Below are 226506 nucleotides of genomic sequence, written 5' to 3'. Positions count from 1 at the left end.
GGGATACGGCCATGAAAAGATTATCCATCCTTTGCGTTGCGCTTTGCGTGGGTTTTTCAACCGCCGCGTTTAGTCGCGGCGGTGGCATGGGATCGCATCATTCCTCCACGCCCGGAGGCGCCTTCGGCACCAGTCCGAACGCACCCGGCACCAATTCTGCCGGCACGGCTCTTTCGTCATCCGGTGGCGTTGGCGCCGGAAAGGAAAAAGGGCCGCCGCTAGGCACCGGGAACCCTGCGGTCGACCAGGAAGATCAGCGGGTGGCGAAGATGATCAAATCGATCTGCAGGGGATGCTGAGGCCACCCTCAGTGCGGACTGACCGACGAAAAGCTGGCGCTGCCAATCCCGCCACCGATGAGTAAATTTTGGCCGCCGTTGGGGGTAGAATTCGGACCACTTGGAAAGCCACCGCCGCCGGTGTTTGCACCGCCGGTTGCAGGTTGAACGCCGGTAGGACCACCGCTGCCGCCACCGCTACCCGCTCCGCCGATACTGCCCGTCGTCAGGGAGTCTTCAGCCTGCGCAAAAGTGGTTTGGCTGCACATGCCACCGCAAGACGCATCGAATGACCAGGACGATGACGATTGCAGCACGATCTCAATTCGTCCGCCGCTCGAAGTTATGACGGCCGCCTCGCCGACCTTCGTTAATTCGATACAATTGCCGCCTGCGCAAACATGGGCCTGGCCTTCCTTGAGGACCACGGTGTTTTTCAATCGTTGGACCAGGAAGTCGAGTGTCGTTCCTCGCACGCCGAGCGTCGCCAGCGGCGTGTTGATTGCGTAAGACTCTTTGGCCAAATTGCCTGTGATGAATCGGAATGACCCGAGCGTGAGCTTTACGGCGACATCACCAACGCCTTTTTCGCCGGCAAAAACGGCTCGATCGAGCTTCAACGTGGAGTTCGGACCCAACAGCAAGTTGGTGCTGTCACGCAGCACGAATTTTGCACTACTATCCGTATTGGTACGGACGAGTTCGTCCCGGACAATGTCGTCTCCGGAGATGATCTTGGAAATTGTTGGCTCAACCTGTGAAACGTCGTTCCGAACGACGACCGCGAGGCCAATTTGTTCTGGCGCCGCCAGCGCGGGAGGCGCCAGAGCAGCGAATAACGTAATTTGAACAATCGCCCGCAAATATGCTCGGCGCTTCATGTGTTGCTCACACTAATATCACAGTAAAATATCAAACTAATCTATCATGCTGGCCGGTTATCAGCGATCATTGTTCTGTCTAAAAAGAGGGCATATCAGGGCAATTCGGCTGCTCTTTGGGCATGTTTTGTTCTTTTCGGGCCAGCGTGGCGAGGGAGCCACAGGATGCGGGACAGGGTGCGCGTTGAGACCGATCTCATTTTGGGTCTCAAAACGGGCTCGAAAGGTTCAGGGACGAAATACCATGCGGGACGTGTTGAGGCAGCGTGATCCAGGACAAGGTGCGGTCGACCGGGCGTTTCAGGTGGGTCAATGTCCGCGCGAGACCTCAGGCCGGGTTCGCTTCGGCGTAAGTTTTAAGCGTCTGCATCATTCTCTCGTTCTCGACCCGAAACATCCTCTCGACGAATGGCATGGCCAACTTTATCGGTCCCTGAGGTGAGAGCGTGAGCTCTCGCACAAGGTGAACAGAAGAACCATCAGGTGTCAGCGTGTGGAGGAGTTTTATGCCGATCACTCCCAGCGCACGGGGTCTCAACGTCATCGGCTGCTCGAACGCCAGCCGTGTCGAGCGATCCATGATAGCGACCGTGCCATGCCTCGTGCCGAAAGGCCCGGGCTCTACATATGTCGTGCCGACGGCCATCGGCCCTTCCGAGATCGCAACCGTACCGTGGAACGCGGAGGATTTCGGAAGCCAGCGATCATAATCGCGCAGGTCAGCGAGGAGCGAGAAAACCCGATTGGTGCTCGCGTGGATATCCGCTTCAAATTTCAGTTCGATGTCCACGAAGAAGGTTTGCGTCGATTTACAGCGCTGTCAACCCGAAGGCAGACGGCTCCTTCCAGCAGCATATCGATCCCACTCGCTAGTCTAGGCCGCCAATCCAGGCGATCGAGCTGACGGAGACGCGGAGATCGCGCGCCCTTCAAGGGAGCGTTTGCAGACGAGAAGGAAGAAGCAAAAGTTAGGGGCTGACTGCGATCAACTTATTTGTCTCTTGATCGCAGCGCCCCCATAGCGAACAGCCCACCAGCCGCCTTCGAGCGGCTTTTTCCCGTTTTGGGAGTACCGATGCAGCCGGTTTTCCAGACAATGGATTGGGGAATCGACAAAATCGCAGGTCGGGATGACCAAACGCCTAATGCTGCTCCACTCTGGCGCGCCACCGCGCGTCGAAAGTATCCGCGTCAGTCGGTGCCCACGCCTGTGAATCTAACGGATTGCCAGGTTTGCCTGTGTGCATGCTGACAAGTTCTGTATCGGAATCCGGTTGCTTTGAAGCCGGCGCAGGCCACTCCAACAATGATTTCGAAACCATGCGTTTTCCTTCGTACCAGCATTTTCGCCCGTCGATGAGACGCCAAGACCAATACGCGTGAGAATTTGGTGGCATCTCGGCACTGCATCGTTGTTTCGCGTGCGCAGTTGGCGCCCCGATTGATAAGGACGTCGCGAGGTAACCGGCAAAAGTGATCAATGGAATGCGCTTCATCGTTGGAGCACCTAAGGACTACCGTGGCGCTGCCATCGACTTACGGCGACGACCAAATCAGGCCGATCGAGCACTTCCACCAACTTGTCGAGGAGGCGCTCATTGTCGTGGGGGCGCGGCTCAAGATATTCTTCCAAAATGCATTGTGCTTCGCGGACGGCCTGAAGAGCTAACTGTTGATCAGTCATCGCTTCTTACCCATTCGGCTCGCTAGAAAACGTGCGATTGAAATGAGAGATAAAGATCAAGTCACAATTTAGAATTATACACTCAATTTTTGTTACAATGGAACTCTCGTGCTGAGTCGGCCATAGGCTGATACGCGTTAGAGAGGACGCGTCCTTGGGTCGTTCCCACCGCGCTCTTCAAGAAAAAGCCCCGTGCGGTGCCGGGGCTAAGTCTTAGACGCACTTTGAATTTAGAGATCAGTACCGAGCCACGACCGGGCCGCCAAAGTGATAGTTGATCCCGGCCTTGACGGTATGGAATGCAGCTCCGAAACCGATCCCACCAGGAACGAAGGCGCCGAGATAGGTTTCATTGCTATAGTCGGCGTACATGTATTCGACTTTGCCTGACCAGTTGGGCGCAAACATATATTCCAGGCCGCCGCCAACGGTCCAACCCGAATGGAAATGGCTTTCGGAAAAGACGGTGCCGAAACCGACGGCTGAGGCCGAGATCTTGTTGTCTGCCCAGGCGTAGCCGCCTTTCGCGTAGAACAGCGCCGGCCCTACCGCGTAGCCAATTCGGCCGGTAGCGCTGCCAAAAGCGTCAACTTTTTCCGTGAGGGTGACTCCGAGTGCAGTATCGGAGTCGGAAATATCGGCGCCTGCGGCATCGGCTTCGAGGCCGAATACCCATTGGCTCATTTGCCAGTTGTAACCGATCGTGCCGCCGCCGAAGCCGCCATTGATGTCGTTGGTTGAGCCGGTCGCCGTCAGGCCGCCAATCGAAGCGCGCACGTGATCGGACCAGCCGTAGCCACCCATGGCTCCGATATAGAAACCCGACCAATTCACGCCCGGGTTGATGATCGGTGCCGGTGCCTTCGTATAGGGCGCAAGATCGGCGGCCGAAGCGGCCGTAGAAATCGCTACGATCGCGACGGATGCGAGAAAGAGGTTTTTCATAAAAAGTGTCCCCAGCAATAAGTTGCAACTTAGATGTGCACTTTGTTATGAGTCCGCGCTGTAGCAGAAATGTCACTGCGGTTGAAATTGTGATAGGACGATCCGCTGAGGTTGCGAGGAAGTAGGCGCGAGGAGCCTCCCTGCAGGGAGTTGAAGATCAGCCCTTCGGCTTCGCGCCTTCGCTGAAATGCCGAGCCGCTACGGGTTGCCCACTGCAGCGCAAACCGGCGCGATTCCCAGAACACGCATTCCCGCAGGTATCCAAGCGCGACCGATGTGTGAGGGCGAGGCCAAAACGCCAGCCGAACACCCGAGACGGAAGTCTAAATCCGTCGATGTGTTCACCGGAACAGACGTTCTCGAAAGTGAACCACTGAGACCGATTTTATTGTGTAAAATCAATGACCGTTTAGAGCGCTGGCGCTCCCTAGCGGAATCGAACCGCTCTCTCCACCGTGAAAGGGTGGCGTCCTAACCGATAGACGAAGGGAGCTAGACCATTGGCCGCTGGCCACGGCCGGGCAAACGTATAGTGGCCTTTGCGCGGCCTCGCAAGTCATCGGAAACCGGCTTTTGGGGATGAATCGGCGCGTTCCAATACCGAAAATAGCCTCATGATTCCATGCCCGTTGCAACGATTTTTAAAGTAGGGCGGCGGTAAAGGGGGGGGGTCAGGAGTACTCAAAATGGCCGCAGCAAACAGGAAACGGGAGGCGCGCAAATCGCTGCGCCAGTCCGGCTGGATCACCCTCGATGGCGGTTTTGCGGCTCGCCCATGCGTGGTGCAGGATATGTCGAGTTCGGGCGCCAAGATCACGGTCGATGATGGCAGTGCACTGTCGAGCCAATTGCGGCTGGCATTTTCGCGCGACGCCAGAACAGGACGCAGATGCGAAGTGGTCTGGCGCCAGGGAAAGTCGCTGGGCGTCAAGTTCGTCCAGTAGCAAAATCAGGTCGCACGCGATAAACAGGCGCGATGCGAACCATCTTCCTCGCCGTGCTGGTTGCGACCTTGTCCGCCTCGATGGCTTTGGCTGATCCGCCCCGTCGTGCGAAATCCGACAACGCCGTCCCCCCGGGCAAACTGCTCCCGGTAAAAGGCGCGGGCGCTGCCAATTCCTGCGCCGCGTTCGGTCCGGGATTCGTGAAAGTCGACGGCACCGACACCTGCGTGAAGGTCGGGGGTGCCGTGAGCATCGAAGCCGGCGGCTCCATGGGGCCGCGCTGAACGGCTGGAGAGCGAACGCCATTGCGACCAGAGATCATCGTCCCCGTCGTGATGTGCTGTGCGATGCTGTGGTGGATCGGCCGCGGAATGAGCTGGACCGCGCGGCTGGCGGTAACCGCCATCACGCTGGTCGTCATCATCTGCGTTCTGCTGTTCGAGCGGCGCGGCTTTTAACTGCACGCATCAGCCGATGCCACGCTACGACATCGGCGGCGCGACGAATTGCTGAAAGCCCGGACGGTCGGCCAATTGCGCAAACCAGCGCTCGAGATGCGGCAGCGCCGGTTTGCTGACGCCTTGCACGCCAAGCCAGCGGCGGGCGTAAGCGCCGATCGCGATATCGGCCAGCGTGAAATCATCGCCTTCGATGAAACGTCGCGTTGCCAGCTGCGCATCGGCGACCTGCCACACAACCGCTTCGGCATCGACGTCCTTCTGAATCGCCACCATGTCCCGCTGCTCGGCCGGCGTTCGTACCAGCGCCCAGAACACCGGACGATCGACCGGTTGCACCGTGGAGAGCGTCCAGTCGAGCCACCGGTCGACGGCGGCGCGCCGTTTCGGCGCTTGCGGATAAATTGGCGAGTCCTGGCGGTAGGCGAGCGCCAGATACCGCATGACCGAATTGGATTCCCAGAGCACGAAATCGCCGTCCACCAGGGTCGGCACGCGAGCGTTGGGATTCATCGCGAGGTATTCGGGCTCGTGATTGCGGCCGAACGCCATGCCGGCATCGATCCGCTCGTAAGCGAGGTCGAGCTCGCGCAAGCACCACAGCACTTTCTGAACATTGACCGAGTTGGCCCGGCCCCAAATCGTGATTTGTCCCTTATCGTCCGGCACGCATTTTTCTCCTGATCATCCCTTCGATTCCGCTGTCCGGGTCATAGCGGAATATCAGCGAAAAAGCGCGCGTCGCATGCGGAATTTCGACAGCGATCGTCTCAAAAAGCAGTGCTCTTAAAATTAAAAAAGGTGCTCTTAAAAAATCAGGCCCCGCCGGATCGCGACGGAGCCTGATTTGCGATAACCGCCGAGATGGCGATCATCAGCGGCCGAAGAACAACCACAACAAGATAATCACCGGTATCGGCACGCCGAGCAGCCAGAGCAGAATTCCTCGTCCCATGTTCGCCTCCTTGCATCCCTCAGTCGGAAGGAGAACGCGCAAGAGAACGGCTTGTTCCGGCAATACGAACGTAAAGAGGATTTACCAGTGCCCGGTGTTGGGCATCGAAGTCCAGGGCTCCGCCGGCGGCTTCGCATCGCCCTTCTGCAACAGCTCGATCGAGTGCAGATCCGGCGAGCGCACGAACGCCATCTGGCCGTCGCGTGGCGGGCGATTGATGGTGATGCCGAGCTTCATCAGGCGATCGCAGGTCGCATAGATATCGTCGACCTCATAGGCGAGGTGGCCGAAATAGCGATCTTCGCCGTATTTCTCCTCATCCCAATTGTAGGTGAGCTCGACCAGCGGCGCGCCGCGTCCCTTGGACTGTTTGAGCAGGCCCTCATCTTCGGCCGCACACAGAAACACCAGCGTGAATTTTGCCTTGTCGTTGTCGACACGGCGGACCTCCTTCAATCCCAGGGCGTCCTGATAGAATTTCAGCGCGGCATCGAGATTGCGAACGCGCAGCATCGTGTGGAGATAACGCATGTTTCTTGCTCCCTTGAACGTTTGGAGATTTTGCCTTGGGTTCGGGCAGGCACTGAATAGCAGTAAAAAGCAGCGGAGGGCAGGGGTTGTGCGCCGATCGCTGCGCTTCTGTGCCCGTTGCGTTCTTCGGCTCAAGGTTTTTTGAGCAGGGCGCCCCATCATTTCAATGAAGAGAGCATCGGCCGGTTCGACGTCGGCATTTCGTCAACGGCAAAGTGTACGCGACACGACGATCGCGACCGTTCGCAACGATCGGAGCGACGGCCGCGGCCCGGATCTTCAGACCTTGCATTTCCAGGTTCGTAGCCGTGAGCGTCACCTCTCTGAAGAATCGATGTGACGCTGATCCATATCGCGCGGCGCACCTGTGCTTGAGATTCTGGGCCGTCAAGATTTGACGGAATCGCGGGCTAGTGCATCCTGCGAGGCATGGGATATTTCGACAACTGCCGCCTGGCTCGAATGAGCGATGGCCATTATTGCTTCATGCGGGACCTCGGTCCGGTGAAGGGCGGGAAGGGCATGAAACACCATGAGGTCGTGGTGGACCTCACCTTTCGAGGGGTGATCCGGTTTTTCAGGCAGCTACGCGTTCATCTCCGGAAATCCCATGATCCCTCATTGTCTCATCTGGTTCGGGATCGGTTGGATGTGCGAGGGCCACCGCGATAGGGCGTGGTCTGAGCTTGGCTGTGTGCCTTGCTGCAAGGTGCGTGACGCCAGCTAACGGCTCAAGCCAAGGCTGCGATGCGTCGGCTCTTCAAGACAGGCACCCAACGAAACGCCAGCTATGAGGTGGGCAATTGCCTCGGAGAAGATCGCCTCGTGACCGGCGTTCTCGGAAGATCTGCGAACTCGGACGAATGGTAGATCCGGCCTTCGGGCGTGGTTATCCGGATGTCGTAGCATCCGCGCTTGGACAACTCTCTGGCTTTCCTGAGCGCGAGTTCGGGCGTTTTGCGGTTGACAGTGCTGACGCCTCGGACGTCGGTGCCGCTCACGGAATAGGGCATTTCATTTCTTCTTTTTGTTTTTCTTCAGCACGGCGGCCTGGGCCCGAAAGGCCTCTGCCAAGGTCATCATCTGCCGAGCGACAAGAGGGCTGGTTGCCCGCTGGGCAACCAACTGGGACTTGGCCGCCTGCTTCTTGAAGGCTTTTGTCGTCTTGCTCATGGGGAATTAACGGCGCCGCGCTTGCGCTGTTCCGCCCCCGAGACCCAATCTGGCGAGAGCTATTGGCAGGCGACCGTCCATGCGGTCGACGCGGACAAATTTTTATAAGAGAGCACAGCTAGCGAAAGCCTCACCTGGTGAGTGAAGCTTTCTCCTGAGAAACCAAGATTGGCCGCTTGTCCGGCGTGTGACCCCGGCAAACAAAAACCCCGCCGAGGTAGCGTGGGGGGACGCCGCGGCGGGGTTCACTTGGGGTTGCCCATGAAGGCAGCTGGATAATCTCATCTGACCAAATCACGTGCCAATCACGTGCCCGCGAAGGGCTAATTTGTCGCACCGCCACAGAGTCGAGACCTCAAGGCGGCTCAAATATGAGCCTGTAGCTGTTGGAAAAGCGCGGAACCCGATCCGGTTACCGGCTGGATTCCGCGGAACTCTCAATAAGAGGCAGGGCATGTTACCCGGAATCCGAATTGACTGCCGCTGAAGGGGATGCTGCATTGCAGTTATTGCAGTGCGAGGCGTATCCATGACCGAACTTGTGGACAGTATTTTGAAAGCCTATGGCCGCGAATTTGATGCGGAAACCCGAGCGAAGATAAGCCGCTATCTCGAGACTCTAACCTCAACCGGAAAACGGGATGATCGGCAATTGACCGCTTATGGTCTGGCCTATCTCCAGCAACTGGATAATCCCGACCCCCGCTATAGCGGCTGCTGACGGGACGTGCGAGGTGCTGCGCAATCGACAGCGCGGCCTGCATTGGAGACGAGTGCGGCAAGGCCTGTGATCCATTTAACAATGGATCTGATCAGATAGCCCTATGGTGCGAACAGATGCGCACTGTCGGCGGTGCGTAAACATGCCTCGTCCGAAAGGACGCGGTTTTGTTAAAGCGGTTCCGTGACGGTATGCGGCTGGTGCTGCTTCCGCCGCTGATGCGAGGATGACCAGCGATCACGCACTTCTCGACGCTGTCAGCGGCGGGCTGTATCATGCAAGGCCTAGAGAGCGGCTTTATTCATGAAGAACGGGCTCTACTCCATCCACACTTATATGCTTGACGGGGTGAAGGGCCGCGACAGTGGCGTGATGATCCTGCGCGATGGTGTGCTGATCGGCGGAGGGCCCTATTTCTGGACCGTCGGCTCCTACACCGTGGGCAACGGAACCTGGAAGGGGCAATTCAGCACCAATCAGCACACGCGCTTTTCCGACCCGTTCGCTCGCCCCTTGTTCGGTGGGCAGGAAGTCAACAGCGGGTTTTCAGGGACGTTTGCTGACGACCGCGCCGAGGTTTTCGGCACCACGCTGGTGGGGACCCGCAGCCTGACTTTTCGGGCGACCTTAAAGAAACTGGTAGATTGACGCACTGGCGGCGTGGATTCTTGAGCGATCGGCGGCAAAAGAAAACCCCGCACCTGGGGGTGAGCGGGGTTTTCGGCCGACAGCGTCTGGGGATTACAAGGGCGTGTCGCCGCCAGCTTTCGCGTTCAAGACATAGGTATCCAAACCCGGAAAACAACAGCGCCCCCTAAGCGGAATATATTCGCTAGGTGGCGCTGCTCTAACTACTGGGCCCTTAAATCCCCAGCACAAATGGGTCTAGGGATTGGGCAAAAGGTTCAAAAAAATCTGGGCTTAATTGCACTGCCCGGTCGTGTCCCAGTCAGGTCGATGGACGACAGGGGCTGTCGATGTCAAAAAGCTCGGGCTTTGCGCCCCGGCAAAATCAACCCAGAAAAATTGAAGCGAATTGTGAAGCGCGTCACAGACCGCCCGTAGGGTTATTCCGTTAGGTTAATGCGCGCATTTGATTGTCGTGGGTGCAATTTCCGGTGTTGTTGGTCGTATGGCCCATTCGTTTCACAACGCGGACAAGCAGACACATCGTCGGGTGATGGTGGTCGGATTGCTGTGCTGCGCGGCCTTCGTGACGATCAGCTTCCTGCTCAAACCCCAGCCTGAAAACGACCGCGTCCTGCTCAAAGCTGACAGGCTGGTCCAGACAGCCGGCAAACCAATCCCGATCAATTAAGCCGGCGGTCGCCTGATAGCGTCGTGAGCGGCTTTTCCGCATCTCGATCGCGGATGATCGCCGTTCTCTGGCAAGACCGCTATTGTCGGTCAGCCCGATGTTGCTTCGGCCAACGCGTTGCGATGCCGATAAATCCGGCGAAGGCCGAGACGTTGATGAGGGCTTCGATCCATTGCATTACGCGCGTTAAAGCGCGGCGCGGATTTTGGTTCCGGAATAGCTGGGTTGCTTATTGGCTGGGCCATCGGAATGCAGCATCCATCGCTCCTGGAATTTTCGTGCGAACCGGCCGATTATTCGGCGGCTCTTTCTGTTCCTGCAGCAGCCGAACGAGATGCGCCATGCTGGAATTGTCCTCCCGCTTCGGAGGCGGGGGCGGCTTTTCTTCCCGGCGCAATCGTTTAATCAATCTGAAAATCACGGCGAGTCCGTTTGAGTGAGTAGCTCCACTTACTCAATGCAGAAAACGATGACTCGTTCCTTGTGCGTTTTGCTTTAAGCGCCTTCGCTTTCCTGCGCGCTGGCCGGCCCCCGGTTGACCACACCGTAATCGCTGGACTTCTGTCCGTCGCCGTCGGTCACGCCGACTGTCAAGCCGAGGCGCAGTAATTCCCGGACCGCCGCGGCACGCGTCGGCATCCGGTGCTTGAATCGGAAGTCATCAAGCACGGCGAGTTCTTCCGGAGAGAGCATGATCTGCAGTCGTTCGCCCCGCATATCCGTCATTGGGCTGCCTCAAAGTTAGGTAAATGAGTAAGTGCCTAACTCCGCTCCATGCGCGCTGGTTCCATGAATTGCTTGGAATACACAAAGTGAGTAAAAAGCGAAATTAAATCAATTAGTTATTCATTGGGCAGTCATGTTGGAAGGAGTATGAGTAGAAGTAAGGAGAGCGCCGATGGACAACGAAACCAAACAGCCCCGGAAACCCAGGGATCCCAAACCACCGACACGGCCGAGCTACGAAAAAGTGGTCGAGAACGTCGACAAGTGGGCCAACAGTCCTGGTCTGCAACCGCCGAAGTGAAAGCGCACGGAAGCGGCGCTATGCGAAGCGAACGCAGGCGATGACGACTTCGCGCTGGATTATTTTACGTCCACGTCGTTTTACCGTGCGTCTCGCGGCGCCATAGCTTAGCCGGTTGAACGAAAACCGCCTCCCGACCGACCAAAGGGTCTTGGCAGGGCAGGTTCCGGCATGAAGCGGTTTGCGATTTTGGGCCCGACGGCGGCGACGCTGATTTTGTTTCTGGTCCTGTTGCCGGTGGCGGGCCTGCTCGAAGGGCAACGCATCGAAATCTCCGTCTCACCTTCCGCATTTCTCTTCTGCATATTCCCCGCGCTGGTGGTCGCATTGTTCGACTGGATGGGAGAACTCATCGAGCTGCCCTGCAGGCCGATCGGCGCAACCATTGTAGGGTGGATCCTTGCTGTCGTGGTCCTTCGCGAGACACGCGCGCTGCCGGATCTGCCGGGATGGTTCATGGCGATCGGCTTGTTAGGTGGTATCCCGGCGTTCGTCTGCTCATGGGTCGTGCTGACGATGGATAACAGGCAGAGTGCAAAAGCCTAGGCCGAGGCATCGATGTTTCATGGTCTAATGGTGATTGGCGGGTTCGTCTTGATCGGCTGTGCAGCTTATGGATTTTGGCAGGGCCTCAAACTCAAGCCGCACGACAATATTCCGCCTTCCAAGGGCAGCCGTTGGCGGACGTGATGTCCCGGAATCGGGCGTTCGCTGATGGTTCCCTGTAACCGTTGAGAGGTTCCCTGCAACCATCGAAAAATGTCGGCGTTATCTCGCAGGTTCTCAATGGAGGAGATGCGCATGAAAAAGACATTGGCAGTCCTGGCGACGGTCGCCGCCGTTGGCGCAACAGCGGTGACCGCGCCGTCAGCGCAAGCGCGCGGCTTCGGCTTCGGTCCTGGCTTGGCGTTCGGGCTGGCTGCGGGTGCTCTCGCCGCGGGCGCGTATGGAGCCTGGGGACCCTATTATTATGGACCCCGCTACTACGGCTCTTACGGTCCTGGTTATTACGGACCGGCCTATTACGGTCCCGGACCCTATGCCTATTACGGCGGGCCTTACTACTACCATCACCGCTACTGGCGCCGTTGGTAATCGAAAAGCCCGGAGCTGATGCTCCGGGCTTTTTCATGCGCGGTAGGAAAACAGGATGGAGAAGTGGGCAGTGACCCCATCACGACAGAGACCCCGCCAGGGGAAGGGCGAGGCCTTGTGAAGGGTCGAACGCCCAAAAGTTGCTCTAGGACCAGAACGGCTTGCCGTCGGATCCGTTTCGGGCGTTCTCGAGCGTCGTCACAAAATACTCTTCGCGCTCCCGTTCGAATTTTTCCTGAGTGGCCTTGAAGCTCGCAACGCGCGCCGCGATTTCTTCTCGCTCGCGAGTGAGGCGGTCTTTCTGTTCGGTCATGCGGTTTCCTTTTTTGATTCGTTGCCACGCTCATTGACGGAAGCGATTGGGGCGCGAATGCGGACGCGACGTCGCAGGATTGTGGTTACGCTCTTTCAAAATCGGCGACGCTGATGTCACTGCAACGCTACGGCCACACATCGGCTAAATCTCGCGTGTGTCCATGTTCTGAGGTGGATAAGACGCGTGCCGTCCTTGTGGCCCTCACGCCTTCCCGGTAGCTAAAAGAAAAACGGGAGGCCTACATGGCAAAGATCGATCTGGATTCACTGAATATCGAAGAACTCGTAAACTTGCGCGACCGCGCCATCGAAAAGCTTGCGGAAAAGGTCGCAACGCGACAGGCGGAACTCGAGGCTGAGCTGGAGAAATTGTCCCAGTACGGCAAGCCCTCAAAAAAATCTCAAGGCTCCGCTTCGACCGCGAAGGCCAAGAAGAGCGACGAGACAAAGGGCGACGAGGTCAAGGAACCGATCGCAGAGGCGGCTTGAAGCGACGCCTGATGCCAGCGCATGCCGTGTGATCTCGGCCCCGAAGTGGCAAGCTGGGTGGATATGCTATAGTTCGCGCGATTGAACTTTCGGATAATCGCGCATGATCGCATCGGACCTCCGCAGCGGTGTGGAACAACTCGGCGAGATGATCGCCGAGGCATCCGCCATTGTTCCCTTCACGGGCGCCGGCATCTCGACCGAATCCGGTATTCCCGATTTCCGCTCGCCTGGCGGATTGTGGACTCGCAACCGTCCCATACCGTTCGATGAATTCGTCGCCAATCCGGATGCACGGGACGAGTCGTGGCGGCGGCGTTTTGCGATGGAGCCGACATTTGCCGCGGCACGGCCCGGACGCGGTCACCGCGCGCTTGCCTCGCTCTACAAGGCCGGCAAGATTCCCGCGATTGTTACCCAGAACATTGACAACCTGCATCAAATGTCCGGTTTCGCAGCGGATCATGTCGTGGAACTTCACGGCAACACCACTTACGCTCGCTGCATCGGGTGTGGTCGGGCCTACGAACTGCCGTGGGTCAGGCAGCGTTTCGATACGACGGGAGCCGCGCCCGACTGCGCCGACTGCGAAGAGCCGGTCAAGACCGCGACCATCTCGTTCGGTCAGGCGATGCCGGAGGATGCGATGCGCCGCGCCACTGAGCTTGCGCAGCAATGCGACCTCTTCCTTGCGATTGGATCGTCGCTGGTGGTGTGGCCGGCCGCGGGCTTTCCGCTGCTGGCCAAGAACAACGGCGCCAGGCTGGTGATCATCAACAACGAGCCCACAGAACAGGACGATATCGCCGATCTGGTCATCCGGCACGACATCGGCGAGACCCTTGGGCCGTTCGTCGGCAACTGACGCCGACTGATTCGTTGCTGTGCAAGACTGTTCATAGCTCCCGGCAGATTCGTTTTTTAGCTATGCGCGGCAGGCGGGAGTGTTATCTTTTGACTCGAGAGATTCGCGTGATGTCGTCGTGAATTGTCATAGATGAGCGCGTGAGCGGCACCATCTTGGTCAAGGATGGGCTAGAGATAATGTGTGGGGTCCGGGGTCATGGGGTCGGACGGATTTGAGTCCAAGAAGTTGGGAGGCCTGTCGTCGAGCGCGACTGGCCCAAACCGTAGACTTGGGACAAGCGAATTTGCAGGCGGCTCTGACCGTGACCCGGCGATTGATGCGCTATCGGGTCTTGGTGACAGCGCAGCTAACCTCGTCGAAATCAGCGGCGTCATCAAATGGTTCGATGCGTCGAAGGGTTATGGCTTCATCGTTCCCGACAATGGTTGGCCGGATGTGCTGCTGCACGTCACGGTGCTCAGGCGTGATGGATACCAGACGGCCTATGAGGGCGCGCGGCTGGTCTGCGAGTGCGTGCAGCGGGCGAAAGGTTATCAGGCGTTCCGGATCCTCTCGATGGATGAGTCGACGGCGATCCACCCTGCGCAAATGCTGCCGCCGCGGACTCACGTAAGCGTTACCCCGACCAGCGGCCTTGAGCGGGCGCAGGTCAAATGGTTCAATCGGCTGCGCGGGTTTGGCTTCCTGACCTGCGGCGAGGGGACACCGGATATTTTCGTCCACATGGAAACATTGCGCCGCTTCGGAATGACCGAGCTGCGCCCTGGCCAGTACGTGCTGGTCCGGTTCGGACCCGGCTCCAAGGGGATGATGGCGGCCGAAATCCAGCCGGAGAACGGCTCGCCGGGCCTGTCGTCGCATTAATCGCACGACACTTCCACGTTACTCGCCTGAATTCATTGACCGATACCGGCCAAAATGGTGTCGCCGAAGTACCGGTCGTCTGGTATTTGCCATGATCGTTCGGCTAGGGTCCGGCCGGGCGAAATCCTTCACGGCTGGGTAAAGTGGTGTCCATGAATTTTGATCGGGTTGTTGGTAGGTCTCGCCTGCGGGCTTGGCTTTGGATTGTAGTGTGCGCCGTTGCGCTCTGTGCATTTAGCGCCCCTGGCGCACGGGCGGCGAGCGTTCAGCCGCTCGAGATCGTGACCAAATCCGGCGTCCACGTCTTCTCGGTCGAGATGGCGACGACTGAGGAAGAAAAGACCACCGGCCTGATGTACCGCAAGGAATTGGCTGATGGGAAGGGGATGCTGTTCGACTTCTCGCCGGAACAGGAGGTGTCGATGTGGATGAAAAACACCTACATTTCCCTCGACATGATTTTCATCCGGGCCGATGGCCGGATCCTGCGAATTGCTGAAAATACCGAGCCGCTATCGACCAAGATCATCCCGTCAGGGGGGCTCGCGAAAGGGGTGCTGGAGGTGATCGCCGGCACCGCTCAGAAATACGGGATCAAGCCCGGGGATCGCGTGGCGCACCCGCTTTTCAACGGCCATTGAGGGCGAGCGGCTCCTTGCTGGCCCGGTCTTAAGCGTGTATCTGACGTCCTTTCCCAGACCATCGGGGTATAGCGCAGCCTGGTAGCGCGGCAGTTTTGGGTACTGCAGGTCGTTGGTTCGAATCCAGCTGCCCCGACCAAATAATTAGTATTTTCAGGCACTTACAAGCAGTCCCGCGACGCGGCAGTATCCCGGCCTCCCGTGGGCCTCTTTTTTAAATCAGTTACGTCCGCGCACGGCCGCAGCGCTCTCGATTTCCATAGCGGATTTTTTCGAGTGCCGTCACGTGGAGAGCGACCTCCAAAGCCGCTATCCGCAGGACATCGCACTAAGTCGAAATAGCCCGATGCGGTTAGGCGAGGGCAACCACCGCACCAAGTGGCGCTAGCTAGGTATCAGGCCGTCGGCAGGATTCCATTTCGCCGTGAAGAAGGGCGGCTTCTTAGGCGGGACCGGCATGCGTTCAACATGAGCTTTAATCAGCTTCGAGCGCACTTGGCCCTCCCAATTGAGATACGAGAGAAGCGCGCGGACGAACTCGAAATAAGTTTCCTGCTGAAGGAGTAATGGTTCGTCAATAAAAAAGAACGTCAACTTGCCAAGGTCATTGACCGGCTGATCTTCGTCGGCCAGTTCCTCTAATGACACATAACAGAGGCGCTTTCCTTGAACGGGGTCATGCCAATACGCGTGAGCGTATTTGTTTCTGATCCTCCTGCAGTAATCGAAGGCGTCGATCATTATCTCAAATTCGTCACCGAGCCCAAGCGTCGTATATGGAACGCGTCCCAGTGCATCAGCGATCTGAATCCGGCTCAGTTCACCCCGCACCCTGAACATCGTCTTTAGGGTCGAGTTCATGTCCCTGCCGCGCGCCATCTGGACACAATTGAGAAGGTCCAGCTCGATCTCGCCGTAGTCCACCAGGATTCGACCAACGACAGCCATTTCCTTTGGAAATTTGTGGTGGATGGGAAACATCGAAGAGGTCCTATAGCGGGGGATTTATGTAGGAGATGGCCATTAGGCCATCTTGGAAAAACCTCTCGATCTTCATTAGCTCGACCATATCGTTCCCAGAAAGAGTATTTCGTAGCGGTCGGCTAGACGCTCCGACGATCGCGTTTCTGATTTTATAACCCGGATTCAACAGGAATGATTCGTTGGCGCCGATGGTAGCCGCGCCATCCGGGCCGATCAGGAACAGCTTGAGCCCGCTGTTTTCGATGGCATCGAAAATGATCTTGTTGATGTGGGCATCCGCAAAGCTGTAGCCGATGACCATGAGCCTCGCATTCTGCATGTTGAGCCGCAATTTGAATTGCTCGTGGTAAGCCTCCAACAGCGGGTGTTTGGCGATATCCGCTTCTTTGTCGCCACCGAGAATAAGCATCATGTTGCGACCGTCTTGGATGTCGATCGATCCATGAAGCTTGATATAAGGCTGGAGATTTGGAACGGGCACAAAATCCTCGGCTGCTTTGTACAGGGGGATTTGCGAGGCCACGCTACCGAAGGTCAGCGTGTCATATGCCTCCACAAGGCCTGGCCGATACGCTCCTATATTCCTCGGACCTTGGTACGTGTTTTTTGCGAAGTCGTCCCGCCCAACCATCGGCAGGTAGTGTGTCTCCAGCAAAGTGTCCTGGTTGAGAGTAAAAATCGCGTCAAACCGGCTCAAGAAGCGGATAACCCCAAGGCGCTTGTCGTCAAACTGGTTGTCGAAGGTGGATTGACTGAACGCCAGCCACATGTCCCCGAACATCCGTCGTACCGCCGTGGTCATATTGGTGAGGTCTTGCTCGACCTGCGGCGAGTAGTTCTCCTCGTATTCTTTTCTCAGCCGCGCGAGGGTCGTCTCAAACCCCCATTTCTTGGCATGGTCAACCCAAAGCACCCGGCGCAGATCCTCGTCGTGCTCGGTGACGCCAAGGAGATAATCAAAGGCCTCTCTGGCAAGATATCCGCCCCAATTGTAGGAAAAGCCGGCGCCCGTCAGGAGGAAATGGGGGATCATCCGTGATGGGCTCCGTAGATTGTGGCGCCAAGCTGGAGCACGAAGCCAGCGAACATGAAGAAAAAGCCTACTTGCGATAGCCTTCGGTAGGTCTTCTGCGTCTCTTGGAGGTCCTTCCGGGCTTGGCCAAGTGTTCGACCGTCGGGTAGTCGATTGTTGACTTCGAGCAGAAGACCGCCGATGGCGGAAGGCGGCTGTGGGAAGCCAAAAAAGAAGACGATTCCGACACCAATCATATTGAGGACAAGTCCAACGCCATTCGTCCAAGCGACGATCATTGCCGCATCCATGTTTCCCCCAGGACTTTAGAAGGCCGTTTCAGGCCAATATCACCTTTCGCGCTCTCGTTGTAGCCGGAGGCTCTATCTTCCAAGCCGAGAATGGAGGTGTTAGCGTTGGCTAGCAGCCGGGATTGAGTCTCGGCTTTTTTGTTGGTGAGACCATGGACAAGGTCAGGGACATTTTCTCCTACTTCGTTGCTGCGATGGCGATGTTTGCAATGCTAGGCGCCGTCTATCAGGCCTTTAACAACCAGAAGGGCTCAGCCCTTACGCTCGGCACAATATTTCTGGTCGGGACGCTGATTGTCTTCTTGCCGAATGTGGAGTTCATAAAAACGCTTGGCGTCGAGGCAAGGCTGCGCAAGACCGTGACGGAAGCTGTAGCCACTCTCGCGAGCCTTAAGCGCCTTGCGGAGATTTCGGCTCGTGCAAGCTATCTCACGATCGCTTGGGGCAATCGAATGGGAACACCCCCAGCACGCGATAAACAGGCAGTCTTGGATGAGATCGACGCCCAGCTTGCCGAGCTTAAGGTGCCTACGGATGAGGTCGCCAAAATCCAGCTCCCATTCGTGAAGATGGTCCGAGTCGACTTCTTTTTCCTGTTTCAGGGTGTCCTAAACCAGTACGCAACGATTATTAATTCGAAGCTTGTGGACGACGTTCACCAGGCGCAAGACACAAGCGCGGCTAGCGCGGTGGTGATGCATCACTCGGATTTAATTACGGCCTGGACGAAGCGGACGAAAAAGGAAGATCCTGGGGCTGACCTCGAAAAGCAAACGCTTGAGGACTTGCTAAACGATTACATGCCCAAGAGTGGTGAATGGCTCAGTGACAAGGAACTGGCGGTCTTCCAAAAGTTCAAGGCTGAAATTGTAAGGTTGAACGCCGATTGCGAGAAAAAGGGTGGCTACACCGCCGAAGCTGTCACCTACTACGATCGATATTCAGGTGACCACAATATCGATAAAGCGAAGCAGTTGAGGAACGAAGTGTTGCAGTGATGCCAGGATTGGCTGCGGGGAGGCGGGAGCTTCCGAAAGGCTCGAAGCCGGGCAGCTTGTCTCGGTCACCAAGGTGAAATGCGCTTCGCTTCTAGGGAGGCCGGGCCTCCCTACTCGTAGGACTGTTTGCATTCCTATGAACGACGTGACCAGGTGTAACTCAGATTTTTCAATGACTTAGCACTTGCAGCTCGTGTCAGCATCGCCACCAGAATGCAAATGGGAAAGATTTGGGTACTGCAGGTCGTTGGTTCGAATCCAGCTGCCCCGACCAATCTTTTCAATAGTTTAGCGCTCAGATTTGGCGTCAAATCTTGCCAGAAAATCGAATTGGGAAGACCATGGGAAGCTCAGGAAAAATATTTCTGGGGCAGGGCAGATGGCGGACGAACACTCTAGAGAAGCCTGGGCTCGAGCTACTGCGCATCACATCGTCGACGGCGCCTTAGCCGCCAGCGAACGGTCCGGCGGTAAGCTTCCATCACCGGACCAGATCGCGCTTTTGCGCGAGATCGCAAGGCGGGCGCTTTGGCATATTCCAAATTCACGCGACGAAGTACGCAAGCTCGTCAAATACCTCGATATCGAAAATCTGCGACAGCCGAATCCGTTCGATGATGATGCGCCCGGCGGTTAAAGCGCCGGTGCCGATGGTCTCTTGCCGACTCCAGGAAGGCCATCGGTGAGGGTTTGGGTTCGGGGCTGTCTGGTGAACCAAACCAGGCCGACGCATAGGGCGATTCCGGGCGTCGTACAGAGGCAATTGGCGACGACCTCATATCCAACATTAAGAATCCGTTAAATCACATCTGCGACAATTTGGAACATGAGAGTAGTTCTGACCATTGCGGTTGCTCTCCTCATACTCAATTTTGCGGATGAGCATTTTAACGACGCCCAATATACTCGGGCGGCTACGGCCATGCTTTCTCAAATTGCTAAATCGTTCGGCTAGGCAGCCTCTTTGCGGCGCGGGACCGTGGTCCACGCCGCCATACCGCCGCAACGCTCCCGCACTGGTGTGGAGTTAAGAAGCGCCATCAGACAATCGGCAGGCTTTAAGAGTTTTGCCAATGGGTCATTAATTCTGGCAGACTGCCGGGCTGGAATACGTGCCCAGTGCGTCGCATAATTGTGGAATGGCAAGCGACATATGGACGACCGAATTTTTTAGCTGTCCCAATTGCGGGCTGCCTTACGTCGCGATAAGGGAGCAGCATCCGTACAAGCATTCCGGCAGTTTCAGCTGCGAGGTTTGCGCGACCAAGGTCCACGCTTGGTCTGGCAATTATGATTTTTTCGACTGGAAAGTCGCTCAAGCGAACTCGCCCGTCTTTGGAAAAAGGTGGGGCTGACCGACCAGCATTCCAAGCCGGGCCGCCCGCGGTGAGCAGCCGCCACGTCGCTTGCAGGTGAGACGGCAATTCCTTGCAGGGAACGCGGCTCTATACTCGGTCCGGGCTCTCACACCCGCTGACATCATCAGCTGATTTGGGTTGAGAAGTCGATCTCCCTTTTCGGGGTGCATTCGTGCATTCCTTGTTGCCCTCAGCGTTTGGTTGAGGAACACTTCACAGCCTGATCGAGTCTCGGGCCGAAGGCATAAGAATGATCAGTTTGCGACTTGCACTTCCTGCGGTCCTCGTCGCTGCTGCCGTGGCAGGGTGCTTCACGTATTTCGTCGCATCACCACCGCCACCGCGAGTCGAGGCCAATCAGCTGATGTTACCGACCGTGCCCGATTTGACAGGTCGAGGCACGGGGACACTTACAAAGATCGATCAGCGCCTGGGCGCGGAAGAGCTGGCAGCTGCGGCCTTCCAACAAGCCGCCGACGCGATCCTAAAGCGGGCACCGGATGCGCTGGCGGACGCCGATGAGCGGCAAATCACTGGACATATCCCGTTACCAAAGAAGCGTCCGATCCCGCGCCCATGACTCAGGAACGGGTGCCGACGCGCTTCGTGGGAGCGTGCCGTGCCCACGGCTACGCCTAAATTCAAGAGCGAAAGGCGTCCAGAGCATGGGCTATGAGAATGCCGATGCTCAAAACAATGACAGCTCCCATTATGGTTGTAAGCATAGTGAATTCCTGCGCGGTCGCCCTGATGTAAGAACGGCGCGTACTGCACAGTCAAAATTGAATCGTAGAGCCGCAGAAGTTCCAGGCGCACTGATGATTTTCAGCAACAGGATTTTACGGCCGCACTGAATGCTCGCCTCCTCCCTTGCCACTGTGAGGCGGTTTTTGATAGCCACGATCCAGAGGGAAGCGATGAGCACCGCGGACACATCTACAAGAAACAGGCCCGTATTGATGAGTTTGTCAGATAAGCCGATCCTGACTGTTCTGCGAGCCACTGCAGTGATCTACGCGATCTACCTTCCTATCGCGCTTTGGCTTGGGCATACCTACGTCCCATTGCCGGCGCCTCCCGGAGCCTCGCCGCTGTACGGCATTTCCCACACGAAGGGTTATGCCTTCTCCAGCCCCTTGGCTTACTCGTTCCGCCCCTTCGCGGACGACAAGCTGGACGACCAGGGGTCGCCGGTAATGCTCTACGAGGACAACAAGCCGCTGGGGCCAGCTCACAGCGACGATCTGGACATCGAACGTATCGGCAAGGGCCGTTATTCGTACCGGAAGGGCGTGGGTCTCATTTTTTCCACCAGCGACAATTCAGATCCAGCCGCGAACGGACGGCACTATTGGGTTGATTGCCCAAACAAAAGCCCTTTGACGAGCGAGCTGCGATGCGATCCTTGAGACGTCAGTAAAAATAGATCGGATGCCGTCTTAGACGGGCGAGCTCGCAAGCGCGAAATAGAGGGCGAACAGAAATCCTGCCACCGTAGGCAGCACCACAGCCGATCCTCCCTGATGGATCGCTTCCGGAATCATGGCGTGGGCGACCAGGGCAAGGACCGCGCCGCCGGCGATGGCCTGACAGAAAATCGCCGTCAGGGATTCCGAGCTACCGATAAATGAATAACCCGCTGCGGCAGAAACGATGCCGGTGACGAGGACCATCGACCACAAGAGCAAGACGGTTCTTGGCCGGTAGCCCGCCTTTTGCAGGATGGAGGCACTTGCCGCGGCCTCGGGGATTCCTCCGATAAACATGCCAAGCATCAGGCTCAAGGAGAGATTCTGGAAGGCGCCGAATTTTGCGCCAATCACCAGGCAGCCGGGAATGGTATCAAGGATGTTGCCGAGCACGATCGCAAGGCCCGCGCCATGACTCGTCTCGACCAGCAGCTTTTCAGAATCGCTGCGGCTCATATGCTGGACGTTGCTGGTTGCGATTGCCGCCCATTTCGAGGGGTTAAGGCCGTTTGCGCTGAGATTGCTGATGGCGCGCTCGTGGCTGAGCCGCCTGACAACGTTGGCGAGTTCTTGATCTTGCTGCGTCAGCCGCTCGAATTCATTCTTGCCGATGCTGAGCAGTTCGCTCTCGGTGGCCGCCCTGATCGTGGCCGTTCTCGGATTGCCGGTAATCAGGGCCATCTCGCCGAATGTCTGGCCTTCCGAAAGCGTGGCGATCGGCTTTTGTACGGTATCGTCAAGGCTGGCAGCCTCGGGCACCACATCAACGCGTCCGCGCTTGACGATGTAGAGCGCGTCACCCTGATCGCCCGCCCGAAACAGGACTTCGCCCGGTTGAAGCTTGCGCGTGCGTATGCACGGCAGCAAAGCCTCGATTCGGTCGGGCGGCAAATGCCGCATGAGATCGGATCTGCAGAGCAGATTTATGAGTTCCTCGGACTCTTTCCTCTTGCAGCTCAGCGCGTATTCGCGAAACCGGGTCGGAAAGCGGATGGCTGCGCCGCGCTGCTCCAGGAACATCGTCCCGCAATAATAAATCGCGGCGCCCAGCCCGAAACCGCTGCCGACAAAGAGCCATGCGATACGGATGGCGAAACCCTGATGATGAAGTTGAAGGGCGCTCTCATAAGCGAGTTCGATCGCAAGCGCACTGATCAGCGATCCGGCGGCGAATGCCAGGATGGCGGCCAGGCCCGTCTTCGGAAGGCGGACGTAAAGGCCGAGCACGGCACCCAATAGGGAAGATGACGTCGTGACAAGGCCAACCAGCGAGACGGTGACTATTTCCAGGAGGCCTGTCATCGGCTGGCGCTAGTTCGTCAATCCGTGAGCTGCCACTGAATTTGAAGAGCTAGCCGGCGGATATCGGCGCATTGTTTTGTACGCCGTTGGCGGACAAGCGATTGAGGACATGCTTCTGTCGCCATTTCGGTCCCGGACCGCGCATGTAATGTTTTTCCGGGCGGTATTTCCTGATCCATCGAAACCAGAATGAAACGAGGAGTGGCCGCAGCGAGCCGAGAGCACCGCGAATCAACGCAGCCGAATCGGACGCGATCACCGGAAGCCGCGGCGTGTCATGCTCAGAAAATCGAATCATCTTCGCAACTCTTTCGCAATCTCGTGCCGCGAGCAGGTGTCGCAATATGCGTGGGGCTTGATAGGAAATCGAGGCGATCCGCTATTCGCTTTTATAAGAGCGGCATAAATATCCGGAGGAAGCTTCGCCGCAGAGAAGCGACCGACTGCACGGGCGGCGTTGAAAAGGGCTTGCCGAACCGCTCATTTCAAGAGCGGCCGATCCTTATCTCAAACGCGATCGCGCGTTTTCCAGACGAAAAAAATAAAAACCGCCACCAGCCCCACCACGATGAGCATCCAGTTCTGGCCCTCGAATCCCAAAAAATTGAATTTCTGAACTAGAAACTGCACAGCACGCGCCCCTTTCTTGTGCAAGGTACGCGTTTTGGCGAAAGAAATATATTATTTTTGTATCAACGATGGGCGGCAGCTTTGGATTTCCCCACTCATTCCACCGTTGAGGTCTCGAAGCGGTTCTGCAGGCGATAACCGACGCCGGATTCAGTGACGAGAAGGCGAGGGTGATTAGGATCGGTCTCTATTTTCTGCCGTAGTTTCCGAACGAGGATTCGCAGATACTGAATATTGTCTCGCTGGTTGCCGGTCCAGATTTCCTTGAGCAATTGATCGTGCGTGACCACGAGGCCGATGTGGATCGCGAGAACGTGGAGCAGGCGGTATTCCTTCCGGGTAAGCCTGATCGGATTCTTGTTGAGCGCAACGGAGCGGCTCACGAGATCGACCGACAAAGGACCTGCAACGACAACCGGATTCTCGGTCGCGGATTTGAAATATCGCCGTAACGCAGCCTCGCTGCGCGCGAGCAGTTCGGCCATGCCGAATGGCTTGACCACGTAATCATCGGCCCCCGACTGGAGCAGCCGAACCTTTTCATCCTCGCCTGATACGACCGACAGGATGATGATGGGAACATTTGACCAGGATCGGAGCCGGTCGAGGACTTCCGTGCCATGGAGGTCGGGCAACGCCAGGTCGAGAATGATGAGATCCGGGGTGCTGAATGTTGCCGTTTTCAGCGCTTCGGCGGCATTTTCGGCCTCGATCACCGAAAAACCATTGAGTTCGAATCCGGCGCGAAGAAATCGTCTTATTTTCGGCTCGTCGTCGATCAAGAGCACGACGTTGGCGGGTTTATTCATTTGCAAACGCCGCCAATTCGGAAGTTGTCATTTGCGATGCCGGAAAGGAAATCGAAACTGTTGTTCCCAGTCCTTGGCCTCTGCTGGCGATGACAATGGCCCCGCCATTTGCCTGGACAAAGGTCGATGCGATCCAGAAACCCAGACCGGAGCCGGAAATAGTGGCCTGATGTCGCTCGCTTCGGAACGATCGCCGGCCGAGATGTCGCTGCTCTTGCGGTGTAATGCCGACGCCTTGGTCGGAAATCGACAGAATGACATGTTCGTGCTCCGCCCGTACCCTGACTGAAATCGTCGACCCGGACGGCGAATATTTCGCTGCGTTTTCCAGAAGCTGCCCGCATGACTCCTCGATCAAGCCGGAGTCGACACGGAGCAGCGGAAGATCGTCGTCGAATTCAACTTCGATCCGGTGAGCCGCCAGTCGCCGCTTTCGTCGCCCGAGTGCCGCATTGACGATGTCTTTCGGATCGGCCCATTCCATGCGCGGGTTAACGCCGCCGGCGGTGACCCGCGTTGCATTCAGGAGGTTCTGGATGAAGCCGTCGAGCTGCGCGGCTTCGTCGGAGATGGCCTCCACCAGCGCGGAGCTTCGAGGGTCTTCCTGGATTCGGGGCATCGAATCCAGGACGCTCGCCGAACCCTGGATTGCCGCCAGGGGCGAGCACAGTTCATGCGAAAGCGTACCGTGGAAGGCATCCCTCAATAGCTGCGCCTGCAAATGTAGTCTGGCGTTGTCCATGGCCTTTCCAATATCCAGGCGTTGAAGCGTCAAGGACGATTCCTCGAGGATGACCTCGATGCGCCGTGCCCTGCTCTCGATCGTCTGAGGTGAACTGCGTCCGATATTGATCGCTATAACTCCGTGAACCCTGGTTTCGGACGATACAGCCCTCAGCAACCAAACATCCTGTGTGGGCTGATCGACGATCGTGCGGGCGATAACCCCGATTCCCGAGATCATCGAGGCCGCGCTCTCTTGAATGGCTTCCGGCGCCGATCTCGATTCAGGCGGTTCGAAGTGTCCGTCGGACATGGCGACGAAGAAGGCGGCCTGTTGGCCGAGCGCGCGGGAAAGGTAGTGCTGAATGGCGGAGATCAGGTCCGGCACGGTGAAGCAGGCGGCCAGCCGCCGGGAAAATTCATAAAGATAATGAATTTCCTTTTCGCGCTGACGAAGCGTTTCGGTCTCTCGTCGCAGGCGTGAAGCGAGATTGCTGCAGACCAGCGCCACGAACAAAAACAGCAGCAAATCGATGGCTTCTTGCGGGTTGTCGACCCGAAAGCTGTAGAGCGGGGTAAAAAAGAAGAAGTCCGCCGCGGCCATGGCCACAACCGATGCCAGGGTGGCGGGCCAGATGCCCCATCGGGTAGCGGCGATAATGACGGGTATCAGATACGCGATCGGAACCAGCGTCGCCGCGATGGCCTGATTGAGCACGAAGAGCACGGCGGTAACCACGCCGACACTGAGGACGGACATCAGCAGCGGGAAAACGTTCGCCTGCCAGAGACGATACGCAGGCAGCTCCGCGTCAAAATGCGAAGTTTCTTCTTGTCCGCCTCGAACCAATCGTACCCGCGCCGCTGCGAGCGATCGAACCAAAGATAAATGAAAAATCAAAGCATATGCTTTCGTAGAGAAAGACATCGAGTGATCATCACCCTGGCTCGTGATGGCCAAAGCGATCTCATGCCCCTGCAATGTTCAAACCACGACGCTCGACTAGCGCGTCAGGAATCAGCGGGCTAGCCGCAGCTCCTCTGCAAGTTTCTTGGCGTCTGTCGTTCTATCGTTGCCCCGATGTCGTCAACTACCCAGCAGCACGATCATTCTCCATATCGAAGTTGGAAATCCATGCTGTTGAGGCGATCTAAAAATATAAAAGTAATAGCCGTTCGGCGGATTTTCTCAAACCGTGCCCTCACGGCGAGTCTCCCGAACGCCTAGCGTCCTGCGGCCGCAATGCTGAGCTAGCTGGCGCGTGTCGTCACAGGCCGGCGATTCAAATCGGCTTCAGACCGAAGGCGATGTCACCAGATGACGCATCTTTCCATCCAGCGCCTCTCGAATCGAGTTGGCATAATTGAGAGCGAGCTTCTCGCCGGACAGTTCAGGATTCGAGGCGCGATACAGTTCAGTCTCGGCTGATTGACGGAGCGGTGGAGGAGAGAGCGTCGCGATAGCGGCGAGACTGATATATTTTGGCGGATATAGATAGAATTCCATCAGCGGCATATGCGGGCTGCGCGCATTGCGCTTGAGAATAGCCTGGGCCAGCGCGGCGGCCTCCGGATAGATCGCGCTCCATCCAGCGAAGCTGCTGGCCAATATCTCCAGCGATAATAGCGTGGTCGCGATACGCACGAACCCCTGGTTGGACTTCTTTGCGCTCCGCGTCGTCGATGCTTTCTTGAGGAGCTGACGAAATTCCGGATGTGCCTGGATCAGTGGACCGAGCCGGGACTTCCACAAGACATCCGGCAGGCAGCTGTAGCCGTGCACCTCATGATAACTTTCGATCAGGCTACGGCACTGGCCGGCAAGGTTCTGTGGCAGAAAATTAAGATCAAAATTATCGAGCCGGCTGGCATTGCCTGAATCGCCCGCAATCTCTGTCGCGACTTCCATGATCTCGCCTCGTGAAGAGCGGATACAGTTGATGCGTCGCAACTTAATGAGTCATGGCATATATCTTCGATGGATAATCGCGTCGATTTACATAGCAAAATAATATCCAACGGCTGATGAGAGTCGTCGATGCCTGAAAAATAGCGCGCTTGACGGCGGACCTATTGCGAAAATGACACATGCCTTACAAAACTATTGCGGTGCGTTTCGCATTTTTGCTGAAACGTCACGAACTTCGCAGGAAGTTTGAGCAACGCGATAGGCAGATGATGATTACGCGTGCAAAAGATATCAAAAATGAAATTCTGGATATTTTATTTTAACTAATCCGCGCGGGAAACCGTATCGCTTTTTCTCGGCCTCGCCACGAAAGATTGTTCCACGCTATCGAAATCACAAGAGCGTCGACAGACGTCTGTGACAACAGCTTGGGGCAAAACTATGAAGAAACTCCTTTTGGCGGGCGTGTCGTTGACAGCAATTGGTCTGATCAACGCAGCGAACGCCGCAGATACCCTTCCTCCGATGAAGGCGGGATCTGCCTGCGACCCCTACAAGAATTATTCTTGTCTCGACTCATATCTGGGCAGCGACTTCTTTACCCGTTTCGTCAACTACTACCGGCTCGAGTGGGGACATGAGGCTGCGCCGTCGGATCCAAAGGCGCCTCCGAGCCGCCGCGAGTATTGGCCGGCAACGCCGCAGACAACGCCGCCGATGCCGTTCACCGAGTGGCCCTACGGCGGAACGACCAGCCTAGGCGTGACGCGGCCGAGTTCTATCGATAGTCCTTTGATGGCCGCACTCGGGAATACGGCCTTCGGCCAGTCGCTGAACGACAATCACATTCAGATCTACGGCTGGATCAACGCCGGCGGCAACCTCAGCAACAATACCGTGCGCGGCGGTAACTCGCCGGCGGCGTATGACTACAACCCGAATACGGTGCAGCTCGATCAGGCGGTCGTCTATTTCGAGCGTCTTCCCGACACAGTTCAGAAAGATCACGTCGACTGGGGCTTTCGCGTCGCGCCGATCTTCGGCGAGAACTATCGCTACACGACTGCGTATGGATTGTTCAGCAGCCAACTGCTGAACCAGAACAACAACAACGGCTTCGATATACCGATGGCCTATGGCGAGGTGTTTATTCCGCAGCTTGCCGAAGGACTCATGATCCGGTTCGGGCGCTACATCTCGATTCCCGACATCGAGGCCCAGCTCGCGCCGAACAATTACATGTACACGCACTCGATGACCTACACGTTCGACAACTACACCAACACCGGCATCGAAGGCACCTTGGCGGCGAACAAGAACTGGATGTTCCAGTTGGGCGTTACGGTCGGAACCGAGGCGATGCCCTGGCATGTCGGTCAATCGATCGCGAACCCATTCCCGAATCCGCTCTTTCCGAACAGCACCATGCTGAAGGATCCGGGCGCGACCCCGAGTGTCACCGGCGGCGTCCGCTGGACCAGCGATAGCGGCAACGACGACATCAACATCGTCGCCAACGGCATCAATGGCGGGCAGTGGGGCTACAACAACCTGCAATGGTATGGTCTGACCTACTATCACAAGTTCAACGACCAGTGGCACATCTCGTTCGAAACCTACAACGAGCATCAGAATGGCGTGCTCAACGCGAATAACCCTGCTGCGCTAGCTGCGTTTGCCGCAGGAGGCACGCCGTTCTCGCCTCAATATATGCCCTTCAACTCGCCATTCCTCGCACAGTGCAGCACGACGACGGAGTTCTCCTGCACGGCATCGGTGCAGACCGCTCTGATGTATCTGAACTACAAGCCGGAACCACTCGATAACATTTCGTATCGCCTGGAATGGTTTGACGACGAGCAGGGACAGCGTACCGGCGTCAAGACTCAGTACATCGAGACTGGCATCGGTTGGCAGCACTGGTTCTCGCCGCAGATCGAGATCCGGCCAGAGGTGTCCTTCTACAAATCGCTGAACGCGAACGCGTTCAACGGCAACTCGAACCTGGGCATTGCACCGAACAAGAGCACGGCCCTCATCGGTTCGGCAGACATCATCATTCACTTCTGATGCTTGGGAAGCGGCCGCGGCGATCTGGATCGCCGGCCGCAGCATCATAAAATTCGACAGGGGATTACAATGAAGCGAATTCTTCTCACCTCCGTTTCGCTCGGAGTCCTGGGCCTGACGGGTCCCGCTCTCGCGGCTGATCTGCCGGTCTATACCAAGGCTCCAGCGTACGCGGCACCCGCCTATGATTGGTCCGGCTTCTATGTCGGTGTGTTCGGCGGCGGCGGCTGGGGCAACCATAATGTCAGTAATGCGTCGGGTCCCGCTTCGACCTTCGCGAACTTCACCTCGAATTACAGCTCACAAGGCGGCATGGCCGGCGGCGAGGCGGGCTTCAACTGGCAAAGCGGCAACTACGTCCTCGGTATCGAGGCCGACGGGTTCTGGTCCGGAATCAACGGCAGCGATGCGGCTGCGGTCAATGTGGGTACCTTTCCGATCACCTCGGTTGATCAGGATAACCTCCGTTGGGGTGGCACGCTACGTGCGCGAGGCGGTATCGCCGTCGATCGCCTGTTGCTGTTCTTCACCGGCGGCTGGGCCTATGGCGATCTGGTACACACCAACACCGATCCTGTACTCGGAGCGGATCAGTTCACGGTGCACGGCAACGGCCTGACCGCCGGCGGCGGTATCGCTTACGCGCTGACCAACAATCTGATCGGTAAGGTGGAGTACCGCTACTACAATTTCAACGCCTACAGCCGGCCCGGTCTGCCGACGTTCACGGCGAACGGCCAGTTGCCCTACACCGTCAACAGCACCTACTCGGTCGTGACGGTAGGCCTGGATTACAAATTTGGAGGACCTGGACCTGTGGTCGCGAAGTACTGACGCCTCGCCATAGCTGATTGCTGCCTCGTTCAGTTTCGAAAATCGCTCGCCAGGAGAAGCACTGTGTTCAATTCAACTTTGGTGCGGAGAATCGGCATCGTGTTCGCTGTCGCGTCGCTGTGCGCTGCGGTTGCGGGATGCGCCGCCGACCTGGGAAACACGAAGTCCGAAAAAGCAGAGGGCGGCAATCAGCTTCGTTATTACGGAGGACCGAAATATCCGATGTGGTCGAGCCAGTAAATGCGTGCGGCTTCTGAGGAATGAGATGACGTTTATGAATACGACGGGTGTGCGGATCGGGTTCGTTGCCCTGGCTGCGATGAGTCTGACTGCCGGCTTCAGCGGCAATGCTGTCGCAAAGCATGGCAGGAGATCCCGGCATGTTCACAGCGTCTCATCTCACAGTAGGCCGTGTGCACAACCCGTATGGCAACAGCCGGTTCGGCTCGGACCGATGCGGTACTACGGCGGCCCAAAATCGCCGATGTGGCGCGGACCGGTCGAGAACTAGCATCCTGGGAAGTTGAGTATGTCTCAGCGGGACGAGCGGGGGCGCGCGAGCCAATGTGCAGATCGTTGCTATGAAAACCGGTGTGAACTCAAACTGGCGACGGCTTGGGATCGTAGTCGCGTTGACGGCTGTCGCCGGTCTCGGCGTCCTCGGCGTCGGCAGAATGTTTGTTCAGCGCGCCAAATCGACCGAAACGTCGCACGCGACCAAGACCGACCCCTCGCGTTATGTGCCAAGCGCTGCGGAGTGGGCCGGCTTGTCCGTCGAACCGGTAGCGGAACGGATTTTTCGCGCGGAGCGCGTCACCGAAGGCAAGATCGCCGTCAACGAGGACAGCTCGACGCCGGTCTTTTCGCCTTATGCCGGTCGCGTCATAAAACTTCTGGCGAGGCCAAGTGACGTCGTCGAACGCGGCCAGCCGCTATTCGTCGTCGAAGCAACCGACACGGTACAGGGATTAAATGATTTCGTCGCAGCGCTCAGCGCGGTGAATAAGGCACGCTCGACCCTCAATCTGGCGCAGATCGTCGAGAAGCGCGCGAACGACCTCTACGCGGGTAAAGCGGTGCCGCTGAAGGACTGGCAGCAGTCCCAAGCCGATTTGACGACCGCGCAGAATGACATGCGCGCCGCGGAGACCGCGCTGGAGGCGGCGCATAACCGCTTACGGATTCTTGGCCGCTCGGATGAGCAGATCTCCGCTTTTGAGCAGACGAGGCAGATGAGTGCCGATACCCCGATCTTCTCTCCGATCGGCGGCACGGTCATTCAACGCAAGGTCGGCCCGGGACAATTTATCGGCAGCGGCGCGACCGATCCGGTATTTGTGATCGGCGATCTCTCGACGGTCTGGCTGACGGCTTTCGTGCGGGAGAGCGAGGCGGAAGGCGTCGCGGTCGGGCAGCAGATGGCATTCGCGCTTCTGGCGTTACCCGGCCGCGAGTTCAACGCGCGCATTGATTACGTTTCGGCCGCCATTGACCCCGTGACCCGCCGGCTTCTGGTCCGCGCAACCATCGATAACAAGGATGGTCTGCTCCGGCCTGAAATGTTCGCCAACGTGACGATCTACTCCGGCGGCGATCATCCCTCGGTTGGGGTGCCGAAGCAGGCGCTCATCTATGAAGGCGAGCATGTGCGCCTGTGGGTCGTGCGTGACGATAAATCGATCGAACTTCGTGAGATCGAGACCGGCTTGACGAATGGTGATCTCGTTGAGGTTCGAACCAATCTGAAAGCCGGGGAGAAGATCGTAACCAGAGGCAGCCTGTTCATCGATCGCGCAGCGTCCAGCAGCTGATGTGATCATCAAATGGACCGTCTCGTCGCCTTCGCTGTCAACCGCCGATTTCTCATGGTCGGCCTGTTCACCGCCGTCATTATCGGCGGGCTGGTTGCGTTTCAGCAGCTCAACATCGAGGCGTATCCCGATCCAACACCGCCGATGGTCGACATCGTCACCCAGAGCGCCGGGCTTTCGGCTGAGGAAATCGAGCGCTACATCACGATCCCGCTGGAGACGCAGGTCGCGGGTATCAAGAATCTCAAGGTCATCCGGACGATTTCGCTGTACGGCCTTTCCGACGTCAAACTGCAATTTTCCTTCGATTACACCTATGATCAGGCGTTGCAGCAGGTGCTCAACCGGCTTTCGCAACTGGCGCCGCTGTTAAACAACGCCCAGCCGCAAATTTCGCCGCTCAGCCCGATTGGCGAAATCTACCGCTACCGGCTGGTCGGGCCGCCCAATTACTCCGTTCTGGACCTCAAGACGTTGCAGGACTGGGTGTTGCAACGCCGCTTCCGGGTCGTGCCGGGGGTCATCGATGTCACAGGCTGGGGCGGCAAGACGAAGACCTATGAACTACAGGTCGACTTCAACAAGCTGGTGGCGAACGGGTTGACGTTGTCTCAGTTGTTGCAGGCCGTGAGCAATGCCAACGTCAATGTCGGCGGCAATACCGTCAATATCGGCACGCAATCCGCCGTTGTGCGTGGCGTCGGGTTGATTCGATCGCTCGATAGTCTTGCCAACACAATGGTCTCGTCGAGCAACGGAACGCCGGTCCTGGTCAGGGATGTCGCAACCGTCAGTGTTGGGGAAGAGCCCAGGCTGGGAATTGCCGGCGAAAACCAGGACGACGATATCGTCCAGGGCATCGTCCTGATGCGGCGTGGCGAGCAAAGCTCGCCGACGATCGCCAGGGTCGAAGAGCTCGTCGAATCGATCAACAATTCCACCATCCTTCCGCCGGGCGTGCGCATCGAGCGCATTTACGACCGAAAGGATCTGATCGAAACCACGACGAGGACGGTGCTGGAAAACATGGTGGTCGGCATCGGCCTGATCGTGCTGCTGCAATGGATATTTCTCGGAGATCTTCGCAGCGCGTTCATCGTCGGCGCGACAATCCCGTTCGCATTGTTTTTTGCGGTCAGTATTCTCGTGCTTCGCGGCGAGTCCGCCAATCTGCTCTCGGTCGGTGCGATCGATTTCGGGTTGATCGTGGATGCCACCGTTATCATGGTGGAGGCGATCTTTCGACGTCTGTCGCATACCAACCAACTTTCAGCGCCCGAGCAGGCCGCGATCTCGGCGAAGACCGCGATGGACATGAAACATCATGCCATTCTCAGTTCTGCCGGTGACGTATCGCGATCGATCTTCTTTGCCGCCGCGATCATCATCGCAGCATTCCTGCCGCTCTTCACCTTAAGCGGTGTCGAAGGCAATATTTTCAGTCCGATGGCCCGGACCTATGCCTACGCGTTGGCCGGCGGCCTGCTGGCCACATTCACGATCACGCCTGCGCTGAGCGCGATCATCTTGCCGGTGCATGTCGAAGAAACCGAAACCTTCATCATGCGGGTCCTGCATCGCCTCTATATGCCGGTGCTGGCGCGCTCGCTCGCCAATCGCCGCGTCGTCCTGGTGGGCGCCGCGGTTCTGATTGTGGTGACCGCCATCATCGTGCGTTTGCTGGGGCTGGAATTCCTGCCGAAACTGGAAGAGGGCAATCTCTGGATCAGGGCGACGTTGCCGCCGACGATCTCGCTTCAGGAAGGCAACGGTTATGTCAACGAGATGCGCAAGCTGATCGCCAGCCGGCCGGAGGTCGAATCGGTCGTTTCGCAGCACGGCCGGCCGGACGACGGAACCGACGCCGCCGGCTTCTTCAACGCGGAGTTTTTCGCGCCACTGAAGCCCGCGAAGCAGTGGCCGGACCGGGAAGACAAAGACGAATTGACCGCCAAACTGCTGGCTCAGCTCCAGGAAAAATTTCCGGGCGTCGAGTTCAATTTCTCTCAGTACCTTCAGGACAACGTTTCGGAAGCGGTTTCCGGCGTGAAGGGAGAAAATTCCATCAAGCTGTACGGCAACGATCTGCAGGCTCTCACTGACACCGCCAACAAGATCAAGGCCGTGCTGGCGACCGTGCAGGGAATTACCGATCTCGCGGTTTTCACCTCGCTCGGTCAGCCCACGATCCAGATCGACATCGACCGCGCACGAGCGGCCCGCTACGGCCTTTCCCCGGGCGATATCAACACCACGATCCGTACGGCGATCGGAGGCGATAGCGCCGGCGATCTCTATGAGCCCGGCAGTGACCGGCACTTCCCGATCATCGTTCGCCTTGCCCCGCAATACCGGCGAAGCGCGGAAGCGATCCAGAATCTTCGCATTGGCGCGCAAGGCCCGAACGGCATCACCCAGGTTCCGTTGAGCGAAGTCGCCTCGATCAAACTGGTTTCGGGCGCGGCCTATATCTACCGCGAACAGCAGGAACGCTATCTTCCGATTAAATTCTCGGTTCGAGAGCGCGACCTTGGCGGCGCTATCCAGGAAGCGCAGGAGAAGGTTGCCGCCCAGGTCCAATTGCCTCCGGGCTCGCACATTGAATGGGTCGGCGAGTTCGGCAACCTGCAGGATGCCATCAAGCGGTTGTCGATTGTGGTGCCGATCAGCCTGGCGCTGATCGCGATGCTGATCTGGTTCAATTTTGGATCCGTTATCGATACCGTTTTGACCATGAGCGTGATCCCGATGGCGGTATTCGGCGGCATCGTCGGATTGCTGCTGACCGGGATCCCCTTCAGCGTCTCTGCGGCAATCGGGTTCATCGCGCTGTTCGGCATTTCGGTGATGGACGGCATCATCATCCTCTCGCAGTACAACCAGCTCATCGACGATGGCATGGAGCGCGGTCAGGCGATCCTGCGGACCGGAGAGCTCCAACTCCGGCCGGTGCTGATGACCTGCGTGGTCGCGGGTATCGGGCTTCTGCCGGCGGCGCTGTCATCTGGAATAGGATCGCAGGTGCAGAAGCCATTGGCTGTTGTCGTGGTGTCCGGCATGACGCTCGCGCCCCTTGTCATCCTCGTCACATTGCCGGCGCTGATTTCGATGTTCTCGCGGCGCAGCCGGGCCGGTCTGGTGCCGGAAGGCCACCCTGCGCCGGCGGAATGATGGGCCGGGTCATGGTCGAGCTAAGCGCGAATAAAGCAACTTCCAAACGCACGCTGCGGTTTCGCAGCATGGGAATCTGGCTGGCATGGCCGATCCTGTGCATAGTTGCGACGGTGAACCCGGCGGCCGTTGCTCGATCGGCCGCCGAAACCCTGCCGGAAGCGCTGGTAAAGGCCTATCAATCGAATCCCCAGCTCAATGCAGATCGGGCGCGGCAACGCGCGACCGATGAAAATGTGCCGCAGGCTTTGGCTGGCTATCGGCCGCAGGTCGCGTTGAGCTTGAGCGCGGGACTGCAGGCGGTTCGCGACCTTTTGCCTGACAATACGGTGCAGGGCGCAACGCTGCGACCGTGGACGATTGGTGTAACCGTCACGCAGGTCTTGTTCAACGGCTTCAAGACCGCGAGCAGCGTTCGCGTTGCGGAATTGCAGGTCCAGTCGGGAAGGGAGGCTCTGCGCAATGTCGGCCAAGGCGTCCTGCTCAATGCCGTGACGGCTTACATGGACGTGCTCGCCAATCAGGCGCTGGTGGAAGCACAGCGCACCAACGTGGCGGTATTGCGTGAAATTCAGAACACCACGCAAAAGCGTCTGGACTCCGGCGATGTCACGCCTACCGACACGGCCCAAGCCGACGCGCGCCTGAGCCGCGGATTGGCGGATCTCAACGCCGCCGAAGTCGCATTGGCCATCAGCAAGGCAACCTACACAGAAGTCATTGGCGAAGCGCCGTCGCAATTGGCGCCGGCGGCGACCGTTGACCGATTGTCGCCAAATACGCTCGCCGCGGTAACGGAAACCGCCACCCACGAACATCCGGCGGTTCTGGCGGCCGGTTACGATGTCGACGTCGCTCAAACCACGATCAAGGTCGCTGAAAGCAGCCTGCTGCCGACCGTGGCGGTCCAGGCGAGCGCCAGCCGCCAGGCTCAGTCGGATCCGACGCTCAGCACATCCAATACCGATCAGGCTTCGATCCTCGGCCAGATCAACGTGCCGATCTACGACGGAGGCACCGCGGCGTCTCAAACCCGCCAGGCGAAGGAACTGGCGTCGCAGAGCCACATGGTGCTCGAGCAGGTTCGAAATCAATCACGAACGGCTGTCATCAGCGCATGGATATCCAATGAAGGAACCAAGGTCGCGCTGACCGCGGCCGAGTCCGAGGTGCGCGCGGCCGAGATCGCGCTGCAAGGAGTCAGGCGAGAGGCGCAGAGCGGACAACGCACCACGATTGACGTTCTCAACGCCCAACAGGATTTGACGAATGCGCGCACGCGGCTGATCCAGGGCCAGCACGACCGTGTGATCGCATCCTACACGCTGCTGAGCGCGGTAGGACGGCTCGACGTGCATACGCTTGATCTCAACACGCCGGATTATCTGCCGGAAGTTCATTACCATCAGGTGCGTGACGCCTGGCACGGCGTACGTACGCCTTCCGGTCAATAGATCATCAGAGAAGAGGAGAGGCGCATGACCGGCGGCACGAAAGCGATCAAGACTCTCATCATCGTTGCGGCGGCCATCTCATGCCTTGCTGTCCCGGCGTATTCCCAAGGCTTCAGCAAAATGCGTGGTGCGTCAGGTCCCCCGGTCGAAACGCATCCGAAGGTGGATGAAAACGCCTACAAGGCTGCGCTCGATCGAATACCGACGCCCAGCCAAAAATACGACCCGTGGGGCACCGCGCGTTCGTCCGAGGCCGGGAAGACCGGTAAAGAATCAGGCCAGGGACGGCCTTGAGGTATGTCATGACCGAGCACATCATCGTTGCCGACGAAGACTCCACGCGCACGATCACAATGCGGCGCCCGGAAAAGAAGAACACGCTGACGCAAGACATGTACCTTGCCATGAGCGATGCGATCGACACCGCGCAATCCAATCCCGCGATTCGCTGTCTCATCCTGACGGGCCGTTCGGGGGTATTCACGGCCGGCAACGATATCGCCGATTTTCTTCAGGCCGCGACGGCAGAACCGGATGCGGCCCGGCCGAGAAATTCCGTCATCTTCCTGCAATCGCTCGTGAACAATACCAAGCCGATCATAGCCGCGGTCGACGGCATCGCGATCGGAATCGGCACCACCATGGTGTTTCATTGCGACTACGTCATCGCCAGCACGACGACGACGTTTTCATCGCCCTTTATTCAATATGGCCTTGTCCCGGAAGGCGCTTCCAGCCTTCTGCTGCCGCGGATGGTGGGGCACCAGCGCGCGTTCTCCATGCTGGTGATGGGCCAGGCCATGAGCGCGGAGGATGCGCTGGAGGCTGGCTTCGTCAACACCGTCGTTCCGCCCGGCCATGCCGTCATCGAGGCCCGCAAGGTGGCGCGAGATATCTGCGCGCTGCCAGCGGACGCGGTCGCCATCTCTCGGAAGCTATTGAAGCTGCCGACCGAGGATCTGGTTCGCCGGATTGGCCAGGAAGACTGTTTTTTCGGTGAGCGGATGCGTTCGCCCGAGGCGGTCGCCGCATTTCAGAACTTCTTTTTGCGGAAGAAGAAATGATCGCGTTGGCCATCAAAAATGAAACCTGGTTCGTCTCTTACAAAACCAGAGCTGGGACCCATCATGGGCGAATGACTCGTACCTTCCAATCCGAGGATGATGCAAAACAGTTCGCCATGCGGATGCTGCTGGAAGACAAATATCCAATCGCGGGCACGCTGAACCCCTATCTGCCCAAACAAGTGGTGGCTTCGTCCGGGGTCGCGACCTGGGCTGCTGCGTCGCCGAAGTAGCGTCGAGTACGGCCGCTTGCGTTGCCGCACTTTTAACCAATGGATTTCCTGGCTTATCTTTTAGGCGCTGGACGATTAATTCTTGCACCTCGCCGAAGTTGGTATCAGCATCGAGGGCAGGGACAACAAGACGCCGAACAGAGTCGTCGATAGGGAAACGCCAAGGCCTGTTCCGTTTGGGTTGTCTCGAACCAAATGGAGGGTGCAATGTATAAACGCCTTGCTTCCATCACGGGGACATTCGCTTTGCTTGCCGCATCTGTGCTGGCAACCGGCCGCGCCGAGGCCGGCGCATCGGCCAGCGCGCCTTCGAAATACTCTCACACCAATCAAGTCTCGACCGTGCATCAGGCGCGGGTCGATCGACAGGCGCGAAAACACGAAGGCCCGATTACGGAATTCTCCTCGTCGTCTGCGAGAAATTCTGGGCAGAAAAAATAGGACACGCCGGTGAAGAATAGCCGGCACGCTCAATAGGACGGCTGGAGTGTTCAACCGTCTTTTTGCCATGCCTCGCCTCCGCGTGGCGTGGGTAGACTTGCGCGAGCGCCCCGGGGTGTTTTTATTTCAATGCCATCGATCTCGCGGGCGTTCTTTCGGCGCATTCGGGTTCTCGACCGGTTTCATTTCGTCGGGAGTGACGCGGCAGTCGCCGTTTCTGTCGAACCGCATGATGAATTCACTGGGCTTGCTGACCAACTCGTTACGCGTGATCTTGCCATCCTGATTTTCGTCAAAATAATCGAAATCCGCATCCGCCAATGTCGCGTCGGTTCGGCGCACGATCGCAAATTCGGACGCGTCGAGATGTCCATCGTGGTTGCGGTCGGCCATTGTGAACAATCGGTCGAGATAGTTCTTCCACTCATCGCAGGTGTAGACACCATCGTGATTGGCGTCCCAGACATCCGGTCCGCTCTTGACCGGAGCAGGCTGGGCAAGAGCGAGCGGGACGCTGGCGAGAGACAACCCGACAATGACGGCAATCCGGCAAATAACGGCTATATTCGACAAATCGTTCTCCGAGGTCCTGCCGATTGCCGCCGCCAACGCGCAGGCCGGCGAGACAGGGCAGGTGGGCGCTTAAGAGGTTGTTTTGAGGGGATACTCAAGCAGTTCGCGGCCATCATGTGCCCACGCGCCATAAAAAATCGAGGTCAATCGAGGGCCCGTCTCATAGCCAAAGCATAGCCAGCGAGGGATCGCACAACGCTTGCCAGACAGTGTTCGCCACGGCGCTCGACACGCCGGCGAGGTCGACGAGCATGGTTTCGGCCCGCCCTTTACGCCGGGATTCCCGCTCAGATGTGCTGATTTGAGCACTTTTCGTCAGAAAACCGTCGGTATGAGCCGCTTTTTGTTGCCCTCATCGGCGGGTTGAGAAACACTGGCGGGAAAGTTGCCCTGAGTTTTGACTCCGGACGGAACGGACACGATGATGGTCCGCCGAATCATGAGGACGAGCGATGCAAATTAGATTTTTGACTGCTGCGGCAGTCCTGCTGGCGGTCTCAGCTCCGTCATTCGCAGCCGACATGCATGTACGGCATCATCACCGACACGCGCACGACGCGAATGAGATCTACCTGCACAATTACGGCCCGCCTGATTTTTATCCCGGCACCAATGTTCCGCCCGATCGCGTGGTTTATCCGGTGAACGGCAGGCCCTACGGGATTTATGACGGCTTCGGTCGATATTGCGAACAGTCCTCGGCGAATTACCGGGGGCAGGACGGTCTGCGCCATCCCTGCAACTAGGCGACAGCCATTCGCCGGCAGGAGATGATTGAGAGCAGGGTCTATCGGGCCGGCTCGATAACGTTGCAATTGGTGCGGCCCGACATCAGGCAATCCTGCATCTTGCTGGCTGCGGTCAACTCGTGAGCCAGCCACAGTCCCGTCACCAGCAACACGACCGCGATGGCAAGGCCGGCTATCGCCGGGCGTCGGCTTCCGCCTTGGTCGGGGTCATCCATCGTACACCGTCTTTACGTTTGTTCTTGTGCGCCGCGACCGATCGCGAACTGGCCGACCGGGCCCTCGATGTGGAAATCGATTCCGGTCATCCTCGCGAACAGGTCGATATTATTGGTCCCGATGGCGCATCCACCCAGGCCCATGTCGGTCGCCATCATGTAGAACGTCTGGATCAATACGCCCACATCTTTCAGGATCAACGAATAGGCGAGTGAGCTGTATTTCCAGGAAATCCGATCGAAGCGCGCGGCGATCGTGACCAGGATCTGTGGCGCGCCGGGAGCATCCATAGCGAATTCGGCCGAATTCAGCATCGCATCGAAGTCTTGTGGGCGCACCTCGATCGGCACCAGCGCGTGCCGGTCGGCGTCGTAATGATAGAAGCCGCGGCCAAGTCCTTCACAATTGGCGGCGGCGAGATAGAGCTCGAGCTCATAACTGCTGCCGCCCGACGGATAGGGCCTGGTCGTATAGGCGATCACAGGGCCGTCGCCGCCAAGATCGAGCGGGCTTTCCCATTTCGACAGAACCCGTGCGGTATTATCGAGAAACTGCGCGAGTTCGGCGAGCGTGATCGGGTGCTGGTCGTCGAAGTCCCGCGTCGAATGCCGTTCACGCAACAGTTTTGCGACCGGCGACATTGTTTCCGAGGGCGTAGCGAACTTGCCCAGGTCGATCTTTTTTCCGGGCCACCGCGGCCGCACCGCCGGCGGCGGCGGCATGACACCGGCGCAGGGGTAAAGGCCGCCCAGCGGGTTGGCCTGCCGGCCCTCGGTGCTGCGTGCGTGGAATAGGAGATCGTGAAAATCCCAGAGAACGAGGTTGTCGTCGCCTTCGTTTGCGCGAAGGCCATCGCTGTCGGCCTCGATTTTGAAAAGGATCTGGCAGTCCATCAGCAATGCAAGAAGCTCCAGCCCGGGAAAGCTGTCCTGCCGGCGGAGCTTGCTGATTTTTTGCGGCGTCGCCAGCAACGTAAGGGCGGACGCGACCTTCGGGTCGCAAATCCTGAATAGCGCCCCGGCGCGCGGCGATTCCAGAATCATCTCGTTGCCGCGGCGGCGCAAATACGCGAACCGTGACAGAACGACCACGTCGGCGTCAGCGAGCTTTGACGTCTGCGGCCAGTAGTCGGGAATTTGCGGCTCGATGACAACCTGGTCGTTACGCTCACCCGAGCGCGCCAGGCGGTACTCCAGCAGACCGCGCCGGGCCAGTCGCCGAACCAGCAGATCGATTTCCTTGTCCGACACGCTGCCGTTGGAGGCGAAGGAGGTGAACGGCAGGCCGGTGCGCAGGGCTTGCGCACGATCGATCAAGCCGGGGTTGAATTTTCCCAACCCGGTCGAGTACCCGTCGAAGCAGGCCGCGATGCTGCCGTCGGCCTGCGCTTCGAGCGTGACGTGGCTGCTCAGTCGGGCGGAAATGGTCGGTGCCGCGATCTGCCGCCCTTTGATTTTTCCGGGAGAGCGCAAGCCGGCCAAATCCTTTAGCTATGAGGAAGGAACGGTGTCAGCTCGTTTTCCGGTATCGGCTGATCGCGCAATCCAAGCTTGACCGGAACGTCGTAAAGCCGGCCTGGTCCGAAGCGGCGATAGAAATGCCGCAGTCCGGGAACGATGACCCTGACGACCGGGACTTCGACGTCAGGCCGTGTCTGATTGAGGACGAGGAAATCGAGGCCGGCACGATCAGCGATATCGACGCAGGCAAGCACCTGATCGCGCGTATTGAGGAGAGGTTCCGAGCTCGCGCCCATCGGGATCGTCGGTTTGCTGCTTGGCGTCAGGAATGGATAGTTCGGCAGGTGCAACGGCGTCGTGCCATCAAGGCTCGGCTTCTCGCCGCTTCCGCCGCCCATCAAACCAATCGACAGGAACTGATTCAGTTCCGTCAACGTGCGCAGCATCGCGATGCGCTTATCAAAATGCGCGCCAGAACCGAACTCGATATTTTCCTGACCGTTTTGCATCCAGTGCAGGATCGCCACATATGTCGGAACGCCGAGATCGCTGGTGACGTCGAGCACCCAGAGCTTGCGCCCGGTGTCGGCAAGCTGGGCCTTGAGATCGCTGACATAGGAGTCGTTGAACTGGTCGAGATCGACCTCCGCCCGTTGCGATCGGTTGTACCACCAGATTGCATAGGCATCGCGCTCGACCAGTTCGAGGAACCCCTGAACGATGGCCTCCTCAAGCGTGTTGCCGGCGGCGCAGCCGTTGGAATCCGCCTGGAACGAAGCCGGGCCACTGTAGAAGAAATACAACAGGCTGGTCGGCAGGTATTTGAAGCGTCCGTCGCGCAATGACCAGACCGGTGACCACTCGACCTCGGCCGACGGATCGAATGCGGCAGGGACCGTCTGTTCAGCCCCGTCTGACCGTGCCTGATCTTCCCGGGACTGCGCGTCGCTGAACAGCAGGACGTCGTTGGGAAGAATGGCGTCGCCCGGCGCAAAATCCGTGAACCGGCGCGTCACCCTGATCTCGTCGCCCTGGAAAATCCCCGAATAACGCTCGATCGCTTCCATCAGCGCGCTGGCTTCAGCCTGCTCGGCGGTGCTGCCCTTGCCGAAACTGCCGCCGCTCAATCCATCGCGGAGCTGGTTGATGTTCTGGGCCGGCGCGGAGAAATTATGCTGCGCAAAGAAATTGGTGTTCATCGGCAAATCGGCTTCGATCCGCTCGAGCCGCGTCAGCACGCCGGTGAGGGGGCTCACATGCTTTCGGAAGCGCGCCACTGTCGAGCGCGACGATACGGTGCGATAGCCGCCGCTCGTCATTACCAGCTTGGCGCCACCGCTGAGCTCGATCGGTTCCGGCGCGCGGCGCGGGTCGATGAGCTTCTTGCTGCCGCAGGTCGGACATTGCGGGCGTGCCGCCACATAATGCTTGGCGATGGTTGAGCCCAAGAGATCGTGGCTGACAATGTGATCGTTCAACTCGGTGCGAAAGCCCGTCGCAATCGCTTTGGCAACTTCGAGCGCGGCAAATTGAATGGCGCCTTGTCCGAGCGTGTTGCGCGTCAGCGGTGAAACGGAGACCGGATGCGCTGGTCCGCGATCGAGGAAGCCTTTGACCTCGCGATTCCGGATCATACGATCGAACAGGCAAGTCCAGCAGGCAGTCTTGCCGGGGGTGAACACAGGCCCCACCAGTGGAAAGGCACCCGAAGGTTGCACGAGCAACCACGGCGAGCGGTCCGACACGCGCTGTTGGTTCAACTCAGCCAGTCGTCGTTCGAGATAGTCGTTTACCAGCGTGACCGTCAGGTCAGGGGATCGTTTCACGACCTGGACGCCGAGATCGCTTAAGGCGGTACTGAGTTCGGCCGCACCCTTCACGTCGATCGCCTCGACGCGCACACGGCAATTGCCAAGATTTTGCTCCGCCACGCCGGGCGGCAGGCCGAGGCTGGCCCAATAGCCGTCCACAACGGCTGGTAGAGACGGCGAAGCCGGCACGATATAGCCGCGCTCCATCAGCCGCTTGAGAGCTTCTTCGATTTTATCGGGCGGAAAATTCTTCGACAACTCCTGAGCGAGCTGGGCAAAACTCTTTCCGCCTTTCCCGATCGCTGTCGCGAGCGCGCAGTAAAGTTCGCCGTGAAGGAAGAACTTCCGGTCCTCGGAATAGAGGCACACCGCATCGGGCGGCAACGCATAGACCGTGAAGTTCGGCGCGAACTGCGGAACGTCCTGGACCACGCGCCGCGCGGTAGCCGACCTGCGTTTCGTGGCGCTGGCGCGCTTGGCTTGCCCGCCGCTCCGTTTCGCGGATTTCGGGCGTGTCTTTTGAACGACGGTTTTTTTGCGTCCGGCCTGGACGCGAGATTTTTTTGACAAGGTGGAGACCTATTTGGCCGTCATGCGCAGTTCTGCCGTCGTGCACCGGCGATGCCGCACTGCAAACAAAACATGGTTTGGCCGGGTCGACGTTGTCGGACCCGGCCATATCGATTTGCGTATGTCAACTTGATCGGCGAACTGCCTGGCTCAGCACAAGCGGCAAGAGCCCCAGGAAGCGCAACATCCACCGCAGCCGCCGCAGCCACGGCAAGCCCGGCAGCCGCAGCCTCTGCAACCGCGGCAACCCCGGCAGCCGCCGCAACCGCGCCAGGCTACCTGCACGCCGCTGCCAACATTTTCCTTGTCGAACACATGGAACGTCGCCAGGCTGACGTCGGCGATTTCTTCCTCACCAAGCGTGACCTGATGACCGAGACCAACGGTCGGCGACTGCGCTACGTCTGCCGTCGGTACGGCTGCTGCTGACGCGCCTCCAATCATTGAAAACGTCAAGCCGGCTGCCCCCAGCACCGGAACGGATTTCGTCACGTGTTTTTTCTTCGATGCTTGTTTTACCCGTGCCATAGTAGCAACCTCCATGCCTTGCAAAATTGGTTTGACTCCAGCGCGCGGACTCTACCTCGTGCAAATCTACCATGCAAGACGATTGCACATGCTGCACCGTCGTTCGTCGCTAAAGCAACAGGTTTGGTTCATCTTGATGAATGAAATTGCCTTTCCATTCATCCGTTGTTCATCATCGATATCACGCATGACAACCTCGACGAGAAAGTCGCCGTCGCTGGCGCGTGCCTCTTCACGCAATTGCGAAACAGTTTGTAACATCCCATCGGAACCCGCGTTCGCCAATCCATCCGTCGCGGCTGTCTGAGGTTGGTACGGAGACCTGTACGTGGCTGATTATCATGGACGCTTTGCCTGGTACGAGCTGATGACGACGGACGTCGCGGCGGCCAAGGCCTTCTACGCCACGGTTGTCGGCTGGGACGTCCGGGACGCGTCGACGGCCGATCTGGCTTACACGCTGTTTACCTCCGGAAAGGCTGCGATCTGCGGCCTCATGGAGCTGCCGAAGGAAGCGACGAAAAGAGGCGCGACGCCGAGATGGATGGGATATGTCGGCGTCGACGACGTGGACGTCACGACCGGCCGCCTCAAGCGTCTGGGCGGAACAGTGTATGTCCCGCCGACCAATACCAACATCGGTCGCATTTCAGTAGTTGCTGATCCGCAAACCGCAACACTTGCGTTGGCCAACGGACTAAAGCTTGGCCAGGATCAGACGAGTGAACTTGATCAACCGGGGCGTGTGGGCTGGCATGAGCTGCTCGCTGCCGATCCGAACAAGGCGTCTGCTTTTTACGCTGACTTGTTTGGCTGGCAGAAAGCAGGCGCCGAAATCGGCGCGATGGATACCTATCAATTGTTTTCAGCCGGAGGGCAGACGATCGGCGGCATGTTCGCCAAGCGCGAACGGGAGCCGTATCCGTTCTGGCTTTATTACTTCAACGTCGACGATATCGATGCGGCGGCGCAGCGCGTGAAAGCCGGCGGCGGCCGGATTTTCGAAGGCCCACTTGAAGTGCTTGATGGCGTCTGGGTCGCCCGATGCATAGACCCTCAGGGCGCCATGTTCGCGCTGCAGGGAAAGCGCAGACGGCATGGTGTCCGGAAAAACGAGGGGTTGGAAGTCGGCTGGTCCACTTCGTGGGGTGAAGTTTCCTCGAAAGGAAAATTGGTCGCTAAACCCGGCGGCAAAAGTCGCACTCCGGATTCGGAACGGTGAGATCGACCAATCTCGATTGAGCGGTCTCGATTAGCCGACCCCGATCACGCTGCCTTGGCAGCCGCCGCCGCAGGTGGCTTTTGCGGCTTGTCCTGTCTTTTCGACCAGGAGATGTAGTAGGCGACGACGGTCATGATCGCTATTCCGGTCACGCTCACAAAAATCTGCGCGAACAGCGAACCCGAACTCATCATCAATTCGAAATGTCCGACGAAAGAGAGGAACACGCCGACGCAGAACACGGCAAGCGACTGCTGACCGCAGACGATCAGGGGATCGAACATCTTCCATTCCAGGCCCGGCCAATCCTTCGGCACAAACCGGATGACCATGATCACGATCACCACGAAATGCAGGAAACGATAGGGCGCCAGGTTGGTCTTGTCGTTGGGATTGAAGGCATCAAAGAGCCAATGCGGGAACATGGCGCCAAAATCCGGAAACTTGCCGGCCATGGTCATGATCAATGCAAAGATGAGATAGGCGATCGAGAGATAAAGGGTGATCGGCGACATGATGATCGACATCGATCTCCGCGCGCCACCCAGGGCACACCATGAGCCGAAGACGAACAGCACCTGCCAGCTGTACGGGTTGAAGTACCAGACGCCGGCCGGATAGGCCCTGAAATTCCAGCCGAAATGCCGGGCCGTCAGCCACAGCACGATCGAAGCCAGCATCGTCAGATTGGGCCGGCGCAGCGTGATCCAGAGTACCGGCGGGAAAAATCCCATCAGCACGATGTAAAGCGGCAGCACATCCAGATTGACCGGCTTGAACTTCAGCAGCAATCCCTGGCGCAGCGTTTCGACGGCGCTATCGACCAGGCCCGCCACGTTGAACTCGTTGATGATCTCGGGGTCGCTGTAGCGCTGTGCGACGTAGCCGATCGAAACGATATAGATGACGAACAGGATGATATGGGCGACGTAGAGTTGCCAGACGCGCTTGGTCAGGCGGGTGGCGCCGACGATGAAGCCGCGTTCGATCATCATCCGGGCATAGACAAAGGAGGCGGTATATCCGGAGATAAAAACGAACAGATCCGCGGCATCGCTGAAGCCGTAATTTCGTGTGGTGATCCAGTTCACGACGTTGTCGGGAATGTGATCCAGAAAAATCGCCCAGTTGGCGACCCCGCGAAACAGGTCGAGCCGGAGATCGCGTCCTTTTTCAGGTAGGGTTGCGTTGATTTTCATGGGTGCCGTTTCGCCGTGATGCCTTCGAGAAGATCGAGCCTGCCGGACCTGCTATCGGCCGAGCGACCGGCCAAGTTGTCATAGCACGGCAGAATGACTATACCGGTTCGGAAAGCGTACCATCCAAGGCTGGGAATCACCGACCAAATTCCTGAAAGGTGTCTCTATACTATCCCGGCCATTCGTGCCACGCGCTTCCACGCCGCATCTCTCACGGGACCTGATTATCCAATGACCGCACGCATCTTTAAGCCCGCCAAAAACGCGATGCAATCGGGGGTCGCCAAGACCCGGGAATGGCAGCTCGATTACGAGCCCGAGCAGCCGCGGGCAATCGAGCCCTTGATGGGCTGGACCTCTTCCGGCGACATGAAGCAACAGCTCACCCTTCGCTTCGACACCAAGGAAGATGCTGTGGCTTATTGCGAGCGCGAGGGCATCCCTTATCAGGTTCTCGAACCGAAGGCTCCGGCCCGCCGTCAGGCGGCGTATGCCGACAATTTTGCGTTCCGACGCGGTGAACCCTGGACCCATTGAGGGTCGAAATTGCCGGGATTTTGCCCGGGATGGATTTTGGATCGGGCTTGGATCGCTCTTGGGCCGAAATTTCCGGGTTGCCTAAGGTGACAGCGCAATGACACCATGACGCAAGCCCAACGCGTCACTCGCGGCGCACCATAAAACCGCCCAGGAAACCACCCGAGGCCATGCCGCTCCATTCCAGTATCGATCCGACTTCATCCGATTTTGCCCGCAACGCCGACGCCATGCGCGCGCTGGTCGGAGAGCTTCGCGAAAAGCTCAATCAGGTGGCCGATGGCGGCGGACAGGCCTCGCGCGTAAGGCACACCTCGCGTGGCAAGATGCTGGCGCGCCAGCGGGTCGACCTGCTGATCGATCCCGGAACCGCCTTTCTGGAATTGTCGCCGCTGGCCGCTCACGGCCTGTATGGCGGCGACGTGCATTCCGCCAGCATCGTCACCGGCGTCGGCCGGATCGCGGGGCGCGAATGCGTGGTTGTCGCCAACGATGCGACCATCAAGGGCGGCACCTATTACCCGATGACGGTGAAGAAGCATCTTCGCGCGCAGGACGTCGCGCGGCAGAACAATCTGCCCTGCGTTTACATGGTCGATTCCGGCGGCGCATTCCTGCCGATGCAAGACGAGATTTTCCCGGACGAACGGCATTTCGGCCGCATCTTCTACAATCAGGCGCAGATGTCCGCAGCCGGCATTCCGCAAATTGCAATTGTCATGGGCTCCTGCACCGCCGGCGGGGCCTATGTCCCGGCCATGTCGGACGAGAGCATCATCGTGCGCAATCAGGGCACGATTTTTCTCGGCGGACCGCCGCTGGTGAAAGCGGCGACCGGCGAGGTGGTGTCGGCCGAAGAACTCGGCGGCGCCGACGTCCATTCAAGGCAATCCGGCGTCACCGATCATTACGCCCAGAACGACAGTCACGCGATCGGCATCGCGCGACGCATCGTCGCCACGCTGAGGCCGCCGCAACGCGCAACACTCAACATGCGCGAGCCGCGCGAACCGCTGTTTGCGTCCGAGGAAATCTATGGCGTGGTTTCCGCCGACGGGCGCAAACCATTCGACGTGCGCGATATCATTGCGCGGGTGGTCGACGGTTCGGAATTCGACGAATTCAAAAAACTGTATGGCCAAACCCTGATTTGCGGTTTCGCCCATATCTGGGGATATCCGGTTGGCATCATCGCCAACAACGGTATCCTGTTCAGCGAGAGTTCGTTGAAGGGCGCGCATTTCATCGAATTGTGCTGCCAGCGCAATATCCCGCTGGTGTTCCTGCAGAACATCACAGGCTTCATGGTCGGCAAGAAATACGAGGCTGGCGGTATTGCGCGCGACGGCGCCAAGCTGGTGACGGCGGTGGCGACCGCGGGCGTGCCGAAATTCACCGTCGTAATCGGCGGCTCCTATGGCGCCGGCAATTACGGGATGTGCGGCCGCGCCTACAGTCCGCGCTTCCTCTGGATGTGGCCGAACGCAAGAATTTCAGTCATGGGCGGCGAGCAGGCCTCGATGGTGTTGAGCCAGGTCCGTCGCGACAACATCGAGGCCAAGGGCGATAGCTGGTCGGCGGAAGAGGAAGACAAGTTTCGCGCGCCGATCCGCGCCCAGTATGAAAGCCAGGGCAATCCCTATTACGCGACCGCCCGGCTGTGGGATGACGGCGTGATCGATCCGGCCGACACCCGGCTGGTGCTCGGGCTCGGGCTTTCGGCGTCGGCCAATGCGCCGACCGAGCCGACACGCTTCGGCCTGTTCAGGATGTGACAATGGATCGCTCCAGGCTTTACCGAAGATTCCGCACGCTGCTGATCGCCAATCGCGGCGAGATTGCCTGCCGGGTGATCCGCACGGCAAAGGCGATGGGGCTGCGTACCGTGGCGGTCTATTCCGAAGCTGATCGCGATGCCCTGCATGTCGCCGAGGCCGATGAGGCCGTCTTGTTGGGACCGGCGCGCGCGCGCGACAGCTATCTCAACATCGAGCGGGTGATTGCAGCGGCTCGCCAGAGCGGCGCCGAAGCCGTGCATCCCGGCTACGGATTCCTCTCGGAGAATGCTGAATTCGCCCAGGCTTGCGTGGATGCCGGGCTGGTGTTCGTCGGCCCGACCGCGGACATGATGATCGCGATGGGCTCGAAGTCCGGCTCCAAGGCCTTGATGGAAAAAGCCGGCGTACCGCTGGTGCCGGGCTATCACGGTGAGGCTCAGGACGAAGCGATCCTGGCGAAGGCCGCCGACCAGATCGGCTTTCCGGTCCTGGTCAAGGCATCGGCCGGCGGCGGCGGCCGCGGCATGCGCATCGTGCGTTCAGCGGCCGAACTCGCACCGGCGATCGTCAGCGCCAAGCGCGAGGCGAAAGCCGCGTTCGGCGACGACCGCATGCTGATTGAAAGATTCGTGGAAAATCCGCGCCACATCGAGGTGCAGGTGATCGGCGACAGCCATGGCAATCTGCTGTCGCTGTTCGAGCGCGAATGTACGTTGCAGCGCCGGCATCAGAAGGTGGTCGAGGAAGCGCCATCGCCGACCCTTAACCCTGCGCACCGGGAGGCCGTGTGCGCCGCCGCGCGCAAGGCGGCTGCTGCGGTCAATTACGTTGGCGCCGGCACCATCGAGTTTGTTTCCAACGGCAAGGACGTGTTCTTCATCGAGATGAACACCCGTCTTCAGGTCGAGCATCCCGTGACGGAATTGATCACGGGCATCGATCTCGTGGAATGGCAGCTGCGCGTGGCATTTGGCGAAAAGCTGCCGCTAACGCAGGACGAGGTCACGCTCAACGGTCACGCGATCGAGGCCCGCGTTTACGCGGAGAATCCGCAGAAGAATTTCATGCCGTCGGTCGGCCGCATCAAGACCTGGCGCATGCCGGAACAGTCCAACGGCCTGCGGATCGACGCCGGATATCGCGCCGGCGATGCGGTATCGCCGTATTACGACGCCATGCTGGCCAAGGTAATTGCCTGGGCGCCGACGCGCGATGCCGCGATCGAGCGGCTTAACCGGGGCCTCGAGGACTCCGATGTCCGCGGCGTCGTCACCAATATTCCCTTCCTCTCGGCGCTGGTGACGCATCCGGATGTCCGCGCCAATGCCATCGACACCGGCTTTATCGAACGCGAACTGAAGAACCTGACAGTCACGTCCGAGGCGCCAGGCGATCTGGAACTTTGCGCGGCGGTGGCGGCAATCCTTGGCCAGGAGCAGAAGGATTCGCAAACTGAGGCGCAGTCGCCGTGGCGGACCTTTGGCTGGATGCCGGTCGGCCGCCGCCAGCGGGTATTTTCATTTCGCCGCGGCCCAGGCAGCGAACAGCAGGTCATCCTGCACTACGGCAACGGGCCTTCCAAATTGTCGATCGGCGACCGCGAGTTCGTTTTTGCCTGTTCGCGGGCGGATGACGATGGCTTCGATTTGACGCTGGATGGCACGAGGTCGCGTATCGTTGCCGTGATCGAAGGTCATGAACTGTATTTGCGGACGCGCAACGGCCGTTTCGACCTGCATTGGGTCGATCCATTCGGCGGCGAGACCGAGGAGCAAGTCGGCGAAGATCGGATTGTTGCCCCGTTGCCGGGTACGGTCGTGGCGTTGCTGGCGGAAGAGGGCGCCATGCTCGAGAAGGGCGCACCGATTCTCACGCTTGAGGTCATGAAGATGGAACAGACCTTGCGCGCGCCGTTCGCCGGCGTGCTGAAAAAGATCAAATGCAAGGTCGGCGACATCGTGCAGGAAGGCGTCGAACTCGCCGAGGTCGAGCCGGCGGCCGGGTGAAACGAGCCATGAGCGATTCCGTTCGCATTGTCGAAGTCGGCCCGCGCGACGGGCTTCAGAACGAAAAGACGCCCGTGGGCGCCGCGGATCGTATCGCCCTGATCAAGGCGCTGCTCCACGCCGGACTGCATACGATCGAAGTCGGGGCCTTCGTGTCGCCGAAGGCGATTCCGCAGATGGTGAATTCGGACCACGTATTGCGCGAGGTCAATCATCTCGCCGGCGGCGAATTCCACGTGCTGGTCCCCAACGAAAAAGGCTATGAGGCGGCGCGCGCGGCCGGCGCCAAGGTGATCGCGGTATTTGCTTCGGCTTCGGAAGGTTTTTCACGCGCCAATATCAACTGCTCGGTTGCGGAGTCGATCGAGCGCTTCAAGCCGGTGATCGCGCGCGCCAAGGCGGATCGCATCAAAGTCCGTGGCTACATCTCCTGCGTGCTCGGCTGCCCCTATGAAGGGGAAGTGAAGCCGCAAGCCGTCGTGGATGTCGCGCAGGCGCTGTGGGATCTCGGCTGCTACGAAGTCTCGCTCGGCGACACCATCGGCGTCGGCACGCCTTCGAAGGCCCGGCATTTGTTGCGCGCGGTCGCCGGCCACGTGCCGATGGCTCACCTCGCCATGCATTTTCACGATACCTACGGGCAGGCCCTGGCCAATCTCTATGCCGGAATGGAGGAGGGAGCACGCGTGATCGATTCCGCGGCCGGCGGTCTCGGCGGTTGCCCGTTCGCGCCCGGCGCAACCGGCAACGTCGCAACCGAGGACGTGGTCTACATGCTGGAGGGCATGGGGATTGCGACTGGCGTCGACATGGCCCGTCTGCTGGCAGCGACCAACGAGATCAGCCTGCTGATCGGACGCCCACCGGTGAGCCGCGTGGCGTCGGCGTTGAATGCGAAGGGCCGGGCGGCAAAGTAGCCGTCAGCGACCGTCCGGTCCCATCACGAGATCAGGCAGCCAGGTCGAAATCTGGGGCACAAAACACAGCACCACCACCGCCGCCATCATCAAGAGCACGAACGGCAGCGTACCCCAGATCACTTCGCTGAGCGAAATGTCTGGCGCGACATTGCGGATCACGAAGAGATTCAAGCCCACCGGCGGGTGAATAAGACCCATCTCCATCACGATGGTCATGACGACGCCGAACCAGATGATGTCGAAGTTTGCGGCACGCAACGGCGGCAGGATGATCGGCGCGGTCATCAAGATGATCGAAACCGGCGGCAGGAAAAAGCCGAGTATGACGACCAGCACGAGGATCGCCGCGAGCAATTCCCAGCGCGGCAGGTTCATCGCGACAACCGATTCCGCGGCCGATTGCGAGATATGCAGATAGCTCATGACGTAGGAGTACAGCAGCGACATGCCGATGATCATCATCAGCATGGTGGACTCGCGGATTGTCGATTTCAGGATCGGCGCCAGATCACTCGGCCGCCACACGCTGTAGATCACCGCAATCAGCAGCAGCGCAAGCAGCCCGCCAAGCCCTGCGGTTTCCGAGGGGGTGGCATAGCCGCCGTAAAGCGCGATCATGACGCCCGTCAGCAATATCACGAACGGCAGCACCCGGGGCAGAACGTTGAAACGCTCGGCAAAAGTGAAATCGTCGTGCTTGAGAATGGCCGACGTCGCGCCGCTCTGTGCGTAGGCGGCGCTGGCGGCGGCATATTCCTTGCGAAACCGGAACACGGCGTAGCCGCCGAACAGCGAGACCAGCAGCAGCGCCGGTCCGATGCCCGCGAGGAACAGGCGGCCCAGCGATTTTTCGGCAGCGACCGCAAACAGGATCATCGTGATGGAGGGCGGCAGCAGGATGCCGAGCGTGCCGCCGGCGGCGATAATTCCGGCGGCGAACCCGCCGGAATAACCGCGCTTGCGCATTTCCGGAATGCCGGCTGAGCCGATCGCCGAGCAGGTGGCCGGCGACGATCCTGCCATCGCGGCGAACAATGCGCAGGCAAAGACGTTGGCGACGCCGAGCCCGCCGGGTACGCGGTGCAGCCAGGCGTGCAGCGCCGTGTAGAGGTCCTGACCGGCGCGCGACCTGCCGATCGCCGCGCCCTTCAGAATGAACAGCGGGATCGCCAGCAGCGTGATGGAGGACATTTCCTCATACACATTCTGCGTGACGGTATCGAGCGAGGCGGCGGGCATATAGATGCCCATGAACACCACTGCGACCGCGCCCAACGCGAACGCGATCGGCATTCCCGAGAACATCGCAAACAGGGTGGCAACGCCGTAACTGATACCAATTCCGAGTACGCTCATCGGCGCGCCGAACCACTGAAGGGAATAATGATCTGTAGCAGGATCTGCACGCACAACAGCGTCATGCCGACAGCCATCAGGCCGTACGGTATAGCCAGCGGCGGCGACCACATCGAATTAGACACCTGGCCATCGACCCAGGCGTCGCGCGTGAGCGTCCAGGATTTCCACGCAAAGAACGAGCAAAACAGCAGGCTCGCGAGATCGACCAGCCAAAGCCGGATGCGATTTGCCATCGGCGGCAGCAATCCGACGAAAGCCTCGATGCCGATGTGGCCGCGTTGTCCCTGCACATAGGCCGAGGTCATGAAGGTGGCGCCGACCAAAAGAAATACCGCAGCCTCGTCCTGCCAGTAATTCGGGCTTTGGAACAGAGCGCGGCCGAGCACGCTGTCGGTCAGCACAATGCAGGCCGCGATCAGCGCCAGAGCCGCCAGCACCACGATGATGTTGTTGCAGAGCGCAAGTCCACGCTCGAACACCGCAACGAGCGTATTGCCCGCAGCGGCGTTCGGAAGATCGTTTCGATCCGGAAGCGGACCGTGCATCACGCGGAGACGTCGGACGCGAGCTTCAACAGGTTGGCAGCGTTCGCGGTCTTCGCACCGTAGTCCTTCCATGCAGTATCGCGCGCGATGTCGCGCCATTTGCCGACGGTGGCGGCATCCAGCACGCTGACCTTGGCGCCGGCCTTGGCGTAGATCTTCGCGACCTCGGCATCGTCGTCCTGCGCTCCCTTCTTGCCGAACGCTTCCAGTTCGGTGCCGACGGCGCGAATGATGTCCTGCTGATTTTTCGGCAACCCGTCGAAAATCGACTTCGACATCAAAAGCGGCTCGAGCATGAACCAATAGGAAGCGTTCGCGCCCGAGGTGAGCGATTTTGCGATTTCCTCCAGCCGGAACGAAATCAGGCTGGTGGAGGACGTGATGCCGGCATCGCAGGCGCCGGTCTGCATCGCGGTGTAGATTTCGTTTGACGGGACCGACAGCACGGCAGCGCCGGCGGTCTGCAATACCATGTCCATTTCGCGCGAACCGCCGCGGACCTTGAGGCCCTTGGCGTCTTCGGGCGCAACGATCGGACGCGAACGGCTGGCGACGCCGCCGGCCTGCCAGACCCAGGTGAGGATGATGATGCCCTTGTCGGCCAGGAAGTCCGTCAAGGCCTTGCCGACCGGCTGGGTCTTCCAACGCAACCCCTGGTCGTAGGTCGAGACCAGCCCGGGCATCAGGCCGATATTGGTCTCCGGCAGTTCGCCGCCGGCGTAGGGAAGGGGATACAGGCTGACATCGAGGGCGCCTTTGCGCATCGCCGAAAATTGGGCGTTGGTCTTGATCAGCGACGAGTTCGGATAGATCTCGGCCGCAATCTCGCCGCCGCTTCGTTTCGCAACTTCCGCTGCGAACATCCGGCACAGCCGATCGCGAAAGTCGCCCTTGTCGATTGTGCCGCCGGGAAACTGATGGGATATCTTCAGGGTCGTGGCGGCATGCGCCGTTCCGATTCCGAAGCGCAGGATGGCGGGTGCGGCAATCGCTGAGGCGAGAACATGGCGGCGTGTAAGCATAGGTGTGTCCCCCTGGGTACGCGTGACTGGACTGTTTAGACTGCCCGGCATCTTTACCGGTCTTCTGGTGAATTTTCTCTAGTCTGATAGTTCGAGGCAGGGCCCAGCAGCCCCGATATTGTTGCGGTGCACATTTTTCATAAAATTCGCCACAAAGATGGCGAATGACGACCTTCTGCAAAACCCCGGAGGATGCGTCGTAAGCCGGTTGCAGGAAAAAATATTTCCGGCATCCGGTAACAAACGAAGGCGGGGAGCCGTCGTAAATGACGCGACATCAGTCGCTTTCAAACCGGCTTCAAAGGGATCACCCACCCATGACGATTAGCACCCGCATCGCGCTCGGCGTTTCAGCCGCCGCCCTCTCGCTCAGCCTGGCGCTGGCCCCAGCCGCCTTCGCCCAGGACAAGATGGGCAATGACAGCATGATGAAGAAGGATACCATGTCCAAGGACACGATGAAGAAAGACACGATGTCCAAAGACACCATGAAAAAGGATGATGGCATGAAAAAGGACAGCATGAAGAAGGACGACATGAAAAAATAGCCGTCCGTCCTCGCGGCCTTGCGGGCTCGCCTCTATCCAGGGCGGGCCCGCGGTGTTTCAACCCAAAATAGTCGGGTTATCTCTTCTTTCCCTTGCTTTTGCGGGCTGCGTAACGCGCGTCGCGCTTTGCCTTCTGTTCGGCTTCGAGTTCCGCTAGCCTGGCAACTTCTTCTTCCTTTTCGCGCGCGAGCTGCGCTGCGGCTGCCGCTGCCGCCTCCTCTTCGCGCCGCTTCTTTTCGGCCTTTTCGGCCTCACGGGCTTCTTTTGCCTTGGCCTTCGCGGCTGCCAGCGCCTCGCGTTCGGCCCGCCGTTGTATCACGGCAGGATCGTCGGGGCTCGGCTGGGAACGAAACTTGTTCAGGATGTCTTGCCTCGCCTGCTGAGCGGCTTTTTGCCGGTCCGCGAAGCCAGGTTCCTTGAATCCACTCATAGAAGAAGTCCTGTCGCTTTCGTTGTTTAGTGCGAGATGATGATGACGCGCCGCGCGAGGTACAGACGCGTTTTGCACGATTATGCGCGGCTTGTACCGCTGTGCGTCAAGTGACGCAATGTCGCCCACAAAAGGATTCTCCCGCAAAATGCGGTGCAGTGGAAACAAGCGAATTTAGCCGGGCCGTTCACCGAACAAAAACCCTAATATGTAGCGTCATTTACGCCGGTCATCTAAGGATTTTGCGTTAGGCGCCGCCGCTGATCGAATTTACCTCTGCACGCGGTATAAAGCGATTTAAATGAAACTGTTCCAAATCCAGAAACGCTGGCTGCCCATTCTCGCGGCGGGGGCAATCGTCTACCTGCTGCTGGCTTACATTGTGCTGCCCGCGGTGTGGACCCATCACGAGCACGAGCCGGGGCTGGCTTCGCTGCCGATGGTGACACGCACCGGCACGGGCATCCCCGGCGATGCGCTCAACGTCGGACTTGTTGGCAGCAAGGAAGATGTGCTGCGCGCCATGGAGGCGGCGGGCTGGTTTCCAGCCGATCCGGTCACGTTTCGCAGCAGCATCGAGATCATAGGCAGCGTGGTGCTCGACCGACCCTACCACGACGCACCGGTCAGCCCGCTCTATTATCAGGGCAAAAAGGAACAGTTCGCATTCGAAAAGCCGGATGGCAAAAGCGCCGACCGGCGACACCATGTCCGTTTGTGGCTGGTGCTTGAAAAGGGCGCAGACGGCCGTCCGGTCTGGCTCGGCGCAGTGACCTATGATCGCGGGGTCGGCCTCAGCCATTATACCGGACAGGTCACCCATCATATCGGGCCCAATATCGATGCCGAGCGCGACCTGTTGATGCGGGATTTGACCGACGCGGGGATGGTTGACGCGCTGTTCCAGATTTCGGGAATAGGGCCGACATTGTTTGGCCGGAACGGGGGAGGGGATCCCTATTACACCGACGGTGAAATCGATGTCGCCAGTCTCGTCGTCAACGGCGTGAAGCGAACGGAGCCGCCGGCGACGTTACCTCCCCCACCTCTGGTCGCGCTGAAGGATCAGATCTGGCACGACGTCAGCAATGCGATGGGCCAGTGACCATCCCGACGGGATGGCTATTTTTTTGAACAGAGCAGGACCATGCCGGTGGAAGGCGTCGGACAGGATGCGGTCCAGATGCCACCGGAGTGAATGCTGGGCTGCAGGGTGGCGCCCTGGTTTGACAGGCAGGTCACCGACGCAACGATCTCGCCCGTTCCACACTCGGACGTACATCCGACAGAGCCGCATGCATTGCTGTCGAGCGACTTCGCATAGACAGCGCTGCTGGGGCCGGCCGGCCCCTGGATTCCGTCCTTGCCATCTTTTCCCGCCAACCCGGCGGGTCCCGTCTTGCCTTGCTCGCCCTGCGGTCCGGGAGGTCCCGCCGGACCGGGATCGCCCTTATCACCCTTCGGTCCCTCGAAGCATCCGCCCAATGAAATCGCGGCGACGCAAAGCACAACAAAGATCGGAACGCGGCGAGCGCGGCAGTCGGAATATTTCACGGGGTCACCGCAGTTGTGGGAGGGCTGTAAATCGGAAATCAAATGACTGAATTCAATTCAATCTTCGGACCACCCAACGAAGGGCGCTTATATTTGTTCCACGCCTAGCGCTTGATGGCGATCCAGCTGCCAACACAGCCATCGGATCGGTTGAACGTCCCCGCGCCGGTATTTCCTGACAATGCTCCGATCGCGGTCAACGTCATGCCGCCTCCGGCGCCGACCGAGTGCAAGGTGCCGTCCGGCTCGACGAATCCGCTGCCGCCCCTGACGATAATCTTTCCGCGCCTGATCACCGCGGGCAGGGAGCCGGTATGCGGGCATCCGGCACTGGTGAAAATCCATCTGCCGTCAAAACCGGTGTTGTCTTGCGGAGGCGCCGAGGGAGGCGCTTCTTCCGCAGGCCGGTCGGTATCATCGCTGCGGTGCTCGGACAGGAACGCTATTTTGTTACTGCCGATGCTTATGCCTGTGGGCGTTGACTGAGCCGAAGCGGCTGGGACTTTCGACGCGGCCACAACGAAGACGCTCAACAATAGCGCGACCCATCTCCGGGCGCTGCGCGCGATGTTGGGTCCACCGTGTTCGACGCCTGGGTATTTCATGCCTCAGGTCTCGGAGCGTTAGCGGGCCCTGGCGGAACGGCCATTTGCCCGGAAATCAATCGGTTACATTGGCTTATCTGCCTAAGCGGATGAATGGGGCAGAACGGTTTTTCCAAACATCGGCGGACCCGAAAATCCCGTCGTGCAGTGCGGCAATGGTTTGTGTGGTCGATTGGCTGGGGCGACTATGCCAGCGGATCGTTCGAAAGTCGAAAAGTTATGGAAGTCGCTGGCGTCAACGAAACACCGCCCGTCGGGAAAATGCAGCGCTCTCGTACACGTGATTGAATTTCAAGAGAGCGAGCCCGACCAAACCTGAGAAGCGATCCTCAGTGAGGTTACGCAACATGCTGGCCGAGAAGTTTTTTCTGTTTCTGGAAACGCTCAGAAGCCAAAACCATCCCGATGGCAGTCCGATCGTTGTGAGCACGGCGCGGCACGTTCCGATCAGATTACCGAGCGGGAGCGGGAAGTAACCGTTCAATTCTATCCGGCGGATCAACGAGCGTCAGAGGCCGTCCACCTGGGCGGCCTCTTTGCTTATTTACGATTGACGTTGTGGCGCTCTGGGCTTTCGCAGGGATTAACGCGGGCCGCTGCTGGTCCGGGTATTCCAGCTACCCCAACTGACGCTCGAAAGACTTTGGAGGTCGGTGGCGAGAGGGCGCCTGGTCCGCCTCTCATAATCCGCGATGAAGCGTTCAGACTGCGCGATCTTTCGCTTCAGCTCGGTTGCGGCCTTTTGCGTTTCGCCGGTCTTTTTCGATCCGGCAATTTCGCCGACCGTAAACCTTGAGACTTCCAGAGCCTTCAAGGTTTCGCGGTTCTTTTTGAGCTGCGCCCGGTGCCAGGCGATTTCACTATTGCTGTCGGCAACCATGTGGAACTTCCCTGATTCGCACGAAAGCATAGCACCGGCCGAATCCAGGGGCACCCGATGTTTGGCGCCCTCGTTGGGGAGCCGAGAAAGCCGCCAAGGACCAGTTCTCTGTGATGCCGCAGCTGCACCCATGAGGCGAACCAGCAGCCTAACCAGCTGGTGTGCATCGCCTGCCAGCGCTTGTTGGTCAGATCCACTTGTGTTGGTGCCGCACCATTTCGGCGAGATATTTCTCGCAGGACCGGTCGTAAACCAAGCCGATAATAAATGCCCACATGATTGCACCCGCTTGTTTTGAGGCGCTGATCTTCGCGACGCGTTCGTTTCAGGATGACTTCGCGGGGCGACAGAAACGATTTCGCGGTACAGGAAAATCGTTTCAGGGCTGTTGGGTCAGGCCGCCGCGCCGCAACGAAGTTCTATCCCCGGCTTTCGGGATCGGTGTGGTGAACGCTGCCGAGGGCTCCAATCCGGCTTGTATACAAGGGCCGTCCAATCCTCGGCTGATTCACACGACCTGCCAGGGTGGTGCTCGAGTGCACTAGCGATCGACGGCGCGCGGCGCCGGCTAATGGTCCGCGGTCCAGGTGGCGCGAGTGCTGGAACGGATTTAAGATCAGGCGCGCGTCACTTCAAAAAGGGGGGCCTCGCCGTGAAAATTACCAAGCGGTCGTTTGCTGTCATCTCTGTGCTTTTAGCAGTGCCCCTGTCATTGAGTACGAGGGCGCTCAATGCACGCGACGCCGGTCTCGCCTTTCCTACCTTCGCGGCGGCTCAGACCACTAAACAGCAATGCAAAAATACCTGTCGTGCGCGATATCGGAACTGCGTGTCGTTGAAGCAGATACCATCGTTTGAGTGCACAGGCGTTTATCAGGATTGCCTCAGCAACACTTGTAATGCAGTGAAGGGATGACCGAAGCCCAGACCTTTCGGCGTCGCCTGCTCAGTGGCGAGCTTCGTGCTGTGTGGTTGTGCTATCGTCGCCAAAATCGCTATCCTGACCATCGGAGCCGCCAAGCTGGCTGACATCGCAATTCGCTTCTGCAACCTCACGGTTCGAGATCAGAAGAAGCTGTTTCCGCATTTCGGCGAGGCGGGCACGGCAGTATTCGCGGTAGAGGAAGTCGAATATGGCGGGCATGATCGAACCCCGTCGTTTGATCATCACCACGCTATCATTTCGCTCGGGATCCAAGCGTGATTTAGATCACAGCCCGGTTCAACGAGATTGGGATTCCAACCGGCGTGCGGTGGCGGTTTGCGGACTGCCTACGTCTGATGATCTCTGCGATTAAAGAAGCCCGCTTGGAGCGTTTTCAGCGCCGAGGCGACGATATCGAAATCAGTATCATCGCTTAACCAGATGGCTGGCCCCCGAGCCCACCGGCTGCAGCCGTGCCACGATCGCGAAGATTGCCAAACGCCTTAAGATTGCCAAGCGCCTTGAGGATGCCGCCTGAAGGCCAATGTCCCAAGCGAGTTTGATTATCGGGCAATGCGTCCGACGCTCTCGCGCGCGATGGAGGCCGCTTGGGGGAGGGCAGGGGTGACAGCATCGCCAGCCGACGCCGCCAAGGCAGCGTTAGCACCGATAGCTTGCCTTCGAGCAGGGCCGCCTTCTCCCGAGATGCCATAGTTTGAGCGCTGGCCTTGAGCAGTTCAGCCAAAAGCTTGTTCGTCCGCTCACACTCTCTTTCAAAGTCAGCCCGGTGGCCGCTGGCTATGGCCTCCATCTCGATCAGTTCTGCCTGCAACGTCTCAATTTTTTGGTTTAGGGCGGTGACCACCTGGTGACCGGCCTGTGCTTGGGGTCCCCGAGAGACAGGGGAATGGGTGATTTCGGTGAGATCGACCTGTACCAGCGTCTTGCCATCGTTGGAGCGGGAGCGCGGCAATCTTTGTCGCTTCACCAGCGCCCTTGCGGCTTCAGGGGAGATTTTGAGCCTTTCGCCTAGTCCGGCATATGTCAGCATCTCGACGGGCATGATGTCCGCTCCCGTTCAGCCGGGCGGTCACCACCCGGACACGAGTAACGATACCAACACCGAGTTAAGGATTGCTTTACTATGAGGTGTAACACCTGACACCGATTTCCCGCTCCCGGTCGCAACGGGCGTTGAGGATGAGCCAGCAACGCTCGAGCCGCAGACCATGGTCTCGCGCGGCGAGCGGGCGGAGCTGGCCAGTACGCGGAGGCAGCGCTGTTGGGGCTTGAGCGGGCTGCCTTGCCACACCTGCGTGTGACACTTTCTGTGTTCGGCAACGTTTTCGCAGCGTCGCTCAGCAAAGCTCCCCTGAGCTGGGGTCGTTTCCGGGACTTGAGGACCGGAGAATAGGACAGTTCGCCTCCTCCTCCGCGATGAGCTTCAAGAGCAGCTTGCGTTGCGCTTCGTCCTGCGGCTCCGCGAGTCGCCGCCTGTATAGGGCCAGGTTTTCTTGGTGGATGAAATTCTCCATCGCCTAGTTCCTTATGTTGGAGGTCGGGTTCTCCCGCTAGACAGGAGCTCGCAGTCCGGAAGAAAACCACCTCATCGACTTGGTCTCACTGACGACCTTGTCGGTATGATCGCAGTTGACGCCTTGAAACGTGCGCAACTCGAATCCGATCCGCGAGGGATTGATACGTGTCAGGACCATTGGCCCCAAGCATTTGGGACAAGGGTGGGGCTGAATTGTTATGCGGCTTGAATCGAACAAGACTGCTGGTGATGGCATGATGCTCACCTGACTTGGGCGGGAGCGTTACAGAACTCTCAGTCACCGATGGATGCCAAGATGGGGCGGTGATAGACCACCATGACTCGCCGAAATATGGTGCGCTGATCAATAGTGCTCACCTTCGTGAGGAAAATTAAGTCGTGAGCCTGGCGCGCTTTTACTCATCCTCTCTTATCTGAGGCTTGTCCCGCAACACCGCGTCCAGCAGCGAACGATGAACTTCGATTTTCCCGTTGTAATTGATGAATCCCTTTTTTCTAAATTTGTTCATGAAAAAGCTCACCCGCGATCGAGTGGTGCCGATCATTTCAGCCAGTGTTTCTTGACTAAGGGTCACCGGGATAGGCACCGGGCCGCCTTCCTTGCCGAAGTTCGCCAGAAGCAGAAGGAGGCGCGCCAGGCGCCTTTCGCTGGAATTGAACAACTGGTCGATCAAATCATCTTCTATCCGGCTGTTTCGGGACAACAGATACGCCAAGAAGAACGCGGAGAACTTCGGTTCTTTGGCTAGAACCGCAAGCATTGCGGTCTTTGTGATAGAGGTGATCAGACACTCTTCCACGGCATGGCTCGTCGCGCCTCGCAATTTCGCCCCGTTGAGACATCCTTCGCCAAAGAACTGACTCTCTCTCAATAAGCCGATGACCGCTTCCCTGCCGTGTACGGAAACGACTGTAAGCTTGACCTTGCCGTTACGGATGAAAAAGACCGTGTCGGCGACGTCTCCCTGACTGAAAATCTTCTGATTTTTCTGGTATCGCCCGATCGTCTTTCCGGCCCCATCCCGGCTAAGGAAAGTCAGCGGATCGAACTCTTTTGCACCATGAATTTGTGGCGAGTTGGGCATAGTGCTGCTCCGTCATCGGGCGGGAGCACGATACTCTCAGTCACCAGTAGATACCGAAGGTGGGCGGGTGATACGGAGACAACACCTCGAGTAGCGCAATGTTCCATTAGGCTCTAGACAGAGAGTTCATGGAGGCGCGCGAAGCAGCGCTCAAGGCGGGGGAAGCGCCATCGAGATCGTCACCAGCCGCATAGTTGCCGGCACCGTCAAAGCCGGATTGGTCAGCTATTACGGCTCGGGATCAGTTAAGGCGCTCGCCGAAAGTACTCAGCAGACGCGCCGCGCCATCCTCGAGCGCTTCAGGCGGACCATGGCGATAAACGCATTGCGCTGATGCACCGGTCTGCCACGCAGGCCATCGTCAGCGGCAAAACGCCGGTAGCCGCGCGCAACTGGAAGAAAGCCATGCGCGGCTTTTTGGATCACTGCCTGTCTCTCGACATGATCAAGGTCGATCCGCTCGCGGGCGTGACGAAGGCCAAAATGAACAAGACCAACGGTCATCATCCCTGGGAATCGCGGAGTGCGCAAAGTTCGAAGCGTTCGTTCAACAACGAGATCATGCCGATGCTGCAGGAGGCAATCGACGCAATGCCGTCGAGTGACCACCTGACGTTCCTGCTGACCGCACAAGGAAAACCGTTTACCGCGGCCGGCTTCGGATGGCGCAAGGCGCCGCGAAGCTCATTGCAGGAACAGGAATTGGCTCACCGGCTGACCCGGTGAGCCAAAATGACGATCAAGGTATTGAAATTACTAGCAGCGGTAGATGAAGTGGCGATCCCAGCAGGATTCGAACCTGCAACCCACGGAGTAGAAATCCGTTACTCTATCCAGTTGAGCTATGGGACCATCCGGCGACCCTATCGGCGGGCGTTCATATCATGGCCAATATGAAAAATCCGCTTCGCCGCCAAGTCCATCCGAACCATTTTTGTGTACCCGTCGACCAAGCAGGGCGGGTGGACCGGTCGTCCGGTCTGTCTTACCACAACGCTGCGTCGCACCGGTTGCCGGCGCGGCAGAGACCTGTTCCGGCCATGTCGCATGCGACCTTTTTGCCATCTTGTTCCCTGGCCATGAGTCCGTCACCTTTTCGCGCATTTCTGTTCGGGACGCGGCGTCTGTCCGCGCAGGGAGCTCCGTCATGATCGGTTTGGTTCGGGCCGCAATACTTTGCGCCACGCTGGCGTTTGGCCTGGTGGCGGCGCAGGCGGCGGACAAGGCCTTCAAACGCGACGATCTTGCCGATTCGGCGATCAAGCTGGAAGCCCAGATCAAGAGCGAGGCGGGGCCGGTCAACAAGTCTCCGGCGAGCCTGCGAACCGACGCCGATGCCGCCTTCAGGCGCAACGATTTCCGCACCGGCCTGCAGATCCTCGGACAAGTTGCCGCCACGTCGCCTGACGACAGCGCCAACTGGCTCAAACTGGCGCGCACCATCTTCCAGATCCGCCCCTCCAACAGCAGCGAAGAGACCTTCCTGCTGGAACGCGCCTCGACTGCGGCCTACATCGCCTATCAGCGCGCCGGCAACGCCGGTGACGAGGCGGATGCGCTTGCTGTGCTCGGCCATGCGATGTCCGAGCGCAAGCTGTGGCGCCCCGCGCTGGATGCGCTGCGGCTCTCGCTCGACCTGCGCGAAGTCGCCGACGTGCGCGGCCAATATGAGAAAATGCGTGATGAGCATGGCTTCCGCCTGCTCGACTATACCGTGGATTCCGACTCCGCCTCGCCGCGGGCCTGCTTCCAGTTCTCCGAGGACCTCGCCAAGCGCACCGATTTTACCCCGTTCGTAGCGCTGGCCGGCATCGACAAGCCGGCGCTCTCGTCGGAAGAAAAGCAGCTCTGCGTCGACGGCCTGAAGCACGGCGAGCGCTACAACATCAATCTGCGCGCCGGCCTGCCGTCGACCGTGAAGGAGAGCCTGCCGAAGTCTGCCGAATTCAATATCTATGTACGCGACCGCAAGCCGTTCGTGCGCTTCACCGGACGGGCCTATGTGCTGCCGCGCACCGGCCAGCGCGGCATTCCGCTTGTCAGCGTCAATACGCCGGCTGTGACCGTGAATGTATTCAGGATCGGCGACCGCAACCTGATCAATACGGTGATCGGCAGCGATTTCCAGCAATCGCTCAGCTCTTACCAGTTGTCCGATCTCGGCGGCGAACGGGGCGTGAAGGTCTGGTCGGGCGAGCTTGCCACGGCGACCACGCTCAATCAGGACGTCACGACGGCGTTTCCGGTCGATCAGGCGCTCGGCGATTTGCAGCCGGGGGTCTATGTCATGACCGCCGCGCCTAAGGGGCCGGGCAGCGATGAGGACGGCCAGCTTGCGACGCAGTGGTTCATCGTTTCCGATCTCGGCCTCACGGCATTCTCGGGGAATGACGGGATCCATGTGTTCGTCAATTCGCTGGCCTCGACCGATGCGGTTGCGAAAGCCGAGGTGCGGCTGATCGCACGCAACAACGAAATTCTCGCGACCCGCAAGACCGACGAGTCAGGTCACGTGCTGTTCGAGGCGGGGCTGGCGCGCGGCGAGGGCGGCCTGTCGCCGGCGCTGTTGACGGTGACCAGCGACAAAGCCGACTACGCCTTCCTCAGCCTGAAGACCGACGCTTTCGACCTGTCGGACCGCGGGGTCGCGGGGCGGGCGGTGCCCGCCGGCGCCGATGCGTTCGTCTATGCCGAGCGCGGCGTCTATCGTTCCAACGAGACCGTGTATCTCACCGCGCTGCTGCGTGACGGGCAGGGCAATGCCGTCACTGGCGGGCCGCTGACGCTGGTGATCGAGCGTCCCGATGGTGTGGAATTCCGCCGCGCGGTGCTCCCCGACCAGGGCGCCGGCGGACGGAGCCTGGCGGTGCCGCTCAACTCCGCCGTCCCGGCCGGGACCTGGCGGGTGCGGGCCTTCACCGATCCCAAAGCTTCGCCGGTCGGCGAAACCACCTTCATGGTTGAGGATTACGTGCCGGAACGGATCGAATTCGATCTGTCCAGCAAGGAACAGTCGATCAAAGCTGAAGTTCCGGTAGAGCTTAAGGTCGACGGTCATTTCCTCTACGGCGCGCCGGCATCGGAGCTCCAGCTCGAAGGCGATATGCTGGTCACGCAGGCTGCGGACCGGCCGGGCTATCCCGGCTATCAGTTCGGCGTCGACGACGAGGAGACCGCCAGCAACGAGCGCACGCCGATCGAAAATCTGCCGGAGTCGGACGCCAATGGCGTCGCGACGTTCCCAGTGAGTCTGGCAAAGCCGCCGACGTCGACACGTCCACAGGAGGCTCAGATATTCATCCGCATGGCCGAAGCCGGTGGACGCACGGTCGAGCGCAAGCTCGTGCTGCCAGTCGCACCCAGCGCGGCCATGATTGGCGTGAAGCCGCTATTCGGCGACAAGAACGTTGCGGAAGGCGACAAGGCTGCTTTCGACGTCGTGTTCGTCTCGCCCGACGGCAAGCCGCTGGCGCGCGATGGCTTGCGCTACGAGCTTCTGAAGATCGAGTCCCATTATCAATGGTATCGCCAGAATTCGACCTGGGATTACGAGCCGGTGAAATCGACCACGCGGGTCGCGGACGGCGATCTCATTGTCGCCGCCGACAAGCCGTCACGCGTGACGCTGTCGCCGCAGCCGGGCCGCTATCGCCTTGACGTGAAGACGGCCGACGCCGATGGGCCGCTGACCTCGGTCCAGTTCGATGTCGGCTGGTATTCCGATGGCAGTGCCGATACGCCGGATCTGTTGGAGACCTCGATCGACAAGCCGGAATACCAATCCGGTGACACCATGACGGTGTCCGTGAACGCGCGCTCGGCCGGCAAGCTGACCATCGACGTGCTCGGCGACCGGCTGCTGACGACGCAGACATCGGACGTCAAGGAAGGCACATCCCAGGTCAAAATTCCCGTCGGCAAGGACTGGGGCACCGGCGCCTATGTGGTGGCGACGCTGCGGCGGCCGCTTGATACGGCAGCGCTTCGGATGCCCGGGCGAGCCATCGGCCTGAAATGGTTTGGCATCGACAAGAAAACCCGCACGCTCGACGTGAGCCTGTCGCCGCAAGCTTTGGTGCGTCCGGGCACGACACTGAAGATACCGGTCAAACTTGGCGGCTTAAGTCCCGGCGAAGATGCAAAGATCGTCGTTGCCGCCGTCGATGTCGGCATTCTCAACCTGACCAACTATAAGCCGCCGGCGCCGGACGACTATTATCTCGGCCAACGCCGTTTGACGTCGGAGATTCGCGATCTCTACGGGCAGCTCATCGATGGCATGCAGGGCACCCGCGGCCAGATCAGGACCGGCGGCGATTCCGCCGGCGCAGAGTTACAGGGCAGCCCGCCGACGCAGAAGCCGCTGGCGCTCTATTCCGGGATCGTCACGGTCGGCGCCGACGGCTCGGCCGAGATCAGTTTCGACATTCCGGAATTCGCCGGCACCGCGCGGGTGATGGCGGTGGCGTGGACGGCGACCAAGCTTGGCCGCGCCGCGACCGATGTCACGGTGCGCGACCCGGTGGTGCTGACGACGACGTTGCCGCGCTTCCTGCTCAATGGCGACCACGGCACCATGAGCTACGATCTCGACAACGTCGAAGGCGCGCCCGGCGATTACACCATCGGCGTCAAGGCATCGGGTCCCGTCAAAGTCAGCGGCAATCCCTCAACCACGGCGAAACTCGCCGCCAAGCAGCGGACCTCGATGTCGCTGGCGCTGGATGCCAGCGGCACCGGCACCGCCGCTATCGACGTCGATATCAAGGGTCCGAACGGGCTGACACTGGCGCGGCATTATGCGCTTGACGTCAAGGCGGCGACGCAAATCCTCGCACGACGCTCGATCCGCACCCTTGCCAAGGGTGAAAGCCTGACCCTGACATCCGATATGTTCTCGGACCTCGTGCCGGGCACCGGCAGTGTTTCCCTGTCCGCCAGTCTCTCCACCGCGCTCGATGCGGCGACGATCCTGAAGGCGCTGGATCGCTATCCCTACGGATGTTCGGAACAGATCACCAGCCGCGCGATGCCGCTGCTGTATGTCAACGACCTCGCCGCGGGAGCGCATCTGGCGATGGATACGGCGGTGGATCAGCGCATCAAGGATGCGATCGATCGGCTGCTGGCGCGGCAGGGCTCGAACGGCTCGTTCGGGCTATGGTCCGCCGGCGGCGACGATGCCTGGCTCGACGCCTATGTCACGGATTTCCTGACCCGCGCCCGCGAAAAGGGATTTACCGTGCCGGACGTGCTGTTCAAAAGCGCGCTCGATCGCGTGCGCAACTCGGTCGTGAACGCGGACGAGCCCGAAAAGGATGGCGGCCGCAACCTCGCTTACGGCCTTTATGTGCTCGCCCGCAATGGCGCCGCGCCGATCGGTGACCTGCGCTACCTCGCCGATACCAAGCTGGACAATCTGGCGACCTCGATCGCGAAGTCGCAACTGGCGGCGGCGCTGGCGCTGGTCGGCGACAAGGCAAGGGCGGAGCGGGTCTATGCTGCCGCGCTCGAAAGCCTTTCGCCGAAACCGACGCTGGAATTCGGCCGGACCGACTATGGCAGCGCGCTGCGCGATGCCGCGGCACTGGTTTCGCTTGCCAGCGAAGGCAACGCGCCGCACGCAACGCTGACGCAGGCGGTCGAGCGCGTCGAAGTGGCGCGCGGCCTGACGCCTTACACCTCTACCCAGGAAGATGCCTGGCTGGTGCTGGCGTCGCGCGCGTTGGCAAAGGAATCGCTGACGCTTGATGTCGACGGATCGCCGGTCAAAACGGCGCTCTATCGCAGCTACAAGGCATCCGAGATGGAGGGCAAGCCGATCAAGATCACCAATACCGGCGATACGCCGGTGCAGGCGGTGGTGTCGGTGAGCGGCGCGCCGGTCACGCCGGAGCCGGCGGCGTCGAACGGCTTCAAGATCGAGCGCAATTACTTCACGCTCGATGGCAAGCCGGCCGATGTTTCCAAGGCCAAGCAGAACGATCGCTTTGCCGTCGTTCTCAAGGTCACGGAAGCCAAGCCCGAATACGGTCACATCATGGTCTCGGATTATCTGCCCGCAGGCCTCGAGATCGATAATCCGCATCTGGTTTCGTCCGGCGACAGCGGCACGCTGGACTGGATCGAGGACGGCGAGGAGCCGCAAAATACCGAATTCCGCGACGACCGCTTTACCGCGGCCATCGATCGCGCCGCCAACGACAAGTCGGTGTTCACGGTGGCCTATGTGGTGCGGGCGGTGTCGCCGGGCAAATACGTGCTGCCGCAGGCTTATGTCGAGGACATGTATAATCCCTCGCGCTATGGCCGAACCAGCACCGGTACCGTCGAGGTACGTGCGGCCAAATGAGTGCTGCGGAAACCATCGCGCCGCTGGCGCCACGGGAACGCCGTTGGCGACGGCTCAAGCTGGCGGGGGCTGCCTCGGCCGCCGCCGGCTTGCTTCTGATAGGCGCTTTCGCGGCGTGGGTCGTCTCGCTTGGCCCATTGCCGTTAGCTCAGGCTCAGCAGGTCTCCACAACGGTCGTCGACCGCAATGGCAAGCTGCTGCGTGCGTACGCCATGGCCGACGGGCGCTGGAGGCTACCTGTCGATGCCAGGACCAGTGTTGATCCGACGTACCTCAAGCTGCTGCTGGCATACGAGGACAAGCGTTTCTATTCGCATGCCGGCGTTGATCCGCTGGCACTGGGTCGCGCCGCGCTCCAACTCATCACGCGTGACCGTATCGTGTCCGGCGGCTCGACGATTACGATGCAGCTCGCGCGGCTGATGGAGCCGCGGCGAGAGCGCTCGGTTCATGCCAAGCTGCGCCAGATGGTCCGCGCGGTCGAACTCGAGCGGGAACTGACCAAGGACCAGATCCTCAATCTCTACCTGGCGCTCGCGCCTTACGGCGGCAATCTCGAAGGCATTCGCGCTGCTTCGATCGCCTATTTCGGCAAGGAGCCGAAGCGGCTGTCACTTGCGGAATCGGCGCTGCTGGTGGCGTTGCCGCAATCACCGGAAAATCGTCGTCTCGATCGCCACCCTGACGTGGCGCTGTTGGCGCGAGACCGGGTGCTCGACCGGATGGTCGAAGATGGTCAGGTATCGGAGGAGGATGCCGTGGCGGCGAAAGCCGTGCCGGTAGCGCGGCTGCGCAAGCCGATTCCCATTCTTGCACCGCATTCCGCCGATCGCGCCGTCGCCACCGTCAAGGACATGCCCGTTATCTGGCTGACGCTCGATTCAGGTTTGCAGAGGGTGCTCGAAGCGCTGGCGCAGGACCGCGCGATCGCGCTGGGGCCGAATATTTCCGTCGGGATACTCGCTGTCGACAACGAGAGCGGCGATGTGCTGGCGCGGGTCGGTTCGCCGGATTATTTCGACGACCATCGGGCCGGTCAGGTCGACATGACGCGCGCCGTGCGCTCGCCAGGATCGACATTGAAGCCGTTCATCTACGGTCTCGCTTTCGAGGATGGTTTTGTGCATCCGGAAAGCCTGATCGACGACCGGCCGATCAGGTTCGGCGATTATGCGCCACAGGATTTCGACATGACGTTTCAAGGCACAGTGCCGGTGCGCAAGGCGCTGCAGCTATCCCTGAACGTGCCGGCCATTGCGTTGCTGGATCGGGTCGGCGCGAGCCGGCTGTCGTCGCGGCTGAGGCAGGCCGGCGGCAATCTGGTGCTGCCGAAAGACGAGGCGCCCGGTCTGGCAATGGGGCTCGGCGGCGTCGGGATCACCTTGCAGGATCTGGTGCAACTCTATTCGGGGATCCCGCGGCTTGGCACCACACGCCCGCTCCGCGAGATCCTGAACGGGAAAGACGAGCCGCGTGATCCATTGCGGCTGATGGATCAGGCCGCGGCCTGGCAGGTCGGCAATGTCCTGATGGGTACGCCGCCGCCGGAAAATGCCCCGCAACACCGGATCGCGTTCAAGACGGGAACCAGCTACGGCTATCGCGATGCCTGGTCGGTCGGCTTCGATGGGCGCATGACCATCGGTGTCTGGGTGGGGCGTCCCGATGGGGCGCCGGTTCCGGGTCTGGTCGGGCGCACCGCAGCCGCGCCGATTCTGTTCGACGCTTTTGCCCGGACCGGAAAATTGCCGCTGCCGCTGCCGAAACCGCCCAAGGGGGTCCTGATCGCAAGCAATGCCAAGCTTCCGTTGCCGCTGCGGCGATTCCGCCCCCTGGGGGAACTGGTTCGGACCGGCAGCGAGCAGGCGCCGCACATCCAGTTCCCGCTGAACGGTTCCCGTATTGACGTATCCGGCTCCAGCGATGGGCAATTCTCGGCGATGCCGGTAAGGGTCGCCGGCGGCGTGCTTCCAATGACCATGATGGTCAACGGCGTCGCGGCCGGAGAAATCGGCAGCCGGCGCCAGCGCCTGGTCGATCCGCCCGGTCCGGGCTTTGTCAGATTGACCGTTATCGACGCCACGGGCGCAGCGGACACAGTTGTCGTCAGAATTCAATAGAGCCTCCCTAAGCGGTTGTCCCGATAGTGGTTTCGGCGTATGCGGAACCAATGGTCGAGACCTATGCCCGTCCCCGATTTGGAGAGCCGCGTGAGCCAACGAACCGGGTGAATCCCGGCAGCCGGCTGATGCGTGTGATCGATTTTATCACCGCCAGCCACGCACGCTCGATCGCGTTCCTGGCGCTGTGCGGTCTGCTGCTGTTCCTGCCGGGATTTTTCAATATTCCGCCGATCGACCGCGACGAGGCGAGGTTCGCGCAGGCGACCAAGCAAATGGTCGAGACCGGCGATTTCGTCGACATCCGCTTCCAGGATGACGTGCGCTACAAGAAGCCGGTCGGCATTTATTGGCTGCAGTCGGCGGCGGTCGAGACCGCCTCGGCGCTTGGCCTGCCGCGCGCCGCACTCCGGATCTGGATCTACCGCATTCCCTCGCTGATCGGTGCGATCGGCGCGGTGCTCTTGACCTACTGGACGGCGCTGGCCTTCGTGACACGCCGCGGTGCGGTGCTGTCCGCACTTCTCCTTGGCAGTTCGGTGCTGCTGGGCGTCGAGGCGCGGCTTGCCAAGACCGATGCGATGCTGCTGCTCACCGTTGTCGCGGCAATGGGCGCGCTGGCGCGGGTGTATCTGTCCTGGCAGCGCGGCGAGGATCCCGAGCATCCGCCGTGGGCGTGGCCCGCGATCTTCTGGACGGCTCTGGCCGGCGGCATCCTGCTCAAGGGGCCGCTGATCCTGATGTTCGCCGGATTGACAATTATTACGCTGGCGATTCTCGATCGATCAGCGAACTGGCTGTGGCGTCTGCGTCCGCTCTGGGGCCTGATGTGGATGCTGGTGCTGGTGCTGCCCTGGTTCGTCGCGATCTTCTGGCGCGCCGGCGACGCGTTTTTCGCGGATTCGATCGGCGGCGACATGCTGAGCAAGCTGTCGGCGCAGGAATCTCATGGCGCGCCACCCGGAGTCTATCTGCTGCTGTTCTGGATCACCTTCTGGCCAGGGGCGCCGCTGGCAGCCATGGCGGCACCGGCGGTCTGGCGCGCGCGGCGCGAGCCCGGCGCGCAATATCTGCTGGCGTGGCTGATCCCGTCCTGGATCGTATTCGAACTGGTGTTGACCAAACTGCCGCATTACGTGCTGCCGCTCTATCCGGCGATTGCAATCCTGACCGTCGGCGCATTGGAGCGCCGCGTGCTGTCGCGATCATGGTTGAGGCGCGGCGCAGCCTGGTGGTTTGCCATTCCGGCGCTGACTTCCGTTATCGCCGTCATCGGAGCGGTGACGCTGACACGTCAGCCGGTGTTTCTGGCGTGGCCGTTCGTGGGAGCGGCGTTGATCTTCGGGCTGTTCGCGTGGTGGCTGTTCGAGGACAATCGCGCCGAACGCTCGTTGCTCAATGCCGTGGTCGCGGCGATGTTTCTCGCCTTTGCGATCTATGGGGTGGTGTTGCCGGCGCTGACGCCGCTGTTCCCAAGCGCTGAGGTTGCGCGCGCGCTGCGCAATGTCGTCTGCGTCGGTCCGAAAGCGGCGGCGGCTGGTTTCCAGGAACCGAGTCTGGTGTTCATGACGGGCACCTCGACCGTGCTCACCGACGGATCGGGCGCGGCGGATTTTCTGAACCAGGGCAGTTGCCGGTTCGCACTGGTTGAAGCGCGCTCTGAGCGCAGTTTTGCCCAACGCGCCGAAGCTATCGGCTTGCGTTACAACGTAGCCACGCGCATCGAGGGCTACAATATTTCGCAGGGCAGGGCGATCTCCGTCGCGATCTTCCGTTCCGAAGGAACGGAATAAAATGCCCGTTCCCGCCGCAAGCGGCGAATCCTCGGATTATTTCGCGCGCTTTTTCTCCTTGGTACGGTTGTCGACGGTGCAATTGTCACGCCCGTCCTCACATCCGCAGGCTACTGCGGCCGCGCGCCGATCGCTGCGCCAAGCGACACTGCTGGTCGCGATTGGCGCGATCGCGGTCATTTCGCTGATGTATGGGCTGGACGCGTGGGAGATCAGCCTGATGCCGCCGCGTGGCACCGCCAGCCTGTGGCCGGTTCGCATCGTCACCGATTTCGGAAAAGCCGCGAATGTGCTGTGGACCCTGGCGGTGATGTTGTTTGCCGTTGCCCTGGTTTTGCCGGCTTTGCGGGGAGCCGCGCGATCCCGGTTGATGCGTCTTGGAACCGATTTGCAGTTCCTGTTTTTTGCCGTGCTGGTGCCGGTCCTCGCGGGCGAAGTCATCAAGTGGATCGTCGGGCGCGGCCGCCCGTTTGTCGGCGGTAAAGCCAACGCCTTCAACTTCGAGCATTTCGCGGGCACCGAAGCCTATGCCAGCTTTCCGTCGGCGCACGCCATCACGAGCGCGGCGCTGGCCTTCGCCGTTTCGGCGGTGTGGCCGCAGGCGAGGGCCGTGATGATTGTATACGCCTTACTGATCGCCGGCAGTCGCCTCGTGCTTCTGGCCCATCATCCCAGCGATGTCGTCGCCGGCGCCCTGATCGGGGTGGTTGGTGCGATGTTCGTGCGGTACTGGTTTGCCGCGCGACGCTTGGGATTTGTCATCGGCGGCGACGGTGTGATCGCGCCGCCGATCGGACCCCGGCTCGGATCCCGATTTGGGCTTCGCAAAGGGGTTGCCCGCGAGGCGTCCGCCCCATAAAAGCGGGCGCCGCAAAGTCCGGCCGCAATGGCCTCCATCGAGCCGACCCAAACGACGAGTGCTGAATTTGGTTTCCTCTGACATCGCCGCTGTGGCCGTTTCCATCGTTGTGCCCGTGCGCAACGAAGCCGACAACGTGGCGCCGCTGATTGCGGAAATCGCCACAGCCCTCGATGGCCGGTGGCCGTACGAAATCATCTATGTCAATGACGGCTCGACCGACGCGACGGCGGAGCGGCTTAGTGCCTTGATGCAGCAGCGCGGCAATCTGCGTCAGCTCCGTCACGCCACGTCCTCAGGACAATCGGCGGCGGTGCGCAGTGGCGTCCGCGCCGCGCATGGCGCCATCGTGGCGACGCTCGACGGCGACGGGCAAAACAATCCGGCGTTCCTGCCGGATTTGATTGCAGCGGTCGAGAATGGCGGCGAACGTGTCGGCCTTGCTGCGGGTCAAAGGGTAGGGCGCAAAGACACCGGCTTCAAGAAAATCCAGTCGCGTATCGCCAATGGGATTCGTAACGGCATTCTACACGACGGCACCCGCGATACCGGCTGCGGCCTGAAAGCGTTCCGGCGCGAGGTGTTCCTCGCAATGCCTTACTTCGACGGATTGCATCGCTTCCTGCCGGCGCTGGTACGCCGCGAGGGATACGAGATCGCCTATGTCGATGTCACGGATCGGCCCCGTCATTCCGGCGTGTCGAACTACGGCTTTTTCGACCGGCTGTGGATCGGCATCATGGATCTTGCGGGAGTGTGGTGGTTGATCCGCCGAAAGAAACCGACACCAGTTGCGACCGAGGTGACGCGCCATGACTGAGATGCTGAACTTTCTTGTCGCCTATCTGCACGACGTCTTCGTCATCAAATTCGATGCCTGGGTCATTCTGGGGTTCGTGGCGCAGGGATTTTTCACCATGCGTTTCGTGGTGCAATGGATTGCATCCGAACGTGCCCGCAAGAGCGTGATCCCGGTGGCGTTCTGGTTCTTCTCGATCGGCGGCGGCACGCTGCTGTTGGTCTACGCGCTATATCGCAGAGATCCGGTATTCATTGCAGGCCAGGCGTTGGGTCTCCTAGTCTACATTCGCAATCTGTATTTTATTATTCTCACCGGACGGCAGGCATCCTCGGACGCCTGAGTCGGGCGCGCCGCCGTCGGCGTGCAGCTATTCACGTTGGCCAAATTGGAGATGCCTGCGGTCGGGTCGATCTCGCGCAAGCGTCCGACCGCTTTGCGAATCTCGTCTTCCGGTCCTGCCAAGGCGCCGCTGACCGCCGTCATAATGATGGCCAATTCGGGTTTTGCCTCCTTGCGCAGTGGCATCAGGTGTTGGTGGGTTGCGCCACCACATCAATGCGTTACCACGATGAAATCCGTGTCTTTTCCCGTCTCGTGGCTAAATCCGTTGTCGGAAATAATCAATGAAGAGGCCGGGGTCAGTAGTTCAGAGATTCTCTCAACCGTATCCTGGGGTATTTCGATGCGGTCGAGGGCAGCGTTGGCTTTTTCGGGCAACGATACCAATGGAGCGGTTTGCTTCGCGGGCGCTTCTCGCTCTTTCGTGGCACCTTCGGAAATGCGAGGTAATTCCTCCGGAATCGAGACGACGGTCCAGCGAATAGCCGCTCCCCCGTTCTGGAATTCCATTGCGGTAAACACGTGCGTTCCCAGCGGCTCCTCCGGGTTTTCGATCTTGATCGGGACATCAAACAACGGCGAGAAGCCCTGGCGCACGAAGAGCTTGCTCAATTTACGACTCACAAAGACGGAGATCGGAACGATCTTTTTAGGTGCGCCTCCTGCGGGAGCCGAGCCCGGAACCTGGAGACTAGTGGCTTCTGGAGTCTCGGCGTTGGACACCGGTGATCCGTGCGTTACCGCGACTGTACTAATGCTCTCCGCTACTGTGGCAGCCTGAAATTCCGGCGAACCGGACACGGCTTTCGGCTTAAAAAGGTGCGGATTGGTTATCTCGACCGGCTGGACATCGTCGTGCGCAATGATTACGCGCGTGCCGCGTTTCGTGAGATGCCAGAGTCGAATGGCAAAGTCATTTTTCAAACGGATGCAGCCGTGTGAGGCCGGATGCCCAGGCACGACACCAGCATGCAACGCTATCCCTGACCAAGTGATGCGCTGCATATAGGGCATGGGAGCAGCGCTATAAATATTTGAACGGTGCCATCGTTGTTTGCCGATCACGCTGAATACGCCGAGCGGCGTAGGGTGCTCCTGAGTTCCTGTGGACACCGGAGAGCGCGCGATCAGGGTCCCGTTGTCAAAAAGCGAGACCCGTTGGTCTGCGATTGAGATGATGATCTGAAGCGGGCCCTTCGGAGGGGCCTCGGGCCGAGCGTCCTTGGCCGATTCAGAGTTTGTCTGCCGGTGGTGGTGCTTGTGTTTGAACGGAGCGTAGTGATCCGGCCAGAACGTGTCCCGAGGCCAAAACAGAAATTGAGCGTGCGCGATTCCTGCAGAGAGCATGAAAATGGCGAATATTGCCATTGTTGTCGCAAAAATGGATCTGACGTTGATGCGTCCGGAGAGAGATGCAGACATGGTGCACTCGTGGCACTGTTTGGGCGCTTCCTCATTCGGTACCTCACGCAGTGAATTTGCATGCGAGGTTCAACCAGAACGCGGCGTTGCCGACTGCAGCCTCTTCTTTAAATCTGGTCGCAGTGAGTCGAAAATTGGGCCGTATTCACAATCGTGAGGCCAATGGAAGAAGACAATCAGGCAATAGCCGTCGTACGGATCGGCGGGAGCGATCGACTATGTCGGAATGCACGACAATTGCTGGCTGATGGCGGGTTGCATTCGGGCAACACGTTTGGAAAAACTGACGACCCTCCATTTACGTCATTGCGCGACCACATTGATCCCAAGAATTAGCCCGCTCGCATGTTTGGCTTTGCTGCAGGGCTCCGGCGGAGCCCTTGGAGGCGACGCGATCATGAACCCGCGGCGACTTGCGACAGTGGCGACGGCGTTGTGCGGAACGGTTGTTCTCGCAGGCTGGGTCGTCGATCGGCTTGCTGGCTTCGGTTTGACCGGCATCGAAAACGCTGGCGCAGTGTCAATCGAGGACCGCCGCGTACCAACTCTCACCGTCGACGCCGAACTTGTGGAGGCACCGCAGGCAACCGTAGTGGGCTACGCCGCTGTCGCCAACGTCGATGTGGCGACGGCCGTCAAATCGGTGACCGGGACGGCCACCGACATGACGCCGGCCTCGGAGAAGCTGGAATCGATCGTCGAGGCCGCGTTGCCCGATTCTTCGCAGATGCCGCCACATGAATCTCCGCCCATGCAGGTGGCGACGGCGAGCACGCCTGATCCGGTGCCCAATGACGTCAAGGAGGCTGTGAGCTCCATCGAAATTCTCGACGAGTGCCTGGTGGCGGACAACTGCATCGACCGATACCTGTGGGCGCTCTACCAACGGACGCCCAAAGTGGACACCGTCAAGGTGCATGAGCAGAGGAAAGTGACAGTCAGGAGGAAGGGCAAAACGGTAACTGTCACCAAGAGCTTTACCAGGCTCGTCGATGAGGACTTCACGTGGAAGGATCCGAAAGCGGCGGAAAAGGCCCGCATGCCGATGATGGACTACGTGATAGGAGGCATGGATCAGAGCTTCAAGCTAAAGCTCTTTCATACGCTTCGCGCGGCGGAGGAAGCCGGGCTGTCGCCTGGCATAACCAGCGCGTTCCGCGATGACTATCGTCAATCGATCGCAAGCGGCCTGAGGGCGGCAACTGACAGGTCATACCATGGCGGGAGCTTCCGCGGCGGCTATGGCCACGGGCTTGCGGCCGATGTTGTAAGCGTCAAAGGTGCGACAGAGGGGCAGCGATCGATTTCCACTGAAAGCTTATGGAAATGGATCGATGCACACGGGAAGGAGTTTGGAATCGGGCGACCGTATCTCGATAAAGATCCGCCGCATCTGGCACCGATCGACGGCAAGGAATATGCCGCACATCACCGCGGGACAAAAGCTCAATACGCGGAATCGGATATAAAGAAGCGCAAGCGGCTAGCTGCGCGGGACGATCACAGCGTTGCGAAAACGTCCAAGAAACGCAAGATGGCTGCGCTCCAACGCAGTTAAGCCGAGTCCAGTCAGGATATCTGCTCCTTGGGCACCAAGCTGCCGATCGGGATGTCTGCTGTTCACTTGCTTCCTGACTGCGAGAAGGCCGCAGATTTCTCTACGGCCTTCTTCTCATCACTAGCAGGACAGTTAGGCGTAGTTGTATCCGCACAGCCGAAGCTGGCTCAGCCCTTGATAGAACGGTCCGAACGGTTGCTGCGAGTTCCGACGGACAGCACAGTTAGCGTGACCGGCGCGAGGCCGGAGGATCCGATCGCCCGGGCGCCGGCCGGCGTCAGGTCGATGACTCGACCCCGGATGTAAGGGCCGCGGTCGTTGATGCGGACGACGACGGAGCGGCCGGTCTGGATGTTGGTGACCTCTACCATGGTGCCGAACGGCAGAGTGCGATGAGCCGCAGTGAGTGCGGAGGCATGGGCATACTCGCCGTTGGCGGTCTCCTCGCCACTGTATACCGATGCAATTCCTGTCTGTGTTGCCGCCATAACGGAAGAAGAAATTGAAATAGATGCGATTAGAAGTCCAACTCCAAGTACTGTGATGCGCCGACCCTTCACTCTATAGCCTCATATGTTGTTGATATTGTCACCAACTCGAAACAAGTTCGTAGTTGATTGAGGCCAATACCTATTCAAATGCGGTCATAGTGCGACGCAGCATAATTTAATACAAAGATACAGGAATCGCCACGAAGACGACAAATTACCGACCAGCCTTCTTGCGCGGAGGATTCGGTATTTGATCACTGCTCGCCCTGGCAGACGCTCGCATGACGGACTGCTGCTGATCCCAATCGAAAACTCGTTGCCAAACGCGACCCCTGGATGCGGAACGAACGCTAGGCATGACCGATAGGGCTTTCGCCTCGTCTTGCTGACGCATCCTTCGTACAGAGGGGAGGGGCGACTTCAGTTGCTGGCACGCCTTACGCGCGTTAGCGCGCCGAGGGATGTGCCGCCGGTGCGGGCAGGGTCGGCAGGTCGCTCTCGGCCCGCTGACGGGCCGGCAACTCGCCGGCCGCGTCGAGGACGGGATAAGCCACCGAGCAGATATGCGAGTGGATCCGCCGCAGGTCACGCAGCACGTCCAGATGCAGCGAAGTCGTTTCGAGGGTCTCGGGCCGGCCTTCGCGCAGGCGATCCAGATGCCGTTCCGTGGCGGCGATCTCGGTATTGCGCAGCGCCGCTTTCTCCGCCAGCAGTTTGCGGGCCTCATTGACATCGCCGGACATGAAGACGCCGAACGCGATCCGTAGCGAGTCCATCGTTCGCTTGTGGAATGCCGACAGTTCTTCCGCGCCTTCCGATGAAAACTGGAATCGGCGCTTGATCTTCTTGGCCGCAAGTTCGTTCAAGTTCTTGTCGATGATATCGCCGATATGCTCGAGGTTGATGGTGAACGAAATGATCTCCATCGCGCGATGCCCCTCATGCTCATCGAGGCTGCCCCGCGTCAGCTTGGTCACATAAAGCTTAATTGCCTCGTCGAGACCGTCGACGCTGTTGTCCATGCGCGATACCTGATCGACCAGGGAGCGGTCATTGGTCATCATCGCCGCCATCACCTTGCGCAGCATGAGCTCGACATGATCGCCCATATGCAGGGTTTCGCGCGCGGCATCCGCCAACGCCAGCGAGGGCGTTTCAAGCGCACTGTCGTCAAGATAGCGTGGCCGTGACGGATCGGCCTCCTGGACCCGCTTGGGGAGGAGTTGTTTCAGGAGCCGGGCCATGTGGTCGAGCAGCCCAATGAAGATAATCGCGGTCGCCACGTTGAAGGCGATGTGAAATTCGGCGGTCATCTTCGCGAGGTCGGGTTGCCAGGCCTGCAAAATCGCGGTGATCGGCCGCAGGAATGGCGCGACCAGCAACACGCCGACCAGCCGGTTGACGAGATTACCGAGCGGAAGGCGGTAGCTTGCGGGGTTGTCACGGTGCGCGCCTTCGAAGACCGGATTGATCGCGCTGCCGAGATTGGCGCCAAGCACCAGCGCCAGCGCGGCGAACGGCGTGATGAACTGCGCGTAGGCAAGCGACATGATGAGGAGCACGCTGGCGACGCTCGAATGCACCGCCCAGGTGACGACCGCGCCAAGGAGGATGCAGAGGACAGGATCGCCGGTAATCGCGTTCATGAAGACGCGAACGCCGGGCGCGTTTTCTGCCGGAGCGAGCGTGTCGAGCAGAATATGCAGCGCCAGCAGCATCAGGCCGAGGCCGATCGAGACCCGGCCGATGTCCTTGATGCGCGAGCGCGCCCCGCTGCGGAAGGCAACGAGGCCGAGGACGAACAGCACCGGTGCTGCCGCGGAAATGTTGAACGACAGGGCCTGGACGATCAGCGTAGTGCCGACATTGGCGCCGAGCATGATCGCCAGTGCCGGGACCAGACTGACCAGTCCCTCGGCGGTAAACGAACTTGTGATCAGGGCGGTCGCGGTGCTGCTCTGTAACAGCGCCGTCAAGCCGATGCCGGCTGCAAAGGCCGTGAAGCGGTTGTTGAGGGCCTTCGCCAGCAGCAGACGAAGATCGGGACCGAACGCGCGCAGAATTCCACTGTGGACCATATGAAGGCCCCACAGCAGCAACGCCACGCCACCCATCAGGTCGAGAAGAACCAGACTTCCCATGATCTTCCACTTCTGAATTCGAGTCGAAAGATAAGGCTATCGCCAAACCGCCGAGGATCAATCTTTTTATTCGCGGCAACGTTCCAAGATGGGACGACAGGGGCGTCCTCGCAAGCGCAGCGGCAGCATACCAGCCGTTGGCCGGCGCGCAGTGGCCGCCGCGGTTGTCCGGCTGTTTACCCGGGTACGCGACCCCTGATCGCGTTGGCCCACGCTCCGTACGTCACGCGACCGGAGCTATCTTCCCTCAGGTGGCCGCGCACGCGTGTCTGGATCCGCGTGATCTCATCTGATGTCATCGACGCGAACAGCTGACTGATCGTTGGCGCCAGCGTGGCGGAGGTCCAGAAGTCGTCAAAATCCGTGAAGCTGCGCTGCACGTCGATCCTTTGCGTCTCGACGTCGATGAGACCGGCGTCCTTCCATAATTTTTGCAGGGCTTCGATTTTCGAGGCCTCGGCGCTCGGTGGACGTATCGGCGTACGACCCATGGCCTTCAGTTCGGTCAGGATCGGCTGCAGCGGGAATCCGCCGCCTTCCATGTCCCAGGCATACGCCGCCACCGTGCCGCCGGGGGCAACCACGCGCACCATCTCGGCGACGCCCTTCGCGGGTTCGGGCACGAAGAAAATCACCAGCGCCATGACGGCGACATCGAAGGTGCGGGCTTGAAACGGAAGCGCCGTCGCATCGCCCTTGCAGAACTCCGCCATCTCGACACCGCGTCGCGCACGGGCGTAAGCCAGTTGCCCGTCCGAGGGATCGATCCCCTGAACTTCCGCAGGAGCGTTCTTTGCAACGATCAGTTCGGTGAAGGCGCCGTTGCCGCAGCCGACATCGATCCATCGGAGACGCTTGCGCGGCGCCAGCCAGTCGAGGAAAATTTCACCGGCGAGCCTGCTCCAGGCCCCCATCATCCGCTCATAGGCGGCCCCATCGTCGAAGCGGATTTGCTGTTCGGCCATCCGATTGTCCTTCGCTTGTATGGAAGCTGCCTGATCGCGTGGGCTGGACAGGTCGATGTCCTACGCAGCATTGAAGGCGGCAAACCCGCGCTCAAGGTCGGCCTTGAGATCTTCGACGTTCTCAAGGCCGATATGGAGACGCAATGACGGACCGCCCGGCGCCCAATTCGTCGCCGTGCGGTAACCGTCGCAATCGAAGGGGATGACGAGGCTTTCGAACCCGCCCCATGAATAGCCCATGCCAAACAGCTTGACGGCGTCCAGCATGGCGTCGACCGCCTTCTGCGGCGCCGGCTTCAGCACGATACTGAACAGGCCCGATGCCCCGGTGAAGTCGCGTCTCCAGATCGCATGGCCGGGATCGCTCTCCATGGCGGGGTGCAGCACCCGCACGACCTCGGGTCGGGCTGCGAGCCATCGCGCCATCTCGAGCCCGGAGCGCTGATGCTGGGCGAGCCGGACCGAAAGCGTGCGCAAGCCGCGGAGCGAGAGGAATACGTCGTCCGGCCCCGCGCAAACGCCGAGCTGTCGAATGGTCTCGAGTATGAGCGGCCACGTCTTCTCGTTGGCCGAAATGGTCCCGAACATAATGTCGGAATGTCCGCCGATATATTTGGTCGCGGCCTGCATGCTGATATCGACACCTTGCTCCAGCGCGCGGCGATAGAGCGGGGTCGCCCAGGTATTGTCGTCGATCACGAGCGCACCGCGCGCATGCGCGACCTCCGCGATCGCTGGAATATCGGCCATTTCGAAGGTTTGGGAGCCGGGCGCCTCGACCAGCACCGCGGCGGTGTTGGGCTTGAAGAACTCCGCTACGCCGGTCCCGATCAGGGGATCGAAATAGGTGGTCTCCACCCCGTAGCGGGCCAGCAGGCCATCGCAGAAATTGCGCGATGGCCGGTAGATGTTGTCACCAACCAGGAGGTGATCACCGGCTTTCAGGACCGAGAGCAACGCTGTGGTGATGGCCGACAGACCGGAGGGCACGAGGCCAACGCCCGCGCATTGCGGACCTTCGAGCGCCATCAAGGCTTCCTGCAGCGCTTTCGTCGTCGGCGTCCCGTGACGGCCGTACCGGAACTCACCGCGATGGGCATGGAGGTCTTCCGCGGTCGGATAAAGCACGGTGGAACCATGCACGACCGGCGGATTGACGAAGCCTTTTTGCGCTTTGGTGTCGCGTCCCGCGGTCACCAATACGGTTTCGGCCCTGAGTGGGTTCGATTGTGGGTCATGTCTTGAAGAGTTCATGTGTGTCGCGCCACCAAAGACGTTTTGCCGCAGCCGCCAGTGCTTGAGGCCGCCGGGCGGCGGGATCGGGCTGGGTCCGTTAATAACAAGACACAGAAGACAGCCGTCAACCCCTTGACCCGGCTCGCCAGTCGTTCTGTGATGCGCGCGCGCTATTCCGTCGCCGCACGTTGAGGGGCCTGCCGCGACCTTTGATCCATCGTTTGACTTGGACCGCACGTCAAACTGCCTGCCGGACCGTTGCCCGCAGCAGTGGATTGCGAGGTTGGCCCATCGGTGTGCGCGATGATAAGCGGACGTTCCCGGACGACCTTGAAAGGCTTTGCCATGAAACGTGCATCCCTGGTTTTCACCCTTGCTCTTGCCGCCGGTCTTTCGGCGCACGCCGCCGACGCGCAGACCCTCAAGGCGGTCACGGACCGCGGCATGTTGTCCTGCGGCGTAAGCCAGGGGCTGCCAGGGTTTTCGTCGCCCGACGATAAGGGCAACTGGACCGGGATGGATGTCGACGTCTGCCGGGCCATTGCCGCCGTCATCTTCAACGATCCAAGCAAAGTCAAATTCGTCCCGCTGTCCGCCAAGGACCGGTTCACGGCGCTTCAGTCCGGCGAGATCGACGTGCTTTCACGCAATACGACGTGGACGCTGTCCCGCGATACCTCGCTTGGCGCGAACTTTACCGGCGTGACTTACTATGACGGCCAGGGTTTTTTGGTGAAAAAATCCCTCAAGGTGAATTCCGCGCTGGAATTGAACAGCGCATCGGTCTGCGTGCAGACCGGCACCACCACGGAGCAGAATCTCGCCGACTACTTCAAGAGCAACAATATGAAGTATGAGGTGATCGCGTTCGGCACCGCGGACGAAACCATCAAGGCATATGAGTCCGGTCGGTGCGACGTCTTCACCTCGGATGTGTCGCAGCTCTATGCTGAGCGCCTGAAACTTTCAAATCCAGCCGATCATGCGGTACTTCCGGAAGTCATCTCGAAAGAGCCGCTTGGCCCGATGGTGCGTCATGGCGACGATCAATGGTTCGATCTGGTTAAATGGGTTCTGTTCGCGATGGTCGACGCGGAAGAGCTCGGTATCACCCAGAAGAACGTCGACGACATGGCGAAATCGGACAAGCCCGAGCTCAAGAGGGTATTCGGCACCGATGGCAATCTCGGCGAACAGCTCGGCGTCACCAAGGATTGGGTAGTACGGATCGTGAAGGCGGTGGGCAATTACGGCGAGGTATTCGACCGCAACGTGGGCGCCGGTTCGAAGCTCGGAATTGCGCGTGGGCTCAACCAGCTCTGGAACAAGGGCGGAATTCAGTACGCGCCGCCGATCCGCTGATCTCGGCCGGCGGCTGTAGCTTCGGCGATGAACATCGAGCCTCGACGCCCTCCGCCGCAATTTGTCGCCAAGCTGCGGCATGCGCTTGGCGGCCGCGCCGGCTGGGGAGGCTTTGTCCTTCAGCTTTTGTTCGTCGCCGTCATTGCCTGGATTGGCTACGAGATCGTGGCCAACGCCCGTGCCAACCTGCAGTCGCAGCGCATCACGTCCGGCTTCGGATTCCTGTCGAACACGGCAGGCTTTGACGTCAGCCAGACGCTGATCCCGTATTCCGGATCGGATACGTATACCCGGGTGTTTCTGGTCGGCCTGCTCAACACATTGCTGGTCTCGGTCATCGGCATCTTCTTTGCCACCGTGATCGGATTTGTCGTCGCGCTGGGCCGGCTGTCGCCGAACTGGCTGCTGTCGCGGATATCAGGCGGTTACGTCGAACTGGTGCGCAATCTGCCGGTGCTGTTCCAGATCCTGTTCTGGTATCTTGCCGTGCTCGCGGCGCTGCCTAGCCCGCGGCAAAGCGTTTCGCTGTTCAATCTCGTTTTTCTCAACAACCGCGGTCTGGTGATTCCGCGGCCCATCGCCAACCCCGGCCTGGAGGCGTTTGCGATCGCGGTTCTGATTGCAGTGGTTGGCTCGTTGCTGCTGCGAAATTATGCGCGACGAAAATTGTTCGAGAGCGGAAAGCCGATCACGATCTGGCCCTATGTGGTTGGCCTGCTGATCGGCCTGCCGGTGCTTACCTCGCTGGTGTTTGGCGCTCCACTGACGTTTGAATTGCCGGAATTGAAGGGGTTCAATTTTGCCGGCGGCTCGCGTGTCATTCCGGAATTGGTGGCGCTGACGCTGGCGCTGTCGATCTATACCGCGGCCTTCATTGCCGAGATCGTGCGCGCCGGTATCCAGTCGATCGACAAGGGACAAATGGAGGCCGGGGCGTCGCTTGGGCTATCGCGTGGCTCGACATTGCGGCTGATCGTAGTGCCGCAGGCATTACGGGTGATCCTGCCGCCGCTCACCAGTCAATATTTGAACCTCACCAAGAACTCATCGCTTGCCGTGGCGATCGGATACCCCGATCTGGTTTCGGTATTTGCGGGAACGACGCTGAGCCAGACCGGGCAGGCGATCGAAATCATCGCCATCACGATGGGCGTCTATCTCCTGATTTCGCTCGTGACCAGCGCGATCATGAATTTCTACGGATGGCGGCTCGGCCGGAGCCTTGGCGCATGAGCGACATCGCCGGCCAGTCTTTCGTCCGTCAGGAGCTGATCGCCGAGCGCGCCGCGCCGATCAGGACCACCGGCTTCATCGGATTCCTGCGTACGCGCCTGTTCAATTCGCCGACCAATATTCTGCTCACCATCGCCAGTGCGCTGCTGCTGTGGTTCACCGTCATTCCCGCGCTCAAATTCCTGCTGATCGATGCCGTCTGGCGCGGTAGCGATCGCAATGCGTGCCTGGCGGAGAATACCGGACACGTGGTCGGTGCGTGCTGGCCTTATGTGGAGGCGAAATTCAGCCAATTCATCTATGGATTTTACCCCGAGCCGGAGCGATGGCGGGTCAATCTGACCTTCATTCTTGCCGCCCTTCTGCTGTTGCCTCTCCTGATTCCGCGGCTGCCAGCCAAAGGCCTCAATGCTGGTCTGTTCTTCGTCGCGTTTCCAATCGTCGCGTTCTTCCTGCTGCATGGCGGCGGGTTGAGCGGCCTTGGAATTAGCTGGTCGGCCGGCATCCTCTCAGGCTTCATCGACAGCTTCAGCGAGGCCGGTCACAAGCTCGCCGGCGCAGGCGAGGCAACCGCCATTGTCGGGCCGCCGCTGGTTGTCCTGGGCAAGCTCGTTGAACTGCTCGGCTCCGCACTTTCGGTCCTGATCTGGCCGCTGACCTGGCTTCGCGATTCCATTGAAGCCTCCGGCCATCCCGTGTGGTTCGACTTCGCCGCCACAGCCGCCATCGTTTCGATCCTGCTGTTCTTGTTGAGCGGCGGCGTTCGCACCGGATGGCGCACGCTCGCCGTTAGTCTTGCGACATTTGCCGGTACCGGCGTCGTGATCGCGGTGATGGGTCTCGATCATGGTGGGCTGCCAATCGTTGATACCAGGTTGTGGGGCGGCCTGCTGGTGACGCTGGTGGTGTCGGTCACCGGTATCGTCACCTCGATGCCGGTCGGCATTGCGCTGGCCTTGGGCCGGCGTTCGACGATCCCGTTGATCCGGATTTTTTCAGTGGCGTTCATCGAGTTCTGGCGTGGCGTTCCCCTGATTACGGTGCTGTTCTTCGCGACCTACATGCTGCCGCTGTTCGTACCTGCCAATTTCACCATCGATGGGCTGGTGCGCGTGCTGATCGGAATCGCATTATTCGCCGGTGCGTATAATGCCGAGGTCATTCGCGGCGGCTTGCAGGCGATTCCGCGCGGGCAGGGCGAGGCGGCGAGTGCGCTCGGGCTGTCCTGGTGGAAGACCACGGCGCTGATCGTGATGCCGCAGGCCTTGCGTCACGTCATCCCCGGGCTCGTCAACAGCTTCATCGCGCTGTTCAAGGACACGTCGCTGGTTTCGATTGTCGCGCTGTTCGATCTGCTCGGGCAGTTGCGGGCATCATTCGCCGACCCGGTCTGGGCCACGCCGACGACACTGTTCACCGGGTTTGCTTTCACCGGAATAATCTACTTCGTGTTTTGTTTTGGAATGTCGCGCTATTCATTGTTCGTCGAACGTCGATTGAACGCACATCGCCGCAGTTGAGCAGGATAGCCATGACCGAGAGCGCGATCGTCAACATTTCCGGCCTCAACAAGTGGTTCGGCGACTTTCACGTGCTGCGCGACATCAACCTCGAAGTCGCCAGGGGCGAGCGCATCGTGATCTGCGGTCCCTCAGGCTCCGGCAAATCGACGCTGATCCGGTGCATCAACGCGCTCGAGGAATTCCAGGAGGGCCGGATCGTCGTCGACAGCATCGAACTCGGACCGAATTTGCGGCGGGTCGACGAAGTCCGGCGCGAAGTCGGCATGGTGTTCCAGAGTTTTAACCTGTTTCCGCACCTCACTGTGCTGGAGAACTGCACGCTGGCGCCGATCTGGGTGCGCAATATCCCGAAAAAGGACGCCGAAGCAGCAGCGATGAACTATCTGGAACGGGTGAAAATCCCGCATCAGGCCAATAAGTATCCCGGCCAGATGTCGGGCGGTCAGCAACAGCGCGTCGCGATCGCGCGTGCCCTGACCATGAACCCGAAGATCATGCTGTTTGACGAGCCGACCTCGGCGCTGGATCCCGAAATGGTCAAGGAAGTGCTCGACACCATGGTGGATCTCGCCAGGGAAGGCATGACCATGCTCGTCGTCACCCACGAAATGGGATTTGCCAGGGAAGTGGCCAACCGCGTCGTCTTCATGGATGCGGGGCAGATCATTGAGGCGAACACGCCGGAAAGTTTCTTCGCCCACCCGCAGCATGCGCGGACCAAGCTGTTCCTCAGTCAGATCTTGCGGTGATTGTTTTTGTCCCGGATGGTTCGAAGGACCAGACCTCAGATGCGCAATTGCGCATCGGGGAATCTCGAGATTCCGGGTTCGATGCTTCGCATCGCCCCGGAATGACGTCTTGGGCCTGATCCGGCGTCCTCACACCTTCTCGAACGGCAGCTCGATCTTGCTGCGCTTTTCCAGCCATTCCGGCACCGGCAGGTTCTTCGAGCGCATGAAGGCCGGGTTGAACAGCTTTGATTGGTAGCGGTTACCGGAGTCGCACAGGATGGTCACGATGGTGTGGCCCGGTCCGAGCTGTTTTGCCAGCCGGATCGCACCGGCGACGTTAATGCCCGTGGAGCCACCGAGGCACAGGCCCTCGTGCTCAAGCAGCTCATAGATCACCTTCACGGCTTCCTCGTCCGCAATCAGGAAGGCGTCGTCGACCTCAGCGGTCTCGATGACGGGCGTGACGCGGCCGAGCCCGATGCCTTCGGTGATCGAGTCGCCCGGCGTCGATTTGGCCACGCCGTGCTTGAACAGCTCGTACATCGCAAAGCCATGCGGATCGGCGCAGGCGATCGTGATGCCCTTGTTCTTCTCCTTCAGGTACCGGCTGGTGCCGGCGAGTGTACCGCCGGTGCCGACCGAGCAGATGAATCCATCAACCTTGCCGTTGGTCTGTTCCCAGATCTCCGGTCCCGTGGACTCGTAGTGGGCTTTGGCGTTGTCGAGATTGTTCCACTGGTCGGCGAACAACACGCCGTTCGGTTCGCTCTTGCGCAAGCGCTCGGCCAGCCGCTTGCCGACATGCTGATAATTGTTCGGATTGGAATAGGGCAGCGCCGGCACCTCGACGAGTTCGGCGCCGCACAGCCGCAGCATGTCCTTCTTTTCCTGGCTCTGCGTTTCCGGGATCAGGATCAGCGTGCGGTACCCGCGGGCGCTCGCAACCACCGCCAAGCCGATGCCGGTATTGCCCGCGGTTGCCTCTACCACCAGGCCACCCGGCTTGAGATCACCGCGTTTCTCGGCCTCGAGGATCATCCATTTTCCGGCGCGGTCCTTGACCGACTGGCCGGGATTCATGAACTCGGCCTTGCCCAGAATAGTGCAGCCGGTTTCCTCGGAAGCGCGCTTCAGCTTGATCAGCGGCGTATGGCCGATCGCTTCAATGACGTCGTTATTGATTTTCATATCCGGAAATCTTGCCCGTCCGTTGCCAATCTGGCCATGACCCTAGAGCGCGATCAGCCGGAGTGGAAGCCGCTTTTGCGCCGCGCGGCGCCTGCAGCGGTCTATTTTGGCTTTGCAAAAATCACTTGGCGGACATCGATATTTCCCGACAAAAAGCCGGCTTCGCAGTAGGCGAGGTAGTATTCCCACAGCCGCCGGAACCGGTCGTCGAAGCCTGATGGCATCAGGTTCGGCCACGCCGCGCGGAAGTTATTTCGCCAGATCGCGAGTGTCTTGGCATAATCTTGCCCGAAAATGTGCTCGCGGATGACGGGCACGCCGAACCGTTCGCCCAACGATTTCAGGACCTGCGGTGAGGGCAGCATGCCGCCGGGGAAGACGTACCGTTGGATGAAATCGACTTCACGGCGATAGGTCTGGAACAATTTGTCCTGGATGGTGATGGCTTGGATACCGGCGAGGCCGCCGGGCAACAGCCGGTCGCGCAGCTGCGAGAAATATTTGGGCCAGAACTGTTCGCCGACCGCCTCGATCATCTCGATCGATGCGATCCGGTCGTACTGATCGCGCTCGTCGCGATAATCCCGCAGGCGAATTTCGACCCTGTCGCTCAGGCCTGCGTCCTGAATGCGCCGCTGTGCGAAATCACGTTGTTCCCGGCTGATCGTCAACCCGACGACCTTGGCGCCAAAGATTTTCGCGGCGTATTCGGCGAAGCCGCCCCAGCCGCATCCGATCTCCAGCAGCTTCTGGCCGGGCTGCAGATCGATCGCCTCCGCCAGCCTGCGATATTTGTTGTTTTGCGCCGCCGTCAAATCCGCCGTGTCATCCTCGAACAATGCCGAGGAATAGGTCATGCTGGGATCAAGCCACGCCGAGTAGAATGCATTTCCGATATCATAATGGGCATAGATGTTGCGGCGTGCCTGTCGCTTGGTGTTGCGGTTGAACCAGTGGCGGATGACCTGAATGAACCGCATCAGCGGCTTGTCGCCCAGCATGGCCTGGATCAGGTCGTGATTGACGCAGAAGATCAGCAGGAACTGGGTCAGATCAGGCGTGTCCCAGTCGCCGTGCAGATAGGCTTCCGCGATCCCGATATCGCCGCCATTGAGCAGCCGTGACGCGAAGCCGTAACCATAGAGGGTCATGGCCGCCGACGGGCCCGGCTCCAGCCCGCCCAGCCTGATAATGCGGCCGTCGGGAAGGGTTACGTCCAGCGTACCGCGACGCAGCCTTGAGCCAAATCCAAGCGCCAGCCGAACCAGACGAGGCAGGTCCGCGAGTAACGTTTCCACAGTGTCAGGTGTTACCGAAATAATATTCGGCATGGCCAGATCCAAAAAAATGGCGTGGCTCTGCATCCGTGCGCCGCTCGAAGACCGACCTAGTTTCGACCTTCGCTGGACCAGAGCGCGCCCCCGCAGGCTGTCAGCGCAGGGTCAGTATAAGCTTGGCCTTTGCCAGTCGCCAAGCCGGTATTAGCGCCAGTCGCGGCTGCGGCACTCGAGCGCGGCACCAACCGCACTCCCTTGACCCAAAGCCGCAGCGCTTCCCAGTGGATTGCGGCCATGATTTTCACGGTGACGAATGGCAGTGAAAAGAACGAGTGCAACAATGCCGCCGCGGTGAGGTCGCGGCGGTGGCCATGGAAGGTTGCGGCGAGCAGGGGACCTGCGCGATCGGTCTCCAGGATACGTAATTTGATGTCGTCTCCCGGCGGCGAAACCCGGAAATGGTAGCGCATCGCCATTTCAATGAAGGGCGAGACGTAGAACAATTTGTCCTGTGCCTGCCGGACGCCAGCCGCGCTGGCCTCGTCCGCCCTCACCGGCAGTACGTAAGCGTGGAGATCGCCGAACGTGTTGCGGACTTCGTAGATCATCAGAGCCAGCATGCCGTCGTCGCGATAGCAGAAATAGACCGACAACGGATTGAAGGTGTAGCCGAGCAATCGCGGATAGCACAAAAGCAACACGCGACCGCCAGCCAGGTCGATGCCGTGCTGGTCGGCGCAACGCTGCGCGTAAATGCGCAGCGACGAGCCGTCGCGATCGCCGTGATCAGCCTCGTGGAAACTGTAAAGCGCTCTGCGGTTGACGCCGAACAATCGACTTCGACGGTCTGCGGCGTCGAGCCGGTCAAGATCGATCAACAGGCTCATGACGCGATAGCTGAAGCGATGTCTGACCGGCTTGAGACGCGCATGCATCACGTCGCCAAAATAAAGCGCGGCGGCTGCGTCGCATCGCGTTTCGGCTTTGGCGCTTTTCCTGAACATGGCTACTCCGCGGCCTGCGCCAGTTCCGGCGGGGGCGCACGCCATGGCACCGTCGCGCCCAGTGCCTCCGCGACAGCAAGTCCGGATCGTAATCCGTCCTCGTGGAAGCCGTATCCGGTCCAGGCACCGCAGAACCAGGTATGGCGCCGTCCCTGGATGTCGCCCAGTTGCTTCTGGGCGGCAAAGGCCGCCGCGTTATATTGCGGATGCTCGCACATATACTTGCCGAAGGTCAGCTCCGGATCCGGCTCGAATGGCGGATTGAGGCTGACGAATAGCGGCTTATCGTCGTTGATGCCCTGCAACAGGTTCATCCAGTAGGTCACGGCGACATCGTTGTCGGCGGTCCCCTCGCGCTGCCAGCGCAGAAAATTCCAGGATGCCCAGGCCCGCTTGCGCTTCGGCATCAATCTCATGTCGCGATGCAGGTAAACCGCATTGGGCGAGTAGCCGATGGCGCCGAGCACAGCGCGCTCGCGGTTGTCGGCGTCGGCCAGCATTGCGAGGGCCTGGTCGCTGTGGGATGCGATCACGACGTGATCGTAGCTATCGTGTCTGCCGTGGCTGTCGCGGACGACAACGCCGTGCGGGGTTCGCTCGATCGACGTCACGGCGCAGCCGAGCCTGATTCGATCGCGGAATGTCGCGGTCAGTTTTTCGACGTAACACTGGCTGCCGCCTTTGACGGTGCGCCAGGCCGGGCGATCATATTGAAGCAGGCGATGATTGTTGAAGAATGCGACGAAATTCTCCGCCGGGAAGTCCAGCATCTCGGTAGCCGGCGCCGACCAGATCGCGGCGCCCATCGGCGCGAGATAATCGGTCAATAGCCGCGGCGCAAAATGGTGGGATTTGAAATAGTCGCCCAAGGTCAGCCCGGCCAGGCGGCCCGCTTTATAATCTTCCACGCTTTGATGGTTGAAGGTCAGGATGTCGCGGAGCATCCATAGGTAGGACGGCGATAACAGGTTCCGTCGCTGCGCGAACAGGCCTTCGGCGGTTTTGCGCCAGTTGATTCCGCCGCCCTTCCATTCGAATCGGCCGGCATCCGCCGTGACTGCAAAGCTCATGCAGCTTTCCGCGGTCTCGACGCCGAGATGCGCGAACAATGCCGTCAGATCCGGATAGTTCAGCTCATTGTAGACAATGAAGCCGATATCGACCGCAAGCGGCGTTCCATCATAGTCGATCGTGACGGTGTGGCTGTGTCCGCCGGGTCGGAGTTCGCGATCATAGACCGTTACCGGATAGCGTTTTGAGAGGGCCCAGGCGGCGGCATTGCCCGCAATCCCCGTTCCGATAACCGCGACGCGCATGCCGTCCCCCCGTCCGTTGGATATCCGAGGTACGGCGCGATGATCCCCAAGTTTCAGTCCGGTCTCCAATGGTCGACTGGCTGCCAGGGTTCCATACGCAGGCATCGGATCCCGCGAGCGCCCGTTCAGCCATCGGGCTTGTATGGTTGAAGCACGCCACCGCAGAGCGTATAGGCTGCTTATGTCAGAACAATCCGAGCACGAGACGGACGCCGCCGCCGAGGCGGCAGACTGTCCACGGTGCCATAAGCCGCAACCGCTGTGCATTTGCGACAGCGTTGAACCGATCGAAAGCAGCATTTCGCTCCTGATCCTGCAGCATCCGCAGGAGCAGGACAGGGCGCTCGGCACGGCGCGGCTGACCGCCTTGCACTTCAAGAATGCCGTTTTGAGGATCGGATTATCCTGGCCCAGCCTGTCCAAGGCGCTGGGACGCCCAGTGCACGATCCCTCGCGCTGGGCCGTGCTCTATCTCGGCTCCGCGAAAGTCGCCGACCTCGACACCGACCGGGATATCGTCGCCATCAACCGCAAGGGCGAAATCGAGGACAATCAGCGCGCCATCCTCAAGGACATCCAAGGCATCGTGCTGCTCGACGGGACCTGGAGCCAGGCCAAGGCGCTGTGGTGGCGCAACGCATGGATGCTGAAATGCCAACGCATTATTCTCGGCCCGGCGCGTCCGTCACGCTATGGGCAGCTTCGCCGCGAGCCGCGGCGCGATGGCCTGTCCACCATTGAGGCCGCGGCGATGTTGCTGGCGACGCTCGAAAAGCGCCCGGATATCGCTGAAACGCTGCACGCCAGCTTTGAGCGGATGCTGGCTAGATATCGCGAGGCGCAAAATGTGTTGCCCGAGCTTGCGCCCAAACCGAAACCGAAGCGGGACTATCGTCGCCGCAGACGCGCCTGATCTGGCGCTCGACACCCCGTCAACGACAATTGCCGCCGATCAATAGGTCTCGTTATTCGACTCGGCGGCCTCGGTTTTTGAAGACGTCTCGCTCCAATGCGACACGCAGCGTTCGAGATCCTTCAGATTCTGTCGCATCTGCTCGAGCGAAAATCCCAACGCAAAAAAGCGCTCGGCGACATCGCCCGGTACACCCCGTGTCAGGCCCTCGCTGCGTACGGCCGCAACTGCCGCAGCGTAAGCTTCCAACGCCGACTGCACCGGCCAGATCGCGGGCACGCCGCGGCCGGTCCGCAGCGCGGCAGCCATCGCCTTGAGATAGTCGGCCATCGCATGACTGACGTCCATGAGCGGCGCGGCCAGACGTTGCTGCAACTCGACCGGCAATGGCACCACGCTCGCGCGTCCGATCATCACGAGGTCATGGCGCAGCCGCAGGATGGTGCGCAGCAACGGTCCGGTGTCGGGACCGGACGAGAGCCTGGCGCCGCGCTCGCGCTCCGCCTCGGCGCCGACCGCGTTCAACGCGACCAGGGCGGTTCCGATGCCGTCCTGCAGGCCGTGGAGCGCGTTGTTATCGAGGCCACGGGTCAGACCGGACAGCAATTCGTTGAGCGCCGCCGCCATCAATTCGAGCACGCGCGCCGCGCTGGTGCGGATCAGGCTATGGGCGCGGGAGGGAAACACCAGAAAAGACACCGCAAGCCCGGTGATGGCGCCGACCGTGACCTCCAGAACCCGGTCGATCGCCGAGTCCAGGGGATTGCCGTGGTTCATGGTCGGGAGCAGCAGCACGATGATGGCGGTGACGGTCGCGACATTCAGGCTCGGGTTGATGGCCGCGATGAATGCCAGCGGCAGCACCGCCATCACCAGGACCGCGAGCAGGGCGCCTTCTCCGGAATGCGGCACCAGCACCGCGACCGCTCCGCCATAAATTGCGCCGCCAATGGTTCCGACCAGATAGTCGCGGGTCGCCTTCAGCGACCGCCCGACGCTCATTTGCGTCACGATGATGGATGTCAGCACCGCCCATAATGGCAGCTTGAGGCCGACCGCCAGCGCGATCGCCAGGGCGCTCATCGCGGCCACGGTGACCCGGACGCCCAGGCCGAGTTCGACCTTTTTTGAATTCAGCCAGGTGGCGCTACGTTTGAGAAATGCAATCATCCGCTACCGGTCCTGGGGCGTTACAAAACCCGTTATAGAGAATTTTTGGCCACGCGCTGAAACATGGAGCGGTTGCCTAAGCGCTTGCGGCTCTATATTGATCCGGCTTCGTGGGGCCACGTGGCGGAGTGGTTACGCAACGGTCTGCAAAACCGTGTACACCAGTTCAATTCTGGTCGTGGCCTCCATCTATCATTTTGATTTGATAGAGATATCTCATTCTCCGTCTGTTCTGGCCGGTGCTGCCGCTACCGCTTTGCTACCTGCCGCTCCTGGCGACCTTGGGGTGAACCCCATTGGCGAGAAGGTGGGTCGCATGGGCGTGGCGCAAGTCATGGAACCGGAGCCCGGCAAGCTTGGTGTCCGCAATCTTCCGATCGCGCGTCCCCGGCGGACCAAGCATGCACACCTGCTGTTCCGCGGCCGTGAGCTGATATTGGAATCAGATGAGGCAGATTTGGTTCGGGACGTTTGTTTGGACGTCGAAGCTGATGGCCATCCGGCGACGCTTGCAAGGCGTGCAGGAATGGTCTGCGGCCCAAATAGAGTTGCTCACGGCGGCGGATACCAAGCTGACCGCCGCGATCGTTGCCGCTCTGCTATCGACCAGGGGCAACGGATGAAGCGCCGGCGGCGATTCGGGAAGCGTAACCGGCCGCGGCTGGCGGCTCATGCCCGGCGGCTGAAGCGGTAACGACTGGCGCGGGCTTTAGAACCCGCGCCACGTTTTGTAGATCCGCCGAAAGCTGTGCCGTTCTGAACTGTTCGCGCAGCTTCATTAATTCAAGGAACTGCGCCTGGAGATCAGTTTCTGTCCGGGTGAGGATTTCAAGTCGCGCGTCGAGGAGAGATAAACGCTTCAAATTCATTTTCGTCCCCCCAAGCCATCACAAAGGAACGCAACACCAAGACAGTACTGAATCCGCCCAGAATCAAATTACCAAATTGTCGCGCGCGACAAAGTCGCAGGGCTCGGCCCCGCGCCCGCATCCGAAACGCACAACGCCACCAAGCTGAATAATGCTCAGTGGCGTCGGTTTACGTCCGGACAGCGCAATCCTCCGGTCAGGATATGACAAAAGCTGGAGCGCAAAGGTTCATGAGAACAGGAACGATTTATAGGCCGGTCAGTTCGGACTCAGTGTCGGGCCGCACCCGGCACGCTCAAGACGGCTCCAGTCGCCCCCCTGCGCTGGGGCCGTTTCTTATTGCTGCCCACGGGCCCGTGCCAGCGCCGACTCTCGCAGAGTCGCCCGTGCAGTAGAAATCTCATCGAGCCCTGCATCTTCGTCAGTGAAAAGCCAGCAAGCGGACAGGCCCAGGTGAAGAGGCCGACGCCCTGACAAAAGCTCGCCAAGGGGGCCGGCCTCTATCTTGGAATGAAATCAGCCCGCGGCGACCAACCGCTGCCCAGCGGCGGCTGTAGCTCGGGCATGGCGCTGCAAAGGCCAGGGGGCCAGCTTCATGGCCCAGCACCCAGGCGATACAATCAGATTCTCGAGGGCAAAATCAGATCTTGCGACGGCCAAATATGGCAACGATGCTGATTGGAACTGGGGCGATGCTGTTCGAAACCGGTTCGATTCCCGCATCGTCCTCTGATCCCACGAGGGCTCGGTGACCCCGAAACGGCCGCTGGTGCGCTTTGGCTAGTTTCCGCACCTTCCAGCGCGCAGTGAAAATAACGAATCCGTGGACTCGCTAACGGCTCTGGAGAAGGGACAGTCGAGTTTTCCCATCCGCAACCTTGCAGTGGGCTCCATCTTCGCCGGCCATCAGCTGCTCGTGGCATAGCTCATGCGCTACGCGAAAATTCTGAGCCTCGAACGCGCCGAGATCAGGAGCAAATCCAGATGATCGCGACCGACATTGGTAACGCGACGGCAAAGGTACTGAGCAAGGTCAGGGCTAATTCCGAAAGCAAAGTTGGCTCTGGACGGATTTGCTCTAACGACATGCGGTTGGCTCCATCTTTGCGATCACGGCTTTTCTTGCGTCCGCGAAAGGTGCCTCAGTCCGCGAGTAGACTGGGACTCAACGGTTAAGGAATGGTTAACGTTAATTTTGTCTTGCCGTGGTCGATAAAACTCTAGCGATCAGGATGAGTGGAGTGGGGCGGATGGAAACACCTCCAGCGTACCCCACGATCAGAGGCTGAAAGGATCGCATCCCATCGGCCTCGCTGAAATCACGACCGGCAGTTGCGGGAAATCGACCGTCCGGTGACCGCCCGGGCGGCTTTTTCTTTGCGACACGCGCTCGTCCGATCCCAGTCGCGTCGACCCCAGCCAGATTGACGATTTTGTGCGAGCTGGACAATGCAATGATCGGAAATTCTGCATTCCATGGAATAGCCCAGTGATTAACGGGGACAACCGTAACGGCCCTGTAGGTTCCCGGACGCTGATGATCACGAGCTAACGAGCCATCATCGTCGGAGTGCATACAGGCGATTCTGACAAAGCCCACCCGCAACACCGCGGGAATCACCGACGCTGCTACGGTTCGGCGACATAGTCTGGCTGATAGTGGAATGCCGCCCGTCCAAACGCTCCCATTGTAGTTCCGCCGGTCTGCAGGGGCGTGAGAGATAATTCGAAAGTGTTGCAGCGGCGCCCGTTCTCAGACTGCCCCATTGCTGCCATAGTTGATTCTAGCCGTGCATCATTTGACCGGCGCACTGGCTAGGCTCGGCACACCTTCGGCGGGGGCTGTGTGCCGAGCCGCCGAAATCCCGCACCTGCGGACTCCGTAGAGCCGTCATGGCGTGAGATAAGCGTCGACTGCGTGAGCTACAAAGATGGCGGCGCAAAACAGACGACGATTGCTGAGGTACTACCATCCGGGAGCGGGTGGCTCGCCGCTATCTGTTTTCGGATGGTTACCTTGGCCCGCTGTGGAGAGGTCGCTGCGACGAGGGTTAATGCTGGAACGCCCAAACAAAAGACTGCCCAAAAGCGGTCTATGTTTTCTAACCTGCGGCACACCAGCTTTTGACGATAAGTCGCGGCGCGTCTGGGTAGATCGGCTCGCCCTTGGCGTTCACATACCAGCGGCTCCGAAGGAAAAGGCTTTCCATCAGGAAGGGGTAATCCTTCGGCGCCATGCCAAGCGGAGTATCGATTACGCGTGCGGCAATGCCCGGAAATCTTAGCCGGTAGACTTTTCCAACCTTCAGCATCGACTGCCCCCCGCACCATGGCGGCGGACTATTCGTAAGAACAAGGGCGTCGTGAATCCTTCGGCCGTGCTGCTGCACTGGTTTCTTCCTGAGTCAAATTGACTCATCCAGGCCGCTCTCAGCCCGCGAGAGATCGGCCTCTTCGCAGGATATTCGAATGCCCTGACACCAGCCTGAACGTGCTGATCACTGTCGCGCGACAGCTCGCGACTGGTCTACCACCCAGGAGATGTTGAAGCGCTGCTGCCTGTTGGGGGATTGCTGCTCTTTGGTCGGGCGGCTTCCTTGGCGCGCGCCGCGATCCAACGGTCGTACTCTGGCGTACCGGGTCGCGGTGGGACGCCGGCCGGCTCGCCGCCCAGCCATCGTGGCATATCGCCCATGGTTGCGCCCAAGGCTTCCCATGCGCTCGCCAGTGGTTTGACTGGTGCAGGATGACAGCGACAAGCCTGACAGGCAGAGCGCAAGACATCTCAGTTTCATCGCGCACCAGTGTCACCCGATTGTGGCTTAACGGCGGGATATTGTGCGACGGGGTTCCACGACCGACCAATTCGCTTCTGGTGGGGAACGCATACGGTTTGATCGAATTGAACCTCTGCCGCTAATTGTTTTGGGGATGCCGATGGTCCATTGGAGCAGCTTAAGCCCGGATGCGCGAGAATTGCTGAGAAAGCTAGTTGAGGGCTGCTGTTATGAGCCGGCTGATGAGAACCTTGTTACATTGATGGAGTGCGGCTTGATCGAACACGGCGCCAATGGTTGGCAGCCTACGCCCAACGGTCGCAGCACTTATGTCGTTCGGGACCGGGTGCGCAGGAGAAACTTCGCCTGAGCGCGTGCAGCTGCCGCGCCGCGGTCTCGTCGGCAAGCCTCAGTAGGCGCGGCGATGCCGCCAATAACCTGCGGGCACTTGCGCGCGCGCAAAATATGGATTGATGAAGCACTGTGCCGTACGGCCCGATGCCGACGCGTTGCATTGAGGCAGCGACGTCTAGCTGCAATCGTAAGAATGGGCCCACCGCAGGCAAACCGGATAAGCCCCACCGTACGTTTGGGCCCGCGCCGGTGGCGCTGTTAAAATCGCGGCGATCGTCAAAATCGCCAAGGCCAGAATACGCATCAGAACCTCCATGTCATGGGTTGGGGCGATTGGTGCCCAAGGTTCCCTGAACAGGCGCATTATCCCCCGCGGCGCAGCGGTCGTTCCGAGAAATAATCGCGGTGTCCTATCTCGGCGCGAAAGCCGCCCGTGAAGGCTTGGCTGCAGGAAGCATCCCTGGTGCTACGAGCGCATGGCAGCCGAAATCCCGACGTAACCGACAACGGCGAACGCTACAAAGGCAATTGCGATCTGATCCCCGGAGGCATGTATAGCTGTGCCGCCGAGCACGCTTAGGACGGCAGCGCCCACACAACCATTGATGACCTTGATGGTTGTCATAGTCGATACCGCTATTTCTTCGCCTTCAGCCCCAGCTCGACCAGGCGGCGACGGTGACGGAGCCGGTCCCGCATGGACAGGCGATGGCGCCGATGTCTCATAGCGAGGACTCTTTCGCGCAATCTCACTTCTTCGCTTTCAGCCCGAGCTCGACTGGACGGCTTATGGCCGTGCGAGGGCTTGGCTCAGCCATTGCGTACTCGTTTCTGGATCGAGTGATCGGTTGGCTGTCTCGTCCGCCGCCCCCGTAGGCGCCACCGATGAGAAGGGAGGGAGGTCTCCGAGGAGGTTCGATAGCTGAACCGCAAGCTTTCGAAGCCGTGCGTTCTCCTCAAGCAAAAGCAGAAGATCGTCGGTTTCCCGATGTGGAGATTCATCTCTTTGAAGTCCGGCAACCTCTTCTAGCGCGCGCACAAGAACGTCAAAGAATTCATCATCACCGCCATGTGGCGATGGCAGAACATTGTCAGCACCCCGAACCAGCAGATTTTGCTTATTATACAGCCCCTCACTCATGGCAAACTCCCAAATCAGGACGCCCCCAAGCCGGCTTTCTCCAGAACAGCGTCGATCGAGTCGGGGGCAATTTTGAGTCCGAAAAGGGACCGCGCGGTGCAAAGTCGCACAGGCGGCTCGCTTTGGCGCATCCGGTGCGTCGATCCAACAGCGAAGCAATGGCGCGTCGGCGCCGTCGCGCGATCTTTCTGACGAAGAGTTCAAACCGGTCCTGAAACTCAAACACCAAGAGATTGCCCGTTTCACTGAAGTGCACGGTGTAAATCTCGAATGGCTGAAGGCAGGGGGCGGATATTCAAGAGCGGGGCGCCGATCGACACCGAAGCCTAACCGGCAACGGCTGGCGGCTCATGCCTGGCGGCTGATAGGGCTGAGGAAGGCAACCTAGGTCGCAAAAAACTACGCCGTCGGGCTCGAAATATCGTGTCCCGGCGGCGCCTATCACTGGGCCCCTGAAATCCCCCAGCAACGAAAGGCTAGCAGGCGCCATGCCGAGTAAATGTGAACTAGATCACAATCGGGCTCATTCTTTTGAATTGCGATATAGTGCGGGAGCGCCCTAAGCTTCCGTTGCGCGGTTGTAAAAGGGAGTGAGGACGTGGCGACAGGTACTGTGAAGTGGTTTAACGCGGCCAAGGGATATGGATTTATTCAACCCGACAAGGGCGGCAAGGATGTCTTCGTGCACATCTCGGCCGTGGAAAGAGCCGGCCTGAGCAGCCTCAACGAGGGTGCCAAGGTGAGCTACGAAGAGACGGAAAACCGGGGAAAAACATCCGCGGAAAATCTGAGGGTTGGCTAAACGCCGGCAGCCTGAAATCCACCCGAGAGGTCCATGAGCCCGGTCGGCTTCGTGACATCAGTGGGGTGACCGACCGGGACCGGATATGGAACCGGCCGGCGTTTGGTCGGCGGACTGCGGCGGCAGCCGCGCGCGCGCCATGTTGACCAGGCAACCCGTCTGCGAAACTGAAATCGTTCCGTCGCTGCATTCAAAATTGGGTGGCGAAGCGTCGGCTGCCGGAGCAGGGTTCGGTGGCGCCGCGGCTTGCTCGGGGGCGGGGACCTGCGCCACCGGTTTCTGCGACAAGGCGCAGCCGGCGCACCAAAGCACAATGAATAAAGCAGAGCCTGTCCGCATCGCGTCGCTTCCGGAAGGATACTCCAGCGGCCGACACGACTGGTTTGCTCCAGCGTCAACCGGCCAGCTCATCAATTCCCCGAGCACGGATACAACGGCGCAGCTTGATTCGGATATGGGCGCCGTCTTCACGGCAGCCTGACTGGCAATACCAACGCAAGCGGACATCGTTGCCCCCACAGGCGCGCGGCTTGTCCGGTCGGGACGGCGATGATGAAGACAGGAAGGCTGTTCAGCCAATCAACGCCGCGCGTCGATTGGCTGTGAGGCGGGAGGGGTGAGCCGCGCGATCAGCAGGCGGCGTACCAACCTTCCGGAAATGGGATCAACCCCCAGGGGCGCTGGTTATCGTTGGCGGCTTTGGGCGGCTGGTGGGAAGTCTGCGGGTAGGCCAAAAAATCCTCCTGCGGGGCGGGCGCAATTGCCGTTCGCACGGCATCCAGCAATCGGTCGAATTCAACTTCACTCATCGCGCTCTCCCAGGTTCGAGAGCGCAGCGTGTCAAAAGGGCTTTGTTTCCATATTGAAACGATCGCTCAAATTGTACCGATCGAGCGACCGTGGCCGTCATGGTTACTGAAGTCTTGATTCCAGCGCGCGGACCAAATCACCCCACGCACTGGACCTAATGTGAGAAAAATCACATTCGGCTAAAATTCTTTGCCGTATTCCCAAGATTAGAACGACGCCACCAGCGGCGCCAGCCTAATCAGAGGAATATGGTAATGAAGGCGACATCCTCAGGATCTTCGGCCACCACACTTCGCGCCGGTCTTGCCTTGGTGCTCGGACTTCTTTTGGAACTATCCGCCATCGGTTCGGCGCGGGCGGATATCGCAACGCCTGAGCAAAAGAGAGCCTGCACGCCTGACGTGTACCGCCTCTGCGCCGGCGAAATCCCGAATGTGAGGGCGATCACCGCCTGCCTGCGGCGGCAGAAAGCCAGCCTCAGCGAAGCCTGCCGCGCGGTGTTCGAGCAGTGAGGGGATGGCGGACGCCAAAGAGCCGATGGGTAAGAGAGCGACCGGCTAAATGCCGAGAAGCCAAACGGCTACGATGGCCACGATCACGGCCAATCCGCTGATGGACCAGCCGGTCACGTAGCCCGGCCCTTTTGTCTCTGGTCTGTCGACCATAGCGTCGTGCCAATGGGTCATAGCACCCTCTTTGAGCTTGCCTGCCGTAAGTGAGTCGGCGCGGCGCGCTCAAGGTTCAACCACGCGCCGCCAGCGGTCCCATAGCCGGGAAGGCAGCGGCCTGAAGTAAACGGCGGAAGTGTTGATTGTGGCAGTATCGCTGGCTTGAACCGGGCTGCCATGGGCGCATAATCAGGGGATGTTCGAGGAGCGACCAACTTTCTTAGCCCGGAAAAATCCCGGTTCTGGCTGGGGAATTGATATCCTGTGGCCCGACGGTGAAACGGAAGTAATCAAAGGTTTTATTACGGAGTACGACGCGACTAAGTGGATCGCTGAGCACTCCCGGGCGTGGCAGGGAAATACCAACGACAAGCCATCCCGAACTTCATAGGGACAAACCAGCAGCGCCGAGCGATTATATTCCGCTTGCGCAGCCACAGCGCGGCAGCGAGTATCGGGACGAGGAGAGGTGAGTAAGCGTCGTCACCCCAATAGCCGCTGCCATATGCTTTCAGTGCAGCGTCCGTTCGCGCATCTTTCGAATTGAGCGACGTTTACGCGGCCTAATAACGGCGCCGAAGTACGGGGGGCGGTGGGCCCAAATCGCGCACCCAGATCGTTCCGTTGTCGAACTGGACAGTCATGCCATCAGGCGAATAGACCGCGCCTTCGTTCCAGGCGTCGACCCAGATCCGCGTCGCCGGCGCAAACCAGTCAGGCCATGCGCGGGCGGGCTGACCGGCCTCGTCGAGAAGATTGAGGTTCGGTCCATTCTGGGTGATGAAAGCGGGATTGCCGACGAGACCCGCTCGACATGCTTCGACGCATCTAAACGCGCCGGTCAGATTGATCGATTGTGCCGATGCTTCCGTTGCGGCCAGCACGGTCAGGACAACAATGGCGGATGAAATCATTCGCATGAAGAGTTCCTCCGGTTCGTTTGGTGCGATCCTAATTGCCTAGCCGGCATGGTCCGCATGATCGCGCCGACGGGGCTGCGAGTTGGAGCCGCTGGATATTGGCCTTCGCCGCGTGTGCGCACTATAGCGCGCGATAAGCGTCAACCGCGTGAGCTACAAAAAGACCAGCGCTGAACAGACCTAGAATTGCTGTGACGGCTTCAATCATTTTGACGCACCCTGGTTTACTCTACCAGATGTGTGATAGCCGGTGTTTGTTTCACGACCGTTTCATCAGCCCTGCAATATGGTTTCGCGGCCGGTCGCTCCGGGCCCGAAATGCCGAGGCCCGTGAACGCTGCCTGGCGTCTTCCTGCATAAGAACGAGCATACACCGGCGGCATTCGTCTAGCGCGGGATCGGGCGCCTTCTTGGCAACGGGATATGCCCGGTGATCGGTCCCTCATCGGTGCTGGTGGACGCCCGGGCATCCGGCGCTCGCTTTAGAATCGCCTCGGCGGCCCGCTGGTAGGCTGCGGCTGCTTGTGCTTCCGTACTTGGACCCTGATCAATATTCGTAGGTCCCACCGGGGCAGGACTCGTCAAATCGGACATGGTCGGCGGCAATGGCTTTTCGGCTTCGACTCGCGGTGACGGGCTTACGAAGTAGGTGAAGCAACCTGCCAAGGCAGCAGCGACTAGAACCGCAGGAAGAGCGAGTCGCAAACTGATCATTTCTTCGCCTTCCGTGCGGGCGCGGACGGCGTCATGACTTTGACTTCGTCCGGTTCAGTTGCAAAGCCGCGCTTTCCTTATTTCTGGGCCTTCAGACCGATCTCGACCACATGGGTGAGCAGAGCGATTGCTCATTGTATACGCCGTCTTGTGTATACGCCGTCCTGCTTTTTTGATGTGGCCGCTGATGTGAGGCCCCAACGAAAAAGGCGCCCCAGGGGCGCCTACAATAAAAGCCGCTAAGTACTTGATTTGATTTGGCTCCCACAGCGGCGGACTATTCGTCAGAACAAAGGTGATGTGAATCCTTCAGCCATGCTGCGGCGCCGCGCTACCCCTGAGTCAAATTGACTCACCCAAGGCCGCTTTGCGATGGACGCCAGACTGCAAAACAAAGCCGCCAAGCGGAATATAATCGCCTGACGGCTTTGCCACGCTGGTCCCAGACGAACGGCAATGTCCGGCGATATGATCGTAGGTTGTCCGCACCTCGGCGCAACGAAACTCGCGGCTTAACCTAACCAATCAAGGTTACTCATCGCGCTTGAGCTTCCGCTTTCCCCAATGACGATCCTTGCGCGACGGATTGACCACGCGCTCGACGTATCGGTTGAGCGCTCGCATGACGCCGATGCGCGCGAACATCGTCGGGCCGCCGAGATCCGCGACGAGCATCAGCGTCTCGATCGCTAATGGCCCCAGCCCTTCTTGTCGAACTCGGTCTTGAAGCCTTCCCGCACCCGCGGAGGTTCATCGCCGGCCGGTTGATTGCACCAGGGTGCAGCGTCGCCACCGCAGACCCAGCCGCCGTCTTCGCAAACGGTGCATTTCATCAGGCGAATAGTCCTGCGGGGCGCGCGTCAATATTTCAGAACTCTACGTCGACGTTCAGGATGGGTGGAGAGGTTACGCCGTCCGGTGTGAGGTCGAACAGCCCTTCCTTGATGGTGGTTCGAACTGTGCCCCCACCAAGCCCCCGGTTTATCCGTCACAGGCGCGGCAATCGCACCCCCGGAGAGCACGAAAAGAAAAACGAGCAACGGAATGACTTTCATTTTTCCCTCGGTTTTTTTTAGCGACATCAAAGCGCAGCCCGCACCGGCGTGCAAATCACCCCACTGGTTGGGCCTGGAACTGATCCGGCCCGCTGCCGATCGTGGGCGTCTTTGTCTATGTCCCCGGCGGTCTCTGACCCCTGAAAACTGGATCCCTTGGAATTCTTGGCGATCGTGGCTTCACGCAAGCGTCGACGGCATAGGCGCATTGTTCGCCAGCTTTCCACCCCGCGGTCAATCCAGACGACCGCATGCCAATGGTCGGAAAGTGGCGCGCAGCACTCGTCAGGCAGCTTCTCACTCCCGCGCCGGATGTGAACTCGGTCAAATGGAAGCAAGCGGCGCTAGCCAGGGGCGAACACGTTTACACCGACGTGAAACCAGGGCGGATCGAACGCGCAATCGCCGGCGACTTGGCATTTCTGGCCGCGCATCCGACGCGCCGGTCCAACAGCAAAGGGATGGCGAGAAACCGCGAATTCAAGGAGGCGATGAGGCAGCGCATCAGGGAGATAGCGGCGTCGCGCGATCTTTCTGACGAAGAGATCAAACCGGTCCTGAAGCTCAAGCACCAGGAGATCGCCCGTTTCACTGAAGCGCACGGTGTAAATCTCGGATGGCTGCTCGAGGGGACGGGGCGGATATTCAAGAGCGGGACGCCGCGATGAAGCGCCGGCACCGATCGACAAGGAAGCGCAACCGGCAGCGGCTGGCGGCTCATGCCGCGCGGATCAAGCGCAGGTTCACGATGCGATCTTGATCCGTTTCTGCCGTCCTGTGGATAAGCTGTGCACAACCGCAGCATGAGAACAAGGGCGCGGGCTTAGGTCCGCGCTCTTCGTTTCAGTCTATCCCGCCGCCGTCGATCGCTTGCTTCGCGAGCTCCACCGCATGTCCGTACGACACCGTATCCATGGTATCGAGGAACGCTTGCGCTGCCGGCGGAACGGCTGTCTTTAATTCTTTTCCATCAAGGCGGGTGATCCGTGCGCGCCAACGGCCGGGCTCGGGCTGGAACGGCTCAATCCGATATCCTTCGTATTCTGTCATGGGGAAAGCTCCATGAGCCCGGCCGGCTTCGTGCTTGTGGGGTGCACCGACCGGGCCGGATCGCGAGGCAACGGGGGCGCCTATGCGACCCGCTGGATGACTTGGCTACGGCGCGGTTGGTTTCAAGGCGCGATCTGCGCGCGCCCGAGAACCCGGCCGGCCGCTGGTGGTCATATGGTCGCCGGCCGGGCCCCGGATCACGCAGTTTGAAACGAATACGCGACCCGTTTGGATGGGTCGGCGACGGGGCGACTACGGTTCAAGGGCGTTACTTCTGTCCGATGGCCTGGGATGGCTTCAGTCCGCCGGCTGGTGCGGACTCGCCCATGCGAGAGCCGGGATCTAACAGCCCGGAAACCAAACCCTCACCAGCGGACTCCGTAGAGTCATAGAGAGGCTATTGGCCGCCAGCCCTTAGAGCGGAAGATAAGCATCGACAGCGTGAGCTACAAAGATAGCGGCACAAAACACACCTAGAACTATCGCGACCACTTCAATCATTTTGACGCACCTTTACTATCGTTACGTCTAATGGGAGATCCGGGTTTCAAGCCGGCTTCTTCGGGGCTGGAAAATGGTTTCGCTCGCACAGCCGATTAAAAATCGGCAATATCCAAGCGGTGCGAGCCGCGCGGCGGCGGCGATCAAACCCTGCACTCGACAGCCCGCGTCGGCAGGGCACACCAGCGGCCTTACTAGAGTCGTACAGGCATACTCAGGCGCCGTGCGCGAAGCTTATTGACCCGCGCCACGTCTCAAACGATCGACGGCGACGATGACTGAGGGCCGTTCAAGCACCTCGACCAACCTGTCGAGTAGCCTCTCATTGTCGTGATGTGTTGGCTCTAGATATTCTTCAAGAATTTGCTGGGCTTCACTGAGAGCTTGAACGGCCAGTTCTTGATCGCTCATTGCTTGGAGCTCCACGCAATTGGAACCGCCATTTCAATTCGGATCTGGGAACTTTGTTCCCGCTATCGGAACCAGGGTCATAGGCCTGGCGAGACCGTGGCAATCGATTTGCTCACACAGTGCCGACGCGGCGACTTTTATAAGATTGAGGATTTTGGGTTAAGTACTTGATTTGATTTGGCTCCCCGGGCTGGATTCGAACCAGCGACCATTCGATTAACAGTCGAATGCTCTACCACTGAGCTACCGAGGAACAGGCGAAACCATCGTCTCGCGACCGGCAGCCTATAACAAAGCCACTCGGGCTTGCAAAGGGTGAAATGGGTTGTTGCGGTGTGGCTCCCGCTCCCGGGCCAAGCCTCCGATCGTCGGCCCGTTCCGCCGCCAATCGACCCCCAAATCGACGTATTCGCCCATGAGGCTTCGTCACGCCGGATTCGCAGGAGGTGGCGAGATGCAGGATACGCTAACCGATGTTATGAGGGCCGTGCCGTCGATCATTCCTTGTGACATCCCGGCGATGACCGATGACGAATGCCTGTTGCGGCTGGCTCAAGCGCTCGACAAACGCGATTCCGATCATCTGGATGAACTGGCGATGCTGATCGGACGGCTTGCCGTTACGATCGAATAGCGCGCGATCGACCGCAAAGTTCTCACGAAGCAAGTGGCGCTGCGCCAACGCCGCGCGCACAATCGCCATGTTGCGTTTTGACGCACCTTGTACCAAAGATGCCCCCGTCTTGAGCTTCTCCCGCGGCAACGTCCGCTCGACTTTGGGGTCCGTCAATGTCCGGTTTTTCGACCGCTCGCCAGAATATGGTCGATTGTCAGGTACGTCCCAGCGACGTCACCGATATCAGGATCATCGATGCGATGCTCGAAGTGCCGCGCGAGGCCTTTGTTCCCCAGAATCAGCGCGCGCTGGCTTATCTGGACCTCGATCTCGATGTCAGTGAAGGAGCCTCCGCCAAGCGCTTCCTGATCAAGCCTGCGGTAACCGCGCGCATGCTGCAGGCGGCCGAAATCAAGGATACCGACAAGATCCTGGTGGTCGGTTGCGCAACCGGATACACGGCGGCCCTGGTCGCAAAGCTGGTGGGGCAGGTGACCGCAACCGAGAGCGACCCTGACTTGGCCGGGAAGGCCAAGACCATCCTGGCCGATCTCGGACTAGGTCATGTAACGGTTGAGACTGCGGCCGCAGCCGACGGGGCCCCCGCGGAAGCTCCCTATGACGTGATCGTTCTCAACGGCGCGACTGAAATCTTGCCCGAGGTGCTCTTCCGCCAGCTTCGGGAAGGCGCCCGGCTGGTCGGCGTCTTCGCCACAATGCAGCCGCCGCGGGCTGCGATCGTGACCCATTCTCACGACGATTTCGGGCACCGGGCGCTGTTTGATGCCGTCGCGCCGATTTTACCTGGCCTGGAACGACTCCCGACCTTCGTTTTTTAGCGAATCAGACACCAGACGCCTGTTAAAATCCCGTTTTGAATCAGAAGTGTGGCCGGATTGCCCCATGTGAAGAGTTTCCACTGGGTTTAGCGGCCGGGTGGTTCCGTATGGCCTGCGCTCGGAATATGTTGGAGACTCACGATGGGTGACACCGGTTCATGTGCGTGAACCGGCGAAGAAAAATGAATGGATTACCGGGAATGGGTGGTGTGAAGGTTGTTACCGGGGCGGCCGCTGCGGTCCTCCTGTTAGCGTGGATGGGGCCAGCGCCCGTTCTCGCCGACACGATCGAGGCAGCGCTGGTGCGCGCCTATCAGAACAACCCCCAGCTCAACGCGCAGCGTGCTTCGGTCAGATCCACTGACGAAAACGTGCCGCAAGCGCTTTCCGGCTATCGGCCCAAAGTCGCGATCACCGCCAGCGCCGGCTATCAATACACCAATACAACCACCACCCAGGGCGGTTCGCCTACTGACCTTGTCAGAAGCCAATTTGTTGGGACCAACCCACCGCGCAGCGCCGGCCTCACGGTCACGCAGACACTGTTCAACGGCAATCAGACCGCCAACAAGACCCGCGCGGCAGAGAGTCAGGTTTCGGGTGCGCGCGAAGGCCTGCGGGTACTTGAACAGTCGGTTCTGCTCTCGGCCGCCACGATCTATATGGACTATCTGCGTGACGCCGCGATTGTCGAGGTTCAGCGCAGCAACACGCGCGTGCTCGAACAGACGCTGAAACAGACGCAGGACCGGTTCAACGTGGGCGAGGTGACGCGCACCGACGTCGCGCAGGCGGAAGCGCAGCTTGCCGCCGGCCAGACCCAGCAACTCACCGCGGAAGCGAATCTGGTCACGACGCGTGCGAATTTCCGTCGCATCATCGGCAACGAGCCGGTGGCGCTGGCGCCGGGCTCCCCGGTCGATCGCTTCTTGCCGGCGGCGCTGCCGGCCGCGGTCGAGCTCAGTCTGATAGAAAATCCGAACGTCACGGCCGCAATGTTCGGCATTGATGTCAACTATCTCCAGGTTAAGATCAACGAAGGCGCGCTGCTGCCCACGGTCACGGTACAAGCCGCGGTTCAGCAATCCTATGAACAGACCTTGACAACCTACCAGTCGTTAGGGGCCTCGGCGATCGCGCAGCTTTCGATCCCGGTCTATCAAGGCGGCGCCGAATACTCGTTGATCCGTCAGTCCAAGGAAAATCTGTCGCAGCAGCGTCTCAATCTTGAACTGACCCGCGATGCGACGCGCGCCAACACGGTTACGGCCTGGGGGCAGTTGGTCGCCGGCAAGGCGCAGGTGGCCTCGGCTCAATCGCAGGTGACGGCGTCCGAGATCGCGCTCAATGGCGTGCGCGAAGAAGCCAAGGCCGGGCAGCGAACCACACTGGACGTGCTCAACGCCCAGCAGGCGCTGGTCAACGCCCGTGTTGCGCTGGTTACCGCGCAACATGATCGTGTCGTCGCGTCGTATGCGGTCTTGAACTCGATAGGGCGTCTGTCGCCCCAGGTGCTCAAGCTATCGACCAACGTCTACGATCCGAGCGTGCATTACCAGCAGGTGCGCGACAGCTGGTTCGGTGTTCGGACGCCTGACGGCCGTTGAGGGCCTGACCTTCATCGTTTGCGACAAAGACCGGTACGGATAGAACGCGATCAGCAAAAGTGGATTCCACTTTTGCTGATCGCGTTCTGCTTTCCGCAAACCCTTCACAGCCGAGTCCGGCGCCCGGTTCAGCTAAGCAGAATCAGACTTGTCGCTTTATCTTTCACTTGGGTATCGCCGTTTCCGAAAACCGGTTTCCACGTTGCGCTAACGGCCCTTCGATCGGGACCGTGCCCTGGCCCTCGCGCATGCTTTTTCGAATCGCGCGAGGGGTGTGTTGCTTGCAATCTTTTGTTGCCCTGACGTACCGTTCTCGGAGGCAGCAGGGCGATTCGCGCCGCATCTGACATCCTTGGTTCGCGCCGCATGGATGCCCTGAGCAGGGGCAACGCTGCGCGCGATATCTCGGGCGGCGCTTGATCTGGGGACAAGTCAGGCTTGTGCAATGAAAAGTCCGGCCTGCATTTCCGGAACAGGCAAATCCTGTCGTGCTTGGTGGTAAAACGCATGCGAAGGCGTTGATGATGTGGAGTCGGAGATGACGCAACCTGCAAAGGTCCAAGAGCCCTCGATGGAGGAGATTCTGGCGTCGATCCGGCGCATCATCGCCGATGATGAAGCAAAGCCACCGGTCGCCGAAAAAGCTGCCAGCCCAGCGCCAATTCCGGCCAAGCCGGAGAAGCCCGTTGCAGCGGTGCCGGCAGCGAAGCCGCCGGTGATGAACGACATCCCACCGTCGAACATTCCCGCGGCGAAAGCGGCTGCCGCGAAAGTCGCTTCTGTCGCGCCACCACCGCCTCCCGCCAAGCCTACGCCGGCACCGGCGCCGGCCGCGACCAACAGCCAGGACGACATCGACGCCATGCTGGCCGGCCTGGATGAGGCGACATCTGAAGCAGAGATACGGCCATCCCAGCCCGAGAGCGAAGTCTTCGAATTGACCGACGAGATGGCGCTGCCGGCCACGCCGCAACCCTCGTTCCAGAAGGTCGAACCGGAAGATGATCTCGAGTTCACCGAAGCCGCTGCCGCCAAAACGGCATATCGACGGCCCGCGTTCGAGCCGCCTCCGTTTGAAAGCCCGGCGTCTCCGCTGCCTCAGCAGATCCTGTCGCGTTCGACGGTCTCCGCTGTCGAATCCGCCTTCAACAGCCTCGCCAATACCGTGCTGAGCAACAACGCGCGGACGCTGGAGGACCTGGTCAAGGAAATGCTGCGGCCGATGCTGAAATCCTGGCTTGACGATAATTTGCCGGGTTTGGTGGAACGCATCGTCAAAGCGGAAATCGAACGGGTTTCACGCGGCCGCTAGCCGGGCCTTCGGCTAATTCCGGGCATACCAGCCTTCATTCAGCCACCGCGTCGCGCTTTATCCGGCAGCCGAGTTCGCTTGTCGTGTTGACTCGGCGCGCTCTGGCGGCTTTCTAGGGCTTGATCGGTTCTGATTGAATTCAGAACCGAGCCCTTAAATCTTCAATTTGACGCGTTTTCCCAGCGCGAACGGGTGTCTACTGCGCTCGAAAACGCCTTAGCGTCCCATCCAAGATTGCGTTGCCATGATCGAGAAGAATTACCACCCCGCCGATATCGAAGACCGCATGTCCCGTATCTGGGAGGAGAGCGGGGCGTTCAAGGCCGGGCGTCCGGAGCGCCGCGACGCCAGGCCCTTCACCATCGTGATTCCGCCGCCGAACGTGACGGGCTCGCTGCACATGGGGCACGCGCTCAACAACACCTTGCAGGACATCCTGTGCCGCTTCGAGCGGATGCGCGGTCGCGATGTATTGTGGCAGCCCGGCACCGATCACGCTGGAATCGCTACCCAGATGGTGGTCGAGCGGCAACTCATGGAGCGGCAGGAACCGGGCCGGCGCGACATGGGCCGCGCGAAATTCCTCGAACGAGTCTGGCAATGGAAGGCCGAAAGCGGCGGCGTCATCGTCAATCAGTTGAAGCGGCTTGGCGCGTCCTGCGACTGGTCACGTGAACGCTTCACCATGGACGAGGGGCTGTCGCGCGCCGTCGTCAAGGTGTTCGTCGAGCTGCATCGCGAGGGCTTGATCTACAAAGACAAGCGGCTGGTGAACTGGGATCCGAAGCTGCTGACGGCAATTTCCGACCTCGAGGTACAGCAGGTCGAGGTCAAGGGCAGCCTGTGGTATCTGCGCTATCCGTTGGAAGGCAAAACCTTCAATCCGGACGACCCGAAGAGCTTCATCGTTGTCGCTACCACGCGGCCCGAAACGATGCTCGGCGACAGTGCGGTCGCGGTGCATCCGGACGACGAGCGCTACAGCAAACTGGTCGGCAAGCATGTGATCCTGCCGCTGGTGGGACGACGCATTCCTATTGTCGCCGACGAATATTCCGATCCGGAAAAGGGTTCGGGCGCGGTGAAGATCACGCCGGCGCACGACTTCAACGACTTCGAGGTTAGCCGCCGGCACAATCTGCCGCAGATCAGCGTGCTTGATCAGGAAGGCCGTCTCGCCCTCGTCGACAACGAAGACTATCTGCGCGGCTTGCCGGAGGGCTCATCGCATTTCGCGGAGGAGTTGAATGGCGTCGACCGCTTCGCCGCGCGCAAGCAGATTGTCGCGCGGCTGGAGGATTTCGGTTTCCTGGAGCGGATCGAACCCAATACGCATATGGTGCCGCATGGCGATCGGTCCGGCGTCGTCATCGAGCCCTATCTGACCGATCAGTGGTACGTCGATGCCAAGACCCTGGCGCAGCCCGCAATCGCGGCCGTGCGCAATGGCACGACGTCATTCGTGCCAAAGAACTGGGAGAAGACCTACTTCGAGTGGATGGAGAATATCCAGCCCTGGTGCATCTCGCGGCAGCTCTGGTGGGGTCACCAGATTCCCGCTTGGTACGGGCCGGATGACAAGGTATTCGTCGCCGAAACCGAGGAGGAAGCCGTCGGCAACGCGCTCGGCTATTATGTCGAACAGGAGATCATCACGCCGGAGCAGGGGCATGAGATGGCGATCGATCCTGCGAAGCGCGAAGGTTTTATTACGCGCGACGAGGACGTGCTCGACACCTGGTTCTCGTCGGCGCTGTGGCCGTTCTCGACGCTGGGCTGGCCTGACGACAAAAAAGACGTGGAGCGCTACTACCCGACCGACGTCCTCGTCACCGGCTTTGATATCATTTTCTTCTGGGTCGCGCGGATGATGATGATGGGCCTTCACTTCATGAAGGACATTCCGTTTTCGACGGTTTACATCCACGCCCTCGTCCGCGACGAGAAGGGCGCCAAGATGTCGAAGTCGAAAGGCAACGTCATCGATCCCCTGCATCTGATCGACGACTATGGCGCCGACGCGCTGCGCTTCACGCTGGCGGCGATGGCGGCTCAGGGCCGCGACATCAAGCTCGCCGCAAGCCGCGTCGAGGGCTATCGCAATTTCGCGACCAAGCTGTGGAATGCCTGCCGTTTTGCCGAGATGAATGGCTGTGCGCAGCCTTCGGCTTTCGACGCGACGCAGGCCAAGGAAACGCTGAACCGCTGGATCGCGCATGAGACCGTGCTGGCGACGCGCGAAGTGACCGAGGCGATCGAAGCCTATCGCTTCAACGATGCCGCGGGTTCGATCTACCGTTTCGTCTGGAACGTCTATTGTGACTGGTATCTCGAGCTCGCGAAACCCGTGCTGCTGGGAGAGGACGGCGCCGCCAAGTCCGAAACCAGGGCGATGGTCGCATGGGCCCGCGACGAGATCCTCAAGCTGCTGCATCCGTTCATGCCGTTCATCACCGAAGAACTCTGGGCGGTGACAGCCAAGCGTGACGGTCTTCTGGTGTTGACGGCATGGTCGCGCAAATCGACCGAACTGACCGCGGATCAACTGGCCTTGATGTCGGCCACCGGTCCGAACGATCCGCTCATTCCGCCGATTCTGCTGGCGCCCGCAGCCGACGATTTCAGCGATCCCGCTGCCGAAGCCGAGATTGGCTGGGTGGTCGATCTCGTCACCGCGATCCGCTCGGTGCGCGCGGAAATGAATATTGCGCCGGCAACGCTGATGCCGCTGGTGCTCGCCGCCGCGTCAGCGGAGACAAAGGGGCGTGCGCAGCGCTGGAACGATGTGGTCAAGCGGATGGCGCGGCTATCAGAGATTTCGTTCGCCGATTCCGCGCCGCAGGGCGCGATGCAGCTATTGGTGCGCGGCGAGGTAGCGGCATTGCCGCTGAAAGGCGTGATCGATTTCTCGGCCGAGCAGGCACGGCTGGACAAGGAACTCGCAAAGGCCGACGCCGACATCAAGCGAGTGGATGCCAAGCTGTCGAACGAGAAATTCGTTGCCAACGCGCCCGAGGAGATCGTCGAGGAAGAGAAAGAAAAGCGCGAGGCAGCCGTTGCGCGAAAGGCAAAAATACTCGAGGCGCTGGAGCGGCTCAAAAACGCGACCTGACCTTTTTGACGCTTTTTCTTGACGCGAACCGGTAACCGTTTTGCCGGGGAGCGCTAGTCGGCTGGAAACGGTTTGCTGACAAACCTCGAGCCCTTCAGCCCGTAACGCCACGGCAAATCCACGGCCTTGGTAAGGCCGATCCGTATACCGGCAACGACGTCAACCTTGCCGGCGCGCGCATGCAGTGCAAATGGCGGGGCGTCGAGCGGCAGTTCGCTATGCTTGATGGTGATACCGAGCGCCTCGCATAATTTGCCCGGACCAGAGCACAGCGACCTCTCATCCTCCAATCCGCGGCGCCGGCGCATCGCCGCCATGCCGTGGGTCGGCTGCAAGGCGCGGATCAGCACGGCGCTCGCGGAACCTGCCTTTTCACAAACAAAATTCACGCACCAATGAATGCCGTAGGAGCGATAGACGTAGGTGAAGCCGGGCGGCCCGAACATGATCCGGTTTCGCGGCGTCGGCCCGCGAAACGAGTGCGCCGCCGGCTCCGAGTGATGGTAAGCCTCGACCTCGACAATAATGCCACCGACGCCGTTCACGAGCATGGTTGTGCCGATCAGATCCGGCGCCACCTCAAGCACGCTGCGGTCAAAAAACCCGCGCTTCAGCGGCTTGCCCAACGGAGGCAAGATCAAATGAGGCGGGATCACACTGGCCGACTTGGGATTTCGAACCATTTTGATGTGAGAATCGGCAGGGCGCGGGCGGTAAAGCTGCCTAACTGTGGCACGTTCTGCTAGGTTCGGCGAGCCGGGTTGCAGGTATCCGCCGTACGGACTACCTAACAACAACCGCCGCGTTTTACGGACATTATATGGTCGTCGTCGTCGATACCCTCTCAGCCACGCCGTTGCGCCCACGTCACCCGGAAAAGGTGAATCGGCCGGACGCCTTGTCGCCGCCGAAACCGGACTGGATCCGGGTCCGTGCGCCGAACACGCGCGGCTATGCCGACACCCGCAGCATCGTCAAGGAAAATGGCCTCGTCACGGTGTGCGAAGAAGCGGGCTGCCCGAATATCGGGGAGTGCTGGGACAAGAAGCACGCCACCTTCATGATCATGGGCGACACCTGCACCCGTGCCTGCGCCTTCTGCAACGTCAAGACCGGCATGCCCGGAGCGCTCGATGCGCGGGAGCCGGAACACATCGCCGAAGCGACCTCCAAGCTCGGGCTTGCCCATATCGTCATCACATCGGTCGACCGTGACGACCTCGCCGACGGCGGCGCTGAACATTTCGCGCAGACCATCCGCGCAATTCGCGCACGTTGCCCGGACACGACCATTGAAATCCTCACGCCGGATTTTCTGCGCAAGGACGGCGCGCTTGAGGTGGTGGTGGCGGCGAAACCCGATGTCTTCAACCATAATCTGGAAACGGTGCCATCGCGCTATCTCACGGTGCGTCCGGGGGCGCGCTATTTCCATTCAATCCGGCTGTTGCAGCGGATCAAGGAAATCGACCCGACGATCTTTACCAAATCCGGCATCATGGTCGGGCTTGGCGAGGAGCGTCACGAAGTATTGCAGGTGATGGACGATCTGCGCACCGCGGATGTCGATTTTCTCACCATCGGGCAATATTTGCAGCCGACCCGCAAGCATCACGCCGTGATGCGGTATGTGCCGCCGGATGAATTTGCAGGCTATGAGAAGGTTGCCTATACCAAGGGATTCCTGATGGTGTCGGCGAGCCCGCTGACCCGCTCGTCGCATCACGCCGGCGATGATTTTGCGAAGCTGAAGGCTGCGCGGGCGGCGATCTCCCGCTGAGCGTTTAATTGATGCCGAGATTTTCCAGCAAGCGCCGGGTTCGCCACACCGCGCCACAGATGTTCGATCTGGTGGCTGACGTCGAGCGCTATCCCGAATTCGTGCCGCTGTGCCAGGCGCTGAAGATACGCGAGCGCACGCCGCAGCCTGACGGCACCGAGATCGTGATCGCAGACATGACCGTTTCCTTCAAGCTGGTGCGGGAATCCTTCACCAGCCGGGTAACGCTGGACCGTCCCAATCTGAAGATCCTGGTCGAATATTTGAAGGGGCCGTTCAGCAATCTTGAAAACCGCTGGACGTTTGAGCCCAAGTCCGACGCCGATTGCGACGTCGGATTTTTCCTCTCTTACGAATTCAAAAGCCGGATGCTGGCGCTTCTGATGGGCACGATGTTCGACGCGGCGTTCGCGCGATTTTCGGCGGCGTTCGAAAAGCGTGCCGATGTGGTCTATGGAAAGCCGGGTGCTACGCCGACATAGACGGCGCACGGCATCGTTATAGATTCAATTGTCAAACAACGGCGGGATGCGACTTTGCGTTCCCGCGGCGCGGTTCGCACCCGAGTTGTTGCACGGATCACGTCCTCTAACAGGGAGGGCGCAGGAAACGCCGGGTGCCCGTTGCACCCGCAGCCTCGCGTGCAAAATAAAAAAGCACACGAGTTAACCACCACAGGTTCACCGGAACACCCGGCGTTTCCTGCGCGATGGTTTTAACGGCTTCTTTCGTACTCTCCCCGGTGATCGGGCTTTCTTGCCACCGTCGCTCTCACGCAGGATTATCCCGCGGAAAGCTTGACACCAGCGTCGAGGTGCCAGGACCACACGACTTCGCCGTCCGCCAGGCGCCGTTCGTCTCGCAGCGCTCCGCGTCCATCGCATTCCCCGCCCAACGTTCGTGACGATCGCGAAGCGCCCCTCCAGGGGGCAGGAAACGATGCGGGATAGCGCCTGATTTGCGCTGGTTGAGAAGCGGAATATTTTTCGTCCGAGGAGTAGACGACCCAAATCAGGTTGAAGCGCTTTAGGAATTTCGCGTGAAGGCGCCCGCGATGCGTGGACGCTGTTCTGCAATAAGCGGGGCGAGAGGGTTTACCAGCCGGCCGATGAGTCCGGATCGGGTCCAAATCGGTATTGCCTCCCATTCTCGCCAAATCGTTCGCCCGTCGTCGGCGAGCGTGCCAATCGCATTGAACCGATGCAGGAAATTTAGTTTGAGGAGCGGAAAGAAATTATAGCGCCTTATAGACCGTCCACTGTCAGGTTCGGCGGGCATGAGGAGTTCGCGCGCCGACTCCAGGCGTGAGGACCGGTTCGAAGCAATCGGATCGCTCGGTCTTTGTAAGCGGTCAGGCGGAGCCGATGCTCGCCACACCGTCCAGCTCTTTGGCCACGTCATCCGGCAGATCGAGCTCGGCCGCAGCGAGGTTCTCCTGTAAGTGCGAGACAGACGAGGTGCCGGGGATCAGCAGGATATTGGGCGCTCGACGAAGCAGCCAGGCGAGGGCGACCTGCATGGGCGTGGCGCCAAGGCGCGCAGCGACGTCGGACAGGATGGAGGATTGCAGCGGCTGGAATCCGCCGAGCGGAAAGTACGGCACGTAGGCGATGCCGGCGCGGGCGAGATCGTCGATCAGCGCATCGTCGCTCCGATGTGCCACATTGTAATGGTTCTGGACGCAGACAATCTCGCAGATCCGGCGTCCTTCCGCGATCTGCGTCGGCGTGACGTTGCTCAGGCCGATGTGACGCACAAGGCCCTTGCGCTGGAGCTCGGCCAGCACCATGAGCGGCGCTTCGATCGACCCCTCGGCAGGACCATGCACGTCGTACATGCTGCGCAGGTTGACGATGCCGAGGACATCCAGGCCGAGATTGCGGAGATTGTCGTGGACCGCCCGGGTAAGTTCGGCGGGCGACATCGCCGGGATCCACGATCCATCCGCGCCGCGCCGGGCGCTGATCTTGGTGACGATGACGAGATCGTCGGGATAGGGGTGCAGCGCTTCGCGGATGATCTGGTTGGTGACGTGTGGGCCGTAGAAGTCGCTGGTGTCGATGTGATCAACCCCGCGCGCGACGGCCTCACGCAGCACCGCCAATGCCGCATTGCGATCCTTGGGCGGCCCGAATACGCCGGGTCCCGCGAGTTGCATGGCCCCATAACCGAGCCGCTTCACGGTGCGATTGCCGAGCGTAAAAGTACATGAGGGGTTAGCGGACATGGCGGTCTCCTTTGAGGTCGCCCCATGATTAGACGTTGACCGCTTGCATGATAATCCGGCACAATCCGTACAGGCTGTACGGAATAACGAACAATGAAGGCCGACTTGAGCGATCTGAACGGCTTCGTGGTGGTGATGCGGGCCGGCGGCTTTCGCGATGGCGCCCGCGCCAGTGGTGTGAGCGCGTCGGGCTTAAGCGAAGCGGTCCGCCGCCTGGAGGCGCAGCTTGGCGTCAGGTTGCTAAACCGGACGACGCGCAGCGTTGTCCCGACCGAAGCGGGCGAGCGCTTGCTGGAGCGGCTTGCGCCGGCACTGACGGAGGTCGAGGCCGCCCTGGATGTGGTGAACGGCTTTCGCGACAGGCCGGCGGGCACGCTTAAACTCAACGTCCCGGTCTCTGCGGCCCGGCTCGTGCTGCCCCGCATCGTTCCGCCATTCCTCGCGGCCTATCCCGACATTCGCCTGGAGGTAGTCGCCGAGGAGAATTTCGTCGATGTGCTCGCCGCCGGTTGCGACGCCGGCATCCGCTACAGCGAGCGGCTGGAGCAGGACATGATTGCCGTGCCGATCGGGCCGCGCGTCCAGCGTTTTGCCGTCGCCGCCGCGTCGGCTTACCTCGATCGATGCGGCCGGCCAGAGCACCCGCGCGATCTGCTCGGCCATAGCTGCCTGCGAGGCCGATTCCCGAGCGGGACGATGATGGCCTGGGAATTCGAGCGCGATGGCGAGGTCGTACAAATCGACGCGACCGGGCCGCTGATTGTGCAGATCGGTGGGGCCACCGATCTCCTCGTCGACGCCGCGATCGCGGGCACCGGTATCGTGCCCCTGTTCGAGGACTGGCTGCGCCCGTATTTCGATAGCGGTGCGCTTGAACCCGTCCTCGAACCATGGTGGCAGCGCTTCCCAGGGCCGTTCCTGTACTACCCCGGACGGCGCCTCGTGCCCGCACCCCTGCGGGCGTTCATCGATTTTATCAAGGCGACGGCTGACCAATCCTGACGTCTGCGCTCACGCGCGAAGTTTCAGATCGAGGACAACAATTCCGCTTTGCCCCTCAAACGCCTACGCCCGCGGCGGACGGCGCCGTTTGACCGCGGTTCGGCGCGGCGACCGTGCCACGCGCTGACGGTGCCGGCTGGCGGCTTCGCGGCGTGGCGTCGTCGCTGCTTGCGGTCCGCGCGCCAATTCCATCAGCATGCGCAAGGCCTCCACCACCGAGCGCTGACGCACTGTGGTGCGTCCGATCGCACCAAAACGGCATTCGCGATGCAAGATCCTGCCGTCACGGGTGGCGACGGCAAAGTGTACAAGGCCGACCGGCTTGCCGGGCGTGGCGCCGCCCGGGCCGGCAATGCCGGTGATCGAGACGGCCAGATCGACGCCGGCTTTCTCCAAGGCGCCGACGGCCATCGCGGTTGCGGTTTCCTTGCTGACCGCGCCGAACGTGGCGAGCGTCGTTGCCTTGACGCCGAGCATCGCGCGTTTGGCCTCATTGGAGTAAGTGACAAAACCACGGTCGATCACATCGGACGAGCCAGGAATATCGGTCAATGCGCCCGCAACCAGGCCGCCGGTGCAGGACTCCGCCGTTGCGATCGTCAGTTTACGCATCCGGCACAGATCGAGCAGCGAGCGGGAGAGGGCGCGGGCGTCGCTGCCTCTCATCTTAATCGCTCCGGCCTTTATCGCTCCAACCTTTGCCGTCCCATGGGAGGCGAATGGTGGCGCTCGCGGTCGCGGCGATGCCTTCCTCGCGGCCGGTAAAGCCGAGCCGTTCGCTGGTCGTGGCCTTCACGGCGACGCGTGAGATGTCGAGCCCGGTGATCTCGGAAATCCGCGCGCGCATGGTGTCACGCAACGGTCCGATCTTCGGGCGCTCGCAGATCAAGGTGACTTCGAGATTGGCGATGCGGCCGCCGCGCGCGGTGACACGGTCGACGGCATATTTCAGGAAGCGGTCGGATGCCGCGCCCTTCCACTTGTTGTCGCTGGGTGGAAAATGCGAACCGATATCGCCGTCCGCCAGCGCGCCGAGAATCGCATCGACCAGCGCGTGAAGCCCGACGTCACCATCGGAATGCGCCAGAAAGCCGCGGTTATGCGGCACGCGAACGCCACAGACCATCACGTGGTCGCCGTCGCCAAAGGCGTGAACGTCGTAGCCAGTCCCGGTCCTGATATCGCCAAGCATCGCGCCAAGGCGGACTTCTTCGCGCACGAAGTCTTCCGGTGTTGTAAGTTTCATGTTGGCAGGATCGCCTTCAAAGGTCGCTACCGTCAATCCCGCCCATTCAGCGAGCGCGGCATCATCGGTGAAATCGCTGCGCCCATCGCGTGCCGCGCGGCGATGGGCATCGAGAATCACATCGAACCGGAACGCCTGCGGCGTTTGTGCGATTCGCAACCGCGCGCGCTCCGGCGTTGCTTCGACGTTTCCGGTTTCACCAACCAGCTTGATGGTGTCGGTGACAGCTATGGCAGGAACAGCGGCGCCGGTACGGCCGGCCGCTTCGATCGCGCGCGAAATCACCGCGGCCGTGACGAAAGGCCGCGCGGCGTCGTGGATCAGAACGATGTCCGGCTTCTGGCTTGCCAACGCCTCGAGCCCGGCATGAACTGACGCCTGGCGCGTGGCTCCGCCGCTGGTGGGTGGCTCGTGACGCAGTCCGCTGACGGCATCATTGAAGATAGCCGCATCATCGGGATTCAAAACCGGCTGCACCGCGAACACCTGCGGATGCGCGCAGAACGCCTGCATCGCCCGATAGATCACGGTCTGGCCGCCGATCGTTCGATACTGCTTGGGACCTCCGGACCCCGCGCGAAGCCCGCGCCCGGCTGCGACAAGGATGGCTGCGGTGCGGTCAGGTGTGGACATCGGATTCAATGAAGGACGGTAAGAGGTTGCTGTGGCTGCGTTGGTGGCGCTGGCGCACAGCCCTTATCATGCCGACAGCTTAAAAACAGAGCGTTTCCGACATCTGTGGGAAAAGCAGTTTTTGCTGCAGTGCACTTGCACATTTGATAGAACTGTCTAAAGTGTAGGCATGGTGCTTGACTGCACAAGATTTGTGCTCAAAATGCATCTCAGACGCAATGATGCGTCCGTCAGAAAAACGAGTGATTCGTGGCCGGCCTGGACAATTCGCGCGATAAGCCGTTGAAAGTAGGCGATATTACACCCGCCAACCGGGTCTTTCTGGCGCCGATGTCGGGCATCACCGATGCTCCCTTCCGACGTCTAGCTGCCGCGCTTGGTGCCGGGCTTGTGGTCTCCGAAATGACTGCCAGCAGCGATCTGATTAATGGCCGTCCGATGTCTCGGTTGCGATGCGAGGCGACCGGGGTCGGCGCTCATGTTGTTCAGCTCGCAGGCTGCGAGGCCGATTGGATGGCGGAAGGCGCGCGGATCGCAGAAAGCTCCGGCGCCGATATCATCGACATCAATATGGGTTGTCCCGCGCGCCATGTGACCGGCGGTCAGTCCGGTTCGGCATTGATGCGCGATCTCGATCACGCCTTGCGATTGATCGAGGCGACGGTCTCAGCCGTAAAAGTCCCGGTGACGCTGAAGATGCGGCTCGGCTGGGACGACCGATCGCTCAACGCGCCCGAGTTGGCGCGGCGCGCCGAGGCTGCCGGCGTGCAGATGATCACGGTGCACGGCCGCACCCGCTGTCAGTTCTACAAGGGCGAAGCCGATTGGGGCGCGGTGCGCGCGGTCAAGGATGCGATCCGTATTCCTCTGGTCGTCAATGGCGATATCACCTCGTTCGAGCAAGCGGTGACCGCGCTCGAAACCTCGGGCGCCGATGCGGTCATGGTCGGCCGTGGCGCGCAGGGTCAGCCCTGGTTGCCGGGCCAGATCGGGCGTCGTCTCGATTCCGGAGCCATCGAATCCGAACCGTCGCTGGCGGAGCAGTACAACTATATCCGTACGCTCTACGACGAGGTCTGCAGCCATTACGGGCTGCGCATCGGCCTTCGCCATGCACGCAAGCATCTCGGCTGGGCGCTGGACGTTGCGGCCCGCTGCAGCCGGGCGCCGGCAACCGCGATCAGGACCTGGCGACAAAAGATTTTGACGTCGGATGATCCCGCCAGCGTGCATCGCGCGCTGCAAGATGCCTTCGACGACTTTGCATGGAGCGCTGCTGCATGACTTTAGCCGCGGAACATCTCCGGTCGGTGCCGTCAGATGGCGAGGCCATTCTCAACGCACTGCCCAATCCGGTACTGCTGGTTGCCCCCGACGGCAAGATCGTCGACGCAAACATGGCGGCGGAATCATTCTTCGAGATTTCGACGCAATTTCTGCAGCGGCAGTCGCTGAAGGAACTTGTGCCGTTCGGCAGCCCTCTGCTGGCGCTGATCGATCAGGTGCGCCGCACCGGCTCACCGGTCAATGAATACAAGGTTGATTTGGGTACGCCGCGGATCGGCGGCGATCGTCAGGTCGATCTGCACGTCGCACCGCTCACCGAACGGCCCGGTCATATCGTCGTGATGCTGCAGGAACGCACCATCGCCGACAAGATGGACCGGCAGCTGACGCATCGAAGCGCTGCCCGTTCGGTGATCGCGCTTGCGGCGATGCTCGCGCACGAAATCAAGAACCCGCTGTCCGGCATCCGCGGTGCGGCACAACTGCTCGAGCAGGCGGCGTCGGCGGAAGACCGGATGCTGACGCGGCTGATTTGCGATGAGGCGGACCGCATCGTCACGCTGGTCGATCGTATGGAAGTATTCGGCGACGACCGGCCGGTGGCGCGCGGTCCGGTCAATATTCATTCGGTGCTCGATCACGTCAAACGGCTCGCGCAATCCGGTTTCGCCCGCAATATCCGCTTCGTCGAGGAATATGATCCGTCGCTGCCGCCGGTATTGGCCAATCAGGATCAGCTGATTCAGGTGTTCCTCAACCTGGTCAAGAACGCCGCGGAGGCTGTGGCCGATCTCGGCAGCGATGCGGAAATTCAACTCACCACGGCGTTTCGACCGGGTGTGCGCCTGTCAGTGCCGGGCAAAAAATCGCGGGTGTCATTGCCGCTTGAATTCTGCGTCAAGGATAACGGCCCGGGCGTGCCCGAGGACCTGCTGCCGAACCTGTTCGATCCGTTCGTCACCACCAAAGCGACAGGCAGCGGCCTTGGACTTGCGCTCGTCGCCAAGATCGTCGGCGATCATGGCGGCATCATCGAATGCGAGTCGCAACCGCGGAAAACCATTTTCCGCGTGCTGCTGCCGATGTTCAACACCGCCAAACATTTCGATCAAAGCAATCGCGATGACGTTTCGGGGACGTCGCCGCATGCCTCTCAAGACACCAGATGAGGACCAACAATGCCCGCAGGTAGCATACTTGTCGCTGACGACGATACGGCCATCCGTACCGTCCTGAATCAGGCTCTCTCGCGCGCCGGCTATGAGGTGCGGTTGACCGGAAACGCGGCGACGTTGTGGCGCTGGGTAAGCCAGGGCGAGGGCGATCTTGTCATCACCGACGTCGTGATGCCCGATGAGAACGCATTCGATCTGTTGCCGCGGATCAAGAAGATGCGGCCGAGCCTGCCGGTCATCGTGATGAGTGCGCAGAACACCTTCATGACGGCGATCCGCGCATCGGAACGCGGGGCGTATGAATATCTGCCGAAGCCGTTCGACCTGAAGGAGCTCATTGCCATTGTCGGCCGCGCGCTGGCGGAGCCGAAGGAGCGGGTGGCCAACCACAACGACGAGGCCGAGTTCGACTCGATTCCGCTGGTCGGGCGGTCGCCTGCGATGCAGGAAATCTACCGGGTGCTGGCGCGGCTGATGCAGACCGACCTCACCGTGATGATCTCCGGTGAGTCCGGTACCGGCAAGGAGCTAGTGGCGCGCGCGCTGCATGATTACGGCAAGCGCCGCAACGGTCCGTTCGTCGCCGTCAACATGGCGGCGATTCCCCGCGATCTCATCGAATCCGAACTGTTCGGCCATGAGCGAGGCGCGTTCACGGGCGCGAACACCCGCGCCTCCGGCCGGTTCGAGCAGGCCGAGGGAGGAACGCTGTTCCTCGACGAAATCGGCGACATGCCGATGGAGGCGCAGACGCGTCTGTTGCGCGTGCTTCAGCAGGGCGAATACACCACCGTCGGCGGCCGCACCCCGATCAAGACCGACGTGCGTATCGTGGCGGCGAGCAACAAGGATCTGCGTATCCTGATCCAGCAGGGGTTGTTCCGCGAGGACCTGTTCTTCCGTCTCAACGTGGTGCCGCTGCGGCTGCCGCCGTTGCGAGAGCGGATCGAGGATTTGCCCGACCTGATCCGGCATTTCTTCGCGCTTGCCGAGAAAGACGGCCTGCCGCCGAAGAAGCTCGATACGCTGGCGCTGGAGCGCATGAAGCAGCATCGCTGGCCCGGCAATGTGCGCGAACTGGAAAACCTCGCGCGCCGGCTTGCGGCCCTGTATCCGCAGGACGTGATCACCGGTTCGGTCATCGACGGCGAGTTGGCGCCGCCCGCCGTGAGTTCGGGCGGCAGCGTTCCCCATGGCGTCGACAATCTCGGCGGCGCCGTCGAGGCCTATCTGTCATCGCACTTTTCCGGCTTTCCCAATGGCGTGCCGCCGCCTGGCCTCTATCACCGGATCCTCAAGGAGATCGAGGTGCCGCTGCTGACCGCGGCGCTGGCGGCGACCAGGGGCAACCAGATCCGGGCCGCCGACCTCTTGGGCCTCAACCGCAACACGCTGCGGAAGAAGATTCGCGACCTCGACATTCAAGTCTACCGGAGCGGAAGTTGAGGGCTGGTCGCGTCGTGCCCGGCGAGATTTGAAGGTCATGCGCATTTAGGCCGCGGTAGACGCCGCGGAATTGTCGCAATTCGGCAACATTGTGATATGGATGCATCAGTTTGCCGCCGGCATTAAGCCGGCGAGCGGAAGGCCATCAGCTCACCTTAGCCGGAATGACCAGCGCAGATTCAGCGGCCCCATCATTCGATCCGTCGCTTGCCGAGCCTCGAGGGTGGTCCCTTTGGAGGTTGCTGGCGGCGTTCGCGGTCGTTCTGGCCCTGCTGTCGGCCTGCCTGACCTTCCTGGTGCTCACCGGCTTGACGCCGATCGAGCCGACACCTGCGGTGGTCTATTCGTTTATCCTCATCAACGCGGCCACCATCCTTCTGCTGGTTGGCATCATCGTCCGCGAGGTCTGGCAGGTCATGCAGGCCCGCCGGCGGGGACGGGCGGCTGCAAGACTGCATGTCCAGATCGTCAGCCTGTTCTCGGTCATTGCGGTGCTGCCTGCCGTGCTGGTGGCGATCGTCGCCAATGTGACCATCGATCGCGGCCTCGACCGGCTGTTTTCAGGTCCCATGCACGAGGTGATTCAGAACTCGCTGAGCATCGCCCGCGCCTATACCAACGAACATGCGCAGCTCATTGGCGGCGACATTCTAGGAATGGCCAACGATATTGCCCGTGCCCGGCCATTATACGACCAGGATCGCGGAACATTTCGCGAGCTTCTGACGGCGAGCGCTGTGGCGCGCAATCTGCCGGGCGCGATGCTGATCGACAAGAATCGCAATATTCTGGAGAAGGCGGAAACCGGCATTCAACTGCAATTCGCGCCGCCGCCGCCGGAATTCCTGAGCAATGTCAAGGAAACCGAACCTGAGATTTCGGTGTTCCCCGAAAACTATGTCGCAGCCGTTATCCGGCTGCGTGCCTTCGACGATACCTTCCTCTATGTGGCGCGTCTGCTCGATCCCCACGTCGTCGCGCAACTCAGGCAGACCGAGGCCAGCGCCGCCGAATATGCCCAGATTGAATCGCGCCGGCTCGGCCTTCAGGTGAATTTCGCGCTGATGTTCGCTGTGATCGCACTGACCATCCTGATGGCCTCCGTCCTGATCGGGCTGAATTTCGCCAATGGGCTGGTGGTCCCGATCCGGCGGCTGATGAGCGCCGCCAACGTCGTCTCGACCGGCGATCTGCATGTACAGGTGCCGGTGCATCACTCGGAGGGCGATCTCGCGCAACTCGGTGAGACCTTCAACAAGATGACCCAGGAGTTGCGTACCCAGCGCGATGAACTGGTCAACGCAAGCGATCTGATCGACAGCCGCCGCCGTTTCATCGAAGCGGTATTGTCGTCGGCCAGCGCCGGGATCATCGGCGTCGATGCCTCCGGCAGCGTCGGCATTCTCAACCGCTCCGCCGAAAAACTGATCGGCCACGCCGAGTCAGAGACGCTGGATCATCCACTGTCCGATGTGCTGCCCGAACTCGACGACATGATGAAAACCGCGCGCGAGGGCACCCAGCGGCTGGTTCAGGGGCAGATTACGATCAATCGCGACGGTCAGGAACGTAACCTGTCGGTCCGCGTCAGCGCCGAGCAGACCAGCCAGTCGCGCGACAGCTACATCATCACGCTCGACGATATTACCGAACTGGTCTCCGCACAGCGGACCTCGGCATGGGGCGATGTCGCCCGCCGCATCGCCCATGAGATCAAAAACCCGCTGACGCCGATCCAGCTTTCGGCCGAACGCATCCGCCGCAAGTTCGGCAAAGTCATCGTCGAAGACAAATCCATATTCGAACAATGTACCGACACCATTGTGCGGCAGGTCGATGATATCAGGCGGATGGTTGATGAATTTTCGCGCTTCGCGCGGATGCCGAAACCGGTCATGGAAGGCGAGGACGTTGCTGACACCGTGCGGCAGGCGGTGTTCCTGATGCGGGTCGGACATCCCGACATCGATATTGAAGCGGATATCAAGCAAGATCCGATCCGGGCGCAGTTCGACCGGAGGTTGATTTCGCAGGCGTTGACCAACATCATCAAGAACGCGACCGAGGCGATCGAAGCCGTCCCGGCGGAGGAACTGGGGAAGGGTCGTATTGATGTCATCGCCGCACGCGAGAACGATGACGTGGTGATCGACGTCATCGACAACGGTATTGGCCTGCCGAAGGTTGCCCGAGCGCGTTTGCTCGAACCCTACGTCACCACGCGTGAAAAAGGCACCGGCCTTGGTCTCGCCATTGTCGGCCGCGTTCTGGAGGACCATGGCGGTCGAATCGAGCTCAAGGACGCGGCAGACTTCCGGCCTGGCCAGCGCGGAGCCTGGATGCGGTTGCGGTTCGCGATCTCAGGCCATGCCGCCAAGACAAAAGAACATACCGCCGACACCAAAGAGCCGGCTTCCAAAACAAAAGAGCCGGAATCCGGAACCATTGAACCGGTTGATGCGACCAATAACGAAACAAAAATCGAAGCCGCGACAGGCAATTGAGATGACAGGCGTGATCCATGGCAAATGACATTCTGATTGTCGACGACGAAGCAGATATTCGGGATCTGGTCGCCGGCATTCTCGAGGACGAGGGGTTTACAACCCGGACCGCGCGAGACAGCGATTCGGCGTTGGCGGAAATTGCCAATCGGCGTCCGCATCTGGTGTTTCTCGACATCTGGCTGCAGGGCAGCAAGCTCGACGGCTTGCAGCTGTTGGAGCAGGTGAAGCGGGACCATGCCGAGGTTCCGGTTGTGATGATTTCCGGGCACGGCAATATCGAAACCGCGGTCGCTGCGATCAAGCGCGGCGCTTACGACTTCATTGAAAAGCCGTTCAAGTCCGACCGGCTCATTCTGGTGGCCACGCGGGCGCTGGAGACTTCGCGCCTGAAGCGCGAAGTGAAGGAACTCAAGCAACTGGCTCCGGCGTCCAGCATCCTGACCGGGCGTTCGGCCTGCATGAACCAGTTGCGGCAGACCATCGATCGCGCCGCCAAGGCCAATAGCCGCATCCTGATTGTCGGCCCGTCGGGCTCGGGTAAGGAACTGGCGGCGCGCACGCTGCATAACGCGTCGGCCCGCGCCGACGGGCCGTTTGTCGTGATCAACGCCGCCGCGATTACGCCTGAGCGCATGGAGGTCGAGCTGTTCGGCATCGAACAGACCAATGGCGAGCATTCACGCAAGGCCGGTGCGCTCGAGGAAGCCCATGGCGGGACGCTCTTTATCGATGAAATCGGCGACATGCCGCGCGAGACCCAGAACAAGATCCTGCGGGTGCTGGTCGATCAGACATTCCAGCGTTCGGGGGGCACAGCCAAGGTCAATGTCGACGTCCGCATCATTTCCTCAACCGCGCGCAATCTGGAAGAAGAGATCGCGGAAGGGCGATTCCGCGAAGATCTCTATCACCGGCTCTCCGTGGTGCCGATCCGGGTGCCTCCGCTGTCGGAACGCCGCGAGGATATTCCGGAATTGATCGATTATTTCATGGATCAGATTTCGGCCGCGACGGGCCTGCCGAAACGGCAGATCGGCCAGGACGCCATGGCCGTCCTGCAGTCCCATGTCTGGCCCGGAAACGTCCGGCAGCTCCGCAACAATGTCGAGCGCGTCATGATCCTGGCCGGTGGTGGTCCGGAAGTCATCATCACGGCGGACATGTTGCCGCAGGATGTCGGCTCCATGGTGCCGGCAATGCCGACCAGCAATAATGGTGAACACATCATGGGTCTACCGCTGCGCGAGGCACGGGAAGTGTTCGAGCGTGACTATCTGATCGCCCAGATCAGCCGCTTTTCCGGCAATATCTCTCGTACGGCAGAATTTGTCGGCATGGAACGTTCGGCGCTACACCGCAAACTCAAGGCGCTGGGCGTCGGCTGAAAACCGCCCCGGCCCAGGCTTTTCATGCACTTACTTGAGAAACTTGAGCTGTTTTGGGAGTTTTCCCTGAATTTCCGCATTTCTACGGAGAGGCTGGCGTGCGAACTCGCTTGCCTAAAAAGCGCGCCTGCCCTCTAATCGTACCGCCGCGCCCCCCGGAGGGGGATCTCAGGGGAAGCCGGCAACCGGGGGACAGTCCTTAAAGAGAACTGCGTCCGGTTCAATAAAAAGAAGCAACAAGACGGCGGGACAAAAACAATGGCGGCAGACCGCGCACAAAATCTACAAGACACCTTCCTGAATCACGTTCGTAAAACAAAAACGCCACTGACGATCTTTCTGGTCAATGGGGTGAAGCTGCAGGGAATTGTCACCTGGTTCGACAATTTCTGCCTGCTGCTGCGGCGCGACGGTCACTCGCAGCTTGTCTACAAGCACGCGATCTCGACCATCATGCCGGGCGCTCCAATCCAACTGTTCGAGGGTGGCGAGGATACTCCGGCTTGAGAGTGATTTGATTGGAACCCCGAAATCTTGACGGGGATGCCGACCGTCCGCGGTCGGCAGGGGGCAAAGCGACCGGGCGGGTGATCGTCATCGGCCCTTATCTACGATTGCGCCGCGGCGATCCCGAGGCGCAATCGGATTCCCATGTCTTGCGGGATTCGGAGGCGCGGCTTGAAGAAGCCGTTGGCTTGGCGCGGGCCATCGACCTCGTGATCGCAGATGCCTTGATCGCGTCGGTCAGCCAGATCCGGCCGGCGACCTATCTCGGCAAAGGCAAGGTCGAGGAGATCGTCGGGCTCATCAGCGGACACGACATCGAGCTGGTGGTGATGGACTGCGCCTTGTCGCCGATCCAGCAGCGTAATCTCGAGAAGGCCTGGAGCACCAAGGTGCTCGACCGCACCGGCCTGATCCTGGAAATCTTCGGCCGTCGCGCCAAGACGCGCGAAGGCTCACTTCAGGTCGAACTGGCGCATTTGAACTATCAGCGCAGCCGCCTGGTGCGATCATGGACCCATCTGGAGCGCCAGCGCGGTGGCTTCGGCTTCATGGGCGGCCCCGGCGAAACCCAGATCGAGGCCGACCGCCGCCTGATCGGCGAGCGCATCACGCGGCTTGAGAACGAGATCAAGAAGGTCCAGGCGACACGACGGCTGCATCGCGCCGGCCGCCAGCGGGTGCCTTATCGCGTCGTGGCCCTGGTCGGCTATACCAATGCCGGAAAATCAACGCTGTTCAATCGCCTGACGCGTGCCGACGTGCAGGCCGCCGACATGCTGTTCGCAACGCTCGATCCGACCTTGCGCGCGCTCAGCCTGCCACATGGCGGCAAGGCTATGCTGTCCGACACCGTGGGCTTCATCTCCAATCTGCCGACGCAACTGGTGGCGGCATTTCGCGCGACATTGGAAGAAGTACTCGAGGCCGATGTCATTCTCCATGTCCGCGACATCTCGCATGAAGATGCCGACGCACAGGAGCGCGACGTCGACGCGGTGCTGCGCCAGCTTGGCATCGATCCGGATGCCGGACAGCGCATCCTCGAAGTCTGGAACAAGATCGATCGGTTCGATCCGGATGAGCGCGAGAATCTGCGAAACATCGCCGCGCGCCGTCCGCCGGAGCGCCCGTGCTTTCTCGTCTCAGCCGTAACCGGGGAGGGGATCGACACGCTGCTGGCCGCGATCGAAGACCGGCTGGCGGCAACGCGCATGACGCTGGACCTGTCGATCGATGCCTCCGACGGCGCCGGCATCAGCTGGCTGCATCGCAATTCGGAAGTGCTCAACAAGGAGCTGCACGACGGGCGGTTCGACATGACCGTGCGCGTCGATGAGACCAAGCGCGATATTGTGGTCAACCGCTTCGACGCGATACCGCACGCGATTTGAATTCGCACGCCTGCCGCGACGGGTCATGACGTGGGCCGGCAGAGTTTTGCAGCGACGATGTATAAAACAATGATGATTGGCGATCCGACCGCGATCCAGGAAAAATAGCGGCCGACTTCATTGAACAACAGCGCCGAGACCAGGCCAGACAATGAAATCAGGCCGGTCAGAATCGGTGCGCCGTATACGGTTCGCCAGTTTGCTGCGCCGACGGGCCGCATTCAGGTGTTCACGCCATAGGCGCTTGTGCTCAAATAGTCCCGGCGGTGTCCGGTCTTGCTTCGCCTGACCAGATAGAGGTAAAGCCCGCTGCCGATGACGACGATGGTGAAGCCGTCGAGCAGGGCCCAAACGATCTTGAGCGGCATTCCACCATAATCACCAAAATGAAGCGGTTGCGACAGGAAGAGCGCCTTTAGATAGAAGGGCAGGTCGCGCGTGCTGGCGACCTCAGCGGTGTCACCGTCAAGCAAAACAGGTCTGAGGAGTCTTGATGTCAGAGGCTTGTCGCCGCGCATGAATGCCGCAAAGTGACGGGGACTCGTGAATGGCGTTCCCGGAAATGCGATGAAAGCGACGTCCAAGCCGAAATCAACCTTTTTGGCGTTGGCGACGATCCTGTCGAGCGACACCAGGTGCGACGGCTGTGGTCTGCCGGTGTAAGCTGCGACCATGCTTGCGAGTTCGCCTACGCGCCACTGATCGAGCATTGGTTCGGCCCAGGTGTTGATCACGCCCGTACCGCCCACGACGAAGGCCCATGCGACGGTGATCACACCGAGCAGATTATGCCAGTCCAGCCACAGGATGCGTTTCGACTTGCCTTGCCTGAGAGCGCCAAAATCCAGCCGCCGGGTGAAGGGCCAATAAAGCACGACGCCGGAGACGATCGCGATCAGGAACAACAAGCCCATGCTTCCGAGAAACAGCTTGCCGGGCTGGCCGAGGAAGAGGTCGGTGTGGAGCTTCAAAACCGCGAGCATCGGGCCCGTGCCGACGGGACCGAGCGGCTCCGCCGAGTAAGCGTCGAAAGCCCGGACGGCGGCGTCGTCAGGTTTTCCGTCCACCGTGTGGTTGGTGTAGGCGATGACGATGCCCGGTTCGTCCTTATCCCAGGCGATATATTGCAGCACCTTGCCGGGATCGCTGGCCAGTGCTGCCCCCGCAATTCGATCGATCGTGGCCTTTTCTTTTCCAGCGGCGATGGTTTGCGGTTTGGGCGCGTAGCCCAACAGCTCGTCGATCTCGTGGTGGAAGATAAGCGGCAAGCCGGTCAGGCAGAGCAGCAGCAGGAAGACCGTCGAAACGAGGCTCGTCCATCGGTGTACGATTGCCCAGACTCGAACCGATCTCGCTTTCACGCGTGTTTCGCTCCGTGCGCCTTGCTTCTATCCTACCATTTATAGGAAACACTCGCGACGGCGCGCCGGCGATCACCGTAGAAGCAGGCGGTCGCTGTCTGACAACTGCCGACATAGATCTTGTCGGTAATGTTGGTGACGTTGAGCGCGAAACGCCAGTTGTTGACCTCGTAATGGACAGCCAGGTCACCCAGGACATAGGCAGGAACCACGAGCGAGTTGGCCGTATCGGCATAGGATATCCCGTTGTAGCGGACTCCGGCGCCGAAACCGAAGCCGGCCAGTTGTCCGGTCTGAAACGTATAATCGCCCCACAGCGACGCGATCTCACTGGGCGTGTTGGTGGGTACGGTTCCAATCAAAGCGGGATTGAGATCCTTGCTGACGAAAATGTTGAAGTTGGTGAATGCGCCAGTCACTTTCAGCCCGGGCATGACATTGGCGACGGCCTCCAGCTCAATGCCACGCGAGGTAACCTCTCCAGTCTGAATCGACTGCAACGCATTGTTCGGATCGGTCGTGAGTACGTTCTGCCGCTTGAGATCAAACACGGATGCGCCGAAATACCCGTCGAAACCGGCTGGCTCGATCTTGACGCCGGCCTCGGTCTGCACGCCGGTTTCCGGCAAGAACAGCTGTCCGGTGGTTGCGTTGGTCCCGATGATCGGATTGTAGCTCGTCGCATAGGAGATGTACGGAGCTATCCCGAGATCGGTGTTGTAGATGAGGCCAGCCCGGCCGCTGAACTTGCTGTCGTCGCGGCTTTCGCTGGGTAACAACCGGTTGTTGTCATAGGTGTTGACCCAGTCATTTCGTCCACTGAGAACGAGCGTGAGACGGCCGAGCTTAAGCTGATCCTGCGCATAGAGCCCGGCCTGCTTCTGCGTAATGGTCTGGTCGGCAAAAACGGTCGACGGGAATCCCTGCGGAACACCATAGACGGGATTGAGCAGGTTGAGGGCCGGCGTCGCGAAATCGAACGCCTGCAAATCGCTGATCTCATAGCTCTTGAGGTCGACGCCAACCAGCGCCTTGTGCTGGACCAAGCCTGTCGCGAAGCGATACTCCAGCGAGCTATCAAGATCGGCCTGATTGGCGCTGTCATGGGCGAAGTCGTTGAAGCGCGATAACAAGGCGCTTGCCGGATTGCCGGCATAGCCATTGCCGAGCAGGGTCTGAAACTGGACGTCGTCATGCGCGAAGCGCGCGTTCTGCCGGAACGTCAGATCGTCGGTCAGATTCTTCTCGAACTGATAGCCGATCATTTCCTGTTCGCGCCTGAAGCTGTCGACGCTGGGATCGCTGGCAAACAGGCCGGTCGGGATGCGGCCAAAGGGAGCGTTGACCACCGTTCCCACATAGGGAAGGAAATTCTGCACCCGCGTATCGTTTCGCGAAGCCGAAGCGAGAATCGTCAGCGTGGTGTCGATGTCGGGTTTGTAAGTCACTGACGGCGCAACGAAGTAGTTGTTGTCAGGCGTGAACGCAGTCTGGGTGTCGCCGCCTTTGACGGTGCCAAGCAAACGATAAAACAACTCGTTGCTTGGACCGGTCGAGGTCGCGACCGGTCCACCGAAGTCGAATGACAGATAGGCGTTACCGAAGGAGTTGACCCCGGTCTCGACGTAATTAAGCGGCGTAAGGGGCGGGGTTTTGCTGATGATATTGACGAGGCCGCCGGGGCCGCTGCCGCCATAGAGCACGGCCGAAGGTCCGCGAAGAATGTCGATACGTTCAATGCCGAACGGCGGAAATTTCCAGGTCGCAAACGCGAAGCTGGAGAGCTGGAGGCCGTCGAGAAATAATCCGACGTCCTGAGCGTCGAACCCGCGAATCTTGAACCAGTCGTTACGGGTGTCGGCCCCAAAAGTCTGGGCGCTGACACCGGGGGCATAGCGCAGGGCTTCGGCAAAATTGCCCGGATTCTGATCGCGAATTTCTTCGCGTCCGATGACCGAGATCGACTGCGGTATTTCCATCAACGGCGTATTGGTCTTGGTGCCGGTGAGGGAACGGGTGGCAACGTAACCGTTAATCGGGCCACGTGGGTCTTGTCCCGCCTGAACATTTTGTCGACCAGGCGCTGATGGTCTCGCTGGCGCTGCGGCTGTTCGGGCAGCGCGCTGGCCAGGTCTGGACGCGCCCGAACTGGCCGAACGTCGTGAGGGTTGGGAAGGGGCCGTCGCCGTCGGCGAATTCGGAACGCGAACCACAACCGGCGGCAACTCGCTGCCTGATGCGCTACCGCCGGAACTCTGTTGAGCGATGGCTCCATTTCCCAAAAAAGCGAAAGCGACGATCGAGACGGCCGATGCAAGAGCAAGCGTTGATGAAGCAGCAAGCCTCGTTGGATCGGAATGCGTCGTCATATACCGTGTCCCCACACTTTAGAATTAGAACAATGAAAGCAGCGCTTAGAAAACGCCGTCATGTTCTGATCTAGCCAAGTGAGGAACGCCTATTTCACGTCGATTGCGGCGAAGGAAATTGAATTTATCTAAGAGGGAATCTAATTCGTAATTGATCCATTCTCTTATGTTCTGAGCTTTGGTCCGAACATCTAAAACCTCAATTGTTTTGCGGAGATTGACACGTCAGCTCTTCGACGGCCGAGCATTGCAGCGTGTGCGGCGCGTCCGTTTGACGCTATCGCCACGCCTTGAACGCCATGAAGATCGCCATGGCAGCGATCATGACGATCAGCATGATTCGTAATTTGTCCGCGCTGATGCGGTTGGCGAAGCTCGCTCCGATTCCCGTTCCGATCCAAAGGCCGATGATCAGGCAAATGATCGTGAGCCATGGTAGTTCCGTGCCCTGCTGCACGTAAAACAAGGCGGCTGGCAGGGTCACCGGCAGTGCGGTGACCGCAAGGCTCATGGCTTGCGAGCGATGCTGCGAGATCTTCATCAGGGCTGTCATCAACGCGGTGATCGCAAGTCCACCGCCGATGCCGAGAAATCCCGACGACCAGCCTGCGACGGCGCCGATCGCGCAGAGCGATGCCCAGTGCGGGGGGACATCCTTATGGTCATCGGCGGTGTTTTCGCCTTTCGTACGTGGCGATCGCAACGTGACGATGGTGATCAGGATCAGCAGATAGGTGACGAAACTCCATTGCAGCGCATGGTCCGAGACATGGGTCGCGAGCAGGGCGCCGACGATGCCGCCGACGCAAAACCCGATCGCAAGCCAGATCAGCCAGCGCATGGAGATGCGATGGCCGCTCTGGCTATAGTTGCGAACGCCGGACAGGCTGGTGGGAACGACCTGCGCGACCAGCGAGATGCCTTGTGCGACGTGCTGGTCCTTGCCGAGAATAAGCACAAGCAACGGGACCAGAATTCCGCCGCTGGTTACGCCGAGGAAGCCGGACACGAGGCCGCCGACACCTCCGGTCAGAAGTCCGCCCCAGATATCCGCTGGGCTCATCGGCGATCGCCTTCAGCGCGCGCGTGGCGGCGAAGAGGGTCGTTCTTCGTTCTTGGCCTCATTCCACAGCGAGTCCATTTCCTCCAGCGAAGCACTCTCCAACGAACGCCCTTGCGCCGCCAGCGTGCGTTCGATGTAGCCGAAGCGGCGTTCAAATTTGGTGTTGGTACTGCGCAGCGCCTGATCGGGATCGGCGCCGACATGCCGGGCCAGGTTAACCAGCGCGAACAGGAGATCCCCGGTTTCGCCGGCGAGTTCGTCGGCGTCATTGCGATCGAGTGCGGTTTCGATCTCGTCGGCTTCCTCGCGAATCTTGTGCAGCACCGCGCGCGGATCGTTCCAGTCGAAGCCAACGCTTGATGCCTTGCGCTGCAATTCCATCGCGCGCGTCAGCGCCGGTTGTCCCGCCTTGATGCCTGACAACAGGGACTTCGCTGTCGTTTCCCCCTCCGGCCGCTTGGCTGCGCGTTCGGCCTTCTCCTCGGCCTTGATGCGGTCCCACGCTCCCTTCACATCCGATGGGGACAACTGCCCATTCTTGTCGGCGAAAACATGGGGATGCCTTCGGATCATCTTCCGCGTGATGGCCTCGACCACGTCGGCGAATGAGAACGCGCCCTGTTCCTCCGCCATGCGCGCGTGAAACACCACCTGCAGCAGGAGGTCGCCGAGTTCGTCGCAGAGATCAGGCAGGTCGTTGCGTGCAATGGCGTCCGCGACTTCATAGGCCTCCTCGATGGTGTAGGGCGCAATGGTCGCAAAGTTCTGTTCGAGGTCCCAGGGGCAGCCGCTGCCGGGGGTTCGCAGCGCAGCCATAATGTCGAGCAAGCCTTTGATGTCGCGCGAAGGAAGCATGATGCACCCGCCCATAGTTGATCCGACCTGTATGCCGCAAGACGCGCGCCCATCCCAGTGAAACGAGCCGGACAGGCTGCACTTTCCACCGATTGGCCTCGGCATCGAGGAGTGCTAAGGGCAATTCCATGAGCACACAATCGAACGACCAATTCCCGACCGAGACCGCGCTGGTGCTGTTCTCCGGCGGGCAGGATTCCGCCACCTGTCTTGCCTGGGCTCTGCAGCGTTTCGCGCGGGTCGAAACACTCGGCTTCAATTACGGACAGCGTCACGCCATCGAGCTTGAGTGCCGCGGCGATCTCCTTGATGGCATGAAGTCATTACGCGCGGATTGGGCGGCCAAACTCGGCGACAGCCACACGCTGGAGATTCCGACACTAGCCGAAATTTCCGATACCGCGCTGACGCGCGACGTCGCGATCGAGATGGGCAAGGATGGCTTGCCCAACACGTTTGTTCCCGGCCGCAATCTGGTGTTTCTGACCTTCGCGGGAGCGCTCGCCTATCGGCGCGGCATCACACATATCATCGGCGGCATGTGCGAAACCGATTATTCCGGCTATCCGGATTGCCGCGATGAAACCATCAAGGCGTTGCAGGCCGCCCTCAGTCTCGGAATGGACAAACAATTTCAGTTGCACACACCGTTGATGTGGCTCGACAAGGCCGGCACGTGGAAGCTCGCGCACGAACTCGGCGGGGCAGGGTTGGTCGACCTGATCCGCGAACACTCCCACACCTGTTATCTCGGCGAACGCGGCGCGCGCCACGATTGGGGCTATGGCTGCGGCGAATGCCCCGCCTGCGCGTTGCGGGCCAAGGGTTGGCGGGAATATGCGGCGACCACCCCTTAGGTCACCGCTTCAAAATCCTCAGGCCTTAATTGGATCGGCATACCATGCGGTGTGCGGTCGGCGGCGTGGTCCCAGGCATCGCGGTAGCGGTGCAGGGTTTCGGAGGTCGTGACGCCTTTGTCGGCGATCAGCCGTTCCAAGGCCGCGAGCCAATGCCGGTAGTATGTTTCGCCGGTATCGGGGTCACCGGCGGCCTGCGCACGTTTGATTTCGCCGGCAAGCGTAGCGGCCCATTCGCTCCAGGTGAAAAGCCCGCGCTGATGCAGCGCAAGCGCCATCGCAAATGCCTGGGCTTCCCAGGGTTCGCGAAACACCGGCCCGTCATTGTCGCGGGGAATGTCGGGGAGGGCTCTGGTCGCCCGCGCCGCAGCCGTGTCCATCATGCGGGCTCCAGATACGGCTCGAATGCGTCTACGGATACCCTGATCGTCGGATCGGCGTCCGGCCCCCATAGTTCGGCCCCATCGAACACGACGGTGTAAAGCCATTGCGGGTTCTCACCGGCTTCCATCGCCGCCGAGTCCGGAAAGACGCTGCAGCCGAGGTTAAGTTCGACCACGCCGACATGGCCGCGCACGTAACGCGGCAGCCGCGTGTGCGTCGCCGGATGAATGTTCTTTGCGCGCACGCGATCGCCCGGCTTGAATTTCGCAGGTGCCTGCGCGTCGCGCCCGAATTTGCCGCGCACCATGACGCGCTCGACGTCATCAACCGTGAACTTGCCGTGCTTGAGCGGCTTTGCCGGTGCTAGCGCATGGCCGGCCGCAACTTCCTCGGCTGCGATGTAGCCCTTGTCGACCAACATGTCCTCGAGACCGAGAAACCATTTTTTATAGTACGAACTGTTGAGATAGACATTGGGCGGCAACGTCTCCCGATAGAAGCGTGAGGTATCGATGTTGAATGCACCGGCAGCTCCCATCGCGCGCACCATCGCCAATACGCGACCTTCCCATTCGGTGTGAAACATCGGCTCGTTCGGTTCCGGCTCGACCTTGCCGAAGCCGTCCATGCCGCCCATGTCGTGCACGCCATTCATGATGGTGCACCCGGCGCCTTCGGGAAACCGGTGCCGATCATCGAGTCGCGCGTCACGAGTTCGGCGAGCTGCTGCTCGCTCCAGCCGTCGGTGCCCTCGGGGCGCATCGGCAGCACCAGGAAGCGCGTCTCGGCGGTCGAGTCCCACACGCGGATTTCGGTTTCCTTGGGCAGGCTTACGCCAAAGTCGGCGAGCACGCCGCGCGGGTCCTTGACGGCGCGGGAACGGTAGGGCGCGGCCTTGTACCAGATCGGAGGCAGTCCCAGCATTTCCCAGGGGTAGCAGGAGCACAGCGTGCACACGACCATGTTGTGGCGCAGTGGCGTGTTCTCGACCGCGACCAGGTGATCGCCGACCCGGCTGACGTGGCCGAGCGTGCTCACGGCCTTGCTGGCATCCTCCAGCAGGGACCGCTTGAAAGCAGGGTCGGACCAGGCTTTGGCGACAACTTGCGCGCCATTGCGCGGGCCGATTTTGGTTTCGTAGGCCTGGATGATGGCATCGAGCGCGGCCGGCTCGACATAGCCTTTTTCAGTCAGGACCGTCTCAAGCGCGCGCACGCGCAGTTCGGTCTCGGACAATTCGGAATGGTCGTGATCGTGGTGATGATGCTCATGATCGGTCATGCCGCAAAGATAGGCGCAATATTCGGCCGATGTCGAGATCTGGCCTCGATTCTCGCCACAAACGGCTTCGAACAGACGGAACTCGAAGTTCCCCGCGATAAACTGAAGGCCGCCGGCGCCACGGTCGACGTCATCTCGCTGCAGGCCGGTGAAATCAAGGGATGGGACAAAAAGGACTGGGGTCGGCCGGTCAAGGTCGACAAGGTATTGGGTCAGGTTTCGGCCGACGACTACGATGCGGTAGTCCTGCCGGGAGGCCAGATCAATCCGGACCTGCTGCGCGTCGAGCCGAAGGCGCTCGCCTTTATCAAGGACATCTTCAACCAGAAAAAGATCATCGCCGCCGTCTGCCACGCACCCTGGATTCTGATTGAAACCGGCATCGCCAAGGGCCGCAAAATGACGTCCTACAAGTCGATAAAGACCGACGTGATGAATGCCGGCGCGAAGTGGGAGGATTCCGAGGTCGTGGTCGACGATGGCGTGATCACGTCGCGCAATCCAGGCGACCTTGACGCCTTCAGCGCCAAGATCATCGAGGAGGTCAGCGAGGGCAAGCACACGCGCCGTAGCGCGGCCTAGCGCCCTTTCTTCCGCCGCCCATTCGTGCGCTATTGTCTCGAAACAATAGCGCACGGGGGAGGCCGAGTTGGCGAAGTTTGTAACGATCGAAAAGGGCCTTGGGCCGGAGGGCCGCGTCGCCGTGGTGCGGTTCGATCGCGGCGACGGCATCAACGCGCTGTCGCCGGAGGCACTGCGACAACTGACCGATGCGGCGCGCAGCTTCGAGGATGACGGCGACACCTCGGTCGTGGTGCTCACTGGCGGCGCCAAGGCGTTCAGCGCCGGCTTTGACCTCAAGGACGCCGAGGGCCGGTCGCGCAGGACCATGGACATTGGATCGTTGCGCCGGCATCTGAAACTCGGGCCGCGATTGAGCCGCGCGTGGCAGGAGATGGAGCAGGTCACCATCGGCGCCATCGAAGGATTTTGCATCGGCGGCGGCGTGGCCTTGGCGGTGGCGCTGGACTTTCGCATCATGAGCCGAGCCGCCCATATGCGGGTGCCGGAAATCGGGCTCGGCATGAACATGAGCTGGCAGAGCATTCCGCGCCTATTGCATCTGATCGGACCGGCCCGAACCAAGCAGGCGGTCATTCTGGCCGACCAGCGCATCAGCGCGGCCGAGGCCTACGAGTGGGGCCTGGTGGAGGAGGTGGTCGATTCCGGCAAGGCGTTCGACGCCGCGATGGCGCTGGCCGCCAAAGTCGCCGCGCAGCCGCCGCTATCGGTCGCCATGACCAAGCTCACCGTCAACCGGCTGGCGCACGCGCTCGACGATCTCGCCAGCCACATGGACGTCGACCAGTTCGCGCTGGCGAGCCTCACCGAGGATCACAAGGAAGGCGTCGAAGCGTTCCTCGGCCGCCGCAAACCGCGGTTCAAGGGACGGTAAAGCGGTCCTCGACACCGGCCCGGCGTGGCTCACAATCTCTACAAAAATCTGCCGTCCGGTCGCCAGGATGAAGTCGCCAGACAGCCGCAACCGCCGAACATTCGCGCAGCTTCAACCTATCAGTAACCGGAACGCATGACCTCTCGAACGGTTTTACCGTCAGTGCGCTGTTCCGCAGCGCACCGACAAACAGACTTCGAGCAGGAGAAACTCATGCGAAAATACATCATGCCAATCATCGCGGTCGCAATGCTCGGCGGCGCGACATCCGCCATGGCCTATGACTCAGGCGGACTCATCTCCCTGCAGATGGCAATGGACGTAGCAACCGATATGGGGCTCGCAACCGTATCCCATACGCAATTTGCCGGTGATGAATGGCAGATCGAGGGACGGGATGTATCGGGCCGGTATATGGAGGTCGACGTCGACTCCACCACAGGCGAAGTCCTCAACGTCGACCGCTAGTCGCGCCGGCTCAAGGCGCTGCGATCGCGTGTTTGCCGATCCAGTCGAGCAGGATATCCGCGATATCGAGGCTGTTGTTGTCCTGCATCAACATGTGTGTGTTGCCCTTGATGCCGATCTCGGGCAGCACGAGTAACTCCGCCTTGCCACCGGCCGCGTTGGCGGCCGCGATAAACGCACGGCAATTCGCAAGACGCGGCGCCCAACGTGGAAATTCATCGACGTAGTCGCCGAACAGCACCAGGATCGGCAAGCCGGCATAGGGTTTCATGTCCTCGGTCGGTGCGGGGCAGGCGCCCGGCTCGATGGAAACCACGCCGGCGATCCCTTTACGGCTGAGGGCTGCGGTCTGGAACGGATAAATGCCGGACTGCGAATGGCTCATCAGCACGGTGCCGTCGATTTTCTGCGCCAGTTCGGACAGAGCCGGGACGGTTGGATTAGGCGTCGGAAGGTTGGCGAGGCTGTCCGGCACCATCTGCTTCCAGAACTCCACCTGAGCCGAGATCGGATAACGCATCCCGGGCATGGTCTGCGGATACTCCTTGCCGAACCGGAAGATGGCCCAGGCGCTCTCGTGGCCCGCCGAGAACACAGTCGGCAATTTATCCACGGGTTCCTTGCCGCTGCGGACCGCGTTGATCGCCGATGGGTCGCCGGCCGAGCGGCCGCGCCAGACCTGATCGATCACATAGGTTGGATGGCCGTGACGGACAAAATACTCGTCCCATCCCATGCGGCCGTCCGGGGTCGTCTCCCAGGTCTTGCCGGTCAGGCAGCAGCCATGGATCAGCGTAATGGGCACGCCCAACTCGCCGACCGGAACCTGGTAGCGCACATACATCTGATCGACGGTGATGGTGCCGGATGCGGCATAGGCGGGCAGGGTCGAAAGCGTGTCGGATTTCACATCACGGCCGCCGATGAAGAAACTGCCTTGGCGGGCGATGGTCAGTGGGCCGGGATCGGGGCGGGCGGTTTGTGCGAGTGCGGAGACGGCGATTGAGCAAAGACTCGCGGCGAGCAGCACGGTGCGCATGGCGCATTCCTTCCCAAGGTCGAGGCATTACGCCTTCGTTGTGAGCCGAAATCTAATCGATCAGCTTCTGCCGGCAGTCTTACATCACGCTGATGCGGCGGTCGATTCAGCCCAACCCGTAAAAGCCGATGACGGCGCTGAGCTGGCGCGTGGCGCATGATTTTCCTCTGCATGCGCTCCGGGCCGATCGGCATGTATCAAGGGATTTTGACTATCGGTGCAGCCCGCACGCAGGTAGTCAGCGCTAGGAAAACTCAAATCTCTCAGCCCTGTGCGGGAAAATCATGAAATTCAGGATCTGGACTATTTTCACTGGCGTGGCGCTCTCGGCCGCTGTGCTCATGGGGTCTGCCTCGGCCCAGCAGCAAACCGAGCAGGGGCCGGCCTACGGGCCGGAGCTGGAAGGATTCGATTATCCGTTCCCGGTTCAGCGCTTCATCTTCACCTCTCAGCGGCAGTCGCTGCAGATGGCCTATCTCGACGTCAAGCCGGACCATCCGAACGGGCAGACAGTGGTTTTGCTGCACGGGAAGAACTTCTGTTCGGCGACCTGGGAGCCGACCATCAAGGATCTCGTTGCGGCCGGTTACCGCGTGGTCGCGCCGGATCAGATCGGCTTTTGCAAGTCGACCAAGCCCGCCGCTTATCAGTTCACGTTCAGGGAGCTTGCCGGCAACACCCATGCGCTGCTCGCCAAGCTTGGCGTCGAGAAGCCAGTCGTGGTCGGCCATTCGACAGGCGGCATGCTGGCGGCGCACTACGCGCTGCTTTACCCCAAGGAAGTCAGCCATCTGGTTCTGGTCAATCCCGTCGGGCTCGAGGATTGGTCCGCCAAGGGCGTGCCTCCAATCTCGATCGACCGGTGGTATGAGCGCGAGTTGAAAACCAACGCCAACGGCATCCGCGCTTACGAGAAATCGACCTATTACGCCGGGCAGTGGCAGGACCGCTATGAGCGTTGGGTCGACATGCTCGCCGGTCTTAATAACGGCCCGGGCAAGGAAGCGGTCGCCTGGGACTCGGCGTTAATCTACGACATGATCATGACCCAGCCGGTGCTGTACCGGTTCGGCGATATCTCGGTGCCAACCTTGCTTCTGATCGGGCAAAAAGACACCACGGCGATCGCCAAGGATCTGGCGCCGCCGGAGCTACGGCCGAAGCTCGGCAACTATCCCGAATTGGGGAAGGCGGCTGCCAAGGCCATTCCAGGCGCCAAGCTGGTCGAGTTTCCCGAACTCGGCCACGCGCCGCAGATGTCTGATCCCGAAGGATTTGACAAGGCGCTGATCGCGGGCATCGCGAAGCCCTGAGGTTTGCGTCGCTGGAGCCACTTCGAAGATGGGCCGCACGATATTGCGGCCCATCTCTTCTGGTGCGTCCGTGCGACCGGCGGGGAAGGTCGATCCACACCAAGACCACTGGCGCCAAGGATGACGAAACCCCCGGAATATCGAATTCGCATAAGGTATATTATGGAATATTTATATCCATAGAGATTACATAGACTTGTAGCCAAATATGGAATATTTATATCCATAGAGATTACATAGACTTGTAGCCAAATCCTGCTGTTTCGCCATAGCTCGAGGATCCGCAAGCCCTTGGCCACTACGGCCTGACAGGCAGATATCCGGCCGCGGCAAAGCCGCCATCCACGTTGAGGATATGCCCGGTGACGAAGCTCGCCTTCGTGTCGTCCAGCAGGAATAGCGCCGCGCCAGCGATCTCATCCGGTGACGCATAACGCCGCTGCGGGACCTCGCTGATCCATTCTGAACGCATCTGATCATTCTGGAGCGCCTGGCCTCGGATCGGGCCGAACCCATGCTCGCAGCCATCAAGTCCGGTGACCGCGCTGGCTTCGCTGGCAACATCCATGACGACGCATTTCGTGGCATTGGCGCGCAGCGGTTCCAGCTCAGCGCGCGCGGCATCCAGCGGACCTTGCGCCAGATCGGCGATGATGAGCTTCCAGCCATCGCCGAGCAGGGCCTTTGCAATCGCAAGCCCAATGCCGGAGGCGCAGCCGGTAACGATTGCAACGCCGCGATCGTTCGTGATGCCCTGCCCCTGATTGTTAACGCGCCGGTCTTTGCCGCGGGGCTCGACGTTTGCGCGGATAGCCTTGCATGAATTCTCTCGGCATAAAAGCTGACGGCGGAAGGCTTGGTATTTCGACCGAAAACGGGCAATAAGCCATCCAAAGACGGTTGGTGACCCGGCGGCTCCGGGCCCATATGATGCAACTCATAAGAACACTCAGGGAGAAAATCAGATGAGCTTTTCACGACGCACGCTGCTCAAGGCAACCGCAGCATCGGCTGTCATCAGCGGTGTCGGCGCGCCCTATGTTGCGCGCGCGCAGCAGGCGGAATGGAGCTACAAATTCGCCAACAACCTTCCGGAGTCGCATCCGTTCGTGGCGCGTGCCCGGGAAATGGCGGCGGCGATCAAGACCGAGACTAATGGCCGCTTTGATCTGCAGGTTTTTCCCAATAGCCAGCTCGGTTCCGACACCGACACGCTGAGCCAGGTCCGTTCCGGCGGCGTCGAGTTTTTCACGCTGTCCGGCCTGATCCTGGCGACGCTGGTGCCGGCGGCCTCGATCAACGGCATCGGCTTTGCGTTCCCGGATTACCCGACCGTCTGGAAAGCCATGGACGGCGATCTCGGCGCCTATGTGCGGGGCGAAATCAGAAAGTCGGGTCTCGAGGTCATGGACAAGATCTGGGACAACGGCTTCCGCCAGACCACGTCGTCGACCAAGCCGATCACCGGTCCCGACGACTACAAGGGCTTCAAGATCCGCGTGCCGGTTTCACCGCTGTGGACCTCGATGTTCAAGGCGTTTGACGCCTCGCCGGCCTCGATCAATTTCAGCGAGGTCTATTCGGCGCTCCAGACCAAGATCGTCGAGGGCCAGGAAAATCCGCTGGCGCTGATATCCGCGGCGAAGCTGTACGAGGTGCAGAAATATTGCTCCATGACCAACCACATGTGGGATGGCTTCTGGTTCCTCGCCAATCGCCGCGCCTGGCAATCCCTGCCCGATGACATCAAGACCATCGTCGCCAGAAACGTCAACGCGGCGGCCGTCAAAGAGCGTGCCGATACCGAAAAGCTCAACGCGACCGTGAAGGAAGAACTTGCAGGCAAGGGACTCGCCTTCAATCAACCCGACGTCGCGCCATTCCGCGAGAAACTTCGTACGGCCGGGTTCTATGCCGAATGGAAGGGCAAATATGGCGACCAGGCGTGGGAGCTGTTGGAGAAGTCCGTAGGCAAGCTGTCGTAACGGATCGCCAAGAAATCGCCAAGAAACTGGCTGAGGGACCGGCATGGTTCAGATCGAATTCACGCAAGTGACGGTTGGCGAGGTGACGTCCCCTCGCCGCCGTTCGATCGCCGCCTCGCTTGAGGCGTTCCTTGGCAGGCTGGTTGAAATTCCGGCGGCGCTTCTGGTCGTCGCCGAAATCGTGATCCTGTTTGCCGGTGTCGTCTCACGCTACGTTCTGCGCCAGCCGCTGATCTGGTCGGACGAACTCGCGTCGATCCTGTTTCTCTGGCTGGCGATGCTGGGGGCCGTGGTGGCGTTTCACCGCGCCGAGCACATGCGCATGACCGCGGTCGTGGCCAGCGCGAAGCCGGCGATGCGGGCTTATCTCGACGTCGTCGCGACCTGCGCGGCGCTGGCGTTTCTGTTGCTGATCGTATGGCCGGCCTACGACTACGCCTACGAGGAAAGCTTCATCACCACGCCTGCCCTGCAAATTCCCAATATCTGGCGCGCCGCGGCGCTTCCGGTCGGCTTTTGCCTGATGGCGCTGTTCGCGTTGCTGCGGCTCGCGCGCGCCGGCGATCTGCGGATCACGCTGGGCGCGATGCTGTCGGTCGCGGCGGTGATCGGGATTTTCTGGCTGGCACAGCCGTGGTTGCGACCGCTTGGCAATATCAATCTGATCATCTTCTTTGTCGGCGTGGCCGGCTTTTGCGTCTTTGCCGGCGTGCCCATTGCCTTCGGCTTTGGGCTGGCGATCTTCGGATATCTGGCGCTGACGACGCATACGCCGCTGATGGTGCTGGTCGGCCGCATGGATGAGGGCATGAGCCACCTGATCCTGCTGGCAGTGCCGCTGTTCGTGTTTCTGGGCTTGCTGATCGAGATGACCGGCATGGCGCGCGCCATGGTGGCTTTCCTGGCAAGCCTGCTTGGCCATGTGCGCGGCGGCCTGCATTACGTGCTGTTAGGTGCGATGTATCTGGTGTCGGGCATATCGGGCTCCAAAGCCGCCGATATGGCCGCGGTGGCGCCGGTGCTGTTTCCGGAAATGAAACAGCGCGGCGCGAAGCCGGGTGATCTCGTGGCGCTGCTGGCGGCAACCGGCGCGCAGACCGAAACCATTCCGCCAAGTCTCGTGCTGATCACCATCGGTTCGGTGACCGGCGTTTCGATCTCGGCGCTGTTTACCGGCGGCTTGCTGCCGGGCGTGGTGCTGGCGCTCACGCTGTCCGCGCTGGTGTGGTGGCGCTATCGTCGCGAGGACCTCAGCCACGTCAAACGCGCCAGCAGGGGCGAGATCGCCAAAACCTTCGTCATCGCCCTGCCCGCACTGGCGCTGCCATTCGTGATCCGCGCCGCCGTCGTCGAAGGCATTGCCACCGCGACCGAGGTTTCCACCATCGGGATCGTCTACGGCTTCGTCATCGGTCTTCTGATCTACCGCCGCTTCGACTGGCGGCGGCTGGGACCGATGCTGATCGATACCGCCTGCCTGTCCGGCGCGATCCTCCTGATCATCGGTTCCGCCACCGGCATGGCCTGGGGATTGACCCAGTCCGGGTTCTCACGCTCGCTCGCCGCCGCCATGACCGGCCTGCCCGGCGGCTCGGCCTCGTTCATCGCGGTATCGATCGTCGCATTCACGATCCTGGGCAGCGTGCTGGAAGGCATTCCGGCGATCGTGCTGTTCGGCCCGCTGTTGTTTCCGATCGCGCGCGCGGTCGGCGTTCACGAGGTCCACTATGCGATGATCATCATCCTGGCGATGGGCATCGGCCTGTTCGCGCCGCCGTTCGGCGTCGGCTATTATGCGGCCTGCGCCATCGGCCGCGTCGATCCGGCCGATGGCATCAAGCCGATCTGGGGCTATATGCTCGCGCTGCTGATAGGACTGATCGTGGTGGCGATTTTTCCGTGGATATCGATCGGGTTCCTCTAGGTGGTGTGGACTCTAAGGATTCCCTTTTAGGAGCAAATCAGATTCAAGGCTGCTTTTTGGGAGGCAGCCTTGGGTGTGATGGACCGTTTGGTTTTGAGCGACGCGGCGTGGGAGCGGATGGCGCCGCTGATCATAGGTCGGCCCGACCAGAAAGGGTCGACTGGACGCGACAACCGGATGTTCGTGGAGGGCGTGCTGTGGATCGTGCGTACGGGCTCTCCCTGGCGTGATCTTCCGGAGACGTTCGGGGATTGGAACAGCGTATTCCGGCGCTTCAGTCGATGGAGCATCAAGGGTGTTTGGTGGCGGATCTTCGAGGCGATGTCCGATGATCCGGACTTCGAATATCTGGTCATCGACTCCACCATCGTTCGGGCGCATCAGCACGCGGCCGGGGCGAAAAAAGGGGGTCTGAAGATCAGGCGCTCGGCCGCTCGCGCGGTGGCCTGAGCACCAAGATACATATGGCCGTTCGCGGCTTGGGATGTCCCGTGCGGTTCACGCTTACCGCGGGTCAGAAGGGCGATGCACCGCAAGCCGCCGCATTGATCGAGGGATTACCCGCCGAGGTCGTCATGGCCGATGCGGCCTATGATGCCGATCACTTGCGCCAAGCCATCGCCGCCAAGGGGGCGCTCGCTGTCATCCCCAACAACCCGTCACGTGCGCTCAAATATCCGCTCGACAAGCATCTCTATGCCCAGCGCCATCTCGTGGAATGCTGCTTCTCAAAACTCAAACAGTTCCGCCGCGTCGCAACACGCTTCGAGAAAACGGCACGAAATTATCGGGCCGTCGTTACTCTCGCCGCCATTGCCCTATGGCTGCGGTAAATGTCCACACCACCTAGGGCAGCCGTTTCGAAATGGAGGGTGGCCGATGAGTGGCAACCGGAGCCAGTACAGTACCGGACTGGACAAGACGCCAGCCAATTTCGTGCCGCTGACGCCGCTAAGCTTCCTGGCGCGCACCGCGGCGATCTATCCCAACCACGTCAGCGCCGTTTACGAAGGCCGGGTCTTCACCTGGTCGGAGACCTATGCGCGCTGCCGTCGGTTCGCTTCGTTCCTCTCTAGCCAAAATATCGGTCGTGGCGACACGGTCGCGGCGATGCTGCCGAACATCCCCGCCATGAACGAGGTGCATTTTGCCGTGCCCATGGCTGGCGCTGTGCTCAACGCGCTCAACATCCGGCTCGACGCCGCCTCCATCGCTTTCCAGCTCGATCATGGCGGCGCGAAGCTCATCCTGGTCGATCCGGAATTTGCCGGCGTCATTGCAGAGGCCCTGACGCTGATGAAAGGCCCCAGGCCTGTGGTGATCGACGTCGACGACAAGGCCTTTGTCGGAGGAAAACGCATCGGCGAACTCGAATACGAGCAAGCGCTCGCCCAAGGCGATCCCGGCTTCACGGCGCTGCTGCCGCAAGACGAGTGGGACGCAATCGCGCTCAGTTACACCTCAGGCACCACGGGCAATCCCAAGGGCGTGGTAACCCATCACCGCGGTGCCTACCTCAACGCCGTCAGCAACATCCTTGCGGGCAATCTCGGCCAGCATCCGGTTTATCTCTGGACCTTGCCGATGTTCCACTGCAACGGCTGGTGTTTTCCATGGACCATCGCGGCAACGGCCGGCATCAACGTGTGCCTGCGCAAGGTCGATCCCGCCAGGATTTTCGAGCTGATCCCTCAGCACGGCGTCACCCACATGTGTGGAGCGCCGATTGTCTTCAACACGCTGATCAACGCGCCCGATGCGCCGAAGGGTGCGAGCGCCCGTCCCGTCATCGGGCTGATCGCGGGCGCGGCACCGCCCGTTGCCGTGCTCGAAGGCGCCGAACGCATCGGAATCAAGCTCACGCATGTCTACGGCCTGACCGAAGTCTACGGCCCGGCGTCAGTGTGCGCCGAACAGCCCGGTTGGGATGAATTGCCGGCCGAGCAGCGCGCGCAGCTCAAGCGACGGCAAGGCGTGCCCTACCCGCTGCAGGAAGACGTGACGGTGCTCGATCCCGAAACCATGCAAGAGGTGCCGCGCGACGGCGAGACCATCGGCGAAGTGATGTTCCGCGGCAACATCGTGATGAAGGGCTATCTCAAAAACGAGAAAGCCACGCAGGAAGCCTTTGCCGGCGGCTGGTTTCATACCGGCGATCTCGGCGTGCTCGACGAGCACGGCTACGTCATCATCAAGGATCGCTCCAAGGACATCATCATCTCCGGCGGGGAAAACATCTCCTCGGTCGAGGTCGAAGATGTGCTCTACAAGCACCCCGCGGTGCTGTTCGCGGCTGTCGTTGCAAAACCGGATTCGAAATGGGGCGAAGTGCCCTGCGCCTTCGTCGAACTGAAGGACAGCGCGCAGGCGACCGAGGCCGAGATCATCGCGTTCTGCCGCAGTCACATGCCAGGCTTCAAGACGCCAAAGGCCGTGATGTTCGGGCCGATTCCGAAGACATCGACCGGCAAGATTCAGAAATTCTTGCTGCGTGATCAAGTGCATTCCGCGAAGGCGATCTCGGCCTGAGCTGCGCAGTCGCGGTCATTGCGAGGAGCACAGCGACGACGCGATCCAGAGCCTCAGGTGCGGCTCGCCGGGTTGCTTCGCGACGCCTGTCTTGGAGCGCGCAGTCGCACGCGACCCATTGGCTTGCAACGACGGCGCGTCAACCCGCTTGTTCCAGCGTCAGCCGCATGCCGTCATAGGCCGGGATGACGTTCGGCGGCAGGCTCTGGCGCAGCACTTCGTAATCCAGGTCGGAATGCATGTTGGTGATCACAGCCCGGCGCGGCTTGAACCGGTCGATCCAGGACAGCGCGTCGTTGATACTGAAGTGGCTGGGATGACCGGTGTAGCGCAGGCCATCGATGATCCAGAGCTCGAGATTTTCCAGATAAGGCCAACTCTCGGCGGGGATATTGTTGACGTCGGGCGTGTAGGCGGCATCGCCGATCCGGTAGCCCAGCGCCGGAATTTGGCCGTGTTGCAGGATGAACGCCTGAAGCGTCAGCGCACCGCCCTTCCCTGCAATAATGCGGCTGTCGCCGGCTTCTATCGAGCGATGGTCGAGAATCGGCGGATAGTCGCTGCCGGGTGGCGATACGAAGCAATATGAAAAGCGCAGCAGGATATGATCCGCGGTGGCCTGGTTCAGATAGACCGGAATGCGCTTGCGCTGATGCATGACGACCGGACGCAGATCGTCGATGCCATGGGTCTGGTCGGCATGCTCATGCGTCAGGAACACGGCGTCGATATGGTCGACATTGGCGTCGATCAACTGTTCGCGCAGATCGGGTGAGGTATCGATGACGACCCGCGTTGTTTCGCCGTCCGATGTCTGCTCGGCCATCAGCGAGCAGCGGCGGCGGCGGTTTTTCGGGTTGTTGGGATCGCAAGCGCCCCAGCCGAGCGCGGGACGCGGAACGCCGGCAGAAGACCCGCAGCCGAGAATGGTCAGGGTCAGCGTCATGACGTCGCTTCACCGGCAGGCACAATTTGTCCGACCGTCAGCAGCGTGAGAGGCAGCCCATGCTTGTTGACAGTCATCGCCATCAATCCGCTCGGTCGATAAAAGCAATCGTCGGAAGCGGGACGACGAACTTTCCGCCGTCGGCAAAGTAACGCGGATGTTTCGACCTGATCGGATCGACATAGCGCCACGCAAACACGACAACAATCGCCGGTTTGCGCTCATAAAGCGCAGTGGGCGGCAGGATCGGGATGTCATAGCCCGGCCCGGCCATGACAGTCCCCTTTCGCGGGTCGTCATCGACGAGGAAATCGATTTTGCCTTCGAGGCCAAACTGCGGCAGCAGCGTCGTCGTGCCGACCGAAACGCCGTAGCCGGCCACCGATTGCCCCCTTGCGTGGCAAGCGTCGGCGAGAGCAACGAGTTCATCACGGATCGCAGCGATCCTGCGCACATAGGCCGCATAGTAAGACGGCTGCTCCACGCCGAGACGATCTTCTTCCGCGACGAAGCGAGCGACTTCCGGGGACCGCTGGCGGGGGCCGCCCGCGAGTTGCACTGTGACGCGGATCGAACCGCCCTTGGTCCAGATGTGCTGGACGTCGATCAGCTCCATGCCCAGCCGTGCAAAGAAGCGCGTCAGCGGCTTGATGTTAAAATACGACAGATGCTCGTGATAGACCGTATCGAGCAGGTTCTTCTCGGTGACGTCGACACCGTACTGCGTTTCAAAAACAAATATGCCATCGGGTGCGAGCACATTGCGGATTCCGATGACCAGCGAATCCAGATTATCGACGTTCGCAATCATGTTGTTGGCGATCACGACGCTGGCGGCGCCGCGGGTTTTCCGAATGTCGGCGCCAACTTCATCGGTGAAAAAATCGGCGATGGTTTCGATACCCGCCTCGGTCGCGCGCCTGGCGATATCGACGGCAGGATCGACCCCGAGCACCCGCATGCCGCGCTCCCTGAAGAAGCCGAGCAGCGATCCATCGTTGCTGCCGAGCTCGACGATCAGGGAATCCGGCGCGATCGCATAACGGCCGATAACGTCGTTGGCATAGGTCGCAAAATGCTCGCGCAGGCCGAGCGAGATCGAGGTGGTATAGACATAGTGGCGATACTGGATCTCCGGATTGCCGACGTGGAGAATCTGGAGATGCCCGCATTCCCTGCAGAGATACAACTCGAGGGGGACAGCCGTCCGGAACACCGGATCGTCGACACCAGCATCAGGAACCTGAAAGTTCGGTGTCCCGATCGGCATGCCGGCCATCGGTACAACCAGCTCCTGCCGGTCCGAATGGCAAAGGCGGCAGGTATGTCGCTTGTAGAACAAGTTTTTCATCGCGGGACCGGAAGGAGATGAAGAGATTGAGCCAAAGGGCGACTGATTCAAGGGAGGTTCATATCGCGCGATTCATTCAGGGAAGTTCATGCAAGAGGTTCACGGGTGACCTGACACTTCTTCGGCCTGCTGAAGTCCGTAGTCGAGCGACTGGCCGGCCGCGTCGGCTTCTTCGGCGCCAATCGAAGCAGTCGCGTAGCTGCCGCGCTCCGGACTGGCCAACCAGATGATGCCGCCTATCACGCCAATAATCACACTGATCGCTCCCAGCAATAGCGAGATCGAAAGAGCCTTGTCGGACGGGACGCCGGCAAGGGCGAGACAGGCGACCATAGCCCCCTCCCTCACACCCCAACCGCTGATCGAGATTGGGACAGCCGTCAGCAGAATAACGGGCGGAATCAGAATAAACACGTCCAGAATGGAAATTTGCGCCTGCAAGCCCACGGCCAGAACGTAGCTGGCCGCCGCTGTCATAAGGTGGATAACGATCGCGGATCCAAACAGAATTTCACGCCGTTGAAATTTCAACAGCAGAAACCTGACAAGGGTTCCGAACTGGACGAAACTTGCGATCGGGCGAAGTGCGATAACGCGCGCCGGCCATCGGTCAAGCGTCAGCAGTACTATGGTGCCGATTACCCCCGCGGCGGTAAGTCCGCCTATCGCCAAAATCGCCGAAAGATTGTCCACGCGTGACCACAAAAACGGCAATCCGACGACCATCAGCGCCACCAATCCGAGCAGCGCCGTGAAGCGATCGGCCATCACTCCCTTTACCGCTTGCGGCCACTGCACACCGCGGCGCCGTAACAGCCAGATGCGTACCACGTCCCCACCTGCGGATGATGGCAGCACCTGGTTGAACCAAAGGCTGATCATGAGAATTCGCCATCCCGCCATCCAGTCTATCGATACGCCAAGCGAGCGCATGATCAGCACCCACCGGCCGTTGAGGACGAATGTCTGGATGAGCACCAATGCCAGCGCCACGGCAAACATTGCAGGATCTACGGCGAGCAGGTGAATTCGCAATTCATGGAGATCGAGACCGCGCGCGATGTAAAGCAGGACACCGATCGAAAGCAGCAACTTGGCCGCAAAGAACGTCACCTGTTTCGTACGCGCTTGCATTTGATACAACAGCCTCTTGATACAACAGCCTCAGGATGCCGGATATTCCGCGCGGCCGATGATGAGATCGATCGCGGCCATCATCCAGAACTGATGCGCGGTTTCGACGATGTTGTAGCTTCGGCTGTCGACCCAATAATTGACGTCGCCCAGTTCGCGCAGCGGGTTATCCGGGCTCATTCCTGACATCGTAATCACGTCGAGCTGCATCGCTCGCGCCTTCGCCACGGCGTTGAGGATGTTTTTTGAGCGTCCCGACGAACTTATCGCAACCAGACAATCGCCTGTACGGGCGTTCAATCGCATCGCATGCGCCAGCCATTCTTCGAAGCCGTAATCGTTGGCAAGGCATGTCACCATGCTCGCATCGCTGAAGCAAATCGCCGGGACCGATGCGTTTTTCGACAAATCGATCGCCAGATGCGAGGCGATCCCGGCAGAGCCGCCATTGCCGATGAAAATAACGCGACCTCCCCGATCACGCGTCCGCAACCAGATCGCGCGGGTCGCCGCGATCTGGGCGAAAAGCTCATCGTCAGTGGTGATGACGCGATGCAGACGCCCCATGTAATCATCGAGGAAAGTTTTGTGATCGGGATCGACGGACATGATCTGGCGGCTCGGGGGCGACAATGCAGGTGTGATAAAGGGAATGACCGGCAATTGCAAAGGCTTAAGGCCTCATCGACCGATTGTCATTCGGATGGACCTATCGGGCCGTGCGCTTTTCGCTCGAACAGATTGGTTGTGCTTGCATAATTCGTGAACGGCTGGTAGTTGGTCCGCTCTCCGGTATCTTCGATTGGCGAGGCATGTTTTGCCCGGCCTTGGGTGTTCCCGTCCATGAAATGCGTCGTTACCGGCGGCGCCGGTTTCATCGGAAGTCATCTCGTCGATCGTCTGCTTGACGATGGCCACGAGGTTGTCGTCATCGACAACTTTGCAATCGGACGCCGCGAAAATCTTGCAGCGCACTTAAATTCGACCCGGCTCAAGGTCGTGCAGGCGGACGTTACCGATCTGGCGACCATCAAGCCGCATTTCGATGGCATAGACTGGGTGTTCCATCTTGCGGCGCTGGCCGACATCGTGCCATCGATCGAGTCACCCATCCCCTATCATCGCGCTAACGTCGACGGCACCGTCAACGTGCTCGAGGCTGCCAGGCATGCCAACGTCCAGCGTTTCGTCTACGCGGCGTCGTCCTCCTGCTACGGCATTCCCGATATCTACCCGACTCCGGAGACCGCCGAAACCCGGCCGATGTATCCCTACGCGCTCACCAAATATCTCGGTGAGCAATGTGTCATGCACTGGTGCAAGGTCTACAAATTGCCGGCGGTGGCGCTGCGGCTGTTCAACGTGTTCGGACCGCGCCATCGCACAACAGGCACCTATGGCGCCGTGTTCGGCGTGTTTCTGGCACAGAAGCTTGCTGGAAAGCCGTTCACGGTGGTCGGCGACGGCGAACAGACTCGCGATTTTACCTTCGTTACCGACGTCGCCGATGCTTTCGTCACCGCGGCCCGTTCCGGAATTTCGAACGAAATATTCAATGTCGGATCGGACAATACCTACAGCGTCAACCGACTGATCGAACTTCTCGGCGGCGACAAAGTCCACATTCCCAGGCGTCCGGGCGAACCCGACTGCACCCACGCCGACATCTCCAAAATCAAGCGGGTCCTCCATTGGAACCCGAAGGTCCGGTTTGAAGACGGCGTCGCCACCATGCTGACGTCGATCGAACAGTGGGGTGACGCACCGCTGTGGACAGTGGACAAGATTGCCAATGCCACCAAAGATTGGTTCAAATATCTGGGTGACGACGACAAGACCATGCATAACTCGGCGCAGAAGGCATCCAACTGAGCCACCTTATTTTAGGCATCGACCCACCATTCTTCTCGGCCACCCGTTTGCGATCGGCTGGCTATTTGGGCACTTAACATGAGTAATCTTGCAACGAGCCAATCGCCTTCGCCCGGCCATCTTCCGGCGCACGAGAAGATTAAAACGATCGAGGAACTCGGCGAAATCGCACGATCCGCGCAGGCGCAAGGTCGCACCGTTGCGCTGTGCCATGGCGTATTCGATCTCGTGCATCTGGGCCATATCAGGCACATCCAGGCGGCGCGCAACGAGGGCGACATCGTCATGGTGACGATCACGGCTGACCGTTACGTCAACAAGGGGCCGGGACGGCCGATTTTTCCGGAGAATATGCGGGCCGAGATGCTGGCATCGCTCGCCAGTGTTGACTGGGTCGGAATCAATCGCACCTCCAGCGCCGAACCGATCCTCGATACCGTCCGGCCCGACATTTACGTGAAGGGGTCGGACTACGAAAACCCCGAGGACGACGTCACCGGAAAGATCAGAACCGAGCGCGATGCTGTCGAGCGCCATGGCGGCCGCATCGTGTTCACCCGGGATGTAACGTTCAGTTCGTCGTCGCTGGTAAACCGCTACTTTGATATTTATGACCCTCCGCTTCGCGACTATCTGCAGCAGGTTCGCGAAGGCGGTGGCGCGGACCGTCTGTTGAAGCTGATCGACAGCGTGAAGGACATGCATGTCGTATTGGTCGGCGACACCATCATCGACGAATACCAGTACGTCTCTGCACTCGGCAAATCCTCGAAAGAGAACATCGTCGCTACGCTGTTCAAGAACCGCGAGCAATTTTCCGGCGGCGTGATCGCCGCTGCCAATCACGTCGCGAGCTTCTGTAAATCCGTCGAAATCGTCACGACGCTTGGCGGCGACGACTTTCCCAAGGAATTCATCCGGGCGCATCTGCGCCCGAACATCACGCTCACGCCGATCCGCATCGAGGGCCGTCCGACAACCCGCAAGTTGCGGTTTGTCGAATTGGGATATCTGCACAAGCTGTTTGAAGTCTATACGATGAACGACACGCCGCTTGAAGAAGCCGAGCGCGCCGAGATCGACCGGGTTACCGCTGAGCGCGTTCGCAACGCGGACGTCGTCATCGTCACCGATTTTGGTCACGGCATGATCGCGTCAAGCACGATCGATACCCTGATCGCAAATTCCAAGTTCCTGGCGGTGAATGCGCAGAGCAACAGCGGAAATCACGGCTACAATCTGATAACGAAATATCCGCGCGCTGATTACATTTGCATCGACGCGCCCGAGGCGCGCCTGGCCGCTACCGATAAGTTCAGCGACATCGCGTCTGTCATCGAGGAAAGCCTGCACAGCAAGATCGACTGTGACAACATCATCATCACGCATGGCTCGTTCGGTTGTTACCCCTTCTCCGCGAAAACAGGCGTCGCTCGCGTTCCTGCATTCACCAAGACCGTTATCGATACGGTCGGTGCCGGCGATGCTTTTTTGACCATTACGGCGCCGCTGGTCGCCGCTGGCGGAAATATTCAAGACGTCGCTTTTATCGGCAACGCGGCGGGAGCGATCAAGGTCGGCATCGTCGGTCACCGCAACTCGGTTGAGAAGGTGCCGCTGGTCAAGTTCGTTACCGCGCTGCTCAAGTAGTGCGAGTGCTAAATCTGGAGAGCGTCATGACCGATCGAAAATGGAACGTGATGGTGACCGGCGGCGCCGGCTATGTTGGTAGCGTGCTTGTTCCGAAGCTGTTGGCTGCTGGCCATAAGGTCACGGTGCTGGACCTTTTCATGTATGGCGATTCGGTGTTCGACGCGGTCCGCGGGAACCCCGCTCTGCGTCTGGTCAAGGGTGATATTCGCGACGCCGCGGCGGTCAACGAGGCATTGCGCGGCAACAACGCGGTAATCCATCTGGCCTGCATTTCCAATGACCCTTCGTTTGAACTGGACCCGACCCTCGGCAAATCCATCAATTACGACTGTTTCCGTCCGCTGGTCCGGGCTTCGAAGAAAGCGGGCATCAAGCGTTTCATCTATGCGTCGTCATCGAGCGTTTATGGCGTCAAGAATGAAGCCGAAGTCACCGAAGATCTTTCCTGCGAGCCTTTGACGGATTATTCGAAATTCAAGGCGATGTGCGAGACGGACCTTGCCGACGAAGCGGCGTCCGGATTCGTCACCTGCACGGTCCGTCCAGCCACCGTCTGCGGCTTCGCCCCGCGGCAGCGACTCGATGTCGTGGTCAACATCCTGACCAATCTTGCGGTGAATACCGGACGTATCCGGGTGTTCGGAGGAACGCAGCGGCGTCCCAATCTGCACATCGAGGACATGGCAGGAGCTTATTTGTTCCTGCTGCAGCAGGACGATCCCAAGATCGACGGCAAGATCTACAACATTGGTTATGAAAATCATTCGCTGTTGAAGATCGCCGATATCGTCAAGTCGGTCGTTGGAGGCGATATCAACGTCGTGGTCGAGCCGACCGACGATCTGCGCTCCTACCACGTCTCTTCGGAAAAGATTCGCCGCGAACTGGGCTTTGCACCCACGCACACGATCGAACAGGCGGTGTCCGGACTGGTCGACGCCTTCAAATCCGGGCGCCTGCCGGATTCGCTCAACGACCCCCGGTATTTCAACATCAAGATGATGCAGAACATCAGCCTGAAGTGAGCCGCGTGCGGATCGGGATCGATTTCGACAATACCATCATCTGCTACGACAAGGTTTTCGCCGCAGCCGCGCGTGATCGCGGACTGATTCCCGGTGAATGGACGGGGCTGAAAACCGATGTCCGGGATTATCTTCGATCAAAGCCCGGGGGTGAACACGCCTGGCAGGGTGTGCAGGGATGGGTTTACGGCAAGGGGATCGGCGGCGCAGAGATCTTCCCCGGCCTATCTGACTTTCTGTCGACATGCCGGCAAACCGGGTCAAACGTTTACATCGTCAGCCATAAGACCCAATTCGGTCATCAGGATCCGGATCGTACCGATCTGCGCGCGGCGGCGCGGGACTGGATGCAGGGCGCAGGACTGATCGGCACCGAACACTCGGCGCTTTCCCTCGACGACATCTATTTTGAAGACACATTGGCGGCCAAGGTCGACAGGATCGCGGGTCTGGAACTTGATATCTTTATCGACGATCTCGTCGATGTTTTCGAGCAACCCCACTTCCCGCGGCAGATCCGATCTATTCTGTTTGCGAACCCCGAAACTTCACGCCACGGCCACTACAAACCGCTGGCAACATGGGCCGACATCCGCCACGAGGTGTTCGCTGCATGAGCGAACCTGAAATCAGCACGCAGGATGCGATCAAGATCGGCAACCGTCTGTCCGGACGAAAGGTGGTGGCGGCCCACCCGGCCCGGCCCGGCGGCAACAACAGGGTATTCTGCCTCGATATGGCCGAAGGGTCGCGCCTTGCCCTTAAATATTATCCATCGCAATCGATCGATGGCCGCGATCGCCTGGGGCAGGAATATGAGGCGTTGTCATTTCTGGCGCGTCATGGCGTTAAGCTGACGCCGCGGCCGATTGCGAAAGATCCCGGCAAGCATTGCGCCTTGTATGAATGGTTCGACGGCGAGGCCGCGGTGCTGCAACCGCAACAGGATGATGCCGATCAACTGGCGAATTTCCTGATTGAGCTGCAGGGGCTGCGCGACGCCAGCGATGCGCAGGACTTGCGCACGGCGTCTGCGGGCATCTTTTCGCCGTCGGAAGCCATGGCGCAGTACGAACAGCGGCTGGACAGGCTGGTTCGAGCGGCGAGTGAATATCCGGATCTGCTCGCGTTCATCCGTCGCAGTCTGATTCCGAGCGGAGTGATCGCCGGTCGACGTCTTGAGCAACGATATGGGGAACTGGGATGGGACCCGGGGGCCCTCCTCGCCTCCGGACATCGCGCACTGAGCCCGTCCGACTTTGGTCTGCACAACGCGATGCGGGACAAGGAAGGGCAATTGCGTTTCATTGACTTCGAGTATTTCGGATGGGACGATCCGGCCAAGCTCGTGTCCGATACGGCGCTCCATCCCGGCAGCAGCTTTGCCGAAAACAGCGCGAGCCGGTTGATCGAGCAGCTTTCGCGTGAGTTTGAGGCGCGGGACCCCGCATTTGCGGTCCGTCGCGGCCTACTGTATCCTGTTTTTGGGTTGATCTGGTGCCTGATCATCCTGAATGACTATTTGCCAGAAAGCCGATCCCGGCGTGTCATGGCCGCCCGGGGCAACCAATTGGGGGCCATTCTGGCAAGCCAGCTCGACAAGGCCCAGCGGCTCCATCAAGCGATTTGCCAACGTGATCCAGATCTCGCCCCACGCTGAAGCCGCCCAGGCCTGCAAGCTCGATGACCGCAGTCTCTATTTGCGGCGGTTGGTGTTGCGCGCCGTCCGCTCGGCGGGACGCGGGCATGTCGGGCCGGCCCTCTCGCTGATCGAAATCGTCCGCGTTCTTTACGACGATGTCCTGCGAATCGATCCCCGCAGCCCCCGCGATCCCGACCGCGACCGTGCCATCCTGAGCAAGGGCCACGGCTGTCTAGCGCTCTATGCGCTGCTGGCTGATCGCGGCTTTTTTCCGGTATCCGAACTGGACGGCTTTTGCGGGACGGACAGCATTTTGGGAGGGCACCCCGAATACGGAATGGTGCCGGGCGTCGAGGCATCGACCGGCGCTCTCGGACACGGCTTGTCGATCGGGGTCGGCCTTGCGCTGGCGGCGCGAATGCGCGGCCGCACCTACCGGACCTTCGTCCTGCTTGGCGACGGTGAGATCAACGAAGGCTCGGTTTGGGAGGCCGCTATGGGCGCTGCCAAACACGGGCTCGATAATCTCACGGCACTGATCGACTACAACAAGCTGCAGAGTTACGGCCCGACCGACTACGTTATGCCGTTGGAGCCGCTGGCCGACAAATGGCGCAGCTTCGGCTTCGCCGTCGAAGAGTTGAATGGCCACGACGTCGGCGCGCTGCGTACTACGCTGGGCCAGGTTCCGGCCGTCCCGGGCAAGCCAACGGCGATCATCTGCCACACGGTCAAGGGCAAGGGCCTGCCGGCCGCAGAATCCAATGCCGATTGGCATCACAAGAACAAGTTGACGGACAACGAACTCGACGCCATCCGCGTCGCCGTCGGCGATTTTTGATCGGCCACCCGCATGCGCAACACAGCCATGAACATGATTCACAAGCTGGCCGCGCGCGACGAGCGAGTGCTTTACATCGGCTCCGACCCCGGAGCTGGCACGCTGCGGGCGATGAGCAAGGAATTTCCTGACCGCCACCTGATCGAAGGCATTTCGGAGGCGCATATTATCGGCATGTCCGCCGGCCTCGCGATGGAAGGCTACCTGCCCTACGTCAACACCATCGCCACGTTTTTGACCCGCCGGTGCTACGAACAGGTTGCGATCGATCTGTGCCTGCACAATTTGCCGGTGCGGCTGATAGCCAATGGCGGCGGTCTGGTCTATGCGCCCCTCGGTCCCACCCACCAGGCGATCGAAGACATCGCGATCATGCGGGCGTTGCCGAATATGACGGTGGTGTGCCCGGCTGACGCCGACGAGGCTGCGCGGCTGATGGAGCACACTCTCGATTGGCCGGGACCGATCTATATCCGGCTGGCAAAGGGCGGCGATGCGATCGTTTCCAAAGCCGAGCATGGGTTCGAGATCGGTCGGGCCATCGTCATGCGGTCGCCAGGCGACGTACTGATGGTTACCACCGGCATCATGCTTCAGCGTGCCCTCGCCGCCGCTGATTTGCTGGCGGCGCAGGGAATTAGCGCGGGCATCCTGCATATGCACACGGTCAAGCCGCTCGACACCGAAGCGTTGATGCGAGCGATCCAAGGGGTCAAGCTCGTCGTGTCGCTGGAGGAACATGTGCCGGCGGGCGGCCTCGGCAGCGCCATCGCGGAGACATTGATCGACAACCTCGGCGGCGGCCTGCCCGCGATGCTGCGGCTTTCGCTGCCGGACCGCTTCATGCACAATTACGGTTCGCAGGACAGCCTGCTGAAAAAACACGACCTCGCCCCGGGCTCCATCGCGGCTGCGATCCAACGATCCCTCGCCGCCCCGGAAAAATCTTCTTCACAGCTTCATTCGACGTGACCGACATGTACGACGTTAGATATTCCTATCTGCTCGAGCAGTTCGCGGACCCCGCACCGATCTTGGCCGAAATCGGCCGGCTGGTTGCGACCGGCGACTTCACCTTGGGCAAACCGGTTGCCGAATTCGAGCGGCGTTTCGCCGAGTTGATTGGAACCCGCCACGCCATCGGCGTTGGCTCGGGCACCGATGCGCTCAAGCTTCCGCTCAAGGCGCTGGGCATCGGCCACGGCGACGAAGTTATCACCGCCGCCAATACCTTCATCGCCACCGTCGGGGCGATCGCCGAAACCGGCGCAACGCCCGTGCTGGTCGATTGCGACGATTCATTCTGCATGAATGTCGACCATGTCGAGGCCGCGATTACCGAAAAGACCAAGGCGATCATGCCGGTGCAGTTGACCGGCGAAGTCGTCGACATGGTCCGGCTGATGAAGATCGCCGAACGCCACAACATCCCCGTTGTCGAGGACGCCTGTCAGGGCATCCTTTCCGAGTTTGCCGGAAAGCGGTCCGGCACCTACGGCATCGCCGCCGGATTTTCGCTGCATCCGTTGAAAAATCTGAACGTCTGGGGCGACGCTGGCGTCGTCGTCACCAATGACGACGCGATGAACGAGCGGCTGCGGCTGATCCGCAATCACGGCATGAAGAACCGCGACGAGATTGCGATCCTCGGATGCAACTCGCGGCTCGATTCCGTTCAGGCCGTGGTCGGCAACTGGCTGGTCGGCCAAACCCACGAGATCACTAGGCGGCGCATCGACAATGCCGCTTATTACGACGCCGGATTTGCGCACGTGGCCGGTTTGCGCGTGCCGCCGCGGCGCGCCAATGTGCGGCACGTCTATCATCTCTACATGGTGTTCGCCGAGCGGCGCGATGAGCTCTATCAATATTGCCTCGACAACGGCGTCGAGGCCAAGATCCACTATCCTATTCCGCTCTATCAGCAGGAAGGCCTCAAGCATCTCGGCTATGCCGCCGGGCGCTTCCCCGAGACAGATCGCCATGCGCGAGAGGTGATCAGCTTCCCGGTGGATCAGCATCTGATGCGCGCGCAGCAGGATCGGGTGATCGATACCGTTCGGAAGTTCTACGATGGACGCTGACACCGCCCTCAGACGCATCGGTTATGTCAATCTTCCCGCACAATTCGAGGAAGAACGCACCGAGATTATGCAGGCGGTGGAAGGCGTGTTCCGGCGCGGAGATTTTATCGGCGGCGAAGCCGTCGGGAAACTCGAGCTGGAGCTTTCAGCCTATCTCGGTACGCCTCATGTCGTCACCCTAAACTCCGGCACCGACGCGCTGAGCCTAGCCATGAAGGCCCTCGGTATCGGGCCCGGCGATGAGGTAATCACCCCGCCAAACTCTTTCGTCGCATCGACGGCATCGATTGTCGCGGTCGGCGCCACGCCGGTATTTGCCGACGTACTGCCGGACCAGAACATCGATCCGGCCGCGGTCGAAGCCGTTGTCACGCCGCGGACCAAGGCGATCATGCCGGTGCATCTGACCGGCCGAATGGCGGACATGAACCCGCTGATGAAGATCGCAGACAAGCACAGCCTTGCCGTGATCGAGGATAGCGCGCAGTCGGTCGGCTCGACCTATGACGGGCGCATGAGCGGCACGATCGGAACGTTCGGATGTTTTTCCGCACATCCGCTGAAGAACCTCAACGCCGCCGGCGACGCCGGCTTCGTGGTGACGGCCGACGCCGAGCTCGCGGCGCGGATCCGGCGTTTGCGCAATCATGGCCTGATCAACCGCAGCGACGTCTCGGAATGGGGCACCGTGTCGCGGCTCGATACCCTGCAGGCCGAAGTGCTGCGGATCCGCCTGCGTCACCTCCCCTCGGTGATCTTGCGGCGGCGGCGCAACGCTACGCAATACCGCCAAGAACTGGCAGGGGTGCCGTTGTTCATTCCGCCCTGCCGCGACATCGAATTCAATACCTTCCACACTTTTGTTGTGCAAACGGATCGCCGCAACGAATTGCAGAAATTCCTGGCTACCAAGGGAATCGAGACCACCATCCATTATCCGGTTCCGATCCACCTGCAGCCTGCGGCGGCGCATCTGGGTCACCGCCGTGGCGCGTTTGCCGTGACGGAACGCCAGGCGGAAGAAATCCTGACCCTCCCGGTCAACCAGTTCCTGTCGGAGTTCGATATCAGCTATATTTGCTCCAGTATCCGGGAGTATTTCGCATGATCGACACGCCGTTCCTGCTTCCCGAAGAGCAGGCTTTGACCAGCCGTTTCATCAATGAAGGGTTCGTCACCGCGCCGGCCGATGACCGCAGCGGGCTCGACCGGATTCAGCGACGGGCCGCGGAACTCGCTGCGGACTATCTGAATCTCCCCCATTCCAACGATTCGCTCGGCTTCCTCGACAGCATCCATTCGCGTGTCAGCGTGGACAACCTCAATGGTCTGCGGATGCACGTCATTACGGGCCTCAACGCTGAGCCCTGGCTGCGACCGACCTATTTCCGCCTGGCGCGATCGACCATCGAGACCATCGTCGGCAACGAACTTTGCATGCAGCGGCGCGTCAACCTGAGCATCCAAATGCCGGATGACGACAGCTCGTTGTTGGCCACCCATTCCGACGTCTGGTCGGGAGACTCGCCGTTTGAGGTGGTGGTCTGGGTGCCGCTGGTCGACGTGTTCCGCACCAAGTCGATGTATCTGCTGCCGCCCTCGCTCAACGGCGAGATGCAGGACCGCATGGCGAGCCTGCGCAGCGCTGAAGAATTGTACAAAACCATCAAGCCGCATCTGACCTGGATCGATATTCCCTACGGCCATGTGCTGGTGTTCAATCAAACGCTGATGCACGGCAACCGCGTCAACGAAGAATCTGGCACGCGCTGGACCATGAATTGCCGCTTCAAGAGCATCATGTCGCCTTACGCCGACAAGCGTTTCGGCGAATTTTTCGAACCGATCTCGCTGCGTCCGGCAACCCGGATTGGAATGCAGTACAAGCTGCCGGGAGGGTTCAATGGCTGAGCGGGCCGGCCATCGCGGCTATATCGGCGCGCGGCCACTCAATGGCAGCCGGACGCCGCAACACGTTCAGAACATCGTGATTCGCGACTATGCGCGCCGTAAGAACTTCCAGTATTTGCTGAGCGCCGTGGAGCACACCATGGCGGGTAGCTACATGATCCTCGAGGATCTCCTGGACGAACTGCCCCGGCTGCGTGGAATCATCTGCTACAGCATCTTCATGCTGCCGCCGGACGAAACCTGGCGGCGCGCCATTTACGATCGCGTGCTGCGCGAGGGCTGCGATCTGCATGCTGCCGTCGAAGAAATTTCGATCGCGTCACCGGACGATATCCAGGCGGTCGAGGATATCCTGATGGTGCAGAAATACGCGACCATCCTGTCATGACACGGCTCTGGATCATCAAGCGATCATGACCGAAATCAACCTGGTGCAGTCGATGCATGCATCGACCAAGCGAAATTATGTCCAGCGCGTCGTCGAGCACGACAAGGCCGAGTCCGCCACGGTGGCGCGGCAATGGGGCTACGACTATTGGGACGGCGAGCGGCGTTATGGCTATGGCGGCTACCGCTATGACGGGCGCTGGCGGCCGCTGGCCCAGACGTTAATCGATCACTTCGGTATCAAACCCGGAATGAGCGTACTCGATGTTGGTTGCGGCAAAGGCTACTTGCTTTACGAATTTACCCAGCTTGTTCCAGATCTCAGGATAGCCGGACTGGATATCTCGCAATACGGCATCGAGAACGCCAAGGAGGAAGTCCGACCCTTCCTGAAGGTCGGCAACGCGGTCGAGCTGCCCTACCCCGATGACAGTTTTGATCTTGTGGTTTCACTGGGCGTGCTGCACAACCTTCCCCTGGAAGAGGTGTTCCGTGCCGTTCCGGAGATCGAGCGGGTCGGCCGCGGGTCCTCGAAATATCTGATGGTGGAATCGTTTCGCAATGAACGCGAAAAGGCGAACCTGCTTTACTGGCAACTCACCTGCTTAAGCTTCCATAGCCCTCAGACCTGGGCATGGATCTACGACAAATGCGGGTATACGGGCGACCATGGCTTTATCTTCTTCGAATGATCCGCGTTCGAGCGCCCCAGCCGCAGCGTGCGGACGCTTGCCGCTGCGTGCGCAGAATCCGGAGGTTTACTATTCGGATGACGCCATCGTCACGGCTGACGATGCCACCATCGCGGAATTGAAGCGGATCGCCGCCCACAATCCGCGGCTGCGCAGCCGGCTCTGTACCCATCCGGATCCATCCTCCGGCCTGCACGAGATGCTGATCGTGCATCACCGCGAAGCCTATGTTCGCCCGCACAAGCATTTCGGCAAACCGGAATCGTTTCACCTGATCGAAGGCACCGCTCAGGTCGTGATTTTCGAGAATGATGGGAAAATTCGCGACGTCCTCGATATGGCGCCTTACGGTCACGGCAAGCTCTGTTACTACCGGATGCCCGACGAGGTGTTTCACACCATTCTGATTACCTCGGAATGGCTGGTTTTTCACGAGACCACCGCTGGCCCCTTTGACCCCTCGCGGACGGCTTTTCCGGACTGGGCGCCCGACGGCGGCGATGCGGTCGCAGTTAAAGGCTATGTAGCGAAGATCGAAGCTCTCGCGGCTGAGTATCAAAACGGACGCTTGGCGCGGATTTAGGCTGTGATCGAAAATTGCACCGATCGAATGACGATCTTCGCATAATGAACATCTCAGAAACGCAGGAAGACGGGACGGATTCACGATCAGGCTTAGCCTATGTATGGGTCGCCGGGACGCTCGCTTTTCTTACAAGCGTTCCAGCGCTATTTGCGCGCGGGCTCGTCGGCGACGACTGGACCGTCTACTACGCGTATTGGACCGAGGGAGCAGCCAGCGTCGCACGCATGATGTGGCAGGTGGCTCACGGCGGCTATGCGGTCCCGATGGAGATATTTGTTTCTCTCGGACAAGCGACGCCCAACGTCGCGGCGCGAATTATCGGGTTGAGTTGCCACCTTTTGAGCGGCGCTTTGCTTTATCGAGCCCTGTCGTCGTCTCCGTACACGCGAGCGATCGCCGCCCTCACGACGGCGCTTTTCCTGCTCAGCCCATTTTACGCGATCCGGTTGACGCTCAATGCCGTGTACGATTTCTTTCTGGTCTTCTATTTGTTGTCCTATGTACTGATGAATTCGCGATCACGTGTGCTCCGGTGGATCGCGCCGTTAAGTCTGTTTTTTTCGCTTTCGCTTGAAACGCTGATGGCCCTCGAACCGCTGCGTTTGCTTCTAGCCTATCGTGCGGGCGAACGATGGACGGCCTGGCTCGCGAGACTGATCCCTTTTTGGGTGGCGATTGCCGTGGTCATCGTGCTGCGTCTGACGATCATGGGAAAGAGCGGCCATTACGAGAACCAATATTTGCCAGTGCACAACATCGGCGTCGTGAAGGCGGCATTGTCCGCCCATCTTCGCGCGTTTCCCCGTGCCCTGTCCTACGCGTACGAATACGGATTCGCATTTTTAGGGCACCGTGTCTCGGCCGTGCTGGTGCTTGCGGTTATTGCGGGATTCGCCTTGCTCGGAAGCCGGCTATTCCGCACCACATGGCTGCTGAAGTCGAGCGCGCACACCACTCTACTGATATTGTTGGGGGTAACGGTTACCTTGCTGGGCGCACTTCCGTATGCCCTGGTCGGCATCTACGGGGACGTGACGCGGGCGGAATCGAGGCTGCTGTTTCCCTCGCAATTCGGCGTCCTGCTGTTGCTGGCGACCGCCATTCAATGCGTTCCACCATCTCGATTGCGTGCCGCGATCGCCGGCGGTGCGATCGCGGTTTTCGCGCTGTCGATGGCCCATGATTCAAAGTGGCTGCTCTATGATGGCCTCGTAACCAGTGATCTGCAGCGGCAAACTCGGGCAGCATTGCTTGCAGACCCAGGACCAAAGCTTGTCGAACTGAAAATCCAAACAAATGTGCCGTTGTTTTTTCGAGGCCGATGCCTTGGCGCAAACGACATGAACGCCGCTCAAACCATATTACGCGACGACCGTACGCCGCAAAATTTCATCTATACCGACACTTGCGGTGATTTCACCAATCCCGATATTGTTCCGCACGGCGTTTGTCCGGTATCCTATCTGGACAGTTTCCCCTGTCCCCAACGGCGTGAAATATGGTTATATCGTCCAGCGCCCGGCATTGCTGCGCTCGATGACATCAGCATGGTCGATTTGATGGCGGCCGTACTTAGCAGGTCGTCCACCGCGACCGGCGGCTTGGGCGAACTCGTGAAACTGACCGGCGAACAGCCGTCGCCGCTTGCGAGGGCCGAATATCGGCCTCCGTGTCGCCGAGTGGGAGTACAAGCGTTGCTATGGCTGTTGGCACTCCCCGTTTCGAGTTGCGAAGCCACATCTGCCGGAGGCTGAAGAAATACCTGTTATTTATGTTAGCGCGAAATGTCGTGCTGCACGGTAATCGCAGTCACGTATCGGTTACGCAATGTAGGCCTGCCCGTCCGTTTTTGACCGAAGATTCTTGCCGGATGTTCTCCAGCGAAACGTCTTACCTTAGAGGTCACGCAAGAACTCCATCGATCTTTGCCAGCTACTAGGATCCCCAAATGGCCTACGACAAACTCTTTCAGTACTACGAGCATGAGCAGTTTCTGCCGACGTTCGGAAATTTCGAAAGCGCATCGAAACTCGAGCGATACGCTCTCGCGCGTCGCACCGTCTTCGTCGAAAAGCTGATGCTGCCGCTACAGATTTTCAACCGAGCGAACGTGCTCGAATTCGGTCCGGACTCCGGCGAGAACGCCCTGGTGTTCGCACTATGGGGCGCGAATCTGACGCTGGCGGAGCCAAACCTGCGTGCGCATGGTCAGATCAGGAATTATTTCGAACGTTTTGGCTTGAACGACAGGCTGCTGAGGCTTCGGGACGACGATATCGAAGGATTCTCGGGCGAAGAAAAGTATGATGTCATCGATGCTGAAGGCTTCATCTATACGGTGCAGCCGACCAGTCTCTGGTTGAGAGTTTTTAGCGAAAAACTGAAGCCCGGAGGATACGCGATCGTATCCTATTATGAGACACACGGTACGTTCATCGAATTGGTGTTGAAGGCGATACATTCAGCCTGCAAGTCCTTGACGGGGCTGGCACCGGAGCCAGCGGCACAGAAGCTGTATGAGACCAAATGGAACAGTATCCCGCATACGCGCGCATTCAGCTCCTGGGTTCGCGATGTTCTTGAAAATCCGTTTGTCCGGCTGCGCTACTTCCTGGATGCTCCAACCCTGTGTCGTATGGCCGACGATCACGGATTCGATCTGCATTCATCCTGGCCGCTCTATCGGGATGCGCTTGATATCTATTGGCACAAGAAGGAATTGTCGGCAGCCGACCTGTTGAAGAGGGATACCGGCCATTTGAAACGGAGCCCGATCAGCTTTCTCGCCGGCCAAAAAATATATCTGGTCGGCGACGCGGATGAGGTCGAGGCAATCACAGGACTCGTCCACAAGCTGGTATCCGACGTCGATTCGCTGATCGAAGATCCTTTTGGCGACCGGTTGCCCGTTTTTCTTTCAGGACTGAAGGCGTTGAGGCAGGCCGTTAGCCGCGCGGCTATTCTGGTCGACGATAATGCCGCGATGAACAACTTTGAAACCCTGATCGCGGCGCTCGAAGATATCTTTGGCGCGGTGCAGAATAGGGATATCGATGGGATCGTTCGCATAACGAATTCGAGCCCGTCATTCATATCAGCATGGGGAATGCCCACGCATTTCCTCGTTCTGCGCAGACGTTTCGACACCTCACCTGAGGCTTAATAGAATTGACGACGGGCATTGGCATCATCGGCGCGGGCATGGTTGGCCAGATGTGCCACCTCGCCAACTTTGTAACCAATCCAGCATGCCGGGTTGTCGCGATCGCCGATCTTCGCCCGGAATTGGCTGCCGCCGCGGCGACAAAATTCGGCGTTCCACGGATTTATCGCTCGCACCGGGAAATGCTGGGGGATAGCGAGGTGACCGGTGTCGTCGTGGTCACTCGGCGCAGCGCTACCGGCCCAATTGTGCTGGACGCGTTGAACAGCGGCCGGCATGTGCTGTCGGAAAAGCCGATGGCTTATACGACGGCGCAAGCAACTATACTCGTAGATGCCGCCCGGCAGCGAAATCTCGTCTATAGCGTCGGCTACATGAAGCGTCACGACGCCGGCGTGGCACAGGCGATGTTGCTGTTAGAGCGCCTTCGGAGAGACGGATCGCTTGGGCGTATCGTCCGTGCTCGCGGGTGGTGCTTGGGCGGAGCCACGGGAGGAGTGCCCGACAGCTTCGTTATGACCGCGGAACAGCGTCCAGACGGACTTGAGCTTTGGCGAGATGGCCCGGACTGGATGCCGGCAGCCATGCGGCCGGGCTACGATACCTTTTTGAACGTCTTCAGTCACATCATCAATCTTGCACGTTACGTGCTGGGCGCGTCGCCTACGCTCGTGGAAAGCAACGTGGCGGCTTCCAACGCTGCAACGTTGACCCTCAATTTCGGCGGTATTGCTTGTGCCTTGGAATTATCCAACGCAGGCACCGGTGCTTGGCGGGAGGGTCTCGAGATCGCCTTCGAACGCGGCGCGTTGACCATTGAGTTGCCTGCGCCCTTCGTTGCGGAAGAAGCACGGGTGATATTCGATGATGGCGGGCAGATCTCGCACCTGTCGCGCGGCCATAGCTGGTCATTCCAACGACAGGCCGAAGCGTTCGTGTCGGATATCGTTGGCAACTTACAACCGTTGGCATCCGGCGAAGATTCGGTCACCGACATCGCGCTTGCAGAGGCGACCTGGAAACGGCACGCCGGCGACTAGAAGTTTGATTTCGCTTGATCGGATTCCAAATACCGGGGTTCACTCCTCGCGATCATGCTGTAGCTGCCACGCGATTGCCGGCTTGCGCGACAGAAGAACTAGTTCGAAGGATCGAGTGGCGTTACGCCGGCGATCGGCCCGACCTCGATCTTGACGAGCGCCAGTTGCATCAGGAACGCCGAAACGTCGCAACGCGCCAGCAACCGGCAAGCATAATAGTGCCTTACCAACACGGCATTGGGCGCGGCAGCCGGACCCGGCTGGAATGAAATAGTCGCCTGCGGACCAGATGGATCGATATTATGAAATGCACTGCCTTCGGCGGTCCGGAGAAATTCCATTTCTTGCAGGATCGTTGGCCGCTCCGCCCGCATGGTAAATCCAAACAGCGGCTGATCGCCCCAGGCGAGCCGCAGCATGCCGCTGGCCTCGGCGATACCGGACGGCGAATACCGTGACGGATAATCGAGAAAACCATCATCGACACCGAACACCGTCGCAGCCGGCTTCGCCATGCTGACGAGATGGCTGGACAAGGCGGCCTGCTTCAGCACCCTCGCCTGCATGAAAACATAGCCGTTCCACAGCATGGCAATGGACAAAATCGATCCTAGTCCGAAGACGCTGGCGAAGGCAGCTCCTTCACCAATCGATATCTCCGCCAAACGCTTGACGGCGAGAAGACTCAATGCCAGTGGCAAGCCGAACATCAGCAGATGGCGGCTTTCGTAAAAATTACCGGCGGGCCGTAGACCAGCGATGAGATAAGGCAGCGACAGCGCTAGAAAGAGAGCCGGGCCAAGTAACAACGGCAGCGCGATCGGATGTTCGGACAGGCGGGACCGTTTCGTGTCGAGGCGCAGCAGAAGAAAGCCGATAATGATGAAAAGAGCGGCCAGTATGAACGGAGCCCGGCTGTCGAGCGCCGCTCGGGCGACATTTGTCAGAACGTCTCTGTATCCGGAGAGAAAGAAAGCCGACCAGCCATCCATCAGTTCCGGGAACGTCGGAAGATGGGCGTTATAGTGTCCAGCATATACGCCGACGCGTTTGAACCAAATGTTGAGCACGCCCCAATAGATCAGGGGAAGTACCACCAACTCTGGGTATCCCGTCGCGCAACGCCAGGCTGACCAGAACGCGCGCTGGATCGCACTTTGTTCCTGATCGTTGTCACGCCATACCGCAACGAGCAGACCGAGCATCGCAAACGCGTACAGCACCATTGTCGAGTTGAGCGCAAAGCTTAAAAAAAACACCATCGCGGTCGCGATACGAAGCAGGACATGCCGTATACCCTTGATACTGAAAGCGAGTGTCAGTAACCATGCGCCAACGAAGAAAAGACCGAAGCTGAAGACATAAACAGCGTTCGCCTTGCCAGCCCAAAGCTGATAGCCGGGATAGGTCCAAACGATTAGCGCAAATCCTACGGCCTCGGGCCGCGTCAGCAGATTGAGGCGCGTTGCTGCCAGCAGCAGGCAGACGGCTCCGCAAAAAATGCCCGCAAGCGCCAATACCTTCATCAGCAGGACCGGATTGCCCGTCAGATTGGCGATGTAATCATAGCTAAAAAAAATCGGATGACCGGCGCCGTTCAATAGGAAATCGAGATCGACCACGTAATCCGGGCGAAGCTTAAGCACCAGCCAGTCATCCATGAAAAGGCCGTCATTCAACGTCATCGGCGCATGAGCGGCCAGCAGGAGAACCAGCAGGATTGTTATGGCATAAAGCGGAGTGAACGTTTTAGTGCTGCGGAGAGACGGCATTTTTGCTCCTTGAGGGGCGGAAACCTGTCATGCGGACCGGACCGGCGCAAGCGGACACTGGCTACCGCCTCAGCGGGTCATTGACCGGGAAAATCCGACCTCATATAGACTGCCGAACAGACCGAGGGGCGGCACAGCGTATCGACGCCTGGCCGGGTGATCTTCTGCAATGAGCATTTTACCGGGCCCAGCGCAAACCACCGCGATTTGTCTAAGCGTCGCGCTTCCATTTCTGTTGCTGTGCTACGCGCGGATCCCCGGCATTCGCGGCGCTGGCAGCCGTTTTCGAATCGGCTGTGCTACCGCCGTGGGACTTTTTGCGATCGCGTGCTTCGCACTGCCCGGTGATCGGCAGTTCGATGACGTCCTTGGTGGCATCCTGCTTTTGGCGACGGCGATCATACTGTCCTATGTGCTTTGGAGCCTGCTGGCCTGGGGCTTTACGCTGACGTTGCTGACGGCGCTTGCGCAGACCGGACAACCTATCACGTCGGAGCAATGGGCCGCCGCCTACATGCAAGGCGGAGATCTGAGCACGTTCGCGCATAACCGTCTGAAACTGCTGCTTGGTTCCGGAATGGTGGTTTCCGCCGATGGCAAGATCGCCGTGACACCCACGGGCATGGCGGTGGTGCGTCTCGTCAAATTAGTTCGCTTCGCGACGGGTCTTGGATAGATGGCAATGATGTCGTTCGCCTGCGGAATCATCGGGGTCGTGTTGTTCGTCATCATGGCGCGCGCCATGCAATTCATCGCGCGACTTGCGGCCTTGCCCATTCCACCGGTGATCGTTCTCGCGATCGCCGCCATCATTTCGCATCTCGCCAGTGTGGCGCTGGGCGTCATGACCGTGCAGCAATTCCGATACTGGGACGCCGCATCGATCTTCAGCTTTGGCGCCATGAGTTACATTTTTGCTTTTGGTGCAGTCTACAAATCAGTTTCGCTCGAAATCCTGCTCGATTTGGCCAAACGGCCCAACCGCGAGGTTCTCCTTTCAGACATTGTCGAGCACCAGGTTCCGAATCTATTCCGTGGCAGAACCGATATCCTGGTCGAGGCCGGCTTTGCCGAGTGCGTCGGCTCTTCCTTCGTGGCGACTGCGGCTGGCCGGAAGTTGGCGGCCCGCATCGCACGACTGCGCCGCGCGTTCGCGATCGGCGATACTGGCCTGTACGACTTTTCCGATTCAACGAGCCCCTTGAAAAAAACACAAGACTTATGAACTACTTGCGGGGTCACCTCGCAATTCCGAAAAGGCTGCGCCGGTATTGTTTACTGCCTTCGAATAACGTAGAGCATTAAGACCCTTGATTGCCGTAGCGAACCTCCTCCTTCACTAATCTCAAGTCACACGAAATCGGTACAGCATACGATGTCATCTCCTAGGCCGGCCAGAAGGCTTACGATCGTCGTTCCGGCTCTCAATGAGCAAGAGAAGATTGCCGACACGATAGATGGCATCTTGCCACTTGCCCGCGATTTGCTCGACGACTTTGAAATCATCCTGATCGACGATGGAAGTACCGACGCCACGGGGGCGATCATGGATGGTTTTGCAGCCCAGGAGCCGCGCGTTGTGGTCGTTCATCACGCGCAACGGCAAGGGGTCGGCGCGGCCTTCAAGTCCGCCTTGTTACGGGCGAAGTTTGACGGGATCACCCTGATCCCCGGCGATCACGCCTTTCAAAACGAAGGCATTGCCAGAATGTTCAAGGCGGCAGGCGCCGCCGATATCGTGATCACCTATCGTGACAATCAGTCGGACCGCTCGCTCAATCGCTCGATACAGTCGCATTCGCTTCGATTTGTTCTGAACTGCATGTTCGGTTTCTGGCTGTTCGACTATCACAGCATGATTATCTATCCGGTAAGATGGCTGCGGCAGATACCCGTCAAGGCCGACGGCTATGGTTATCAGATCTGCGCGTTGATCTCGCTGTTACAGCTCGGTCTCACCCACGTACAGGTTCCGGTCAGCCTGAACGCGGAACTGAAGGGCTCCTCACGAGCGCTGCGTCCGCGCACTTATTACGAGCTTGGCATCACCATCATCTCCCTGCTCCGTCGTGTTCCGATCCGCAACATCGATGCCGGTCAAATTCCTGCTCATACCGGACGGACGACTCCGCGTTAGCGATCGGCCACTCGACGGTCGGACCTTCGCGTCGATCAGCTGTTTATGCAGGTCAGGCGAGGATCGATGACGATCCGCGTCATGCGGCCGTTTGAGCGGCCGGTACTTTGCTGAACAGGCGGAAGAAGTTCTCGGTCGTTTGCCGCGAAATCTCCTCCAGCGAAACGCCGCGCGTTTCCGCCAGCACCTTGGCGGTTTCCACGACATAAGACGGTTCGTTGCGTTTGCCGCGGAATTTGCCGGGGGCGAGATATGGCGCGTCGGTTTCGACCATGATGCGATCGGCCGGCAGCTCGGCCGCGAGATCGCGCAAGGCTTGCGATTTCTTGAAGGTCAGAATCCCCGTGAACGAAATCGAAAGACCCAGGGCGATTGCTTTCATCGCAAGCTCGCGCCCGCCGGTGTAACAATGCAGCACGGCACGGAACGACCCTTGGGCCATTTCATCTTCGAGGATGCGGCCGCAGTCCTCATCTGCTTCACGGGTATGAATGACCAGTGGCAGTCCGGTTGCGCGCGCGGCTGCGATATGCGTACGAAAGCCGCGCTCCTGGGCCTCGCGGGAGCCGTGCTCATAGAAATAGTCCAGCCCGGCCTCGCCCAGGGCCACGACCTTGGGATGTCTTGTCAGCTCGATCAGTTCGCCGGCGGGAATGCCGTCTTCTTCGTCGGCCTGATGCGGATGGGTGCCGACCGAGCAATAGACGTGTGGAAAGCGTGCGGTGATCTCCAGCAACGCGTTAAGCCGCCTCACCCGGGTTGAGATGGTGACGATGCGCTTGATCCCGGCACCCTCGGCGCGCCCGACAACGGCGTCGAGATCGTCGGCAAAATCCGGAAAATCAAGGTGGCAATGGCTGTCGATCAGCATCGGCTTCAAATCGTTCAGGCGTCCGTTGGTTCGATGTAACGCGGGAACACCGGCGCAGGTGCCGGCAACACAGTGCCGGATGTGATCCGAGCGCCAAGTGCCGCGAAATCGCGCGACGTATTCCCGTCGGGAATGCCGAGAATATCCAGCAGCTTTGCCGAGGCCTCCGGCATCGCCGGTTGCGCCAGGATGGCGATTTGACGGACTACCTCGGCGGTCACATACAAAACGGTGCGCTGGCGTGCAGGATCGGTTTTCGCCAGCGCCCAAGGCGCTTCACCCGCGAAATAGCGATTGGCTTCGGCCACCACGGCCCAGACGGCATTTAACCAGTGATGAATCTGCTGCGTGCCCATCGCCGTTCGGGCCAGGCCGATCATGCCGTCGGCCTGGGTGAGAATAGCCTGGTCGTTGTCACTGAAGGCGCCGGGCTCGGGCAGCACGCCGCCGTATTGCTTCGCGATCATCGACAGCGAGCGCTGCGCCAGATTGCCGAGATCGTTGGCGAGATCGGCATTGATGCGTGCGACGATGGCTTCGTGGTTATAGCTGCCGTCCTGTCCGAACGGCACCTCGCGCAGGAAGAAATAGCGCATCTGGTCGACGCCATATTGATCGGCGAGATTGAAGGGGTCGACGACATTGCCGACCGATTTCGACATCTTCTCGCCCCTGTTGAACAGGAAGCCGTGCGCGTAGACACGCTTCTGCACGGGAATGCCGGCCGACATCAGGAACGCCGGCCAGTATACCGCGTGAAAGCGAATGATGTCCTTGCCGATGATGTGCACATCAGCCGGCCAGTAGTGCCAGTTCTCGGCGCTCTCGTCGGGAAAGCCGACGCCGGTGATGTAGTTTGTCAATGCGTCGACCCAGACGTACATCACGTGCTCGGGATCATTCGGCACCTTGACCCCCCAATCGAACGTGGTGCGTGAGATCGAGAGATCCTTCAGCCCGCCTTTCACGAAGCTCATGACTTCGTTGCGGCGTGAGTCCGGTCCGATGAAATCGGGCTGATCGTTGTAGAGCGCGAGCAGTTTGTCCTGATAGGCCGAGAGTTTGAAGAAATAGCTCTTCTCCTCGACCCACTCGACCGGCGTGCCCTGCGGTCCACGGCGTACATTGTCCTCGCCGAGGGTGGTCTCGTCTTCGGCGTAGTAAGCCTCGTCGCGCACCGAATACCAGCCGGAATAGGCGTCGATGTAGATGTCGCCGGCCTGCTGCATGCGATTCCAGACCGTCTGAACCGAACGATGATGCGCCGGCTCTGAGGTGCGGATAAATCGGTCGAACGAAACGTTCAGGCGTTCATCCATTTCCTTGAAGCGGCTGGCGTTGCGCGTGGCCAGATCGGCCGGCGACATCCCCTCGTTCTGCGCGGTCTGGATCATCTTCAGACCATGCTCATCGGTGCCGGTGAGGAAAAACACATCCTTGCCATCGAGCCGCTGGAAGCGCGCCAGGGCATCGGTCGCGATCGCCTCATAGGCGTGACCGATATGCGGCGTGCCGTTCGGATACGCGATCGCGGTCGTGATGTAGTAGGAGTTTCGCGCCGTTGCAGCCGCAGGCTTCACGACACGAGGAGCCTGCTCGTGCGTGGTTCCGGCTGCCGATTTCGCGGGGACCGGCGGTGTTTTTGCGGCCGTTTTAAGTGGCGCTGGACTGGGATCCTTCGCCGTCGCTTTCTTCGCAGGATTCCCGGGAAGCCTTTTTACCGCGATTTTCTTCGTCGTTTTCTTTGCTGTCTTCTTCGTTGTTTTTTTGACGATTTTCTTCGCCGTTTTCCTGGCGTTCTTTTTGGCTTTCTTGACGATGCGCTTGCTCTTCTTCGCGCGTTTCTTCGCCGCGGCAGCCTTGGTGGCGCGGGCGGGCTGCGATTTGCGAGCTTTCTTTGCGGATCGCTTGTTGGAAGTTTTCTTCGAAGATTGTCTCTTGGGCGTCGCCACCACAAATTCCTCTATTGTTCAAACGGGATTGCCGAAAAATAATCTGGCGAGGTGTGTTACTGCGTTGCTTCCGCAAGCAGCCCGAACACCGAGAAAACCAGCGGCTTTCGTTCAAGATTATAAGCTTCGGCATCGCGCGCGGCGCGATTGATCTTTTCCCATACCTCCGCCAGTCGTGCAAGGCGGGGCAGGTTCGCATTGGCATTGACGTCGGCACGCAGGCGCTCGCTGACCCAGCGATCGACGCTATCGATAAAGGCTGTAAGCGCAACCCGGTCGCTGCCGCCGAGCGAGTCGCCCAGCGCATGCAGTTCACGCGCGTCGAGGCGCGGCAGCATCGCCAACAGCACCGCGGTCCGCTGCTGAAGTTTGAGGGCGTCGCCGCCAAGCAATGTCAGCGCACGCGCGATGCTCCCTTCCGCGGCCTCGGCCGCCTCGGCCAGCGCAGGGTCATCGATCGCGATGCTGGCGGCTTGAGCGGCGGCGCGGATCACATCGTCCGTGGCCAGCGGGCGTAACATCAGCTTTCGGCAGCGCGAGAGAATGGTCGGCAGAACCCGCGCCGGCGCGTGGCTGACGAGCAGGAACAGCGACCGTTGCGGCGGCTCCTCAAGCACCTTCAGCAACGCATTGGCCGCATTGGGATTGAGTTCATCGACGGTGTCGACAATGCAGACCCGCCAGCCATCCACCGCCGCGGTCGATCCGAAGAACGAAATGGTCTCCCGGGTCTCGTCGACGGTGATGACGGTCCGCATCGCGCCCTTGTCATTGACCGTGCGCTCCAGTGTCAGCAGGCCGCCATGCGCGCCTGCCGCAACGTGGCGCGCGACGGAATCAGCCGGATCGACCTCAAGCGTTTCGGCGCGTTGCACGTCGGTCGCTAGCGGATTGCGATGCGTGAGCACGAATCTGGCCGTGCGATAGGCCAACGTCGCCTTGCCGATGCCCTGTGCGCCGCCGATCAGCCAGGCGTGCGGGATACGCCCGCTGCGATAGGCGTTTAACAGCGCCATCTCGGCTTCGCGATGTCCGAATAAACAGGCGGTTTCGCGCGGATGCTGAACGGCGATCTGGGGTTCGGTCTGGCGTGCGCTCATGCTGAATTGACCGCGTTACCGGCATTGACCGCGAACAAACGGTCGCGCACGACGGCCCAGATATTCGCAGCAACCGTGGCGGGATCGGCGTTGGCGTCGATCAGCACGCATCGCTGTGGCTCGCTTGCTGCGATCTGCCGATATCCCTCGCGCAACTCCTGATGAAACCTGACGTCTTCGGCCTCGAACCGGTCGGGCGCGCCGGTGCCGCGGCGCGCCGCCGCGCGCTGCATACCGACCTCCACCGGGACATCCAGAATAATCGTCAGATCGGGCTTGAGATCGCCGATGGTCACGCGCTCCATTGCATTGAGGACCTCAGGTGAAACGTGCCCGAGCCTGCCCTGATAGACGCGTGTCGAATCGGAGAATCGGTCGCACAGCACCCATGTTCCCTGGTTCAAGGCTGGCTGGATCACGGTACGCACGTGGTCATCGCGCGCGGCCGCAAACAATAGCGTTTCCGCGTCCGGACCCAGCAGCTTGCCCATTCCGGACAACACGAGATGCCGGATGATTTCGGCGCCCGGCGATCCACCCGGCTCGCGGGTCACGAGGATGCGCAACTTCGCCGCGTTGAGACGTTCTGCAAGCGTCTTGATCTGCGTGGATTTGCCAGATCCCTCACCGCCTTCAAACGTGATGAACCGTCCGCGTCCGGGAGATCGTTTGACCGCTGCCTCGGCCATGCTCAGAGCTTCTCGGCGCCCGCGCGAAACATTCCGATCACGAGTTCGCTCACACCGTCCACCGCCCGCCGCATCGTCGATCCCTTGCCGATCGCTTCTGACGTGTAAATCGGCGTCTCCACGGCGATATTGGCGTTTCGCCAGACCTTGACCACGCCAACTTGCTGACCGGGCGCGATCGGCGCACGCACCGGTCCGTTATAGACGATGCGCGCGATCAATTTATCGTTTCCATTCTTTTGCACCATCACCTTGACCGGTTCGGGACTGGAGAGCTTGACCGAGCCGCTGTCGCCGCCGAACACCTTGGCATAGCCGATCGGTTGCTGCGCCGCGAACAGGGTTTTCACTTCGAAATTACGGAATCCCCATTCAAGCATTTTCTTGGCTTCGGACGCACGGTCTTCGGAATCCTCAAGCCCGTTGACGACGACGATCAGCCGTATCCCGTTCTGCACGGCCGAGCCGACCATGCCGTAGCCGCCCTCTTTGGTGTAGCCGGTCTTGAGCCCATCGGCGCCTTCGAGCGACGTCAATAGCGGGTTGCGGTTCAGCTGCCGGATCTTGTTCCAGGTGAATTCCTTCTCGCCGAATAATTTGTAGGATTCCGGATAGGTCAGCATGATGTAACGCGCCAGCTTGGCCAGTTCGCGCACGGTCATCTTGTTGCCGGGATCGGGCAGACCGTTGGAATTGGCGAAGGTCGATTGGGTCAGGCCGAGCTCGCGGGCGCGTTTGGTCATCATATCAGCGGCGAAGCTCTGCTCGTTGCCGGCCATCCCCTCCGCCAGCGCGATACAGGCGTCGTTGCCGCTCTGGATGATGGCGCCGTGCAAGAGATCGTCGACCGAAACCTTGCTGTTGAGGGCTGCAAACATGGTCGAGGTGCCCGAGGGGGCGCCGCCCTTGCGCCAGGCATTCTCGCTGATCCGGTATTCGTCGGTCAGTTTGATGTCGCCCTGCTTGAGCGCGTGCAGAACCACTTCGGCGGTCATCAGCTTCATCATGCTGGACGGCGCGCGCAGCTCGTCGGCGTTCTTCTCGAACAGCACGCTGCCGCTGGTGGCTTCGATCAGGATCGCGGTCGGCGCGTCCCCCTCGAAACCGCCCTCCTCTTTCGCGGCACCCTGCACGCTGTGGTTGGCGGCGTGTACCAGGCTGCCCCAGCCGACCGTTATCGCGAGGGCAGCTGCAATCAGGCCGCGCCAAAGGCGGGCGTCGGCGGAGCTTGATGCGCGGGAGCGTGGTAGTTCGACTGCCATCAACGATGTCCTGAGCGCGGCGTTCTAACAGTTGGAAGTGACCCAAACAACACGGGTTTTATGGCGGCGGCTTATCTTGCCGGTCCAATTGCAGCGCCGCTCAAACGATCCTATCGTGCCGCATCAAGGTTTGCCGAGAAAATCCCGGAAACAAGGCGGAAAAGCGATGACATCCTCACGCACCATCTCCGCCAACGGGATCGAGATATTCCTGCTCGAGCAAGGCGAAGGCCCACTCGTGCTGCTTTGCCACGGCTGGCCGGAATTGTCCTATTCCTGGCGGCATCAGATCCCGGCGATTGCGGCTGCGGGATACCATGTGGTTGCCCCGGATATGCGGGGCTTTGGCCAAACCAGCGCGCCGTCCGATATCGGTGCATACACTGTCTTCGATCATGTCGGGGATATGGTCGCTCTCGTTGCCGCGCTTGACGAAAAGCAGGCCGTCATCATCGGCCACGACTGGGGAGCACCGGTCGCCTGGCATGCCGCGATGTTTCGTCCCGATATCTTCGTTGCTGTCGCAGGGTTGAGCGTCCCCCCACCGTCGCGAGGGCGTGGCCGCCCGCTCGATACCCTGCGTGAAAGCGGAATCACCAACTTCTATTGGCAGTATTTCCAGACCCCTGGTGTCGCCGAGCGCGAGTTCGAGCGCGATATCGCGCTGACGATGCGAACGCTGCTGGGGCGTGGATTTTCCGATCCAGCGGCTTCGTTGTTCGTCGAGGAGGGTAAGGGATTTCTTGGCGATGCCAGATTTGATCGGCCGCTTCCAAGGTGGCTCAACGAAGCCGACCTCGCCTATTTTACGGCGGCCTATCAGAAGTCCGGCTTCCGCGGCGGTCTCAACTGGTACCGCAACATCGACCGCAACTGGGAACTGACCGCGCCATGGCAAGGCGCCCAAATCGTTCAGCCGTCACTGTTCATCGCGGGATCAAAGGATGCCGTCATCACCGGCCTGATCGGCGCCAAGCGCCTCGCGGACATGGAGCGGGTGGTGCCCAACCTGAAACGAAAGCTGATCGTCGACGGGGCCGGCCACTGGATCCAGCAGCAACGCGCCGACGAGGTCAACGCGGCCTTGATCGCCTTTCTGGAGGAGAATGCCGGTTCGGCCAGCGCTCAATAGAGCCCGCGGCCGGCAAGTATCTCGCTCGGTCCGCGCGAATCAGTCGGCGCATAGGCGGCGACCGACCTGACATCCGGCGCATAACGCTCATCGTTTTCGTAGGATACCTCGCGCGGATTATCGAGGGCGCGGCCGCTGGAACGCCTGCGGGCAGAGGCGGACATTTCGGATGTCGCGTTGATCGAGGCCTGGTCCGCCGGCGTACTGCCCAGGCTGTAAGGGCGGCCTTCCGGCATCGGGACCTCGCCGCGGATCGCGCGGCCAGAGGATAGCGCTTCCGGCACGAACGAACGGGCGGAAGCAACCCGGACCAGAGACGGCGATGGCGCCGGCGCGCCAGTGCGCAAGGTCGCTATCAAGAGACGGTCATCAGAGCCTTCGAGCGGCGCACGGCCGACATATTCCACCCGAACGTGCGCGACGCCATTGCCTTTGAATTCAAGCAGTTCGGCAGCCTTGTTCGAGACGTCGATCAGGCGATTACCGTGATATGGCCCGCGGTCATTGACCCGCACAATCAGCGATTTGCCATTGCCGAGATTGGTCACGCGTGCGTAGCACGGCATCGGGAGGGTCGGATGCGCGGCCGTGAGCGCGCCCATATCAAATACTTCGCCATTGGCGGTCAGCCGGCCATGGAAGTCGTCGCCGTACCAGGACGCCAAGCCTTCTTCGCGGTAGTTGACGTCCTCCTCAGGCACGTAAACGCGGCCGGCAACGGTGTAGGGCTTGCCGACTCGGTAGGTGCCCCCGCCCTTGGGCACGGGGTCGCCGAAGGCGACCACCCGGGGGCTAGATGAAACGCCGTATTGGGGGTCGAGCCGGCTGGCAAACTTGTTCGAGGAAGCGCAGTTGGCGACGAGGAGACAGGCCGCGACGGCTGCAGTACCGCGCGCCGCACGGACCATCCGATCTGACGTTCGAATCCCCATTTGCCCCAATTACCATTCCACCGACCGCACGCCTACTTAAAGCGACGGCCGGTTACGCGCCCCTTGTGCAGCCCACATCCGCACCAATCGGCAAACATATCGCAGCCGGAACACGGCGGAAATGGGGAGACGCGCCCATCAGAGAGGAGTCAACGCGCGTTGGTAAATGAATAGTTCCTTCCGCGCACCGTAAGGCCGTCCGGTTATGGGCCAGCATACGGGCTTTTCCGAGGAATCTGTTGCATCAAATCATCACTCCGGTCCGATCTTCGTTTTCGGTGAGAAATCCTTTTGACTGTGTAAGGGGGCGTGGCGTTCTCTCCTCGCGCAGGGGCCGCAAAGGACGTTCGCGATGATTGAGACAGTTACAGCGGTTATGGGTTTGGTCAGCGCCGCTATTTTCGCTGCCCACGCATTGGAAGGGTTTCGCTCGAGGGCCTGAGTCCTGGGCGCACGAATACGTATCACCTCTTTCAGGTGAAGCCGATTCCGAAAGATTTAATAAATTCGGATGAGCATCAATCGAGAATGGCAGGTGTACCATGCGCAATCACGATTTAGTCTCCGATGGCTTTCTCGCCCTGACGGCAGCCGGTCTTGTGCTGCTATCGTCCAGCTTGCTCGCCTTCGCATTCATCTAGTCGGCGCAACACGCGCGGCTGAATTCAGCTATCCCCTTCGCTCGGATTTGTAGAGCGCAGGCGGCATCAAAAGACCTCACGCGGCTTAGGTGCGACCTTTTGGGTTTTCTTGCCGTGCTGGGGCGGACCTATCCAGGATCGTCCGCCGAGGTCATCGCTCCGCAGTGGCATTTGAATATGCGGAGCGTGCGGCCGTCCTTCGGATTCATCATCCTGACGATAAGTTCGGTCTTCGCGCCGCAACGCCGGCAGGGGACGGCATCCACCCGCCGCTCAGCCACTTTCGCACCCGAAAGAGTCATGAGGTCGCCCCATTAGTGAACGCCCCTACTCTGCCCGCGAAAGGTAAAGTTTGTCCCAAACGCAAAGGGCGCGAGAATCGAAACCCGGATAATTGGCGGCTTCGCAAACAAAGCGTTCTTGATGGATAAAGCCCCTGTCGGGTTCAAATTGAGCCCACGTTCACATTATGTTCGGTTGGGGGCGTGAGCTAAGCGGTACGGCCGGAGTTCGGCAGCAATTCCGTAGCAGCGATAGCAAACTCTTAAGGTCTGAAACGCATGCTGCTCCTATTTGGGCGCATTCTCATGATCGACCAAAAAGTGAAAATCAAATGCTCGAAGTGCTCGCAGGTTTTTCGTGAGCACGCGAAGCGTATTCGCGATGGATTCCAGACGAACTGCCAGCATTGCAATCGGCTCATTATGTTCGATGCCACTTCGGAAGATAGAAACATCCGTCGCGCGCTCATGAGCGCCAGAGACGTGAGAACTGCCCTCGAAACCCAGCCGAAGGTTACGGCAGACCCAAAGGCATGAGCCGCCGACCCATCGGCGCGAGCGCCCAAGCCGCGAACGCGTCGTGCGTTTGATCGGTCATGCCCCAATGAGAGCCGGCGCACGCCGGCGCCGCGACGCACAGCGGGCCGCCGCTAAGTTGCCCGAATCGGGACTGCATTTCTCATCTCGCTAGGTGCGGCGGCGCTGAGCATGTGACCCTTGACTTCACCGCCTCATCCGAGTCTGCCCCACAGCCAATGGATGAGGCGGTTTTTTAAATTCACGCCGCTCGGTTCGGGCTCGAACTGCCCGACGACGATAGGCTCAATGCCTCGCAGATTTGGGAGAGACCGGCAGCGCTAACGCGGTTCGACCGGATCGGTACTTCGGAACTTGCTGGGTAAGCGCGCCTGGCCGCGATGATGTCGTACAATCTCCGACAGAGCGCGGCAACGAAACACCCGTCTTGACCCTCACCGAACAAGGTTGTGAGCACCCTGGAGCGATTGGCTGACCTCGGAGTACGGTTAGAGGCCGCTGGTCAGTAAGGTTGACTAGTTAGGTTAAATCGCGATCGAAGTTGCGCGGCGAGCACTCATGAAGCATCGTTTCCATGCTCAAGATTTTTGTAAAGCTTTTGCTTGTTTCAATCGTAATTGCCGTTTTCGTGTTGCCCGGCGAGAGCCTGGGCAGCGTTTGTCCTGATTGGTTATTGATTCCGCGCGGCGGTGCTGCCCGTCCCCGATAAGCGTCCGCGCATGTTGTGGGGGATTAGATGAACGAACTACCGAACCCATTCGAATTTGATTCCGCGGCGGTCGAACCGCCCGTCATTGAACCGGCCTCTGCAGCTTCGCCCTTGGTCCCGCTCGATCCGGTGACCGAGCCGTTCCCGCGTGGTTTCGATCCGGAGCGGTTTCTAGCCGAGATCGGGTTGCCGGCATTCCTGCGCAAGCCGCAGCCGGTTTCCATGAGCGACGTCGATCTGACGCAGATCATTGAAACGCTGTCACACCATCTGTAGGTCCCACTGACCGCATTCTCTGCGATGAGCACCTTTTTTACTGCTCCCCGGATCCACCCGCTTGTAGGGCATAATCTCGCGCGCCAGCGTGAGCTGATCACGTGCACCGGTGGCCCATAACGACGCGTGTGGCACGATCGGCATTTTAGCGCGGTCTCCAGCTTCCAGATCGGCGTATCCCGCGGGCCGGCGGATCGCATCCAGCGGCAAGCTCACGCGCCTCTCGCATCGATTGCACTCGACTTCGAGCCGGCCGAACTCACACGTCGCTTTGCCGGAACACCTCAGGGAGTGCTGTCGGTTTCAATTCTGCGTTTGATGGTTTCGCAGGTTTTGCGAACGTCCTCGGTCAACAACGCACAATCCTCAATGCGCTTGAAAATCTTTTTGGCTTCTTCACGATACGCCGTTGCGGTATCGCGCATGAATGCAATTGCAGTATGCACTTCGGCGGTCATCGCCTCGCATTTCTTAGCCGCGCTGATCAACTCGGCTCCCATCGCTTCGATTTCCTTGGCCGCGGACTCATAGTCGCGCACCACGGCTTCGGCACTGAGCGCACCCACACGGGAAACACCGTCTCGATGCTCGACATAGTCAGGCATTGGCTCGGATTGAACCGATGGCGCCCCCCTGATCGACGGTAACGACGTGCTCGCCGGCAGAGCCGCTGCGACATCCGCTTCAAGCTTAGCAAAATCTAATGATGTGTTTCTATGAACTTGTTCGATGCTAGTCATAGGTCAATCCTTCTAATACAAAGTGGAACAACCCAGAGCTCGCATAGTAACAAAACATAACGATCTGTCACTTTACTATCTTCTTGATCAGGCGTTGCTAATTTGGCACAACATCGGTAGATTTGAGGCCTTTTTTTGTCTTGAGCTTTCGCCGGCGGATCGCTGCGGGGCGAATTGTGAACACGTGCGTTTCACCGCTCGCCACCCTGCGATCGAAGCCAGCCGTGGTCATCTAGCCCTGGTAGGCCTTGCTCCTGCTTCGAGTGGATCACCCCTAGTGTCGTGTTCGGGGTGGGACAGAGCGTCGGGCCATGACGAACCGTTGACCCATCCACCGCTAAAATTTCTTTGGGTCCAAATTGGCCCCACGTTCACATTGCGTTCGGTCGGAGCGTCAGCTAAGCGACAGAACTGTTGAGCTGGAAGGGTGGCCGAGTGGTTTAAGGCACCGGTCTTGAAAACCGGCGTGCCTGCAAGGGTACCGTGGGTTCGAATCCCACCCCTTCCGCCATTACAGTGTTCTCCCTTGTTCGCCACTGTTCGGAATCCACAACAATTGCAGTGCTTTGCTCCGGATCGCTGTACTTATCTGTTCTCCGGCGTTCTCCCTAATCAAAGCCCTGACCGTGGTTTTTGACCGTGAGTTCGGTGGACGGCTTTGATCGGAGAAACACCTGGCTGGAAAGCTCAAACCAAGTCGCTCGTCAGATCGCGCCCAGCAAATATCCTGACGGCGACGGGCTCTCCCTCATCGTCGCGGGCCGGACCTCGCGTAACTGGTCGTACCGGTACTGGATCAATGGCAAGGAACGCTGGCACGGCCTGGGTCGCTGAAGGATGCGCGGATCAAGCGCGATGACGCCCGATTCCGGGCGAACGGATGAAAATGGATCAGGACCATCATGTCCCGCTCACGGATCCAGCACTGGCTATTCTCGAAAAGATGCGTGACGGCAGCCAGCGCGAATTGATTTTCCCGAACCCCGAAGGCGGAATGTTTTCGGAAAACGCCATGCTCGCCGTCCTCGATCGCATGGGTTATGGCCACGTTACGGTGCACGGCTTCCGGTCGACCTTCGCCACCTGGGCCGAGGAATGCACGGACTATCCCGATGGCGTGCGAGAGGCGGCGCTTGCGCACAAGTACAAGAGCGAGACCACGGCGGCCTACCAGCGCGGCCAGAGGCTGGAAAAGCGTCACGCGCTGATGCGCGATTGGGCGAATTATCTGCTGGCCTCGAACGTGGTTCCGATGCGCACGGTCGGCTGACAGCCTCTCCTGACTCCAAGAAGGTCGCTGGTGAGGATTTGGTTTTCGGGCTATCTGGTGCCGGGCGGTCCGGGCAACGCACGTGGCGATTCCGCGTTGCCCGCGGTAAGGCATATGGAGCCGAGATGAAGACGTTTGGCCGCTTTCTACTTGTCGGAACCATGCTGCTCGCCCGCTGCGCCTGGGCTACCGAACCTTCCCCGGTCGCATTTGCGAAGAGCGTGGTTTCCGAGCGGGGCTCTCAAACCTTTGCGACTGTGAGCTATCCGGACAAAAGCTTGATCGTCGAGTTCCGGCTCGAGCCTTACTCAGCCGGCAAAGCAACCGCGGTCCGGGCTTTTGGTGAGATAACAAAAAAAATCGCACAAGGCGCGTTCAGCAAATTCCCGAAGATCAAGAGCGTCCAGCTAATTGGCAACCTCGCGCTGCGCGATAAGCACGGAAACGATACTGTTGACCGCGCCGTTATGGTAAAGTTTTCAAAAGTGAACGCGGCGACTATCAAGTGGGAAGACGTCGACCCCGCCAACGTCGTCGAGATCGCCGATAAGCATTGGATCTTGCCCGAGCTGAGCGCCGACAAGAAATAATTCACAGATTTCAGCGGTGCATCCGAGCGATTTAGAACCGCAGATGTGCGGGTCGCGGCCATCCGGTAGCCCATCCCTGAGTCTAGGAAGGCCGCTGGTGAGTCCGGAATTGGGGGCTGCCTTGGCCGTCCGATAGCAGCCAGCGAATCCTGGGCTACCGCGAGGCGAACCAACCAAGGCTTATGCCTAAGGCAGCGGCGCCGGCGGCGACATCGATAAGCGCGGCATTGCGTGGTCCTGAGAGTAACCCCGCCGCTTGTCCGAACCAGAAAAGCCCGAGGGCAAGAAATAGCGGGCCAACGGCCAAGAGGACGATCTTCATTGGAGCCTGCCTTGATCGCGCCGTGGACGGCGCTTCTCAAAAAGAACCCGCCATTGGCGACGGGTCCCAGTCAGGGAGGAAACGCCGACAGAGTAAGTCGATTCCCGGCTTGGCTATGTGCCCCGATGGACACACGGAGAGGGAAACTCTTCGGGCCGCCCGCGGTGAGACAGCCGGCCTCCGCGAATTACATCTCTAATGTTGGGAGTCGTCTCCTTGGAGTAGGTTGGCGATAGCCAAGCGTGCATCTTGCATCGCTTCGGTTCAGGCCCGGTGCGTGCTTACGGAACGTTGCCGGGCCGCTGGGGTGTGAGCTGTCGCGCTTTCTGGCCGATGGGCGCCAGCGAACGAGCTTCGCCCCGCGCGAACCGGCTTTGCCATCTAAGGCTTCACGGGTTGAGTGGGCGCTGCGTGAGTTTTCGCTTTCCTGGCCACCCCCTGGCGATCACGCGCGGCGTTCAGTTCTTTCTTGAGTTTCGACTGTTCGTCGGCCGTCATCGCAGGTTTCTCGGGCCACGGCGGCACGTCTTCCACGGCCGGATAACCCTTCGTTTTCGCACGCCCCGGCTCCTCAGCGCGCACACCCATTGGTTCAAGCGAGACCGCGGACAGCAGTATCGCTGACACAGCCAAAGCTGTGAATATTCCACCGTTCGGCATCACCACGACATCAGTTTCAAAAAGCGTTCAGGCGGCTGAGCACGATCGGCAACGCGACGACGGCTAAGAAGGTGATCACAACAAAGGCGATCGCCACTCCGTCAAGCGGTTTCTTTTCGAGGTGGACACGCATCGAACACCCCTCCTCTTTGCGGAAGCTGCAAAACAAATAAACTCTAACTGCCACCATTCCAACAGCGCGACAGCAATGCACGAAGCACAGCAGCACTGTTAGGTGCGCTGCAGCGGCAGATGGGTCCGCTTGCAGGCCTAATTGATTTTCGCAGTGGCCTAATTTGAATTGTGTTCACTTTGGAACGGACAGGCGGTCGGCGGCATATTAGGAAATCGGCGGTGCCCATAACCCTACGGTTTAGGAATCCGTAAGCACGAGGTTTTCGCCATGCGTCGCCGATCTGTTTCCCACACATTTGATGATCATATTGCAGCCGAGAAGGCCCGCCTAGAAGCGCAAGCAGCCGATTTCCCACCAGGTCCAAAGAAGGACGAACTACTCAGGAAGATCAGGCAGCTAGAAACCGCTTCTCACATGAATGAGTGGCTTTCATCGCCGGGCTTGCAGTCCCCAACCTAAACGACAAGGCCGGCTCACTGGGAACGAACCGTGGCCAGCGCCAGTTGAGCGGGCTGCGCTCGTTCTGACGCCGATCGTAGTCCAGCGCGGCCTCGCGAACGCCCAGAACTGCTATGCGAAAACAGACACGAATGCAGATCGTCGCGATTATCGCTTCCAACCTCTCGCATATGCGAGCGTCAATAACGCCGCAATTCACTGTACCTGATAAGGTCGTCGGCCGCGCGGCTGCCATCCGTACGCAAATCGAGGGTTCGGCGCGCAATACGCAAGTCTCCCGGAGGCCTCCGCCGAGCACTGCCGGTAGCTTGTGAACTGACACAGCCCCGGGAGGCCGTAGTCCCCGCCTTGTATGCAGTAGGGATAATCATAGGGATCAGTTGGTTGAGCGGATGCCGGTAGCGCTGTGAACACAAGGGCTGGAAATGCTACGGCTCCAATGATCTTGCGCATTTCAATTTCTCCTCTTGATTCCCAAATCCGTTTAGAATCGAGGCATCTCGTTTGCCGCCTTTTTCCTCTCTAAGCGAAGGGTTCGCAGTTCGGCCATTAGTTAGTTTGATAATCTGAGACAGCTTCTTGAACGAATGGGCCGCTGTGGATTGCACACTACTCCTGTCCGGCGATTGAAGGCCAGCGGTTTGGACGTGATTTACCCCAGGGCAGCCGCGAAAGCGGTGCCCTGTCCGTCCCCCTTCGGAGAAGCGTCCCTAACTGGTAGACGGTGAATCGCTTTGGTGAGTGGCAGAAAGTCATGAATCATTTTAACGAAATTGGCGGAGTATGGATCCGTCGCGTCGGCCGCGAACCCAAAATTCAGATTGGTTGGCCCGCGTCTGCCTTGGTACGCATTACGGACTCAAGCCTGACATCGCAGCAGGTTAGAAAAGTGCCATGAAGAGACTCATGCACTGGAGCAATCAGCATCTTTATTCGATCAGTTCGTCGATGCGCGAACGACGGCGCGGCGATGCCGAGCCTTTACGGTCTTGAGGGATCCCGCTTCGTCAACGACGGCGACGCCGCTAACCTGAAAACAAAAAGACCGCCCGAAGGCGGTCTTTGGTGTACGTTCCGGTAGCTGATCTGCATTAAGAGACGTCCCTTCCTTAGGGTCGAATGCCGTTCTTTTGCGCGCAAGCGCGGTAGGCAGAATAACCCAAAGCGTTACGTTCAGCAGTGTTCCCGGCAGCCGCGCCAACCCCGGCACTCGCGGCAGCTTCGTTCGCCTGCCTGAAACATTCAGCACGTATCGCATTAACGTCTCTCTTCTGTGCCTTCTGTGCTTCCGCTGGCATCGCGAGACCAAAAAGCGGAATAAACAAAGCGAGGCCGAATAGGAATTTAGCATTCAACATTGTTACCTCCCTTTTTTCGCTGTTAGATCGCAGCGCAACATTGATCCTGCGCAGCAGTACTCTAAGACAGCTTCCATTGGCGTTCCATTCCCTTCGAGGCAAAAAAGAGAGCCTGACGTCCGAAATGGGGGTCACGTGTGGACGGCGCTCTAGATATTCGCCCGGCGTGCGCATTGCGATTCGTAGATGTCCGGTTTTCTACCCACGCCCCTGTCCTCCGTGCCTCGCTCGGTTTTCACGCCCAAATTCACCGCGGCAATAGGGCACGGTCTGCCGCCGCTCCGTCAGCCTGATCAGCCTTTTGGCCCTGTGGCGTTATCCAACCAACTGCGGGTTTGTTCGTCGGTCCAACCAGGAACCGCGTAGCCCTTTGGCACGGTAACACGTTGGACTGGTCGCGGATGGCTCTCGGGCGGCCTGAAACGCCGCGCAGTGGCGGCGTTGGCAAAAGCGCACAAAGTGATCAATAGGCCAAAGGCCAAAACGGATCGCATCTCGTTTGCTCCATTAGTCAGATGACGTGCGCGTTGATGTCCCCTGATCGCTAGCGGCAGATTTGCAATGACCCGACTGCATGACCCGCCTCCTCAACTTATCAACGTCCACGATCGGCAGCGGGCCGATAATGTTCGCATAAATGGGATTCCTTCAGGCGGTCAACCGGAAGGTCGAGCGGGCTTTCAATCCCGATCGCAAAGACCACAGCTGAGACAGCCACAAGCTGAAACGAGATCAGTGACCACTTCTGGCCCGCAATGATGCCCAGCGCGCCTGCGCGGCGGCGTCCCAGGTGCGCACGGCTATTGCGGGTCTTGGTTCTCCGACGGGAGCAAACGCGTGCGCACTAGATATTCGAGCCCGCGGGACCAGGACTCGTCAGTGTTGCCGCGTATGTCCACGCTCATGGCGACCAAGGGCTCTTTCGTTGCCACGACTCGGGCATACAGATTGATGTTAAGGATCAGGTTCGAAACTTTCTGCACGGTGCCAGTTATCGAAATCTCGGCGCCAAGTTTTTGCGCGAAATCGGCGTCGCAGCCACCACATGCCTGAAGGCTCGCCTGGTGTGCCTCAGCCCGCACCGGAGCAATGTCGATGACTTCAAGCTTGCCAGAGCTTGTCACGAGCGTGCGCAATTGCTCACCGAGCCGCGCCAAGCGGGCCGTTTCATCGGCCCGTGGGCCGTTCGTCGCCCCTTCAAGGCTCGTGTCAATCAATTCGAAATCGAAGATGGCAACTCGCAGGCTGCGCGCCTGCACAGATGGCAGCACTGCTAAGAGTGCACAAAAGCCAAATAGCCCAATGAGTATGCGTGCCATGCGAGCATCGTAGCCGCTGCGCTTGCGAGCGCAAACCGCCACGTCGAGCGGGGATCACTACCGGGCACGCCGGAAGCCGACGAAGCAAAGGAAGACAGTTTTTACATCGTCACTGAGCGAACTTGACGCCTAACACCTTGCCATGCCGCCAAATAACTTCGCAACTTCGCGGTTGATCTCCCTGAAAAAAACTAAGTTGAAATTGATCCGGTACGGCAGCGGGCGTCGGCGTAACAATTTTCGCGCCTCCTTTTGAGACGTCGAGAACCTGGCACTCACTGTTCAGCCGACCTTGCACCGTGATCCATGCCGATAAACGGCGGATCCGCCGAACCTCTCGCTTGGAGTGTTTCGTCGGTTTCGACATGAAGCGAATCATGGGCCGGCTATGATTAAGAAAACCTGAGTTTTTTTAGGGTTCCCCGAAAAACCTGTCGACGGGGTCGATCCGCCTCGCCGCAAGCGCGGAGCGCGCTTTCTGCAGGCCGGAACACCTGCCCGCGCGGCAGGTTTAGATATCGATCAGGGCAATGCCCAGATCAGGCCGTTTCTTCCGGCGCAGATGCGCCATCGATTCCGTGATCGTGACTTCGAGCGTGGGCCGCACGGAACCAGACAGAAAGTGACCGCCCCGCACCGAGCCGTCTTGCAGGCCGAGCACAGCGTGAAGGTGGAGACTGGCCTTGCCGTCGTCGCCCTGCGCTACGTCCCCTATGAGGCTAAGGACCTCGCATTGCTCACCGACCGCAATCGGCCTGTAGTTTTTGGCGGCGAGATCGAACCATCCGACCTTAGCTTCGGCAAAGGCACCCACCGCCGATACCGAGGCGCCGCTGACGTTTTCTTTGTTGGCGAAGTCGATGATGGCTTTGAACGCCTCCTCTCCCTGATCGAGGATCAGAACAAAGGTCCGCTGCTCGCCTCTCGCGACGGATTTCGATTTCATCGCAAACTCCTGAAAAGCCAAGGTCGATATGGCGCGGCGGTCTAACGCTGCCGTGGTGACATCAAGCGGCGAACGATTGGCCCCCCGCGCGCATGTGAGCCGGGCCCGATCCGAAGCGTATTCAGGCGATGGGCACGCCGTAATAATCATCGAGCGCGCGGTTACGCGTTACATCGCCCCAGTTCCAATCGGCATCGTTGCCGTATTTCGGTGCGGCGCGAAGTTGCTTCTCGGTCACGCCGGTAACGTATCCGCCGAGGCGGGTGTCATACTTCAGCGATTGCCACGGCAGCGGATAGTGGTCGTTTCCCAAACCCAAAAAGCCGCCGAAGCCCAGCACAGCGTAGGACACCCTTCCGCTGACCTTGTCGATCATCACGCGTTCGATCGAGCCGATCTTGCTGTCATCAGATCCGTAAACCGCGGTGCCCTCAACCTTGTCGCTTCCGATCAAGCTTCCGGTCTCGTTTTCATTCATCGTCATCGGGTTCTCCATTTAGACGATCAGATCGTGCAACAGGCGCCAAGGGCAATAGTTCCTCGCGCTCTTGCTCGACGTCGGCCGTTTTATTCGAGCGCGACCGGTGCGGGCGGAAACGATCGGCTACTTCGGATGTTGACGTGCCGCGACGAATGGAGAATCGAGTGCCGCGGCAATCTCGCCGGTCCCGGCCTCGCTTAGTGGCGCAACGGCGAAAGGGAACCAGCCCATGGCTGCTCACGAACTCGGTGATCCGAGGGGCAAATATCCCAAGCCGCCTTACAAGAAGCAGTCGCAACCCTGGCCTGGTCTTGCGAGCAAAATGGACCCCCGACCCGATCATGGCGAACAGAGCTATCGCGGATCGGGTCGGCTGGCAGGACGAAAGGCGCTGATTACCGGCGGCGATTCCGGGATGGGCCGCGCAGCCGCGATTGCCTTCCCGCGTGAAGGCGCCGACGTCGCCATCAATTATTTTCCGACCGAAGAACCTGACGCCCAGGAAGTCATGGCGCTCATCAAGGCCGAGGGGCGGATCGGTCTGGCGATACCCGGCGACATTAGAAACGAGAAATTCTGCCGGGAGTTGGTCGAGCGCGCCGTCAAGGGATTGGGCGGTCTCGACATCGTCGTCAACAATGCCGGACGTCAGCAGTCGCGCGAATCCATTCTTGATGTCTCCTCGGAAGATTTCGACGCGACGATGAAGACCAACATCTATGCGCCGTTCTGGATCATCAAGGCGGCGCTGCCGCATCTGAAGCCCGGAGCCGCCATCATCGGCACGGCGTCGGAGCAGGCTTACGATCCCTCACCGGAGTTGTACGACTATGCGCAAACCAAGGCCGCGACCATGAATTACGTGAAGTCGCTCGCCAAGCAGTTGGGCCAAAGGGCACCTTTGACACCACGCGCGATGGCTTGCCGTTGATAGGGGCTGTCCCAGGCGTAAAGAACGTGTTTGCGGCATACGGCTATGGCGGCAACGGCATTACGTTCAGTTACCTCGCCGCCGAATTGATCGCGGCAAGGATTGCTGGCCACACTTCGCCACTGCTGGACGACTTTGCGCTGGATCGGGAGATCGGCTGAGAACGGGCCCTCCACTTTCCGGACTGCAGGATCATTTTCCGGGCTTGAGGAACTTGCAGCAGGGATCGCCGATCGAGCCCTCGCCGCTCGCCGCCGTGATTCGACGCCGGATCAGAAATACGGGGAAAAATTTGTCGCTCTTGGAACAATTTGCCCGCGGTCAAGTTGCCTTTCTTGGCCAATCGAGCGAGTTCCAATTTCTTTGTAAGTCCTTATTTTCTTTCTTGATTTGGCATTTTGCAACGGCTTCTATGCGGAATCCGCTGCACCAATTTAGATTCGGCGCCGCGTCTTGCTGGGGAATGCCATGAGCGATCTTGATCCCGGAGAAGTATCACCGCCTCTCCGTCCGGTCCCCAAACGCAAGTCCGGCACGAATCCGGAAGCGGACTCGCGACAAGATTTGCTGCACGCGCTTCAGGCGATGCGCAGCGGGGATTTTTCAGTCCGGATGAGTGGCGACTATCTCGGGATCGAAGGAAAGATCGCCGATACTTTCAACGAAATCATCGCCGCCAATCAGCGCATGGCGCAGCAGCTCGAGCGCGTCGGCCAGGTTGTCGGCCGCGAGGGAAAAACGCGGCAGCGCGTCAAGTTCGGGTTAGCCAGCGGTTCATGGGCCGACATGGAAGGCTCGGTGAACACATTGATCGACGACCTGCTCTGGCCGACGCGCGAAGTGACGCGCGCCGTCGCGGCTGTTGCGCAGGGCGACCTTTTGCAAACCGTGCAACTGGATGTCGACGGCCGCCCGCTGGGCGGCGAATTTCTGCAGTCCGCCAATATCGTCAACACGATGATCAAGCAGCTCAGCGTGTTTACATCCGAGGTGACGCGCGTCGCGCGCGAAGTCGGCACCGAAGGCAAACTGGGCGGCCAGGCCCAGGTGCCGGAGGTGACCGGCGTGTGGAAGGATTTGACCGAGAGCGTCAACTCCATGGCCAACAATTTGACCGGCCAGGTGCGCAATATCGCCGAAGTTACCATTGCCGTTGCCAATGGCGACCTCTCCAAGAAGATCACGGTGGACGTTCGCGGCGAAATTCTGCAGCTGAAAGAAGCCATCAATACCATGGTGGACCAGCTTCGCTCGTTCGCCTCCGAAGTCACCCGCGTCGCGCGTGAGGTCGGCACCGACGGCAAGCTTGGCGGTCAGGCGATCGTGCCCGGAGTCGCCGGCACCTGGAAAGACCTTACCGACTCCGTGAATGCGATGTGCGGCAACCTGACGGCCCAGGTGCGCAATATTGCCAACGTGACCACCGCTGTTGCCCGCGGTGATCTCTCGCGCAAGATCACAGTGGACGTACGCGGCGAAATTCTGGAATTGAAAGACACCATCAATACGATGGTCGATCAGCTCAACTCGTTCGCATCCGAAGTGACCCGCGTCGCCCGCGAAGTCGGCACCGAAGGCAAGCTCGGCGGTCAGGCCCAGGTCCCCGGCGTCGCCGGCACTTGGAAGGACCTCACCGACAACGTCAACTTCATGGCCTCCAACCTGACGGCCCAGGTCCGCAATATCGCCGACGTCGCGACCGCGATCGCAGGCGGCGACCTTTCCAAGAAGATTACGGTGAACGTGTCAGGCGAAATCCTTCAATTGAAGGAAACGCTGAACACGATGGTGGACCAGCTTAACGCCTTCGCCGGCGAGGTGACGCGCGTGGCGCGCGAGGTCGGCACCGAAGGACGGTTGGGCGGTCAGGCGAACGTGCTGGGTGTCGCCGGCACCTGGAAGGATTTGACCGAGAGTGTGAACTCGATGGCAAGCAACCTGACGGCTCAGGTCCGCAATATCGCCGAAGTCACGACCGCTGTCGCCAATGGCGACCTGTCGAAGAAGATCACGGTGGACGTCCGCGGCGAGATTCTGGAGCTGAAAGACACCATCAACACCATGGTCGACCAGCTCAACGCGTTTGCCGGCGAAGTCACCCGCGTGGCGCGGGAGGTCGGTACCGAAGGCAAGCTGGGCGGTCAGGCGCTGGTGCGCGGCGTCGCCGGCACCTGGAAAGATTTGACCGACAGCGTGAACTCGATGGCAAGCAACCTGACCGGCCAGGTCAGGAACATCGCCGAGGTGGCAACCGCCGTGGCGAAGGGCGACCTGTCGAAAAAGATCACGGTGAACGTATCAGGCGAAATCCTTCAGTTGAAGGAAACGTTGAACACGATGGTCGACCAGCTCAACGCCTTCGCCGGCGAAGTGACGCGCGTCGCGCGCGAGGTCGGCACCGACGGCAAGCTCGGCGGTCAGGCTGAAGTGCCCGGCGTGGCCGGTACCTGGAAGGACCTCACCGACAGCGTCAATTCGATGGCCGGCAATCTGACGGCCCAGGTCCGCAACATCGCCGAGGTGGCCACCGCGATCGCCGGCGGCGACCTGTCGCGCAAGATCACCGTGGACGTGCGCGGCGAGATCCTGCAGCTCAAGGAAACGCTGAACACGATGGTCGACCAGCTCAACCGGTTCGCCGGTGAGGTGACGCGCGTGGCGCGCGAGGTCGGCACCGAAGGACGCCTGGGCGGCCAGGCCAACGTCCCCGGCGTCGCCGGGACCTGGAAGGATCTGACCGACAACGTGAACTCGATGGCCGGCAACCTCACCGGCCAGGTTCGCAACATCGCCGAAGTGACCACGGCGGTGGCGAAAGGCGATCTTTCCAAGAAGATCACGGTGGACGTGAAGGGTGAAATCCTCGAACTGAAGAACACCGTCAACACGATGGTCGACCAGCTCAATGCGTTTGCCTCGGAAGTGACGCGCGTGGCGCGCGAGGTCGGCACCGAAGGCAAGCTCGGCGGTCAGGCCGAAGTGCCTGAAGTCGCCGGCACCTGGAAGGACCTCACCGACAACGTCAACTTCATGGCCTCGAACCTGACCGCTCAGGTCCGCAACATCGCCGAAGTCGCAACCGCAATCGCCGGCGGTGACCTGTCCAAGAAGATCACGGTCGACGTGCGCGGCGAAATCCTGCTGCTCAAGGATACGCTCAACACCATGGTCGAGCAGCTTCGCTCCTTCGCGGCCGAAGTGACGCGCGTGGCGCGCGAGGTCGGTACCGAAGGCCGGCTCGGCGGCCAGGCGGTGGTGCCGGGCGTCGGCGGTACCTGGAAAGACCTGACCGATAACGTCAACCTGCTCGCGGCCAACCTCACCACTCAGGTCCGCAACATTGCGGAAGTCACGACGGCCGTGGCCCGTGGCGATCTCTCGCGCAAGATCACGGTCGATGTAAAAGGCGAAATTCTCGAACTGAAAAACACCATCAACACGATGGTCGACCAGCTCAATGCCTTCGCCGGCGAAGTGACGCGCGTGGCGCGCGAAGTCGGCACCGAAGGCAAGCTCGGCGGCCAGGCGCAGGTCCCCGGCGTCGCCGGAACCTGGAAGGACCTGACCGATACCGTGAACTTCATGGCCGCTAACCTGACCGAGCAGGTGCGCGGCATCGTCAAGGTGGTGACCGCCGTCGCCAATGGCGACTTGAAGCAGAACTTGACGGTGAAATCGAAGGGCGAAGTCGCAGCGCTCGCCGACACCATCAATAACATGACGGAAACGCTGGCGACGTTCGCCGACCAAGTCACCAGCGTCGCCCGCGAAGTCGGCGTCGAAGGCCGGCTCGGCGGTCAGGCCAACGTGCCCGGCGCAGCCGGTACATGGAAAGACTTGACCGGCAACGTCAACCTGCTCGCCGCCAATTTGACATCGCAGGTGCGCGCGATCGCCGAGGTGGCGACCGCCGTTACCAAGGGCGACCTCACCCGCTCGATCCAAGTCGACGCCAGAGGCGAAGTGGCGGAGCTCAAAGACAACATCAATACGATGATCGGCAATCTGAAGCTCACGACCGACGTCAACACCGAGCAGGATTGGTTGAAGACGAACCTCGCCAAATTCACCAATATGCTTCAGGGCCAGCGCGATCTCACCACGGTCGGCCGATTGCTTTTGACCGAGCTGACGCCGCTGGTGAACGCGCATATGGGCGTAATCTATCAGGTCGAAAACGAAGAAAGCCCGCAATTGCGATTGCTGTCGGCTTATGCCGGCGACGGTATCTACCCGCATCAGCCGATCGTGCAATTCGGCGAAGGCCTGATCGGGCAATGCGCGATGGACAAGCGCCAGCGGCTGGTGTTGGACATCCCGTCTGATGCAGTGCCGATCAGTTCCGCACTCTTGCGCATGGTGCCGAAAAACCTCGTGGTGCTGCCGGTGCTGTTCGAGACACAGGTCAAGGCCGTCATCGAACTCGCGACCGTCAGCGCGTTCACGACCTCGCAGATGACCTTTCTCGAGCAGCTCACCGACAGCATCGGCATCGTGCTGAACAGTATCGAGGCCACGATGCAGACCGAGGGACTTTTGAAGCAGTCCCAGCAGCTCGCCGGCGAGTTGCAGACCCAACAGCGAGAGCTGCAACAGACCAACGAGCAGCTTGAGCAAAAGGCCCAGCAGCTTGCCGAACGCAACGTCGAAGTGGAGCGGAAGAACCAGGAGATCGAGCAAGCCCGGCGTGCGCTCGAGGAGAAGGCGACCGAGCTTTCACTGACGTCGAAATACAAATCCGAGTTCCTGGCGAACATGTCGCATGAGCTGCGCACGCCGCTCAACAGTATATTGATCCTGGGTCAGCAGCTCACCGAAAATCCGGATGGCAACCTGACGGGCAAGCAGGTTGAATTTGCCCGAACCATCCATGGCGCAGGCACTGACTTGCTCAATTTGATCAGCGACATTCTTGATCTGTCCAAGATTGAATCGGGTACCGTGACGGTAGACGCGGAAGAAATCCTCACCTCCAGTCTTCTGGACACCGTCGGACGCCCGTTCCGACATGAGGCGGAAAACCGTCAACTGTCATTCAACGTCGAACTCGACCCCAACCTTGCGCGCAGCATCGTCACTGATTCCAAGCGGTTGCAGCAGGTCCTGAAGAATCTACTGTCGAACGCATTCAAGTTCACCGCCGAGGGCGGCGTACGCCTCAAGGTCTCTGCCGCCCTCGGGGGCTGGAGCGCCGAACATCCCGTTCTCAACACGGCGCCGGCGGTTATTGCCTTCGAGGTGACCGACACCGGTATCGGCATCCCCTCGGAGAAGCAGAAGCTGATCTTCGAGGCGTTCCAGCAGGCGGATGCAGGCACCAGCCGAAAATACGGCGGCACGGGCCTCGGCCTTGCCATCAGTCGCGAGCTTGCCAGCCTGCTCGGCGGCGAAATCCACCTCCACAGCGCGCCCGGCAAAGGCAGTACTTTTACGCTTTATTTGCCGCTGAAATATTCCGGGCCGACGGTGGCGCCGCGCTCTAATGCCACGTCGCAATACAGCATCGTGCCGGCATTGCAGGTTGCGACCCAGGAACGGGTGATCGAACAGTTGCCGGACGACCGGCTGAATCTGGAGCCCGGCGATACCATTCTTTTGATCGTCGAGGACGACCCGCATTATGCGCGGGTCTTGATCGATCTGGCTCACGACAAAGGCTTTAAGGTGCTCGTCGCGGCTCGCGGCGCCGAGGCGCTGGATCTGGCCAAGCAGTTCCAGCCGGCCGCGGTCTCGCTCGATGTTTTCCTGCCCGATATGCTGGGCTGGACGGTGCTGAGCCAGTTGAAGCACAATCCGCTGACGCGACACATCCCGGTCCAGATCATTACGCTGGACGAAGATCGCCAGCACGCATTGGCGCGCGGCGCGTTCTCCTTCGTCAACAAGCCCACGACGACCGAGGGCGTGAGCGCGGCGCTGTCGCAGATCAAGGAATACGCCCGGCCCCGCCGCAAGCGGCTTTTGATTGTCGAAGACAACGCCGCCGAACAAATGAGTATTCGGGAACTTCTCGATCACGACGACATCGAGATCGTCACCACCGATACCGGTGCGGGCGCCCTCTCCGCGCTGCGCAGCGATCCCTGCGACTGCGTCGTGCTGGACCTGCGCCTGCCCGACATGAGCGGATTCGAGGTGCTTGACCAGATCCGCAAGGACGATGGGCTGTCGAACGTGCCAGTCGTCGTCTTTACCGGGCGGGAACTTTCCGCCGAGGAAGATGCGGAACTCCACACCATGGCGCGAAGCATCGTGGTCAAGGGCGTGGAGTCGCCGGAACGTCTGCTCGACGAAACGTCACTGTTTTTGCATCGTGTGATCACGGAATTGCCGATCGAGAAGCAGCGAATGCTGGAAAAGCTGAACAGTTCCGACGAAGACCTGATCGGCAAAACCGCGCTGCTGGTCGACGACGATGCCCGCAACATCTTCGCGCTGAGCAGCGTCCTGGAGCGGCGCGGCATGAAGGTGCTGACCGCCACCACCGGCAGCGAGGCGGTCGCGCTGGTGGGATCGAACCCCGAGATCGCGATCGTGTTGATGGATATCATGATGCCGCAAATGGACGGCTACCAGACCATGGGCGTCATTCGACAAAATCCGTCGTTCAGCCGCCTTCCCATCATCGCGCTTACCGCCAAGGCGATGAAGGGAGACCGGGAGAAATGCCTGGAGGCCGGCGCCTCCGATTATCTGGCCAAACCTGTCAATACCGAGCAACTGCTTCTTGCCATACGCATGTGGCTGCACCGTTGAGCCGCCCTCGATGATGGACCATGAAAAGGTAAACATTCTTCTGGTCGACGATCAGCCCGCCAAGCTGCTCGCCTATGAAGTCATTCTAAAGGAGCTCGGCGAAAACCTCGTCGTCGCAGCCTCGGGCCGCGAAGCGCTCGAAATCCTGCTCAAGAACGAAATCGCGATCATCCTGGTCGATGTCTGCATGCCGGAGCTGGACGGGTTTGAACTCGCGGCCATGATCCGCGAGCATCCCCGCTTCCAGAAGACGTCGATGATCTTCATCTCGGCCATTCAGGTCAGCGATATTGATCGCCTGCGCGGTTACGAAATGGGCGCGGTCGACTACGTCCCGGTACCCGTGGTGCCCGAAGTATTGCGGGCAAAGATAAAGGTATTCGCCGAGCTTTATCGCAAGACCCGACAATTGGAGCGTCTCAACGCCGAGCTCGAAGACCGCGTTCGCGCTCGAACGGCGGAGCTTCAGAAATCGACGACGCAGCTGGTCGAAAGCGAGCAGCGCCGCAGCATGGCTATTGCCGCGGGCAAGATGGGGTCCTGGGATTGGGACTGGCTCAATGGCGACTGGATGTGGGACGAAGGACAATATCGGATTTTTGGCGTCGACCCGCAAAGCTTCGAAGTGACCTCGGCGAATATCGAGGCGCAGTTGCACCCCGACGACGTCAGCGACTTGCGCAAGGCGATCGCTGAATTGACCAAAGGCGCACGGTCGTATGAAGCGGAATTCCGGATCTATCGGCGCGATGGCGAGATGCGCTGGTGCGCCGGCACAGCGGCGGCGACGATCGACAAGAACGGCCGTGTCGTGCGCGTCAGCGGCGTCACCGTGGATATTACCGAACGTAAACGCGCGGAAGAGCGGCAGAGTCTGCTGACCCGGGAGGTCGATCACCGCGCCAAGAATGCGTTGGCGCTGGCTCAATCGATTGTTCGGCTGACACGAGCCGACAACGTCAAAACCTATGTCAATGCCGTGGAGGGGCGTATCAGCGCCCTCGCCCGCGTTCACACGATCCTCTCATTGTCGAGCTGGCAGGGCGCCGAAATCAGCAACCTGGTTGAACAGGAACTTGCGCCGTATTCCATAAGCGGCCAGATCCGGCTGCTGGGTTCCGAAGTGCAGTTGCAGCCGGCAACCGCGCAAACCCTGGCGCTGGCCTTGCACGAGCTCGTGACCAACTCGGCCAAGTATGGCGCGCTATCCACGTTGTCGGGGCGGTTGTCCATCAGATGGGACGTCGCGGATGACGTCCTTGTTCTGAGGTGGGAAGAGACAGGCGGTCCGTTGGTGCAACCGCCGACATCTCGCGGGTTCGGAACAAGGAGCCTGATGGCAAGCGTCGAATCGCAGCTGGGCGGGCAGGCCCTGTTCGACTGGCGCGCCGAAGGCCTGCTCTGCAAGCTCGTGATCCCATTGGTAGGAAAAATGCCGATGCCGGAGCTGAATGAGCGGTTTAGCACCGTCCTTTCCACCGGCTCCCCCCGGCGGGTTTCCGGCTAGACAGCTTCACGAATATGGCGTGCTGGCCGATCTTGCTGGCTGACAAGTGGCGCTTGTCGCATCGCGCCGGTTTTGCATCTGAAACATTCTGCCATCCCGAAGAGATTCACGGGCCCCTGCTAATCTCGTGAGGATGTTCCACCGCCGGAACTCGCGCATGTGACGGACGTTTATTACTCCCGTACGTGAGTGCCCCGAAATGGCTCTGATCACCGTTCGTCCGACCGCCGCCGACATTGCGATCGCAAATTCCATTGCGTCACGCACCAATCCGCCGACGGAAGAGATTGCGGGGATCCTGACCTGGGGGGCCGATGAACACGTGCTGTGCGCCCTGACGGCAGTCTGGTGGCTCTACACGCGCAACCAAAGCCGCCTCAAACGACGCAATGCCGACCATGTTCTGTTGACGACGCTCGTCGCGTCGGCGCTGCCGCATCTGTTCAAGACAATCTTCGATCAAGAGCGCCCTGATCGATTGACCGTGCGCGGTCACTGGCGCGGCGTGCCTTTCTCCGGAAAGCAATATGATGCCTTTCCTTCAGGGCATGCCGTTCACGTCGGAGCGCTGGCCTCGGCTGCATCGAGGTTGCCGAGGCAACAGCGCGACGCGGTATGGCTTGTGGGTGCCGGTCTGGTCGCAACCCGAATCCTGCTGCTCGCGCATTGGACAAGTGACGTGCTGGTCGGGCTTGCGATCGGCGCTGCGACGGAACGTTTTCTGCGAAGATTTACCGGCTATGGCCGGGATAGCGACAGGAATTGATCCGTCGATTGCACAAGCCGGCCCCATGAATTTCCCCCTTCAGCCTTCCTGGTCTGACATCGCGATCCGTCTCGCCCTGACGATGCTGGCTGGCGCTATCATCGGTTTTAACCGCGGCGCGCGAGGCCACGCGGCGGGATTCAGGACCACCATCCTTGTGAGCCTCGCAGCCTCGGTCGCGATGATCCAGACGAACATCCTGCTACCAGTGAGCGGGAAGACATCCGAGTCGTTTGCGGTGTTGGATCTGATGCGCCTTCCCCTGGGCATTCTGACCGGCGTCGGCTTCATCGGCGGTGGCACGATCCTCAAAAAGGGCGATCTCGTTACAGGTGTCACGACCGCCGCCACCTTGTGGCTGATGACGGTGATCGGACTATGCCTGGGAGGCGGCCAGTTGATCCTCGGAACAGCCGCCACCCTGCTGGCGGTCCTCACGCTCTGGGCACTGAAGTGGGTCGATATCGCTATTCCTCGCGAGCACCGCGCGAAGCTGGTCATCACGTGTCCCGCGCAATGGAGCGTGCTGGAGGACGTGCCCAAGCTGGTCGAACCACTCAGGTATCGCGCACGTTTTCAGGAGCAGAGACAAAATCCTGACTCAGACAAAACGGACTATTCGTTCGAATTATCCTGGCGACGTCCTGAACTTGCGAGTCCACCAACGGAACTGCTTCAGATGATTGATCGCCAATTTCCGGTCAAATCATTCGAGCTCACGACCGACAATGGTCGGTAATTGCCCGGTGCTCGAGATATACTCATTGGTGTTGTGAATGGGACGACGTTCCGCCTTACCCGAAGGTCTTCTCCGGCTGTACCGTGAGCCGATAAGCAACGCGGGTATCGCCGGTGAAACCTTCCAGAACCTGATTGCAAATGAGGCAGCAAAACTCGCCCGGCTCCCCCTGTAGAGAAGACACCTCGATGCGCCGGTAACCGGCTTCGCATTTCGGACATTGAACGTCGGATTTTTGCATGCCCGCAATATGCTCCGTACAGCCGTCCGATTCAATTCGGCGCACTGACCTCGTTCACCCCAATTATCTCACTTTGATTTGAAGACGGACCCCGCTGTTGGAAATGATGTCGCGAGCCCAACGCATAAAGGAATGATGTCGCGACGTTCCAATCGCGGGTCGCCCCCGGCGCGCGTCCGCACCAAACGTGAAGTTCAAGGTGATGCGCGATAAATCACGTCATTTGTGCTGACCGGTTGCTGCGTTGATGGCGGCCTCTTTGTCCCCGCCAGATCGGAACGAAACCGGAAAGCGTCAACGCGATCCGGAGTGAAGCTCCGCATGACGTGGATGTATGCTTGTTCGATAAATTCTCGGCTTCCGCAGTGTTCAGGCTCGTCAAGGGGTGATGGCCGATAAAAGCGATCGTTGCCGACGGGCTATCGTGAAATATCGGCTTCAGAGAAGCCTCTTCAGAGAAGCCTCGCGCGAACGAACAGCGCGCGCAGCGCATTTGTCGCCTGCACCGTCAGTATTGCATTTTCGGCGGCGCCTTGAAGAGAACTCATGGCGTCGTCGTGCAGCGATCTGAACTCCATCCACTCGATCGAACTGAGATTGGTTATGAACAGATAGGCTTGGCCGACGGTGCCAATCGAGACCGTTTTGCCGTTCAGTTTAACTTCGAACGTCGCCCGCAGCGGCGTGTTGCAACGTGATGCATCGCTCATGTGGCGGTTGTGCAGCCGGAGCGGCCAAAGTCAATCCGCATTCTTCCCTGCCGCGGGTGCATTGGAAGTCGCCCTCGTCGACCTTGATCAGCGTCAGGTCTGGGAGTCCGCCCGTCGCGTATCCGGCGCGGTCGCATTCAAGCGTGGCACCACGACGAGGTGAGTGAATTCGCCATTTTTATAGGCGCTAAGAAAGCGGTCGTAGTCCCTGATCGAGACACAGCCGTTGGAGTCCCCATTGGGGCCGAGCATGTAACTGTGCGTCAGCAATCCGGACCGCCCGAGCGTTGCGTTACTGTCCTGCGGAATCATGCGGAGCGCTTCAACGCCGTGAAACAGCCGTTCACGCGGCTTCAAATCATAGATCGCGGGCGGGGTTGCCCCAACCATCCGCTCACTCACGTGTTCCGGGTCGTCCATCAGGCGCCCCATGCCCGAATGCGCCTCTATTTTTGACCCGTTCGGCAGATAAACGGCGTGAGCCGAGATGTCGTAGACCGCGGTGAGCTTGTCGTAGCCGAGGGCTGCGAGATCCGGCCCACCGCCAAGGAGCCCGCCGTCAGGGCCTAGCGACGCCAGCTTGATACCGCCCGTCGGCAACAGGTCGCCCAGTTTCTGCAGCAGCGTGCGATCTTCAGGTCGAGCAGCAACAGCGGCGCCGCTCGCAGGCGCGCTTTGTGCATCGAGATTGGCCTCAACCGGGCGAGACCTGGGAAGGGGAACAGCCGGCGAGATCGATGGCTTGGGTTCTTCGATCACAGCCGTCTGGACGTCTTGGGAAGAGGCCTGCGGCAAGTCTTGAAGCAAATCTTGGGCCTGCAGCCTTTGGGCGAGCCGGCTTTTGGCCTGATGCAATTTAAGCTCAAGCTCCGAGGACCAGGCTTGAACAAGTAGACGTGGCGACACGTTTACCGAGGGCGCTCGCGAGATTGGCAGGAAGCGATCCTCGAACGATGAGGCATCAGCTGTTTTTAGCGAGCCGTCACCGAAGACCAAGGCACGCGGGTCAAAACCTGCGAGCCAAACCGCTGCGCCCGACGCAATAGTCAACGCGGCAACGATCGAAGCGATCTTGCCAAAAGACGACATGCTGTGACCTGATGGACACCCCCCATCGGTCGTAGCGACGTAAGCCATCCATCCCCCCGGTTCGGCGCCTTGAGACGAGGACTCGCCAGAACCTGTCAGATTATGCCCCCCAAACTACGGCATATTCTGGACAAAACGCTAGCCCCCGCCTGTTCGAGATCCGGGAGACCTTGAATCGATTGAATAATAGCCGGCCGGACCACCTCATTTCCGGGGCAACCCGCTGTCGGGGAGCCTCCCCGCGCGTTTCGGGGCGACGCCAGGCTAGCGCTGCCGCTCATCCCGGCCATCAGATCAGCCGCCTCGCCGGTGATCTCACCAACTGTTTTGACCGAGCGGGTGACCGGGTCGACCCGACCGCCCAGCCGGGCAACCCGGGCCGGACAGGTCTTTCCGGTCTTCTCGATTTTGACCTGAAAAGCGTAGCCAGGCTTCAGCCAGTTGAGCCAGCGCCCGACCTGCGGCTGGCATTGCCAGAGTGGCCGTTTCGAGCTAGCGAACGATCTCTGTTCGGTGCCCCCGAACGCCGATTTCGGAGCAAGCCGTTGACCGGTATTCGCCGAGCTTTCATTGCCTTTCTGTCCATGGTCGGCATGGCGGGGTTCCCTCCCCTGCAACTGATCGGCAGCGCGATGGCGCAAAGCGCGAGCGCAACGCTTCTGGCCAAGCCCATGGCACTGCCCGAGATCGGGCTCGGAGACGCAAAAGCTCCAGTAACGATCTTCGAATTTGCGTCGATGAGCTGTCCGCATTGCGCGGCCTTCGAGGAGAACGTTTTCCCGATGGTCCGGTCGAAATACATTGATACCGGCAAGGTGCGGTTCGTGTTCAGGGAATTCCCGCTCGACATCAAGGCGGCGGCGGCCTCGATGCTGGCGCGTTGCATTGCCAATGGCGACGCCGAGAAGTTCTTCGGCACCCTCGACAAGATGTTTAAACAGCAGGACGTGCTGATGACGCAGACGAAGGAAACCCTGCAACGGATCGGCAAAGAGGCCGGGATGGACGACCAGGGCGCCGAAAATTGCGTGAAGGATCAGACCCTGCTCGACAAGCTCTCCGCCGATGAAAAATTCGCCGAAGAGGAACTCAAGGTCGATGCGACGCCGACCTTCTTTATCAATGGCGAGATGGTCAAGGGCTCGATGTCGTTCGAGGAATTCGAAGCAAAGATCAAACCGCTCTTAAAGAAATAGCGGTTTTGCCGAGACCTGATCTCTCCAGACCATGGTCGTCGGACCTGGTTTGCTTCGCTGGATCAGAATCCTTGCTTATCTGCCTGTTAGGGCATGATCTTTGCTGAAAACCAGTCGTCGCTTTTGGGATCATGTCCCAAACGCACATCCGTCTTCGTCGGATGATGCTATTCTTGCGGCACTGCAACAAAAGTGATGCCAATGCGCTTGTGCTGGATCCAGGCAATCTGGCATTCGCGCACGGATGCGCCTTTCGCCATGACCAGACGGAAGCGAGCCGGTACGAAGGCCGGGTTCTCTATATCGATGGCTGCGCCTTCCTCCGAAATGTTTCGGATGACGCAGCTCATGACAGAACCGCCCGCTGACACATAGGCCGGTTCGTCGATTTCGGTCCGTGGATACTTACGCTTTTCTTCCATTGACTTCGGTTCTGGAGGCCAACCGCGGCAAGGATAGCGGCAAACCTTAAACAAATTGGGCTGTTTCGCTTTTGCCGGGCACCAATCTTCGATGAACGGACCAAACGCCGCCCTCGGCGATCCCCTCTTGTGCTGCGACCAGCCGCGAACAGTCGACGGCGCCGCTCGCGATTTTCTTATTTATCGATCGATATCTTGCTCTTCCGTTCGTCGCTTTGACAGGGTAGCTTTCGCGCCATGGCTGGTGCGTAGGCGCGACGCTCCGCTCAAAAACGAAGAACAAGCGTCTAACGGGAGCGAAAACACCATGTTCGAGATCCTCGACCGGCGGACGAGTCTGACCGGCAATCAGCTCAAGATCCTCGCCGCAGCCATCATTGGTGACGCGCTGGAATTCTTCGACTACTTCCTGATCGGATTCGTGCTCGCTTTCCTGATCGGACCGTGGAAGCTGACCTTCGGGCAGTCCGCCACGGTGCTGATGAGTTCCGGCATCGGCGCCATCATCGGCGCCTATTCCTGGGGCTGGCTCGCCGATCGCGTCGGCCGCCGCAAGGTTTTCATCGGCACTGTGCTGAATTTCTCGATCGCGACCGGGCTTTTGTATTTCACGCCGGATAATGGCTGGGTCTACCTGTCGGTGATGCGCTTTTTCGTAGGCCTCGGCGTCGGCGGCCTCTATTGCGTGGATCTCCCGCTGGTTCAGGAATTCATGCCCTCCTCCAAGCGCGGCTGGGTCGGTGGCCTCGTCACCTGCGTCATCCCGCTGGGCACCGGGCTTGGCGCGGTACTCGGCGCGTCCGTCGGCAGCGGCGACTGGCGGCTGTTGTTTGCGATCGGCGTGCTTCCGGCCGTTCTGGTCCTGCTGGTTCGGCTGTGGGTACCGGAATCGCCGCGCTGGCTTTGCCGCCAGGGCCGCTATGAGGAAGCCCGCAAGTCGCTCGCCTGGGCGTTGCAGATGGATCCATCGGCGCTGCCGATGCCGACGGCGGCCGATGCCGGTCCGATCATCAAATCCAACTGGCTGGACCTTTTCAAATATCCTCGCAGCCTGCTGGTCTCATGGCTCGGCAATGCCGGCGCGCAGACCGGTGTTTACGGCATCACACTCTGGGTGCCGTCACTGTTCGTGCTGCTGCTCAAGGTGACGCCGCAGGAAGCCGCCAAAATGATGATCCTGCTGACCGTGTTCGGTTTCGTGGGACGCATTTCCTTCGCCTACTTCTCGGAGCTGATGGGACGACGCAATGCGGGCGGCCTGCTCGGCTTTGGCGCTGGCGTCCTCACCATCGTGGCAGGCTACAACTACGACACCACGATCATGGGGGTATCCGCTTTCTGGCTGATCCTGGCGGTCGGCTACTTCTTCGCGGATGGCGGCTTCGCCATCGTCGGACCTTATGGAGCGGAAGTCTGGCCCTCGCATCTCCGGACATCGGGGATGGGATCGGCCTATGGCTTCGGCGGCATCGGCAAGATCATCGGCCCGGTCGGTCTGGCGCTGATCGTAGGCTCAGGCAATTACCTGAAGCCGGACGTGCCATTGCCGCAGATTCCGCTGGCCTTCATCTATCTCGGCTGCTGGTTCCTGATGGCCGGCGCGGTCTATTACTTCTTCGGACTTGAAACGAGAGGCAAGTCGATCGAGCAAATCGACCGGGAACTGGCCGAAACGGCTGGTCTTTCCACGGCCGCGACTGCGGTTCGACGAGCATAGGCTTGAACAGTACAGGCTTGGACGAGATGGTCTTGGATATGCTGACTGCGACATCCGCCGACCTTGCGGGCGACCCGGCCGTGATCTCACGTGCCGAGGCCGTTCGTCCGGCCGTCGGCGCCGCATCGAAAGAGATCGAGAGCACGCGCAGGTTGCCGCCGGCACTGCTCGACAAACTCCACGAGGCGGGGCTGTTCCGTCTGCTGCTGCCGCGCTCGTCGAATGGGATCGAGACCGATCCCATGACGTTCTTCCACGTGATCGAGACCATTGCCCGCGCCGATGCATCGACAGCCTGGTGTCTCAGCCAGGCCGGCGGCTGTGCGATGTCGGCGGCCTATCTCGAGCTGCCGGTCGCGCACGCGATCTTCGGCAACGACCCGCGTGCGGTGCTCGCCTGGGGCCCCGGCCCCAGAGTCAAGGCGATCGAATGCGATGGCGGCTACAAGATCACCGGCGTCTGGGCCTTCGCCTCCGGCGGACGGCACGCGACCCGGCTCGGTGCCCATTGCCCGATCTACCAGGCCGACGGCTCGCCCAAATTAGATGCCAACGGCGTGCAGCAGGAGCGTACCATGCTGGTGCGCACCGAAGATGTCGTATGGACCGACATCTGGAACACGGTTGGCTTGCGTGGCACCGCCAGCGACCAGTTCGCGCTGGACGATTATTTCGTTCGCGCCGATCACTCGATCACCCGCGAGTTCGATCAGGAATGCCGCGAGAGCGGCCCGCTCTACCGCATGGGCTCCGGCACCTGCTACCAGGTCGGCTTCGCCGGTGTTGCCTGCGGCATTGCCCGCGGCGCGCTCGACAGCTTCGTCGATGTCGCGCGCAATAAGGTGGCCCGCGGGCAAAAGAGCCCGCTGCGCGACAATGCCGTGGTGCAGTCCAGCCTTGCCCAGGCAGAAGTCAATCTTCGCGCCGCGCGCGGCTTCGTGCTGCAATCGATGGCCGATGTCTGGAAAGCTCTTTCATCGGGCTCTTTGATCACAGTAGAGCAGCGCATCACCATCCGCATGGCAGCTACGCACGCGATCCATAAAGCGCGCGAGGCCGTCGACTTCGCCTATAATGCCGCGGGTGCCACGGCGATCTTCGAGAACCATCCGCTCGAACGCCGCTTCCGCGACATCCACACCGTGACCCAGCAATTGCAGGGCCGGCTCAGCCATTTTGAAACCGTCGGCGCCTGGATGATGGGCGCCGATGCCGACCTCACTTTTGTCTAAGGAGAAGAACCATGGCACTTGGCGGACTACAGCACTACACCATCGAACCCTCTGATCTGGAAAAGACCAAGGACTTTTACTGCGACGTGTTGGGACTGGAGAACGGTGAACGCCCGCCGCTCGATTTTCCTGGTTACTGGCTCTATTCAGGCGGTCAGGCCACAGTGCACCTGATGGGCACCCGCAAGCCGCGCGAAGGCATCGTGGTACGGGGCACTGAGAAGAAATATGAGGATACCGGCCGCCTCGATCACATCGCGTTTGCCGCGTCCGACGTCGAGGGTGTGCGCAAGCGGCTGCAGGCGAAGAACGTCAAATTCCGCGAAAGCATCGTGCCGCGCACCGGCGATACGCAATTCTTTCTCTACGATCCCGATGGCGTCGGCGTGGAGCTGAATTTTCCGAAGGCGTGAGGCGCCTAAATATTCGCATTTGAAACCCCGGCCGGCGCCGCGCTGGCCGGGGTTTTCGTTTGGTGGATCTCACTTCATTTACACGCGTTTGTGCGGGGCAGGCTCCGGCTCGATACGCGCCAGGTTCCTGAGAAAGCCATCACGCGGCCCTCTCTCGGGCGCAAAACAGTCAGCGTTTGCCCCATTTTGCATGCGGAGTTGGCGGGCCGCGCCGCTGCGGCAGGATAGCCGGGCGCCACGCCTTCAACCTACCCCAAGGTCCGTGTGCGTCCGGCTATTCGCATCCGGCCGCGCCGGTCTTGCCGGGTCAAGCGCTGGAACGCGATGCGAACAAACAGCATTGCATCCATTCCAGATTCCTGACGGAGCGCGATCTTTTCGAAGAGCCGGTATCCACTCTTCCGGATTGCGTTCTAGGACGAATCCACATTCAACGGAGCCAGATGCAGATTGCGGCGAGGTGGACGAAGGCGAGGAAGTAGTCTGCCCGTCGGTCATATCGAGTGGCGAAGCGACGGAAGTGTTTGAGCTTGTTGAAGCAGCGCTCGATGCGGTTGCGTATCTGGTAGATCGTCTCATCATGCGGGATGGGGACCTTGCGAGAGCGGGTTGAGGGGATCACCGCTTCAGCGTTCATGTCTGCGATGGTCCTGCGCAGGTCGTTGTTGTCATAGGCCCTGTCAGCCAGCACGGCCTCGGCCTTAAAGCCTTCGAGCAGGGCTTTTGCAGTGAGGTTGTCGTGTCGTTGGCCGGCGGTAAGCATGAGGCGCAGCGGCCGGCCGAGGCTGTCGCAGAGCATGTGGATCTTGGTAGTCAAACCACCTCGGGAACGCCCCAGTTCCTGAGTTTTGGCCCCCCTTTTCCGCTCGCGGCCTGCTGATGGACACGAACCAGAGTGGTATCGAGCATCAGGTATTTGTTGTCGCGATCCTTGGTCAGTTCGGTGAACACCTTCTCCCACACGCCGGCCTTGGCCCAGCGGGTGAAGCGTGCGTGTACGCTCTTCCACTTACCATAGCGCTCCGGCAGGTGCTGCCAGTAGGCTCCGGACCGCAGAACCCACAAAACCCCGTTCACGAACAGACGGTTGTCGACGCCGCTGCGGCCGGGATCCCCCACCTTGCCCGGCAGCATAGGCCCAATCCGAGCCCATTGCGCCTCGCTTAGCTCATAGCGCTTCACACCCATCAGCCCGCTCCGAATCAAAAAGGTCCGGAACGCATTGATTCAGCATCTTTCAGCTATAGGAATCCTGAATGTGGATTGGTCCTAGTCGAGGCCCCGTTCGTGGCTCAAGCGCACCATCTCCTCGATGAAGACCTGCTTTTGCTGGTCGTTGAGGCTCGCAAATAGCGGCTCGGCTGCATCGGCGACATTGCGCTGATCGACCGCGCGGTCGTCAAGGAACTGCGCTTCGTTTCGCATCTGCTCGATAATATCGTCCGGCGGGTCGCGCTTGGCGCGCGCAATTCGCAGGTTGAGGCGATCGGCGCCGTTATGGCCGAGATAGTGCATCGCGCTGTTGAACGCCGTCCAGTTCTTCTCCTGCTCCGGGGTAAGATTCAACTCGGTCTTGATCCGCTCGATGTTCGCATCGCTGTTCGAAACGATCTGATCGGCGGTCAGCTGTGGCTCGCCGGGCTGCGTTAACACAGCTGGCGGCTTGGTCCCTTCGGCCTGCTTGGTCATCTTCCCGTTCTTGCCAGTCTTCGCGGCCTTGGGTGATCCGGCCTGTTTGCTATCGCTCGCGGCGGGCGTTTGCGTTTGTGGGTTATTTTGATTGTTTCCAGCACCGAGCACGCCGGTGAACACACCGACGACGCCACCGATTGCGCCGCCTAATACTCCGCCGACCGGTCCGGCCGCCTTGTTGCCCGCCTGGGCTCCCTGCTGAACGCCTTGAACAAGGCCTTGCGCCTGCGCTCCTGCGATTGCGCCAAGAAGCGTCAGGACCACTGCCCCAATCGCGAAACGCAATCCAAACTGCGCGGGCGCGGCGGGTATCGGGCCGATCATTATTTCGTCTCCATGGTCGATCTTGATGAAGTGGGCTCGGCGATTCCGAGCGATACGAACGCGAACATTAGCTTTGCCGCGATGCGCAAGTCTACCGCCGCGCCGAGCCGATGATGGGAAGAAGATTTTCGATCCACAACACCGCCGTGTGGCGGTCCCAACCTGCGGCGCAATCGCGCACCTCAGGAAAAACGGTGCGGCTCGATCTTATGTGTGCAGCGCAGTATGCTCGGGGATTCCTGCGGCGAGACAATGTTTACGTCACTGCGAGATCGTTACGCGGCCTCTGGAAACCACAACGTTAGTTCTAGATGAACGATGCATGTGATTTCTCGACAGATGTTCGCAATTCTGATCTGATCGTCACAACGATATCTTCGCTGCGCGCTGTAGCGCGGTAACCGGGCTGCCCGGAGGCGAAGCAAAAACAACAAGAAATTCTGTCTTGCCAAGATTGGTTCACCTGGGAGGGAACGCCATGTCACGGAAGAAGATTTCTCGTCGTCAATTCGTAGCTGCCACTGCACTATCGTCGGCCGCGCTGATCTCGGCGCCGTACATACGAACGGCTTACGCGGCCGGCAGACTCACGATGGGCTTTTGGGATCACTGGGTTCCCGGCGCCAACAAGGCCAGCACCGACCTCGTCAATGAGTGGGCCGCCAAGGAGAAGGTCGAGGTTTCGATCGACTACATCACGAGCCAGGGCAACAAGAACCTGGTGACCATCGCAGCCGAGGCCCAGGCGAAATCCGGCCACGACATCTTGGCGATGCCGACATGGTGGCCGCACGCGAACTCCGACCTGCTCGAACCCGTCAACGACATTATGGATCCGTTGGTCAAACAGAACGGCGAGGTCAACGGCACCGTCAAATATCTCGGACAGCTGGACGGCAAATGGCTCGGCGTACCCGCCTGCATCGGCAGTCAGATCAAGGGGCCCTGCTCGCGCATCGACCTGATGAAGAAATACGCCAACATCGATGTCCAAGAAATGTATCCAGCCGGCAGCCCGCCCAAGGCGGACAACTGGACGACGGATACGTTCCTGAAGGCGGCGGAAGCCTGCCACAAGGGCGGCTTTCCCTTCGGCATCGGGCTCGGAGAGACGTCCGACAGCGTCGATACGGCAGGCGCATTTTTCCTGGCCTTCGGCGCCCAGCTCGTCAACGCCAAGGGCGACCTCACCGTCAAAACCGACGAGGTCCGCCAGGCTCTCGAGTTCTACAAGAAACTGATCGCCTTCCTGCCGCCCGACGTCGCAGCTTGGGACGATGCCTCCAACAACAAATGGCTGGTCTCCGGCAAGGGCGCCATGATCATGAATCCGCCCAGCGCCTGGGCAGTTGCCAAACGCGATGCGCCGCAAATCGCGGAGCAATGCTGGACCCACGGTTTCCCGGTTGGACCGAAAGGCCGGTTTGCGCCGTTCCTTCCGTTCTTCTGGAACATCTGGAGTTTCTCCAAGAACAAGGAAGCCGCCAAGAGTCTGCTGGTGCATCTGTCGCAGCCGGAGTCGATCGCCAAGCTCGTCGAAGCCAGCGGTGGTTACGACTTGCCGGCATACGCGAAGATGACGACGCTCAAGACCTGGGCGGAAGAAGGCCCGCCAAAGGGCACACTCTTCAGCTACCCAAATCCCTACAATCATCAAACGCTGTCGATCGCAGCGTCGCCCGCGCCGCCAAAGATCGCCCAGCAGATCTACGCACAGGCCACCATTACCAAGATGTGCCTGAAATACTTCCAGGGTGAAACGATGGAAAAGACGCTGGCCTGGGCGGAAGGCGAGTGCGAAGGCTTCATGCGGAGCTAACGCCCGCCCCAAGGCCTGCTGCGACGCCAGTTAAATCAGTGCGATCCGGAGCCGACGATATGCCGGCTCCCGAGCTATCCGGAAATCCCGTTCTTCTGAAGCCAATCGCCGCGAGGAAGATGTATCATGGTCGATGTCGCATTTCAGCCGAACAGCGTCGCTGCAACACGATCGACGCGAAAGCGCTCGAGTTTACGGGCCACGCTTAAAAGGAAATCAACCGCCGCGTTTCTGATGACGCTGCCGCTCATTCTCCTCATTGTCATCCTGGTAGTCTATCCCGCATTTTATTCCCTGCATCTGGCAACGCTGAACAAGTCGATGCAGCATTTTGTCGGCCTCGGCAATTTTCAATTCCTGTTCAAGCGCGACACGTTCTGGCTAGTGGTCGAGCAGTCCTGTATCTTTGCGATCTCGGCCGTCGTCTTCAAGGCGGTGATCGGTTTCATCGTCGCGCATTTCGTTCATAACATCCCGGCGAAGGGACAGCGCAAGTGGCGTGGAATGTTGTTGGTGCCGTGGGTGATCCCGCCGGCGATGAGCACGCTGGCCTGGCTGTGGCTGTTCGATCCGTCCTACAGTGCCTTCAACTATACGCTTTCATTTTTTGGTATCGGGCCGATTGCGTGGACCGGCGACCCGAACTGGGCCCGCTTCTCGGTCATCCTGGTCAATGTCTGGTACGGCGCGCCGTTCTTCATGATCATGTACCTGGCGTCGCTGAAATCGGTGCCCGATCAGCTTTATGAAGCCGCCGCCATCGATGGTGCCAATTGGTGGCAACGGATCTGGTACGTGACACTGCCGATGATGCGCAACATCATCGCCATCACGACTCTGTTCTCGCTGATCGTGACCTTTGCGAACTTCGACATTGTGCGGATCCTGACCGCCGGCGGACCGCTCGACCACACCCATATTTTTGCGACGTGGGCTTTCCGGGTCGGGATCGAAGGCAGCGACATTCCGCTGGGCGCCAGCGTCTCGCTGTTCATGTTCCCGATCCTCGCCATCGCGGCGGTTTTCATCCTCCGCGACATCAACAAACGCGGGAACGAAGCCTGATGACAAGCACTGCGGTGATGGACAAGGCGGCACCGACCCGCGCGGTCAAATATGGCAGCATGAGCCGCGACCGCACCTGGGCACTCAGGTGGTCGTACTTCTTCCTGACGCTGTTTGCGATCTTCTCGCTGGTGCCGCCGCTTTACATGGTGATCACGTCGCTCAAAAGCAGCGCCGAGATTTCGGCGGCGACCAATCCATGGTGGGTGTTTCATCCGACGCTGGAATATTACATCGGATTGCTGTCATCGAACCAGTTCCTGACGTTCTTCCGGAATTCGGCGCTGGTCTCGATCCTGGTGGTCGCGATCACCATGCTGATTAGCGTACCCGCAGCCTTTGCGATGGCACGGATGCGGTTCTGGGGATCGGCGACCCTCGCGACCGGCGTGTTCCTGACTTACCTCATCCCGGACTCGCTGCTGTTTCTGCCGCTGTTCAAGATGTTCGCGGTGTTCAGCGACTTCACCGGAATTCAACTCATCAATAGATGGTACGTGCTGGTGATCGTCTATCCGACGCTCACCGTGCCGTTCTGCACCTGGATCATGATCGGTTATTTCGCCTCGATTCCGAAGGAGCTCGACGAAGCTGCCATCATCGACGGCGCCTCATGGTTCCAGACGCTGACGCGCATCTTCATACCGGTGGCGCTGCCAGGTTTGATCGCCGCGACCATCTTCGCCTTTACGGTGTCGTGGGCGCAATTTCTCTATCCGCTGGTCTTTACGACATCGACGGACCAGCTGGTACTGCCGGTCGGTATCATCACCACCCTGATCAAGGGCGATGTTTACAACTGGGGACAGATCATGACCGGCGCCCTGCTCGGCGCCGCACCGCCCCTCATCATCTACGCTTTCCTGATGGACTACTACATCGCCGGTCTGACTGCCGGCGCGACAAAGGGTTGATGCTTATGGCTGACGTTACGTTGCGTAAGGTGATCAAGCGTTACGACGAAGTCGAAGCGGTGCGCGGCATCGATCTCGACATCGCCGACCACGAATTTGTCGTGCTGGTGGGGCCGTCGGGCTGCGGGAAATCGACCACGCTGCGGATGATCGCGGGGCTCGAAGACATTACCGACGGCGACATCATGATCGGAGGCGACCTCGTCAACGACGTGCCGCCAAAGGATCGCGACATCGCGATGGTGTTTCAGAACTACGCACTCTATCCGCATATGACAGTTGCTGAAAACATGTCGTTCGGACTGCGCCTCAAGCATTATCCGAAGGCCGAGATCAAGACCCGGGTCGACGAAGCCGCGCGCATGCTGGATATCGCAGAACTCATCGATCGCAAGCCCAAGCAATTGTCGGGCGGCCAGCGCCAGCGCGTCGCGATGGGGCGCGCCATCGTCCGCAACCCCAAGGTTTTCCTGTTCGACGAGCCGCTCTCGAATCTCGACGCCAAGCTTCGGGTCCAGATGCGTATCGAAATCAAGAAAGTGCATCAGAAGGTCCGCACCACAACCGTCTACGTGACCCACGACCAGGTTGAAGCGATGACGCTCGCCGACAGGGTCGTGGTCATGAACAAGGGACGCATCGAACAGATCGGTACGCCGAACGATCTCTATCACAAGCCGGCGACCCGCTTTGTCGCGGGATTCATCGGCTCGCCGGCAATGAATTTCCTCCCCTGTCGGCTTGAGGATGCCGGCGGCAAACTGAATATCCGGCTGACCGACCGTATCGCCTTTCCACTACCGCCTGCCCGCGCGGCCAGATATCAGGGCGTTGCACGCAACGAGAAGCTGCTGCTCGGGCTGCGGCCGGAACATATCGCGGAAGCTAAGGCGCATCCGGAGCCGGGAGTTGAGCCATTCGATACCGTTCTGGATGTGATCGAGCCGATGGGGATGGAGACGCTGGTCTATTTTATCCTCGAAGGGGTGGAAGTCTGCGGGCGGGTCACCCCCAACGCCGGTGCCCGCGCCGGCGGTCCGCTTCGATTGGCAGTGGACCTCAACAATATGCACCTGCTAAACGAGGTGACCGGCGCCGTCATTTGACGGCCACATAACAAGAAAGGCCTGGGCTGGAATGGCGACCAATAAGAAGAAAATTCTCGTCACCGAAACAATGTCGCCGAAAGCGCGGACTCTGCTGATCGAACGGGACGACATCGAACTCATCGAATTTCCCAATTTGATCTCCGCCAAGGATTTCGAGGCGCTGCTGACAGCACAGGCGCCGGTACATGGCGTGGCGCTCGGCGCCACCCGCTTCGGCGAGCCGGAACTCGAAGCGTCCAAGGACATGAAAGTGGTGACCCGGATCGGCGTCGGCTACGACGCCGTCGATGTCCCGGCGCTCAGCCGCCGCAAGGTCCCGCTGATGGTAGCGGGCACCGCCAATTCTCCTTCCGTGGCGGAACAGGCCTTGTTCATGATGCTGACGCTGGCCAAGCGCGCCGTCGAGATGCACAACCTTGTGAAGGACGGAGCCTGGGCTACCCGGCTCGGCAAGCTGCCTTTCGATTTGTTCGGCAAGACAGTTCTGATCATCGGCTTTGGCCGCATCGGCACCCGCATCGCCAAACGCTGCCTGGCGATGGAAATGAACGTGCTGGTCTACGACCCCTACAAATCAGCCGCTGAAATCAAGGCCGCAGGTTGCGAGCCGGTTGCCGATCTCGATGCGGCTTTACCGCGCGCCGACTTTGTCAGCATCCACTGCCCGAAGACGCCCGAGACGGTCGGGATGTTCAACGCGGCGCGGTTGAAGCGCATGAAGGCGACCGCCTATCTGATCAACACCGCACGCGGCGGAATTGTCGAAGAAGCGGCGCTGTATGATGCACTGAAGTCCGGCAAGCTCGCCGGCGTGGGTCTCGACGTTTTCGAGCAGGAGCCGCCGCCGTTCGGTCATTCGCTGTTCGAACTTCCCAACGTCATCATCGCCCCGCATGTGGCGGGAGTGACCCGGGAGGCGGTCGACCGCATGAGCGAGCAGACCGCTCGCAACATTCTAAGCGTGCTAGACGGCGAGCCGATCCGGCAGAACGTCATCAATCAGGATGCGCTGGGCTGAGCCGGACTCGTCCGACCTTCGCCGATCATTCGATTTGTACCGGCCTTTGGCGTCACAGGTATCAACATGGCCTTCAAGGAATACGGCAAGTATGACGCGGTAGGCCTTGCCGAACTCGTCCGTAAAAAGCAGATCAGCGCCGCTGAACTGCTGGATGAGGCGATCGACCGCACCGCCAAGGTCGACCCACAGATCAACGCGGTGGTCGTCAAGCATTACGACTACGCAAAGCAGCAAATCGAGAAGGGGCTTCCGGATGGCCCCTTCACCGGTGTGCCGTTTCTAATCAAGGACCTGGATCTGCTCGAGGGCACGCGGACCACTTTCGGCGCCAGCGTCTTCAAGGACAATGTGGCCGACCATACCGGCACCCTCGCCCGGCGTTTCCTCAACACCGGCGTGGCGATTTTCGGGAAAAGCGCCACGCCCGAGTTTGGGCTGTTGCCGACGACCGAATGCCGCCTGTTCGGTCCGACCCGAAATCCCTGGAACCTCGCGCATTCTTCCGGCGGCTCGTCCGGCGGCGCGGGAGCGGCGGTGGCCGCGCGCATCCTGCCCGTCGCGCATGCCAGTGACGGCGGCGGTTCGATTCGCATTCCAGCCTCGGCATCCGGCGTGTTCGGATTGAAGCCGACCCGTGCGCGCAATCCGCTCGGTCCCGATCGTGGCGAAGGCTGGGGCGGATTTTCCTGCGGTCATGTGCTCAGCATCAGCGTGCGCGACAGCGCCGCCATGATGGACGCCATTTGCGGGCCGGAAGCCTCGAGTCCGTATGTTGCCCCACCGCCGGAGCGACCGTTCGCACTGGAAGTCGGCCGCGATCCCGGCAAGCTGCGCATCGCCTTTACTGACCGCTCGCCCTATGGCGACGCCATCGATCCCGAGATCGCAGCAGCCGTCCGCGAGGTCGCGGCCTTGCTGGCCGGGCTTGGTCACCACGTCGAGGAGCGCGCGCCGCCATTGGCCGCCGATCCCGCTGTTGTGATGGGCGTCATTGTCGGCGCCAACACCGCACTGACGGTGCGGCTGACGGAACAGCGCTTTGGCCGCGAGATGACCGACAAGGATTTCGAGATATTGACGCTTGCCAGCGCGCACAATGCGCAACAGCAAACCGCGACCGACTATGTGGCCGCGCAACTCAGCGCCTTCCAGATTTCGCGCGGACTGGCGACGTTCTTCGAGAGCTGCGATATTTTCCTGTGCCCGACGCTTTGTTCGCCGCCGCTGCGCATCGGTGAAATCAATTCGATGTCGGAAGATCTATCGCATATCATGCCGATCCTGCGCCGCTATATGCCGGCGACCTCCATGTTCAATATGTCCGGCCAGCCGGCGATGTCGGTGCCGCTGGCGTGGAACGCGGCCGGATTGCCGCTGGGCATGATGTTCGCGGCGCGCTTTGGCGACGAAGCCACCTTGTTCCGTCTGGCAGCGCAGCTCGAGCAAGTGCGCCCATGGAAGGACAAGTTGCCGCAGGTGTGCGCCTAGAACTCGGCCGCATTCGCGCGCAAGCTAAAAACATTGCGCTGGCGGCCATGGTGCGTTTTGTTGCCGGCAAAGACATATTTCGGAGATTAAGTTTTGAGTCAAAATGATCCGACGGATCATGCACTGGCCGCGATCGCCAGTATTCTCGACCACCCGGAGACGCATCGCGAGCCGGAAGCGGCCGGGCATCGGCCCGTCCCTCCTTCGCCGATTGAAGCCGCCGGCTATTCGAAAGTCGGCCCCGGTCCCATGGCCGCGATCCGTTTCCGATGGACTGTGCGGCGTGAGGATAATGGCGACTATTATGTTGACGAGACGATCGGCGAAAACTCCTTGCCGATTACGGCCGGACCGATGTCCGGGGATGCCGCAGTCAGGTTGGTCAACGACCGCGAGAGCGAAGCGGAGCGGCGGTTTCAGCAACTCAAAAGCGAGATGACCGGCAGAAGCGCCGCCGCAAATCCTGCGCACAAGAACGATCGCGAGATCTAGCCGGCCTGCTTCTCAAGCAGTTCTCGTCAAGCAGGTCTCGTCAAGTGGATCTTGGCGTTCCCAGAAAGTCCTTCTTGGCGAGGTCGACGCCCGCGTGCCGCAGAATATCGTAGGCCGTGGTGACGTGGAAAAAGAATTGCGGAACGCTGAAGGTAAGCAGCAGCGACTGGCCGGTGAAATTTCGCTGAGCGCCGTTCCGAAACGTGAAAACAACTTCTCTTTCGGCGCTGCCGTTGATCTCGGCGGGCTGCAGATTCTCGATGAAATCCAGCGCGATCGCGATCCGGTTCTTGAGCTCGGGAATATCAGGCTCGCCATCCGAAAATATCGGCGGGTTCACGCCAGCCAGCAAAGCACAGGCAAGAACCGCATGCCGATTGGCCTCGCCGACCTGGCGCGTGAGATTGTACATGTTGGGATAGAGCCGCGCGTTGAGTAAAATCGACGGATCAATCTTTCGTGCCTCGGCGTACGCCGCCGCATGGTCAAGAAGATCGGACAGACTGCCCAGAAATTGAGTGAAAACGCCGACAGACAATTTGTACATGGAGATGGTCACGAATTCGATCCTCTGTATCTCGAAAATCACAATGTGTCGCAGTGTTTCCCCGCCGATCCGAACGTTTACGCCAAACCTTGCCATAGGGTCCGGCTTGGTTGAAACTCTACACTGGCGCTTTAATCCTACCCGCGAATATGATCCGCCGTTCGATATCGCAGCGGCTATTGTTGCACGAGAGAAGTCAAATGGTTCGCTCCCTCCGCTGCATTGCCGTTGCATTTTTACTGTTAGCAGCTTCGGCCCACGCCCAGCAGGCCTCGCGCCTCGACGACATCGTCAAACGCGGAACACTACGCGTCGGCATGACCGGTGATTATTTGCCCTTCACCTCTCTCGACAAGGCAACCCAGAAATACCGGGGCTTCGACGTCGATATGGCGGAGGCACTCGGAAAGGCGATCGGGGTCAAGGTCGAATATGTGCAGACCGCATGGCCGCAATTGATGAAGGATTTCGAAGCCGACAATTTCGATATCGCGATGGGCGGCATTTCGATCACGCTCGATCGTCAGAAAAAAGGACTGTTCTCCACGCCGGTCATGCGGGAAGGCAAGACGCCGATCGCGCGTTGTGCCGACAAGGGCAAATACGAAACCCTTGCCGAGATCGACAAGCCCGGCACACGCGTAATCGTCAATCCCGGTGGCACCAACGAACGATTTGCCCGGGCCCATGTCAAAAACGCTGAAATCAAAATCTATAATGACAACGTCACGATCTTCGACGAAATCGCCAAGGGTGACGCCGACCTGATGATGACGGACGCGTCGGAGACGCGATACCAGCAAAAGCTTCATCCGGGCGTGCTGTGCGCCGTGCATCCGGACCAGCCGTTCGATTTTGCCGAAAAAGCCTATTGGATACAGCGCGACGTCGCCCTCAAGGATTTCGTCGATGAGTGGCTGCATATCGCAACCGAAGACGGCAGCTTCAAGAAGATCTATTCCGCCTGGTTTGAGTAATCCGTCACGGCGGAATGCGCGGCCGGCGTGAGAAATTGACGGTGCTCGCGCCCTCAAATTAGACTGCCGGCGATACGCATTGAACCAAAGCCGCTAGCTCAAGACTTATACTATGAAAGTGATCTAGGTCACTTAGCGAAAATTTCTGAGGTGTAAGGTCGAACCGAGGTTCCCCTGCTCAGGAGATCATGATGAAAAGGCTTCTCGCTTTAGCCGCGTTTTTGCTCGCGAGCACCGCCGCGCAGGCTCAGTACACGTTCGACTATGGCGGCCGCACCATACGCATCGATCCGGACCGTGGGACCGTTTCGATTCCGGGAGTCTACGACAACACGGGACGGCGAAAGCGCGCCCATAAAGATCAGGACAACGACCATCCGCGCAAACAAGCGCCGCAGCAGGCTAAGGTCGATCCACAAGCGCCCGCGCCGGCCCCTGCTCAAACCGATCCAGCCCCCGCTCCGTCCGTGCCGCCAACGAACGTATTGCCTGAGCCTTCGAACACCACGGCCGATGTAACCCCGGCGGATAATTCTGCATCGCCTCCGCCACCGGCTAGTGCGCCCGTGCCGCAGGTTCAGCAGGAAGCAACCCAACCCGCTAGCCCGGCCCCGGCGCCCGTGATTGCAACGGCTCCCCCGGCATTACCGATGCAAAGCCAGCAGACCCCCGCGCCCGCGACCCCAACGATTCAGTCAGCGAACTCGCCGCTTGGCCTTTGGCTCACCGAGGAGAAAGAGGGCAAGATCCGAATCGAGCAATGCGGCGCCAATCTCTGCGGATATTCCGTCGACACCAAGTCGAACCAGAACGGCGAACAGGTTCTGATCAACATGAAGCCCGGCAATGACTCCAAATGGAGCGGGCGCATCCTCGATCCGAACACGGGCAGCACTTACGATTCAACGATTGCGCTGAAGGGGCCGGACAGTCTGCGGGTTCAGGGCTGCGCCTTCGGCGGCATGTTCTGCGGCGGCCAAACCTGGAGCCGATTGAATTAGGTGCCGACCGAGCGAGCCGCAGGAGGGATTAGGCAAGCCTAACGCGCGCTGTCGGATTTTGTCGCAAACCAGATGACGTGATGGGCGCCGCTGCGCTTCGAGGTCGCGCGCACGCCGACTTCGTTCACGTCAAAATCCGACGCGCGAAGCCGTTTCGAAAACAAAGCGTTCGGCCCGGATGACCAGATGGCGAGAACGCCGCCCGGTCGTAGTGCGCGTCGGATCGCCTTCAATCCTTCCAAGTCGTAGAGGGCGTCATTGGCTTTGCGGATCAGGGCTTCCGGGCCGTTATCGACATCGAGCAGGATTGCATCGAACGTTGACGGCGAGGACTTGATCACGTCAGCGACGTCGGCCTCGCGGATGATGGCACGCGGATCGGTCAGGCTGGCGCCGAATAACTCCGCCATCGGTCCGCGCGCCCAGGCGACGACTGCAGGCACCAGTTCGGCGACGGTAACGCGCGCCTCGGCTCCCAGCACGGTGAGCGCGGCGCGTAGCGTAAATCCCATGCCCAGTCCGCCGATCAACAAGTGGGGCCGCTTGATCCCTTCTATTCTTTTGCAGGCGAGTGTGGCCAGCGCCTCCTCGGACCCGCTGAGGCGGCTGTTCATCAATTCATTCTGGCCGAGCATCATCGAGAACTCGGCCCCTCTGCGCATCAGACGAAGTTCGACGTCTGCGCCGGGCACCTGCGTCGTATCGATCTGTTGCCATGGAATCATGCGGTAGCCGTCCAAAATAACGCGACAACCACCGGTGTGATGGTCCTCACAGTCCCGCAAATGCCGGCATGAGACTTTGTTCCCCGCAGAACAAAGGGGGACGTCATGCCAAATCTTCGCAAAGCAATACTCTTCACGCGTATCCTGATGCTAGCCGGGGGATCCGCTGCCACCCCGGCCGCAGCGGCGACCTTTGACGGTCAGTGGAACGTGCAGATTGCTTCGACGAACTCGGCGTGCGGCAGCGGATCAAGCGTTTCGATCGGTATCAATAACGGCAAAGTTGAATCGGCCAACGCCATGATGACGGCGTCAGGCCGGGTCGCAGAAGCCGGAATCATCAGCGTGACCCTGGTCAACGGGATAAAACGGGCCGTTGGCTCCGGCCGCCTCACCGCCACCTCCGGATCGGGCACCTGGCACGGCACCATGTGCTCCGGCACATGGACCGCGCAGCGCATCTAGCCGGAGTGGACGGCCTGCTGGGCGGCTATCCTCCGACGTTTTCCGAATATTCGGCGTCGGTGACGTGCTCCATCCAGCTCGAATAGACGCCGTCCAGCGCCTCCTGCATGGCGATATGGGTCATGCCATTGGCTGGGGAAGCGCCGTGCCAATGCTTCTCGCCTGGCGGAATCCAGACCACGTCGCCCGGCCGGATTTCGCGGATCGGCCCGCCCTTGGCCTGAACCCGTCCAATTCCCGAGATCACATAGAGCGTCTGGCCGAGCGGATGCGTATGCCAGGCGGTGCGGGCGCCCGGCTCGAACGAGACACGCGCGCAGTTTAAATGCGCCGGCGCAGGGGTCATGATGACCGGGTCCTGCCAGACCGTGCCGGTGAAGTTTTCCTTGGGCGCCCGGCGTGTCGGCCGGGAGCCTGCGAGATGGATCTCCATGGGGTCGCCTCTCCTTCTTGATGTTATTTCTTTGACGCGGCATAGCGCGCTTTGGTCTCGGCATTCATAGGATAGAGACCCGGCAGCGCCGCGCCCTTGTTCACTTCGTCGACGATCCAGGCTTCCATTCGTTCCTGCTCGGCGCCTTCGGCCAGCACCAGCTCCAGAAACGCTTGCGGGATCAGCACCGCGCCATCCTGGTCGGCAACGACGACGTCATTGGGAAATACCGCAACGCCGCCGCAACCGATCGGCTCGCCCCAGCCGACGAATGTCAGGCCGGCAACCGAGGGTGGCGCCGCGTAACCATCACACCAAACCGGCAGACCGGTGCCGAGCACCCCTTCGAGATCGCGCACGACGCCGTCGGTGATCAGTGCCGCAACCTTGCGCTTGACCATGCGGGCGCACAGGATATCGCCGAAAATGCCGGCGTCGGTGACACCCATGGCGTCGACCACGGCGATGCAGCCCTCGGGCATGGCTTCGATCGCCGTGCGGGTCGAAATCGGCGACGACCAGGACTCGGGCGTGGCCAGATCCTCGCGCGCCGGCACGAAACGCAGCGTAAACGCCGGTCCAACCAGCCGGGGCTGTCCGGGCCGCAGCGGACGCGTCCCCCGCATCCAAACGTTCCGCAGGCCCTTTTTGAGGAGAACCGTGGTGATGGTGGCGGTGGACACGCGGGAAAGGGTCGCGATCGCTTCAGGGGTCAGGGACATCGAAAAAGCAGCTCCGGTGAGGATTAATTGGCCGGCGCATCTTGCGGGGCACGGCCATCGCGTCAAGTGGCGATACGGGCGATAAAAAAGCCGCATCATGAGGTTCAGATAACAGCCTCTTATCAGCCCATGTGCGATTAATTTATTGAACTTGCAGGCTCATTTTGACCGATGCGGATTCCACTGTGGCGGAAAACGCGCTACAGCTTTGCGCTCCGCCTACGAGCTTGTGAGACCATGGCTGCGCCACCTTCCCCGCCCCGTATGCTGCCAAGTGGCGATAGCGCCATCACGGTCGAGTTCAGCCGCAACATCGACGACGCGGCCAACCAGCGGGTGCTCTCGCTCGATCGCACCTTGGCGCGTGAGACGATCACCGGCATCACCGAAACGGTGCCGACCTACCGATCCCTGCTGGTGCACTATGACCCCAACCAGATCGGTTTCGACAGCTTGAGCGAGAAACTTTCGGTGCTGGCCCAATTGCCCGTTCCTCCCGTGATCAGTACGCGGCGCTGGCGCCTTCCCGTGGCGTATGGCGGTGAGCACGGCATCGATTTGGAGGACGTCGCTAAGACGCTGAAGACGACGCCTGACGACATCGTGGCCCGGCATGTCGCCGGCGACTATCGTGTGGCCATGATCGGCTTTACGCCCGGCTGGTCCTATCTCAGCGGGCTGGAAAATTTTCTGCATATGCCGCGGCGGCAAAACCCGCGGCTGCTGACGCCAGCGGGTACGATTTCCGTCGGCGGGGTGCAGACCGGCGTGCAATGCCTCGCCGGCCCCAGCGGCTGGCATCTGCTGGGACGTACCGCGGTCCGAACCTACCAGTTGCATCGCGAGCCGACCTTCCTGCTCGAGCCCGGCGACCACGTGACGTTTTCCGTCGTCGACCACAAGACGTTTGCGGAGCAGGATCGCGCCGCGGAAAGCGGCGAAATCATCGCCGAGTTGATTGCCTCATGAGCAAGCTCGTCATATCGGCCATCGGGCCCGCGAGCTCGGTTCAGGACGGCGGCCGCCCGGGCTCGCAGCGCTACGGCCTGACGCCGAGCGGCGCGATCGATCGGCTCGCGCTGGCCGCCGCGAATAGTCTGGTCGGGAACACGCCGTTTGCCGCTGCCGTCGAGATCGGCCCGTTCGGCGCGTCATTCACCGCGCGCGAAGGCGCGGTTCGCGTGGCGCTCGCGGGAGCCCCGCGCAGCGCTGACATTGCCAAGCGCCCCGCCGCGTTCGATACCTCGATGACGCTGGCGGACGGCGAGACGCTGACGCTCGGCTTCGCACGTGGCGGATCGTTCAGTTATCTCGCGATCGAAGGCGGCATTGATGGCGAACCGATGTTCGGCAGCCTGTCGGTAAATGCCCGCGCCGGTCTCGGCAGCCCCTACCCGCGGCCTTTGCAGGCCGGCGACGAATTGCAGGCCTCTGCCGCCAGCGGCGCGGCCGAGCGCCGGATCGATCTTCCGGCTGCGCCGGACGGGCCCATCCGCGTGGTGCTGGGCCCGCAAGACGACGAATTTTCCGACGACGCGAAAAAGCAGTTTCTGGACAGCGAGTGGAAGATATCGGCCACCAGCGACCGCATGGGCTATCGGCTGGAAGGCCCTGTCATCAAGCATCTGCACGGCCACAACATCGTCTCCGACGGCACCGTGAACGGCAGCATCCAGGTTCCCGGCAACGGCGCGCCGATCGTCCTGATGCCGGATCGCGGCACCAGCGGCGGCTATCCGAAGATCGCAACCGTCATATCGACCGATCTCGGCCGGTTTGCGCAGATTCCGGCCGGCCGAGCCTTTCGTTTCAAGGCCCTGAGCATGGCGGAGGCGCAGGCCGAGGCGCGCAAGTTCTCTGAAATACTGCGCACCCTGCCCGATCGCCTGCGCGATATCGAAAACTTTGATCTGAACATCGAAGCGCTGCAAGATGCCAATGTCGCGGGCAGCGCCGTCAGCGCCATCGATGCCGCGACATGGCAGGTTCCATCGGCGACGGATGCACTGGCGCAAGATCTATGAAGCTCTAACCAATCGAAGATCCACTCACGCAAGCGGACAATCAACATGACAACAATCGATCTCAACTGCGATCTCGGCGAAGGATTTGGCGCGTGGGAGATGGGCAACGACGCCGCCATGATCGAGCTCGCCACCTCGGTCAATATCGCGTGCGGCTTTCACGCCGGCGATGCCGATATCATGCGCCACACCGTGGAACTGGCCAAAGCCCGTGGCGTGAGCATCGGCGCCCACCCCGGTTATCGCGATCTGCACGGTTTTGGCCGGCGTCCTTTTCCCGGGATGAAAGCCTCCGAGATCGAAAACCTCGTCGCCTATCAGATCGGCGCGCTGCAGGCGATCGCGACCGCGGCCGGTCACAAGGTGACCCACGTCAAAGCGCATGGCGCCTTGTCGA

221 protein-coding genes, 6 tRNA genes and 3 pseudogenes (1 of these 230 only partly in view) are annotated in these 226506 nt (G+C 60.1%); 131 read left to right on the top strand and 99 right to left on the bottom strand.

Going from position 1 to position 226506, the window contains the following annotated elements; translation table 11 throughout:
• Positions 1-11: 11 nt before the first annotated feature.
• Positions 12-299 (top strand): hypothetical protein, encoded by a 288-nt coding sequence (locus BLV09_RS07510; RefSeq protein ID WP_146686823.1) that lies wholly within the window; start codon positions 12-14, stop codon positions 297-299.
• Between the two features lie 8 nt (positions 300-307).
• Here the strand turns inward: BLV09_RS07510 and BLV09_RS07505 are convergent, their stop codons facing one another.
• A complete protein-coding gene (locus BLV09_RS07505) occupies positions 308-1159 on the bottom strand; it encodes a FecR family protein (RefSeq protein ID WP_146686822.1) in 852 nt (283 codons plus the stop codon).
• A 328-nt stretch (positions 1160-1487) separates the two neighbouring features.
• Complete coding sequence (locus BLV09_RS07500; protein WP_146686821.1) at positions 1488-1949, bottom strand: SRPBCC family protein; 462 nt, start codon at positions 1947-1949, stop codon at positions 1488-1490.
• A 729-nt stretch (positions 1950-2678) separates the two neighbouring features.
• Here BLV09_RS07500 and BLV09_RS37085 point away from each other — a divergent pair.
• On the top strand, positions 2679-2828 hold the full coding sequence (locus BLV09_RS37085; RefSeq protein WP_167558648.1) for a hypothetical protein: 150 nt from the start codon (positions 2679-2681) through the stop codon (positions 2826-2828).
• A 252-nt stretch (positions 2829-3080) separates the two neighbouring features.
• Here the strand turns inward: BLV09_RS37085 and BLV09_RS07490 are convergent, their stop codons facing one another.
• Together BLV09_RS07490 and BLV09_RS07485 are read right to left on the bottom strand one after the other, a co-directional pair.
• Positions 3081-3788: an outer membrane protein gene (locus tag BLV09_RS07490; protein WP_146686820.1), complete on the bottom strand. Its 708-nt coding sequence runs from the start codon at positions 3786-3788 to the stop codon at positions 3081-3083.
• A 418-nt stretch (positions 3789-4206) separates the two neighbouring features.
• A tRNA-Glu gene (locus BLV09_RS07485) sits at positions 4207-4281 on the bottom strand.
• 193 nt (positions 4282-4474) lie between these two features.
• Between BLV09_RS07485 and BLV09_RS07480 the strand changes: the two genes are divergently transcribed.
• The 3 genes from BLV09_RS07480 to BLV09_RS37080 are packed head-to-tail and all read left to right on the top strand — an operon-like array spanning position 4475 to position 5190.
• Complete coding sequence (locus BLV09_RS07480; RefSeq protein ID WP_100381655.1) at positions 4475-4732, top strand: PilZ domain-containing protein; 258 nt, start codon at positions 4475-4477, stop codon at positions 4730-4732.
• Positions 4733-4764: 32 nt separating this feature from the next.
• Complete coding sequence (locus BLV09_RS07475) at positions 4765-5016, top strand: porin (RefSeq protein WP_146686819.1); 252 nt, start codon at positions 4765-4767, stop codon at positions 5014-5016.
• 21 nt (positions 5017-5037) lie between these two features.
• Complete coding sequence (locus tag BLV09_RS37080) at positions 5038-5190, top strand: hypothetical protein (protein ID WP_167558551.1); 153 nt, start codon at positions 5038-5040, stop codon at positions 5188-5190.
• Between the two features lie 24 nt (positions 5191-5214).
• Here BLV09_RS37080 and BLV09_RS07470 read toward each other — a convergent pair whose 3' ends face one another.
• From BLV09_RS07470 to BLV09_RS37075, 3 genes are all read right to left on the bottom strand, one after another.
• Positions 5215-5859: a glutathione S-transferase family protein gene (locus BLV09_RS07470; RefSeq protein WP_146686818.1), complete on the bottom strand. Its 645-nt coding sequence runs from the start codon at positions 5857-5859 to the stop codon at positions 5215-5217.
• Positions 5860-6226: 367 nt separating this feature from the next.
• Positions 6227-6676, bottom strand: a complete 450-nt coding sequence (locus BLV09_RS07465; RefSeq protein ID WP_100381658.1) for a VOC family protein — start codon at positions 6674-6676, stop codon at positions 6227-6229.
• Between the two features lie 1014 nt (positions 6677-7690).
• Positions 7691-7849, bottom strand: coding sequence for a hypothetical protein (locus tag BLV09_RS37075; protein ID WP_167558550.1), 159 nt, complete (start codon positions 7847-7849; stop codon positions 7691-7693).
• 529 nt (positions 7850-8378) lie between these two features.
• On the opposite strand from BLV09_RS37075, the gene BLV09_RS07455 reads away from it, so the two are divergent.
• From BLV09_RS07455 to BLV09_RS07445, 3 genes are all read left to right on the top strand, one after another.
• Positions 8379-8570, top strand: a complete 192-nt coding sequence (locus BLV09_RS07455) for a hypothetical protein (RefSeq protein ID WP_100381660.1) — start codon at positions 8379-8381, stop codon at positions 8568-8570.
• A gap of 303 nt (positions 8571-8873) precedes the next feature.
• Positions 8874-9218, top strand: a complete 345-nt coding sequence (locus BLV09_RS07450; RefSeq protein ID WP_100381661.1) for a hypothetical protein — start codon at positions 8874-8876, stop codon at positions 9216-9218.
• A gap of 454 nt (positions 9219-9672) precedes the next feature.
• Positions 9673-9888, top strand: a complete 216-nt coding sequence (locus BLV09_RS07445) for a hypothetical protein (RefSeq protein WP_146686816.1) — start codon at positions 9673-9675, stop codon at positions 9886-9888.
• Between the two features lie 495 nt (positions 9889-10383).
• Here the strand turns inward: BLV09_RS07445 and BLV09_RS07440 are convergent, their stop codons facing one another.
• The gene (locus BLV09_RS07440) at positions 10384-10614 is read right to left on the bottom strand and encodes a hypothetical protein (RefSeq protein WP_100381663.1); all 231 of its coding nucleotides are present in this window, start codon (positions 10612-10614) and stop codon (positions 10384-10386) included.
• Positions 10615-10786: 172 nt separating this feature from the next.
• Between BLV09_RS07440 and BLV09_RS38460 the strand changes: the two genes are divergently transcribed.
• The 3 genes from BLV09_RS38460 to BLV09_RS07430 all read left to right on the top strand — a co-directional run bounded on the left by BLV09_RS38460 (position 10787) and on the right by BLV09_RS07430 (position 12010).
• Complete coding sequence (locus BLV09_RS38460; RefSeq protein ID WP_283806841.1) at positions 10787-10915, top strand: hypothetical protein; 129 nt, start codon at positions 10787-10789, stop codon at positions 10913-10915.
• A 171-nt stretch (positions 10916-11086) separates the two neighbouring features.
• Positions 11087-11461 carry a hypothetical protein gene (locus BLV09_RS07435; protein WP_146686815.1) on the top strand — a complete coding sequence of 125 codons (375 nt, stop codon included), beginning with the start codon at positions 11087-11089 and terminating at the stop codon, positions 11459-11461.
• A gap of 255 nt (positions 11462-11716) precedes the next feature.
• Entirely contained in the window at positions 11717-12010 is a 294-nt protein-coding gene (locus BLV09_RS07430; RefSeq protein WP_146686814.1) for a hypothetical protein, read from the top strand.
• Positions 12011-12155: 145 nt separating this feature from the next.
• Here BLV09_RS07430 and BLV09_RS37070 read toward each other — a convergent pair whose 3' ends face one another.
• Positions 12156-12323 (bottom strand): hypothetical protein, encoded by a 168-nt coding sequence (locus tag BLV09_RS37070; protein ID WP_167558647.1) that lies wholly within the window; start codon positions 12321-12323, stop codon positions 12156-12158.
• 245 nt (positions 12324-12568) lie between these two features.
• Here BLV09_RS37070 and BLV09_RS07425 point away from each other — a divergent pair, with 245 nt between their 5' ends.
• From BLV09_RS07425 to BLV09_RS07405, 5 genes are all read left to right on the top strand, one after another.
• Positions 12569-12814 (top strand): hypothetical protein, encoded by a 246-nt coding sequence (locus tag BLV09_RS07425; protein ID WP_146686813.1) that lies wholly within the window; start codon positions 12569-12571, stop codon positions 12812-12814.
• Positions 12815-12917: 103 nt separating this feature from the next.
• Positions 12918-13679, top strand: coding sequence for an SIR2 family NAD-dependent protein deacylase (locus tag BLV09_RS07420; protein ID WP_146686812.1), 762 nt, complete (start codon positions 12918-12920; stop codon positions 13677-13679).
• Positions 13680-13877: 198 nt separating this feature from the next.
• Positions 13878-14546, top strand: coding sequence for a cold-shock protein (locus tag BLV09_RS07415; protein WP_146686811.1), 669 nt, complete (start codon positions 13878-13880; stop codon positions 14544-14546).
• Positions 14547-14698: 152 nt separating this feature from the next.
• Positions 14699-15187 (top strand): DUF192 domain-containing protein, encoded by a 489-nt coding sequence (locus BLV09_RS07410; protein ID WP_100381668.1) that lies wholly within the window; start codon positions 14699-14701, stop codon positions 15185-15187.
• A 62-nt stretch (positions 15188-15249) separates the two neighbouring features.
• A tRNA-Pro gene (locus BLV09_RS07405) sits at positions 15250-15326 on the top strand.
• Positions 15327-15571: 245 nt separating this feature from the next.
• On the opposite strand, the gene BLV09_RS07400 is transcribed toward BLV09_RS07405, so the two are convergent.
• From BLV09_RS07400 to BLV09_RS07390, 3 genes are read right to left on the bottom strand one after another with little or no spacing between them, the layout of a single operon-like run.
• Positions 15572-16168 (bottom strand): hypothetical protein, encoded by a 597-nt coding sequence (locus BLV09_RS07400; RefSeq protein WP_146686810.1) that lies wholly within the window; start codon positions 16166-16168, stop codon positions 15572-15574.
• Positions 16169-16178: 10 nt separating this feature from the next.
• Entirely contained in the window at positions 16179-17204 is a 1026-nt protein-coding gene (locus BLV09_RS07395) for an SIR2 family protein (protein WP_146686809.1), read from the bottom strand.
• Positions 17201-17494: a hypothetical protein gene (locus tag BLV09_RS07390; protein WP_146686808.1), complete on the bottom strand. Its 294-nt coding sequence runs from the start codon at positions 17492-17494 to the stop codon at positions 17201-17203. Before BLV09_RS07390 ends, BLV09_RS07395 begins: the two co-directional genes overlap by 4 nt.
• A gap of 152 nt (positions 17495-17646) precedes the next feature.
• On the opposite strand from BLV09_RS07390, the gene BLV09_RS07385 reads away from it, so the two are divergent.
• The 4 genes from BLV09_RS07385 to BLV09_RS07365 all read left to right on the top strand — a co-directional run bounded on the left by BLV09_RS07385 (position 17647) and on the right by BLV09_RS07365 (position 21259).
• Positions 17647-18492 carry a hypothetical protein gene (locus tag BLV09_RS07385; RefSeq protein ID WP_146686807.1) on the top strand — a complete coding sequence of 282 codons (846 nt, stop codon included), beginning with the start codon at positions 17647-17649 and terminating at the stop codon, positions 18490-18492.
• 301 nt (positions 18493-18793) lie between these two features.
• Positions 18794-19129, top strand: coding sequence for a hypothetical protein (locus BLV09_RS07380; protein WP_146686806.1), 336 nt, complete (start codon positions 18794-18796; stop codon positions 19127-19129).
• Between the two features lie 971 nt (positions 19130-20100).
• Complete coding sequence (locus BLV09_RS07370; protein ID WP_146686805.1) at positions 20101-20430, top strand: hypothetical protein; 330 nt, start codon at positions 20101-20103, stop codon at positions 20428-20430.
• A 337-nt stretch (positions 20431-20767) separates the two neighbouring features.
• On the top strand, positions 20768-21259 hold the full coding sequence (locus BLV09_RS07365; protein ID WP_146686804.1) for a hypothetical protein: 492 nt from the start codon (positions 20768-20770) through the stop codon (positions 21257-21259).
• A 30-nt stretch (positions 21260-21289) separates the two neighbouring features.
• On the opposite strand, the gene BLV09_RS07360 is transcribed toward BLV09_RS07365, so the two are convergent.
• Complete coding sequence (locus tag BLV09_RS07360; RefSeq protein ID WP_146686803.1) at positions 21290-22621, bottom strand: cyclic nucleotide-binding domain-containing protein; 1332 nt, start codon at positions 22619-22621, stop codon at positions 21290-21292.
• A 201-nt stretch (positions 22622-22822) separates the two neighbouring features.
• Here BLV09_RS07360 and BLV09_RS07355 point away from each other — a divergent pair, with 201 nt between their 5' ends.
• Positions 22823-23242: a hypothetical protein gene (locus BLV09_RS07355; protein WP_146686802.1), complete on the top strand. Its 420-nt coding sequence runs from the start codon at positions 22823-22825 to the stop codon at positions 23240-23242.
• A 104-nt stretch (positions 23243-23346) separates the two neighbouring features.
• On the opposite strand, the gene BLV09_RS07350 is transcribed toward BLV09_RS07355, so the two are convergent.
• From BLV09_RS07350 to BLV09_RS07340, 3 genes are all read right to left on the bottom strand, one after another.
• A complete protein-coding gene (locus BLV09_RS07350; protein WP_100381675.1) occupies positions 23347-24060 on the bottom strand; it encodes a response regulator in 714 nt (237 codons plus the stop codon).
• Positions 24053-25744 (bottom strand): DUF4118 domain-containing protein, encoded by a 1692-nt coding sequence (locus tag BLV09_RS07345; RefSeq protein ID WP_146686801.1) that lies wholly within the window; start codon positions 25742-25744, stop codon positions 24053-24055. The genes BLV09_RS07350 and BLV09_RS07345 overlap by 8 nt, the downstream gene beginning before the upstream one ends.
• 333 nt (positions 25745-26077) lie before the next feature.
• Entirely contained in the window at positions 26078-26692 is a 615-nt protein-coding gene (locus BLV09_RS07340; protein ID WP_146686800.1) for a hypothetical protein, read from the bottom strand.
• 179 nt (positions 26693-26871) lie between these two features.
• Here BLV09_RS07340 and BLV09_RS37065 point away from each other — a divergent pair, with 179 nt between their 5' ends.
• The 11 genes from BLV09_RS37065 (at position 26872) to BLV09_RS07295 (ending at position 37770) form a co-directional block, all read left to right on the top strand.
• Complete coding sequence (locus BLV09_RS37065; RefSeq protein WP_157809885.1) at positions 26872-27015, top strand: hypothetical protein; 144 nt, start codon at positions 26872-26874, stop codon at positions 27013-27015.
• A 118-nt stretch (positions 27016-27133) separates the two neighbouring features.
• A complete protein-coding gene (locus BLV09_RS07335) occupies positions 27134-28762 on the top strand; it encodes an outer membrane beta-barrel protein (protein WP_100381678.1) in 1629 nt (542 codons plus the stop codon).
• A 69-nt stretch (positions 28763-28831) separates the two neighbouring features.
• The gene (locus BLV09_RS07330) at positions 28832-29596 is read left to right on the top strand and encodes an outer membrane protein (protein WP_146686799.1); all 765 of its coding nucleotides are present in this window, start codon (positions 28832-28834) and stop codon (positions 29594-29596) included.
• A gap of 63 nt (positions 29597-29659) precedes the next feature.
• Positions 29660-29836, top strand: a complete 177-nt coding sequence (locus BLV09_RS37060; protein ID WP_157809886.1) for a hypothetical protein — start codon at positions 29660-29662, stop codon at positions 29834-29836.
• Between the two features lie 341 nt (positions 29837-30177).
• The gene (locus BLV09_RS07325) at positions 30178-31407 is read left to right on the top strand and encodes an efflux RND transporter periplasmic adaptor subunit (protein ID WP_146691013.1); all 1230 of its coding nucleotides are present in this window, start codon (positions 30178-30180) and stop codon (positions 31405-31407) included.
• Positions 31408-31419: 12 nt separating this feature from the next.
• Positions 31420-34578, top strand: coding sequence for an efflux RND transporter permease subunit (locus BLV09_RS07320; protein ID WP_146686798.1), 3159 nt, complete (start codon positions 31420-31422; stop codon positions 34576-34578).
• 11 nt (positions 34579-34589) lie between these two features.
• A complete protein-coding gene (locus BLV09_RS07315; protein WP_244548991.1) occupies positions 34590-36032 on the top strand; it encodes a TolC family outer membrane protein in 1443 nt (480 codons plus the stop codon).
• A gap of 24 nt (positions 36033-36056) precedes the next feature.
• Positions 36057-36326 carry a hypothetical protein gene (locus BLV09_RS07310; protein ID WP_244548990.1) on the top strand — a complete coding sequence of 90 codons (270 nt, stop codon included), beginning with the start codon at positions 36057-36059 and terminating at the stop codon, positions 36324-36326.
• An 8-nt stretch (positions 36327-36334) separates the two neighbouring features.
• Positions 36335-37096, top strand: coding sequence for an enoyl-CoA hydratase-related protein (locus BLV09_RS07305; protein WP_146686797.1), 762 nt, complete (start codon positions 36335-36337; stop codon positions 37094-37096).
• Positions 37093-37329, top strand: coding sequence for a hypothetical protein (locus tag BLV09_RS07300; protein WP_100381683.1), 237 nt, complete (start codon positions 37093-37095; stop codon positions 37327-37329). Before BLV09_RS07305 ends, BLV09_RS07300 begins: the two co-directional genes overlap by 4 nt.
• A gap of 207 nt (positions 37330-37536) precedes the next feature.
• Complete coding sequence (locus BLV09_RS07295) at positions 37537-37770, top strand: hypothetical protein (protein WP_100381684.1); 234 nt, start codon at positions 37537-37539, stop codon at positions 37768-37770.
• 126 nt (positions 37771-37896) lie between these two features.
• On the opposite strand, the gene BLV09_RS07290 is transcribed toward BLV09_RS07295, so the two are convergent.
• A complete protein-coding gene (locus BLV09_RS07290; RefSeq protein WP_146686796.1) occupies positions 37897-38343 on the bottom strand; it encodes an EF-hand domain-containing protein in 447 nt (148 codons plus the stop codon).
• Between the two features lie 452 nt (positions 38344-38795).
• Here BLV09_RS07290 and BLV09_RS07285 point away from each other — a divergent pair, with 452 nt between their 5' ends.
• Complete coding sequence (locus tag BLV09_RS07285; protein WP_100381686.1) at positions 38796-39089, top strand: hypothetical protein; 294 nt, start codon at positions 38796-38798, stop codon at positions 39087-39089.
• A gap of 41 nt (positions 39090-39130) precedes the next feature.
• Here the strand turns inward: BLV09_RS07285 and BLV09_RS37055 are convergent, their stop codons facing one another.
• The 3 genes from BLV09_RS37055 to BLV09_RS07275 are packed head-to-tail and all read right to left on the bottom strand — an operon-like array spanning position 39131 to position 43011.
• Positions 39131-39307 carry a hypothetical protein gene (locus BLV09_RS37055; protein WP_167558646.1) on the bottom strand — a complete coding sequence of 59 codons (177 nt, stop codon included), beginning with the start codon at positions 39305-39307 and terminating at the stop codon, positions 39131-39133.
• Between the two features lie 12 nt (positions 39308-39319).
• Complete coding sequence (locus BLV09_RS07280; protein ID WP_146686795.1) at positions 39320-40780, bottom strand: SagB/ThcOx family dehydrogenase; 1461 nt, start codon at positions 40778-40780, stop codon at positions 39320-39322.
• Between the two features lie 14 nt (positions 40781-40794).
• A complete protein-coding gene (locus tag BLV09_RS07275) occupies positions 40795-43011 on the bottom strand; it encodes a TOMM precursor leader peptide-binding protein (RefSeq protein WP_146686794.1) in 2217 nt (738 codons plus the stop codon).
• A gap of 994 nt (positions 43012-44005) precedes the next feature.
• On the opposite strand from BLV09_RS07275, the gene BLV09_RS07265 reads away from it, so the two are divergent.
• A complete protein-coding gene (locus BLV09_RS07265) occupies positions 44006-44899 on the top strand; it encodes a VOC family protein (protein WP_244548989.1) in 894 nt (297 codons plus the stop codon).
• A 44-nt stretch (positions 44900-44943) separates the two neighbouring features.
• Here BLV09_RS07265 and BLV09_RS07260 read toward each other — a convergent pair whose 3' ends face one another.
• A complete protein-coding gene (locus tag BLV09_RS07260; protein WP_100381690.1) occupies positions 44944-46098 on the bottom strand; it encodes an OpgC domain-containing protein in 1155 nt (384 codons plus the stop codon).
• A 231-nt stretch (positions 46099-46329) separates the two neighbouring features.
• On the opposite strand from BLV09_RS07260, the gene BLV09_RS07255 reads away from it, so the two are divergent.
• From BLV09_RS07255 to BLV09_RS07240, 4 genes are all read left to right on the top strand, one after another.
• Positions 46330-46635 (top strand): ETC complex I subunit, encoded by a 306-nt coding sequence (locus BLV09_RS07255; protein ID WP_100381691.1) that lies wholly within the window; start codon positions 46330-46332, stop codon positions 46633-46635.
• Between the two features lie 170 nt (positions 46636-46805).
• Positions 46806-48410 carry a carboxyl transferase domain-containing protein gene (locus BLV09_RS07250; RefSeq protein WP_146686792.1) on the top strand — a complete coding sequence of 535 codons (1605 nt, stop codon included), beginning with the start codon at positions 46806-46808 and terminating at the stop codon, positions 48408-48410.
• 2 nt (positions 48411-48412) lie between these two features.
• Positions 48413-50419 carry an acetyl/propionyl/methylcrotonyl-CoA carboxylase subunit alpha gene (locus tag BLV09_RS07245; protein ID WP_146686791.1) on the top strand — a complete coding sequence of 669 codons (2007 nt, stop codon included), beginning with the start codon at positions 48413-48415 and terminating at the stop codon, positions 50417-50419.
• A gap of 8 nt (positions 50420-50427) precedes the next feature.
• Positions 50428-51336 carry a hydroxymethylglutaryl-CoA lyase gene (locus BLV09_RS07240; protein ID WP_146686790.1) on the top strand — a complete coding sequence of 303 codons (909 nt, stop codon included), beginning with the start codon at positions 50428-50430 and terminating at the stop codon, positions 51334-51336.
• 3 nt (positions 51337-51339) lie between these two features.
• Here BLV09_RS07240 and BLV09_RS07235 read toward each other — a convergent pair whose 3' ends face one another.
• Genes BLV09_RS07235 through dctP form a run of 3 tightly spaced genes read right to left on the bottom strand, consistent with a single transcriptional unit; the run spans position 51340 to position 54265 of the window.
• On the bottom strand, positions 51340-52695 hold the full coding sequence (locus BLV09_RS07235; RefSeq protein WP_146686789.1) for a TRAP transporter large permease: 1356 nt from the start codon (positions 52693-52695) through the stop codon (positions 51340-51342).
• Positions 52692-53246 (bottom strand): TRAP transporter small permease, encoded by a 555-nt coding sequence (locus BLV09_RS07230; protein WP_100381696.1) that lies wholly within the window; start codon positions 53244-53246, stop codon positions 52692-52694. The genes BLV09_RS07235 and BLV09_RS07230 overlap by 4 nt, the downstream gene beginning before the upstream one ends.
• A complete protein-coding gene (dctP, locus tag BLV09_RS07225) occupies positions 53243-54265 on the bottom strand; it encodes a TRAP transporter substrate-binding protein (protein WP_100381697.1) in 1023 nt (340 codons plus the stop codon). Before dctP ends, BLV09_RS07230 begins: the two co-directional genes overlap by 4 nt.
• A gap of 317 nt (positions 54266-54582) precedes the next feature.
• On the opposite strand from dctP, the gene BLV09_RS07220 reads away from it, so the two are divergent.
• Positions 54583-54813, top strand: coding sequence for a pentapeptide MXKDX repeat protein (locus BLV09_RS07220; RefSeq protein ID WP_100381698.1), 231 nt, complete (start codon positions 54583-54585; stop codon positions 54811-54813).
• Positions 54814-54889: 76 nt separating this feature from the next.
• On the opposite strand, the gene BLV09_RS07215 is transcribed toward BLV09_RS07220, so the two are convergent.
• Positions 54890-55243, bottom strand: a complete 354-nt coding sequence (locus BLV09_RS07215) for a DUF6481 family protein (protein WP_100381699.1) — start codon at positions 55241-55243, stop codon at positions 54890-54892.
• Positions 55244-55544: 301 nt separating this feature from the next.
• On the opposite strand from BLV09_RS07215, the gene BLV09_RS07210 reads away from it, so the two are divergent.
• Entirely contained in the window at positions 55545-56348 is an 804-nt protein-coding gene (locus BLV09_RS07210; protein ID WP_146686788.1) for an LssY C-terminal domain-containing protein, read from the top strand.
• Between the two features lie 17 nt (positions 56349-56365).
• Here BLV09_RS07210 and BLV09_RS07205 read toward each other — a convergent pair whose 3' ends face one another.
• The 6 genes from BLV09_RS07205 to BLV09_RS07180 all read right to left on the bottom strand — a co-directional run bounded on the left by BLV09_RS07205 (position 56366) and on the right by BLV09_RS07180 (position 61850).
• The gene (locus BLV09_RS07205; protein WP_146686787.1) at positions 56366-56797 is read right to left on the bottom strand and encodes a hypothetical protein; all 432 of its coding nucleotides are present in this window, start codon (positions 56795-56797) and stop codon (positions 56366-56368) included.
• 104 nt (positions 56798-56901) lie between these two features.
• Positions 56902-57402, bottom strand: coding sequence for a hypothetical protein (locus BLV09_RS07200; RefSeq protein ID WP_146686786.1), 501 nt, complete (start codon positions 57400-57402; stop codon positions 56902-56904).
• 583 nt (positions 57403-57985) lie between these two features.
• Positions 57986-58282 (bottom strand): hypothetical protein, encoded by a 297-nt coding sequence (locus tag BLV09_RS07195; RefSeq protein WP_100381703.1) that lies wholly within the window; start codon positions 58280-58282, stop codon positions 57986-57988.
• Between the two features lie 946 nt (positions 58283-59228).
• Complete coding sequence (locus BLV09_RS07190; RefSeq protein WP_167558549.1) at positions 59229-59426, bottom strand: hypothetical protein; 198 nt, start codon at positions 59424-59426, stop codon at positions 59229-59231.
• 214 nt (positions 59427-59640) lie between these two features.
• Positions 59641-60270 (bottom strand): hypothetical protein, encoded by a 630-nt coding sequence (locus tag BLV09_RS07185; protein ID WP_100381705.1) that lies wholly within the window; start codon positions 60268-60270, stop codon positions 59641-59643.
• Between the two features lie 890 nt (positions 60271-61160).
• The gene (locus tag BLV09_RS07180) at positions 61161-61850 is read right to left on the bottom strand and encodes a Crp/Fnr family transcriptional regulator (RefSeq protein WP_146686784.1); all 690 of its coding nucleotides are present in this window, start codon (positions 61848-61850) and stop codon (positions 61161-61163) included.
• A gap of 333 nt (positions 61851-62183) precedes the next feature.
• Between BLV09_RS07180 and BLV09_RS07175 the strand changes: the two genes are divergently transcribed.
• Entirely contained in the window at positions 62184-62576 is a 393-nt protein-coding gene (locus BLV09_RS07175; protein WP_146686783.1) for a hypothetical protein, read from the top strand.
• Positions 62577-62625: 49 nt separating this feature from the next.
• Here the strand turns inward: BLV09_RS07175 and BLV09_RS07170 are convergent.
• Positions 62626-62702, bottom strand: a tRNA-Arg gene (locus tag BLV09_RS07170).
• Positions 62703-62997: 295 nt separating this feature from the next.
• On the opposite strand from BLV09_RS07170, the gene BLV09_RS07165 reads away from it, so the two are divergent.
• The 6 genes from BLV09_RS07165 to BLV09_RS07140 all read left to right on the top strand — a co-directional run bounded on the left by BLV09_RS07165 (position 62998) and on the right by BLV09_RS07140 (position 74116).
• Positions 62998-68202 (top strand): alpha-2-macroglobulin family protein, encoded by a 5205-nt coding sequence (locus BLV09_RS07165; RefSeq protein ID WP_146686782.1) that lies wholly within the window; start codon positions 62998-63000, stop codon positions 68200-68202.
• Positions 68199-70322 carry a penicillin-binding protein 1C gene (gene pbpC, locus BLV09_RS07160; protein WP_146686781.1) on the top strand — a complete coding sequence of 708 codons (2124 nt, stop codon included), beginning with the start codon at positions 68199-68201 and terminating at the stop codon, positions 70320-70322. Before BLV09_RS07165 ends, pbpC begins: the two co-directional genes overlap by 4 nt.
• A gap of 50 nt (positions 70323-70372) precedes the next feature.
• Positions 70373-72115, top strand: coding sequence for an ArnT family glycosyltransferase (locus BLV09_RS07155; RefSeq protein ID WP_146686780.1), 1743 nt, complete (start codon positions 70373-70375; stop codon positions 72113-72115).
• A gap of 1 nt (position 72116) precedes the next feature.
• The gene (locus BLV09_RS07150) at positions 72117-72974 is read left to right on the top strand and encodes a phosphatase PAP2 family protein (RefSeq protein WP_146686779.1); all 858 of its coding nucleotides are present in this window, start codon (positions 72117-72119) and stop codon (positions 72972-72974) included.
• 67 nt (positions 72975-73041) lie between these two features.
• Positions 73042-73794, top strand: coding sequence for a glycosyltransferase family 2 protein (locus BLV09_RS07145; RefSeq protein WP_146686778.1), 753 nt, complete (start codon positions 73042-73044; stop codon positions 73792-73794).
• Positions 73787-74116 (top strand): lipid-A-disaccharide synthase N-terminal domain-containing protein, encoded by a 330-nt coding sequence (locus BLV09_RS07140; protein ID WP_100381719.1) that lies wholly within the window; start codon positions 73787-73789, stop codon positions 74114-74116. The genes BLV09_RS07145 and BLV09_RS07140 overlap by 8 nt, the downstream gene beginning before the upstream one ends.
• 212 nt (positions 74117-74328) lie before the next feature.
• Here the strand turns inward: BLV09_RS07140 and BLV09_RS07135 are convergent, their stop codons facing one another.
• Positions 74329-75537 carry a L,D-transpeptidase gene (locus BLV09_RS07135; protein WP_146686777.1) on the bottom strand — a complete coding sequence of 403 codons (1209 nt, stop codon included), beginning with the start codon at positions 75535-75537 and terminating at the stop codon, positions 74329-74331.
• 274 nt (positions 75538-75811) lie between these two features.
• Between BLV09_RS07135 and BLV09_RS07130 the strand changes: the two genes are divergently transcribed.
• Positions 75812-77095: a peptidase M15 gene (locus tag BLV09_RS07130; RefSeq protein WP_433994385.1), complete on the top strand. Its 1284-nt coding sequence runs from the start codon at positions 75812-75814 to the stop codon at positions 77093-77095.
• Positions 77096-77262: 167 nt separating this feature from the next.
• On the opposite strand, the gene BLV09_RS07125 is transcribed toward BLV09_RS07130, so the two are convergent.
• The 4 genes from BLV09_RS07125 to metC all read right to left on the bottom strand — a co-directional run bounded on the left by BLV09_RS07125 (position 77263) and on the right by metC (position 81946).
• Positions 77263-77583: a septal ring lytic transglycosylase RlpA family protein gene (locus BLV09_RS07125; RefSeq protein ID WP_100381721.1), complete on the bottom strand. Its 321-nt coding sequence runs from the start codon at positions 77581-77583 to the stop codon at positions 77263-77265.
• A gap of 449 nt (positions 77584-78032) precedes the next feature.
• Positions 78033-79727 carry a Na/Pi cotransporter family protein gene (locus BLV09_RS07120; protein ID WP_100381722.1) on the bottom strand — a complete coding sequence of 565 codons (1695 nt, stop codon included), beginning with the start codon at positions 79725-79727 and terminating at the stop codon, positions 78033-78035.
• Positions 79728-79903: 176 nt separating this feature from the next.
• Positions 79904-80692 (bottom strand): class I SAM-dependent methyltransferase, encoded by a 789-nt coding sequence (locus BLV09_RS07115; protein ID WP_146686776.1) that lies wholly within the window; start codon positions 80690-80692, stop codon positions 79904-79906.
• 60 nt (positions 80693-80752) lie between these two features.
• Positions 80753-81946 (bottom strand): cystathionine beta-lyase, encoded by a 1194-nt coding sequence (gene metC, locus BLV09_RS07110; RefSeq protein ID WP_146686775.1) that lies wholly within the window; start codon positions 81944-81946, stop codon positions 80753-80755.
• A 327-nt stretch (positions 81947-82273) separates the two neighbouring features.
• Here metC and BLV09_RS07105 point away from each other — a divergent pair, with 327 nt between their 5' ends.
• The 4 genes from BLV09_RS07105 to BLV09_RS07090 are packed head-to-tail and all read left to right on the top strand — an operon-like array spanning position 82274 to position 86795.
• Positions 82274-83290, top strand: a complete 1017-nt coding sequence (locus BLV09_RS07105) for an amino acid ABC transporter substrate-binding protein (RefSeq protein WP_146686774.1) — start codon at positions 82274-82276, stop codon at positions 83288-83290.
• A gap of 27 nt (positions 83291-83317) precedes the next feature.
• On the top strand, positions 83318-84523 hold the full coding sequence (locus tag BLV09_RS07100; protein WP_146686773.1) for an amino acid ABC transporter permease: 1206 nt from the start codon (positions 83318-83320) through the stop codon (positions 84521-84523).
• Positions 84520-86043, top strand: coding sequence for an amino acid ABC transporter permease (locus tag BLV09_RS07095; protein ID WP_146686772.1), 1524 nt, complete (start codon positions 84520-84522; stop codon positions 86041-86043). Before BLV09_RS07100 ends, BLV09_RS07095 begins: the two co-directional genes overlap by 4 nt.
• Positions 86044-86054: 11 nt before the next feature.
• Positions 86055-86795 carry an amino acid ABC transporter ATP-binding protein gene (locus BLV09_RS07090; protein ID WP_146686771.1) on the top strand — a complete coding sequence of 247 codons (741 nt, stop codon included), beginning with the start codon at positions 86055-86057 and terminating at the stop codon, positions 86793-86795.
• A gap of 129 nt (positions 86796-86924) precedes the next feature.
• On the opposite strand, the gene BLV09_RS07080 is transcribed toward BLV09_RS07090, so the two are convergent.
• The 4 genes from BLV09_RS07080 to BLV09_RS07065 all read right to left on the bottom strand — a co-directional run bounded on the left by BLV09_RS07080 (position 86925) and on the right by BLV09_RS07065 (position 91562).
• Positions 86925-87965, bottom strand: a complete 1041-nt coding sequence (locus BLV09_RS07080) for a cysteine synthase A (RefSeq protein ID WP_146686770.1) — start codon at positions 87963-87965, stop codon at positions 86925-86927.
• A gap of 101 nt (positions 87966-88066) precedes the next feature.
• Complete coding sequence (locus BLV09_RS07075; RefSeq protein ID WP_146686769.1) at positions 88067-89296, bottom strand: SAM-dependent methyltransferase; 1230 nt, start codon at positions 89294-89296, stop codon at positions 88067-88069.
• A 56-nt stretch (positions 89297-89352) separates the two neighbouring features.
• On the bottom strand, positions 89353-90246 hold the full coding sequence (locus BLV09_RS07070; protein WP_146686768.1) for a DUF1365 domain-containing protein: 894 nt from the start codon (positions 90244-90246) through the stop codon (positions 89353-89355).
• Positions 90247-90248: 2 nt separating this feature from the next.
• Positions 90249-91562 (bottom strand): NAD(P)/FAD-dependent oxidoreductase, encoded by a 1314-nt coding sequence (locus tag BLV09_RS07065; protein WP_146686767.1) that lies wholly within the window; start codon positions 91560-91562, stop codon positions 90249-90251.
• A 181-nt stretch (positions 91563-91743) separates the two neighbouring features.
• On the opposite strand from BLV09_RS07065, the gene BLV09_RS07060 reads away from it, so the two are divergent.
• The gene (locus tag BLV09_RS07060) at positions 91744-92475 is read left to right on the top strand and encodes a tRNA-uridine aminocarboxypropyltransferase (RefSeq protein ID WP_100381729.1); all 732 of its coding nucleotides are present in this window, start codon (positions 91744-91746) and stop codon (positions 92473-92475) included.
• Between the two features lie 39 nt (positions 92476-92514).
• Here BLV09_RS07060 and BLV09_RS07055 read toward each other — a convergent pair whose 3' ends face one another.
• The gene (locus tag BLV09_RS07055) at positions 92515-93645 is read right to left on the bottom strand and encodes an FUSC family protein (RefSeq protein ID WP_146686766.1); all 1131 of its coding nucleotides are present in this window, start codon (positions 93643-93645) and stop codon (positions 92515-92517) included.
• A 114-nt stretch (positions 93646-93759) separates the two neighbouring features.
• On the opposite strand from BLV09_RS07055, the gene BLV09_RS07050 reads away from it, so the two are divergent.
• Positions 93760-93833, top strand: a tRNA-Cys gene (locus tag BLV09_RS07050).
• 411 nt (positions 93834-94244) lie between these two features.
• Here BLV09_RS07050 and BLV09_RS07045 read toward each other — a convergent pair.
• The 5 genes from BLV09_RS07045 to BLV09_RS07030 form a co-directional block, all read right to left on the bottom strand.
• The gene (locus tag BLV09_RS07045; RefSeq protein ID WP_146686765.1) at positions 94245-94514 is read right to left on the bottom strand and encodes a hypothetical protein; all 270 of its coding nucleotides are present in this window, start codon (positions 94512-94514) and stop codon (positions 94245-94247) included.
• A 2102-nt stretch (positions 94515-96616) separates the two neighbouring features.
• Positions 96617-96826, bottom strand: coding sequence for a hypothetical protein (locus BLV09_RS07040; protein WP_100381732.1), 210 nt, complete (start codon positions 96824-96826; stop codon positions 96617-96619).
• An 874-nt stretch (positions 96827-97700) separates the two neighbouring features.
• The gene (locus tag BLV09_RS38585) at positions 97701-97814 is read right to left on the bottom strand and encodes a DUF3551 domain-containing protein (RefSeq protein ID WP_349536995.1); all 114 of its coding nucleotides are present in this window, start codon (positions 97812-97814) and stop codon (positions 97701-97703) included.
• Between the two features lie 297 nt (positions 97815-98111).
• Positions 98112-98270: a hypothetical protein gene (locus tag BLV09_RS37050; RefSeq protein ID WP_167558645.1), complete on the bottom strand. Its 159-nt coding sequence runs from the start codon at positions 98268-98270 to the stop codon at positions 98112-98114.
• A 162-nt stretch (positions 98271-98432) separates the two neighbouring features.
• Positions 98433-98786: a hypothetical protein gene (locus BLV09_RS07030; RefSeq protein ID WP_146686764.1), complete on the bottom strand. Its 354-nt coding sequence runs from the start codon at positions 98784-98786 to the stop codon at positions 98433-98435.
• A 598-nt stretch (positions 98787-99384) separates the two neighbouring features.
• Between BLV09_RS07030 and BLV09_RS07025 the strand changes: the two genes are divergently transcribed.
• Positions 99385-99588 (top strand): cold-shock protein, encoded by a 204-nt coding sequence (locus BLV09_RS07025; protein WP_100381736.1) that lies wholly within the window; start codon positions 99385-99387, stop codon positions 99586-99588.
• Between the two features lie 629 nt (positions 99589-100217).
• Here BLV09_RS07025 and BLV09_RS07020 read toward each other — a convergent pair.
• Positions 100218-100397: a hypothetical protein gene (locus BLV09_RS07020; protein ID WP_100381738.1), complete on the bottom strand. Its 180-nt coding sequence runs from the start codon at positions 100395-100397 to the stop codon at positions 100218-100220.
• 255 nt (positions 100398-100652) lie between these two features.
• Here BLV09_RS07020 and BLV09_RS07015 point away from each other — a divergent pair, with 255 nt between their 5' ends.
• A complete protein-coding gene (locus tag BLV09_RS07015) occupies positions 100653-100910 on the top strand; it encodes a hypothetical protein (protein WP_146686763.1) in 258 nt (85 codons plus the stop codon).
• 45 nt (positions 100911-100955) lie between these two features.
• On the opposite strand, the gene BLV09_RS38455 is transcribed toward BLV09_RS07015, so the two are convergent.
• The 4 genes from BLV09_RS38455 to BLV09_RS37040 all read right to left on the bottom strand — a co-directional run bounded on the left by BLV09_RS38455 (position 100956) and on the right by BLV09_RS37040 (position 103533).
• The gene (locus BLV09_RS38455) at positions 100956-101084 is read right to left on the bottom strand and encodes a hypothetical protein (RefSeq protein WP_283806840.1); all 129 of its coding nucleotides are present in this window, start codon (positions 101082-101084) and stop codon (positions 100956-100958) included.
• A 545-nt stretch (positions 101085-101629) separates the two neighbouring features.
• Positions 101630-101986: a hypothetical protein gene (locus tag BLV09_RS07010; protein WP_146686762.1), complete on the bottom strand. Its 357-nt coding sequence runs from the start codon at positions 101984-101986 to the stop codon at positions 101630-101632.
• A gap of 1245 nt (positions 101987-103231) precedes the next feature.
• Positions 103232-103375, bottom strand: a complete 144-nt coding sequence (locus BLV09_RS37045; protein WP_167558644.1) for a hypothetical protein — start codon at positions 103373-103375, stop codon at positions 103232-103234.
• Positions 103376-103389: 14 nt separating this feature from the next.
• Positions 103390-103533, bottom strand: a complete 144-nt coding sequence (locus tag BLV09_RS37040) for a hypothetical protein (protein ID WP_167558643.1) — start codon at positions 103531-103533, stop codon at positions 103390-103392.
• 536 nt (positions 103534-104069) lie between these two features.
• Here BLV09_RS37040 and BLV09_RS07005 point away from each other — a divergent pair.
• Positions 104070-104423 carry a hypothetical protein gene (locus tag BLV09_RS07005; RefSeq protein ID WP_146686761.1) on the top strand — a complete coding sequence of 118 codons (354 nt, stop codon included), beginning with the start codon at positions 104070-104072 and terminating at the stop codon, positions 104421-104423.
• Between the two features lie 175 nt (positions 104424-104598).
• Here the strand turns inward: BLV09_RS07005 and BLV09_RS07000 are convergent, their stop codons facing one another.
• The 3 genes from BLV09_RS07000 to BLV09_RS06995 form a co-directional block, all read right to left on the bottom strand.
• Positions 104599-104805 (bottom strand): hypothetical protein, encoded by a 207-nt coding sequence (locus BLV09_RS07000; protein ID WP_146686760.1) that lies wholly within the window; start codon positions 104803-104805, stop codon positions 104599-104601.
• A gap of 735 nt (positions 104806-105540) precedes the next feature.
• On the bottom strand, positions 105541-105717 hold the full coding sequence (locus BLV09_RS37035) for a hypothetical protein (RefSeq protein ID WP_167558642.1): 177 nt from the start codon (positions 105715-105717) through the stop codon (positions 105541-105543).
• Positions 105718-105895: 178 nt separating this feature from the next.
• Positions 105896-105970 (bottom strand) — tRNA-Asn (locus BLV09_RS06995).
• 201 nt (positions 105971-106171) lie between these two features.
• Here BLV09_RS06995 and BLV09_RS06990 point away from each other — a divergent pair.
• The 5 genes from BLV09_RS06990 to BLV09_RS06970 all read left to right on the top strand — a co-directional run bounded on the left by BLV09_RS06990 (position 106172) and on the right by BLV09_RS06970 (position 113203).
• Positions 106172-106351, top strand: coding sequence for a hypothetical protein (locus tag BLV09_RS06990; protein ID WP_146686759.1), 180 nt, complete (start codon positions 106172-106174; stop codon positions 106349-106351).
• A gap of 155 nt (positions 106352-106506) precedes the next feature.
• Positions 106507-107172 carry a protein-L-isoaspartate O-methyltransferase family protein gene (locus BLV09_RS06985; RefSeq protein ID WP_146686758.1) on the top strand — a complete coding sequence of 222 codons (666 nt, stop codon included), beginning with the start codon at positions 106507-106509 and terminating at the stop codon, positions 107170-107172.
• A gap of 200 nt (positions 107173-107372) precedes the next feature.
• Complete coding sequence (locus BLV09_RS06980) at positions 107373-108779, top strand: TolC family outer membrane protein (protein WP_100381745.1); 1407 nt, start codon at positions 107373-107375, stop codon at positions 108777-108779.
• A gap of 538 nt (positions 108780-109317) precedes the next feature.
• Positions 109318-110091, top strand: coding sequence for a PopZ family protein (locus tag BLV09_RS06975; protein ID WP_146686757.1), 774 nt, complete (start codon positions 109318-109320; stop codon positions 110089-110091).
• A gap of 244 nt (positions 110092-110335) precedes the next feature.
• Entirely contained in the window at positions 110336-113203 is a 2868-nt protein-coding gene (locus tag BLV09_RS06970; protein WP_146686756.1) for a valine--tRNA ligase, read from the top strand.
• 53 nt (positions 113204-113256) lie between these two features.
• On the opposite strand, the gene BLV09_RS06965 is transcribed toward BLV09_RS06970, so the two are convergent.
• The gene (locus BLV09_RS06965; protein WP_146686755.1) at positions 113257-113886 is read right to left on the bottom strand and encodes a DNA-3-methyladenine glycosylase; all 630 of its coding nucleotides are present in this window, start codon (positions 113884-113886) and stop codon (positions 113257-113259) included.
• Between the two features lie 137 nt (positions 113887-114023).
• Between BLV09_RS06965 and lipA the strand changes: the two genes are divergently transcribed.
• Positions 114024-114983 (top strand): lipoyl synthase, encoded by a 960-nt coding sequence (gene lipA / locus BLV09_RS06960; RefSeq protein ID WP_100381749.1) that lies wholly within the window; start codon positions 114024-114026, stop codon positions 114981-114983.
• An 11-nt stretch (positions 114984-114994) separates the two neighbouring features.
• Positions 114995-115465 (top strand): type II toxin-antitoxin system RatA family toxin, encoded by a 471-nt coding sequence (locus tag BLV09_RS06955; protein ID WP_100381750.1) that lies wholly within the window; start codon positions 114995-114997, stop codon positions 115463-115465.
• An 869-nt stretch (positions 115466-116334) separates the two neighbouring features.
• On the opposite strand, the gene BLV09_RS06950 is transcribed toward BLV09_RS06955, so the two are convergent.
• Positions 116335-117210 carry an aldo/keto reductase family oxidoreductase gene (locus BLV09_RS06950; protein ID WP_146686754.1) on the bottom strand — a complete coding sequence of 292 codons (876 nt, stop codon included), beginning with the start codon at positions 117208-117210 and terminating at the stop codon, positions 116335-116337.
• Positions 117211-117303: 93 nt separating this feature from the next.
• On the opposite strand from BLV09_RS06950, the gene BLV09_RS06945 reads away from it, so the two are divergent.
• Complete coding sequence (locus tag BLV09_RS06945; protein WP_146686753.1) at positions 117304-118212, top strand: LysR family transcriptional regulator; 909 nt, start codon at positions 117304-117306, stop codon at positions 118210-118212.
• Between the two features lie 63 nt (positions 118213-118275).
• Here BLV09_RS06945 and BLV09_RS06940 read toward each other — a convergent pair whose 3' ends face one another.
• Both BLV09_RS06940 and BLV09_RS06935 read right to left on the bottom strand, forming a co-directional pair.
• Positions 118276-118878 (bottom strand): CinA family protein, encoded by a 603-nt coding sequence (locus BLV09_RS06940; protein WP_146686752.1) that lies wholly within the window; start codon positions 118876-118878, stop codon positions 118276-118278.
• Between the two features lies 1 nt (position 118879).
• Positions 118880-120091 carry a bifunctional 2-C-methyl-D-erythritol 4-phosphate cytidylyltransferase/2-C-methyl-D-erythritol 2,4-cyclodiphosphate synthase gene (locus tag BLV09_RS06935; protein WP_146686751.1) on the bottom strand — a complete coding sequence of 404 codons (1212 nt, stop codon included), beginning with the start codon at positions 120089-120091 and terminating at the stop codon, positions 118880-118882.
• A gap of 282 nt (positions 120092-120373) precedes the next feature.
• Here BLV09_RS06935 and dusB point away from each other — a divergent pair, with 282 nt between their 5' ends.
• From dusB to hflX, 7 genes are all read left to right on the top strand, one after another.
• A complete protein-coding gene (gene dusB, locus BLV09_RS06930; protein WP_100386864.1) occupies positions 120374-121375 on the top strand; it encodes a tRNA dihydrouridine synthase DusB in 1002 nt (333 codons plus the stop codon).
• Positions 121372-122547, top strand: coding sequence for a two-component system sensor histidine kinase NtrB (locus BLV09_RS06925; RefSeq protein WP_146686750.1), 1176 nt, complete (start codon positions 121372-121374; stop codon positions 122545-122547). The genes dusB and BLV09_RS06925 overlap by 4 nt, the downstream gene beginning before the upstream one ends.
• A 9-nt stretch (positions 122548-122556) precedes the next feature.
• Entirely contained in the window at positions 122557-123999 is a 1443-nt protein-coding gene (ntrC, locus tag BLV09_RS06920) for a nitrogen regulation protein NR(I) (protein WP_100381755.1), read from the top strand.
• 164 nt (positions 124000-124163) lie between these two features.
• The gene (locus tag BLV09_RS06915) at positions 124164-126503 is read left to right on the top strand and encodes a sensor histidine kinase NtrY-like (protein ID WP_100381756.1); all 2340 of its coding nucleotides are present in this window, start codon (positions 124164-124166) and stop codon (positions 126501-126503) included.
• Between the two features lie 17 nt (positions 126504-126520).
• Complete coding sequence (locus BLV09_RS06910) at positions 126521-127891, top strand: sigma-54-dependent transcriptional regulator (RefSeq protein ID WP_146686749.1); 1371 nt, start codon at positions 126521-126523, stop codon at positions 127889-127891.
• Between the two features lie 258 nt (positions 127892-128149).
• The gene (gene hfq / locus BLV09_RS06905) at positions 128150-128398 is read left to right on the top strand and encodes an RNA chaperone Hfq (RefSeq protein ID WP_100381757.1); all 249 of its coding nucleotides are present in this window, start codon (positions 128150-128152) and stop codon (positions 128396-128398) included.
• A gap of 11 nt (positions 128399-128409) precedes the next feature.
• Positions 128410-129789 (top strand): GTPase HflX, encoded by a 1380-nt coding sequence (gene hflX / locus BLV09_RS06900; protein ID WP_100381758.1) that lies wholly within the window; start codon positions 128410-128412, stop codon positions 129787-129789.
• Between the two features lie 221 nt (positions 129790-130010).
• Here hflX and BLV09_RS06895 read toward each other — a convergent pair whose 3' ends face one another.
• From BLV09_RS06895 to mazG, 4 genes are all read right to left on the bottom strand, one after another.
• Entirely contained in the window at positions 130011-131150 is a 1140-nt protein-coding gene (locus BLV09_RS06895; RefSeq protein WP_146686748.1) for a PepSY-associated TM helix domain-containing protein, read from the bottom strand.
• 32 nt (positions 131151-131182) lie between these two features.
• Complete coding sequence (locus BLV09_RS06890) at positions 131183-133519, bottom strand: TonB-dependent siderophore receptor (protein WP_146686747.1); 2337 nt, start codon at positions 133517-133519, stop codon at positions 131183-131185.
• A gap of 277 nt (positions 133520-133796) precedes the next feature.
• The gene (locus tag BLV09_RS06885) at positions 133797-134582 is read right to left on the bottom strand and encodes a sulfite exporter TauE/SafE family protein (RefSeq protein ID WP_146686746.1); all 786 of its coding nucleotides are present in this window, start codon (positions 134580-134582) and stop codon (positions 133797-133799) included.
• 12 nt (positions 134583-134594) lie between these two features.
• Positions 134595-135437 (bottom strand): nucleoside triphosphate pyrophosphohydrolase, encoded by an 843-nt coding sequence (gene mazG, locus BLV09_RS06880; RefSeq protein ID WP_146686745.1) that lies wholly within the window; start codon positions 135435-135437, stop codon positions 134595-134597.
• A 128-nt stretch (positions 135438-135565) separates the two neighbouring features.
• On the opposite strand from mazG, the gene queC reads away from it, so the two are divergent.
• Positions 135566-136294: a 7-cyano-7-deazaguanine synthase QueC gene (queC, locus tag BLV09_RS06875; RefSeq protein WP_146686744.1), complete on the top strand. Its 729-nt coding sequence runs from the start codon at positions 135566-135568 to the stop codon at positions 136292-136294.
• Here queC and BLV09_RS06870 read toward each other — a convergent pair.
• Genes BLV09_RS06870 through nthA form a run of 3 tightly spaced genes read right to left on the bottom strand, consistent with a single transcriptional unit; the run spans position 136291 to position 137959 of the window.
• The gene (locus BLV09_RS06870) at positions 136291-136677 is read right to left on the bottom strand and encodes a nitrile hydratase accessory protein (RefSeq protein WP_146686743.1); all 387 of its coding nucleotides are present in this window, start codon (positions 136675-136677) and stop codon (positions 136291-136293) included. The two genes, queC and BLV09_RS06870, sit on opposite strands and share 4 nt — an antisense overlap.
• The gene (nthB, locus tag BLV09_RS06865; RefSeq protein ID WP_146686742.1) at positions 136674-137333 is read right to left on the bottom strand and encodes a nitrile hydratase subunit beta; all 660 of its coding nucleotides are present in this window, start codon (positions 137331-137333) and stop codon (positions 136674-136676) included. The genes BLV09_RS06870 and nthB overlap by 4 nt, the downstream gene beginning before the upstream one ends.
• Complete coding sequence (nthA, locus tag BLV09_RS06860; RefSeq protein ID WP_146686741.1) at positions 137330-137959, bottom strand: nitrile hydratase subunit alpha; 630 nt, start codon at positions 137957-137959, stop codon at positions 137330-137332. Before nthA ends, nthB begins: the two co-directional genes overlap by 4 nt.
• Here nthA and BLV09_RS06855 point away from each other — a divergent pair.
• The 3 genes from BLV09_RS06855 (at position 137948) to BLV09_RS06845 (ending at position 139883) form a co-directional block, all read left to right on the top strand.
• The gene (locus BLV09_RS06855) at positions 137948-138541 is read left to right on the top strand and encodes a type 1 glutamine amidotransferase domain-containing protein (protein ID WP_146691009.1); all 594 of its coding nucleotides are present in this window, start codon (positions 137948-137950) and stop codon (positions 138539-138541) included. The genes nthA and BLV09_RS06855 overlap by 12 nt on opposite strands.
• Positions 138542-138608: 67 nt before the next feature.
• Positions 138609-139415, top strand: a complete 807-nt coding sequence (locus BLV09_RS06850) for an enoyl-CoA hydratase/isomerase family protein (protein ID WP_146686740.1) — start codon at positions 138609-138611, stop codon at positions 139413-139415.
• A gap of 213 nt (positions 139416-139628) precedes the next feature.
• Complete coding sequence (locus BLV09_RS06845; RefSeq protein WP_146686739.1) at positions 139629-139883, top strand: PepSY domain-containing protein; 255 nt, start codon at positions 139629-139631, stop codon at positions 139881-139883.
• 10 nt (positions 139884-139893) lie between these two features.
• Here BLV09_RS06845 and BLV09_RS06840 read toward each other — a convergent pair whose 3' ends face one another.
• A complete protein-coding gene (locus BLV09_RS06840; protein WP_146686738.1) occupies positions 139894-140922 on the bottom strand; it encodes an esterase in 1029 nt (342 codons plus the stop codon).
• A gap of 284 nt (positions 140923-141206) precedes the next feature.
• Between BLV09_RS06840 and BLV09_RS06835 the strand changes: the two genes are divergently transcribed.
• Complete coding sequence (locus tag BLV09_RS06835) at positions 141207-142235, top strand: alpha/beta fold hydrolase (protein WP_146686737.1); 1029 nt, start codon at positions 141207-141209, stop codon at positions 142233-142235.
• A gap of 298 nt (positions 142236-142533) precedes the next feature.
• Here the strand turns inward: BLV09_RS06835 and BLV09_RS38450 are convergent, their stop codons facing one another.
• Entirely contained in the window at positions 142534-142914 is a 381-nt protein-coding gene (locus BLV09_RS38450; RefSeq protein ID WP_433994410.1) for an SDR family oxidoreductase, read from the bottom strand.
• A 286-nt stretch (positions 142915-143200) separates the two neighbouring features.
• On the opposite strand from BLV09_RS38450, the gene BLV09_RS06825 reads away from it, so the two are divergent.
• From BLV09_RS06825 to BLV09_RS06810, 4 genes are all read left to right on the top strand, one after another.
• Positions 143201-144220, top strand: coding sequence for a TRAP transporter substrate-binding protein (locus tag BLV09_RS06825; protein ID WP_100381770.1), 1020 nt, complete (start codon positions 143201-143203; stop codon positions 144218-144220).
• Positions 144221-144263: 43 nt separating this feature from the next.
• On the top strand, positions 144264-146144 hold the full coding sequence (locus tag BLV09_RS06820; protein ID WP_146686735.1) for a TRAP transporter large permease: 1881 nt from the start codon (positions 144264-144266) through the stop codon (positions 146142-146144).
• A gap of 69 nt (positions 146145-146213) precedes the next feature.
• Positions 146214-146977 (top strand): IS5 family transposase gene (locus BLV09_RS06815; protein ID WP_146686252.1). Its coding sequence is split into 2 segments (ribosomal slippage): positions 146214-146549 and positions 146552-146977, totalling 762 coding nucleotides; the frame shifts between segments, so codons are not numbered across the junction.
• 46 nt (positions 146978-147023) lie between these two features.
• On the top strand, positions 147024-148673 hold the full coding sequence (locus tag BLV09_RS06810; protein ID WP_146686734.1) for an acyl-CoA synthetase: 1650 nt from the start codon (positions 147024-147026) through the stop codon (positions 148671-148673).
• A gap of 139 nt (positions 148674-148812) precedes the next feature.
• On the opposite strand, the gene BLV09_RS06805 is transcribed toward BLV09_RS06810, so the two are convergent.
• From BLV09_RS06805 to BLV09_RS06790, 4 genes are all read right to left on the bottom strand, one after another.
• On the bottom strand, positions 148813-149619 hold the full coding sequence (locus BLV09_RS06805) for an MBL fold metallo-hydrolase (RefSeq protein WP_146686733.1): 807 nt from the start codon (positions 149617-149619) through the stop codon (positions 148813-148815).
• Positions 149620-149701: 82 nt separating this feature from the next.
• Positions 149702-150970: a class I SAM-dependent methyltransferase gene (locus tag BLV09_RS06800; protein ID WP_146686732.1), complete on the bottom strand. Its 1269-nt coding sequence runs from the start codon at positions 150968-150970 to the stop codon at positions 149702-149704.
• A 99-nt stretch (positions 150971-151069) separates the two neighbouring features.
• Positions 151070-152104, bottom strand: a complete 1035-nt coding sequence (locus BLV09_RS06795; RefSeq protein WP_146686731.1) for a lysylphosphatidylglycerol synthase transmembrane domain-containing protein — start codon at positions 152102-152104, stop codon at positions 151070-151072.
• A 30-nt stretch (positions 152105-152134) separates the two neighbouring features.
• Positions 152135-152713 (bottom strand): SIS domain-containing protein, encoded by a 579-nt coding sequence (locus tag BLV09_RS06790; RefSeq protein WP_146686730.1) that lies wholly within the window; start codon positions 152711-152713, stop codon positions 152135-152137.
• 234 nt (positions 152714-152947) lie between these two features.
• Here BLV09_RS06790 and BLV09_RS06785 point away from each other — a divergent pair, with 234 nt between their 5' ends.
• The 16 genes from BLV09_RS06785 (at position 152948) to BLV09_RS06710 (ending at position 169000) form a co-directional block, all read left to right on the top strand.
• Positions 152948-153976 (top strand): SDR family oxidoreductase, encoded by a 1029-nt coding sequence (locus BLV09_RS06785; RefSeq protein ID WP_146686729.1) that lies wholly within the window; start codon positions 152948-152950, stop codon positions 153974-153976.
• A 78-nt stretch (positions 153977-154054) separates the two neighbouring features.
• Positions 154055-155626, top strand: coding sequence for a PfkB family carbohydrate kinase (locus tag BLV09_RS06780; RefSeq protein WP_146686728.1), 1572 nt, complete (start codon positions 154055-154057; stop codon positions 155624-155626).
• Between the two features lie 26 nt (positions 155627-155652).
• A complete protein-coding gene (locus tag BLV09_RS06775) occupies positions 155653-156654 on the top strand; it encodes an NAD-dependent epimerase/dehydratase family protein (RefSeq protein ID WP_146686727.1) in 1002 nt (333 codons plus the stop codon).
• A complete protein-coding gene (locus BLV09_RS06770; protein ID WP_146686726.1) occupies positions 156651-157271 on the top strand; it encodes a hypothetical protein in 621 nt (206 codons plus the stop codon). The genes BLV09_RS06775 and BLV09_RS06770 overlap by 4 nt, the downstream gene beginning before the upstream one ends.
• Positions 157268-158314 (top strand): phosphotransferase family protein, encoded by a 1047-nt coding sequence (locus BLV09_RS06765; protein ID WP_167558641.1) that lies wholly within the window; start codon positions 157268-157270, stop codon positions 158312-158314. Before BLV09_RS06770 ends, BLV09_RS06765 begins: the two co-directional genes overlap by 4 nt.
• A complete protein-coding gene (locus BLV09_RS06760) occupies positions 158289-159137 on the top strand; it encodes a transketolase (protein ID WP_146686724.1) in 849 nt (282 codons plus the stop codon). The genes BLV09_RS06765 and BLV09_RS06760 overlap by 26 nt, the downstream gene beginning before the upstream one ends.
• Before the next feature lie 12 nt (positions 159138-159149).
• On the top strand, positions 159150-160109 hold the full coding sequence (locus BLV09_RS06755; RefSeq protein WP_146686723.1) for a transketolase family protein: 960 nt from the start codon (positions 159150-159152) through the stop codon (positions 160107-160109).
• Positions 160110-160114: 5 nt separating this feature from the next.
• A complete protein-coding gene (locus BLV09_RS06750; RefSeq protein WP_146686722.1) occupies positions 160115-161221 on the top strand; it encodes a DegT/DnrJ/EryC1/StrS family aminotransferase in 1107 nt (368 codons plus the stop codon).
• Positions 161211-162329, top strand: a complete 1119-nt coding sequence (locus BLV09_RS06745; protein WP_146686721.1) for a DegT/DnrJ/EryC1/StrS family aminotransferase — start codon at positions 161211-161213, stop codon at positions 162327-162329. The genes BLV09_RS06750 and BLV09_RS06745 overlap by 11 nt, the downstream gene beginning before the upstream one ends.
• On the top strand, positions 162326-163132 hold the full coding sequence (locus tag BLV09_RS06740; protein ID WP_146686720.1) for a sporadic carbohydrate cluster 2OG-Fe(II) oxygenase: 807 nt from the start codon (positions 162326-162328) through the stop codon (positions 163130-163132). Before BLV09_RS06745 ends, BLV09_RS06740 begins: the two co-directional genes overlap by 4 nt.
• Entirely contained in the window at positions 163125-163520 is a 396-nt protein-coding gene (locus tag BLV09_RS06735) for an LIC12192 family sporadic carbohydrate cluster protein (protein ID WP_146686719.1), read from the top strand. The genes BLV09_RS06740 and BLV09_RS06735 overlap by 8 nt, the downstream gene beginning before the upstream one ends.
• A 25-nt stretch (positions 163521-163545) precedes the next feature.
• Positions 163546-164211: a class I SAM-dependent methyltransferase gene (locus BLV09_RS06730; RefSeq protein ID WP_146686718.1), complete on the top strand. Its 666-nt coding sequence runs from the start codon at positions 163546-163548 to the stop codon at positions 164209-164211.
• On the top strand, positions 164189-164794 hold the full coding sequence (locus BLV09_RS06725; RefSeq protein ID WP_146686717.1) for a WbuC family cupin fold metalloprotein: 606 nt from the start codon (positions 164189-164191) through the stop codon (positions 164792-164794). The genes BLV09_RS06730 and BLV09_RS06725 overlap by 23 nt, the downstream gene beginning before the upstream one ends.
• Positions 164795-164838: 44 nt before the next feature.
• The gene (locus tag BLV09_RS06720) at positions 164839-166551 is read left to right on the top strand and encodes a hypothetical protein (RefSeq protein ID WP_146686716.1); all 1713 of its coding nucleotides are present in this window, start codon (positions 164839-164841) and stop codon (positions 166549-166551) included.
• 194 nt (positions 166552-166745) lie between these two features.
• A complete protein-coding gene (locus BLV09_RS06715) occupies positions 166746-167960 on the top strand; it encodes a methyltransferase domain-containing protein (RefSeq protein WP_146686715.1) in 1215 nt (404 codons plus the stop codon).
• Between the two features lie 5 nt (positions 167961-167965).
• A complete protein-coding gene (locus BLV09_RS06710; RefSeq protein WP_146686714.1) occupies positions 167966-169000 on the top strand; it encodes a Gfo/Idh/MocA family protein in 1035 nt (344 codons plus the stop codon).
• A gap of 98 nt (positions 169001-169098) precedes the next feature.
• Here BLV09_RS06710 and BLV09_RS06705 read toward each other — a convergent pair whose 3' ends face one another.
• The gene (locus BLV09_RS06705) at positions 169099-170772 is read right to left on the bottom strand and encodes a hypothetical protein (protein ID WP_146686713.1); all 1674 of its coding nucleotides are present in this window, start codon (positions 170770-170772) and stop codon (positions 169099-169101) included.
• A gap of 169 nt (positions 170773-170941) precedes the next feature.
• Here BLV09_RS06705 and BLV09_RS06700 point away from each other — a divergent pair, with 169 nt between their 5' ends.
• From BLV09_RS06700 to BLV09_RS06690, 3 genes are all read left to right on the top strand, one after another.
• Positions 170942-171448, top strand: a complete 507-nt coding sequence (locus tag BLV09_RS06700) for a hypothetical protein (RefSeq protein WP_100381794.1) — start codon at positions 170942-170944, stop codon at positions 171446-171448.
• Positions 171449-171514: 66 nt separating this feature from the next.
• On the top strand, positions 171515-171997 hold the full coding sequence (locus BLV09_RS06695) for a hypothetical protein (RefSeq protein WP_244548985.1): 483 nt from the start codon (positions 171515-171517) through the stop codon (positions 171995-171997).
• Between the two features lie 150 nt (positions 171998-172147).
• Positions 172148-172909: a glycosyltransferase family 2 protein gene (locus BLV09_RS06690; protein ID WP_146686712.1), complete on the top strand. Its 762-nt coding sequence runs from the start codon at positions 172148-172150 to the stop codon at positions 172907-172909.
• A gap of 79 nt (positions 172910-172988) precedes the next feature.
• Here BLV09_RS06690 and BLV09_RS06685 read toward each other — a convergent pair whose 3' ends face one another.
• From BLV09_RS06685 to BLV09_RS06665, 6 genes are all read right to left on the bottom strand, one after another.
• Positions 172989-173780, bottom strand: a complete 792-nt coding sequence (locus BLV09_RS06685; RefSeq protein ID WP_146686711.1) for a TatD family hydrolase — start codon at positions 173778-173780, stop codon at positions 172989-172991.
• Positions 173781-173794: 14 nt separating this feature from the next.
• Complete coding sequence (metG, locus tag BLV09_RS06680; RefSeq protein WP_244548984.1) at positions 173795-175360, bottom strand: methionine--tRNA ligase; 1566 nt, start codon at positions 175358-175360, stop codon at positions 173795-173797.
• Between the two features lie 73 nt (positions 175361-175433).
• Positions 175434-175754: a hypothetical protein gene (locus BLV09_RS37930; protein WP_244548983.1), complete on the bottom strand. Its 321-nt coding sequence runs from the start codon at positions 175752-175754 to the stop codon at positions 175434-175436.
• A gap of 34 nt (positions 175755-175788) precedes the next feature.
• Positions 175789-176832 carry a DNA polymerase III subunit delta' gene (locus tag BLV09_RS06675; protein WP_146686709.1) on the bottom strand — a complete coding sequence of 348 codons (1044 nt, stop codon included), beginning with the start codon at positions 176830-176832 and terminating at the stop codon, positions 175789-175791.
• A complete protein-coding gene (gene tmk, locus BLV09_RS06670; RefSeq protein ID WP_146686708.1) occupies positions 176829-177521 on the bottom strand; it encodes a dTMP kinase in 693 nt (230 codons plus the stop codon). The genes BLV09_RS06675 and tmk overlap by 4 nt, the downstream gene beginning before the upstream one ends.
• Positions 177522-177523: 2 nt before the next feature.
• Complete coding sequence (locus BLV09_RS06665; protein WP_146686707.1) at positions 177524-178783, bottom strand: D-alanyl-D-alanine carboxypeptidase family protein; 1260 nt, start codon at positions 178781-178783, stop codon at positions 177524-177526.
• Between the two features lie 166 nt (positions 178784-178949).
• On the opposite strand from BLV09_RS06665, the gene BLV09_RS06660 reads away from it, so the two are divergent.
• Entirely contained in the window at positions 178950-179915 is a 966-nt protein-coding gene (locus tag BLV09_RS06660; protein ID WP_146686706.1) for an alpha/beta fold hydrolase, read from the top strand.
• Here BLV09_RS06660 and BLV09_RS06655 read toward each other — a convergent pair.
• Positions 179909-180847, bottom strand: coding sequence for a septal ring lytic transglycosylase RlpA family protein (locus tag BLV09_RS06655; RefSeq protein WP_146686705.1), 939 nt, complete (start codon positions 180845-180847; stop codon positions 179909-179911). The two genes, BLV09_RS06660 and BLV09_RS06655, sit on opposite strands and share 7 nt — an antisense overlap.
• 2033 nt (positions 180848-182880) lie before the next feature.
• On the opposite strand from BLV09_RS06655, the gene BLV09_RS38445 reads away from it, so the two are divergent.
• Both BLV09_RS38445 and BLV09_RS06650 read left to right on the top strand, forming a co-directional pair.
• Positions 182881-183015 carry a hypothetical protein gene (locus BLV09_RS38445; RefSeq protein WP_283806838.1) on the top strand — a complete coding sequence of 45 codons (135 nt, stop codon included), beginning with the start codon at positions 182881-182883 and terminating at the stop codon, positions 183013-183015.
• A gap of 27 nt (positions 183016-183042) precedes the next feature.
• Positions 183043-183291 (top strand): hypothetical protein, encoded by a 249-nt coding sequence (locus tag BLV09_RS06650; RefSeq protein WP_146686704.1) that lies wholly within the window; start codon positions 183043-183045, stop codon positions 183289-183291.
• Here BLV09_RS06650 and BLV09_RS06645 read toward each other — a convergent pair.
• The gene (locus BLV09_RS06645) at positions 183277-183507 is read right to left on the bottom strand and encodes a hypothetical protein (protein ID WP_146686703.1); all 231 of its coding nucleotides are present in this window, start codon (positions 183505-183507) and stop codon (positions 183277-183279) included. The two genes, BLV09_RS06650 and BLV09_RS06645, sit on opposite strands and share 15 nt — an antisense overlap.
• Positions 183508-183575: 68 nt before the next feature.
• The gene (locus BLV09_RS06640; RefSeq protein WP_244548982.1) at positions 183576-184031 is read right to left on the bottom strand and encodes a hypothetical protein; all 456 of its coding nucleotides are present in this window, start codon (positions 184029-184031) and stop codon (positions 183576-183578) included.
• A 421-nt stretch (positions 184032-184452) separates the two neighbouring features.
• Between BLV09_RS06640 and BLV09_RS06635 the strand changes: the two genes are divergently transcribed.
• From BLV09_RS06635 to BLV09_RS06620, 4 genes are all read left to right on the top strand, one after another.
• Positions 184453-184542, top strand: a tRNA-Ser gene (locus tag BLV09_RS06635).
• 128 nt (positions 184543-184670) lie between these two features.
• Positions 184671-184865 carry an Arm DNA-binding domain-containing protein gene (locus tag BLV09_RS06630; RefSeq protein ID WP_146686702.1) on the top strand — a complete coding sequence of 65 codons (195 nt, stop codon included), beginning with the start codon at positions 184671-184673 and terminating at the stop codon, positions 184863-184865.
• Positions 184866-184911: 46 nt separating this feature from the next.
• Entirely contained in the window at positions 184912-185301 is a 390-nt protein-coding gene (locus BLV09_RS06625) for a tyrosine-type recombinase/integrase (protein WP_244548981.1), read from the top strand.
• A 125-nt stretch (positions 185302-185426) separates the two neighbouring features.
• Complete coding sequence (locus BLV09_RS06620) at positions 185427-185891, top strand: hypothetical protein (protein ID WP_100381827.1); 465 nt, start codon at positions 185427-185429, stop codon at positions 185889-185891.
• A gap of 154 nt (positions 185892-186045) precedes the next feature.
• Here BLV09_RS06620 and BLV09_RS37030 read toward each other — a convergent pair whose 3' ends face one another.
• The 7 genes from BLV09_RS37030 to BLV09_RS06580 form a co-directional block, all read right to left on the bottom strand.
• Positions 186046-186213, bottom strand: a complete 168-nt coding sequence (locus tag BLV09_RS37030) for a hypothetical protein (RefSeq protein WP_167558640.1) — start codon at positions 186211-186213, stop codon at positions 186046-186048.
• Between the two features lie 1450 nt (positions 186214-187663).
• Positions 187664-187921: a DUF3551 domain-containing protein gene (locus tag BLV09_RS06610; protein WP_100381830.1), complete on the bottom strand. Its 258-nt coding sequence runs from the start codon at positions 187919-187921 to the stop codon at positions 187664-187666.
• Between the two features lie 656 nt (positions 187922-188577).
• Positions 188578-188826: a hypothetical protein gene (locus tag BLV09_RS06605; protein WP_100381831.1), complete on the bottom strand. Its 249-nt coding sequence runs from the start codon at positions 188824-188826 to the stop codon at positions 188578-188580.
• An 800-nt stretch (positions 188827-189626) separates the two neighbouring features.
• Positions 189627-190145 carry a DUF3280 domain-containing protein gene (locus tag BLV09_RS06595; protein WP_146686700.1) on the bottom strand — a complete coding sequence of 173 codons (519 nt, stop codon included), beginning with the start codon at positions 190143-190145 and terminating at the stop codon, positions 189627-189629.
• Between the two features lie 109 nt (positions 190146-190254).
• Positions 190255-190512: a PilZ domain-containing protein gene (locus BLV09_RS38730; RefSeq protein WP_157809912.1), complete on the bottom strand. Its 258-nt coding sequence runs from the start codon at positions 190510-190512 to the stop codon at positions 190255-190257.
• A 144-nt stretch (positions 190513-190656) separates the two neighbouring features.
• A complete protein-coding gene (locus BLV09_RS06585) occupies positions 190657-191091 on the bottom strand; it encodes a PPC domain-containing DNA-binding protein (protein ID WP_146686699.1) in 435 nt (144 codons plus the stop codon).
• A 121-nt stretch (positions 191092-191212) separates the two neighbouring features.
• Entirely contained in the window at positions 191213-191575 is a 363-nt protein-coding gene (locus BLV09_RS06580; protein ID WP_100381835.1) for a PRC-barrel domain-containing protein, read from the bottom strand.
• 226 nt (positions 191576-191801) lie between these two features.
• Between BLV09_RS06580 and BLV09_RS06575 the strand changes: the two are divergent.
• The 6 genes and pseudogenes from BLV09_RS06575 to BLV09_RS06550 all read left to right on the top strand — a co-directional run.
• A pseudogene (locus tag BLV09_RS06575) lies at positions 191802-192467 on the top strand (SDR family NAD(P)-dependent oxidoreductase); the annotation flags it as partial.
• A pseudogene (locus tag BLV09_RS06570) lies at positions 192467-192664 on the top strand (FAD-dependent oxidoreductase); the annotation flags it as partial. The pseudogenes BLV09_RS06575 and BLV09_RS06570, both read left to right, overlap by 1 nt.
• 307 nt (positions 192665-192971) lie before the next feature.
• Positions 192972-199259, top strand: coding sequence for a HAMP domain-containing protein (locus tag BLV09_RS06565; RefSeq protein ID WP_146686698.1), 6288 nt, complete (start codon positions 192972-192974; stop codon positions 199257-199259).
• 13 nt (positions 199260-199272) lie between these two features.
• Positions 199273-200766 carry an HWE histidine kinase domain-containing protein gene (locus tag BLV09_RS06560; protein WP_146691007.1) on the top strand — a complete coding sequence of 498 codons (1494 nt, stop codon included), beginning with the start codon at positions 199273-199275 and terminating at the stop codon, positions 200764-200766.
• A 199-nt stretch (positions 200767-200965) separates the two neighbouring features.
• Positions 200966-201532 (top strand): phosphatase PAP2 family protein, encoded by a 567-nt coding sequence (locus BLV09_RS06555; protein WP_146686697.1) that lies wholly within the window; start codon positions 200966-200968, stop codon positions 201530-201532.
• A complete protein-coding gene (locus tag BLV09_RS06550; RefSeq protein ID WP_244548980.1) occupies positions 201507-202271 on the top strand; it encodes an MgtC/SapB family protein in 765 nt (254 codons plus the stop codon). Before BLV09_RS06555 ends, BLV09_RS06550 begins: the two co-directional genes overlap by 26 nt.
• Before the next feature lie 55 nt (positions 202272-202326).
• Here BLV09_RS06550 and BLV09_RS06545 read toward each other — a convergent pair whose 3' ends face one another.
• The 3 genes from BLV09_RS06545 to BLV09_RS06535 form a co-directional block, all read right to left on the bottom strand.
• Complete coding sequence (locus tag BLV09_RS06545; protein WP_100381841.1) at positions 202327-202512, bottom strand: hypothetical protein; 186 nt, start codon at positions 202510-202512, stop codon at positions 202327-202329.
• A 452-nt stretch (positions 202513-202964) separates the two neighbouring features.
• A complete protein-coding gene (locus BLV09_RS06540; protein ID WP_100381842.1) occupies positions 202965-203222 on the bottom strand; it encodes a hypothetical protein in 258 nt (85 codons plus the stop codon).
• A 93-nt stretch (positions 203223-203315) separates the two neighbouring features.
• Complete coding sequence (locus tag BLV09_RS06535) at positions 203316-204218, bottom strand: DUF2778 domain-containing protein (protein ID WP_244548979.1); 903 nt, start codon at positions 204216-204218, stop codon at positions 203316-203318.
• A 677-nt stretch (positions 204219-204895) separates the two neighbouring features.
• Here BLV09_RS06535 and BLV09_RS06530 point away from each other — a divergent pair.
• Positions 204896-205507: a DsbA family protein gene (locus BLV09_RS06530; protein WP_100386874.1), complete on the top strand. Its 612-nt coding sequence runs from the start codon at positions 204896-204898 to the stop codon at positions 205505-205507.
• A gap of 167 nt (positions 205508-205674) precedes the next feature.
• On the opposite strand, the gene BLV09_RS06525 is transcribed toward BLV09_RS06530, so the two are convergent.
• A complete protein-coding gene (locus tag BLV09_RS06525) occupies positions 205675-205929 on the bottom strand; it encodes a PilZ domain-containing protein (protein ID WP_100381844.1) in 255 nt (84 codons plus the stop codon).
• A gap of 307 nt (positions 205930-206236) precedes the next feature.
• Here BLV09_RS06525 and BLV09_RS06520 point away from each other — a divergent pair, with 307 nt between their 5' ends.
• The 3 genes from BLV09_RS06520 to BLV09_RS06510 are packed head-to-tail and all read left to right on the top strand — an operon-like array spanning position 206237 to position 209291.
• Positions 206237-207646 carry an MFS transporter gene (locus tag BLV09_RS06520; protein WP_146686696.1) on the top strand — a complete coding sequence of 470 codons (1410 nt, stop codon included), beginning with the start codon at positions 206237-206239 and terminating at the stop codon, positions 207644-207646.
• A 38-nt stretch (positions 207647-207684) separates the two neighbouring features.
• The gene (locus tag BLV09_RS06515; protein WP_244549147.1) at positions 207685-208878 is read left to right on the top strand and encodes an acyl-CoA dehydrogenase family protein; all 1194 of its coding nucleotides are present in this window, start codon (positions 207685-207687) and stop codon (positions 208876-208878) included.
• A gap of 11 nt (positions 208879-208889) precedes the next feature.
• Positions 208890-209291, top strand: a complete 402-nt coding sequence (locus BLV09_RS06510; RefSeq protein ID WP_100381847.1) for a VOC family protein — start codon at positions 208890-208892, stop codon at positions 209289-209291.
• 430 nt (positions 209292-209721) lie between these two features.
• On the opposite strand, the pseudogene BLV09_RS06505 reads toward BLV09_RS06510, so the two are convergent.
• Both BLV09_RS06505 and BLV09_RS06500 read right to left on the bottom strand, forming a co-directional pair.
• A pseudogene (locus tag BLV09_RS06505) lies at positions 209722-210425 on the bottom strand (IS5 family transposase).
• 135 nt (positions 210426-210560) lie between these two features.
• Positions 210561-211247, bottom strand: a complete 687-nt coding sequence (locus tag BLV09_RS06500) for a Spy/CpxP family protein refolding chaperone (protein ID WP_244549146.1) — start codon at positions 211245-211247, stop codon at positions 210561-210563.
• On the opposite strand from BLV09_RS06500, the gene BLV09_RS37920 reads away from it, so the two are divergent.
• The 8 genes from BLV09_RS37920 to BLV09_RS06465 all read left to right on the top strand — a co-directional run bounded on the left by BLV09_RS37920 (position 211191) and on the right by BLV09_RS06465 (position 219215).
• Positions 211191-211421: a hypothetical protein gene (locus BLV09_RS37920; protein ID WP_244549251.1), complete on the top strand. Its 231-nt coding sequence runs from the start codon at positions 211191-211193 to the stop codon at positions 211419-211421. The two genes, BLV09_RS06500 and BLV09_RS37920, sit on opposite strands and share 57 nt — an antisense overlap.
• Before the next feature lie 364 nt (positions 211422-211785).
• Complete coding sequence (locus BLV09_RS06495; protein WP_146686693.1) at positions 211786-213126, top strand: ABC transporter substrate-binding protein; 1341 nt, start codon at positions 211786-211788, stop codon at positions 213124-213126.
• A 126-nt stretch (positions 213127-213252) separates the two neighbouring features.
• On the top strand, positions 213253-214191 hold the full coding sequence (locus BLV09_RS06490; protein ID WP_100381850.1) for a carbohydrate ABC transporter permease: 939 nt from the start codon (positions 213253-213255) through the stop codon (positions 214189-214191).
• Positions 214191-215105, top strand: coding sequence for a carbohydrate ABC transporter permease (locus BLV09_RS06485; protein ID WP_100381851.1), 915 nt, complete (start codon positions 214191-214193; stop codon positions 215103-215105). Before BLV09_RS06490 ends, BLV09_RS06485 begins: the two co-directional genes overlap by 1 nt.
• A gap of 5 nt (positions 215106-215110) precedes the next feature.
• Positions 215111-216211 carry an ABC transporter ATP-binding protein gene (locus BLV09_RS06480; protein WP_146686692.1) on the top strand — a complete coding sequence of 367 codons (1101 nt, stop codon included), beginning with the start codon at positions 215111-215113 and terminating at the stop codon, positions 216209-216211.
• 31 nt (positions 216212-216242) lie between these two features.
• A complete protein-coding gene (locus tag BLV09_RS06475) occupies positions 216243-217232 on the top strand; it encodes a hydroxyacid dehydrogenase (RefSeq protein ID WP_146686691.1) in 990 nt (329 codons plus the stop codon).
• Positions 217233-217298: 66 nt separating this feature from the next.
• Positions 217299-218723: an amidase gene (locus BLV09_RS06470; RefSeq protein WP_146686690.1), complete on the top strand. Its 1425-nt coding sequence runs from the start codon at positions 217299-217301 to the stop codon at positions 218721-218723.
• A 93-nt stretch (positions 218724-218816) separates the two neighbouring features.
• A complete protein-coding gene (locus tag BLV09_RS06465; RefSeq protein WP_146686689.1) occupies positions 218817-219215 on the top strand; it encodes a hypothetical protein in 399 nt (132 codons plus the stop codon).
• Positions 219216-219255: 40 nt separating this feature from the next.
• Here BLV09_RS06465 and BLV09_RS06460 read toward each other — a convergent pair whose 3' ends face one another.
• Positions 219256-219762: a DUF1993 domain-containing protein gene (locus BLV09_RS06460; protein ID WP_146691005.1), complete on the bottom strand. Its 507-nt coding sequence runs from the start codon at positions 219760-219762 to the stop codon at positions 219256-219258.
• 200 nt (positions 219763-219962) lie between these two features.
• Between BLV09_RS06460 and BLV09_RS06455 the strand changes: the two genes are divergently transcribed.
• Entirely contained in the window at positions 219963-220739 is a 777-nt protein-coding gene (locus BLV09_RS06455) for a transporter substrate-binding domain-containing protein (protein WP_146686688.1), read from the top strand.
• Positions 220740-220930: 191 nt separating this feature from the next.
• On the top strand, positions 220931-221740 hold the full coding sequence (locus tag BLV09_RS06450; protein WP_146691004.1) for a DUF2147 domain-containing protein: 810 nt from the start codon (positions 220931-220933) through the stop codon (positions 221738-221740).
• 38 nt (positions 221741-221778) lie between these two features.
• Here BLV09_RS06450 and BLV09_RS06445 read toward each other — a convergent pair whose 3' ends face one another.
• Positions 221779-222465, bottom strand: coding sequence for a spermidine synthase (locus BLV09_RS06445; protein WP_146686687.1), 687 nt, complete (start codon positions 222463-222465; stop codon positions 221779-221781).
• A gap of 105 nt (positions 222466-222570) precedes the next feature.
• Here BLV09_RS06445 and BLV09_RS06440 point away from each other — a divergent pair, with 105 nt between their 5' ends.
• Positions 222571-222930: a hypothetical protein gene (locus tag BLV09_RS06440; protein ID WP_146686686.1), complete on the top strand. Its 360-nt coding sequence runs from the start codon at positions 222571-222573 to the stop codon at positions 222928-222930.
• A gap of 25 nt (positions 222931-222955) precedes the next feature.
• Here BLV09_RS06440 and BLV09_RS06435 read toward each other — a convergent pair whose 3' ends face one another.
• Together BLV09_RS06435 and BLV09_RS06430 are read right to left on the bottom strand one after the other, a co-directional pair.
• The gene (locus BLV09_RS06435; protein WP_100381859.1) at positions 222956-223363 is read right to left on the bottom strand and encodes a (R)-mandelonitrile lyase; all 408 of its coding nucleotides are present in this window, start codon (positions 223361-223363) and stop codon (positions 222956-222958) included.
• A gap of 23 nt (positions 223364-223386) precedes the next feature.
• Positions 223387-224085 (bottom strand): ribonuclease activity regulator RraA, encoded by a 699-nt coding sequence (locus tag BLV09_RS06430; RefSeq protein ID WP_146686685.1) that lies wholly within the window; start codon positions 224083-224085, stop codon positions 223387-223389.
• A gap of 237 nt (positions 224086-224322) precedes the next feature.
• Between BLV09_RS06430 and pxpB the strand changes: the two genes are divergently transcribed.
• The 3 genes in view from pxpB to BLV09_RS06415 are tightly spaced (at most 45 nt apart) and all read left to right on the top strand, a layout consistent with a single transcriptional unit that may run on beyond the window.
• Positions 224323-225054: a 5-oxoprolinase subunit PxpB gene (gene pxpB, locus BLV09_RS06425; RefSeq protein ID WP_146686684.1), complete on the top strand. Its 732-nt coding sequence runs from the start codon at positions 224323-224325 to the stop codon at positions 225052-225054.
• Positions 225051-226109, top strand: a complete 1059-nt coding sequence (locus BLV09_RS06420; protein WP_146686683.1) for a biotin-dependent carboxyltransferase family protein — start codon at positions 225051-225053, stop codon at positions 226107-226109. The genes pxpB and BLV09_RS06420 overlap by 4 nt, the downstream gene beginning before the upstream one ends.
• A gap of 45 nt (positions 226110-226154) precedes the next feature.
• Positions 226155-226506, top strand: the start of a protein-coding gene (locus BLV09_RS06415; RefSeq protein ID WP_146686682.1) for a LamB/YcsF family protein. It continues 419 nt past the right edge of the window; the window shows 352 of its 771 coding nt (coding positions 1-352); the start codon lies at positions 226155-226157; its stop codon lies off the right edge, out of view.

Origin of the sequence: Bradyrhizobium canariense (assembly GCF_900105125.1) — a bacterium.
GTDB classification, from domain to species: Bacteria; Pseudomonadota; Alphaproteobacteria; order Rhizobiales; family Xanthobacteraceae; genus Bradyrhizobium; species Bradyrhizobium canariense_A.
This window is presented reverse-complemented; position numbering and strand designations above follow the sequence as displayed.

Excerpts from the sequence above, each read along its gene's own strand:
- BLV09_RS07465 (WP_100381658.1), bottom strand. The coding sequence starts at position 6,676 with ATGCGTTATCTCCACACGATGCTGCGCGTTCGCAATCTCGATGCCGCG.
- BLV09_RS07215 (WP_100381699.1), bottom strand. The coding sequence starts at position 55,243 with ATGAGTGGATTCAAGGAACCTGGCTTCGCGGACCGGCAAAAAGCCGCT.
- BLV09_RS06490 (WP_100381850.1), top strand. The coding sequence starts at position 213,253 with ATGGTCGATGTCGCATTTCAGCCGAACAGCGTCGCTGCAACACGATCG.
- BLV09_RS06580 (WP_100381835.1), bottom strand. The coding sequence starts at position 191,575 with ATGACGATGAATGAAAACGAGACCGGAAGCTTGATCGGAAGCGACAAG.
- BLV09_RS06935 (WP_146686751.1), bottom strand. The coding sequence starts at position 120,091 with ATGTCCACACCTGACCGCACCGCAGCCATCCTTGTCGCAGCCGGGCGC.
- BLV09_RS06955 (WP_100381750.1), top strand. The coding sequence starts at position 114,995 with ATGCCGAGATTTTCCAGCAAGCGCCGGGTTCGCCACACCGCGCCACAG.
- BLV09_RS07090 (WP_146686771.1), top strand. The coding sequence starts at position 86,055 with ATGACCGAGAGCGCGATCGTCAACATTTCCGGCCTCAACAAGTGGTTC.
- BLV09_RS07165 (WP_146686782.1), top strand. The coding sequence starts at position 62,998 with ATGATCGGTTTGGTTCGGGCCGCAATACTTTGCGCCACGCTGGCGTTT.
- BLV09_RS06780 (WP_146686728.1), top strand. The coding sequence starts at position 154,055 with ATGAGTAATCTTGCAACGAGCCAATCGCCTTCGCCCGGCCATCTTCCG.
- BLV09_RS06445 (WP_146686687.1), bottom strand. The coding sequence starts at position 222,465 with ATGATTCCATGGCAACAGATCGATACGACGCAGGTGCCCGGCGCAGAC.
- BLV09_RS07245 (WP_146686791.1), top strand. The coding sequence starts at position 48,413 with ATGGATCGCTCCAGGCTTTACCGAAGATTCCGCACGCTGCTGATCGCC.
- lipA (WP_100381749.1), top strand. The coding sequence starts at position 114,024 with ATGGTCGTCGTCGTCGATACCCTCTCAGCCACGCCGTTGCGCCCACGT.
- BLV09_RS06440 (WP_146686686.1), top strand. The coding sequence starts at position 222,571 with ATGCCAAATCTTCGCAAAGCAATACTCTTCACGCGTATCCTGATGCTA.
- BLV09_RS07395 (WP_146686809.1), bottom strand. The coding sequence starts at position 17,204 with ATGATCCCCCATTTCCTCCTGACGGGCGCCGGCTTTTCCTACAATTGG.
- BLV09_RS06745 (WP_146686721.1), top strand. The coding sequence starts at position 161,211 with ATGGACGCTGACACCGCCCTCAGACGCATCGGTTATGTCAATCTTCCC.
- BLV09_RS37075 (WP_167558550.1), bottom strand. The coding sequence starts at position 7,849 with ATGAGCAAGACGACAAAAGCCTTCAAGAAGCAGGCGGCCAAGTCCCAG.
- BLV09_RS07310 (WP_244548990.1), top strand. The coding sequence starts at position 36,057 with ATGACCGGCGGCACGAAAGCGATCAAGACTCTCATCATCGTTGCGGCG.
- BLV09_RS07370 (WP_146686805.1), top strand. The coding sequence starts at position 20,101 with ATGATCAGTTTGCGACTTGCACTTCCTGCGGTCCTCGTCGCTGCTGCC.
- BLV09_RS07260 (WP_100381690.1), bottom strand. The coding sequence starts at position 46,098 with ATGAAAATCAACGCAACCCTACCTGAAAAAGGACGCGATCTCCGGCTC.
- BLV09_RS07020 (WP_100381738.1), bottom strand. The coding sequence starts at position 100,397 with ATGAGTGAAGTTGAATTCGACCGATTGCTGGATGCCGTGCGAACGGCA.
- BLV09_RS06520 (WP_146686696.1), top strand. The coding sequence starts at position 206,237 with ATGTTCGAGATCCTCGACCGGCGGACGAGTCTGACCGGCAATCAGCTC.
- BLV09_RS07015 (WP_146686763.1), top strand. The coding sequence starts at position 100,653 with ATGAAGGCGACATCCTCAGGATCTTCGGCCACCACACTTCGCGCCGGT.
- BLV09_RS06480 (WP_146686692.1), top strand. The coding sequence starts at position 215,111 with ATGGCTGACGTTACGTTGCGTAAGGTGATCAAGCGTTACGACGAAGTC.
- BLV09_RS06845 (WP_146686739.1), top strand. The coding sequence starts at position 139,629 with ATGCGAAAATACATCATGCCAATCATCGCGGTCGCAATGCTCGGCGGC.
- BLV09_RS06550 (WP_244548980.1), top strand. The coding sequence starts at position 201,507 with ATGGCCGGGATAGCGACAGGAATTGATCCGTCGATTGCACAAGCCGGC.
- BLV09_RS06525 (WP_100381844.1), bottom strand. The coding sequence starts at position 205,929 with ATGGAAGAAAAGCGTAAGTATCCACGGACCGAAATCGACGAACCGGCC.
- dctP (WP_100381697.1), bottom strand. The coding sequence starts at position 54,265 with ATGCTTACACGCCGCCATGTTCTCGCCTCAGCGATTGCCGCACCCGCC.
- BLV09_RS38460 (WP_283806841.1), top strand. The coding sequence starts at position 10,787 with ATGGACAACGAAACCAAACAGCCCCGGAAACCCAGGGATCCCAAACCA.
- BLV09_RS06430 (WP_146686685.1), bottom strand. The coding sequence starts at position 224,085 with ATGTCCCTGACCCCTGAAGCGATCGCGACCCTTTCCCGCGTGTCCACC.
- BLV09_RS07330 (WP_146686799.1), top strand. The coding sequence starts at position 28,832 with ATGAAGCGAATTCTTCTCACCTCCGTTTCGCTCGGAGTCCTGGGCCTG.
- ntrC (WP_100381755.1), top strand. The coding sequence starts at position 122,557 with ATGCCCGCAGGTAGCATACTTGTCGCTGACGACGATACGGCCATCCGT.
- BLV09_RS07300 (WP_100381683.1), top strand. The coding sequence starts at position 37,093 with ATGATCGCGTTGGCCATCAAAAATGAAACCTGGTTCGTCTCTTACAAA.
- nthB (WP_146686742.1), bottom strand. The coding sequence starts at position 137,333 with ATGAATGGCGTGCACGACATGGGCGGCATGGACGGCTTCGGCAAGGTC.
- BLV09_RS06695 (WP_244548985.1), top strand. The coding sequence starts at position 171,515 with ATGCAATTCATCGCGCGACTTGCGGCCTTGCCCATTCCACCGGTGATC.
- BLV09_RS06625 (WP_244548981.1), top strand. The coding sequence starts at position 184,912 with ATGAAAATGGATCAGGACCATCATGTCCCGCTCACGGATCCAGCACTG.
- BLV09_RS06485 (WP_100381851.1), top strand. The coding sequence starts at position 214,191 with ATGACAAGCACTGCGGTGATGGACAAGGCGGCACCGACCCGCGCGGTC.
- BLV09_RS06420 (WP_146686683.1), top strand. The coding sequence starts at position 225,051 with ATGAGCAAGCTCGTCATATCGGCCATCGGGCCCGCGAGCTCGGTTCAG.
- BLV09_RS06980 (WP_100381745.1), top strand. The coding sequence starts at position 107,373 with ATGGGTGGTGTGAAGGTTGTTACCGGGGCGGCCGCTGCGGTCCTCCTG.
- BLV09_RS06765 (WP_167558641.1), top strand. The coding sequence starts at position 157,268 with ATGAGCGAACCTGAAATCAGCACGCAGGATGCGATCAAGATCGGCAAC.
- BLV09_RS07175 (WP_146686783.1), top strand. The coding sequence starts at position 62,184 with ATGCACCGGTCTGCCACGCAGGCCATCGTCAGCGGCAAAACGCCGGTA.
- pbpC (WP_146686781.1), top strand. The coding sequence starts at position 68,199 with ATGAGTGCTGCGGAAACCATCGCGCCGCTGGCGCCACGGGAACGCCGT.
- nthA (WP_146686741.1), bottom strand. The coding sequence starts at position 137,959 with ATGACCGATCATGAGCATCATCACCACGATCACGACCATTCCGAATTG.
- BLV09_RS07030 (WP_146686764.1), bottom strand. The coding sequence starts at position 98,786 with ATGAGTGAGGGGCTGTATAATAAGCAAAATCTGCTGGTTCGGGGTGCT.
- BLV09_RS07410 (WP_100381668.1), top strand. The coding sequence starts at position 14,699 with ATGAATTTTGATCGGGTTGTTGGTAGGTCTCGCCTGCGGGCTTGGCTT.
- BLV09_RS07255 (WP_100381691.1), top strand. The coding sequence starts at position 46,330 with ATGACCGCACGCATCTTTAAGCCCGCCAAAAACGCGATGCAATCGGGG.
- BLV09_RS07250 (WP_146686792.1), top strand. The coding sequence starts at position 46,806 with ATGCCGCTCCATTCCAGTATCGATCCGACTTCATCCGATTTTGCCCGC.
- BLV09_RS06690 (WP_146686712.1), top strand. The coding sequence starts at position 172,148 with ATGTCATCTCCTAGGCCGGCCAGAAGGCTTACGATCGTCGTTCCGGCT.
- BLV09_RS38730 (WP_157809912.1), bottom strand. The coding sequence starts at position 190,512 with ATGTCGAAACCGACGAAACACTCCAAGCGAGAGGTTCGGCGGATCCGC.
- BLV09_RS06650 (WP_146686704.1), top strand. The coding sequence starts at position 183,043 with ATGAACGAACTACCGAACCCATTCGAATTTGATTCCGCGGCGGTCGAA.
- BLV09_RS07285 (WP_100381686.1), top strand. The coding sequence starts at position 38,796 with ATGCAAATTAGATTTTTGACTGCTGCGGCAGTCCTGCTGGCGGTCTCA.
- BLV09_RS06460 (WP_146691005.1), bottom strand. The coding sequence starts at position 219,762 with ATGTACAAATTGTCTGTCGGCGTTTTCACTCAATTTCTGGGCAGTCTG.
- BLV09_RS06975 (WP_146686757.1), top strand. The coding sequence starts at position 109,318 with ATGACGCAACCTGCAAAGGTCCAAGAGCCCTCGATGGAGGAGATTCTG.
- BLV09_RS06775 (WP_146686727.1), top strand. The coding sequence starts at position 155,653 with ATGACCGATCGAAAATGGAACGTGATGGTGACCGGCGGCGCCGGCTAT.
- BLV09_RS06945 (WP_146686753.1), top strand. The coding sequence starts at position 117,304 with ATGAAGGCCGACTTGAGCGATCTGAACGGCTTCGTGGTGGTGATGCGG.
- BLV09_RS07120 (WP_100381722.1), bottom strand. The coding sequence starts at position 79,727 with ATGGGAAGTCTGGTTCTTCTCGACCTGATGGGTGGCGTGGCGTTGCTG.
- BLV09_RS07490 (WP_146686820.1), bottom strand. The coding sequence starts at position 3,788 with ATGAAAAACCTCTTTCTCGCATCCGTCGCGATCGTAGCGATTTCTACG.
- BLV09_RS38455 (WP_283806840.1), bottom strand. The coding sequence starts at position 101,084 with ATGACCCATTGGCACGACGCTATGGTCGACAGACCAGAGACAAAAGGG.
- BLV09_RS07430 (WP_146686814.1), top strand. The coding sequence starts at position 11,717 with ATGAAAAAGACATTGGCAGTCCTGGCGACGGTCGCCGCCGTTGGCGCA.
- BLV09_RS07350 (WP_100381675.1), bottom strand. The coding sequence starts at position 24,060 with ATGAATAAACCCGCCAACGTCGTGCTCTTGATCGACGACGAGCCGAAA.
- BLV09_RS06540 (WP_100381842.1), bottom strand. The coding sequence starts at position 203,222 with ATGAGCGATGCATCACGTTGCAACACGCCGCTGCGGGCGACGTTCGAA.
- BLV09_RS07385 (WP_146686807.1), top strand. The coding sequence starts at position 17,647 with ATGGACAAGGTCAGGGACATTTTCTCCTACTTCGTTGCTGCGATGGCG.
- BLV09_RS07010 (WP_146686762.1), bottom strand. The coding sequence starts at position 101,986 with ATGCGAATGATTTCATCCGCCATTGTTGTCCTGACCGTGCTGGCCGCA.
- BLV09_RS06665 (WP_146686707.1), bottom strand. The coding sequence starts at position 178,783 with ATGGCAGTCGAACTACCACGCTCCCGCGCATCAAGCTCCGCCGACGCC.
- BLV09_RS07475 (WP_146686819.1), top strand. The coding sequence starts at position 4,765 with ATGCGAACCATCTTCCTCGCCGTGCTGGTTGCGACCTTGTCCGCCTCG.
- BLV09_RS07070 (WP_146686768.1), bottom strand. The coding sequence starts at position 90,246 with ATGTTCAGGAAAAGCGCCAAAGCCGAAACGCGATGCGACGCAGCCGCC.
- BLV09_RS06705 (WP_146686713.1), bottom strand. The coding sequence starts at position 170,772 with ATGCCGTCTCTCCGCAGCACTAAAACGTTCACTCCGCTTTATGCCATA.
- tmk (WP_146686708.1), bottom strand. The coding sequence starts at position 177,521 with ATGGCCGAGGCAGCGGTCAAACGATCTCCCGGACGCGGACGGTTCATC.
- hfq (WP_100381757.1), top strand. The coding sequence starts at position 128,150 with ATGGCGGCAGACCGCGCACAAAATCTACAAGACACCTTCCTGAATCAC.
- BLV09_RS06890 (WP_146686747.1), bottom strand. The coding sequence starts at position 133,519 with ATGACGACGCATTCCGATCCAACGAGGCTTGCTGCTTCATCAACGCTT.
- BLV09_RS06595 (WP_146686700.1), bottom strand. The coding sequence starts at position 190,145 with ATGGCACGCATACTCATTGGGCTATTTGGCTTTTGTGCACTCTTAGCA.
- BLV09_RS07335 (WP_100381678.1), top strand. The coding sequence starts at position 27,134 with ATGAAGAAACTCCTTTTGGCGGGCGTGTCGTTGACAGCAATTGGTCTG.
- BLV09_RS06835 (WP_146686737.1), top strand. The coding sequence starts at position 141,207 with ATGAAATTCAGGATCTGGACTATTTTCACTGGCGTGGCGCTCTCGGCC.
- BLV09_RS06800 (WP_146686732.1), bottom strand. The coding sequence starts at position 150,970 with ATGAAAAACTTGTTCTACAAGCGACATACCTGCCGCCTTTGCCATTCG.
- BLV09_RS07235 (WP_146686789.1), bottom strand. The coding sequence starts at position 52,695 with ATGAGCGTACTCGGAATTGGTATCAGTTACGGCGTTGCCACCCTGTTT.
- BLV09_RS06910 (WP_146686749.1), top strand. The coding sequence starts at position 126,521 with ATGGCAAATGACATTCTGATTGTCGACGACGAAGCAGATATTCGGGAT.
- BLV09_RS06450 (WP_146691004.1), top strand. The coding sequence starts at position 220,931 with ATGAAAAGGCTTCTCGCTTTAGCCGCGTTTTTGCTCGCGAGCACCGCC.
- BLV09_RS07150 (WP_146686779.1), top strand. The coding sequence starts at position 72,117 with ATGCCCGTTCCCGCCGCAAGCGGCGAATCCTCGGATTATTTCGCGCGC.
- BLV09_RS06585 (WP_146686699.1), bottom strand. The coding sequence starts at position 191,091 with ATGAAATCGAAATCCGTCGCGAGAGGCGAGCAGCGGACCTTTGTTCTG.
- BLV09_RS07325 (WP_146691013.1), top strand. The coding sequence starts at position 30,178 with ATGAAAACCGGTGTGAACTCAAACTGGCGACGGCTTGGGATCGTAGTC.
- BLV09_RS06840 (WP_146686738.1), bottom strand. The coding sequence starts at position 140,922 with ATGCGCACCGTGCTGCTCGCCGCGAGTCTTTGCTCAATCGCCGTCTCC.
- BLV09_RS37055 (WP_167558646.1), bottom strand. The coding sequence starts at position 39,307 with ATGGATGACCCCGACCAAGGCGGAAGCCGACGCCCGGCGATAGCCGGC.
- queC (WP_146686744.1), top strand. The coding sequence starts at position 135,566 with ATGAGCACACAATCGAACGACCAATTCCCGACCGAGACCGCGCTGGTG.
- BLV09_RS06755 (WP_146686723.1), top strand. The coding sequence starts at position 159,150 with ATGCGCAACACAGCCATGAACATGATTCACAAGCTGGCCGCGCGCGAC.
- BLV09_RS07060 (WP_100381729.1), top strand. The coding sequence starts at position 91,744 with ATGTCAGAACAATCCGAGCACGAGACGGACGCCGCCGCCGAGGCGGCA.
- BLV09_RS06515 (WP_244549147.1), top strand. The coding sequence starts at position 207,685 with ATGCTGACTGCGACATCCGCCGACCTTGCGGGCGACCCGGCCGTGATC.
- BLV09_RS37040 (WP_167558643.1), bottom strand. The coding sequence starts at position 103,533 with ATGAAATGCACCGTTTGCGAAGACGGCGGCTGGGTCTGCGGTGGCGAC.
- BLV09_RS07105 (WP_146686774.1), top strand. The coding sequence starts at position 82,274 with ATGAAACGTGCATCCCTGGTTTTCACCCTTGCTCTTGCCGCCGGTCTT.
- BLV09_RS06870 (WP_146686743.1), bottom strand. The coding sequence starts at position 136,677 with ATGATGGACACGGCTGCGGCGCGGGCGACCAGAGCCCTCCCCGACATT.
- BLV09_RS07065 (WP_146686767.1), bottom strand. The coding sequence starts at position 91,562 with ATGCGCGTCGCGGTTATCGGAACGGGGATTGCGGGCAATGCCGCCGCC.
- BLV09_RS07295 (WP_100381684.1), top strand. The coding sequence starts at position 37,537 with ATGTATAAACGCCTTGCTTCCATCACGGGGACATTCGCTTTGCTTGCC.
- BLV09_RS07080 (WP_146686770.1), bottom strand. The coding sequence starts at position 87,965 with ATGAAAATCAATAACGACGTCATTGAAGCGATCGGCCATACGCCGCTG.
- BLV09_RS07510 (WP_146686823.1), top strand. The coding sequence starts at position 12 with ATGAAAAGATTATCCATCCTTTGCGTTGCGCTTTGCGTGGGTTTTTCA.
- BLV09_RS07315 (WP_244548991.1), top strand. The coding sequence starts at position 34,590 with ATGGTCGAGCTAAGCGCGAATAAAGCAACTTCCAAACGCACGCTGCGG.
- BLV09_RS06730 (WP_146686718.1), top strand. The coding sequence starts at position 163,546 with ATGACCGAAATCAACCTGGTGCAGTCGATGCATGCATCGACCAAGCGA.
- BLV09_RS06510 (WP_100381847.1), top strand. The coding sequence starts at position 208,890 with ATGGCACTTGGCGGACTACAGCACTACACCATCGAACCCTCTGATCTG.
- BLV09_RS06990 (WP_146686759.1), top strand. The coding sequence starts at position 106,172 with ATGCAGGATACGCTAACCGATGTTATGAGGGCCGTGCCGTCGATCATT.
- BLV09_RS06915 (WP_100381756.1), top strand. The coding sequence starts at position 124,164 with ATGACCAGCGCAGATTCAGCGGCCCCATCATTCGATCCGTCGCTTGCC.
- BLV09_RS06885 (WP_146686746.1), bottom strand. The coding sequence starts at position 134,582 with ATGAGCCCAGCGGATATCTGGGGCGGACTTCTGACCGGAGGTGTCGGC.
- BLV09_RS07190 (WP_167558549.1), bottom strand. The coding sequence starts at position 59,426 with ATGCCCGCCATATTCGACTTCCTCTACCGCGAATACTGCCGTGCCCGC.
- BLV09_RS07040 (WP_100381732.1), bottom strand. The coding sequence starts at position 96,826 with ATGCTGAAGGTTGGAAAAGTCTACCGGCTAAGATTTCCGGGCATTGCC.
- BLV09_RS07210 (WP_146686788.1), top strand. The coding sequence starts at position 55,545 with ATGAAACTGTTCCAAATCCAGAAACGCTGGCTGCCCATTCTCGCGGCG.
- BLV09_RS06700 (WP_100381794.1), top strand. The coding sequence starts at position 170,942 with ATGAGCATTTTACCGGGCCCAGCGCAAACCACCGCGATTTGTCTAAGC.
- BLV09_RS06530 (WP_100386874.1), top strand. The coding sequence starts at position 204,896 with ATGGTCGGCATGGCGGGGTTCCCTCCCCTGCAACTGATCGGCAGCGCG.
- BLV09_RS06685 (WP_146686711.1), bottom strand. The coding sequence starts at position 173,780 with ATGCTGATCGACAGCCATTGCCACCTTGATTTTCCGGATTTTGCCGAC.
- BLV09_RS07095 (WP_146686772.1), top strand. The coding sequence starts at position 84,520 with ATGAGCGACATCGCCGGCCAGTCTTTCGTCCGTCAGGAGCTGATCGCC.
- BLV09_RS37050 (WP_167558645.1), bottom strand. The coding sequence starts at position 98,270 with ATGACAACCATCAAGGTCATCAATGGTTGTGTGGGCGCTGCCGTCCTA.
- BLV09_RS07240 (WP_146686790.1), top strand. The coding sequence starts at position 50,428 with ATGAGCGATTCCGTTCGCATTGTCGAAGTCGGCCCGCGCGACGGGCTT.
- BLV09_RS06475 (WP_146686691.1), top strand. The coding sequence starts at position 216,243 with ATGGCGACCAATAAGAAGAAAATTCTCGTCACCGAAACAATGTCGCCG.
- BLV09_RS06790 (WP_146686730.1), bottom strand. The coding sequence starts at position 152,713 with ATGTCCGTCGATCCCGATCACAAAACTTTCCTCGATGATTACATGGGG.
- BLV09_RS07505 (WP_146686822.1), bottom strand. The coding sequence starts at position 1,159 with ATGAAGCGCCGAGCATATTTGCGGGCGATTGTTCAAATTACGTTATTC.
- BLV09_RS06820 (WP_146686735.1), top strand. The coding sequence starts at position 144,264 with ATGGTTCAGATCGAATTCACGCAAGTGACGGTTGGCGAGGTGACGTCC.
- BLV09_RS07140 (WP_100381719.1), top strand. The coding sequence starts at position 73,787 with ATGACTGAGATGCTGAACTTTCTTGTCGCCTATCTGCACGACGTCTTC.
- BLV09_RS07075 (WP_146686769.1), bottom strand. The coding sequence starts at position 89,296 with ATGCCGAATATTATTTCGGTAACACCTGACACTGTGGAAACGTTACTC.
- BLV09_RS38445 (WP_283806838.1), top strand. The coding sequence starts at position 182,881 with ATGCTCAAGATTTTTGTAAAGCTTTTGCTTGTTTCAATCGTAATTGCC.
- BLV09_RS07480 (WP_100381655.1), top strand. The coding sequence starts at position 4,475 with ATGGCCGCAGCAAACAGGAAACGGGAGGCGCGCAAATCGCTGCGCCAG.
- BLV09_RS07135 (WP_146686777.1), bottom strand. The coding sequence starts at position 75,537 with ATGTCTGCATCTCTCTCCGGACGCATCAACGTCAGATCCATTTTTGCG.
- BLV09_RS06970 (WP_146686756.1), top strand. The coding sequence starts at position 110,336 with ATGATCGAGAAGAATTACCACCCCGCCGATATCGAAGACCGCATGTCC.
- BLV09_RS37035 (WP_167558642.1), bottom strand. The coding sequence starts at position 105,717 with ATGAGCGATCAAGAACTGGCCGTTCAAGCTCTCAGTGAAGCCCAGCAA.
- BLV09_RS06545 (WP_100381841.1), bottom strand. The coding sequence starts at position 202,512 with ATGCAAAAATCCGACGTTCAATGTCCGAAATGCGAAGCCGGTTACCGG.
- BLV09_RS06565 (WP_146686698.1), top strand. The coding sequence starts at position 192,972 with ATGAGCGATCTTGATCCCGGAGAAGTATCACCGCCTCTCCGTCCGGTC.
- BLV09_RS07115 (WP_146686776.1), bottom strand. The coding sequence starts at position 80,692 with ATGGCCGAACAGCAAATCCGCTTCGACGATGGGGCCGCCTATGAGCGG.
- BLV09_RS06620 (WP_100381827.1), top strand. The coding sequence starts at position 185,427 with ATGAAGACGTTTGGCCGCTTTCTACTTGTCGGAACCATGCTGCTCGCC.
- BLV09_RS07455 (WP_100381660.1), top strand. The coding sequence starts at position 8,379 with ATGACCGAACTTGTGGACAGTATTTTGAAAGCCTATGGCCGCGAATTT.
- BLV09_RS06795 (WP_146686731.1), bottom strand. The coding sequence starts at position 152,104 with ATGCAAGCGCGTACGAAACAGGTGACGTTCTTTGCGGCCAAGTTGCTG.
- BLV09_RS06655 (WP_146686705.1), bottom strand. The coding sequence starts at position 180,847 with ATGGGGATTCGAACGTCAGATCGGATGGTCCGTGCGGCGCGCGGTACT.
- pxpB (WP_146686684.1), top strand. The coding sequence starts at position 224,323 with ATGGCTGCGCCACCTTCCCCGCCCCGTATGCTGCCAAGTGGCGATAGC.
- BLV09_RS07420 (WP_146686812.1), top strand. The coding sequence starts at position 12,918 with ATGATCGCATCGGACCTCCGCAGCGGTGTGGAACAACTCGGCGAGATG.
- BLV09_RS07440 (WP_100381663.1), bottom strand. The coding sequence starts at position 10,614 with ATGACGGATATGCGGGGCGAACGACTGCAGATCATGCTCTCTCCGGAA.
- BLV09_RS06560 (WP_146691007.1), top strand. The coding sequence starts at position 199,273 with ATGGACCATGAAAAGGTAAACATTCTTCTGGTCGACGATCAGCCCGCC.
- metC (WP_146686775.1), bottom strand. The coding sequence starts at position 81,946 with ATGAACTCTTCAAGACATGACCCACAATCGAACCCACTCAGGGCCGAA.
- BLV09_RS06805 (WP_146686733.1), bottom strand. The coding sequence starts at position 149,619 with ATGACGCTGACCCTGACCATTCTCGGCTGCGGGTCTTCTGCCGGCGTT.
- mazG (WP_146686745.1), bottom strand. The coding sequence starts at position 135,437 with ATGCTTCCTTCGCGCGACATCAAAGGCTTGCTCGACATTATGGCTGCG.
- BLV09_RS37065 (WP_157809885.1), top strand. The coding sequence starts at position 26,872 with ATGCCTTACAAAACTATTGCGGTGCGTTTCGCATTTTTGCTGAAACGT.
- BLV09_RS06555 (WP_146686697.1), top strand. The coding sequence starts at position 200,966 with ATGGCTCTGATCACCGTTCGTCCGACCGCCGCCGACATTGCGATCGCA.
- BLV09_RS07450 (WP_100381661.1), top strand. The coding sequence starts at position 8,874 with ATGAAGAACGGGCTCTACTCCATCCACACTTATATGCTTGACGGGGTG.
- BLV09_RS06940 (WP_146686752.1), bottom strand. The coding sequence starts at position 118,878 with ATGAGAGGCAGCGACGCCCGCGCCCTCTCCCGCTCGCTGCTCGATCTG.
- BLV09_RS06495 (WP_146686693.1), top strand. The coding sequence starts at position 211,786 with ATGTCACGGAAGAAGATTTCTCGTCGTCAATTCGTAGCTGCCACTGCA.
- BLV09_RS07055 (WP_146686766.1), bottom strand. The coding sequence starts at position 93,645 with ATGATTGCATTTCTCAAACGTAGCGCCACCTGGCTGAATTCAAAAAAG.
- BLV09_RS06605 (WP_100381831.1), bottom strand. The coding sequence starts at position 188,826 with ATGTTGAATGCTAAATTCCTATTCGGCCTCGCTTTGTTTATTCCGCTT.
- BLV09_RS07185 (WP_100381705.1), bottom strand. The coding sequence starts at position 60,270 with ATGCCCGTCGAGATGCTGACATATGCCGGACTAGGCGAAAGGCTCAAA.
- BLV09_RS07305 (WP_146686797.1), top strand. The coding sequence starts at position 36,335 with ATGACCGAGCACATCATCGTTGCCGACGAAGACTCCACGCGCACGATC.
- BLV09_RS07000 (WP_146686760.1), bottom strand. The coding sequence starts at position 104,805 with ATGACAGAATACGAAGGATATCGGATTGAGCCGTTCCAGCCCGAGCCC.
- BLV09_RS07425 (WP_146686813.1), top strand. The coding sequence starts at position 12,569 with ATGGCAAAGATCGATCTGGATTCACTGAATATCGAAGAACTCGTAAAC.
- BLV09_RS07100 (WP_146686773.1), top strand. The coding sequence starts at position 83,318 with ATGAACATCGAGCCTCGACGCCCTCCGCCGCAATTTGTCGCCAAGCTG.
- BLV09_RS06725 (WP_146686717.1), top strand. The coding sequence starts at position 164,189 with ATGGCTTTATCTTCTTCGAATGATCCGCGTTCGAGCGCCCCAGCCGCA.
- BLV09_RS07320 (WP_146686798.1), top strand. The coding sequence starts at position 31,420 with ATGGACCGTCTCGTCGCCTTCGCTGTCAACCGCCGATTTCTCATGGTC.
- BLV09_RS07390 (WP_146686808.1), bottom strand. The coding sequence starts at position 17,494 with ATGGATGCGGCAATGATCGTCGCTTGGACGAATGGCGTTGGACTTGTC.
- BLV09_RS07045 (WP_146686765.1), bottom strand. The coding sequence starts at position 94,514 with ATGAATTTGAAGCGTTTATCTCTCCTCGACGCGCGACTTGAAATCCTC.
- BLV09_RS07365 (WP_146686804.1), top strand. The coding sequence starts at position 20,768 with ATGAGCACCGCGGACACATCTACAAGAAACAGGCCCGTATTGATGAGT.
- BLV09_RS06435 (WP_100381859.1), bottom strand. The coding sequence starts at position 223,363 with ATGGAGATCCATCTCGCAGGCTCCCGGCCGACACGCCGGGCGCCCAAG.
- BLV09_RS07220 (WP_100381698.1), top strand. The coding sequence starts at position 54,583 with ATGACGATTAGCACCCGCATCGCGCTCGGCGTTTCAGCCGCCGCCCTC.
- BLV09_RS06715 (WP_146686715.1), top strand. The coding sequence starts at position 166,746 with ATGGCCTACGACAAACTCTTTCAGTACTACGAGCATGAGCAGTTTCTG.
- BLV09_RS07400 (WP_146686810.1), bottom strand. The coding sequence starts at position 16,168 with ATGTTTCCCATCCACCACAAATTTCCAAAGGAAATGGCTGTCGTTGGT.
- BLV09_RS06750 (WP_146686722.1), top strand. The coding sequence starts at position 160,115 with ATGTACGACGTTAGATATTCCTATCTGCTCGAGCAGTTCGCGGACCCC.
- BLV09_RS07435 (WP_146686815.1), top strand. The coding sequence starts at position 11,087 with ATGAAGCGGTTTGCGATTTTGGGCCCGACGGCGGCGACGCTGATTTTG.
- BLV09_RS06810 (WP_146686734.1), top strand. The coding sequence starts at position 147,024 with ATGAGTGGCAACCGGAGCCAGTACAGTACCGGACTGGACAAGACGCCA.
- BLV09_RS06720 (WP_146686716.1), top strand. The coding sequence starts at position 164,839 with ATGAACATCTCAGAAACGCAGGAAGACGGGACGGATTCACGATCAGGC.
- BLV09_RS07125 (WP_100381721.1), bottom strand. The coding sequence starts at position 77,583 with ATGGCGGCAACACAGACAGGAATTGCATCGGTATACAGTGGCGAGGAG.
- BLV09_RS07340 (WP_146686800.1), bottom strand. The coding sequence starts at position 26,692 with ATGGAAGTCGCGACAGAGATTGCGGGCGATTCAGGCAATGCCAGCCGG.
- BLV09_RS07200 (WP_146686786.1), bottom strand. The coding sequence starts at position 57,402 with ATGAAATACCCAGGCGTCGAACACGGTGGACCCAACATCGCGCGCAGC.
- BLV09_RS06735 (WP_146686719.1), top strand. The coding sequence starts at position 163,125 with ATGGCTGAGCGGGCCGGCCATCGCGGCTATATCGGCGCGCGGCCACTC.
- BLV09_RS37030 (WP_167558640.1), bottom strand. The coding sequence starts at position 186,213 with ATGAAGATCGTCCTCTTGGCCGTTGGCCCGCTATTTCTTGCCCTCGGG.
- BLV09_RS06985 (WP_146686758.1), top strand. The coding sequence starts at position 106,507 with ATGTCCGGTTTTTCGACCGCTCGCCAGAATATGGTCGATTGTCAGGTA.
- BLV09_RS37045 (WP_167558644.1), bottom strand. The coding sequence starts at position 103,375 with ATGCTCGTCGCGGATCTCGGCGGCCCGACGATGTTCGCGCGCATCGGC.
- BLV09_RS07360 (WP_146686803.1), bottom strand. The coding sequence starts at position 22,621 with ATGACAGGCCTCCTGGAAATAGTCACCGTCTCGCTGGTTGGCCTTGTC.
- BLV09_RS06740 (WP_146686720.1), top strand. The coding sequence starts at position 162,326 with ATGATCGACACGCCGTTCCTGCTTCCCGAAGAGCAGGCTTTGACCAGC.
- BLV09_RS06825 (WP_100381770.1), top strand. The coding sequence starts at position 143,201 with ATGAGCTTTTCACGACGCACGCTGCTCAAGGCAACCGCAGCATCGGCT.
- BLV09_RS07180 (WP_146686784.1), bottom strand. The coding sequence starts at position 61,850 with ATGCCCAACTCGCCACAAATTCATGGTGCAAAAGAGTTCGATCCGCTG.
- BLV09_RS06785 (WP_146686729.1), top strand. The coding sequence starts at position 152,948 with ATGAAATGCGTCGTTACCGGCGGCGCCGGTTTCATCGGAAGTCATCTC.
- BLV09_RS06925 (WP_146686750.1), top strand. The coding sequence starts at position 121,372 with ATGACTTTAGCCGCGGAACATCTCCGGTCGGTGCCGTCAGATGGCGAG.
- BLV09_RS06470 (WP_146686690.1), top strand. The coding sequence starts at position 217,299 with ATGGCCTTCAAGGAATACGGCAAGTATGACGCGGTAGGCCTTGCCGAA.
- BLV09_RS06660 (WP_146686706.1), top strand. The coding sequence starts at position 178,950 with ATGACATCCTCACGCACCATCTCCGCCAACGGGATCGAGATATTCCTG.
- BLV09_RS06610 (WP_100381830.1), bottom strand. The coding sequence starts at position 187,921 with ATGCGCAAGATCATTGGAGCCGTAGCATTTCCAGCCCTTGTGTTCACA.
- BLV09_RS07195 (WP_100381703.1), bottom strand. The coding sequence starts at position 58,282 with ATGGTTGCCGACAGCAATAGTGAAATCGCCTGGCACCGGGCGCAGCTC.
- BLV09_RS06675 (WP_146686709.1), bottom strand. The coding sequence starts at position 176,832 with ATGAGCGCACGCCAGACCGAACCCCAGATCGCCGTTCAGCATCCGCGC.
- BLV09_RS07155 (WP_146686780.1), top strand. The coding sequence starts at position 70,373 with ATGGTCGAGACCTATGCCCGTCCCCGATTTGGAGAGCCGCGTGAGCCA.
- BLV09_RS07415 (WP_146686811.1), top strand. The coding sequence starts at position 13,878 with ATGGGGTCGGACGGATTTGAGTCCAAGAAGTTGGGAGGCCTGTCGTCG.
- BLV09_RS06640 (WP_244548982.1), bottom strand. The coding sequence starts at position 184,031 with ATGACTAGCATCGAACAAGTTCATAGAAACACATCATTAGATTTTGCT.
- BLV09_RS06965 (WP_146686755.1), bottom strand. The coding sequence starts at position 113,886 with ATGGTTCGAAATCCCAAGTCGGCCAGTGTGATCCCGCCTCATTTGATC.
- BLV09_RS06455 (WP_146686688.1), top strand. The coding sequence starts at position 219,963 with ATGGTTCGCTCCCTCCGCTGCATTGCCGTTGCATTTTTACTGTTAGCA.
- BLV09_RS06855 (WP_146691009.1), top strand. The coding sequence starts at position 137,948 with ATGATCGGTCATGCCGCAAAGATAGGCGCAATATTCGGCCGATGTCGA.
- BLV09_RS37070 (WP_167558647.1), bottom strand. The coding sequence starts at position 12,323 with ATGACCGAACAGAAAGACCGCCTCACTCGCGAGCGAGAAGAAATCGCG.
- BLV09_RS06950 (WP_146686754.1), bottom strand. The coding sequence starts at position 117,210 with ATGTCCGCTAACCCCTCATGTACTTTTACGCTCGGCAATCGCACCGTG.